Annotated in this window: 201 protein-coding genes, 1 tRNA gene and 1 pseudogene (2 of these 203 only partly in view); 97 read left to right on the top strand and 106 right to left on the bottom strand. The window is 72.1% G+C overall.

Going from position 1 to position 230686, the window contains the following annotated elements; all coding sequences use genetic code 11:
- The 5 genes from N8K70_RS16250 to N8K70_RS16230 form a co-directional block, all read left to right on the top strand.
- Positions 1-1492 carry the 3' portion of a cytochrome c oxidase assembly protein gene (locus tag N8K70_RS16250; RefSeq protein WP_317139396.1) on the top strand. 479 nt of this gene lie to the left of the window's left edge, so the window shows 1492 of its 1971 coding nt (coding positions 480-1971); its start codon lies beyond the left edge, outside the window; the stop codon is at positions 1490-1492.
- 249 nt (positions 1493-1741) lie between these two features.
- Positions 1742-2761 carry an intradiol ring-cleavage dioxygenase gene (locus N8K70_RS16245; protein WP_317139395.1) on the top strand — a complete coding sequence of 340 codons (1020 nt, stop codon included), beginning with the start codon at positions 1742-1744 and terminating at the stop codon, positions 2759-2761.
- Between the two features lie 36 nt (positions 2762-2797).
- Positions 2798-3076 carry a twin-arginine translocase TatA/TatE family subunit gene (locus N8K70_RS16240; RefSeq protein ID WP_317139394.1) on the top strand — a complete coding sequence of 93 codons (279 nt, stop codon included), beginning with the start codon at positions 2798-2800 and terminating at the stop codon, positions 3074-3076.
- Positions 3073-3852 (top strand): twin-arginine translocase subunit TatC, encoded by a 780-nt coding sequence (tatC, locus tag N8K70_RS16235; protein ID WP_317139393.1) that lies wholly within the window; start codon positions 3073-3075, stop codon positions 3850-3852. The genes N8K70_RS16240 and tatC overlap by 4 nt, the downstream gene beginning before the upstream one ends.
- A gap of 12 nt (positions 3853-3864) precedes the next feature.
- Positions 3865-4527, top strand: a complete 663-nt coding sequence (locus N8K70_RS16230) for a twin-arginine translocase TatA/TatE family subunit (RefSeq protein ID WP_317139392.1) — start codon at positions 3865-3867, stop codon at positions 4525-4527.
- A 22-nt stretch (positions 4528-4549) separates the two neighbouring features.
- Here N8K70_RS16230 and N8K70_RS16225 read toward each other — a convergent pair whose 3' ends face one another.
- The gene (locus N8K70_RS16225) at positions 4550-5671 is read right to left on the bottom strand and encodes a hypothetical protein (protein ID WP_317139391.1); all 1122 of its coding nucleotides are present in this window, start codon (positions 5669-5671) and stop codon (positions 4550-4552) included.
- 103 nt (positions 5672-5774) lie between these two features.
- Here N8K70_RS16225 and N8K70_RS16220 point away from each other — a divergent pair, with 103 nt between their 5' ends.
- From N8K70_RS16220 to N8K70_RS16210, 3 genes are all read left to right on the top strand, one after another.
- On the top strand, positions 5775-7151 hold the full coding sequence (locus N8K70_RS16220; RefSeq protein WP_317139390.1) for an ATP-dependent DNA helicase: 1377 nt from the start codon (positions 5775-5777) through the stop codon (positions 7149-7151).
- A 179-nt stretch (positions 7152-7330) separates the two neighbouring features.
- The gene (locus tag N8K70_RS16215; protein WP_317139389.1) at positions 7331-8587 is read left to right on the top strand and encodes a serine hydrolase domain-containing protein; all 1257 of its coding nucleotides are present in this window, start codon (positions 7331-7333) and stop codon (positions 8585-8587) included.
- Positions 8588-8716: 129 nt separating this feature from the next.
- Positions 8717-9388 carry a GntR family transcriptional regulator gene (locus N8K70_RS16210; RefSeq protein ID WP_317139388.1) on the top strand — a complete coding sequence of 224 codons (672 nt, stop codon included), beginning with the start codon at positions 8717-8719 and terminating at the stop codon, positions 9386-9388.
- Between the two features lie 39 nt (positions 9389-9427).
- Here the strand turns inward: N8K70_RS16210 and N8K70_RS16205 are convergent, their stop codons facing one another.
- The 9 genes from N8K70_RS16205 to ilvD form a co-directional block, all read right to left on the bottom strand.
- Complete coding sequence (locus N8K70_RS16205) at positions 9428-11731, bottom strand: zinc-dependent metalloprotease (protein ID WP_317139387.1); 2304 nt, start codon at positions 11729-11731, stop codon at positions 9428-9430.
- Positions 11728-13365 (bottom strand): ABC transporter ATP-binding protein, encoded by a 1638-nt coding sequence (locus tag N8K70_RS16200; RefSeq protein WP_317139386.1) that lies wholly within the window; start codon positions 13363-13365, stop codon positions 11728-11730. The genes N8K70_RS16205 and N8K70_RS16200 overlap by 4 nt, the downstream gene beginning before the upstream one ends.
- Positions 13362-14258 carry an ABC transporter permease gene (locus N8K70_RS16195; RefSeq protein WP_317139385.1) on the bottom strand — a complete coding sequence of 299 codons (897 nt, stop codon included), beginning with the start codon at positions 14256-14258 and terminating at the stop codon, positions 13362-13364. The genes N8K70_RS16200 and N8K70_RS16195 overlap by 4 nt, the downstream gene beginning before the upstream one ends.
- Positions 14255-15199 (bottom strand): ABC transporter permease, encoded by a 945-nt coding sequence (locus tag N8K70_RS16190; RefSeq protein ID WP_317139384.1) that lies wholly within the window; start codon positions 15197-15199, stop codon positions 14255-14257. Before N8K70_RS16190 ends, N8K70_RS16195 begins: the two co-directional genes overlap by 4 nt.
- A gap of 51 nt (positions 15200-15250) precedes the next feature.
- Positions 15251-16882: an ABC transporter substrate-binding protein gene (locus N8K70_RS16185; RefSeq protein ID WP_317139383.1), complete on the bottom strand. Its 1632-nt coding sequence runs from the start codon at positions 16880-16882 to the stop codon at positions 15251-15253.
- A 50-nt stretch (positions 16883-16932) separates the two neighbouring features.
- A complete protein-coding gene (locus N8K70_RS16180) occupies positions 16933-17976 on the bottom strand; it encodes a ketopantoate reductase family protein (protein WP_317139382.1) in 1044 nt (347 codons plus the stop codon).
- Positions 17973-18788, bottom strand: coding sequence for an SDR family NAD(P)-dependent oxidoreductase (locus N8K70_RS16175; RefSeq protein WP_317139381.1), 816 nt, complete (start codon positions 18786-18788; stop codon positions 17973-17975). Before N8K70_RS16175 ends, N8K70_RS16180 begins: the two co-directional genes overlap by 4 nt.
- Positions 18785-19717 (bottom strand): polysaccharide deacetylase family protein, encoded by a 933-nt coding sequence (locus tag N8K70_RS16170; protein ID WP_317139380.1) that lies wholly within the window; start codon positions 19715-19717, stop codon positions 18785-18787. The genes N8K70_RS16175 and N8K70_RS16170 overlap by 4 nt, the downstream gene beginning before the upstream one ends.
- Positions 19718-20270: 553 nt before the next feature.
- Positions 20271-22130 (bottom strand): dihydroxy-acid dehydratase, encoded by a 1860-nt coding sequence (gene ilvD / locus N8K70_RS16165; protein ID WP_317139379.1) that lies wholly within the window; start codon positions 22128-22130, stop codon positions 20271-20273.
- A gap of 74 nt (positions 22131-22204) precedes the next feature.
- On the opposite strand from ilvD, the gene N8K70_RS16160 reads away from it, so the two are divergent.
- Positions 22205-23041 carry a helix-turn-helix transcriptional regulator gene (locus tag N8K70_RS16160; RefSeq protein ID WP_317139378.1) on the top strand — a complete coding sequence of 279 codons (837 nt, stop codon included), beginning with the start codon at positions 22205-22207 and terminating at the stop codon, positions 23039-23041.
- On the opposite strand, the gene N8K70_RS16155 is transcribed toward N8K70_RS16160, so the two are convergent.
- The gene (locus N8K70_RS16155) at positions 23013-24188 is read right to left on the bottom strand and encodes a helix-turn-helix domain-containing protein (protein WP_317139377.1); all 1176 of its coding nucleotides are present in this window, start codon (positions 24186-24188) and stop codon (positions 23013-23015) included. The genes N8K70_RS16160 and N8K70_RS16155 overlap by 29 nt on opposite strands.
- A 282-nt stretch (positions 24189-24470) precedes the next feature.
- Here N8K70_RS16155 and N8K70_RS16150 point away from each other — a divergent pair, with 282 nt between their 5' ends.
- The 6 genes from N8K70_RS16150 to N8K70_RS16125 are packed head-to-tail and all read left to right on the top strand — an operon-like array spanning position 24471 to position 31213.
- The gene (locus tag N8K70_RS16150; RefSeq protein ID WP_317139376.1) at positions 24471-25814 is read left to right on the top strand and encodes an MFS transporter; all 1344 of its coding nucleotides are present in this window, start codon (positions 24471-24473) and stop codon (positions 25812-25814) included.
- Positions 25814-26203, top strand: coding sequence for a RidA family protein (locus N8K70_RS16145; protein WP_317139375.1), 390 nt, complete (start codon positions 25814-25816; stop codon positions 26201-26203). The genes N8K70_RS16150 and N8K70_RS16145 overlap by 1 nt, the downstream gene beginning before the upstream one ends.
- Entirely contained in the window at positions 26196-26849 is a 654-nt protein-coding gene (locus N8K70_RS16140; RefSeq protein ID WP_317139374.1) for an RraA family protein, read from the top strand. The genes N8K70_RS16145 and N8K70_RS16140 overlap by 8 nt, the downstream gene beginning before the upstream one ends.
- Entirely contained in the window at positions 26846-28540 is a 1695-nt protein-coding gene (locus N8K70_RS16135) for a thiamine pyrophosphate-dependent enzyme (RefSeq protein WP_317139373.1), read from the top strand. The genes N8K70_RS16140 and N8K70_RS16135 overlap by 4 nt, the downstream gene beginning before the upstream one ends.
- A gap of 22 nt (positions 28541-28562) precedes the next feature.
- Positions 28563-29846: a M20 family metallo-hydrolase gene (locus N8K70_RS16130; RefSeq protein WP_317139372.1), complete on the top strand. Its 1284-nt coding sequence runs from the start codon at positions 28563-28565 to the stop codon at positions 29844-29846.
- Positions 29843-31213: an aldehyde dehydrogenase family protein gene (locus N8K70_RS16125; RefSeq protein ID WP_317139371.1), complete on the top strand. Its 1371-nt coding sequence runs from the start codon at positions 29843-29845 to the stop codon at positions 31211-31213. Before N8K70_RS16130 ends, N8K70_RS16125 begins: the two co-directional genes overlap by 4 nt.
- Before the next feature lie 60 nt (positions 31214-31273).
- Here N8K70_RS16125 and N8K70_RS16120 read toward each other — a convergent pair whose 3' ends face one another.
- From N8K70_RS16120 to N8K70_RS16100, 5 genes are all read right to left on the bottom strand, one after another.
- Positions 31274-31930, bottom strand: a complete 657-nt coding sequence (locus tag N8K70_RS16120; protein ID WP_317139370.1) for an HAD-IA family hydrolase — start codon at positions 31928-31930, stop codon at positions 31274-31276.
- Positions 31931-31992: 62 nt separating this feature from the next.
- The gene (locus N8K70_RS16115; RefSeq protein ID WP_317139369.1) at positions 31993-33402 is read right to left on the bottom strand and encodes a PTS ascorbate transporter subunit IIC; all 1410 of its coding nucleotides are present in this window, start codon (positions 33400-33402) and stop codon (positions 31993-31995) included.
- A gap of 45 nt (positions 33403-33447) precedes the next feature.
- Positions 33448-33735 (bottom strand): PTS sugar transporter subunit IIB, encoded by a 288-nt coding sequence (locus tag N8K70_RS16110; RefSeq protein ID WP_317139368.1) that lies wholly within the window; start codon positions 33733-33735, stop codon positions 33448-33450.
- Positions 33732-34184 carry a PTS sugar transporter subunit IIA gene (locus tag N8K70_RS16105; protein ID WP_317139367.1) on the bottom strand — a complete coding sequence of 151 codons (453 nt, stop codon included), beginning with the start codon at positions 34182-34184 and terminating at the stop codon, positions 33732-33734. Before N8K70_RS16105 ends, N8K70_RS16110 begins: the two co-directional genes overlap by 4 nt.
- Positions 34185-34188: 4 nt before the next feature.
- Entirely contained in the window at positions 34189-34944 is a 756-nt protein-coding gene (locus N8K70_RS16100; protein WP_317139366.1) for a GntR family transcriptional regulator, read from the bottom strand.
- A 166-nt stretch (positions 34945-35110) separates the two neighbouring features.
- On the opposite strand from N8K70_RS16100, the gene tkt reads away from it, so the two are divergent.
- The gene (tkt, locus tag N8K70_RS16095; protein ID WP_317139365.1) at positions 35111-37186 is read left to right on the top strand and encodes a transketolase; all 2076 of its coding nucleotides are present in this window, start codon (positions 35111-35113) and stop codon (positions 37184-37186) included.
- A 57-nt stretch (positions 37187-37243) separates the two neighbouring features.
- On the opposite strand, the gene N8K70_RS16090 is transcribed toward tkt, so the two are convergent.
- The gene (locus tag N8K70_RS16090) at positions 37244-38251 is read right to left on the bottom strand and encodes a LacI family DNA-binding transcriptional regulator (RefSeq protein ID WP_317139364.1); all 1008 of its coding nucleotides are present in this window, start codon (positions 38249-38251) and stop codon (positions 37244-37246) included.
- Between the two features lie 189 nt (positions 38252-38440).
- Between N8K70_RS16090 and N8K70_RS16085 the strand changes: the two genes are divergently transcribed.
- From N8K70_RS16085 to N8K70_RS16060, 6 genes are all read left to right on the top strand, one after another.
- Entirely contained in the window at positions 38441-39517 is a 1077-nt protein-coding gene (locus tag N8K70_RS16085; RefSeq protein WP_317139363.1) for a nucleoside hydrolase, read from the top strand.
- 30 nt (positions 39518-39547) lie between these two features.
- Positions 39548-40807: an ABC transporter substrate-binding protein gene (locus N8K70_RS16080; RefSeq protein ID WP_317139362.1), complete on the top strand. Its 1260-nt coding sequence runs from the start codon at positions 39548-39550 to the stop codon at positions 40805-40807.
- The gene (locus N8K70_RS16075; RefSeq protein WP_317139361.1) at positions 40807-41736 is read left to right on the top strand and encodes a carbohydrate ABC transporter permease; all 930 of its coding nucleotides are present in this window, start codon (positions 40807-40809) and stop codon (positions 41734-41736) included. The genes N8K70_RS16080 and N8K70_RS16075 overlap by 1 nt, the downstream gene beginning before the upstream one ends.
- Entirely contained in the window at positions 41733-42623 is an 891-nt protein-coding gene (locus tag N8K70_RS16070) for a carbohydrate ABC transporter permease (protein ID WP_317139360.1), read from the top strand. The genes N8K70_RS16075 and N8K70_RS16070 overlap by 4 nt, the downstream gene beginning before the upstream one ends.
- Positions 42624-42756: 133 nt before the next feature.
- A complete protein-coding gene (locus N8K70_RS16065) occupies positions 42757-43809 on the top strand; it encodes an iron-containing redox enzyme family protein (protein ID WP_394357788.1) in 1053 nt (350 codons plus the stop codon).
- Entirely contained in the window at positions 43809-44006 is a 198-nt protein-coding gene (locus N8K70_RS16060; protein WP_317139359.1) for a CDGSH iron-sulfur domain-containing protein, read from the top strand. Before N8K70_RS16065 ends, N8K70_RS16060 begins: the two co-directional genes overlap by 1 nt.
- 38 nt (positions 44007-44044) lie before the next feature.
- On the opposite strand, the gene N8K70_RS16055 is transcribed toward N8K70_RS16060, so the two are convergent.
- From N8K70_RS16055 to N8K70_RS16020, 8 genes are all read right to left on the bottom strand, one after another.
- Positions 44045-45202, bottom strand: coding sequence for an AI-2E family transporter (locus N8K70_RS16055; protein WP_317139358.1), 1158 nt, complete (start codon positions 45200-45202; stop codon positions 44045-44047).
- A gap of 93 nt (positions 45203-45295) precedes the next feature.
- Positions 45296-45967 (bottom strand): response regulator transcription factor, encoded by a 672-nt coding sequence (locus N8K70_RS16050; protein WP_317139357.1) that lies wholly within the window; start codon positions 45965-45967, stop codon positions 45296-45298.
- A complete protein-coding gene (locus N8K70_RS16045; RefSeq protein ID WP_317139356.1) occupies positions 45964-47226 on the bottom strand; it encodes a sensor histidine kinase in 1263 nt (420 codons plus the stop codon). Before N8K70_RS16045 ends, N8K70_RS16050 begins: the two co-directional genes overlap by 4 nt.
- Complete coding sequence (locus tag N8K70_RS16040; protein ID WP_317139355.1) at positions 47223-47831, bottom strand: DedA family protein; 609 nt, start codon at positions 47829-47831, stop codon at positions 47223-47225. Before N8K70_RS16040 ends, N8K70_RS16045 begins: the two co-directional genes overlap by 4 nt.
- A gap of 11 nt (positions 47832-47842) precedes the next feature.
- Positions 47843-48058, bottom strand: coding sequence for a hypothetical protein (locus N8K70_RS16035; protein ID WP_317139354.1), 216 nt, complete (start codon positions 48056-48058; stop codon positions 47843-47845).
- Complete coding sequence (locus tag N8K70_RS16030; RefSeq protein ID WP_317139353.1) at positions 48055-48831, bottom strand: glycosyltransferase family 2 protein; 777 nt, start codon at positions 48829-48831, stop codon at positions 48055-48057. Before N8K70_RS16030 ends, N8K70_RS16035 begins: the two co-directional genes overlap by 4 nt.
- Complete coding sequence (locus N8K70_RS16025; protein WP_317139352.1) at positions 48828-49694, bottom strand: glycosyltransferase; 867 nt, start codon at positions 49692-49694, stop codon at positions 48828-48830. The genes N8K70_RS16030 and N8K70_RS16025 overlap by 4 nt, the downstream gene beginning before the upstream one ends.
- A gap of 106 nt (positions 49695-49800) precedes the next feature.
- Positions 49801-50043: a hypothetical protein gene (locus N8K70_RS16020; RefSeq protein ID WP_317139351.1), complete on the bottom strand. Its 243-nt coding sequence runs from the start codon at positions 50041-50043 to the stop codon at positions 49801-49803.
- A 136-nt stretch (positions 50044-50179) separates the two neighbouring features.
- Between N8K70_RS16020 and N8K70_RS16015 the strand changes: the two genes are divergently transcribed.
- Both N8K70_RS16015 and N8K70_RS16010 read left to right on the top strand, forming a co-directional pair.
- Positions 50180-50578 carry an ArsR/SmtB family transcription factor gene (locus N8K70_RS16015; RefSeq protein WP_317139350.1) on the top strand — a complete coding sequence of 133 codons (399 nt, stop codon included), beginning with the start codon at positions 50180-50182 and terminating at the stop codon, positions 50576-50578.
- Entirely contained in the window at positions 50575-52467 is a 1893-nt protein-coding gene (locus N8K70_RS16010; protein ID WP_317139349.1) for a heavy metal translocating P-type ATPase, read from the top strand. Before N8K70_RS16015 ends, N8K70_RS16010 begins: the two co-directional genes overlap by 4 nt.
- Positions 52468-52517: 50 nt before the next feature.
- Here N8K70_RS16010 and N8K70_RS16005 read toward each other — a convergent pair whose 3' ends face one another.
- The 10 genes from N8K70_RS16005 to N8K70_RS15960 form a co-directional block, all read right to left on the bottom strand.
- On the bottom strand, positions 52518-53993 hold the full coding sequence (locus N8K70_RS16005; protein ID WP_317139348.1) for an MFS transporter: 1476 nt from the start codon (positions 53991-53993) through the stop codon (positions 52518-52520).
- Positions 53994-54004: 11 nt separating this feature from the next.
- Positions 54005-55705: an FAD-dependent oxidoreductase gene (locus N8K70_RS16000; protein ID WP_317139347.1), complete on the bottom strand. Its 1701-nt coding sequence runs from the start codon at positions 55703-55705 to the stop codon at positions 54005-54007.
- Positions 55706-55745: 40 nt separating this feature from the next.
- Positions 55746-56720: a flavin reductase gene (locus N8K70_RS15995; protein WP_317139346.1), complete on the bottom strand. Its 975-nt coding sequence runs from the start codon at positions 56718-56720 to the stop codon at positions 55746-55748.
- 66 nt (positions 56721-56786) lie between these two features.
- Positions 56787-58244, bottom strand: coding sequence for an aldehyde dehydrogenase family protein (locus tag N8K70_RS15990; protein ID WP_317139345.1), 1458 nt, complete (start codon positions 58242-58244; stop codon positions 56787-56789).
- Positions 58245-58385: 141 nt separating this feature from the next.
- Positions 58386-59036: an RraA family protein gene (locus tag N8K70_RS15985; RefSeq protein ID WP_317139344.1), complete on the bottom strand. Its 651-nt coding sequence runs from the start codon at positions 59034-59036 to the stop codon at positions 58386-58388.
- Positions 59036-59695: an RraA family protein gene (locus N8K70_RS15980; RefSeq protein WP_317139343.1), complete on the bottom strand. Its 660-nt coding sequence runs from the start codon at positions 59693-59695 to the stop codon at positions 59036-59038. Before N8K70_RS15980 ends, N8K70_RS15985 begins: the two co-directional genes overlap by 1 nt.
- A 24-nt stretch (positions 59696-59719) precedes the next feature.
- Positions 59720-60370, bottom strand: coding sequence for an RraA family protein (locus tag N8K70_RS15975; protein WP_317139342.1), 651 nt, complete (start codon positions 60368-60370; stop codon positions 59720-59722).
- Complete coding sequence (locus tag N8K70_RS15970; RefSeq protein WP_317139341.1) at positions 60370-61386, bottom strand: DODA-type extradiol aromatic ring-opening family dioxygenase; 1017 nt, start codon at positions 61384-61386, stop codon at positions 60370-60372. Before N8K70_RS15970 ends, N8K70_RS15975 begins: the two co-directional genes overlap by 1 nt.
- Before the next feature lie 29 nt (positions 61387-61415).
- Entirely contained in the window at positions 61416-62420 is a 1005-nt protein-coding gene (locus N8K70_RS15965; protein ID WP_317139340.1) for an amidohydrolase family protein, read from the bottom strand.
- A gap of 41 nt (positions 62421-62461) precedes the next feature.
- Positions 62462-63919, bottom strand: coding sequence for a 4-hydroxyphenylacetate 3-hydroxylase family protein (locus N8K70_RS15960; protein ID WP_317139339.1), 1458 nt, complete (start codon positions 63917-63919; stop codon positions 62462-62464).
- Positions 63920-64118: 199 nt separating this feature from the next.
- Between N8K70_RS15960 and N8K70_RS15955 the strand changes: the two genes are divergently transcribed.
- Positions 64119-65285: a PucR family transcriptional regulator gene (locus tag N8K70_RS15955; RefSeq protein WP_317139338.1), complete on the top strand. Its 1167-nt coding sequence runs from the start codon at positions 64119-64121 to the stop codon at positions 65283-65285.
- A gap of 55 nt (positions 65286-65340) precedes the next feature.
- Here the strand turns inward: N8K70_RS15955 and N8K70_RS15950 are convergent, their stop codons facing one another.
- From N8K70_RS15950 to N8K70_RS15935, 4 genes are all read right to left on the bottom strand, one after another.
- Positions 65341-66381 (bottom strand): alcohol dehydrogenase catalytic domain-containing protein, encoded by a 1041-nt coding sequence (locus N8K70_RS15950; RefSeq protein ID WP_317139337.1) that lies wholly within the window; start codon positions 66379-66381, stop codon positions 65341-65343.
- 22 nt (positions 66382-66403) lie between these two features.
- Positions 66404-67828, bottom strand: coding sequence for an aldehyde dehydrogenase family protein (locus N8K70_RS15945; protein ID WP_317139336.1), 1425 nt, complete (start codon positions 67826-67828; stop codon positions 66404-66406).
- A 39-nt stretch (positions 67829-67867) separates the two neighbouring features.
- Positions 67868-69709, bottom strand: coding sequence for a flavin-containing monooxygenase (locus N8K70_RS15940; RefSeq protein ID WP_317139335.1), 1842 nt, complete (start codon positions 69707-69709; stop codon positions 67868-67870).
- A gap of 95 nt (positions 69710-69804) precedes the next feature.
- Positions 69805-71100, bottom strand: coding sequence for a serine hydrolase domain-containing protein (locus N8K70_RS15935; RefSeq protein ID WP_317139334.1), 1296 nt, complete (start codon positions 71098-71100; stop codon positions 69805-69807).
- 338 nt (positions 71101-71438) lie between these two features.
- On the opposite strand from N8K70_RS15935, the gene N8K70_RS15930 reads away from it, so the two are divergent.
- Positions 71439-72551: an alcohol dehydrogenase catalytic domain-containing protein gene (locus N8K70_RS15930; RefSeq protein WP_317139333.1), complete on the top strand. Its 1113-nt coding sequence runs from the start codon at positions 71439-71441 to the stop codon at positions 72549-72551.
- A gap of 84 nt (positions 72552-72635) precedes the next feature.
- Here the strand turns inward: N8K70_RS15930 and N8K70_RS15925 are convergent, their stop codons facing one another.
- The 9 genes from N8K70_RS15925 to N8K70_RS15885 all read right to left on the bottom strand — a co-directional run bounded on the left by N8K70_RS15925 (position 72636) and on the right by N8K70_RS15885 (position 84286).
- Positions 72636-73799 carry an ABC transporter ATP-binding protein gene (locus tag N8K70_RS15925; RefSeq protein ID WP_317139332.1) on the bottom strand — a complete coding sequence of 388 codons (1164 nt, stop codon included), beginning with the start codon at positions 73797-73799 and terminating at the stop codon, positions 72636-72638.
- Between the two features lie 26 nt (positions 73800-73825).
- A complete protein-coding gene (locus N8K70_RS15920) occupies positions 73826-74941 on the bottom strand; it encodes an ABC transporter substrate-binding protein (RefSeq protein WP_317139331.1) in 1116 nt (371 codons plus the stop codon).
- A gap of 35 nt (positions 74942-74976) precedes the next feature.
- Positions 74977-76080 carry an ABC transporter substrate-binding protein gene (locus N8K70_RS15915; RefSeq protein ID WP_317139330.1) on the bottom strand — a complete coding sequence of 368 codons (1104 nt, stop codon included), beginning with the start codon at positions 76078-76080 and terminating at the stop codon, positions 74977-74979.
- Between the two features lie 38 nt (positions 76081-76118).
- Positions 76119-77897 carry an ABC transporter permease gene (locus N8K70_RS15910; protein ID WP_317139329.1) on the bottom strand — a complete coding sequence of 593 codons (1779 nt, stop codon included), beginning with the start codon at positions 77895-77897 and terminating at the stop codon, positions 76119-76121.
- Between the two features lie 209 nt (positions 77898-78106).
- The gene (locus tag N8K70_RS15905; RefSeq protein WP_317139328.1) at positions 78107-79165 is read right to left on the bottom strand and encodes a zinc-dependent alcohol dehydrogenase; all 1059 of its coding nucleotides are present in this window, start codon (positions 79163-79165) and stop codon (positions 78107-78109) included.
- A gap of 81 nt (positions 79166-79246) precedes the next feature.
- Positions 79247-80101, bottom strand: coding sequence for a cytochrome b/b6 domain-containing protein (locus N8K70_RS15900; protein WP_317139327.1), 855 nt, complete (start codon positions 80099-80101; stop codon positions 79247-79249).
- A 236-nt stretch (positions 80102-80337) separates the two neighbouring features.
- A complete protein-coding gene (locus tag N8K70_RS15895) occupies positions 80338-81324 on the bottom strand; it encodes an electron transfer flavoprotein subunit alpha/FixB family protein (protein WP_317139326.1) in 987 nt (328 codons plus the stop codon).
- A gap of 11 nt (positions 81325-81335) precedes the next feature.
- Positions 81336-82109 (bottom strand): electron transfer flavoprotein subunit beta/FixA family protein, encoded by a 774-nt coding sequence (locus tag N8K70_RS15890; protein WP_317139325.1) that lies wholly within the window; start codon positions 82107-82109, stop codon positions 81336-81338.
- Entirely contained in the window at positions 82106-84286 is a 2181-nt protein-coding gene (locus tag N8K70_RS15885) for an acyl-CoA dehydrogenase family protein (RefSeq protein ID WP_317139324.1), read from the bottom strand. The genes N8K70_RS15890 and N8K70_RS15885 overlap by 4 nt, the downstream gene beginning before the upstream one ends.
- A 92-nt stretch (positions 84287-84378) precedes the next feature.
- Here N8K70_RS15885 and N8K70_RS15880 point away from each other — a divergent pair, with 92 nt between their 5' ends.
- The 7 genes from N8K70_RS15880 to N8K70_RS15850 all read left to right on the top strand — a co-directional run bounded on the left by N8K70_RS15880 (position 84379) and on the right by N8K70_RS15850 (position 90976).
- Positions 84379-85221, top strand: a complete 843-nt coding sequence (locus N8K70_RS15880) for a PaaX family transcriptional regulator (RefSeq protein ID WP_317139323.1) — start codon at positions 84379-84381, stop codon at positions 85219-85221.
- 66 nt (positions 85222-85287) lie between these two features.
- Positions 85288-86118: a p-hydroxycinnamoyl CoA hydratase/lyase gene (locus N8K70_RS15875; RefSeq protein ID WP_317139322.1), complete on the top strand. Its 831-nt coding sequence runs from the start codon at positions 85288-85290 to the stop codon at positions 86116-86118.
- A gap of 28 nt (positions 86119-86146) precedes the next feature.
- Positions 86147-87364: an acetyl-CoA C-acetyltransferase gene (locus N8K70_RS15870; RefSeq protein ID WP_317139321.1), complete on the top strand. Its 1218-nt coding sequence runs from the start codon at positions 86147-86149 to the stop codon at positions 87362-87364.
- Positions 87365-87411: 47 nt separating this feature from the next.
- Positions 87412-88173 (top strand): SDR family oxidoreductase, encoded by a 762-nt coding sequence (locus tag N8K70_RS15865; protein ID WP_317139320.1) that lies wholly within the window; start codon positions 87412-87414, stop codon positions 88171-88173.
- Positions 88174-88195: 22 nt separating this feature from the next.
- Complete coding sequence (locus N8K70_RS15860; RefSeq protein ID WP_317139319.1) at positions 88196-88687, top strand: MaoC family dehydratase; 492 nt, start codon at positions 88196-88198, stop codon at positions 88685-88687.
- On the top strand, positions 88680-89873 hold the full coding sequence (locus tag N8K70_RS15855; RefSeq protein ID WP_317139318.1) for an acyl-CoA dehydrogenase family protein: 1194 nt from the start codon (positions 88680-88682) through the stop codon (positions 89871-89873). The genes N8K70_RS15860 and N8K70_RS15855 overlap by 8 nt, the downstream gene beginning before the upstream one ends.
- Entirely contained in the window at positions 89870-90976 is a 1107-nt protein-coding gene (locus tag N8K70_RS15850) for an acyl-CoA dehydrogenase family protein (protein WP_317139317.1), read from the top strand. Before N8K70_RS15855 ends, N8K70_RS15850 begins: the two co-directional genes overlap by 4 nt.
- 42 nt (positions 90977-91018) lie before the next feature.
- Here N8K70_RS15850 and N8K70_RS15845 read toward each other — a convergent pair whose 3' ends face one another.
- From N8K70_RS15845 to N8K70_RS15825, 5 genes are all read right to left on the bottom strand, one after another.
- On the bottom strand, positions 91019-92638 hold the full coding sequence (locus N8K70_RS15845) for a long-chain-fatty-acid--CoA ligase (RefSeq protein WP_317139316.1): 1620 nt from the start codon (positions 92636-92638) through the stop codon (positions 91019-91021).
- A gap of 190 nt (positions 92639-92828) precedes the next feature.
- A complete protein-coding gene (locus N8K70_RS15840; RefSeq protein WP_317139315.1) occupies positions 92829-93581 on the bottom strand; it encodes an SDR family NAD(P)-dependent oxidoreductase in 753 nt (250 codons plus the stop codon).
- A gap of 54 nt (positions 93582-93635) precedes the next feature.
- Complete coding sequence (locus N8K70_RS15835; RefSeq protein WP_317139314.1) at positions 93636-94394, bottom strand: IclR family transcriptional regulator; 759 nt, start codon at positions 94392-94394, stop codon at positions 93636-93638.
- 12 nt (positions 94395-94406) lie between these two features.
- Positions 94407-95192 carry an SDR family NAD(P)-dependent oxidoreductase gene (locus tag N8K70_RS15830; RefSeq protein WP_317139313.1) on the bottom strand — a complete coding sequence of 262 codons (786 nt, stop codon included), beginning with the start codon at positions 95190-95192 and terminating at the stop codon, positions 94407-94409.
- 262 nt (positions 95193-95454) lie between these two features.
- Positions 95455-96510 carry a 3-isopropylmalate dehydrogenase gene (locus N8K70_RS15825; RefSeq protein WP_317139312.1) on the bottom strand — a complete coding sequence of 352 codons (1056 nt, stop codon included), beginning with the start codon at positions 96508-96510 and terminating at the stop codon, positions 95455-95457.
- Positions 96511-96779: 269 nt separating this feature from the next.
- On the opposite strand from N8K70_RS15825, the gene N8K70_RS15820 reads away from it, so the two are divergent.
- From N8K70_RS15820 to N8K70_RS15810, 3 genes are read left to right on the top strand one after another with little or no spacing between them, the layout of a single operon-like run.
- Positions 96780-97637: an alpha/beta fold hydrolase gene (locus tag N8K70_RS15820; RefSeq protein ID WP_317139311.1), complete on the top strand. Its 858-nt coding sequence runs from the start codon at positions 96780-96782 to the stop codon at positions 97635-97637.
- 28 nt (positions 97638-97665) lie between these two features.
- Positions 97666-99159 (top strand): flavin-containing monooxygenase, encoded by a 1494-nt coding sequence (locus N8K70_RS15815; RefSeq protein ID WP_317139310.1) that lies wholly within the window; start codon positions 97666-97668, stop codon positions 99157-99159.
- A gap of 11 nt (positions 99160-99170) precedes the next feature.
- On the top strand, positions 99171-99932 hold the full coding sequence (locus tag N8K70_RS15810) for a 3-ketoacyl-ACP reductase (RefSeq protein WP_317139309.1): 762 nt from the start codon (positions 99171-99173) through the stop codon (positions 99930-99932).
- An 85-nt stretch (positions 99933-100017) separates the two neighbouring features.
- Here the strand turns inward: N8K70_RS15810 and N8K70_RS15805 are convergent, their stop codons facing one another.
- Positions 100018-101292 (bottom strand): multidrug effflux MFS transporter, encoded by a 1275-nt coding sequence (locus tag N8K70_RS15805; protein WP_317139308.1) that lies wholly within the window; start codon positions 101290-101292, stop codon positions 100018-100020.
- A gap of 68 nt (positions 101293-101360) precedes the next feature.
- On the opposite strand from N8K70_RS15805, the gene N8K70_RS15800 reads away from it, so the two are divergent.
- From N8K70_RS15800 to N8K70_RS15780, 5 genes are all read left to right on the top strand, one after another.
- A complete protein-coding gene (locus tag N8K70_RS15800) occupies positions 101361-101831 on the top strand; it encodes a MarR family winged helix-turn-helix transcriptional regulator (RefSeq protein ID WP_317139307.1) in 471 nt (156 codons plus the stop codon).
- Positions 101832-101940: 109 nt separating this feature from the next.
- On the top strand, positions 101941-102891 hold the full coding sequence (locus N8K70_RS15795) for a zinc-binding dehydrogenase (protein WP_317139306.1): 951 nt from the start codon (positions 101941-101943) through the stop codon (positions 102889-102891).
- Positions 102892-103021: 130 nt separating this feature from the next.
- Positions 103022-103987: a quinone oxidoreductase family protein gene (locus tag N8K70_RS15790; RefSeq protein ID WP_317139305.1), complete on the top strand. Its 966-nt coding sequence runs from the start codon at positions 103022-103024 to the stop codon at positions 103985-103987.
- Between the two features lie 215 nt (positions 103988-104202).
- Complete coding sequence (locus N8K70_RS15785) at positions 104203-104469, top strand: hypothetical protein (protein ID WP_317139304.1); 267 nt, start codon at positions 104203-104205, stop codon at positions 104467-104469.
- A complete protein-coding gene (locus N8K70_RS15780; RefSeq protein ID WP_317139303.1) occupies positions 104462-105136 on the top strand; it encodes a DsbA family oxidoreductase in 675 nt (224 codons plus the stop codon). Before N8K70_RS15785 ends, N8K70_RS15780 begins: the two co-directional genes overlap by 8 nt.
- A gap of 107 nt (positions 105137-105243) precedes the next feature.
- Here the strand turns inward: N8K70_RS15780 and N8K70_RS15775 are convergent, their stop codons facing one another.
- Positions 105244-106101 carry an LLM class flavin-dependent oxidoreductase gene (locus tag N8K70_RS15775; RefSeq protein ID WP_317139302.1) on the bottom strand — a complete coding sequence of 286 codons (858 nt, stop codon included), beginning with the start codon at positions 106099-106101 and terminating at the stop codon, positions 105244-105246.
- Between the two features lie 55 nt (positions 106102-106156).
- Positions 106157-106230 (bottom strand) — tRNA-Gly (locus tag N8K70_RS15770).
- Positions 106231-106331: 101 nt separating this feature from the next.
- Here N8K70_RS15770 and dcd point away from each other — a divergent pair.
- On the top strand, positions 106332-106937 hold the full coding sequence (gene dcd, locus N8K70_RS15765) for a dCTP deaminase (RefSeq protein ID WP_317141234.1): 606 nt from the start codon (positions 106332-106334) through the stop codon (positions 106935-106937).
- Between the two features lie 177 nt (positions 106938-107114).
- Here dcd and N8K70_RS15760 read toward each other — a convergent pair whose 3' ends face one another.
- Positions 107115-107654 (bottom strand): NUDIX hydrolase, encoded by a 540-nt coding sequence (locus tag N8K70_RS15760; protein WP_317139301.1) that lies wholly within the window; start codon positions 107652-107654, stop codon positions 107115-107117.
- 196 nt (positions 107655-107850) lie between these two features.
- On the opposite strand from N8K70_RS15760, the gene N8K70_RS15755 reads away from it, so the two are divergent.
- Entirely contained in the window at positions 107851-109086 is a 1236-nt protein-coding gene (locus N8K70_RS15755) for an MFS transporter (protein ID WP_317139300.1), read from the top strand.
- A 192-nt stretch (positions 109087-109278) separates the two neighbouring features.
- Here the strand turns inward: N8K70_RS15755 and N8K70_RS15750 are convergent, their stop codons facing one another.
- Entirely contained in the window at positions 109279-109932 is a 654-nt protein-coding gene (locus tag N8K70_RS15750) for a biliverdin-producing heme oxygenase (protein ID WP_317139299.1), read from the bottom strand.
- 66 nt (positions 109933-109998) lie between these two features.
- Positions 109999-110304 carry a DUF2470 domain-containing protein gene (locus N8K70_RS15745; protein ID WP_317139298.1) on the bottom strand — a complete coding sequence of 102 codons (306 nt, stop codon included), beginning with the start codon at positions 110302-110304 and terminating at the stop codon, positions 109999-110001.
- 303 nt (positions 110305-110607) lie between these two features.
- On the opposite strand from N8K70_RS15745, the gene N8K70_RS15740 reads away from it, so the two are divergent.
- The 7 genes from N8K70_RS15740 to N8K70_RS15710 all read left to right on the top strand — a co-directional run bounded on the left by N8K70_RS15740 (position 110608) and on the right by N8K70_RS15710 (position 122411).
- Positions 110608-111132 carry a hypothetical protein gene (locus N8K70_RS15740; protein WP_317139297.1) on the top strand — a complete coding sequence of 175 codons (525 nt, stop codon included), beginning with the start codon at positions 110608-110610 and terminating at the stop codon, positions 111130-111132.
- A gap of 87 nt (positions 111133-111219) precedes the next feature.
- Positions 111220-117699: an HtaA domain-containing protein gene (locus N8K70_RS15735; RefSeq protein ID WP_317139296.1), complete on the top strand. Its 6480-nt coding sequence runs from the start codon at positions 111220-111222 to the stop codon at positions 117697-117699.
- Complete coding sequence (locus tag N8K70_RS15730) at positions 117696-118814, top strand: heme/hemin ABC transporter substrate-binding protein (RefSeq protein ID WP_317139295.1); 1119 nt, start codon at positions 117696-117698, stop codon at positions 118812-118814. Before N8K70_RS15735 ends, N8K70_RS15730 begins: the two co-directional genes overlap by 4 nt.
- Complete coding sequence (locus tag N8K70_RS15725; protein WP_317139294.1) at positions 118811-119893, top strand: FecCD family ABC transporter permease; 1083 nt, start codon at positions 118811-118813, stop codon at positions 119891-119893. Before N8K70_RS15730 ends, N8K70_RS15725 begins: the two co-directional genes overlap by 4 nt.
- Complete coding sequence (locus N8K70_RS15720; protein ID WP_317139293.1) at positions 119890-120669, top strand: heme ABC transporter ATP-binding protein; 780 nt, start codon at positions 119890-119892, stop codon at positions 120667-120669. Before N8K70_RS15725 ends, N8K70_RS15720 begins: the two co-directional genes overlap by 4 nt.
- Positions 120666-121526 carry a lytic murein transglycosylase gene (locus N8K70_RS15715; RefSeq protein ID WP_317139292.1) on the top strand — a complete coding sequence of 287 codons (861 nt, stop codon included), beginning with the start codon at positions 120666-120668 and terminating at the stop codon, positions 121524-121526. The genes N8K70_RS15720 and N8K70_RS15715 overlap by 4 nt, the downstream gene beginning before the upstream one ends.
- A 162-nt stretch (positions 121527-121688) precedes the next feature.
- The gene (locus N8K70_RS15710) at positions 121689-122411 is read left to right on the top strand and encodes a lytic transglycosylase domain-containing protein (RefSeq protein WP_317139291.1); all 723 of its coding nucleotides are present in this window, start codon (positions 121689-121691) and stop codon (positions 122409-122411) included.
- Positions 122412-122475: 64 nt separating this feature from the next.
- On the opposite strand, the gene N8K70_RS15705 is transcribed toward N8K70_RS15710, so the two are convergent.
- Both N8K70_RS15705 and N8K70_RS15700 read right to left on the bottom strand, forming a co-directional pair.
- Entirely contained in the window at positions 122476-122841 is a 366-nt protein-coding gene (locus N8K70_RS15705) for a YchJ family protein (protein ID WP_317139290.1), read from the bottom strand.
- A 131-nt stretch (positions 122842-122972) separates the two neighbouring features.
- Positions 122973-123665 (bottom strand): MarR family winged helix-turn-helix transcriptional regulator, encoded by a 693-nt coding sequence (locus N8K70_RS15700; protein WP_317139289.1) that lies wholly within the window; start codon positions 123663-123665, stop codon positions 122973-122975.
- Between the two features lie 132 nt (positions 123666-123797).
- Here N8K70_RS15700 and N8K70_RS15695 point away from each other — a divergent pair, with 132 nt between their 5' ends.
- Positions 123798-124406, top strand: coding sequence for a MarR family winged helix-turn-helix transcriptional regulator (locus N8K70_RS15695; RefSeq protein WP_317139288.1), 609 nt, complete (start codon positions 123798-123800; stop codon positions 124404-124406).
- 121 nt (positions 124407-124527) lie between these two features.
- On the opposite strand, the gene N8K70_RS15690 is transcribed toward N8K70_RS15695, so the two are convergent.
- From N8K70_RS15690 to N8K70_RS15665, 6 genes are all read right to left on the bottom strand, one after another.
- Positions 124528-127134, bottom strand: a complete 2607-nt coding sequence (locus tag N8K70_RS15690) for an immune inhibitor A domain-containing protein (RefSeq protein ID WP_317139287.1) — start codon at positions 127132-127134, stop codon at positions 124528-124530.
- 199 nt (positions 127135-127333) lie between these two features.
- On the bottom strand, positions 127334-128164 hold the full coding sequence (locus tag N8K70_RS15685) for an HAD family hydrolase (protein WP_317139286.1): 831 nt from the start codon (positions 128162-128164) through the stop codon (positions 127334-127336).
- A 218-nt stretch (positions 128165-128382) separates the two neighbouring features.
- On the bottom strand, positions 128383-129813 hold the full coding sequence (locus N8K70_RS15680; RefSeq protein ID WP_317139285.1) for a glycoside hydrolase family 1 protein: 1431 nt from the start codon (positions 129811-129813) through the stop codon (positions 128383-128385).
- A 77-nt stretch (positions 129814-129890) separates the two neighbouring features.
- The gene (locus N8K70_RS15675) at positions 129891-131771 is read right to left on the bottom strand and encodes a beta-glucoside-specific PTS transporter subunit IIABC (RefSeq protein ID WP_317139284.1); all 1881 of its coding nucleotides are present in this window, start codon (positions 131769-131771) and stop codon (positions 129891-129893) included.
- 202 nt (positions 131772-131973) lie between these two features.
- Positions 131974-132876: a PRD domain-containing protein gene (locus tag N8K70_RS15670; RefSeq protein ID WP_317139283.1), complete on the bottom strand. Its 903-nt coding sequence runs from the start codon at positions 132874-132876 to the stop codon at positions 131974-131976.
- A 48-nt stretch (positions 132877-132924) separates the two neighbouring features.
- On the bottom strand, positions 132925-134331 hold the full coding sequence (locus tag N8K70_RS15665; RefSeq protein ID WP_317139282.1) for an MFS transporter: 1407 nt from the start codon (positions 134329-134331) through the stop codon (positions 132925-132927).
- 185 nt (positions 134332-134516) lie between these two features.
- Between N8K70_RS15665 and dnaK the strand changes: the two genes are divergently transcribed.
- The 10 genes from dnaK to N8K70_RS15615 all read left to right on the top strand — a co-directional run bounded on the left by dnaK (position 134517) and on the right by N8K70_RS15615 (position 145477).
- Positions 134517-136376: a molecular chaperone DnaK gene (dnaK, locus tag N8K70_RS15660; RefSeq protein WP_317139281.1), complete on the top strand. Its 1860-nt coding sequence runs from the start codon at positions 134517-134519 to the stop codon at positions 136374-136376.
- Positions 136376-136996, top strand: coding sequence for a nucleotide exchange factor GrpE (locus tag N8K70_RS15655; RefSeq protein WP_317139280.1), 621 nt, complete (start codon positions 136376-136378; stop codon positions 136994-136996). Before dnaK ends, N8K70_RS15655 begins: the two co-directional genes overlap by 1 nt.
- A 74-nt stretch (positions 136997-137070) precedes the next feature.
- Positions 137071-138054: a DnaJ C-terminal domain-containing protein gene (locus tag N8K70_RS15650; protein WP_317139279.1), complete on the top strand. Its 984-nt coding sequence runs from the start codon at positions 137071-137073 to the stop codon at positions 138052-138054.
- A 20-nt stretch (positions 138055-138074) separates the two neighbouring features.
- The gene (locus N8K70_RS15645; RefSeq protein WP_317139278.1) at positions 138075-138518 is read left to right on the top strand and encodes a heat shock protein transcriptional repressor HspR; all 444 of its coding nucleotides are present in this window, start codon (positions 138075-138077) and stop codon (positions 138516-138518) included.
- A 249-nt stretch (positions 138519-138767) separates the two neighbouring features.
- Positions 138768-139664, top strand: coding sequence for a ribokinase (locus N8K70_RS15640; protein WP_317139277.1), 897 nt, complete (start codon positions 138768-138770; stop codon positions 139662-139664).
- An 86-nt stretch (positions 139665-139750) separates the two neighbouring features.
- The gene (gene glgX / locus N8K70_RS15635) at positions 139751-141895 is read left to right on the top strand and encodes a glycogen debranching protein GlgX (RefSeq protein WP_317139276.1); all 2145 of its coding nucleotides are present in this window, start codon (positions 139751-139753) and stop codon (positions 141893-141895) included.
- Between the two features lie 175 nt (positions 141896-142070).
- Positions 142071-143192 carry a Gfo/Idh/MocA family protein gene (locus N8K70_RS15630; protein WP_394357845.1) on the top strand — a complete coding sequence of 374 codons (1122 nt, stop codon included), beginning with the start codon at positions 142071-142073 and terminating at the stop codon, positions 143190-143192.
- Entirely contained in the window at positions 143189-143920 is a 732-nt protein-coding gene (locus tag N8K70_RS15625; protein ID WP_317139274.1) for a ThuA domain-containing protein, read from the top strand. Before N8K70_RS15630 ends, N8K70_RS15625 begins: the two co-directional genes overlap by 4 nt.
- A gap of 268 nt (positions 143921-144188) precedes the next feature.
- Complete coding sequence (locus N8K70_RS15620; RefSeq protein WP_317139273.1) at positions 144189-145124, top strand: hypothetical protein; 936 nt, start codon at positions 144189-144191, stop codon at positions 145122-145124.
- The gene (locus tag N8K70_RS15615; RefSeq protein ID WP_317139272.1) at positions 145121-145477 is read left to right on the top strand and encodes a GntR family transcriptional regulator; all 357 of its coding nucleotides are present in this window, start codon (positions 145121-145123) and stop codon (positions 145475-145477) included. The genes N8K70_RS15620 and N8K70_RS15615 overlap by 4 nt, the downstream gene beginning before the upstream one ends.
- 16 nt (positions 145478-145493) lie before the next feature.
- Here the strand turns inward: N8K70_RS15615 and glgP are convergent, their stop codons facing one another.
- The 4 genes from glgP to N8K70_RS15595 form a co-directional block, all read right to left on the bottom strand.
- Complete coding sequence (glgP, locus tag N8K70_RS15610) at positions 145494-148052, bottom strand: alpha-glucan family phosphorylase (RefSeq protein WP_317139271.1); 2559 nt, start codon at positions 148050-148052, stop codon at positions 145494-145496.
- 90 nt (positions 148053-148142) lie between these two features.
- Positions 148143-148997, bottom strand: a complete 855-nt coding sequence (locus N8K70_RS15605) for a carbohydrate ABC transporter permease (RefSeq protein WP_317139270.1) — start codon at positions 148995-148997, stop codon at positions 148143-148145.
- A complete protein-coding gene (locus tag N8K70_RS15600) occupies positions 148987-149913 on the bottom strand; it encodes a carbohydrate ABC transporter permease (protein ID WP_317139269.1) in 927 nt (308 codons plus the stop codon). Before N8K70_RS15600 ends, N8K70_RS15605 begins: the two co-directional genes overlap by 11 nt.
- The gene (locus N8K70_RS15595) at positions 149906-151225 is read right to left on the bottom strand and encodes an ABC transporter substrate-binding protein (protein WP_317139268.1); all 1320 of its coding nucleotides are present in this window, start codon (positions 151223-151225) and stop codon (positions 149906-149908) included. The genes N8K70_RS15600 and N8K70_RS15595 overlap by 8 nt, the downstream gene beginning before the upstream one ends.
- A gap of 229 nt (positions 151226-151454) precedes the next feature.
- On the opposite strand from N8K70_RS15595, the gene N8K70_RS15590 reads away from it, so the two are divergent.
- Genes N8K70_RS15590 through N8K70_RS15580 form a run of 3 tightly spaced genes read left to right on the top strand, consistent with a single transcriptional unit; the run spans position 151455 to position 155409 of the window.
- Positions 151455-152861, top strand: coding sequence for an LLM class flavin-dependent oxidoreductase (locus tag N8K70_RS15590; protein WP_317139267.1), 1407 nt, complete (start codon positions 151455-151457; stop codon positions 152859-152861).
- Positions 152862-152902: 41 nt separating this feature from the next.
- Positions 152903-154129: an acyl-CoA dehydrogenase family protein gene (locus N8K70_RS15585; RefSeq protein WP_317139266.1), complete on the top strand. Its 1227-nt coding sequence runs from the start codon at positions 152903-152905 to the stop codon at positions 154127-154129.
- Positions 154130-154143: 14 nt separating this feature from the next.
- A complete protein-coding gene (locus N8K70_RS15580; RefSeq protein WP_317139265.1) occupies positions 154144-155409 on the top strand; it encodes an acyl-CoA dehydrogenase family protein in 1266 nt (421 codons plus the stop codon).
- 96 nt (positions 155410-155505) lie between these two features.
- Here the strand turns inward: N8K70_RS15580 and mgrA are convergent, their stop codons facing one another.
- From mgrA to N8K70_RS15565, 3 genes are read right to left on the bottom strand one after another with little or no spacing between them, the layout of a single operon-like run.
- Positions 155506-156582: an L-glyceraldehyde 3-phosphate reductase gene (mgrA, locus tag N8K70_RS15575; RefSeq protein ID WP_317139264.1), complete on the bottom strand. Its 1077-nt coding sequence runs from the start codon at positions 156580-156582 to the stop codon at positions 155506-155508.
- Positions 156579-157607 (bottom strand): LacI family DNA-binding transcriptional regulator, encoded by a 1029-nt coding sequence (locus N8K70_RS15570; RefSeq protein ID WP_317139263.1) that lies wholly within the window; start codon positions 157605-157607, stop codon positions 156579-156581. The genes mgrA and N8K70_RS15570 overlap by 4 nt, the downstream gene beginning before the upstream one ends.
- Positions 157604-158245 carry an acyl-CoA dehydrogenase family protein gene (locus N8K70_RS15565; RefSeq protein WP_317139262.1) on the bottom strand — a complete coding sequence of 214 codons (642 nt, stop codon included), beginning with the start codon at positions 158243-158245 and terminating at the stop codon, positions 157604-157606. Before N8K70_RS15565 ends, N8K70_RS15570 begins: the two co-directional genes overlap by 4 nt.
- 143 nt (positions 158246-158388) lie before the next feature.
- Here N8K70_RS15565 and N8K70_RS15560 point away from each other — a divergent pair, with 143 nt between their 5' ends.
- On the top strand, positions 158389-160428 hold the full coding sequence (locus tag N8K70_RS15560) for an acyl-CoA dehydrogenase family protein (RefSeq protein WP_317139261.1): 2040 nt from the start codon (positions 158389-158391) through the stop codon (positions 160426-160428).
- Positions 160425-161678, top strand: coding sequence for an LLM class flavin-dependent oxidoreductase (locus N8K70_RS15555; protein WP_317139260.1), 1254 nt, complete (start codon positions 160425-160427; stop codon positions 161676-161678). The genes N8K70_RS15560 and N8K70_RS15555 overlap by 4 nt, the downstream gene beginning before the upstream one ends.
- A gap of 159 nt (positions 161679-161837) precedes the next feature.
- Here N8K70_RS15555 and N8K70_RS15550 read toward each other — a convergent pair whose 3' ends face one another.
- Positions 161838-162845, bottom strand: a complete 1008-nt coding sequence (locus tag N8K70_RS15550) for a nucleoside hydrolase (RefSeq protein ID WP_317139259.1) — start codon at positions 162843-162845, stop codon at positions 161838-161840.
- 408 nt (positions 162846-163253) lie between these two features.
- Between N8K70_RS15550 and N8K70_RS15545 the strand changes: the two genes are divergently transcribed.
- From N8K70_RS15545 to N8K70_RS15535, 3 genes are read left to right on the top strand one after another with little or no spacing between them, the layout of a single operon-like run.
- Positions 163254-164519, top strand: coding sequence for a sugar ABC transporter substrate-binding protein (locus N8K70_RS15545; protein WP_317139258.1), 1266 nt, complete (start codon positions 163254-163256; stop codon positions 164517-164519).
- A gap of 19 nt (positions 164520-164538) precedes the next feature.
- Positions 164539-165522 carry a carbohydrate ABC transporter permease gene (locus tag N8K70_RS15540; RefSeq protein ID WP_317139257.1) on the top strand — a complete coding sequence of 328 codons (984 nt, stop codon included), beginning with the start codon at positions 164539-164541 and terminating at the stop codon, positions 165520-165522.
- The gene (locus tag N8K70_RS15535; RefSeq protein WP_317139256.1) at positions 165519-166367 is read left to right on the top strand and encodes a carbohydrate ABC transporter permease; all 849 of its coding nucleotides are present in this window, start codon (positions 165519-165521) and stop codon (positions 166365-166367) included. The genes N8K70_RS15540 and N8K70_RS15535 overlap by 4 nt, the downstream gene beginning before the upstream one ends.
- Positions 166368-166389: 22 nt before the next feature.
- Here N8K70_RS15535 and N8K70_RS15530 read toward each other — a convergent pair whose 3' ends face one another.
- Genes N8K70_RS15530 through N8K70_RS15515 form a run of 4 tightly spaced genes read right to left on the bottom strand, consistent with a single transcriptional unit; the run spans position 166390 to position 171541 of the window.
- Positions 166390-167988, bottom strand: coding sequence for an ABC transporter substrate-binding protein (locus tag N8K70_RS15530; RefSeq protein ID WP_317139255.1), 1599 nt, complete (start codon positions 167986-167988; stop codon positions 166390-166392).
- A 59-nt stretch (positions 167989-168047) separates the two neighbouring features.
- On the bottom strand, positions 168048-169691 hold the full coding sequence (locus tag N8K70_RS15525; RefSeq protein WP_317139254.1) for an ABC transporter ATP-binding protein: 1644 nt from the start codon (positions 169689-169691) through the stop codon (positions 168048-168050).
- Positions 169688-170569, bottom strand: a complete 882-nt coding sequence (locus tag N8K70_RS15520) for an ABC transporter permease (protein ID WP_317139253.1) — start codon at positions 170567-170569, stop codon at positions 169688-169690. The genes N8K70_RS15525 and N8K70_RS15520 overlap by 4 nt, the downstream gene beginning before the upstream one ends.
- A 21-nt stretch (positions 170570-170590) precedes the next feature.
- Positions 170591-171541 (bottom strand): ABC transporter permease, encoded by a 951-nt coding sequence (locus N8K70_RS15515; RefSeq protein ID WP_317139252.1) that lies wholly within the window; start codon positions 171539-171541, stop codon positions 170591-170593.
- 499 nt (positions 171542-172040) lie between these two features.
- On the opposite strand from N8K70_RS15515, the gene N8K70_RS15510 reads away from it, so the two are divergent.
- Positions 172041-174059 (top strand): alpha-1,4-glucan--maltose-1-phosphate maltosyltransferase, encoded by a 2019-nt coding sequence (locus N8K70_RS15510; RefSeq protein WP_317139251.1) that lies wholly within the window; start codon positions 172041-172043, stop codon positions 174057-174059.
- Complete coding sequence (glgB, locus tag N8K70_RS15505) at positions 174056-176263, top strand: 1,4-alpha-glucan branching protein GlgB (protein ID WP_394357787.1); 2208 nt, start codon at positions 174056-174058, stop codon at positions 176261-176263. The genes N8K70_RS15510 and glgB overlap by 4 nt, the downstream gene beginning before the upstream one ends.
- Positions 176264-176281: 18 nt before the next feature.
- On the opposite strand, the gene N8K70_RS15500 is transcribed toward glgB, so the two are convergent.
- The 5 genes from N8K70_RS15500 to N8K70_RS15480 all read right to left on the bottom strand — a co-directional run bounded on the left by N8K70_RS15500 (position 176282) and on the right by N8K70_RS15480 (position 181902).
- Positions 176282-176920, bottom strand: coding sequence for a TIGR00645 family protein (locus N8K70_RS15500; protein ID WP_317139250.1), 639 nt, complete (start codon positions 176918-176920; stop codon positions 176282-176284).
- Between the two features lie 119 nt (positions 176921-177039).
- Positions 177040-178716, bottom strand: a complete 1677-nt coding sequence (locus tag N8K70_RS15495) for a glycoside hydrolase family 13 protein (protein WP_317139249.1) — start codon at positions 178714-178716, stop codon at positions 177040-177042.
- A 77-nt stretch (positions 178717-178793) separates the two neighbouring features.
- Positions 178794-179693: a carbohydrate ABC transporter permease gene (locus N8K70_RS15490; protein WP_394357786.1), complete on the bottom strand. Its 900-nt coding sequence runs from the start codon at positions 179691-179693 to the stop codon at positions 178794-178796.
- Positions 179693-180604, bottom strand: a complete 912-nt coding sequence (locus N8K70_RS15485) for a carbohydrate ABC transporter permease (RefSeq protein WP_317139248.1) — start codon at positions 180602-180604, stop codon at positions 179693-179695. The genes N8K70_RS15490 and N8K70_RS15485 overlap by 1 nt, the downstream gene beginning before the upstream one ends.
- Entirely contained in the window at positions 180601-181902 is a 1302-nt protein-coding gene (locus N8K70_RS15480; protein ID WP_317139247.1) for an ABC transporter substrate-binding protein, read from the bottom strand. The genes N8K70_RS15485 and N8K70_RS15480 overlap by 4 nt, the downstream gene beginning before the upstream one ends.
- Positions 181903-182025: 123 nt before the next feature.
- Between N8K70_RS15480 and N8K70_RS15475 the strand changes: the two genes are divergently transcribed.
- On the top strand, positions 182026-183222 hold the full coding sequence (locus N8K70_RS15475; RefSeq protein WP_317139246.1) for an ROK family protein: 1197 nt from the start codon (positions 182026-182028) through the stop codon (positions 183220-183222).
- An 81-nt stretch (positions 183223-183303) separates the two neighbouring features.
- On the opposite strand, the gene N8K70_RS15470 is transcribed toward N8K70_RS15475, so the two are convergent.
- The 4 genes from N8K70_RS15470 to N8K70_RS15455 form a co-directional block, all read right to left on the bottom strand.
- Positions 183304-183570, bottom strand: coding sequence for a GlsB/YeaQ/YmgE family stress response membrane protein (locus tag N8K70_RS15470; RefSeq protein WP_317139245.1), 267 nt, complete (start codon positions 183568-183570; stop codon positions 183304-183306).
- Positions 183571-183684: 114 nt separating this feature from the next.
- Complete coding sequence (locus tag N8K70_RS15465) at positions 183685-184608, bottom strand: endo alpha-1,4 polygalactosaminidase (RefSeq protein WP_317139244.1); 924 nt, start codon at positions 184606-184608, stop codon at positions 183685-183687.
- Entirely contained in the window at positions 184608-185186 is a 579-nt protein-coding gene (locus N8K70_RS15460) for a hypothetical protein (RefSeq protein ID WP_317139243.1), read from the bottom strand. The genes N8K70_RS15465 and N8K70_RS15460 overlap by 1 nt, the downstream gene beginning before the upstream one ends.
- 45 nt (positions 185187-185231) lie before the next feature.
- Positions 185232-185363: an LPXTG cell wall anchor domain-containing protein gene (locus tag N8K70_RS15455; protein ID WP_317139242.1), complete on the bottom strand. Its 132-nt coding sequence runs from the start codon at positions 185361-185363 to the stop codon at positions 185232-185234.
- Positions 185364-185446: 83 nt separating this feature from the next.
- Here N8K70_RS15455 and N8K70_RS15450 point away from each other — a divergent pair, with 83 nt between their 5' ends.
- From N8K70_RS15450 to N8K70_RS15440, 3 genes are all read left to right on the top strand, one after another.
- Positions 185447-185977, top strand: a complete 531-nt coding sequence (locus N8K70_RS15450; protein WP_317139241.1) for an adenine phosphoribosyltransferase — start codon at positions 185447-185449, stop codon at positions 185975-185977.
- 252 nt (positions 185978-186229) lie between these two features.
- Positions 186230-187744: a nucleobase:cation symporter-2 family protein gene (locus tag N8K70_RS15445; protein ID WP_317139240.1), complete on the top strand. Its 1515-nt coding sequence runs from the start codon at positions 186230-186232 to the stop codon at positions 187742-187744.
- A gap of 131 nt (positions 187745-187875) precedes the next feature.
- Complete coding sequence (locus N8K70_RS15440; protein WP_317139239.1) at positions 187876-188619, top strand: SDR family oxidoreductase; 744 nt, start codon at positions 187876-187878, stop codon at positions 188617-188619.
- 61 nt (positions 188620-188680) lie between these two features.
- On the opposite strand, the gene hpxO is transcribed toward N8K70_RS15440, so the two are convergent.
- The 4 genes from hpxO to N8K70_RS15420 are packed head-to-tail and all read right to left on the bottom strand — an operon-like array spanning position 188681 to position 191389.
- Positions 188681-189859, bottom strand: coding sequence for an FAD-dependent urate hydroxylase HpxO (hpxO, locus tag N8K70_RS15435; protein ID WP_317139238.1), 1179 nt, complete (start codon positions 189857-189859; stop codon positions 188681-188683).
- A 3-nt stretch (positions 189860-189862) separates the two neighbouring features.
- The gene (gene uraH, locus N8K70_RS15430; protein WP_317139237.1) at positions 189863-190183 is read right to left on the bottom strand and encodes a hydroxyisourate hydrolase; all 321 of its coding nucleotides are present in this window, start codon (positions 190181-190183) and stop codon (positions 189863-189865) included.
- Entirely contained in the window at positions 190183-190746 is a 564-nt protein-coding gene (gene uraD / locus N8K70_RS15425; RefSeq protein WP_317139236.1) for a 2-oxo-4-hydroxy-4-carboxy-5-ureidoimidazoline decarboxylase, read from the bottom strand. The genes uraH and uraD overlap by 1 nt, the downstream gene beginning before the upstream one ends.
- 34 nt (positions 190747-190780) lie before the next feature.
- Positions 190781-191389 carry a helix-turn-helix domain-containing protein gene (locus tag N8K70_RS15420; RefSeq protein ID WP_317139235.1) on the bottom strand — a complete coding sequence of 203 codons (609 nt, stop codon included), beginning with the start codon at positions 191387-191389 and terminating at the stop codon, positions 190781-190783.
- A gap of 170 nt (positions 191390-191559) precedes the next feature.
- Here N8K70_RS15420 and N8K70_RS15415 point away from each other — a divergent pair, with 170 nt between their 5' ends.
- The 13 genes from N8K70_RS15415 to N8K70_RS15355 all read left to right on the top strand — a co-directional run bounded on the left by N8K70_RS15415 (position 191560) and on the right by N8K70_RS15355 (position 206895).
- Positions 191560-193230, top strand: coding sequence for an NCS1 family nucleobase:cation symporter-1 (locus N8K70_RS15415; RefSeq protein WP_317139234.1), 1671 nt, complete (start codon positions 191560-191562; stop codon positions 193228-193230).
- On the top strand, positions 193230-194108 hold the full coding sequence (locus tag N8K70_RS15410) for an aspartate/glutamate racemase family protein (protein WP_317139233.1): 879 nt from the start codon (positions 193230-193232) through the stop codon (positions 194106-194108). Before N8K70_RS15415 ends, N8K70_RS15410 begins: the two co-directional genes overlap by 1 nt.
- A complete protein-coding gene (gene allB / locus N8K70_RS15405; RefSeq protein ID WP_317139232.1) occupies positions 194105-195448 on the top strand; it encodes an allantoinase AllB in 1344 nt (447 codons plus the stop codon). Before N8K70_RS15410 ends, allB begins: the two co-directional genes overlap by 4 nt.
- Positions 195449-195503: 55 nt before the next feature.
- On the top strand, positions 195504-196700 hold the full coding sequence (locus tag N8K70_RS15400) for an acetamidase/formamidase family protein (protein WP_317139231.1): 1197 nt from the start codon (positions 195504-195506) through the stop codon (positions 196698-196700).
- Positions 196687-198294, top strand: a complete 1608-nt coding sequence (locus tag N8K70_RS15395) for an AtzH-like domain-containing protein (protein WP_317139230.1) — start codon at positions 196687-196689, stop codon at positions 198292-198294. Before N8K70_RS15400 ends, N8K70_RS15395 begins: the two co-directional genes overlap by 14 nt.
- Positions 198295-198484: 190 nt before the next feature.
- Positions 198485-199741, top strand: coding sequence for a pyridoxal-phosphate-dependent aminotransferase family protein (locus tag N8K70_RS15390; RefSeq protein ID WP_317139229.1), 1257 nt, complete (start codon positions 198485-198487; stop codon positions 199739-199741).
- A complete protein-coding gene (locus N8K70_RS15385) occupies positions 199738-201030 on the top strand; it encodes an allantoate amidohydrolase (RefSeq protein WP_317139228.1) in 1293 nt (430 codons plus the stop codon). Before N8K70_RS15390 ends, N8K70_RS15385 begins: the two co-directional genes overlap by 4 nt.
- Positions 201031-201198: 168 nt before the next feature.
- The gene (locus N8K70_RS15380; RefSeq protein ID WP_317139227.1) at positions 201199-202269 is read left to right on the top strand and encodes an ABC transporter substrate-binding protein; all 1071 of its coding nucleotides are present in this window, start codon (positions 201199-201201) and stop codon (positions 202267-202269) included.
- A 164-nt stretch (positions 202270-202433) separates the two neighbouring features.
- Positions 202434-203258 carry an ABC transporter ATP-binding protein gene (locus N8K70_RS15375; RefSeq protein WP_317139226.1) on the top strand — a complete coding sequence of 275 codons (825 nt, stop codon included), beginning with the start codon at positions 202434-202436 and terminating at the stop codon, positions 203256-203258.
- Positions 203248-204177 carry an ABC transporter permease gene (locus N8K70_RS15370; RefSeq protein ID WP_317139225.1) on the top strand — a complete coding sequence of 310 codons (930 nt, stop codon included), beginning with the start codon at positions 203248-203250 and terminating at the stop codon, positions 204175-204177. Before N8K70_RS15375 ends, N8K70_RS15370 begins: the two co-directional genes overlap by 11 nt.
- The gene (locus N8K70_RS15365; protein ID WP_317139224.1) at positions 204174-205040 is read left to right on the top strand and encodes an ABC transporter permease; all 867 of its coding nucleotides are present in this window, start codon (positions 204174-204176) and stop codon (positions 205038-205040) included. The genes N8K70_RS15370 and N8K70_RS15365 overlap by 4 nt, the downstream gene beginning before the upstream one ends.
- Positions 205041-205093: 53 nt before the next feature.
- On the top strand, positions 205094-206128 hold the full coding sequence (gene add, locus N8K70_RS15360) for an adenosine deaminase (protein ID WP_317139223.1): 1035 nt from the start codon (positions 205094-205096) through the stop codon (positions 206126-206128).
- 29 nt (positions 206129-206157) lie between these two features.
- Positions 206158-206895: a helix-turn-helix domain-containing protein gene (locus N8K70_RS15355; RefSeq protein WP_317139222.1), complete on the top strand. Its 738-nt coding sequence runs from the start codon at positions 206158-206160 to the stop codon at positions 206893-206895.
- 16 nt (positions 206896-206911) lie between these two features.
- Here the strand turns inward: N8K70_RS15355 and N8K70_RS15350 are convergent, their stop codons facing one another.
- Positions 206912-208348: an NCS2 family permease gene (locus N8K70_RS15350; RefSeq protein WP_317139221.1), complete on the bottom strand. Its 1437-nt coding sequence runs from the start codon at positions 208346-208348 to the stop codon at positions 206912-206914.
- Between the two features lie 148 nt (positions 208349-208496).
- Here N8K70_RS15350 and N8K70_RS15345 point away from each other — a divergent pair, with 148 nt between their 5' ends.
- Positions 208497-209252: an SDR family NAD(P)-dependent oxidoreductase gene (locus N8K70_RS15345; RefSeq protein ID WP_317139220.1), complete on the top strand. Its 756-nt coding sequence runs from the start codon at positions 208497-208499 to the stop codon at positions 209250-209252.
- 62 nt (positions 209253-209314) lie between these two features.
- Here N8K70_RS15345 and N8K70_RS15340 read toward each other — a convergent pair whose 3' ends face one another.
- The 4 genes from N8K70_RS15340 to N8K70_RS15325 all read right to left on the bottom strand — a co-directional run bounded on the left by N8K70_RS15340 (position 209315) and on the right by N8K70_RS15325 (position 215829).
- Positions 209315-212233: a molybdopterin-dependent oxidoreductase gene (locus N8K70_RS15340; protein WP_317139219.1), complete on the bottom strand. Its 2919-nt coding sequence runs from the start codon at positions 212231-212233 to the stop codon at positions 209315-209317.
- Positions 212230-213066, bottom strand: a complete 837-nt coding sequence (locus tag N8K70_RS15335; RefSeq protein WP_317139218.1) for an FAD binding domain-containing protein — start codon at positions 213064-213066, stop codon at positions 212230-212232. The genes N8K70_RS15340 and N8K70_RS15335 overlap by 4 nt, the downstream gene beginning before the upstream one ends.
- Before the next feature lie 16 nt (positions 213067-213082).
- Positions 213083-214444, bottom strand: a complete 1362-nt coding sequence (locus N8K70_RS15330) for an 8-oxoguanine deaminase (protein WP_317139217.1) — start codon at positions 214442-214444, stop codon at positions 213083-213085.
- A gap of 116 nt (positions 214445-214560) precedes the next feature.
- Positions 214561-215829: an XdhC family protein gene (locus tag N8K70_RS15325; protein WP_317139216.1), complete on the bottom strand. Its 1269-nt coding sequence runs from the start codon at positions 215827-215829 to the stop codon at positions 214561-214563.
- A gap of 66 nt (positions 215830-215895) precedes the next feature.
- Between N8K70_RS15325 and N8K70_RS15320 the strand changes: the two genes are divergently transcribed.
- The gene (locus N8K70_RS15320; protein WP_317139215.1) at positions 215896-216453 is read left to right on the top strand and encodes a nucleotidyltransferase family protein; all 558 of its coding nucleotides are present in this window, start codon (positions 215896-215898) and stop codon (positions 216451-216453) included.
- Between the two features lie 9 nt (positions 216454-216462).
- Here the strand turns inward: N8K70_RS15320 and N8K70_RS15315 are convergent, their stop codons facing one another.
- Positions 216463-217239 carry a DeoR/GlpR family DNA-binding transcription regulator gene (locus N8K70_RS15315; RefSeq protein WP_317139214.1) on the bottom strand — a complete coding sequence of 259 codons (777 nt, stop codon included), beginning with the start codon at positions 217237-217239 and terminating at the stop codon, positions 216463-216465.
- A 139-nt stretch (positions 217240-217378) separates the two neighbouring features.
- Between N8K70_RS15315 and N8K70_RS15310 the strand changes: the two genes are divergently transcribed.
- From N8K70_RS15310 to N8K70_RS15295, 4 genes are read left to right on the top strand one after another with little or no spacing between them, the layout of a single operon-like run.
- Positions 217379-218749, top strand: a complete 1371-nt coding sequence (locus N8K70_RS15310) for an ABC transporter substrate-binding protein (protein ID WP_317139213.1) — start codon at positions 217379-217381, stop codon at positions 218747-218749.
- 57 nt (positions 218750-218806) lie between these two features.
- Positions 218807-219751: a carbohydrate ABC transporter permease gene (locus tag N8K70_RS15305; protein ID WP_317139212.1), complete on the top strand. Its 945-nt coding sequence runs from the start codon at positions 218807-218809 to the stop codon at positions 219749-219751.
- Complete coding sequence (locus N8K70_RS15300; protein WP_317139211.1) at positions 219748-220593, top strand: carbohydrate ABC transporter permease; 846 nt, start codon at positions 219748-219750, stop codon at positions 220591-220593. The genes N8K70_RS15305 and N8K70_RS15300 overlap by 4 nt, the downstream gene beginning before the upstream one ends.
- Positions 220590-222101, top strand: coding sequence for a mannitol dehydrogenase family protein (locus N8K70_RS15295; RefSeq protein ID WP_317139210.1), 1512 nt, complete (start codon positions 220590-220592; stop codon positions 222099-222101). Before N8K70_RS15300 ends, N8K70_RS15295 begins: the two co-directional genes overlap by 4 nt.
- A gap of 151 nt (positions 222102-222252) precedes the next feature.
- Here the strand turns inward: N8K70_RS15295 and N8K70_RS17155 are convergent.
- The 3 genes and pseudogenes from N8K70_RS17155 to N8K70_RS15285 all read right to left on the bottom strand — a co-directional run.
- Positions 222253-222396, bottom strand: a pseudogene (locus N8K70_RS17155) (xylulose kinase); the annotation flags it as partial.
- A gap of 14 nt (positions 222397-222410) precedes the next feature.
- Positions 222411-222827 carry a PIN domain-containing protein gene (locus tag N8K70_RS15290; protein WP_317139209.1) on the bottom strand — a complete coding sequence of 139 codons (417 nt, stop codon included), beginning with the start codon at positions 222825-222827 and terminating at the stop codon, positions 222411-222413.
- On the bottom strand, positions 222811-223044 hold the full coding sequence (locus tag N8K70_RS15285) for a division/cell wall cluster transcriptional repressor MraZ (protein WP_317139208.1): 234 nt from the start codon (positions 223042-223044) through the stop codon (positions 222811-222813). Before N8K70_RS15285 ends, N8K70_RS15290 begins: the two co-directional genes overlap by 17 nt.
- Positions 223045-223161: 117 nt before the next feature.
- Between N8K70_RS15285 and N8K70_RS15280 the strand changes: the two genes are divergently transcribed.
- Both N8K70_RS15280 and N8K70_RS15275 read left to right on the top strand, forming a co-directional pair.
- Positions 223162-224115 carry an LLM class flavin-dependent oxidoreductase gene (locus tag N8K70_RS15280; protein ID WP_317139207.1) on the top strand — a complete coding sequence of 318 codons (954 nt, stop codon included), beginning with the start codon at positions 223162-223164 and terminating at the stop codon, positions 224113-224115.
- Entirely contained in the window at positions 224112-225335 is a 1224-nt protein-coding gene (locus N8K70_RS15275) for an LLM class flavin-dependent oxidoreductase (RefSeq protein WP_317139206.1), read from the top strand. The genes N8K70_RS15280 and N8K70_RS15275 overlap by 4 nt, the downstream gene beginning before the upstream one ends.
- 110 nt (positions 225336-225445) lie before the next feature.
- Here N8K70_RS15275 and N8K70_RS15270 read toward each other — a convergent pair whose 3' ends face one another.
- Together N8K70_RS15270 and N8K70_RS15265 are read right to left on the bottom strand one after the other, a co-directional pair.
- Positions 225446-226375 (bottom strand): NAD(P)-dependent oxidoreductase, encoded by a 930-nt coding sequence (locus N8K70_RS15270; protein ID WP_317139205.1) that lies wholly within the window; start codon positions 226373-226375, stop codon positions 225446-225448.
- Positions 226376-226416: 41 nt separating this feature from the next.
- The gene (locus tag N8K70_RS15265; RefSeq protein WP_317139204.1) at positions 226417-227565 is read right to left on the bottom strand and encodes a citrate/2-methylcitrate synthase; all 1149 of its coding nucleotides are present in this window, start codon (positions 227563-227565) and stop codon (positions 226417-226419) included.
- Positions 227566-227656: 91 nt separating this feature from the next.
- Here N8K70_RS15265 and N8K70_RS15260 point away from each other — a divergent pair, with 91 nt between their 5' ends.
- Positions 227657-228916 (top strand): citrate/2-methylcitrate synthase, encoded by a 1260-nt coding sequence (locus N8K70_RS15260; protein ID WP_317139203.1) that lies wholly within the window; start codon positions 227657-227659, stop codon positions 228914-228916.
- Positions 228917-228918: 2 nt separating this feature from the next.
- Here N8K70_RS15260 and purQ read toward each other — a convergent pair whose 3' ends face one another.
- The 3 genes from purQ to N8K70_RS15245 form a co-directional block, all read right to left on the bottom strand.
- Positions 228919-229626 carry a phosphoribosylformylglycinamidine synthase subunit PurQ gene (gene purQ / locus N8K70_RS15255; protein ID WP_317139202.1) on the bottom strand — a complete coding sequence of 236 codons (708 nt, stop codon included), beginning with the start codon at positions 229624-229626 and terminating at the stop codon, positions 228919-228921.
- The gene (purS, locus tag N8K70_RS15250; protein WP_317139201.1) at positions 229623-229871 is read right to left on the bottom strand and encodes a phosphoribosylformylglycinamidine synthase subunit PurS; all 249 of its coding nucleotides are present in this window, start codon (positions 229869-229871) and stop codon (positions 229623-229625) included. The genes purQ and purS overlap by 4 nt, the downstream gene beginning before the upstream one ends.
- A gap of 112 nt (positions 229872-229983) precedes the next feature.
- Positions 229984-230686: the 3' portion of a GntR family transcriptional regulator gene (locus N8K70_RS15245; protein WP_317139200.1), read on the bottom strand. Its footprint extends 56 nt past the window's final position; only the last 703 of its 759 coding nucleotides appear in the window; the start codon falls outside the window, past its right edge; the stop codon is at positions 229984-229986.

The following is a 230686-nucleotide window of genomic DNA, read 5'->3' as shown; positions in this document are numbered from 1 at the left end:
GCTGCTCACGGCCGTCCTGGCGATCGCGAGCCTCGTCCCGATGGCCGCCCAGGGTCATTCGGGCGATCTCGCGAACCACAACGCCGCGGTCACGGCGCTCGCGCTGCACATCATCGGAGCCGCCGTGTGGCTCGGCGGCCTCCTGCTGCTCGTCATCGTGCGCCCGGCGATGGGAGAGGAGCGCCTGGGCCCGCTCCTCTCCCGCTACTCGACGCTCGCCCTCGTCGCGTTCGTGGTCGTGGCGGTGTCCGGATACGCCCGCGCGCTCACGTCGGTCGGACGGTGGGACGAGCTCTTCACGCCGTACGGCGTCATCCTCGTGGCGAAGATCGTCGCCCTGCTCGCCATGGGCGGGCTCGGAGCCCTGTACCGTCGCAGCCTCATCGCGAAGGCGGCGGACGGCAAGGGCGTCTTCTGGCGGCTCGTCGCGCTCGAGCTCGCGTTCATGGGAGTCGCGGCCGGCGCCGCCGCCGCGCTCGCGCGCACGTCCCCGCCCGGAGGCGAGGCGACGGCGCCGCAGACGACCCCCGCCGAGATCCTCACGGAGGCGCCGCTGCCGCCGGAGCTCACCCTCGAGCGCTGGCTCACGGCATGGGACGTCGACCTGCTGTGGGTCTTCGTCGTCGCGTTCGGGATCTTCTTCTACCTCGCGGGCGTCCGGCGCCTGCGCCGACGCGGCGACAGCTGGCCCGTCTACCGCACGGTGCTCTGGATCCTCGGTCTCCTCCTGCTGCTGTGGGTGACGTGCGGACCGCTCACCGCGTACGGCGACTACCTCTTCAGCGTGCACATGCTCGGGCACATGCTGCTGAGCATGGCCATCCCGCTGCTCCTCGTGCCGGGGGCCCCCGTGACGCTCGCGCTGCGCGCGATCCGCAAGCGCGACGACGGCACGCGCGGCGGGCGCGAGTGGATCCTCTGGGCCGTGCACAGCCCGTTCGCGCGCGTCGTCACGCATCCGTTCGTGGCGGCGGGGATCTTCATCGGCTCCCTCTGGACGTTCTACTACACCGATCTGTTCCGGTGGTCGCTGTACGACCACCTCGGGCACGAGTGGATGGTCGTCCACTTCCTGCTCTCGGGGTACCTCTTCGTCATGTCGCTCATCGGCATCGACCCGGTGCCGTACCGGCTGCCGTACGCGGGACGTCTCGTGACGCTCATCGTCACGATGGCGATGCACGCGTTCTTCGGCATCGCGATCATGAGCCAGTCGGGGCTCATGATCGCCGAGTGGTTCGGCGCGATGGGGCGGACGTGGGGGCCCACGCCGCTCGAGGACCAGTACGCGGGCGGCGGCATCGCGTGGTCGATCGGCGAGATCCCCACCCTCATCACGGCCATCGTCGTCGCGATCCAGTGGAGCCGCAGCGACGAGCGGATCCAGAGGCGCGAGGACCGCCACGCCGACCGCACGGGCGATGCCGAGCTCGAGGAGTACAACGCGCGGCTCGCGCGCCTCGCCGAGCGCGACGCGAAGCGCGGGCTCTGACGCCGGGCGATCGCTGCTCTTCGCTCCCGAACGTCGGAGAGATCGCGAACGCCGGACCGAATCGTCCCGAATCGTCCGGCGTTCGCGGTATCCCCGGCCCTGCGGTGCCCGGGCGAGCCCGGACACGCCCGCCGACCAGGAGTTCAGCCAGGGAACGTAGTCCATAGGAAGCGCATAGGCGCAACAGGGCGCGCGGAGGGGAACCGCGGTCAGGCTTGCGGTATCAATCGTTCCTCGAGAGGAGAGATCATGAGCCGTATCCCCGAGCCCAGCCAGACGCCGGAGGGTCCCGCGTACGAGGGCCGCCTCCTCGACCGTCCCGAGGAGGAGGTCGTCGACCAGGGCGCCGGATTCGACATCCGCACGCTCATCAGCCGGCGCGGCGTCATCAGCCTGGTGGGCGTCGGCGTGGGTGCGGCGACCCTCGCCGCCTGCGCCCCCGCGTCGTCGGGCTCGACCACGAGCACGTCGACGCCGTCCGGGTCGTCCGACACGTCGACGGGCACGACGACCCCGACCCCGTCGGAGACGGCCGAGGCGACGGAGGACATCGTCCTGCCCGACGCCGAGATCCCCGACGAGACCGCCGGCCCCTACCCCGGAGACGGATCCAACGGACCCGACGTCCTCGAGGAGAGCGGCATCGTCCGCAGCGACATCCGCACGAGCCTCGACGGAGGCGCGACGGCCGATGGCGTCCCCCTCTCCTTCAGCCTGACGATCACCGACATGGCGAACGGCGACGTGCCCTTCGAGGGCGTCGCCGTCTACGCGTGGCACTGCGACGCGCAGGGCCGCTACTCGATGTACTCCGAGGGCGTCGAGGACGTCACGTACCTCCGGGGCGTGCAGGTGGCGGACGCCGACGGCGCGGTCGCCTTCACCTCGATCTTCCCGGCGTGCTATTCGGGCCGGTGGCCGCACATCCACTTCGAGGTGTATCCGAGCGTCGACGACATCACCGATTCGGCCAATGCCATCGCGACCTCGCAGATGGCCATGCCGGAGGCGGCGCTCGCCGACGTCTACGCGCTCTCCGCATACGACGGATCGTCGTCGAACCTCGCGCAGGTGAGCCTCGCGAGCGACAACGTGTTCGGCGACGACTCCGGCGCCAGTCAGCTGCCTGTCCTGTCGGGGGACGTCGACAGCGGCTACATCGCCTCGCTCGTCGTCCGCGTCGACACGACCACGACCCCGACCGCGGGCGCCGCCCCCGACGGAGGCGGCGAGGGCGGTCCCGGCGGCGAGCCGCCCGCCGGGCCCTGACCCCGTCACGAGAACCGATACCCAGGAGGGAATCCCATGCTGCAGAACCTGACCGGATGGCACGCCATCGTCATCCTCGCCGTCGTCGTGCTCGTCTTCGGCGCCGCCAAGCTGCCCGCGCTCGCCAAGAGCGTCGGCCAGTCCGTCCGCATCCTCAAGAAGGAGGTCGCAGAGCCCGGAGCCCATGAGCCCGCCGCCGACGAGCGCCGCGCCGACGGCCGCGCGGCCGGCGAGGAGGCTCCGGCTCCCGTCGCGCTCGCCGCCGACGCCCCGTCGCCTCCGCACCCGCCGCTCCCGGAGCGCGCGGCGTCATGACCACCGCCACCGTCGCGCAGGGCAGCATGCCGCTGTCCGAGCACCTGCGGGAGGCCCGCAAGCGCGCCGTCCGCGCGGCGGTGGCGCTGGCCGTCGGAGCCGTGATCGGCTACCTGCTCTCCGACCAGATCCTCGACATCCTCCGCACGCCCGTGGCGGCGATCGCCGAGTCGCGCCAGGCGAGCCTCAACTACGACAGCGTGACGGGCGCCTTCGACCTGCGGCTGAAGATCGCGCTCTTCGCGGGCGTCGTGCTCTCCAGCCCCGTCTGGCTGTACCAGCTCTTCGCCTTCCTCACCCCGGGGCTGACCCGGCGCGAGAAGAGGTACACCTTCGGCTTCCTCTTCGCCGCGCTCCCGCTGTTCGCCGCGGGATGCGTCGCCGGCTTCGCGATGTTCCCGCACATGGTCGAGCTGCTCACGGGCTTCGCCTCGGAGGAGGACAGCACGATCCTCCAGGCGTCGTACTACTTCGACTTCGTCATGAAGATCGTCGTCGCGACCGGCGCCGCCTTCGTCCTCCCCGTCTTCGTCGTCATGCTGAACTTCCTCGGGGTGATCTCGGCGACGACCATCGCGAGGACCTGGCGCGTGAGCGTCGTCGCCATCGTGGCCTTCAGCGCGATGGTCACGCCCGCTGCCGACGTGCTGTCGATGTTCCTCATCGCGGTGCCCATGACGATGCTCTTCGCCGTCGCCTGCCTCATCGCCCATCTGCACGACCGCGCCGCCGGGCGCCGTCTCGACCGGACGGCCGCCGAGCCCGTCGCCGCCTAGGAGGGACACGCCGTGTTCGGACTGACCTTCGAGAAGCTCCTCGTCATCGCCGCGATCGCGGCCGTCGTCATCGGGCCGCAGCGCCTCCCCCGCTATGCGGAGAGGCTCGGCGAGCTCATCCGGGCGTTCCGGGCGTTCCTGGACGCCGCCCGCGAACGCACCGCGGCGGAGACGGGCCTCTCCGCCGAGGACTGGAAGGCTCTCGACCCCCGCCGGTACGATCCCCGCCGGATCGTGCGCGAGGCGCTCGAGCCCGTTCCGGCGGCGAGCGAGGCGCCCGGCGACGTGCCGAGGATCGCGGTGTCCGCCGCGGGGCCGGACGTCGCGCACGAGCGCCCCGATCCCGAGGGCGTCGTCCTCGGCGGCGAGATGCGGCCCGGCCCCGCGCCGGTCCCGGTCGCGACTCCGTCCCCCGTCGCGGCCGGCGGCGAGGGCTCCGTGCTGGAGGGCCCCGTGCGCGAGGGCGTGGACGGAGCCGTCGCCGGCGACGAGCCCGCCCCCGCGCGGCGGATGAAGTGGGTCGTGGTCGGCGGGTCGTCCGGGCATCCCCGCCGCATGCTCGTGGAGGTCGACGAGGACGACCGGGCCGGCGCCGCGGCGCCGGACGATGCCGCTGAGCGGGACGGCGCCGTCTCCCCGTCCCGCGCCGCGAACCGGCCCGGCATCGCCGCCTGACGGCCTGCGCGGGGCCGTGCGCTCAGAGGTCCGGCGACCCGATGCTGATGGCGGCGGAGCCGTCGGCGAGGATGTCGATGGTGCCGTCGATCGTGAAGGTCACGTCCTGGCTGATGTGGAAGAACGATCCGTCGTAGATCGACTGCACGTCCATCTCGATGTGGGCGATGCCGCCGGCGGGGGCGATCGCCCAGTAGGCGCCGTTCGGGACGACGGCGACCTTCGGCTGGACGACGATCGACCAGGTGGGGACCTGGGCGCGCTCGTACGTCTCATAGCCGAACGGGCAGCCGGTCGGGTTCAGCACCTGCTGGGTCGCGCAGTCCTCGAGGAAGTCGTGCACCTGATCGGAGACGATGTCGGTGAACTCGTCCGTCGGCTGGGCCTGCACGTCCACCTCGACCTCGGCCAGCGGCTGCACCGCGAGCGACTGCACGGGCCGGGCCTCGGCGGCCGCGGTGTCGACGGACACGGCGTAGGCGCCCGGCGTGAAGACGAGCAGCGGCACGGGGTCGAGCGGCTGGGCGTCGACGCCGTCCGGCGACACCTGGCGCTTGTCGAGCTCGAAGTCGTTCACGGTGAAGCGCATCGAGCCGCGCACGGTGACGTCGATGACCGCCAGCGGGGTCGTCTCGAAGCGCCACGAGGGGACGAGCCCCGACCATCCGTCCTGTTCCACGCGGAACGTCGAGCGTCCGGTGTCGCCGCCTGCGCGATACGCGATCGTGACCTCGGCGACGCCGTCGACCATCCGCGAGCCGGTCACCTCCACGTCGGCGAGCTCGTCGGTCAGCGCCGACTGGCGCAGCAGCGCGTCGCTGACGGTCGCGGGGATGCCGGCGGCCTCGAGGACGGACGAGTCGACGGCGACGCCCGGGACGGTCAGGGCGTCCGCCGCGCGGCCGTCCGCGAGCAGGGCGACGTAGCGCTCGACGAACGCCTCCGGTCCCCAGAACTCGCGGTACAGGGATGCGAAGCCGGCGGCGACCGCGCCGAGGAGCAGGGACCCGATGACGACGAACGCCGTCGCCTCGAGCGGCCGGCTCCGCGGGCGGGGACGTCGTGCGGGGGCGGCGCGGGGCGGAGAGGGCGTGCCGAAGGGGACCTCGCCCGTGGGGGCGGTGTCCGTCGAGGCCGACTCCATGCGGCCAGTCTAGGAACGCCATACCGGGCGGAGCCTGCGAAAGGCCGTGCGACGTCCTGCGCGGCGCGGCCTCGGCGGTGGAAGTCGTCCCTACGATGGACGGGTGACCGCCCCCGCTCTCTCGGCGGAGCAGGAGGCCCTGTTCCGCCTCATCGAGGACACGCGCGAGCATGTCTTCATCACGGGCCGCGCCGGCACGGGCAAGTCGACGCTGCTGCGGCACCTCACGTGGAACACGAGCAAGCAGGTGGCGATCTGCGCCCCCACGGGCGTGGCCGCGCTCAACGTCGAGGGCCAGACCATCCACTCGCTCTTCAAGCTGCCCATCGGCCTCATCGCCGACCAGGACCTCGATCAGAGCGACGCGACGCGCAAGCTCCTGAACGCGATCGACACGCTCGTCATCGACGAGATCTCGATGGTCAACGCCGACCTCATGGACGGCATCGACCGCTCGCTGCGCCAGGCGCGCGGACGGCGCCGTGAGCCATTCGGCGGCGTGCAGATCGTCATGTTCGGCGACCCCTATCAGCTCGCGCCCGTCCCGCCGCGGGGCGACGAGGCGCGGTACGTCTCCGACCACTACCGCTCGTTCTGGTTCTTCGACGCGCACGTGTGGGCGGGCTCGGAGGCGGGCGGCGACGGGCTCATCGACCTGGGCCGGCACGGCGCCGAGCTGAACATCCGCGAGCTCACCCACATCCACCGCCAGTCCGACGACGGGTTCAAGGCCATGCTCAACGCCGTGCGCTACGGCCGCGTCACGGCCGACATCGCCGAGCGGCTCAACACGGCGGGCGCGCGCACGCCGCCGTCCGACGCGCAGGACCCCCTCATCACCCTCGCCACGCGCAACGACCGCGTCAACGCCATCAACGCGAAGCACCTCGCCGCGCTCGGCGGCCGCGAGCAGACCGCCGTCGCCGAGATCAGCGGCGACTTCGGCCGCGGCGACGTCTACCCCGCCGACGAGAACCTCAGGCTCAAGGCCGGGGCGCAGGTGATGTTCCTGCGCAACGACGTCGCAGGGCCGGACGGCCCGCGCTGGGTGAACGGGACGATCGGCACGGTGACGCGGATCCTGGGCGACTCCGTGCGCGTCGACGTCGACGGGGAGGAGTTCGACGTCGAGCCGGCCGTGTGGGAGAAGCACCGGTACTCCTACGACGCGTCGTCGAAGAAGCTGAGCCGCGACGTCGTGGCGGAGTTCACGCAGTTCCCGCTGCGGCTCGCGTGGGCCGTCACGATCCACAAGTCGCAGGGGAAGACGTACGACCGCGCCGTCGTCGACCTCGGCTCCGGCGCCTTCGCGCCGGGGCAGACGTATGTCGCGCTCAGCCGGCTCACCTCCCTCGACGGGCTGTACCTCTCGCGGCCGCTGCGCCCGAGCGACATCCGCGTCGACGAGGACGTCCGCCGCTTCATGCGCGCCGCGTGGGAGCGCGAGGGCTCCGCGATGCGCTCCGCGTCCGCCGTCTGAGCCTCGCCGCCGCGCGCCCGTCCGGCTCAGCCGTCCGGTGGGATGGCCGGGAGCGGCGGGAGTATACGTGGCGGCGAATCCGAATATCACGGTTCGGCATCCACGCCGGGTCGGGCACGCAGGGTCGCCTAAACTCGGAGGCGGAGCAACTGGGGGGTTGTGGAATGCGGAGATCGACTGTGCGCGCGAGCGTCAGGCGCGCGACAGCGGTCGTGGCGGGCCTGCTCGCCGTCGCGATGACGGCGTCGGGATGCACGCCGACGACGTCGCGGGCGGCCGCGGACTCCCTCGTCGCCATCCCGGGAGCGGACCTCTCGGAGGACACGGTCGGGCAGCTCGAGTCCGCCGTGAACCATGCGATCGCGGCATCCGGCGCGACCGGCGCGCTCGTGGCCGTCTGGATCCCGTGGGCGGGCGCCTGGGTCGAGGGCCTCGGCACGACGGGCCCCGACTCCGACGAGCCCGTGACGACCGACATGCACTTCCGCATCGGCGACATCACGCGTGCCATGACGTGCGACGTGCTCTACGAGCTCGCCGACGAGGGCGTCGTCGCGCTCGACGATCCGGTGACCGAGTGGGTCACGAGCGTTCCGAACCTCTCCGACATCACGCTGCAGCAGCTGTGCGACGGCACGAGCGGCCTGGGCGACGGCCGGGCGCGTCTCGACTACCAGTTCAACGCGACGCCGGAGCGCGTCTGGAACCCGCGCGAGATCGCCGCGGCCGGCATCGCGGACCGCGGGCGCGTGGGCGTCGAGGTGCGCGACTCGGACGCCGCGTACGTCCTCCTCGGCATGGCGCTCGAGGGGGCGACGCGCGAGAGCGCGCAGGAGCTCTTCGCCGAGCACGTCACCGAGCCCCTGGACCTCGACGGCACCGAGCTGCCGTCGTCGGCTCCCGCGGCGCCCGGAGACCCCGCGCTGCCGGGCTACATCTCGTTCCGCGCCGACCGTGCGGAGGGCTGCGTCGCGCCGTCCGAGTACACGACGATCTCCTCGAGCATGGGCTTCACCGACTCCGGCGCGACGAGCACGATCACCGATCTCGCCCGCTACGGCCAGTCGCTGGCGATGGGCGCCGTCGACGGGGACGGCGAGCTCGGCGAGCGCTGGTCGAAGGCGATGCCGTTCGAGGACGCGGAGTACGTCGGCGGGGCCTACCTCGCCGGCTCGATGATCGGCCAGAAGGGCTCGGCCTCCGGCTACCTCACGAGCGTCTACGCCGACACGGAGACGGGCATGACCGTGGCCGTGGCCCTCAACAACTCCGCGGCGAGCGCCGACCTCGCGGGCGCCCTCGCGAAGGAGCTGGCCGCGATCGCGTCGAAGGCTCCCGCCGCCGACGGGCAGGAGCAGCCCGAGTTCGGCCTGCCGTGGACGGCGGAGGACTTCCACCAGGTGGTCGCGGAGAAGGCCGTCTGCCCGATCGACTGAGGCCGGCGCGCGACCCGCGTCGCCGTACCGGCGCCGCACGTGCCCATGCGTGTGCCAGCGCGTACGCGTGCATGCGGCAACTAGGATGGGTGGGCGCCACCATCCGCTCCGTCTGCCGATCAGGACCCCATGACCTCCTCCTCCGATCCCGAAGATGAGACGACCGGCGACGCGGGAAGCCCATACGCCCGTCTCCGCGCCGAGGTGATCACGCACGCGATCGCGTCCGGCAGCGTGCTCACCGAGACCTCCGTCGGTGCACGCTACGGCGTTTCGCGCACGCCCGCGCGCGAGGCGCTCACACGCTTGGAGCAGGACCGGCTCGTGGAGCGCGTTCCGCGCGGCTACCGGGTTCGCGTCTCGACCGCCGAGGACGTCATGGAGCTGTACGAGGCGCGGATATCGCTGGAGTCGACCGCCGCGGCGTCGGCCGCCATGCGCCGGACGGAGCTCGACCTCGCGCGGCTTCAGCACCTGTCCGACCGTCTGACGGCCGCGACGGACGTCGCCGACGTCACGGCCGTCAACGCCCAGTGGCACGAGACTCTCTGGATCGCGGCGCACAACAGCGCCCTCGAGGACCTGCTGCAGCGCGTCATCGCCCAGATGCGGTTGTTCGACGACGGCCCGGTGGGCGCTCCGCCGAGCGTGGAGGAGACGATCCAGGAGCACGCCCGCATCCTCGCCGCCGTCCGGGCGAACGACGCGGAGGAGGCGCGCGTCGCGCTCGCGGATCATCTGGGCCGCACCCGTGACATCCGCCTCGCCGCGCTCGCCCGCACCCCGGTGCCGACCCGCTGACCTTCCTCGCATCCGGGGCCGTCGTACGTTCCGGATGCGTCACAGGGGAGCGCCCGCGGGAACCGGCGGAAGCCCCAGCCGTGCCAGCGGCCTCTGGTCTCCCGCCGACACGGCGGCCACGGCGAGCGACGCGGGGCTCGCGTCCGAGTGCGCGCGGTCGAGCGCATCGAGGACCGAACGCCGCGCCCGGAGCGTGAGGCGGCCGCTTCCCAGGGCGTGGAGGAGATGCCGTCGCAGCGCCTCGGCTCCGATGCCGTCGGCCTCCGCGAACAGCGCCGCAGCGATCTCCTCGATGCCGGGGATGTCCTCGTCGGCCTGTCGCTGGGTGGAGAGGCGATTGAGGCGAGCGACCTCGAACACCTCTGCCGCGACGAGGGAGACGGCGGCCTGTGCGTGGGCCTCTTCGTCGGCGAGGGGACCGAGCCGCCCGCCGGCGGCGGGTACGGCGTCTCCTCGGACATGACGGATGGAGGGCGATGCGAGCAGACGGCCGGCGGAGGGGTGCACGGCAGCCACCCGCGTCGAGACGAGCGGTGCCAGCACACGGAGTGCACGACGCTGCAGCCCGGCCGGGACGGGCGACGGCAGCAGGCGCGGGTCGTCGACGACCTCCGCGGCGAGCGCATACGCGTGGTCCACGCCGCCCAGGAGACGTGCGACGCGCGCGACCTCGAAGCGGTGCAGCAGGTGCAGCAGCCCGAACCGGTTCTCGATCTCGCTCGCATCGGCGTCCGGCGGCGCGACGGCGGGACCGAAGCGGAGGAGCGCCGCCGTGCGGACCTCGAGGACTCGTTCGAGGGCGGCGAAGACGTCGCCCACGTCGTCGCCGAGGGGGAGCGTCCAGGGAACCGCGTGCGGCGACGCGGCCGCGGGAGCGTGACCGTCGGCGTCCGTCAGGAATCGCAGCGTCGTGCGGTCGCGAAGACCTGCTGCGGCCTCTGCCGGGCCGTAGTTGTGGGCGACGAGGTACCGGTCCCATTCGCCGAGACCGTCACGATAGGCTCCCCGGAGACTCGGGCGCCCCAGGCTGTCGAGGGACACGACCGGATGCGGGTAGTCCATCACCGAAGGGGAGGGATGCTCGGTGGAGGCGTAGTTGTGGACGAAGCCGAGGGCGTGCCCGATCTCATGGGCCGCGAGCTGACGGACGCGTGCGACGAGAGCGTCGCCGATCTCGTCGAGGCGCTCGGCCTCGTCATCTGCGCCGAACGGAGCGACCAGCGCCTCGAAGAGCGTGCGCAGCTGGGCGATGCGCTGCGCGCCGAGCCGGACGCTTCCCCGCAGGATCTCGCCGGTCGACGGGTCGCTCACCGCGTGGCCCATCGACCATCCGCGCTGAGCGCGGTGCACCCACCAGACGGGGTTCACGCCCGTCTCCCACGGATCCGCCTCGTCCCGTCGCACCTCTACCGAGTAGACGCCGGGAAGGCCTGCGGCCTCGAACGCGTCGCCCCACCAGCCGCCGCCGTCGACCACCGCGCTCCGGAAAGGCTCGGGGATCGCCGGATCGACGCTGAACACGATCGGTCTGTCCGTGCGGAATGCGGGACGGAGCAGCGAGAGGGCGCGGTTCTCGGTGATCCGGGCGGGAGCGAGACGACGCTTTCCGTACGTTCCGGAGCGGGGATGGAACGCGCGAGGCGCGAATCCCCGCGGGAACGGCCGGATGACCACGCGCTGCTCCACGACGAAGGACCGCGCGTCGGGGACGACCGCGCGCAGCGCGTCGGGCGGGCGACGAGCCGTGGTGAACACGAGGACGCCGGCCAGGACGACCCCCTCCGCGCCGCCGCGTGTCGCAGCCGGATCCGCCGTGGAGAGCGACGGATCGACGGTGTACGGCACGGCATCGGGGAGCGGGCCCCGCAACGTGTCTGCGCCGTGGCTCACGACGCCCGCGATGTCGAACACGTCGGCGGCGGCGAGGGGCGTGAGATCGACGAACGTCGCGTCGCGCAGACGCGCGGGCAGGATGGACGACCACTCCGAGCGTTCGTCGTCGACGACGGGGAGCACGGCGAGCACCGACCGTGCGAAGGCGTCTTCGACCGCGCGCCGTTGCGCGCGGTCGCCCGCGCTCCCGGGAAGCGGCGGTCCTCCGACGCCGAGATCCCGCGCCAGCGACTCGAGGTGCACGGCCCGTCCGCGGCGGACGGCCCGGACGATGTGGAGCGGCCCGGGGTTGCCGCGGTCGAGGGGCAGGACGCTCGTCCCCACGCCGGTGGACAGCCCGCCGTACAGGAGGAAGTGCTCGTCCGGGGGCGGCAGGACGGAGACGATCCTCCCCGTGACGGCGTCGACGATCAGCGGGACACGCCCGTCGACGAGGGTCGGCGCCCTCATCGTGAGGCCGCCAGACGCCCGGGGATCGCCTCGATGAGACCGCGTGTGTACTCGTGCCGAGGCTCGGCGAAGACCGTGCCCGCGTCACCCGACTCGACCACCTGTCCGTGGCGCATCACGGCGACCTCGTCGGCGAGCTCGCGGACGACGGCCAGGTCGTGGGAGATGAAGAGATAGGCGAGGCCCAGGTCCTGCTGCAGCTCCCGCAGCAGCGACAGGATCTGCGCCTGAACGGACACGTCGAGCGCTGACACGGGTTCGTCGCACACGACGAGATCGGGCGAGAGCGCCAGTGCGCGGGCGATCGCGACGCGCTGGCGCTGACCGCCGGACAGCTGGTGCGGACGGCGGCTCGCGAACCCCTCTGGCAAGCCCACGCGGTCGAGCAGCTCCACGACGCGGGCGCGACGGCTGCTGCGGTCGCCGACGCGGAAGCTCCGCAGCGGCTCCGCGACGATGCGCTCGACGTCCCACTGCGGGCTCAGGGAGCTGTAAGGGTTCTGCTGGATCAGCTGGAAGCGGCGCCGGGCGGCGCGAAGCCGGCTGTTCGAGAGGCCGCCGAGATCGAGGCCGTCGAAGGACACGTCCCCCGCCGTGGCGCGTTCGAGGCCCATCACGAGGCGCGCCATCGTCGACTTGCCGGAGCCGGACTCGCCGACGATCGCGAGCGTGCGTCCGCGGGGGATCTCGAGCGAGACGTCGTCGACCGCGCGGAAGCGGAATCGTGATCCGTCTGGTCGCGTCGCGGCGAACTCCTTCACGAGGTTCCGTGCGATGACGAGCGGTTCCGCGCCCTCCGACGCGCGGAGCCGTCGGGCGCCATCCGGATCGCGCCGGCCGGGTATGGACGCCACGAGGCGCCGAGTGTATGTCGCTCGGGGGCATCCGAGCACCTGCCCCGCGGTGCCCGACTCGACGATCCGGCCCTGTTCCATCACGACGATCCGATCCGCTCGGTCTGCCGCGACGCCGAGGTCGTGCGTCACGAACAGCAGGGCCGTCCCCTGCTCCCGCCGGAGGAGGTCGAGTCGGTCGAGCACCTGTCGCTGCACTGTGACGTCCAGGGCGCTCGTCGGCTCGTCGGCGATGATGAGCTCGGGCCGGCACGCCCACGCGATGGCGATGAGCACACGTTGCCTCATGCCGCCCGAGAGCTGGTGCGGATACTGCCGCGCCCTCCGTGCGGGCTCGTCGATGCCGGCCTCCGCGAGCAGCCCGACCGCTTGCTCCCGCGCGGCGGGACCCCGCGCGATCCCGTGCACCTCGAGGCTCTCCGCGACCTGCGCGCCGACTCTCTGCGTCGGGTCGAGCGATACGGTCGGGTCCTGGGGGATGAACCCGATCCGTCGTCCGCGCAGCTCTCGCAGGCTTCGGGGAGCGAGCCCGAGGAGATCGGTCTCCGACCGCCAGAGCACCGTGCCCGACGTGATCGTCGCCGTCGCGGGGAGCAGGCCGATGAGCGAGAGCGCGGTGGTCGACTTCCCGGAGCCCGACTCGCCGACGATGGCGACGGACTCCCCGGGCGCGACGGAGAATCCCACGCCGTCGACGGCCGCATCGGCGTCTCCGTATCGGATGGTCAGGCCGGACACCTCGAGCAGGAGGCCGGCGCTCGAGCCGGCTTCGGTCGTCATCGTCCGCTCCTCTGGGCGTAGCGGGCCTGGATCACGCGCGACACCTGGTCGGTCGACAGGACGACCGCGACGATCACGAGTCCGGGCAGGGTCACGAGCCACCACGAGGTGGCGAGGTAGTCGCGCCCGCCGGAGACGAGGGCGCCCCATTCGGGGGCGGGCGGCGGCTCGCCGTAGCCGAGGAAGCTCAGCCCGGCGATCGCGAGCAGCGCCTGCCCGAACTCGATGGCGATGAGGACGACGATCGGTCCGCGTGCGTTCGGCAGAACGTGGTGCGCGGCGATCTCCCACCATCGTGCGCCGCCGGCCCGGGACGCCTCGACGTAGTCGGCGACCTTGACCTTGAGCACCTCGCTCCGCATGGTGCGGGCGATGCCGCCGATCCCCGCGAGGCCCACGGCGAGCGCGACGGCCGTGGCGCCACGGCCCATGATCGTGATGATCGCCATCGACATGAGGATGTTGGGGACGGCGAGGAAGACGTCGGTGAGGCGCATGATCGCGTCGTCGACCCAGCCGCCCAGATAGCCGGCGAGGAGGCCGAGGGCGGAGCCCACGACGATGGCGGTCGCGACGGCGGTCACGGCGCCCGCGAGCGAGAGCGATGCGCCGTGCACGACGCGGGAGAACAGGTCTCGCCCGAGCTGGTCGGTTCCGAAGAGATGGCCCGCGCCGGGCGGCAGGAGCTTGTCCGCACCGACGCCGAGCAGCGGGTCGGCGGGGGCGAACAGTGACGGGAGGAACGCCCAGGCGACGACGGTCGCGAGGACGGCGACGGCGAGCACGAGACCCGTGTGACGCAGGGCCGCTCCGACACGGCCGCGCCGTCGATCGGGGGACGACGGGATGAGACCGTCCGCATCCTGCGCGGCGGGGAGGGTCGTGAGCGTCATGCGGCAGCCTTCTCGAGACGGATGCGCGGATCCAGGACGGTGTAGAGGAGGTCGACGATGAGACTCACGACCACGAAGACCGCCGCGGCGAGCAGGACGACGCCCTGCACGACGGGGACGTCCTTCTGCGAGACGGCGGTCGCGGCGAGCTGCCCGAGGCCGTTGCGGGAGAACACGGTCTCGGTGAGCACCGCTCCGCCGAGGAGCCCCGCCACGACGAGGCCCACCGTCGTGAGCGTGGGCAGCGACGCGTTGCGCAGAGCATGACGGAAGAACAGGCGGAGGTGCCCGACGCCCTTGGCCCGCAGCACGTCGGCATACGGTTCCGCGACGGTCGTCGTCAGGCTCTTGTGGAGCACCTGGGCGATCGCCGCCGAGATCGGGATGCCGAGGCTGATGGCGGGGAGCACGATCCCAGACGGACCGCGCGCCCCGAACGCCGGGAGCCATCCGAGCTGGAACGAGAACACCTGAAGGAGGACGAGACCGACCCAGAAGGTGGGAAGCGACGCGCTCAGCGGCGGAAGCGCGAGCAACAGGCCCCTGAGCCATGCGCGGTGCGTGAGGGCTGCCGAGAGGGCGATGCCGAAGCCGAGGACGAGCCCGACGACGAGCGCTGAGAAGGCCAGCGCCAGCGTCGACGGCGCGGCCTGGACGAGCAGCGTCGTCACGTCGACGCCGTTCTGGTAGGAACTGCCGAGATCTCCCCTGAGCAGTCCTCCGAGCTGGTCGAGGTACTGGACGACGAAGGGCCGGTCGGTCCCGAACTCCGCCTTGATGGCGGCGAGCTGCTCGGCGCTGAGCTGACGGAGCTGCTCGTCGCCGAGCATGAGCTCGACGGGGTCGCCGGGGACGACGAACAGGACGGCGAACGAGAGGGTGAACGCCAGCCACAGGACGATCAGCGCGTGGAGCACGCGCCGGACGAGGAATCTCGACATGGGGCTCCATCTCCGGTGGGGCGGCGGGTCGGGCCGTCCCACCGGAGCGGGTCAGGACGTCAGGGAGACGTCGTACAACGTGATGAGCGAGAAGGAGTCGAACCGGAGGCCCTCCACCTTTTCGGAGGTTCCGACCACCTGCACGAGCTGGGCGAGCGGGAACGCCCAGTTCTGCTCGACGATCAGCTCCTGCGCGTCCGAGACGACCGCCCAGCGGTCGGCGGTGTCGGCGATCGTGCGCTGCTCGTCGAGAAGCGCGTCGAGCGTCGCCACCGCCTCGTCGGCGGGGTCGAGGAACGCCGAGTTCGACAGCGACGTCGAGAAGACGGTGCGCAGGATGTCGGGGTCGGGCCGGGAGAAGGACGCCTGCCGGAGGTCGTAGTCGCCCGCCGTGGCGGCCGATGTGAACTCCGCGGCCGTCACCTGGAGCAGCTCGAGCTCGATGCCGACGGCCCGCAGCTGCTGCTGCAGGTACTCGTAGACGTTGGGCTGGTAGAAGTACAGGACGCTCACCGACAGGCGCTCGCCGTCCTTCTCCCGGATGCCGTCGTCGCCGACGACCCAGCCGGCCTCGTCGAGGATCCGTGCGGCGGCATCCGCGTCGGTCTGGAGCTCTTCCGACAGATCCGTGTATCCGGGCGTGGTCTCGCCGAGGACGCTCGTGGCGACGCCGTAGGAGGGGGTGAGCACGACGTCGGCGATCTCCTGCCGGTCGATCGCGAGCTGGATCGCCTCGCGTACGTCGTCGTCCTGAAGCACGGTCGATCCCTCGATGTTCGGGGCGATCGCCGTGACCACGCCCGGATTGACCCGGGACAGCACGGGGAATCCCGTTCCGTCGAGTGTCGCCTCGTCCTGGGACTGGATGGTCGTGGCGATGTCGACCTGGTCGGACTGCAGGGCGCCCGTCCGCACGCTCGGCTCGGCGCTCACGGAGTATTCCACCGCGTCGACGTAGGCACGCCCGTCGTGCCCGGCCAGGCCTGTGGCCCAGTCGTAGTCCTCACGTGCGACGAGGCGTGCGCTCTCACCGGCGACGTACTCGTCGAAGACGAAGGGCCCGCTGCCGATGAGCCCTTCGCCGAGGCAGCGATCGTCGTACGGCGTCGCGATCGCCTCCGCGCTGAGTATGCCCAGGGAGCGGCTCGCGGCTCCCGCGAGGAATGCGGCGTTGGGCTTCTCGAACCGCACGGTGAGGTGGGTGTCGTCCTCGACCGCGGTCTCGGCGTAGCCCGAGAGGAACGCCGCGCCGGTGGCCGTCTTGCCCGGGTCCTCCAACACGTGCTCGTAGCTCGCCTTGACCGATTGCGCCGTGAGAGGGGTGCCGTCGGAGAAGGTGATGCCGGATCGGAGCACGAAGCTGTACTCGGTCGCGTCCTCGGAGATCTCCCATGACTCCGCGAGCCAGGGCACGAAGTCCCCCGTCTCCGGGTCCTGGTCGACGAGGGAGTCGACGATCTGGCGGCCGATGACGCCGCTCGCGATGAGGTTGCTCTGCGTGGGGTCGAGGCAGATCGGGTCGGCATCGATCGCGATACGCAGCGTGCCGCCCTCGACGGGCGCGTCCGCGGAGGCGTCCGCCTGGGGCTCGCCCGAACAGGCGGAGAGCAGGAGGGCGCTTGCGGCGAGGATCCCGAGGGCCGCGGCGCGGGGCCGACGGCCGGCGGGGCGGGGGATGGTCATATGGGGGTTCCTTCTGTGGTGAGTTCTTGTGCGGGCGGGGATGAGGCTGGTCAGGCGAGGAGGGGTCGTTCCCGCAGCTCGTCGAGGTGTCGCCATCCGAAGGCGGCATCGCCGCTCGAGATCGCCGCGATGCGACGCTGCACCTCGCGTCCGAACGCGATGGACACCCCGTGACGGGCGGCGAGGTCCTCGTATCCGTCGGAGACGAGTCCGCGTTCCGTCGCACGCCGGCGGACGGCGATGTCGCGGTACACGCCGCTGCGATCCTTGGGCTGCGTGCGCAGCCAGGAAGCCAGGCGGGCGATCGCGGCCGTGCGGACGTCCTCGGGCGTCGCGCTCTGGAAGGCGTACGGCTCGTAGGCGTCGAACGACTCCAGCACGATGCCCTCGTGGATGGCGACGTCGGTCGGCTCGGAGGCGACGAGGAATGCGAGATCCGGGTAACGGTCGACGACATCGGCCAGCGGCGCGTCCACGAGCGTCGCGAGGCCGAGGATCGCTCCGAACGCCCGTTTCCCCCAGCGGTATCCGCGCAGGTTCGCCGTGGACGTCACCGGTCCGTACGCGCGGAGGTCCCGTGCGACGCGGAGCACGCGTCCATCGGGAACGCCCTGATCGGGGAGCCCCACGGCGAGCGCTCCGGGGCCGCCGTACCGGATCACGCCCGGTTCCTCCCAGTCGGCGAAGATGTTGACGAAGGCGCCGAGGACGCGTTCCCTCCCGAGGCCGTCGGCGAGCACCGGCTCGTTGACGCCGTTCTGCACAGACACGGCATACCCGGACGCCGACAGCCTCGTCGAGAGCCACTGCGCGGCATCCCGCGTGTGCTGCGACTTCACCGCGACGAGGGCGGTCTCGATCGGCTCGTGATCCGGATACTCGTCGGGTGTGAAGGCGCGAAGCCCGGTCACCGTGTCGTCGGCGGCGCGCTCGTGCTCCACGCGGCGGATGACGAGGCCTTTGTCGCGGATGGCTTGGACGTGGGCCTCGTGGGCGTCGACGAGCGTGACGTCGTGCCCCCTCCGAGCGAGCGCGTGCGCGATCGTCCCGCCGATCGCGCCGGCGCCCACGATGACGTACGGTCTGGTTGTCATGAGCGCTCCTCCTCCGCGGCCGACGCGCGCTGCCATGCCGTCGTCCCGGTCCAGTGCAGGGGCAGCCTGTTCGTCCCGGCGCCCGAGCCGCCGTCGACGGGGATCACCGCCCCGGTGATCCATCGCGCCGCATCGCTCAGCAGGAAGCGCACGGTCGCGGCGAGCGAGCCGGCGTCCGCGGGTCCGGGCAGCACCGTCTCGGAGAGCAGCGCCTCGTACTCGGCCGTGACGGGGTTCGCCGCGCTGTCGACGGCGAAGAATCCCGGCGAGATCGCGTTCACCCGGATGCCGTGGGCGCCGAGCTCTATCGCGCTGGCCTGCGTCGCCATGACGAGCGCGGCCTTCGACGTCGAATAGTGCGATGCGCCGGGCCGCGCGCGTCGGGCGGCACCGGAGGCGACGTTCACGACCGCGGGGGTGCGCCCCGCAGCGAGCGCGAGACGTGCCAGGGCCTGCGTCGCGAAGAACGGCGACGTCACATTGACCGTCTGCACGTGCGTCCACGCCTTCGCGTCCAGCTCGAGATAGGGGATGGCGGGGTAGATCGCGGCGGCGTTGACGAGCCCATCGATCGGTGCCGTCGCCCACGCCTCGGCGATGGCGCCCGCGGCGGCCCCGACGTCACCGAGATCGACGACGAGGGCGCGGATCGCGCGGCCCGTGGCCCGCGCGATCTCTGCCGCCGCCTGTGTCAGCCGGTCGGCCTGGATGTCGACGCCCGTGACATCCCATCCCTGGGCGGCGAGGTCCTCCGCGATCGTGCGGCCGAGCCCCGAAGCGGCCCCCGTCACGACGGCATGCGGGCGGCTCACGATCGCGCCGCCGAGTCCGCTGCCACACCGGCGTCCTTCGTCGTTCCGTGCTCGAGGACATGGCGTGCGACATCCTCATGCGTGGCGAACCACGCGTCGCCCGAGGCGACGATGTGCTCGACGAGCCGGTGGAGGACGTCGATGCGGGAACGGTGACCGATGATCGACGGGTGGGCGGTCAGCTGGAACAGCCCGCCCTCCTCGCGGGCGCGGTCGAACTCCGCGCGCCAGATCTCCAGCACGCTCGACGGTGACGTGTGGGGCCGTACGGCCGTGTACCGGGCCATGCCGAAATAGGGGGCGTCGTCTCGGATCCACTCGACCGGGATCTCCACGATGCCGGTCGGCGTGAGATCCTCGACCAGCTCGTACGGGTCGTCGTCGGCCATGAGTGACGAGTCGTAGAGGAAGCCCAGCTCTCTGACGACCGAGAGGGTGTCCGGTGAGAAGTCCCACGACGGCGTGCGGATCCCGACGGGTCGTCTGCCCGACAGCTGTTCGAGGGTCTCCAGGCTGCGGAGGGTGAGGTCCAGCTCATCCTCGCGCGCCAGCAGGGTGTTGCGCTCGTGGATCCAGCCGTGGACGGCGACCTCGTGACCGTCGGCGAGGTAGTCGTCGATCTGCCGCGGGTGCAGCAGGGCGGAGACCGCGGGGACGAAGAACGACGCCGGGACGTCGAACTCGCGCAACAGCGCGAGGATGCGCGGCAGGCCGACACGCGCACCGTACTGTCCGCCGGAGAGGACCCCGGGGGTGATCGCGGCGTCCCGCAGCGCGGGGGTCTCATGGTCGGAGTCGAAGGAGAGCGCCACCGCGACACGGGCGTCGCCCGGCCAGTGCGGGCGCAACGCGCGTCCCGCCCGCACGTGCTCGACCGTGGTGCGCCACGTCGATTCCGGCCACTGCCAGGGTTCGAGCCCGTCGGACATTCCGCTCCCGTCGTCGTGCCGGCCCGAGCGGCCGACAAGCCCACACACTAGAAGCCGAACGGCCTGTTCGCGGACGATCGGACTCATATGTGTCCGTGCGTTACGAGTTGTGTACGCGTGTATCCGCATGATTGCGACGGGGTCGCGAGCGTGTCAAGTCGATCGGCCGCACGCGCGGCCGCTCTCTGTCAACCCCGTTCCCCCGGGCGTGTCGGCGTAGTTCACTGGAAGGACGTCTCAGAAGGGTCCGCACGCGGACGCGGAGCCGGATCGACGACGACAGCGCGAGAGAGGAGGTCGAGCACCATGGCCGAACCCGCTCGACAGAACGCGGACCCCCACAGTCCCGGAGCGGGGCGCACGGGCGTCCGGACCGCGGAGGTCCGGCATCCCTCCCAGCGTCCGATCCCGATCCCGAGCTTCCCGCCGCTCACCGACGGCTCTCACCGGCGCACGGGCGCGTGATCCCGGGGGGCGTCCGCCCCCGTCCGTTTGTGGGGGGAAAGTGCCGCTTTCCCGGAACGGAAAACGGCACTTTCCCCCCACAAACGTCTCAGACGGTCTCCGGCACGACGCGTACGGCGCCCTTGTCGGCGGACTGCGCGAAGGCGGCGTAGGCGCGCAGCGCCGGCGACACCGCCCGGACGCGGTCCCTCGGGCGGTAGCCGCCGCCCGCCTCGAGCGCGGCGCGGCGCCGGTCGAGCTCCTCGGGGGCGACGTCGAGCGAGAGGGCGCGCGTCGGGATGTCGATCGAGACGATGTCGCCGTCCTCGACGAGGGCGATGAGCCCGCCCGCCGCGGCCTCGGGCGAGACGTGCCCGATGGAGAGCCCGGACGTCCCGCCGGAGAAGCGGCCGTCCGTGATGAGCGCGCACGTCTTGCCGAGGCCGCGTCCCTTGAGGAACGACGTCGGGTAGAGCATCTCCTGCATGCCCGGCCCGCCCTTCGGCCCCTCGTAGCGGATGACGACGACGTCGCCCTCTCCGACCCTCTTGTTCAGGATCTTCTCGACGGCCTCGTCCTGCGACTCGCACACGACCGCCGGACCCGAGAAGGTCCAGATCGACGGGTCGACGCCCGCCGTCTTCACGACGGCGCCGTCGACGGCGATGTTGCCGCGCAGCACGGCGAGGCCGCCGTCCGTCGAGTACGCGTGCGCCGCGTCGCGGATGCAGCCGCCCTCGGCGTCGAGGTCGAGCTCCTCCCAGCGCGCCGACTGCGAGAAGGCGGTCGACGAGCGCACGCCGCCGGGCCCGGCGTGCCAGAGCTCGACGGCCTCCGCGCTCGCCGAGCCGCCGCGGACGTCCCACTCGTCGAGCCAGGCCCCGAGCGTCTGCGCGTGCACGGTGTGCACGGCGTCGTCGAGGAGCCCCGCACGGCGCAGCTCGCCGAGAAGGGCCGGGATCCCGCCGGCGCGATGGACGTCCTCCATGTAGTACATCCGCCCGTATGCGGGGTTCGGCGCGACCTTCGCGAGGCACGGCACGCGGCGTGACACGGCGTCGATCTCGTCGAGCCCGAAGGCGACGCCGGCCTCGTGCGCCGCGGCGAGGAGGTGCAGGATCGTGTTGGTCGATCCGCCCATGGCGATGTCGAGCGCCATGGCGTTCCCGAACGCCGCGGGTGTGGCGATGCTCCGGGGCAGCACCGAGGCGTCGTCCTCGTCGTAGTACCGGCGCGTGATGTCGACGACGAGCGAGCCCGCCTTCTCGTAGAGCGCGCGGCGAGCGGTGTGCGTGGCGAGCACGGAGCCGTTGCCCGGGAGCGAGAGCCCGATGGCCTCCGTGAGGCAGTTCATCGAGTTCGCCGTGAACATGCCAGAGCACGACCCGCACGTGGGGCAGGCCGACTCCTCGATCCGCTGGATGTCGGCATCCGAGACGTTCTCGTTGACGGCCTCCGAGATGGCGTCCACGAGATCGAGCGTGCGGACGGAGCCGTCGACGAGCGTCGCGCGCCCCGACTCCATCGGCCCGCCCGACACGAACACCGTCGGGATGTTCAGCCGGAGGGCGGCGAGCAGCATGCCGGGCGTGATCTTGTCGCAGTTGGAGATGCACACGAGCGCGTCGGCGCAGTGCGCGTTCACCATGTACTCCACCGAGTCGGCGATGAGGTCGCGCGAGGGCAGCGAGTACAGCATCCCGCCGTGGCCCATCGCGATGCCGTCGTCGACGGCGATCGTGTTGAACTCGCGCGGGACGCCGCCCGCCGCCGTGATCGCGTCGGACACGATGCGCCCGACGGGCGCGAGGTGCGTGTGCCCGGGGACGAACTCGGTGAAGGAGTTGGCGACGGCGATGATCGGCTTCCGCCCGATGTCCGCGCCGGGGACTCCGGCGGCGCGGAGCAGAGCGCGGGCTCCCGCCATGTTGCGGCCGTGGGTGATCGTGCGTGAGCGGAGCGGGGGCATGATCCCATTCCGCCACGATCCGATCCGGCCAGGGGAGCTACGGGAAGTAGGGGTGCTCCCAGTATCATCGCAGGATGATCCGGCCGCGCAGCCCCCGGCGCGAGCAGCTCGGCGAGTTCCTCGCCAGCAGGCGGCGCGCGATGAGCCGCACGGCGCTCGGCCTCCCCCTCACGAGCCGCCGCAGCGACGTCGGGCTCAGCCGCGAAGAGGTCGCCACGCTGTCGGGAGTGAGCGGCACCTGGTACACGTGGCTCGAGCAGGGGCGCGACATCAACGTCTCCCGGCAGGTCCTCACCGCGGTGTCACGGGTCCTCGACCTCACGTCGGCGGAGAGGGAGTACGTCTTCGCCCTCGCCGAGCGGGACGACGCCCCCGCCGCGCCGGAGCACGAGAGCGTGCCGGACCATCTGCAGCGGCTGGTGGACGCCCTGCCGTTCCCCGCGTTCGTCGTCGCGACCGACTGGGCGATCGCCGGGTGGAACGCGCCGTACGCGTGGCTCTACCCGCGGATCGCCGCGCTCGCCGCGGAGGACCGCAACCTGCTCTGGCTCATCTACACCGACCCGCAGCTGCGGGAGATGCTCCCGGACTGGGAGCGGGACAGCCGCCTCTTCCTCGCCGAGTTCCGGGCGGAGTCCGGCGTGCGCCTGGGCTCCCCGCGGCACAGGGCCGTCGTCGACCGCCTGCGGGAGGCGAGCGCCGACTTCCGCGAGCAGTGGTCGGAGCTCGCCGTCGAGCGCTTCGCCTCGCGTCGGCGCGTCTTCGTGCACCGCGAGGCCGGTCCGCTCGCCTTCGAGCACCATCGGGTCGTGCCCTCGGACGCCGCGGACCTCCACGTCGTGATGTACGTGCCGGCGGTCGCCGAGGGCGCGCACGACCCCGTCATGCGAACCTCGGGCGGGGGCGGCTGAGAAGCACGTGCGCCGCCTCGTCCCCGAGCGCGACGAGCGCCTTCGTCGCGTCGAGGGGGACGGCGACGTCGAGGCCGGTGAGCTCTTCGAAGCGATGGATCCTGTTGACGACCGTGTTCCTGTGGCAGTAGAGATCGGCGGCGGTCTGCTTGATGGATCCGGTCTCGCAGTAGCGCACGACGGTGTCGACGAGAAGACGGCGGTCGGCGGCGTCGAGCGCCGAGAGCCCGCCGAGGGCGAGCCGGACCGTCGGCAGGTGTGCGACGGCGTCGTGCGCGATCCCGAGCCAGACGTCCTGTTCCGTCGCGAGGCGATCGGACGCATGGTGCGCGATCAGCCGGGCCAGGCGGATCGACGCGGGGAGCTCGCGCAGTCCCCCGGTCGCGGCGACGACGCCTCCCCGCACGGGCGCGAGGGGGATGGCGAGGGGCGTCGCGGCGTCGTGGTCCCTCACGAACAGCGTCCCCTCGTCGAGGTCCACCGCCAGATACTCGTGGTCCCGGAACGTCGCCGAGACGATGCGCCGCGCCCGGTCGGCCGCATCCGCCGGGTTGTAGACGACCTCGAACCGGCCGCCCACGGGCATGCCGATGACGGCGCCGACCTCTCCGGCGACGACGTCGAGGTCCGCCGGCTCCGCGGACATGAGGCGCGCGAGCGCGCGACGGACGCCGACCCTCGTGTCGCGCGCGAGCTCGGCCTGTTCGTCGAGGAACGCGCTCTGCACGTCGCCGACGTAGCGCTCCACCGTCGTCAGGACCTCCTCGGCGTGGCGGACGAGCAGGTCGGCGGACTCGTCGCCGCACGCGCGGACGAGACCGGACCAGAGCACGCGGAAGTCGAGGCGGACGGCGTCCATGAGCATGTCCCTCGCCACACCCTGGCGGGCGCGCGCGACCCCGAGCTCCTGCGGGGCGGACCGCAGCGCGGGCGTCAGCGGAAGGCCGCTGAGCTGCCGGATGAGCAGCTCGAGCGATCGCGAGGCCGCGGCCCGCAGGTCCTCCTCCGGCAGGGCCACGTCCCCGTAGAGGCCGCGCTGCGAGAACCGCTGCAGGAAGTCGTCGACGAGCGCGGGGTGGTCGCTCATGAGGCGTCCGAGGAGGGCGTGCCAGGCGGTCTCGTCCGCTCCTGGTCTGGATTCGTTCACGGGTCTCCTGTTCTTTACGCCAGCGTAATGTGACGGATACACGAGATTCCCCCGCGTGCCGGCCGCGCGTCGATGTCTTCTCGAGCCCGGGATCACGCGGATCTCCGAGGGTGTCGACGGCCATCGTGCCACAGGCGGCCGTCCGCGCGGAAGCCGATGATTGTGCGGATCCATAACGCACGGCACGAACGCTGTGCGATTGGCGATGGCCATCCCTCGCGGTCTTGGGCAGGGTTGCTCCCAGCGTCCATCCCACCCGCCCCCCATCCTCGAAGGAACGACATGACTGTCGATGCCGCCACCCCCGCGATCCCCGGCTCAGGCCGTCTCGACTCGCAGAAGATGAAGAAGATCGCCTTCGCGAGCGTGATCGGCACCACCGTCGAGTGGTACGACCTGTTCCTGTTCGGAACGGCGTCGGCCCTCGTGTTCAACCGGGTCTTCTTCCCCGACCTCGACGCGGCGCTGGGGACGATCCTCGCGTTCCTGACCTTCGCGTCGGCGTACCTCGCCCGCATCGTCGGCGCCGTGCTCTTCGGGCACTTCGGCGACCGCATCGGCCGCAAGTCGATGCTGCTCGTCTCGCTCATCGCGATGGGCGCGGCGACGTTCGCGATCGGGCTCGTGCCCGACTTCGCCACGATCGGCGTCGCCGCACCGCTCATCCTCCTCTCGCTGCGCCTCATCCAGGGGCTCGCGCTCGGCGGCGAGTGGGGAGGCGCCGTGCTCATGACGGTCGAGCACTCCCCGCACGAGCGCCGCGGCTTCTACGGGTCGCTCGTGCAGATCGGCGTCCCCGCCGGCACGCTCCTCGCCAACCTCGCGTTCCTGATCGTGACGGCCTTCGTCTCCGACGAGGCCCTGATCAGCTGGGGCTGGCGCGTCCCGTTCCTCGTCTCCGCCGTGCTCGTCGGGGTGGGGATCTACATCCGGCTCAACATCGAGGAGACGCCGAGCTTCCAGGCGGTGCGGGAGGCGGGGGCGAAGGCGAAGCTGCCCTTCGCGCACCTCCTCCGCCGGTACGGGAAGCAGGTCATCGTGGGCGGCATCGCGACGCTGTCGACGGGCTCCACCTTCACCCTGCTCGTCACCTCCGGCGTGAACTACGGCACGACCGCTCTGGGTCACTCGAACAACACCATGCTGTGGGCCGTGCTCGTCGCCTGCCTCGTCGCCTTCGTCGGGATCCCGGCGTTCGGCCGCCTCTCCGACAGGGTGGGGCGCAAGCCCGTCATCGCCGCGGGGATCCTCGCGGAGGCGCTGCTCGCCTTCCCGTTCTTCTGGCTCATGAACACGGGGCAGCTCTGGGGGGTCTTCCTGGCCTACGCCCTCATGATGCTCGCGTTCTCCGCGAACTACGGACCGATCGCGACGTTCCTGGCCGAGCTCTTCGGCTCCAAGGTCCGGTACTCCGGACTCTCGGTGGCGTACATGCTGTCGGGGCTGCTCGGATCGGCGATCACGCCGGCGATCACGGTCTGGCTGCTGGATCTGACGGGGGAGAGCTCGTCCATCGCCTGGTACATCGGCGGGGCGGCCGTGCTGTCGTTCGTCGCGCTGCTCCTGCTGGCCGAGGGGCTGGGCAAGAGCATCGACCACGCCGAGGCGACGGACGCCGGCGCCTGATGCCGCTCACGAGGATCGCCGCCGCACCCGGCGTCGCCGGGCCCGTCGGGGCGTTCTCCCCGGCGGTCGTCGCGAACGGCTTCGTGTACACGTCCGGACAGCTCCCGACGGCGGAGGACGGATCCGTGCCGGAGGGGTTCGCCGCCCAGCTCGACCGTGCGCTGACGAATCTCGGCGCCGTCCTCCGGGCGGCGGGGAGCGATCTCGACCACGTCGTCAAGGTCAACGGCTACCTCGCGGATCCCTCCGTCCTCGACACGTACAATCGCGTCTACCGCGAGCATTTCGGCGCCGCGCTGCCGGCGCGCACGACCGTGTGCGTCGATCTGTGGGGCGTCTCGCTCGAGATCGACTGCGTCGCGGTCGTGAAGGAGAGCGGGGATGAGTGATCCGGCGGCGAGGCGGAGGCGGCTTCTGTCCGGGCTCGACGACGTCGAGCTCGCGACGATCGGGCACCTCTGCGAGGAGGGCTTCTGCGCTCCGCGCATCCGGCGCGTCGCGCCGGCAGGACGCATGGCCGGCGTCGCCGTGACCGTCGACCTCGTGGAGCCGGACGCGATCGCCGTCAACCGCGCGCTCGTCGGGCTCGCGCACGGCGAGGTGCTGGTCGTCCGCGTGCGCGGCGGCCGGCACGCGCCGGTCGGCGCGGTCACCGTCGCGGCCGCGGTCGCGCGCGGCGCGGCGGGCATCGTCGTCGACGGGCCCGTGACCGATCTGTCCGCGCTCGCCGCATCCGGCCTGCCCGTCTACGCCACCGGGACGACGGCGCTCACGACGAAGGCGATCGGCTCGTCCGCCGCGACGTCCGGCGGCACGGTGGAGATCGGCGGCGTCCTGGTCCGTCCGGGCGACGTCGTGGCCGGCGACGAGAACGGCGTCGTCGTCCTCGACCCGGAGCGATTCGATCCCGGCGTCCTCGACGCCGCGCGCCGCGCCGACGAGCGCGAGCCCGACCTCCTCCGCCGGATCGCCGGCGGAGATCCGCTCGCCGAGCTCCTCGCGCTCGGCCCCCGCAGGGAAGGAATCGGACGATGACCGCGATCGACCCCCGGCCTCCGCTCGAAGCCGAAGCGCCCGCGCCCGGCCGGTCCGCAGGCCACCTCATCGTCGCCCAGCTCGAGCGCGAGGGCGTGAGGCGCGTGTACGGCGTGCCGGGGGAGTCGTACCTCGACGTGCTCGACGGGCTGCACGACTCCGTCATCGAGACCGTCGTGACGCGTCAGGAGGGGGGAGCGGGCTTCATGGCGCTCGCGGAGGGACGTCTCACCGGCGTGCCGGGCGTCGCCCTCGTCACGCGCGGCCCGGGCGCGGCGAACGCGTTCATCGCCGTCCACACGGCCTGGCAGGACGCGACGCCGCTGGTGCTGTTCATCGGTCTCATCCCCGTCGCCGACCGGGGGCGCGAGGCGTTCCAGGAGTTCGACCTCACGGGATGGTTCGGCAGCACGGCGAAGCACGTCGTGAGCGTGGACGACCCGGCTTCGGCGGCCCGCGTCGTGTCGGAGGCCTTCCGGATCGCGCGATCGGGGCGTCCGGGCCCCGTCGTGGTGGGGCTTCCCGAGGACGTCCTGCGGCTCTCCGCGGGGGGCGAGGGCACGGTCGGGCCCGCGGCGACGGCGCAGGGCGGGCCGTCGCGGGCGGACCTGGCCGAGCTGGCCGCTCGCCTGCACGCCGCCGACCGCCCCGTGCTCGTCGTCGGCGGAGAGGGCTGGACGGACGACGCGGGCGCCGCTCTGCACGGGTGGGCGCTGACGCACCGGATCCCCGTCCTGGCCGACTTCCGCGCGTACGACGCGATCCCGCATGCGCTCGCGGACGGGCGGAGCGCCTACGCCGGAGCCCTGGGCTACGGACGGGCGGACGCCGCGGCGGCGCTCCTGGACGACGCGGATCTCGCGGTCTTCGTCGGCACGGCGCGCACCGATGTGCTCAGCGACGGCTACACGCTCGGCCAGCAGGCGGAGACCGTGCTCGTGCTGCCGTCCGAGCCGAAGGGCCACGGCGGTCGCGTCGACCAGGTCATCGTGTCGGATCCGGTCGCCTTCGTCCGCGGCCTGGAGACGCTCGACCCCGCGGGAGGGCGCGACGTCCACGGCGCCGACCGCCTCGCCTCGGCCGTCGACGCCCACCGGGCGTTCTCCCGCCCCGTCCTCCGAGAGGACGCCGAGGACGGGTACGCCGACCTGACGGGGATCATGGCGGTGCTGCGGGAGGAGCTGACCCGGGACGCCGTGATCACGTACGGCGCCGGCAACCACGCGCTGTGGGCGGCGCGATACCTCCCGCACCACCGCACCGCGACGCTGGTCGCTCCGCGCAACGGCGCCATGGGGATGGGCATCCCGGCGGCGGTCGCCGCAGCGCTCGCGTTCCCCCGCCGGGAGGTCGTCTCGGTGGCCGGAGACGGCTGCTTCCTCATGAACGGGCAGGAGATCGCCACCGCCGTCGGATACGGGGCCGCGTTCGTGGCGGTCGTCGTCGACAACGGCGTGTACGCGACGATCCGCGAGCACCAGGAGGCCCACTACCCCGGCCGGCCGTCCGGGACGCACCTGACGAACCCGGACTTCGCCGCCTACGGCCGATCGTTCGGAGCCTTCGGCGAGACCATCACCCGCACATCGCAGTTCCGCGATGCGTATCGGCGGGCACGGGCGAGCGGCCTGCCGGCCGTGCTGCACGTGCGGCAGGACCCCGGCGTCCGTTCCCCGTCGTCCGCAGCGTGAGCCACACGAGGAGTATCAGCGCATGAACACATCCGTCTTCGCCCACGGACCGGAGGCGCAGACCGCCGACGTCGCCTTCCTGCAGGACTTCGAGACGATGAGCGGCTTCGGAGCCACCGCGCGCGGCGGCGTCGACCGTCAGGCGGCGACCGCCGCGGACATCGCGCAGCGTCGCTGGCTCGCCGGCCTCCTCGAGGCGGAGGGACTGCGCGTCGAGTACGACCGGATCGGCAACCAGTTCGGCCTCCTCGAGCCGACCCCGGGCGCGCCGTACGTCCTGGTCGGGTCGCACATGGACTCGCAGCCGACGGCGGGGCGCTTCGACGGCGCGTACGGCGTGCTGGCCGCGGCGCATGCCGCCTTCCGGCTCGCCCGCCGCTGGCGCGCCTCGGGTGAGACGCCGAGGTTCAACCTCGCCGTCGTCAACTGGTTCAACGAGGAGGGGTCCCGGTTCGTCCCGTCGATGATGGGCTCGAGCGTCTACACGGGAGTCCTCCCGCTGGAGGACGCGCTGGAGACGCGCGACCGGGACGGCGTCAGCGTGCGGGACGCGCTCGCGGGCACGGGGATGACCGGTGACGGCGACGGGCCATCGGCGGCGTGCTCGGCCGAGATCCACATCGAGCAGGGGCGTCTCCTGGAGAACGGGGGCATCACCATCGGGCTCGTCACGGCGAGCTGGGCGGCGAGCAAGTACGAGATCGTCGTCGAGGGCGAGCAGGCCCATTCGGGCGCCACGGTCATGGCGGACCGGCGGGACGCGCTCTTCGGGGCGTCGCTCCTCGTCGCCTTCGCCCGACGGCTCGCCGACGAGTTCCCCGGCGTCCTGCACACCGCGGTGGGAAAGCTCGACGTGTACCCCAACTCGCCCGTCGTCGTCGCCTCGCGCGTCTCGCTCCTGCTGGACCTGCGGACACCGGACGAGGGCGTGCTCGCCGAGGCCGACGCCCGCCTCGCCGCGGAGCTCGATCGCATCCGCGCAGAGGCCGGGGTGGACGTGGAGGCGAGGCTGTCGCACTCCTGGGGAGTCAACCCCTATCAGCCCGAGGGCGTGGAGCTCGCGCGGCGCAGCGCCCGCGATCGCGGGCACGCCTCGACGGAGATCCTCACGGTCGCCGGGCACGATTCGATCAACATGAAGGAGCGCGTCCCCACGGTCATGCTCTTCGTGCCCTCGGTCGAGGGCGTCTCGCACAACGAGGGCGAGCACACGCGCGACGACGACATGCTCGCGGGGCTCGATGTGCTCACCGACGTCGTCGCCCGTCTCGCGGCGGGGCAGCTGAACCCTGAGGAGGCGGCATGACGGCCCGCTACGCCGTGACCGACCCCGCGTCGGGGCGGACGCTCCGCGCCTACCCCACGGCGACCGACGACGAGCTCGGCACGGCCGTGACCGCGGCCGACGCCGCGTACCGGGCGTGGCGGAGGCGCACCGTGGCGGAGCGCGCCGGACACCTGAGGGAGGCCGCGCGCGTCTTCCGCCGCGAGCGGGAGCGCCTCGCGGCGATCGCGACGCGGGAGATGGGCAAGCCCACCGCGCAGGCGCTCGCGGAGGTCGATCTGGTGGCGGCGATCTTCGCGCACTACGCCGACCGCGGCCCGGCCGTCCTCGCCGATCACCGCATCGACACGAGCCCGGGGGAGGCCGTCGTGCGGACGGCGCCCGTCGGCGTCGTCCTCGGCATCATGCCCTGGAACTACCCGTACTACCAGGTCGCGCGCCTCTCCGCGCCCAATCTGCTCCTCGGGAACACCGTCCTCCTGAAGCCCGCGCCCGCGTGCCCCGAGTCGGCCGAGGCGTTCGACGCGGTCCTCGCCGAGGCCGGCTTCCCCGCCGGCGCGCACACGCGGATCCACGCGACGGAGGCGCAGATCGCCGACCTCATCGCGCGGCCCGAGGTGCAGGGCGTCTCCCTCACGGGCTCGGAGCGCGCCGGACGCGCCGTGGCGGCGGCCGCGGGCGCCGCCGGGAAGAAGGTCGTGCTCGAGCTCGGGGGGTCCGATCCGTTCATCGTCCTGGCCGACGCCGACCTGGACGCCGCCGTGGAGGCCGCGGTCTTCGGGCGCATGCAGAACGCCGGCCAGGCCTGCACCGCCTCCAAGCGCTTCATCGTGCTCGACGAGGTCTACGACCGGTTCACGACGGCCTTCGCGGCGGGCGTCAACCGCCTGACCGTGGGGGATCCCTCCGACGACGTCGACATGGGCCCCCTGTCCTCGGAGGCGGCGGCGCGCCGCGTCGTCGAGCAGGTGGACGACGCCCTCGCGCACGGCGCGCGCGCCCTCGTGGGCGGACGCCGCCTGGAGCGGCCCGGCGCGTTCGTCGAGCCGACCGTGCTCGTGGACGTCCCCGCCTCGGCCCGCGCGTACCGCGAGGAGATCTTCGGGCCCGTCGCGGTCGTCCATCGCGTGCACTCGGTCGACGAGGCGATCGATCTCGCGAACGACACGCCGTACGGTCTGGGCAGCGTCGTCTTCGGCGCCGACAGGGGCGCGCTGGAGCGGGTGATCGCGGAGCTCGACGTCGGCATGGTCGCCGTGAACGGGCCGTCGGTCACCCAGCCGGACACGCCCTTCGGCGGGGTCAAGGCCTCCGGCATCGGCCGCGAGCTCGGCGACCACGGTCTCCGGGAGTTCGCCAACCACAAGCTCGTCCGCACGCTGGGGTAGGGCGGCCGGCGCGGGCTCGTCCGTCTCGCCTCGGGCCGCGAGCGATGCCCGCGGACGTCGTCAGGCGGCCTCGGCCGGTGCGGTGCGGATGAGGATCGCGCCGTCCTCGTAGGCGGCCGCCGACAGGTCGTCGACGTGGGCGTCGACCGGCTCGCCCTCGAGATGGTCGCCCACGCCGACGACGAGGCCGGCGCCCGCCGCCCGCGCGGCGCGAACGCCCGCGGGCGCGTCCTCGAAGACGGCGCACGCGTGCACGGGGACGCGCAGCGCCTCGGCGCCCCGCAGGTACGGGTCGGGATGGGGCTTGCCGTGCTCGACGTCGTCCGCCGTGACGAGCGCCGACGGCGCGGGATGCCCCGCTGCGGCGAGCCGTGCGACGGCGAGACGTCGTGCGGCGGAGGTGACGACCGCCCAGCGGCCGAGAGGGATCGACGTCGTCAGCGCGACCGCCCCGGGGATGGGCCGGGTGGCGGCCGCGCCGAGGACCTCCTCCTCTTCGAGCGCCGCGACGGCCTCGTCGAAGACCTGTGGCTCGACCAGCCCGGCGACCGTGTCGGCGGCGCGCACGCCGTGCGCGATCTGCGAGCGGAAGTCGTAGCCGGGGGAGTAGCGCGCGGCCCAGGCGTCCCACGCGATCGCCGCGGGCTCCAGCGAGTCGACGAGGACGCCGTCGCAGTCGAAGAGGATGCCGTCGACGGGGAAGCGTCGTGTGGTCAACTCGGGTGCTCCGTTCCGATGCGTGCGAGGCGATGCCCGCCCCGCACGCATCGTATCGATCCTCAGCGCCGTGCCGGCCTCTCGGCGTCGGCGGCGGACCCGTCGTCGGCCGAGGCGGCGGCATCGCGCCGGCGCAGCGCGAACGTGAGCACGTACAGCACGACGAGGGACGCGACGATGCCGACGACGATGGCGATCTGCCCGCCCGCCGCGGAGAGCCCGCCGAGGAGGAGGCCGAACACCCCGTAGTCGGCGTCGGAGAACGTCGAGTTGGCGAACCCGATGTCCCCGAGGACGGGGAGCAGGAGGAGCGGCAGGAAGGTGATCGCGAGGCCGTTCACGAACGCGCTGAGGACGGCTCCGCGGCGTCCGCCCGCGGCGTTGCCGATGACGCCGGCGGCGGCCCCCGTCATGAAGTGGGCGACGACGCCGGGGATGACGATCGTCGTGCCGAGGGCGACCATCCCGAGCATCCCGACGATGCCGCCGACGAAGCTCGCGAGGAAGCCGATGAGCACGGCGTTCGGCGCGAAGGTGAACACGATCGGGACGTCGAGGGCGGGCTTGGCGTTCTTCACGAGGCGCTCCGAGACGCCCTTGAAGGCGGGGACGATCTCGGCCAGCACGACGCGCACGCCGGCGAGGATGATGAAGACCCCTCCGGAGAACGTCGCGGCGAGGATGACCAGGTAGACGATGAAGTTCTCTCCGTCCGACAGCTCGCCCTCGATGTAGGGCGCTCCGGCGAAGAGCCCCACGACGATGTAGATCAACGCCATCGAGAGGGCGACGATGACCGTCGTGTCGCGGAGGAAGCCGAGCCCCTTGGGGAGGTCGAGGTCCTCCGTGGACTTGGACGTCCCCTTCCCGCGCGTGAGCAGGGCGACGAGGCCGCCCAGGGCGATGCCGGTGCCGCCCGTGTGGCCGAGGGCGACGTCGTCGCCGCCCGTGACGCGGCGCATGAACGGCTGGACGAGCGCGGGCGAGACGACCATGTAGACGCCCTGGGCGAGCGAGCCCCAGAGCACGACGGCCCAGGGCTCGAACCCGGCCACGCCGAGGATGACGGCGAACATCGCGGCGATGTAGAAGGCCACGTGCCCCGACAGGTAGACGTACTTGAACCGCGTCGTCGCGGCCAGGACGATGTTGACGATCATCCCGAAGAAGAAGATCAGCGCCGCCGCCGACCCGTAGTCGAGCAGCACCTGCGCCACGATCGCCTCGTTGTTCGGCACGACGCCCTGCACGTCGAACGCGTGCTGGAACATCTCGCCGAACGGGTCGAGGGCGCCCACGACCACCCCGGCGCCCGCCGCGAGGACGAGGAAGCCGACGAGGGTCCTGACCGTCCCCTTGAGGACGTCGCTGAAGGGCTTGCCCTGGACGGCGAGCCCGATGAGGGCGATGAGCGCGACGATCACCGCCGGCTTCGTGAAGATGTCCAGGAGGACATCGAGTACCGCATCCATGGCAGATGCATTCCTTCCGTGTGTCCCGGCCGCGGCCGGGAGGGGTCAGTCGGTGAGTCCGTGGCGGCGGGCGGCCTCGGCCACCTTGCCGCGCAGCTCGCCGAGATCGATGATGCTGTCGAGCACGACGACGTCGCCGAGACCCTGGGCGGCCTCCGCGATGTCGCGGCCGACGAAGACCGCGTCGGCGTCGCCGCGCGAGACGGAGCCGAGGTCGGCGTGGTCGACGTCGACGCCGCCGATGCCGAGCTCCCCCAGGACCTTCTCGATGTTCATGTGCACCATGAAGCTGCTGCCGAGTCCGGTGCTGCAGACCGCGAGGAACTTCGTCATCGTGTCTCTCCTGCCGTGAGGACCGCCAGGGCTCCGGCGGTGTCGTGGGCCGCAAGGAGGGATTCCCTTGCGGAGTCGTCCGAGAGCAGCTCCCCGAGGGACGCCAGGGCGGCGAGGTGGCTCGACGAGTCGGCCGCCGCGAGGCAGAAGAACAGGGAGATGGGATGCTCCGGCTCGTCGCCCAGCAGCACGGCGGGGCGCACCCACAGCGCCGAGAGGGCCGTGCGCACGACCCCGTGCTCCGGCCGCGCGTGGGCGAGCGCGATCCCGTAGCCGAGGTCGATGTACGTCCCGCCCGCCGCGATCGACTCGATCATGGCGTCGACGTAGGCGCGCTCGATGTCGCCGCGCGCGAGGAGCGGGTGCGACACGAGCTCGATCGCATCGCGCCAGCCGGCGAGGTCTTCGGCGAAGAGCAGGTCCTCGTCGCGCAGATGGGTGGTCAGCATCGGGTCATGCCTCCTGGGGAGCGGGGCCTGCCATCCGCAGGCTGAGGTCGATCTCGCTGTTGAGCGGCGTGTGCCGGGCCGTGCCGAACGCGACGGGCCTCTCGTCGGCGTCGAGGACCGTCGACGCGACGCTGAGCAGACGGAGGCCGACCTCCACGTCGAGGTTGAGGGCCACGTCGGGGGTCGCCTCCTCCACGCGCACGGTGAGGTCGTTGCGCGTCAGGGTGACGCCGTACCGCTCGTGGAGGTGGTCGTAGAGCGATCCGCTCGTGAAGTCGGTCGTCACCGTCTCGGGGAACCGCTCGTAGGGCAGATAGGTGACGACGTGCTGGTGGAGCTGCCCGTTCACGTAGCGCAGGCGGACGAGCTCCACGACGCTGCCGCCCACCGGCAGGTCGAGGAGGCGCGCGACCTTCTCGCCCGCGGGCACGAGCTCCTGCCGCAGCACGCGCGTGGTGACGGTGTGGCCGGCGGAGGTCTGCTGCCGGTGGAAGCCCGTCACGACGTCGGCGAAGCGCTCGGGGTAGTGCACGCCGGGCCTGGGGGCGCTGACGAACGTGCCGCGGCCGTGCTCGCGGATGAGCCTTCCGTCCTGCACGAGCCCGTCGACGGCGTGCCGCAGCGTGATCCGGCTCACCTCGAACTCGTCGCAGAGCACGGTCTCCGACGGGAGCCTGTCGCCGACGCGCATCGACGAGATGCGCTCCAGCAGGCTGTCGCGGACGGCGCGGTACTTGCTCGTGCCTGTCGTGCTCGCCATGGCTGCCTCCTCGCCGCCCGCCGCGGCATCGCGGGATCCAGTGGTTATGTCGTCATGATGACATGGCGGGCACGTTGTTCGCAAGTGGGGGATGAACCCGCTGGGTCAGCGGATTTTGCGCAGGAAGTCATCATGACGTCATAATCACTTCAACGGAAGGTGACCCATGACCACGACGCCCGAGAAGACCGCCATCGCCCTGCAGACGTGGGGCGGGCTCGTCGATCCGCAGACCGTCACGACGGCGAGGCTGCTCGCGGCCGACGCCGTGGACAACGCCGCGTCCGGCCATCCGGGGACGGCGATCGCGCTCGCTCCCGTGGCGACGCTGCTGTTCCGCTCGCACATCCGCCACGACCCCGCCGACCCGGAATGGGAGGGGCGCGACCGCTTCGTGCTGTCGTGCGGGCACGCGAGCATCCTCCTCTACACGCAGCTCTTCCTGAGCGGGTACGACGTCTCTCTCGACGACCTCCGCGCCTTCCGCACGCTCGGCTCCCGCACGCCGGGTCATCCCGAGCACGGTCACACCCCCGGCGTCGAGACGACCACGGGCCCGCTGGGCCAGGGACTCGCCACGGCCGTCGGGATGGCGATGGCGTTCGCCCACGAGCGCGCCGGGTTCGACGTCGACGCGGCACCCGGGGCGTCGGTCTTCGACCGCCGCGTCTGGGTCCTCGCCTCCGACGGCGACCTGCAGGAGGGGCTCTCGTACGAGGCCGGCGCGCTCGCCGGCCGTCTCGGCCTCGACAACCTCACGGTCGTGTACGACGACAACGACATCCAGATCGAGGGCGACACGCGGCTGACGAGCTCCGAGGACACGGCGGCGCGATTCGCCGCGCAGGGCTGGGACGTCTCCCGCGTCCCGCTCGGCGCCGACGGCGACGTCGACCTCCCGGCGCTCGACCGCGCCCTCCGCTCGCCCGTGAGGGAGGGGATGCCCCGTCTCGTCGTCCTCTCCTCGCAGATCGCCTTCCCGGCGCCCGGCGCCGTCGGGACCGCGGCGTCGCACGGAGCCCCGCTCGGGGCCTCCGAGACGCGCGCGCTGCGCGAGGTCCTCGGCGTCGACGCGCCGCCGTTCGCCGTGCCGGCCGATGTCCTCGCGGGCGTGGAGCCGGTGCGTGCCCGCGGGGCGGCCCTGCACGTCGAGTGGGACGCGCGCCGCGCCGCGTGGGCGGCCCTCGACCCGGAGCGCGCCGCGGCGCACGCCGCGTTCCGCGCGGGCGAGACGCCCGCGGCGCTGTCCGCCGCGCTGCCCCGGTACGCCGCCGGCGCCTCGGTCTCGACGCGCGACGCGTCGGGGGCCGCGATCCAGGCGATCGCCGCCCACGTGCCCGGCCTGTGGGGCGGATCGGCGGACCTCGCCGAGCCCAACCGCACGGCCATCCACGGCGGCGGGTCCTTCCTCCCGCCCGCGACGGGGCTCGGCGACCTCCGGGGGCGCAACATCCACTGGGGCGTGCGCGAGCACGCGATGGCGAGCGCCATGAACGGCATCGCGCTCGCGGGAGGGTGGCGGGTCTTCGGCGGCACGTTCCTCGTCTTCAGCGACTACCAGCGCCCCGCCATCCGCCTCGCCGCGCTCATGGGGCTCCCCGTGACCTACGTGTGGTCGCACGACTCCGTCGCCCTCGGGCAGGACGGGCCGACCCATCAGCCGATCGAGCATCTCGCCTCGCTGCGCGCCATCCCCGGCCTCGCCGTCGTCCGTCCCGCGGACGCGAACGAGACCGTCGCCGCGTGGAGCGCGCTGCTCGACCGGCGCGAGCCGGCGGGGCTGGTCCTCGGGCGGCAGGGCGTGCCGGTCCTCGACGTCCCGTACGAGACGGTCGAGGCCGGCGTGCGCCGCGGCGCGTACGCCGTCGTCGACGTCGCGGAGCCCGATGCGGTCGTCGTCGCCACGGGGAGCGAGCTGGCCCTCGCCCTGGAGGCCGCGGAGCGTCTCGCCGCGGAGGGCGTGCGGGTGCGCGTGGTCTCCATGCCCAGCCGGGAGTGGTTCGCGGCGCAGGACGCGGGCTACCGCGAGGACGTCCTCCCCGCCGCCGTCACGGCCCGCGTCGTCGTGGAGGCGGCGGCGAGCTTCGGATGGCACGACGTCGCGGGGCCGGACGGCGTGATCGTGGGGATCGACGAGTTCGGTCTGTCCGCTCCGGCCGACGAGGCGCTGAGAGCGCGCGGGATGACCGTGGAGCGGGTCGTGGACGCGCTGCGCGCGACCGTCGCCCGCGCGACCGCCTGACGGCCCGTTCGGATGACGGGATCGACCCGGTTCGCACGCGGAACCGGGCCGATCCCGTCATCCGCGTGCCCGGGCGGCGCCGGGGCGTCGCGCCGTGGAGCCGCGGACCACGAGCTCGGGCTCCACGACGACGCGCTCGGGCGACGCGTCGTCCCGGATGAGCCGGTGGAGCAGCCGGAACGCCTCGCGGCCGAGCCGGCGGAAGTCGAGGCGCACGGATGTCAGGGGCGGCGAGAAGAAGGCCGATGACGGCATGTCGTCGACGCCGACGATGGAGAAGTCCGCGGGCGCCGTCAGGCCGCGGGCGGACATCGCGCTCATGACGCCGAGCGCGAGCTCGTCGTTCGCGGCGAAGACCGCGGTGAACGACGAGGGGTCCAGTGACCGGGCCGCGAGGAAGCCGGACTCCGCCGTCCAGTCCCGCGCGCCCTCGGCGACGAGGGGCTCGAGCCCCGCCGCCGCCATCGCCTCGCGGTAGCCGCGCTCGCGCTCGAACGCCTCGTTGCGCGTCCGCGGCCCCGCGACGTGGAGGACGCGCGTGTGGCCGAGCGAGAGGAGGTGCTCGGTCGCCTGCACGCCAGCGCCGTGGGAGTGCATGCTCGCCGACGCCAGGCCGCCGTGGGGACGTTCGGAGATCGTCAGCAGCGGGGTCGGGTCGCCGGGGTCCGGGAAGACCTCCTCGACGCCGAGGACGGGGGTCGCCACGATGATGCCGTCCACCTGGATCGAGAGGAAGCGCTCCAGCGACCGGCGCGCCTCCTCCTGCCATCCCTCCGCGGCGAAGTCGAGGTCCAGATGCGTCGTGGAGAGGTCGAACCCGACGGCCCGGGCCGTCTCGCTGAGGCCCGTCAGCAGGGTCGCCGTGCCGTGGTTCAACCCGCCCATCGAGAGCACGCCGACGGAGTCCGATCGGCGCGACCGCAGATTGCGCGCGGCGTGGTTCGGCCGGTACCCGAGCTCGTCGACCGCCGCCGAGATGCGCTCGCGCGTGTCGGCATGGACGTATCCGACGCCGGTGAAGAAGCGGGAGACGGTCTGCGCGGAGACCCCGGCCAGGCGTGCCACGTCCGACATGCTCGCGCGGCGGGCCGCCTTCGACGCTCCGCCCATCCGCTCGCCCCCTCGCGCCGCCGGCCACGATGAGACGTCACCGAGTTCCAGGCTATGGGTTTACGATCACCCATCTTGTAGGTTATCGTAACCCCAATTGGTCAACCGGTTCCCGCAGGCGTGAACCCCGGAAGAGAGTCATCGATGACGCTGATCCCAGAATCCGCACCTCGCGAGCACGTCCCCGCCGAAAGGCGCTGGCGACTCGGCGCGCAGCCGTGGCGGGCCGTCCCGTTCCCCGGCGCTCCCCGTGCGCGCGTGATCGTCGACAACGACTTCTCGGGCGACCCCGACGACCTCTTCCAGCTCGTCCACCACCTGCTGTCGCCCGGCGTGGAGATCCGGGCGGTCATCGGCTCGCACCTCCGGGAGGGCGATCCCTTCGACGCCGGTCCGCGCACGGCCGGCAACGCGGTGCGCGTCCTGCACGACGTGTTCTCCCGGCTCGGCCTCGCCTCGACGGAGGTCATCCACGAGGGGGCGAACGCCCCGCTCGCCGACCGCCGCACGCCGCAGCGGTCCCCGGCCGCGGACGCGATCGTCGCCGAGGCGCTGCGCGACGACGATCGCCCTCTCTACTACGTGGCCGGAGGCGGCCTCACCGACCTCGCCTCCGCCTGGCTCCTCGAACCGCGCATCGCGGAGCGGATGACCGTGATCTGGATCGGCGGCCGGGAGCACGACGGCCTCGCCGTGCCGCCGCCGGACGCGATGCCGGTGGAGTACAACCTCCTCATCGACGTCGTCGCGGGCCAGGTCGTCTTCACCGACTCGGATCTCGTCCTCTGGCAGGTGCCGCGCGACGTGTACCGTCAGTGCATCGTCTCGGACGCGGAGCTCCGGCTGCGGGTCGCCTCGACGGGGCCCGTGGGCGCGTACCTGTACGACGAGGTCGCCGCGGTCAACGCGCGCACGGCCGGCGAGGGCCGGGGGCCGGGGGAGACCTACGTGCTGGGCGACTCCCCGCTCGTGCTCCTCACGGCCCTCCAGTCGCTCTTCGAGGCCGACCCCGCGTCGAGCCGCCACGTCTCGATGCCGACGCCCGCGCTGGACGGGCACGGCCGCTACGAGGAGCGTCCGCAGGCGCGTCCGATGCGCGTCTACACGTTCGTCGACACGCGCCTCCTGTTCGAGGACCTCTTCCTCAAGCTCGCCGAGTTCGGCCGCTGGCAGCAGGGCGCCGGCCCGCGGGCCGGCGCGTCCGACCCCGCATCCCTCTAGAACACCACCCCATCGAGAACGGACAACACCATGGACAAGACGCGGACCCTGGGCATCGTCGCCCTCGGCGCAGCCGCCGCGACCGCGCTGGCCGGCTGCGCCGGCGGAGCGGACGACGCGGACGGCACGGAGCTGACCGTCTGGCTCACCACGCAGGAGCCGAACCAGCGCGAGGCCGTCGACGCGCTCGTCGCGGCGTACGAGGAGAAGGCAGACGTCACGATCACGGTCGAGGAGCGCTCGGTCGATCAGCACAAGGACGCCATGCGGCAGATCGCGGGGACCGACTCGGGCCCCGACGTCTACTGGTACTGGGAGGGCTCCGGGCTCGGCGGCGAGCTCGTCGACGTCGGGATGAGCCTCGACCTCACCGACTACTACGCGCAGTACGGATGGGAGGACCGCTTCACGCCGGCATCGCTCGCCGGGATCACGCAGTACGGCGGATTCCACGGCGTCCCGTGGACCCTGCAGGGTGAGGGGATCTACTACAACAAGGAGCTGTTCGCGCAGGCGGGCGTCGAGGACGTCCCGGCCACCTACGACGAGCTCGTCGACGCGGCCGATGCGCTCGTGGACGCGGGCATCACGCCCATCGAGTTCGGCGGCACCGTCAACTGGGACGTCATGCGCCTGCTCGACTCCCTCGTCGAGACGGAGTGCGGCGCTCAGACCGCGGACGAGCTCAACACGGGCGACGGCGACTGGGGCGCGGAGCCGTGCGTCACCGACGCCTTCACGGAGCTCGCCGCCTGGGGCGACGCGTACCTCAACGACGGCTTCATGGGCATCAGCAACGACGACGCGGCCCAGCTGTTCTTCTCGGGCCAGGCCGCCATGTCGCTCGAGGGCACGTGGTACAACGCGCAGGTCGTCGACAACGGGCTCGACCCGGAGGACGTCGGGATCTTCCCGTTCCCGACGGGGACCGACCGGCTCTACGGGTTCGGCGAGGCCTACTACGTGAACGCCGCGACCGACCATCCGGACGAGGCCGCCGCGTTCCTCGACTTCCTCACCTCCGAGGAGGGGCAGGAGATCGCCGGATCGAACTGGGGGGCGCTGTCGGTCAACAAGGACGTGCCGGTCGACGAGAGCAACCCCCTCAACGCGGTGTGGGCCGACGTCTTCGCCGCGTCGGACGCCGGCATGTACACGAACAACGACCAGAACTTCTCCACGGCCGAGACCACGGAGTACTGGCGCATCCAGAACTCCGTGCTGACGGGCGACCTCGACCCGGCCGACGCCGGCGCCGAGTTCCAGGCGTATCGGGACGCCAACGGCTGATGGCGACCGTCACGCTCGTCACGCAGGGGCGCACGCGACGGCGGACGCCGCCGAACCACCGGCTCAGCCGGGCGCTGCCGTACCTCGTCCCGACGCTCGTCCTCTACGGGTGGTTCCTCGTCTACCCGATGCTCGACGCCGTCCGGCTGTCGTTCTTCGAGTGGTCGGGATTCCGCACGGACGACCCGCGGTGGGTCGGCATCGACAACTACGTGCGCCTGTTCACCCAGGACGCCGTGTTCTGGACGGCGCTGCGCAACTCCGTCGTCTGGGTCGTGCTGTCGCTCGTCATCCCCACGGGGATCGCGCTGCTGCTCGCGCTCGGCCTCAACCGCAGGATGGTGGGCCGCAACCTCATGCGCGCGGTGTTCTACATCCCCGCCGTCTTCGCCTCGATCACGGTCGCGGCGATGTGGCGGTGGATCTACAACCCCACCCTCGGCTTCGTCAACCAGGCGCTGGCGGGCGTGGGCCTGGGCGACTGGGCGCAGTCGTGGCTCGGAGACCCGCGGTTCGCGCTCGCCTCGATCTTCGTGGCGAGCATCTGGCAGGGGGTCGGCTTCAGCATGGTGCTCTTCCTCGCGGGGCTGCAGACCGTGCCCGCCGAGCTCATGGACGCCGCGAAGGTCGACGGGGCCTCGACGTGGCAGCGGTTCCGCGCCGTCACGGTCCCGGCGCTCCGGCCGACGACGGTCGTCGTGGTCATCCTCACGATCATCAACGCGCTGAAGGTGTTCGACCTCGTCGTCGGCATGACCGGCGGCGGCCCGGCGCAGTCGACGCAGGTGCTCGCGCTGTGGTCGTACACGCAGTCGTTCGCGAACCACCAGTTCGGCATGGGCGGTGCGGTCGCGACCGTGCTGCTGATCGTCACGCTCGCCCTCGTCATCCCCTACATGGCGTGGTCGATGAGGGAGGAGGAGCGATGAGCACGACGGCCATCGCCCCGGCGCACGCCGCGTCCCGGCCCGCGGGCACGAGACGCTCGCCGAGGCGCGACTACGTCGGCATCGGCCTCTGGGCGGCGCTCGCCGTGACCGCCCTGCTGTGGTTCCTGCCGCTGTTCCTCATGTTCATGACCTCGGTCAAGGGTCCCGCCGACCTCAACACGCTGCCGATGTGGTCGCCGCCCTCGACGTGGGAGTGGTCGAACTACGCCTCCGCGGTCGACATCGGCGACTTCTGGGTCACGGCGGGCAACAGCCTCCTCGTCGCCCTCGTCAAGGTTCCGCTCGGGCTGCTCATCGCGGCCGCGACGGCGTTCGCGCTCGCGCGCATCCGCTTCCGCGGGGCCCGCGCGCTGCTGGGGATCATCGCGATCGGCTCCATGGTGCCCGTCCAGATCGGCCTCGGACCCCTGTTCAGCACGATGCTCGAGCTCGGGATGCTCGACTCCCTGTTCGGGCTCGTCCTGCCGTACCTGGCGTTCGGCATCCCCTACCAGATCTTCGTGCTCTACGGGTTCTTCCGCGGCATCCCCGACGAGCTCGAGGAGTCGGCACGGCTCGACGGGGCCTCGACGTTCCGCATCTTCCGGCAGATCGTCCTCCCGCTGGCGAAGCCCGCGCTCGCGGCGCTCTTCGTCCTCGACTTCGTCGCCACCTGGAACGAGTACGCGATGGCGACGACGCTGCTGCGCACGCAGTCGAACTGGACGATCCCGTTGGCCGTGCAGAGCTTCTCCGCGCAGCACGGGACGGACTACGGGCCGATGAACGCGTTCATCTTCCTGTCGGCCGTCCCCGTCCTCATCGTCTATCTGCTCTTCCAGCGCTACTTCGTCCAGGGCGCGCTGGCGGGGGCGGTCAAGGGCTGAGACGCGGTGCGGGAGCGCCGGTAACGGGAGGGACGGCCCCGGTCAAGCCCGTACCGCTCCGTCCGGCGCCGTGTGATCGTGGGTACCGGTGCGGTCGTGAGGATCGCACCGGCGCCGAGGCATGGAGGAAGTCGTGAGCATCGCAACGACGGAGGAGACGGCCGCGGTCGCTCCGTTCCACCCCCGCGGACCTCTCAGCGCCCGCGTCCTGTCGTATCTGACGGACGACGACCGGCCCGGCGAGGAGGCGCTCGTCCGCGCCGCGCGGGACGCCGTGGCGGCGTCGGACGACGTCGTGCGCGACGGCGACCTCCAGGTCGCGCTGTTCGCGCTGTACTGCAGCATGTACGGCACGGTGGAGGCGTTCGGCGCCGACGACGAGTGGGACCCCGCCCTCCTCCGCACGCGCCGGGTCGTGGAGGTCGCCTTCGAGCGGCAGCTGCGCCGCATCGTCCCGCAGCCTGCGCTCCCCGCGCCCACGCGCGAGGCGGTCGCCTCGGAGCTGTTCGCGCTGACGGGCGAGGACGCGGGCCCGAGCCTCGCCCGCTTCCTCGCGAAGAAGGCCACGGCGGCGCAGGCACGCGAGTTCCTCGTGCAGCGGTCGGTCTACACGCTGCGGGAGGCCGATCCGCACTCCTGGGCGATCCCGCGTCTCACCGGCCGTCCGAAGGCGGCGATCGTGGAGATCCAGTCGGACGAGTACGGCGGCGGCCGGCCGGAGCGCGTGCACGCCGCGATCTTCGCGAAGGCCATGCGGGGCGCCGGCCTCAGCGACTCCTATGCGGAGTACGTCGACCTCGTCCCGCCCGTCACGCTCGCCTCGCTCAACATGATGTCGATGTTCGGGCTCAACCGGAGGCTGCTCGGGGCGATCGTCGGTCACCTCGCCGCGTTCGAGATGACCTCGTCCATCCCGAACCGCTTCTCCGCCGACGGGCTCCGCAGGCTCGGGTTCGGGGAGGACGTGACCGACTACTTCGACGAGCACGTCGAGGCGGACGCCGTGCACGAGCAGATCGCGGGGCGCGACCTCGCCGGGTCGCTGGCGGAGGACGACCCCCGTCTCCTCGCCGACATCATGTTCGGCGCGGCGGCCTGCCTCGCCGTCGACGGGATGGTCGGGGCGCACATCCTGGACGCGTGGCGCGCCGGTCGGTCGTCGCTGACCGAGCCGTTGGACGCGTGATGCCGGGCGATCCCGTGCGCATCACGGCCTGCCCCGACGGGCCCCTGCTCGTCCGCGGCGACGTCGACCTCGTCGCCGACGACGGGACGCCCATCCCCCGCAGGCGCCGGACGATCGCGCTCTGCCGCTGCGGCGTCTCGGCGATCAAGCCGTTCTGCGACGGCACGCACAAGGCCGTCGGCTTCCGCGCGGACTGAGGCGCGCCGTCGGGACGCGGACGGCTTCCGCGCCGTCGTCATGCTCCGGAGGCGAGGGGCGTCATCCGATCGGCCGTCCCGGCCCGCGGTCTCCGTCCATCGCGCGACGGCCGGCGCTCGCGCCGGGCAGCGCGGAGCTCGAGCGTCGACGCGCTCGCCGCGACGACGAGGGGGAGGGCGAGGAGAGCGCCGAGGATGCCGGAGAGCGTGCCGCCGACGAGGGTCACCAGGAGCACGACGACCGCCGGCATCGCCACCGTCCTGCCGATCACGCGGGGAGCGATCACGTATGCCTCGACGGCCATGTAGACGAGGTACCAGACGGCGAGCGTCACCCAGGGGACCGGGTCGGCCGGCGCGATCAGCGCCTGCGCGCCGATCACGATCGCCGCGCCGAGCGGGATGCCGATGAGCGGGATGAGGGCGCACACGAGCGCCACCGCGGCGAACAGGAGCGGGAGCGCCGACCCGGTGGCGAGCAGCAGGAGGAGGCTCAGCGCGCCGTTGAGGAGCGCGAGGAAGAGCTGTCCGAGGAAGTACTGGCCCACGGCGTCGGTGACGCGCCGGGCGATGCGGATGCCCGTGCGCCGATGAGCACGGGGCAGGGTCGCGACGAGCTGACCGCGGAACCACCGGCCCGAGGCCAGGAAGTACATCGTGAGGACGAGGACCATCGTCGTCAGGAAGACGCCGTTCCCGATGGCGGCGCCCGCGCCCACGACCCCCTGGGAGACGGTCTGCATGGTCGCTCCCGACGCCAGCCCGGCGATCATGCCGTCCAGCACGGCCCGCACGTCCACGAGCGCGGCCGGCACGAACCGCTGCGCGTCGGCGGCGATGGCGTCCACCGCGCCGGATGCGGCGAACTCGTCGGCCCGCGCGAGGAGCTGCGTCGTCTGCTCCACCACCGCGGGGACGATGAGGAGCAGGATGCCGGCCAGCGCGATCAGGACCGTGCACGCGACGGCGGCGACGGCGAGGGGGCGCGGCAGCCGCATCCTCTGGAACACGCCGACGAGGGGCGCCAGTCCGATCGCGAAGAACGCGGCGAGCCCGATGCACCACATCACGGGAGCCAGGGGGCCGAGCAGCGTCCACGCGGTGTGGACGGTGAGCGCGCCCAGGGCGATCAGCAGACCCGTGCGGTACGGGCGGACGAGGAGGAGACGGCGGGATCGGGGAGCGGCAGCAGGCATAGTCCGGCACGCTAGTCACAGGTCGGCCTGCGACGCGTCACCCCATCGGCTCAAGCGTCCGCCCCCGGCGTAGCATCCGAGCGGGACCGCGACCTACTGCTCGCCGGCCCGGACGATGCCGGTCTCGTAGGCGAGCACGACCGCGTGGACGCGGTCGCGCAGCCCGAGCTTGTTCATGACCCGGCTCACGTGCGTCTTGGCGGTCTGCTCGGCGATGAAGAGGGTCTTGCCGATCTCGGCGTTGGACCTGCCGCGCGCCAGCTGCTCGAACACGTCCCGCTCGCGCTCGGTGAGCTCGTTGAACACGGTCTGGGACTTCAGCCGCGCGGGGGCGCTCTCGGCGAACTGCTCGATGAGCCGCCGGGTCACCCGGGGTGCGAGGAGGGCGTCTCCGGCGTGCACGGTCTCCACGGCGGCGATGAGGGTCTCCGCCTCGGAGTCCTTGAGGAGGAAGCCGCTGGCTCCCGCTCGGAGGGCGTCGTAGACGTAGTCGTCGAAGTCGAAGGTGGTGAGCATGATGACCGCGGGCACGTTCCCTGCCCCCTCGGGGTGGACGATGCGGCGGGTGGCGTCGATGCCGTTGACGTTCGGCATGCGGATGTCCATCAGGATCACGTCCGGGTGGAGCACCCTGTTGCGCTCGATCGCCTCCTGTCCGTCTCCGGCCTCGCCCACCACGGCGATGCCGGGGTGGGCGTTCAGGATGGCCGACACGCCCAGACGGTACATGGGCTGATCGTCGACGACGAGGACCTTGATGCTCACTCCGACTCCTCTCCCGCCGTCGTCGGCAATCGCGCCGCGACGAGGTATCCACCATTCTCCAGCGGACGCTGCTCGACCTCGCCCTTCAGCAGCGCGACGCGCTCGCGCATGCCGCGGAGCCCGTGTCCCCCCGTCTCCGCGATCCGGCGGGCGGGTGCGTCGGACGGCGGCGGCGGGTCGTTCCGGATCCTCACGTCCAGCGCGAGGGGGCCTCGCCGCAGCGTCACCTGCACCGCGGCGTGCGGGGCGTGGCGGATGACGTTGCTGAGCGCCTCCTGGACGATCCGGTACGCCGTCAGCTCGACCAGGGGGCTCACGGCCCCCGGCTCGACGTCGCTGGAGAACGCGACGGGGCTGCCGACCTTCTCCGTGCTGCGGATGAGATCGGGGATGTCCGCGACGGTCGGCTGAGGCGCGTAGAAGGCCTTCTCGTCCTCGGGGTGGAGCGCGGCGAGCAGCTGCCGCATCTCGCCGAGCGCGGCTCGCGCGGATCGGGCGATGTCGGTGAACTCCCCCTGTGCTGCGGGGAGGTCGGCGACGCGATAGCGGGCGGACTCGGCCTGGATGTGCACGATCGACATGCTGTGCGCGACGACGTCGTGAAGCTCGCGCGCGATCCGCGCCCGTTCCTCGACCGCCGCGCGGCGGGCCTGCTCGAGCTCGACGTCGCGCTTCGCGTCGGCGATGATCCGGCGGACGCGGCCGCGCTGACCGACCGTGATGGAGACGGCGAGCGCGATGAGCGTGACCGTGACGCTGACCATCACGTCGACGCCCCATTCGGACAGCGAGGTCAGGTCCCCGTCGCTGAGAACGACCACGACGGTCATCGCGAGGAAGCTCAGCCACCACGCGGAGACGGACACGATCCACTCCTCGCGCAGCCCCAGCACGATGAGGATCGCGGTCAGCGCGAGCAGGTTCGGGACGGGCACGGGCCAGAAGTCGTCCTCCAGGCTTCCGCGTGTGAGCCAGCCGATGAGCATGATGCCGACGACGTGCACGATCATCGCGCAGCGGGGCAGCCGCACCGCCAGGGGCAGCGTGACGCACTGGACGCTCGCGAGCAGGAACGCGACCGGGAGCGCGAGGTCGTAGTCGACCACCAGGCTCGGCACGGACACCCAGAACAGGACGACCGCGCCGGCGACCAGGGCGATCCATCCTCGGATCATGAGGGTGCGAGGACGGGGTCCTCGTCGGCCCTCGACGAGCCGGACCAGCTGCCGCAGGGGACGCGAGCGGGGCGATTCGGTCACGCGTTCTCCCTCCGCGGCGCGGATGCTCGTCTCCAGGCTAGGGCCCGGTCCACCGCGATGCCGCCGACGACGGCGATCGCGGACGCGAGGATCGTCGCCGTGAGCGGCTCGGCCGAGAGGAAGGCGACGACGAGGATCGCGATCGTCACCGAGACGAACGCCCATGCCGTCGCGCTCGCGAGGCTGAGGAGCAGGTACCTCGGGTAGGCGAGGCGGGTGGCGCCGGCCGTCATGTTGACGAGGACGCGCGCGACGGGGATGAATCGCCCGGTGAGGAGGATGCTCTCGGGGCGACGGTGGAACCCGTGCCGGACTCGGGCGGCGCCCTCGGCGACGCGTTCCCCCCTCATCCCGGGCAGGGGCGCCATGCCCAGTCTGCGACCGATCGCATAGGCGATGTTGTCGCCGACCCACGCGCCCGCGGTCGCCGTGACGACGACGAGCACGGTCGTCTGGGGGCTCGTGGCCCAGGTGATCGATGCCGCGGCGATCAGCACCAGCTCGCTCGGCATCGGAGGGAAGAAGCCGTCGACGACGCACACGAGGAGGAGCACGGCGTACATCCACGGCGAGGCGACGGCGTCCACCAGGGACGTCTCGAGCATCGAGAGCAGCCCTAGGAGGTCCATTCGCCGCCCCGCGGGGACTCCTGGTGCACCAGGACGTCGTTCCCGCCGCCGGCGTTCCGTCGCCTCGCGCCCCACCGGCGCACGATCCGGACGGCGATCGTCGCCACCGCGTACGCCGTCGCGAGCAGCGCGATGAGCGCGTTGAGGGCGAACACCCCGATGGCCGACAGGATCCGGACGGGGAGAGCGGATGCGGAGATCATGCGCGAGCCTCGCCTCCGATCGGGATCCACGTGGAGCGGCGTGCCCTGCTGCGCCACCGCGCGGTCCATCGACGGTGCGGCAGCTGCTGCGGCAGGTGGAGCGAGAAGGTGTGGACGGCGCGTGAGAGACGCCGTCCGAACGCGGTGAGGCTGTCGAAGGGACGCGCGGAGATCCCGACGACGAGGGAGCGGTCCAGGATGACGCGCGAGGCCGGGGGCAGCCGGTAGCTGAGGTCCATGTCGTCGTGGATCTCGCTGTCGTCGCGGGGGACGGAGGCGCTCAGCGCGCGCCAGGCGTGCGCCCGGACGGCGCAGTTCGACCCGAACAGCACGTTGTGGCCGAGCAGCGGCCGCATCGAGAGGAAGTAGCCGCCGACGTAGATCCTCCGGGCGAGTGCGCCGCGCACGCCGTGGAGGTCGTAGAACGTCGCAGGCCCCGTGACGGCCACCGCGTCGGGGGCGGAGGCGAGGGATCGCTCGATGCGGGCGACCCACGTGGGCGGGAGCAGCGAGTCGGCGTCGCATCGTGCGATCACCGTCCCGCGCGCGACGTCGAAGCCGTGGGAGGAGGCGGCGGTGATGCCGCGTCGCCGTTCGTGCACGACGGTCGCGCCGAAGGCCCGGGCCACGGCGACGCTGTCGTCGGTGCTGCCGTTGTCGACGACGATCACCTCGTCGGGCCGGCGGGTCTGCGCGGCGAGCGACGCGAGACACCGCTCGAGGAGTCGTGCGTCGTCCAGAACCGGGATGACCACCGAGATCGTCTCGTTCATGCGATCGCCGCCCGAGGCGCGGGAGCGATCGAGCGCAGCACGCGCGCCCACCAGTAGACGCTCTGGAGCAGCGCCTGCGGGACGCGGAGGTGCCAGTCGTCGATGCGATGCGCGGCGTAGGTGCGCTCGAACCGCTCCGTGTAGGCGCGGAACGACTCCCGCGAGGTCGAGAGACGTCGTGCCGACACGTCCGCGCGCATGGCGCCGTCGTAGGCGACGGCGACGTTCGCGTCGTAGAGATGCACCGAGAGGTCGATGTCCTCGTGGAGCACGTCCTGACGGTCGCGGCACGCCTCGTGCTCGATCGCGCGCCAGGCCGTGGCGCGGATGGCCATGTTGCACCCGTACAGGAACGGGTAGCGCTTCCCGAGCCGGCGCAGCGCCCGGCGGGCGAGGTCGTCCGACAGGCCGCGAGGGGCGCGGAACGGGAGGTCGTAGTACGTGACCGGTCCGGAGACGGCCCCGACCGCGGGGTCGGTCATCGTCTCGGCGACGCGGGCGACCCAGTCCCGCAAGACCACGGTGTCGGCATCGATCCGGCCCAGGACATCGCCCGAGGCCGCCTCGAAGCCGAGGTTGCGGGTGGGGACGAGGCCGAGCTCCTCCGACTGGTCCAGCACGCGGATCCCGGCCTCGGGGTGCCGACGTGCGATGCGCCGCGCGAGCTCGGCCGTGGCATCGGTCGACCGGTTGTCGATCACGAGGATCTCCCGCGCGGGGACGACCTGATCGATCGCGGCCTTCAGGCAGCGCTCGATCACCGCTTCCTCGTTGTGCGCCGGGATGACGATCGAGACGCTGGGAGCCCTGCCCGGCGTCGTCGCGGGAGTCGGGACGGAGGGGGGAGGGAGAAGAGAGAGCATGTGCGTTTCCTTTCGCGGTGTGTGCCGGGAAGACGGGGAGGGGAGTGTGGCCGGGGGCCTCCGCCCGCCGTATCGTCTTGCCCGTACGGACGGGTGACGGCGGCCGTCAGCGTCGGCGTCGGATGTGCGACCTCATGCCGCGGGCCAGACGGACGAGGGCCGATGCGACGAATCCGACGAGCAGCACGACGAGGCCGACGGCGAACAGCACGATGTGCAGCAGGCCGATGGCGAGGCGTCGCCAGCCGTGTGCGTGCGACGCCTCCTCCGCCTCGGAGGGCGCCGGAGCCGGCCATGCGTCCTGCGTACGAGGCCGTGGCGGGTCCGGGAGTGCGAGCGAGGTCTTCATGCGGGCACCGTACGAAGACGGCGCCCCCTCCCGAATCCCCCGTCGGGCTCGACCGGGTGCTACCGGCGTACCGTTCGGGCCGTCCGGCGTCCGCAGGGTCTTGTGACACCGGCATCCGCGTGCCTACTATCTGCGTATGCCTGAAGATTCGAAGATGTGCACATTCGGCCCGGCGAGCCCGTACGTCGATCTGGCGGCCGAGGTGTTCTCACTGCTGTCGGATGCGACGCGGATCAGGATCATCCTGGCGCTGCGCTCGGGCGAGCTTCCCGTGGGCGAGCTGGCGGAGCGGGTGGGGAAGCCCCCGACGGCGGTGTCGCAGCATCTGGCGAAGCTGCGCTGGGGCAGGATCGTCAGCGCGCGTCAGGACGGCACGCGCGTGTTCTACAGCCTCGTCGACGAGCACGCCCGGCAGCTCGTGACGCACGCGGTGTTCCAGGCCGAGCACGTCGTCGGCGACGATCTGCCCGGACACCACCTCGGCGAGCGGGGACTGCCGACGAGAGCCGGGGACACGGACGGCTCCGCCCCGTGAGCGTGTCGGCCGAACCGCGGGCGGCGGCGGACGGCGGGCGGGAGCGGAGCCTGTGGAGCCGCATCGACCGCGGCGATCTGATCCGCACGCTGTTCGTCGCCGTCTGCGCGATCGCGGTGGCCTCCGGGCTGACCGGGCCGTGGCCGGCCGTGCCGGCCCTCGCGGTGGTCGGGCTCGTCGTCGGATGCCGGGCGATCCTCGTCGAGGCGTGGGAGGACCTCAGGGGACGGCGGATGAGCATGGAGCTGTCCATGCTCATCGCGATCGCGGCCGCCGCCGCGATCGGCGAATGGGTCACCTCGCTCGTGATCACGACGTTCGTGCTCGCCGCCGAGATCCTCGAGGACCTGTCGATGGGGCGCGGACGCGACGCTCTCACCGACCTGATGGCGTTCCTCCCCGATGCGGTGCAGGTCCGCGACGGCGGCGACGTCGTCACGATGCCGCTCGCGCGCGTGCAGCGGGGGCAGATCGTCGTGGTCGGTCCCGGCGGGCGCATCCCCGTCGACGGGACGGTCGTGGCCGGCCGGTCCACGGCCGACCAGTCCCGCATCACCGGCGAGTCGCTGCCGGTCGACATCGCCGTCGGCAGCGAGGTGTTCGCCGGGTCGATCAACCAGGTCGGCGCCGTCGAGGTGCGCGCCGAGCGCGTGGGCGCGGACTCCTCCTACGGACGCATCGTGGAGTCGGTGCGGCAGGCGCAATCCTCCGAGCCGCCCGTGCAGCGCCTCGCGGACCGGCTCGCCGCATGGCTCGTCTCCCTCGCGCTCGCGGGCGCGGCGGTCACGTTCCTCGTCACCCGGGACGTGACCGCGACGATCTCCGTGGTCGTCGTGGCCGGTGCCTGCGGCATCGCCGCAGGCACCCCGCTCGCGGTCCTGTCCGCGATCGCGCGCATCGCCCGGTCGGGCGCCTTCGTCAAGGACGGCGCGCACCTCGAAGCGCTCTCCGCCGTCGACACCGTGGTGTTCGACAAGACCGGCACCCTCACCACCGGCACCCCGACGGTCGTCGGCGTCCGCACCGTGGACGGGACGACCGCAGAGGGACTGCTCGTGCTCGCCGCCGCTGCCGAGTCCTCCTCCGAGCATCCCCTCGGCCGGGCCGTCGTCGCCCACGCCCGTGCGCAGGGGCTGCCGGTCGGGCCGTCGGCGGGCTTCGCCTACGAGCCCGGCCGCGGCGTGACCGCGACCGTCGCCGGACGCGCCGTCACGGCGGGCAATCGCGCTCTCGTCCCCGACGCCCCCGAGACCCTCGAGGGCCAGGGCACCGCCACGGCCGTCCACGTCGCGCTCGACGGGCGATACGCGGGGAGCGTCCTGCTGGCCGACGTCATCCGCGACACCGCCAGGCAGGCGGTCGCCGAGCTGCGCGGGCATGGCCTGAGGACGCTGATGATCACGGGCGACCAGGAGGCCACAGCCCTCGCCGTGGCGGCGGAGCTGGGCATCGACGACGTCCGCGCCGGGCTCCTGCCCGACGAGAAGCTGAGCGCGATCGACGCCGAACGCGCCGCCGGGCGCACGCTCGCGATGGTCGGCGACGGCGTCAACGACGCCCCCGCGCTCGCCCGCGCCGACGTCGGCATCGCGATGGGCAGCGGCACGGACATCGCCCGGGAGAGCGCGGACATCGTGCTGATCAGCTCCGATCTGGACGACCTCGTGCGCACCGTGCGCGTCGCGCGTCGCGCCCGCCGCATCGTCATGGTCAACTTCGCCGGCACCATCGTCGTCGACCTGATCGGCATGGTCCTGGCCGCGTTCGGGCTGCTCGGCCCGGTGCTCGCGGCGTTCGTGCACGTCGGCAGCGAGACCGCGTTCATCCTCAACTCCGCTCGCCTCATCCCCGCCCGTCGCACCCGCCAGGGGCGGGATCGGGTGACGTGAGCACGCCGGGGACGGTGTCGACGCCCTCTCCGACCGGGGGGGATGCGAGGTCACCCCGGCGCACGACGTCCGCGGCGGCGCGCACCGAGGTCCATGACGCCCACCGCGAGGGCGAGCGCCACGAAGAGCGCGACGGCGAGCATGCCGAACGCGTAGGCGTGCTGGTACACCGCGAGGTCGGTGCTCTCGCCGGAGCCCGTCTCCTCGTAGATGGAGGAGTAGAAGAACGACAGCCCGACGGCCGTTCCGACGGCGCCGCCGATGCGCTGGCCCAGCTGCCCGACCGAGCCGGCGGAGCCGGCCTGCCGCACGGGGATCTCGGCGAGCGTGAGCGTCTGGTTCGGCGTCATGACGAGCCCCCCGCCGACGCCGGCGACGGCCATCGCGGCCGCCATCGCCCAGGGGGTGGCCGCCGCGGGCGTCACGAGGGTGGCGAGCACGAGCAGCCCCACGCCCGCGAGCACGGTCACGAGCCCCCACACGACGAGCGGCCGGCCGATGCGATCGATGAGGCGGCCCCCTATCCACGCCGTCGCCGCGCTCAGCAGCGCGAAGCTGATGCTCACCATCCCGGCGAAGACGGGGGCGAGGCCGATGCCGTGCTGCAGGTAGAGGGTGGTCAGCAGGAGCATCGCGGGATTCGCGGCGAAGTACGCGCTCGCGAGGATCATCCCGTTGCGGTAGGAGAGGATGCGGAAGAGCCGCGGCGGGATGAGCGGCTGGCGCCCCGATGCCGCATAGCGGCGCTCCCAGGCCGCGAACACGGTGGCCGCCACGACGAAGACGACGAGCAGCCACCATCGGGCGGGATCGTCGTCAGGCGATCCCGTCGTGAAGAGGAAGGGCCACAGGAGCGTGAGCACGGCCGCCCCGAACAGCAGCAGCCCGACGGGGTCGAGCTCCAGCCTGCGGGTCGAGGCCGTCCGCGTCCGCGGAAGCAGCCAGATCGCGAGGGCGAGGGTGGCCAGCGCGAGCGGCACGTTCATCCAGAAGATGCCGCGCCAGCCGTCCTCGGGGCCGCCGATCGCGATCGCGAGACCGCCGAGCGTGGGGCCGATCGCCATGGTGATGCCGACCATGACGCCGAAGACGCCGAACGCCCTGGCCCGCTCCGCTCCCTGGAAGAGCGCCTGGATGAGGCCGAGCGCCTGGGGCATCTGGATGCCCGCGCCCACCCCCTGCGCGAGCCGTGCGGCGAGCAGCGCCTCCGAGGTGGGCGCCAGCGCGCACGCGAGGCTCATGAGCGTGAAGACCGTCAGCCCGACGATGAACAGCGTGCGGCGCGATCGCTGGTCCCCGATGCGCCCCGCAGGCACGAGCGCGAGGCCGAACGTGAGCACGTAGCCGGCGACGACGAGCTGCAGCTCGGTCGAGCTCGCGCCGAGCGCGTCCTCGATCGACGGCAGCGCGACGTTGACCTTCGTGAGGTCGAGCACCGTGAGGGCCGTCACGGCGATGCAGACGCCGAAGGCGCGCCAGCGCTGCGGCGGGGTGAGCGGGATCTCCCGCGTGTCCGGGGAGGGCAAGGCCGCCGGCCCTACGCCGGGTCGGCGGCGACGGCGCTGAGCCCGGCCACGTCCTCCGCGGCCCCGCCCGGAGACGGGAGTCGTCCCCGCAGGCGGTCGAGGAGCGCCCGGGGATCGGCCGGCGCCGCGTCGGCGCGCCAGACGACGTGCTGGTCGTCGCGGACGATGACGTACCCGTGCCGGTACGCCGCGGGCGCGAGACGGCGGTCGACGTCGATCACCTTCAGGGGCACGCCTGCCGCGGCCGCCTCGTCCACGAGGTCGGCGAGCCCGGAGGGATCGCCGAGGCTCAGCGCCGTGTAGCCGAGCCCGAGCTCGTCGTACAGCGACACCCCGTCCGCCAGCCAGAAGTGAGGGGCACGGCATCCGGGCACGGTCGACTCCGTGTAGGAGCCCATCGTGTAGGCGGGAGCGGGCTCCCCGTCGTACACGATCACGGGCGAGTGCGCGTAGGAGTACCCGTAGTTAAGCCCCGCCGCGGCGAACTGCTCGACGTTCAGCGCGTACGCCTGCTCCCCGAGACGGCGTCGCGCGGCGCGGCCGGCGTCGGTGGCGTCCTCGATCTCGGGCGGGACCTCGCCCTGCGCGATCTTGCGCTGGTGGCCCATCGCGAACCGCGAGACCTGATCGGTGATGGGGAGCCGCTCCGCCTCGTACGCGTCGAGGATGCCGTCGGCGGCCCAGCCGGCGATGCGGGCGCCCAGCGCCCACGTGAGGTTCAGCACGTCCGCGATGCCGGCGTTCATGCCGAACCCGGCGTACGGCACCCACAGGTGCGCGGCGTCGCCCGCGATGAAGACACGGCGGTCCCTCAGCCGATCGGCGACCAGGCGGCGTGCGATCCAGTCCTCCTCCGAGACCACCTCGTAGTCGAACGACGCGTCGACGCCGAGGATCGTGCGGATCGCGGCATCGCGGTCCACGCCCGACCCGTCGCCCTCCCCGGCGCTCAGGTAGTTGTGGACGAGGAAGACCTCGTCGCCGTCGATGGCGTACACGTGCCCGTTGCGCCGCGGGTTGAACGTGTAATAGGCCCATGCGCGCTCGCCGGGCAGGAGGTCGTACAGGCGCGGCGCGCGGATGCACGTCGACTGGACCCGCTGGAGGACGGGGTCGCCGTGGAACGCCGCGCCGATCCTCTTGCGCACGGCCGAACGCCCGCCGTCGGCGCCGATGAGGAAGCGGCCGCGGAGAACCCGCTCCGCCCCGTCGCGATCCGCGATCCGCACCGAGACGCCGTGCTCGTCCTGCTCGAGACCGAGATACCGGGTCTCGTTGAGCAGCGTCACCCGCGGCAGGCCGGCGGCGTGCTCCATCAGGATCGGCTCCAGGTACTTCTGGTTCACGCGGTGGGGCGGCTCGGGCGTGGCCCAGTCGGCGTCGGGCCCGGCGGGGCGGGAGGCGCGCTGCACGGTCGACGGGATCGGGATGCGACCGAGCTCCCGGCCCGTCATGGTCGTGCGGAAGGCGATGTCCTGCGGGTAGTCGGCGGGGAGGCCGGCGGCGCGCACCCGGTCCGCGATCCCGAGCCGGCGGAACCGCTCCATCGTCCGCGACGCCACGTGGTTGCACTTCACGTTCGGCGCCTCGAGGTAGCGTCGCGACTCGATCACGACGGAGCGGATGCCCCGCGCGTCGAGGTCCATGGCCGCCGTCAGGCCCACGGGACCTCCGCCGATGATGACGACGTCGGCGTCGAAGGTCTCGGTCATGGTGTGTCCTCTCGTCCTCTCCCGACGGGGCGGCCGGCGCTCAGGCGATCCCCCGGGCGATCGTGCCCAGGTGCTCGAGCATGAGCGCCCGCGCGCGGTCCTCGTCGTGGTCCCTGATCGCGTCCGCGATCTCCTGGTGCTTCCGGGTGCTGCGGCTGGCGCGCTCGGCGTTCGTCTGCGAGGAGTACACCTCGTACCGCGGCCGGGAGAGCGCCCTCACGCTGGCGGCGATCGCCGCATTGCCGCTCATCGAGCCGATGCGGGAGTGGAACTCGAGCGCCACGGGGTTGTACCTCTCCGCGTCGTCGTGGTGCTCGGCGGCCTCGTCGATGAGCGACTGCAGCTCGGCGACCAGCTCGTCGGTGCACGCGCGCGCGGCGAGCGCCGCGGCGGCGGGCTCCACCGCGTACTGCGCGTCCAGCAGGTCCGCCGGGGTCATGCCGTGCATGTGCAGCTGCACCGAGAGCGCATCGGCGAACTGCTCGATGCCGTCGTCGCCGCCGGACGGGTCGTCGTTCCGGCCCAGCTCGCGGTATCCGCCCGACCAGTACAGCAGCGGCTCGCCGCTGCTGCCGCCCGCGGCGACCACCTCGCCCACCAGGATGACGTGGTCGCCGCCCTCCAGGGTCGTGTGCACACGGCAGTCGAACCAGCTCAGGGCGCCGTCGATGATGGGCGCCCCCGTCGACTCGACATGGGCGGCGATGCCCTCGAACCGCTCGCGCGAGCGGCCGCGTCCCCTCGTGGAGAAGTAGCGCGAGACCTCCTCCTGCTCGCGTGCGAGGACGTTGACGGCGAGGATGCCGCTCTCGTCGATGTCCGGGAGGATGGCGCTCGCGGTGTTGATCGACACCGTCACCAGCAGCGGATTGAGCGACAGGGACACGAACGACGTCGCGGTGACGCCGTACACGTGCTCGCCGTTGCGGGTGGTGACGACCGTCACCCCCGACGCGAACCTTCCCGCCGCCTGCCGGAATTCGTCGATCATCTCGGGCACGGAGTCGATTGACATGTCCTCATCACCTCGTCGTGTTCGGCGCCGGGTCCGGCGCGCCATGGGTTCGGTCGTGCACGGGTCTCACCGGCGCCCCGGCGGCGTGCGGGAGGTGACCCACTGCCAGTAGGTGAACTCGTCGAGGTTCCAGTGGCCGCCGTAGCGCCCCCCGTTGCCGGACTGGCCCATCCCGCCCATGGGGATGTGCGCCGCGTCGTTGATCGTCTGCCCGTTGATGTGCACCATCCCGGTGCGAAGCCGGCCGGAGATCGCGAGCGCCCTGCCCAGATCCCTCGTGTGGATCGCTGCGGACAGGCCGTAGGGGGTGGCGCCCGCGAGCCTGATCGCCTCGTCGTCGGTCGAGAAGCGCGTCACCGGCGCGACGGGGCCGAAGATCTCCGCCTGGAACGCGGCGTTGTCCCGATCGACCCCGTCGAGCACGGTCGGCGCGTAGAACGGCCCCTCGTGATGTCCGCCCGTCCTGACGACCGCTCCTGCCGCGACGGCGTCGTCGACCACGCCCTGGACGCGATCGGCCTGGCGGACGTCGATGAGGGGCCCCAGGGTGACGCCGCTCCGCCTCGGATCGCCGACGCGCAGCGACTCCGCGAACTCGACCAGGCGTCGCACGTACTCGTCGGCGACCGACTCGTGCACGAGATGCCGCCCGGTGGCCATGCAGATCTGCCCCTGGTGCGAGAACGTGCCGCGCTGGGCGTGGGCGAGCGCGTCGTCGAGGTCCGCGTCGTCGAGCACGATGAACGCGTTGTTGCCGCCGAGCTCGAGCACGACGCGCTTGAGCAGCCCTCCGGCGACCTCACCGACCCGGCGGCCGGCCGCCGAGGAGCCCGTGAAGGAGATCATGTCCGTGTGGGGGGAGCGCACGAGCGCCTCGCCCGCCTCGGCGCCGCCCGCGACGACCTGGAGCACCCCGTTGGGCAGCCCCGCCGCACGGAAGACGTGATCGATCACCGCGCCGCCGGTCAGCGCCGTCTTCACGTCGGGCTTGACGATCACGGCGTTGCCGAGCGCCAGCGCCGGCGCGATCGAGCGCATCGAGAGCATGAGGGGCGCGTTCCAGGGAGCGATGACCCCCACGACGCCGACGGGGACGCGGCGGGCCAGGCTCAGCGTCGAGGGGTCGTCGTGCGGGAGCAGCTCGCCGTAGGGCTGATCGGGAAGGCCGGCGGCGGCGCGGAGCTCGTCGATGGTCTTGTCGATCTCGTGGGACGCCTTGCTGCGCAGCGCCCCGGTCTCCCTCATCATGAGGGGCACGAGGTCGTCCCGGAGGTCCTCGAGGGCGCGCTCCGCGCGGCGGAGGACGTCGATGCGGCTGCGGAACGACGTGTCGGCCCACGCGGGCTGCACGGCCGCGGCGACGGCGCCCGCCCGCTCCACGTCCGCCTCGCTCGCGAGGGCGACGCTGCCGATGCGCTCGCCGGTGGCGGCGTCGACGATCGTCCCGGTGCCGCCCGATCCCGTGCCCCACGCGTCGACGGGGATGGGACCGAACCGGATGGCGGTGTCACTGACCGATGTCATCGGGACCTCCTCGTCGCGAATGCGGCTCTCGCCGTCTGAACACTAACCGGGCGGGGAATCGATACCCATACGCGCGGAGACCGAAATCCCCCGCGGCCACTCCGACATGGTGTCGGGCGCATCCCCCTGCGCCGTCCTCCGTCATCGATCCTGCGCGCGTGAGCGCGCGGACCGGTCGTCGATGCCGCGCAGCCGGTACTCGTCGAGGGTCGTCGACCCCGCACGCAGCGCGGTCATGATCGCCTCCTCCTTCGCGACGCGGGCGGCGGCGTTCTCGACGGTCTCGGGGTAGGAGGACCGCGGCACGCACACGACGCCGTCGGCGTCGGCGACGATGACGTCTCCGCGCGACACCGAGACGCCGCCGAACGCCACGGGCTCGCCCAGGACCCCCGACCAGCGTTTGGCGGTGCCGCGCACGGCGATCGAGGTGCTGAACACGGGGAAGCCGAGCTCGGCCTGCTGCGCCGTGTCGCGCACGCCGCCCGCGATGACGAGCCCGGCGATGCCGCGCGAGAGCGCGCCGACCGCCATCACCTCGCCCCAGTGCCCGTGCACGGCGTCGTGCGCGTCGGCGACGATGACGTCCCCGGGCTCCGCCTCGACGATCGCCCAGTGCAGGGCGAGGTTGTCGCCGGGGGCGACGACGACTGGATACGCGCGGCCGACGATCGTCGCCCCCGCCCAGGCGGGGCGAAGCGACGCGGGCAGCGCGCTGGGCTCCGGGCAGGCCTCGTGGAGCGTCGCCGAGCCCCACCGGATCAGCCGGTCCGCGTCGGCGAGCGCGCCCATCACGCGTCTCCCCGGCGCTGCAGGGTGTGGTACCCCTGCCGGGCACGGGCCTCGGCGAGCGTCGCGCCCCCCAGGACCGCCTCGAGGATCCTGTCCTCCCGGGCGTCGATCTCGGCGGCGATGCGCAGCACCTCCTCCTCGGCGTCGCGCGGGATCACCACGACGCCGTCGTCGTCGCCGACGACGAGGTCCCCCGGATGGATCTTGACGCCCGCGACGTCGACCGGCTCCTGCACCGCGGCGACCTCGACCCGGTCCTTGCCCGTGCGCATGTACCGTCCCCGGCTGTAGACGGGGTAGCCGAGATCGAGAGCGCGGGACACGTCGCGGCAGACGCCGTCGATCACGGTGCCGGCGACGCCCTTGGCGTTCGCGATCGCGGTGAGGATGTCGCCCCACACGGTCGCGTCCGTGCGGCCCTTGTTGTCGAGCACGACGACCTGGCCGGGCTCGACGTCGTCGAGGTAGTCGCCCACGGTGCCGGGCGGGGATCCCGCCGCCACATAGCGGACGGTGAAGGCGCGTCCGATCACGCGCTGCCCGGCTGCCAGCGGGGCGATCCCCAGCAGGCATCCGTCGCGTCCGACCTTGTCGAGCGCATCCGCGAGAGTGGCGGTGGAGGTGGTCAGGATGTCGTCCGACGTCTTCGTCGTGGTCACGGTGTGCTCCTCATGCGATGGTCGCTATTCGGCGGTGGGGAACTCGGAGTCGTGCATGGCCTCGGCCACGGGCCGCCCGTCGTGCACCGCCGAGAGCATGCTCTCCTCGCGCGCGACGATGCGCTCCGCGAGGGCGACGACGCGCTCCGCCTCGGCGGCCGGGACGAAGGCGAGCCCGCTGCGGTCGGCGACGACCCAGTCGCCGGGGGCGACCTCGACGCCGCCGACGCGCACGGGCTCGTCCATGGACTTCTGCACGATGCGCCCGCGCGCGCTCACCGCCACGGCCGCGCGGGCGAAGACGGGCAGCCCCAGGTCGGCGTTCTCCTGGATGTCGCGGAACGCCCCGTCGACGACGACGCCCGCGGCGCCGTGGCTCGTCGCCGCGGCCCCCAGCAGGCCTCCCCAGCACGACACGTCGGCGCGGCCGTCGTTGGCGATCACGACGACGTCGCCGGGCTGCAGACGGTCCACGAGCCCCGCCGCGATGTGTGCCTGCGGGCCGCCCGCCTCCCGGGGGCCCGCGAGCACCGTCCGGGCGACGCCGAGGATCGCGGCGTCGGGGAGCGTGATGCCGTGGATCCCCGTCACCGCGCCCGGCAGCCCGAGCGTGTCGAGGGCATCCGAGACCGCACAGCTGTCGAGCGCCGCGAGACGGTCTCGAATGCCCGCCATCACGCGTTCGTCCAGGTGACGAAGCCGAAGGCGTTGCCGCTGCCCGCCTCGGTGCGGTAGCCGGGCTCGTAGACCACGGTGTCGACCTTCAGGCCGGCCGCGTTCGCGGCGCCGGCGACGGCGATCCAGTTCCGCAGCTCCGACGTGCCCGCCGTCATGAGGCTCGCGGGGATCGAGCGCAGATAGTCGACGTCGTGCTCCTCGAGCGCCTTGATGAAGGCCCGGTCGAGCTCCTCGTCGACGACGAAGTGGCTCAGGCCGCCGGAGGCGACGAGGCCGACGCGGACGTCCTTCGGGTAGCTCTGGATCGCCTTGCCGAGCGCCACGCCGAAGTCGTAGCTGCGGGCGGCGGAAGGAGGCGTCGGCTCCCAGAAGGTGTTGATGAAGATGGGGACGAAGGGGATCGTCGACTCCTGGCCGAGGATGCGCTGGTAGATGAAGCCCCAGCCGTGGGGGATCCCCGAGTTCTTGTAGCGCCCGGGGGGGAGCTCCTTCGACGCGGCGGTGTCGAACCCCTGCTCGAGCGTCGAGTCGATGAGGTGGGAGGCGAGGTCCGCGTCGACCGGGCGCGTGATGAGGCGGTCCGGGACGTCCCCGAGCGCCGCCTTGGCGAGCCCGGGGCTCATCGAGGCGAGGTGGTCCTCGTCGAAGGGGATGTGATCGACCGAGTCGCCCCAGTAGACGGCGAAGGGCGGCAGCAGCTCGTCGCCGAAGATCTCCTTGTGGTCGCTCGAGACGATGACCAGGACGTCGTACTCCTGCGCGGCGGCGTAGCGGCCGAGGTCGTCCAGCGCCTTCTGCGTGACGTCCCACCGCCGCTGCATCGCCTCGTCGGTGATCTCGTGCGAGAAGTCCTCCCGCGCCGCCTTGAGCGCCTCGTAGTCGTAGGTCTTCCCCTGGTACCAGAGCGCCTTGTTCTGGTGATCCGCCTTGCCGCGCTCGTGCCACTCCTCGGGGGGCGGGACCTTCAGCTGAGGACCGTGCGAGCTCCCGAAGCCGCCGACGATGTGTGCCATTGTTGTTTCCTTTCCTCGGATGCCGTCGGTCAGAGCGCGAAGATCGACTCCGCGTTGCCGTGCAGCAGGGACTCGCGCTGATCGTCGGTGAGCCATTCGATCTCGTCCACCAGCAGGTGGATGTCGTCGAACCAGCGGCCCGTCGCCGGGTCGATCTGGGACCCGGTGCCGGGCTTCTCGGTGCCGAAGAGGCACCGGTCGACGCCGACGGTCTTGAGCAGCAGCTCGATCGCGTCGCGCGTGTACAGGCAGGTGTCGAAGCGGAGCGTCCGCAGCCGGTCGAGGTACGGGGTCGCCCCGCTCCGCACGCCGCTGGGGAGGAAGCGCCCGGCCTGGTAGGGGATGGCGCCCCCGCCGTGCGTGATGATGAGCTTCAGATCGGGGAAGTCCTTCAGGACGTCTGACGAGAGCAGGCTCCAGATGGCGACCGTCTCCTCCTGGATGAAGTGCAGCGAGTACGGCTCGCGGGCCGGCGCCCGGCATCCTGCGGCGTGCACGATCGCCGGCACGTCGAGCTCGACGAGAGCCTCGTACAGCGGATACCAGAAGCGGTCGCCGAGCGCGGGAGGGACCCTGGTGCCCTCGTACGGATCGGGATTGAGCAGCGCGCCCACGAAGCCGAGCTCGGTCACCGTGCGGCGCAGCTCGGGGACCCACTGCTCGACCGTCAGATCCATCGTCTGCGGCAGCCCGGCGACGCCGCGGAACCGCCCGGGGAACAGCTCCGTGTCGCGGTGGATGACGTTGTTCACCTCCTCGGTGAACGCCTCCACGATCCGCGCGGGGCCCTCGCTGTGCATCATCTGGTACGGGCGCGGCGAGATCAGCTGGACGTCGACGCCCGCGGTGTCGAGGTGATGGAAGTGCGACACGTCGCCGAAGCTCGCGTTGGGGGCGGTGTACGCCTCGCGCAGCTGGTCGTCCGAGATCCTCGGAGGCCGGACGCCGTGGGAGCCCCGATGCGCGAGCAGGCCCGCCTTCCAGGCGTACAGCTCGCTGGGGGCCGAGACATGGCCGTGAACGTCGACGATCATGGTGCGGATGCGCTCCTTCGGAGGGTGGGGTCGTTCGGGTCTCAGTGCGACGACGGGCGGGAGATGAGGTCCCGCACCACGGCGTCGACGTCGCTGCGGTCGTAGGCGCGCAGCAGCCGGGTGCGTCCTGCTCCCGGGTCGCCGCGGTGCAGGTACTCGTACATCTCCTGACGCAGCCCGAACCCGTCGTTGACCAGCTCGGTGGCCAGGCGGAACAGCCGGGACTTCTCGGCGACGCCGATGTCGTGACCGCGCATGTACCTGTCGAGCGCCGGGCGCAGCTCGGGCGACGCGAGATCGCCCTCGGACGGCTGCATGATGAACCCGCTCGCGCCGATGCGCCGGACGATCTCGGCGACGCGGCCGGAGATCTCGGCCGACCAGAAGCCCAGGCCCTGGCTCGCCGTGGGCGCGAGGAGCCCGGTGGGCGTGGTCGTGGCGAGGGCCTCGGCGCCGGCGATCCCGAGGCGCAGGGTCTCGGCGTACGAGATGATCTCGCCCAGGTCCTCCTGGATGCCGCGGAAGCTGTCGACGCCGATCGCGTGCGCGACCTGGGCCGCGACGGACACGAACAGCCGCAGCCGCTCGTGGAAGCGGATGTGCGTCGACTGGATGCTCCACGCGTTGATGCGCGTGAGCCCCTTCGCCGCGAGGAGACCGTCGCCGAGCAGGAAGACGCGGTCCCACGGCACGAGCACGTCGTCGAAGAAGAGCATGGCGTCCTGCTCGTCGTATGACGCCGCGAGGATGTTCGCGCGATCGGGGCGTGCCAGCGGCTCGCGGCACAGGATGGTCAGCCCGGGCGCGTTCAGGGGCAGGGCGAACCACAGCACGAACTGCTCCGCCCCGCGCTGGGCGGTGACCCCGTTGAGGTACACGAGCACCTCGTTCGAGAAGGGCGCGAGCGTCGCGAGCTGCTTGGCGCCCCGGATGACGATCCCGTCGTCGTTCTCCTCGACGACGCGCAGCGCGAGGTCGGGGTCGTCGAGCGGGCTGGCGCTCCGGTCGATCTGCGGGTCGCCGAGCGCGTGCGTCAGCACCAGGTCCTGCTCCATGGCGAACGCGTGGTAGTTCTTCGCGTTCTCCCCGAAGCCCGCCCGGTTGCCCTCGAGCTCCTGGTGGTAGTCCCACAGGCCGACGACGACGTTCGCCATGAAGTCGGGCGAGCGTCCGAGCTGGCCGAGGCTCTGCCGCATCCACCACTCCGATGCGCGGAACTTCGCGCGGAGGTCCTCGGCGGTCCGGGGCAGCGCGTACGAGCGGCTGACCGGATTGCCCGTCACCGGCGAGCGGAAGGAGCTCGCGGCGAGCGCCTCCGGGTCCGCGAGGCGCTGGTCGAACAGGTCGGCGAAGAGGTCCACCGCGGGCTTGAAGGCGGCGTGCTCCGCGACGTTCGCGATCCGCTTCCCGTCGACCCAGACCTCGCGCCCGTCGTCGAGGCTCTCCCGGAAGCGGTCTCCGGTCTGAAGTCCTTGTGCCGTGGTGGTCTGCAGCGCCATGGTGCTCCTTGCGTGACATCGTCGTCGCGCGGCCGCGAGTGCGGCGGCGCTTCTCGTGTTCGAGGCTAGATTCGGGCGTCGGGCGGATCATCGGCCAGCTGAGCGAAGCTCGCCGGAGGCAGTCAGACACGGTGTCGGAGTGCGTTATCCTGATCGACGAGCGGGCAAGGGCGCCGGCTCGAAGGAGGCAGACACCCGAATGAACTTCGACGGCCGTGTGCAGGAGTTGGCGGAACGGATCGGACGACCGGTCATCGTCTTCGATCACGACTTCAACGTCGTGGCGTTCAGCGTGCACGAGGGGGAGATCGACCGCGCCCGGCTGTCGATGATCCTCTCGCACAGGGGATCGACGAGGGCGACGGAGATGATCAGGGAGCACGGCGTCGAGCGCGCGGACGGCGCCGTCCTGATCCCGGTGATCGGCGACTCGCCCCCGCGGGTGGTGGCCGCGCTGCGCTATCAGGGCCGTCTCACGGGGTACGTCTCCTATGTCCCCCGCGACGACGAGCCGGCGGAGGGACGCGACGCCCCCGACATCCAGGCGCTCCGCGCGGAGCTCGGCGCGAACCTCGCCGCGCGCGCGGCCGCCGAGCGCGAGGGGTCCGACCGCGTCCTCCGGCTCGCGACGGGGCTCCTCCACGGAGACGCCCGCGAACGTCAGTCGGCCGCGGAGGAGCTGCTGCAGGCGGGGCTGATCTCGTCGTCGACCGTCTACGCGGCGATGGTGTTCCTCGTCGGCGACGAGGACGACCGCAGCGCCGCCATGTCGCGCCTCGTCGTCGACCGTGCGCTCGCCCGGATCTCGTCGATCACCTCTCGCACGTCCATCGGCACGGTGATCGACGGCGAGGGAGTGCTCGTCATCCCGCACGAGGTCAACCCGCAACGGCTGGAGAGCCTCATCGCCGGCCTGTCCTTCCCCGGCGCGAGGGGGGCCGGCGGCTCGCCGCGCGCGAGCCTCGTCGACGTCCACGAGTCCCGTCGGGAGGCGCAGATCGCGATCCGCGCGACGGCCTACGCCCCGCAGCGCTACGGCGCGACCGCGATCTGGGACGGGCTGGGGGTCGATCGTCTCCTGCTGCAGCTGCCCCTGGACCGCCTGACGATGCAGGACATGCCCGACGGGGTCCGGAGGCTGCTGGCCGTGTCGAGCGGGGCCGATCTGGCGTCGACGCTGGAGTCGTACCTCGACAACGGCGCCGACGCGCAGCGCACCGCGCGCATGCTGCACATCCACCGGAGCACCCTCTACTACCGGCTGGACCGGATCCGGACGATCGTCGACGCCGATCTGTCGGACGGGGTCGTCCGTCACGAGCTCCACACGGCGCTCCGCGTGGCGACGCTCGCCGGGATCCGGTAGGCCGTCGGACGCGCACCGGGTCCGGCCTCCCCCCCCCCGGAGCCGGGCCCGGCGGTCAGGACACCGTCAGCATGACCTTGAGCGCCTCGCCGCTGCTCATCGCCTCGTATCCCGCTGCGACGTCCGAGAGCGGCAGCGTCCGGTCCACGAGGGGCGACACGTCGAGGCCGCCGGCGAACGTGTCGTTGACGAGCTGCCAGAGGTAGCGACGCACGGGCGCGACGCCCCCGGCGAGCGTCGTCTGGTTGTCGAAGACGCGCATCGGCGGCAGCCGGTCCACGCCGTGCGGCACGCCGACGAAGCCCATCGACCCGCCGGGGCGGACGAGGCCGAGCGCGCTGTCGAACGCGGCCTCGAGGCCGACGCACTCGACGACGCGGTCCGCGAGGGCGCCGCCGTTGAGCGAGCGCAGCCGCTCCGCGGCGCTCTCGTCGCGGTCGACGCGCACCGTCTCGACGCCGTACCGGGCGGCGACCGACAGGCGGGCCTCCTGCTCGCCGAAGAGGATCACGCGCGCGGCGTCCCGTCTGACGGACGCGATGGCGGCCGAGATGCCCACGGCGCCGTCGCCGACGACGGCGACCACGTCGCCGCTGCCGACGCCCGCGAGCGAGGCGCCGTGCGTGCCCGTGGCGAAGACGTCCGTGAGCGGGATCAGCTTGCGGGCCAGCTCCCGGTCGATGGCGTCGGCCTCCCAGGGCAGCTTCACGAGGGTGGCCTCGGCGTAGGGCACGCGGATGCGCTCCGCCTGAGCGCCGGGGACCTCCTTGCCCCACCGGCCCGCGTTCGCGCAGTGGGGCTGGAGCCCCCGTCTGCACTCGACGCACGTGCCGTCCGCGTACATGAACGGGGCGATGACGCCGTCCCCCGGGGCGAGGGAGCGGACGGCGCCCCCGACCTCCCGCACCCGTCCGATGAACTCGTGGCCGGTGCTCCCGGCCGGCCGGTCGAGAAGGCCGCGATATCCCCAGAGGTCGGATCCGCAGATGCCGGCGTAGGAGATGTCCACGACGACGTCTCGCGGGTCCACGATGACGGGGTCGTCCACCTCGCGCACGTCGATCTCGCCGGTCCCGCGGAACCACGCGCTCAGCACGGCAGGGCCCTCGCGCGCCGGCTCATCCCGCGCCCTGGAGGGACTTGATCTCGAAGTACTCCTCGAGCCCGTACCGGCCGTACTCGCGGCCCAGGCCCGACTGGCCGTAGCCGCCGAACGGCGCGCGGAGGTTCAGCGGCTGTCCGTTGAGGACGACCTGTCCGGTGCGGAGCCGCCGGGCGAGGGCGACCGCGCGGTCGCGGTCCGTCGACCACACGCCGCCGGAGAGGCCGTAGGGGACGGAGTTCGCGATCCGGACGGCCTCGTCCTCGGTGTCGTACGGCAGGATCGACAGCACGGGGCCGAAGATCTCCTCCTGCGCGATCGTCATGTCGCCGGTGACGTCGGAGAAGATCGTCGGAGAGACGAACGCTCCCGTGGCGATGGGCGGCGTCGGGCCTCCGAGGACGAGTCGGGCGCCCTCGGCGATGCCCGAGTCGATGAAGCCCAGGACGCTGCGCTGCTGGTCGGGGGACGCGACGGGCCCGAGCTTCGCCGACGGGTCGGACGGCTGACCCACGGTCCACGCCGTCGCGGCCTCCGCGGCGCGCCGCTCCACCTCGTCCAGCAGGGAGCGGGGGACCAGCAGGCGGCTCAGCGCCGCGCACGCCTGGCCGGTGTTCGCGTAGCACTGCTTGACCGCGGCGGGGACGGCGACCGCGAGATCCGCGTCGTCGAGCAGGATGTTCGCGCTCTTGCCGCCGAGCTCCAGGGTCACCTTCTTCAGCCCCGTGGCCGCGAGCTCCGCGATCCGCCTGCCCGCCTGCGTCGAGCCCGTGAAGCTGACCATGTCGACGTCGGGGTGCGCGACGATGCGCTCGCCGACCACCCGCCCCGCGCCGCCGACGAGGTTGAACACGCCGGCGGGCAGCCCCGCCTCGGCGAAGATCTCGGCGAGCGCATAGGCGCTCAGCGGTGCGACCTCGCTGGGCTTGAGGACGACGGTGCAGCCGGCGGCCAGCGCCGGCGCCACCTTCGCGGAGATCTGATGCAGGGGGAAGTTCCACGGCGTGATCGCGCCGACGACCCCGACCGGCTCGCGCACGACGAGCGTGGACCCGATCGTCTCCTCGCCCTCGGCGAGGATCTCCTCCATCGCCCGCGCCGCGGCGTCGAAGTTGTTCACCGCCATCGTCACGTGGGCGCCGCGCGAGAACGTCCGCGGCGCCCCCATCTCGGCGCTGATGAGATCCGCGAGCTCGTCGTTGCGCGCACGCAGGGCGTCCCTGACCCGGTCGAGGACGGCGATCCGCTCCGTGGGCGGCGTCGCCGCCCACGGCTCGAAAGCCGCTCTCGCCGCGGCGACCGCGGCGTCCACGTCCTCCGCGGTCCCCCGGGGCGTCCGCCCGACGAGCTCGCCCGTCGCCGGGTCGCGGACCTCCGTGACGCCGCCCGCCGCCGGGGCGGTCCACTCGCCGCCGATGTAGAACGCTTTCCGTTCGATCATTCTCGTCTCCTCGATCTCCTTGTGGCCGCCGCGCTCGGCTCAGCGCGCCTCGACGGTGACGGGGGCGGGCGTGAGGGACAGCCCCGGCAGCGTCCCGGCCTTCCTCCAGCTGTCGAGCACCCCGAAGTAGGCCGTCGCCCCCAGGCCGTAGGGGCCGTTCTGGACGGCGACGAGGGACGGCTTGCCCTCGTTGTTGTAGTACCCGGGCGTGCACTCCTCCTGGAAGGCCAGGTTCTGCGCCCCCACGGTGTTGTTGGTGACGACGTCGATGATCTCCTGGACCCAGGCCTCCTCGGCCTCCGCGGTGACCTCGATCGTCTTCGCCGAGTCCCGGTTCGCCGCGCCGATGATGTAGCCGATGTGCGCCGACTCCTCGGCCAGCGTATGGGCGAAGTTGGCGGTCATCGCCGCCTGCGACAGGCTGTTGATGAAGAAGTAGTTGGGGAAGTTGTGGACGGCGAGCCCGTGGAGCGAGCGGAAGCCGTCCTTCCAGTGGTCGTCCAGCGTCATCCCGCCGCGACCGCGAATGTCGAACCCGGTGCGGGAGCGGAAGCTCGTCCCGACCTCGAACCCGGTCGCGAAGACGATGCAGTCGACCTCGTAGTGCTCGCCGTCCACCCACAGCCCGGTCTCGTCGATGCGGTCGACACCGCGCCCGTCCGTGTCGACGAGGGTCACGTTGTCCCGGTTGAACACCTCGAGGTACCCGTCGTGGAAGCAGGGGCGCTTGCAGAAGAAGTCGTACCACGGCTTGAGCGCCTCCGCGACCCGCGGATCCTTGACGACCTGGTCGACGCGCGACCGCGTCTCCTCCATCTTCAGGTAGTTGGCCAGCTGGTGCGGTGCGACGTCGCGATGCGCCGCGGCGTCGGCCGCGTCGAAGAACGACTGCGTCCAGCTGTCGTTCACCAGGTCGACCTCGACGGGGATGCCCTCGAACGCCTTGGTGAAGTTCTCCACGCGCTCCTTCTGCCAGCCCTTCGGCAGGCCCTCGAACCACTCCGGGTCCGTCGGACGGTCGGCCCTGACGTGGATCGACGACGGCGTCCGCTGGAAGACGAACAGGTGCTCGGCGCCTTCGGCGAGGTGCGGGATCAGCTGGACGGCCGTCGCCCCCGTGCCGATCACGGCCACGCGCTTGTCGGCCAGCCCGCTCAGCCCGCCCGTCTGGTCGCCGCCCGTGTACTCGTAGTCCCAGCGGCTGCTGTGTATCATGTGCCCCCGATACGAGGCGATGCCCGGGATCCCGGGCAGCTTCGGCTTGGACAGCGACCCCGTGGCGGTGATCAGGTAGCGGGCCCGGATCACGTCGTCCCGGTCGGTCCGCACGGTGTAGGTCTCGCTCTTCTCGTCCCACACCGCCTCGGTCACCGCCGTCTGGAACAGAGCGTCGCGGTAGAGGTCGAACCTCCGGGCGATCTTCTTCGTGTGCTCCCAGATCTCCGGCGCGGTGGCGTACTTGTGCGACGGCGCCCCTCCCACCTCCTCGATCAGCGGCAGATAGATGTAGCTCTCGACGTCGCATGCGGCGCCGGGGTAGCGGTTCCAGTACCACGTCCCGCCGATGTCGCCGCCGCGCTCGATGATCCTGATCCTCTCCAGGCCGGCCCGGCGGAGCTCCGCCCCCACGAGGAGACCGCCGTATCCGCCGCCCACGATCACGGCGTCGACGGCGTCGGCGACGGGCTCGCGCGAGAACCCGGGCTCGACGTACGGATCGAAGTCCAGGTCGGAGAACTCCCCCTCGAGCTTCTGGTACTGCCGGTTCCCGTCCGCGCGGATGCGCTTGGCGCGCTCCGCCCGGTACCTCGCCCGCAGCCGGGCCGGGTCGAACCTCGGCTGCGTGCCGTCGTCGGGCTGATCGGTGTTCTTCTCGGCCATGTCTACCTCCATTGGTTCATGTGCTCTGTCTGTGCGGGACGCCGCCTCGGCGCGGCTGCGGCGAGCGGTCTTCCGGACGTCGATCCCATCGGGTGTCACCCGTCGTGCGGTGCGCTCGTTCCGTCCAGCGACTCGTAGAACGCGGCGCGGATGTCCTCGCCCAACGGAAACCTCTGGCCCAGGTACTGGGACAGGACGACACCCGTGATGTCGTTCTTCGGATCCAACCAGAAATACGTGGTCCCGGCGCCCTCCCAACCCGCCTCGCCCTGCACGGAGGAGAACGGGGAGTCGCTCGGGCGCACGAGGACCCGGCCGCCGAGACCGAACCCGTAGCCGTGGTACTTGGGGAGCCCGGCGATGGAGATGGGGGTCTGGGCCGGGGCGAGCCGATCGGTCCACAGCGCCTCGACGCCCGCCTTCGAGAGAAGGCGCTCTCCCCGCGGATCGCGGCCGCCGATGAGGAAGCGGGCGAGCTTGACGTAGTCGGGCAGGGTGGAGAACAGCCCGAGACCGCCGCGGGCGTAATCCGGATCGTCCGCCGGGTAGAGCATCGGCGGCGGGGCGTAGCCGAGACTGCCGGCGCCGGGGTCGCCGGGCTCCGTGAACATCGGGAGGATGCGGCCGCGCTCGGACTCGGGGACGAAGTAGCCGGTGTCCGTCGTCCCCAGCGGCGCGAACAGGCGCTCCTCCAGCACGGCCGCCAGCGGCTTGCCCTCGACGACGGCGACGATGTGCCCGAGCACGTCCAGCGAGTGCGAGTAGTGCCAGACCGTGCCGGGGTCGGCGAAGAGGGGCACGCCGGCGAGGCTCTTCACGAGGTCCTCGAGGCTGTGCTCGTCCTGGAACCGGACCCTCTCGGCGTAGAGGCCCGAGACCGGGGTCTGCTGCCAGTTGTAGCTGAGACCCGACCGGTGCGTGAAGAGATGCTCGACGAGCAGGGGCGTCCTGGCCGGTCGCGTCGTGCCGTCCGCCTCCCGCACCTGCGGGTCGCCGAACTCCGGCACGTGTCGTGCGACGGGATCCGACAGGCGCAGTCTGCCCTCGTCGACCAGCATCACCGCGACGGCTGCGACGAGGGGCTTCGTCATCGAGTAGATCCGGTAGATCGGGACGTCGGGCAGCGCCACGCCCTCGAGCGGATCCGCGAGCCCGGCCCGGCCCGCGGACAGCACCTCGCCGCCCCGCTCGATGTGCCATTCGATGCCGGCGTAGTCGCCGCGTGCGACGTACGCCTCCGCGCGCTCGCCGACTCGTTCGGGATGGTGGCTGATGCCGACGCTGCTCACGTGCGTGCCCCTTCCTGCCGGGTTCGGCGACGAACCCGTGTAGACGACGGACGCGTACGCTGGCTGCGACGCCGTCGAGCGCACCTCGTGCGGGACGGCCATCGTCCGTTCGGACTTCCACGATAAGTACCGATCCTGTCGCGGCTCCTCCGGCTGAAGTACGAAGATCGACGAGCCGGATCCGACATGGCGTCGGACGGCGCGGTCGGGCCGGCCCCGATCCGCGCGGCGGGGGACCGTCGGCGTCCTCGACACCGTGTCCGATGCCCGCGGACGACTTTCGATCAGCGCGCACGCTCCGGCGGGGGCTCGGCGGGGCTATCGTTCCCTGAGCAGGCGCCGGAACGCTCGCGACGGAGAGGTCGTCGGGCACGTCCGCGCCCCGCCCGGCGGCGCGCAGGCGCCGACGCCCTGAACACACGTTGGAGTGCCGATCAGCCATGAAGACCATCGCAGCCGTGCTCGAAGCCGCAGGACAGGACTGGGAGGTCGCCGAGCTCGATCTCGACGGCCCCGGGGAGAACGAGCTTCTCATCGAGTTCGTCGCCTCCGGCATCTGCCACTCCGACGAGAGCGTGCGGAACGGGTCGATCAGCTCCCGGATGCGGTTCCCGATCGTCGGCGGGCACGAGGGCGCGGGCATCGTCCGCGACGTCGGCCGCGGCGTCCGGGGGATCCGGGAGGGCGACCACGTGGTCTGCGCGTTCCGCCCCAGCTGCGGCCGGTGCGAGTACTGCGCCGCGGGCAAGAGCTACCTGTGCGACGAGAGCGCGAACTCGCTGACCGGGACGCTCCCGGGGGGCGGGTTCCGCTTCCACCGCGGCGGCGTCGACTACGGCGCGAACAGCATGCTCGGGACGTTCTCGCGGTTCTCGGTCGTGTCGGACGCCTCGTGCATCGTCGTCGACGACGACATCCCCCTGGAGACCCTCGCCGTCCTCGGATGCGCCGTCCCGACGGGCTGGGGCGCGGCCGTGAACGCGGCCAGGGTCGCCCCCGGCGACGTCGTCGTCGTGATCGGCGCCGGCGGCGTGGGGCTGAACGCCTGTCAGGGAGCCCTGCACGCCGGCGCGGCCGAGATCGTCGTCGTCGACCCCGTCGAGGCGAAGGTCGCGGCCGCACCGCTCTTCGGCGCGACATCGGGGTTCACGACGACCGAGGAGGCGCTCGCGCACGTGTCGTCCCTGCGCCAGGGCGGCGCGGACCACGTCATCCTGTCCGCCGGCGTCCCGGGTCTCGCCGAGGCGGGGCAGGCGATGCTGCGCAAGGGCGGCGTGCTGACGATCGCGGCGCTCGGCTCGCCGTCGCGCTTCCGGCTGGATCTCCCCCTCGCGCCGTTCGTTATGCAGAACCAGACGATCCGCGGCAGCACGATCGGCACGTCCAACGTGCGCTCCGACATCCACCGGCTCATCGAGCTGTACCGGAGTGGGCGTCTCAAGCTGGACGAGCTGGTGACGCGCACGTACCGGATCGACGAGATCGACGCGGGGTTCGACGACATGCTCGCGGGGCGCAACCTCCGCGGGCTGATCCTCCACGGCGACGGCTGAGAGGGCGGAGGGCCCCGCCGGACCGTCGTCGCCGAGCGCGGTCCGCCGGAGCCCCGCGACACGACGGCGGGCCGCGCCTCCCTCTCAGCGGGTGGGAACGGGCACGCGGACCGCCTCCGTCGCGTACGGCCTGCGCTGGCCCGACTCGTCGTCGACGACGAGCGCCCGATGGGGGTTCACGTCGAAGGAGATGCCCTCCCCCTGCGCGGGAGCGGGCCGGTTCCTGCCGTCGAGCTCGCTGCGCCCGATGCGCACCCGGATCGGAGTCCCCTGCGCGTCGACGAGGAGGTTGTAGCCGTTGCCGACGAAGGTGCTCCTCGTGATCGTGCCGTCGACCCGGCCGAGGCCGGTCGACCCCGGCTGCGACAGGCGCACATGGTCCGAGCGGAAGGCCACGGACACCTCGGCTCCGAGCGGAGGCGGGGTCTCGGTGTAGGCCCCGACCACGATCTCGCTGTCGTGGAGCCGCACGTCCGCGCGGTCGTCTCCGATGCCCACGACCGATCCGCGCACGATGTTCTGGAACCCCATGAAGTCCGCGACATAGGCCGAGCGGGGGCGGTCGTAGACCTCCTGCGGCGTCCCCTGCTGCTCGATCACGCCGTGGTTCATCACGATGATCCGGTCGGAGAGGGTGATCGCCTCCTCCTGATCGTGCGTGACGTACACGGACGTCGTCTCGAACTGGTTGTGCAGCGCGCGCACCTGCTGGCCCATCTGGTAGCGGAGCTTCGTGTCCAGGTTCGACAGCGGCTCGTCGTAGAACACGATCCCGGGACGCGCGGCGAGCGCCCGGGCGAGCGACACGCGCTGCTGCTGGCCGCCCGACAGCGCCGTGACGGGACGCTGCTCGTAGGGCGCGAGGTCGACCGCCTCGAGCATCTCGCGGATGCGCGATCGGCGATCCGCGCGCCCGACCCCCGCCACCTTGAGGGGGTAGGCGACGTTCTCCGCGACGTTCATGTGCGGCCACAGCGCATAGCTCTGGAACACCATGCCGACGTGGCGCTTGTCCGGCGGGACGAAGACCCCGCCCTCGGTGTCGACGACCACGCGCCCGCCCAGGGAGATCGTGCCGCCGCTGGGCCGCTCCAGGCCGGCGAGGCACCTCAGCGTCGTCGTCTTCCCGCAGCCGCTGGGCCCGAGGAGGGTCACGAACTCGCCCGACGCGACGGAGAGGTCGAGGCTGCGCAGCGCAGGCTTGTCGCCGTAGTGCTTCGTGAGTCCGGAGACGAGTACATCTGTCATTGTGCGAATCCTTCGTGTGTCGGGCGCTACTGGAACAAACGGTCGATGACGGCGAAGTACGGCGCGTTGAACTCCGGGTCGGTGTTCGTCGCGGGCAGGCGGTCGAGCTCGTCGAGCGGCGGCGCGCCGAACGGGCCGGGCGAACCCGGGACCAGGCCGTAGCCGTTGTCCACCTCGGCGAGCACCTGCTGGCCCTCCGGGGAGAAGAGCCAGTTCACGTAGAGCAGAGCCGCGTCGGCGTGGGGGGCGTCCTTCACCACGCACAGACCCGAGCTGCTCAGGAAGTTGCCGCCGTCGTCGAGCGGGAACACCATCTCGATCGGGGCGCCCTTGGCCTTCTGCGCCTGGTAGTAGCCGCTGAACACGCCGACCCCGACGGGGAACCGCCCGGACGCCACGTCCGCGGGCACGGTCGGCTCGTTCTGCGAGATGTTCACGTCCTGCGCCGCGAGCTGTGCGAGGTACTCCTCGCCCCAGGCGTCCGCCGACTCCGGCACGAGCAGCGCGGTGAGCACGTAGCGCAGGCCGCCGATGACCGTCGGATCGCCCATGACCAGCTGCCCCTTCCACTTCGGGTCGAGGAGGTCCTCCCAGGAACGCGGCGCATCCTCCTCGGCCACGAGCTCGGTGTTGTAGACGAAGCTGAAGAAGCGCATGTTGTACGAGAGGACGAGGTCGTCGCTGGAGTACGGGAGCTCGACGCCGTCCGGCGCCGTCCGGACGTCGGCCTTCGTGCAGACGTCCGGGATCTCGGCGATCCGCGTGGCCGACGCGATGCCGCCGCCGTACAGATCGGCCAGCCGGTTGCCGCTCTCCGCCTCGACCTGAAGCTTCGTGAGGGTCTGCGAGTCCGCCGCGTCCTGCGGAACGATGGTGATGCCGGGGAAGCGCTCGGAGAACTTCTCGAACATGCCCGTCGAGGTGCTCTGCGATGCGCCGTAGAGCACGACCTCGGTCGCTCCCGACTCCACCGCGTCCCGATACAGCTCGTTCATGAACTCGTTGCCCTCGGCCGTCGCCCCCGGGACCTCGACGGGCGAGCCCGAGCCGACGGTCGCCGACCCGCCCGCGCAGCCGGCGAGGACGAGCGCCGCGGCGACGGCGATCGGAACGCAGGCTCGTCGCCCGTGTGCGGTTCGCATGTTCCCGCCTTCCCGACGGCTCCGCAGCGGGGACATCATCCGAAGATCCGGTCGAGGACCGGCGCGTACTCGGCGTTGACCGCGGGGTCCTCGCCGTCCGGGATGTGCTCGAAGCTGCTGGGCAGCGGCAGGTCGCCCGTGTACTCGAGCAGGTGCGCGTAGGAGTTGGGGTCGTCCTGCAGCGCGGCCTGACCGTCTTCGCTGAAGAGCCAGTTCAGGAAGACCAGGGCGGCGTCGGCGTTCGGGGAGTCCGTGACGGTGCACAGGCCGGAGCTCCCGAAGTACGTCCCGCCGTTGTCGAAGGGGAACACGGCCGCGATCGGCGCGTCCTTCGCCTTCTGGGCCGCGTAGAAGCCGCTGTACACCCCGACCCCGACGGGGAACCGCCCGGACGCGATGTCGGCGGGGACGGTCGGCTCGCTCTCGGCGATGTTGAGGTCCTGCGCCGCGAGCTGCTCCAGGTACTCCTCGCCCCACGTGTCCGCGGTCTCCGGCACGAGCAGCTGGGTGAGGACGTGACGGACCCCGCCCGTGACCGTGGGGTCGCCGATCAGCAGCTGGCCCTTCCACTTCGGGTCCAGGAGGTCCTCCCACGACTTCGGCGCCTCCTCCTCCGACACCAGATCGGTGTTGTAGACGAAGGTGAACGCCGTGTACCGGTAGTAGAGCAGGGCCGTCTCGTCGTAGGAGATGAGCTCGTCCCCGGCCGTGCGGATGTCGGGGACGGTGCAGATGTCCGGCTCGTCGCGGACGAGCTGCACGACGCTCGAGCTGCCTCCCGTGTACAGGTCCGCGATCCGCGATCCGCTCTCGGCCTCCACCTGGAGCTTCGTGAAGGTCTGCGAGTCCGGCGCGTCCTGGGGGACGATCGAGAGCTCGGGGAAGGTCTCGGTGAACGCCGTGAACAGCGCGGCGTCGGTGCTCGGAGCCGGTCCGTAGACCACGATGTCGGTCTTCCCGGAGTCGATCGCGCTCCGGTAGAGCTCGTTCACGTAGTCGTTCGTCTCGGCGGAGGCGCCGGTCAGCTCGACCGGCGTCGCCTCGGACGCCGGCGCGCCGGAGCCGCAGCCCGCCAGCGCGACGATCGTGCTCGCGGTGATGACGGCCGCGGCCCCCACTCGGTCTCGTGCTGTGAACATCGTTGTTCCTCTCTGGGTGAAGCGCTGGTGCGTGATTGTCAGACGGGTTCTCGGGTGATCTCCGTCGAGGGGACGACCTGCGTCGCGATCGCGTCCTTGCGTCGCCTCCGCAGCCGGGCGAGGGCCATGGCGGTCCCGGCGAGGGCGAGGACGACGACCGCCCCCACGAGGATGATCATGAACAGCGCGGCGCCGGACGCGAGGTCGCCCAGCAGGAAGAGCTGGAACGCGGTCTGCGCCACCGGCTGGACCCCGGGCGGGGCGAGCAGCGTGGGGATCGCGAGGTTGCCCGAGATGAACAGCGCGGCGAGGAACCATCCGGCCGCGAAGCTGGGGATGACCAGGCGCAGCACGATCGTCCCGAGCACGCGGAGCGGTCCCGCTCCCGAGATCTTGCCCGCCTCCTCGAGCTCCGGCGAGAGCTGGGCCAGCGCTCCCTCGACGATGCGGCTGCAGAGCGGGATCGTCCCGATGACGAGGACCGCCGTCATGAGGATGGAGGTGCCGTAGAGCCCCGACAGGCCGGGGATCGTCAACACCGTGAAGAGGTAGGCGAGCGCGAGCACGATGCCGGGCAACGCCCACGGCACCCACATCGCGAACGACGTGTAGCTCTTGAGGAAGCCGCGGCGTCGCAGGACGACGTAGGCCGTGAGCAGCGCGACGGCCGTCGCGATGAAGCCGCCGCCGATCGAGACGTACGCCGTGAGCGCGAGGCTCGAGCTGAGCATGGGGTCGCTGAGCACGTGCGCATAGTTGTCGAGGCTGAGGCTGCCCCAGACGCCGAAGATCGACTGCAGCGACCCGAGGACCATCGCGCTCAGGGGGAGGACGAGGTTCAGGACGATGAACAGGACGATGACGGCCGTGAAGACCCAGCGGATCGGGCCGAACTGCTGCGGCTCGCGCCGCGACGTCTTGCCGGTGAGCGTCGTGAAGGTGCGGCCGCGCAGAAGCCAACGCTGCACGAGGAACAGCACGATCACGAGCGCGATCACGATGAGCGCGAGCGCGAACGCGGCGGAGTACATGCTCGGGACCTCGTCGCGGATGTAGCGGTAGATCTGCGTCGAGAAGACGTAGATGCCCGCGGGCCGCCCGAGCAGCTGCGGCCCCTCGAAGGCCTGGAACACGAGGACCATGATGAGCGTCGCGGCGCCGGTGATGGCCGGCGCGACGGAGGGCACGGTCACCGTGAAGAAGGTGCGCAGCGTGCTCGCGCCGCCGATGCTCGCGGCCTCGTCGAGGGACTGGTCCCGGTTGAGGAAGGCGCCGCGCATGAGCAGATAGGCGAACGGCACGAAGCCCAGCGACATGGTGAGGAACAGCCCGCCCCAGGACTGGATGTCGATGAGCGAGCCCGGGAACCCGAGGAGTCGCGCGAACTGGTTGATGAGGCCGTTCTGGGCGTTGCCCAGCATGATCCACCCGAACGTGTAGAACAGCGGCGGCACGAACAGGTTGACGACCATGAGCGGCGTCAGCCAGCGACGCAGCGGGACGTTCGTGCTCGTCGCGATCCATGCGAAGAGGCCGCCCGCGATCGTCGAGATCGAACCGCAGACGACGACGAGGATGAGCGAGTTCAGCAGGGTGCGCCAGGTCGCCCCGGCGGTGAACGCCTGGACGAGTCCGTCGACCGTGAAGGGCAGGCCCTGCGAGGGCAGCCCGTCCCGGAAGGCCCCGATGACGATCATCGAGACCGGGACGACGAACACGAAGCCGAGGGCGAGGACGAACACCGTCCACAGGGTCTTGCCGGTCACGGTGCGCGCGATCGACCTTGCACGGTCCGCGACGAATTCGGAACTGCTCAACCGCCCCATCCTTTCAGCCGGCAGGGCCGTCTGCCCGCACGGAGGAGCGGGAAGGACTGCCTTGTCCATTACTGCTTCATGCTACGAACGGCGAGAATCGCGCATCTCCACCAGCAGTTCAGCTTTCCCCCGACATGATCCGACACGGCGTCGCAACCGGTGCGGGCCCGTCCCGGCGATCGCGCCGCCCGGCGGCTCACGGCCGGGGGTCACGGCCGGAGGACGACCTTGAGGCAGCCGTCCTCGTGCCCGGCGAACATCGAGAACGCCCGGTCGAACTCCTTCAGCTCCATGACGTGGGTGACGAAGGGCGCGACGTCGATCCGTCCTCGTTCCATGAGGCCGAGGATCCGCGCCATGTTGCGCTGCGGGGTCATGCCCACCTTGATGGTCTGGCTCGCCAGCTGCGCGGCCTGGAGGTCGATGCCGAACGAGCCCGGGTGGGGCACCCCGACGATCGAGAGGATCCCGCCCTTGGTGATGCTCTTGCTGGCGCGGTCCACGGTCACCTCGATGCCGACGCAGTCGGCGGCCGCGTCGACGCCGCTGAGGAAGGGATGGCCTCCGTCGGTCGCCCTCCTGATCTCCTCGACCGGATCGACGTGGCCCGAGTTGATCACGTCGGTCGCCCCCATCGCCAGGCCCAGCTCCAGCCGGCTGTCGAGGATGTCGACGAGGAAGATCCGGGCCGGGCTGCGCAGGGCCGCGGACTGGACGGCGCTCAGGCCGATCGGACCGGCGCCGAAGACGGCGATGGTCTGCCCGGGCTGCAGCTCGCACTGCTCGACCGCGAAGAACCCGGTGCCGAAGACGTCGCCGGCGAGGACCGCGTGCTCGTCGGGGATGCCGTCGGGGATCGGGATGCACGACGTGTCGGCGTTGATGACGCGGGTGTACTCCGAGAGTCCGCCCGCGAGGTCGCCCCAGCCCTTCCCGCTGCCGAACAGCGCGCCGTGGGGGCACCAGCTCTCCTGCCCCCTCCGGCACATCGAGCACGCGCCGCACCAGGCGTAGGGGGCGACGGCGACGCGATCGCCCCTCTTCAGCGTGCGCACCCCGCCGCCGACCTCGTCGACGACGCCGACGAACTCGTGGCCCAGCCGGATGGGCTCCTCGATGGGCAGGAACCCGTCCGCGTAGTGCACGTCGCTCGTGCAGATGGCCGTGGCGGTGACCCTGACGATGACGTCCGTGTCCTTCTCGATCACGGGCCGGGGGACGTCCTCCAGCCCGATGTCGTGCGGACCCCTCAGCACGGCTGCCTGCATCTTCCTGCTCCTGTTCGTGGGCGTACGTACGTATTCTCTCCGCTGCCGGCGATGCCCGGATCGACCGGGAGCCGACGACGGCTATCGGCCGACCTCGCCGGACAGCCGCGCGATCTGCGCGAGCACGACGGGGCGGGCGGCGAGCCAGGCGGCGGCGATCACGACGAGCGACGCGGAGAAGATCCAGAACCCTGTCCAGTTCACCGCATCCTGGCCGCCGTACATGTGGTTGAGGTTGCGCAGCGCGCCGGTGGCGAGCACCAGGGAGACGTGGACGACGATGAAGACGACGAAGTAGAGCATCACGGGGAAGTGGATCGCGCGTGCGAGCTCCACGGGATAGAGCCGGGTGAGCCGTCGCGCCGTCGAAGGCCACAGACCGGACATCCGGATGCCGGTGACGGCGGCCAGCGGAGCGGCGACGAAGATCGTCGTGAAGTAGGCCAGGACCTGGAGCGCGTTGTAGTTGACCCAGCCGTTCTCGGTCGGCCAGTCCAGGGAGAGGTACTGCAGGAGCGCGGATGCCGCGTTCGGGAGGATCTCCCAGCTGGTGGGCACGACGCGCATCCACTGCCCGGTGGCGAACAGCAGCACGACGAAGACCACGCCGTTGACGACCCACAGCAGGTCGAGCGACTGATGGAACCACAGCGTGAGGCTGATCCTCCGCGTGCCGTCCTTCGGCCGGCGGGGGCTCCAGTACGCGGCGGGGCGTCTCTCGGTGCGCACCTGCCAGCCGCTGCGGACGATCAGCACCATCAGGAAGGCGTTCATGAAGTGCTGCCATCCCAGCCATCCCGGGATGCCGACGGGCGCTCCCTCGGGCAGGGGCGCGTGGCCGGGATAGGCCGCCACGAAGTCCCGCAGCGGCTCCAGCGTCAGCAGCCACCGTGCGACGAGCACGGCGGCTGACGCCGCGACCAGCAGCCCGATCACGCCGGCGGTCGCACGCGCGGCGCGCCGCGGCGGAAGGCGACGGGACGGCGGGCCGGCGGCCGGCGCGGGCGTCCCCCCGGCGCTCGCGGCCGGGGCGTCGGTGCGATCCGCGACGGGCTCATCGGCGCCGGGCGCCGGCCGCCCCGCTCCGGGGCCCGGACCGACCGCGCCTCCCGGGTCGCGGGGGAGGCCCCGCCTGATCGGTCGCGGAGGCCGCTCCTGCTCGGACAACGGCCTCAGCCCCTCCGCGACTCGAGCGCTCGGATCAGCTGCGGCACGACCGCGAACACGTCGCCCACGACGCCCAGGTCGGCGATGTCGAAGATCGGCGCGTCGGCGTCCTTGTCGATCGCCACGATCGTCTTCGAGGTCTGCATGCCGGCGCGGTGCTGGATCGCACCGGAGATGCCGAGCGCGACGTACAGCTGCGGCGAGACCGACACGCCCGTCTGGCCGACCTGGTGGCTCTGCGGGACGAAGCCCGCGTCGACGGCCGCTCGCGAGGCGCCCACCGCGGCCCCGAGCGCGTCGGCGAGCTCTTCGACCAGCGCGAAGCCCTCGGACGATCCGAGCCCTCTGCCTCCCGAGACCACGGCGGCGGCCCCGCGCAGCTCGGGCCGGGACGACGGCGCCTCCGCCGCCGTGAAGCCGGTGACCGTCGCCGCGGGGGCATCGGTCGACGCCACGTCCAGCGCCGTGACGACGGGGGTGGTGGCCGTGGCGCGCGCGTCGACCGCGCCCTCGCGCACCGTGATGATCGGCGTGCCGAAGGTGACGGCCGAGTCGACGTCGTAGTCGCCGCCGTACACGGAATGCCGCACGACGATCCCCTCCTCGTCGCGGTCGACGCCGATCGCGTCGACGGCGAGCGCGCTGCGCGTGCGCACGGCGAGTCGTCCGGCGGCGTCCCGCCCCTCGACGGAGTTCGAGATCAGCACCGCGGCCGGCCGCACGGCGTCCATCGCCGCGGCCAGCGCGTCCACGAGCGGACGGGTGAGCACGGCGTCGGCGTGCGGCGTCTCCACGGCGAGCACGTGGGGCGCGCCCAGGCGGCCGGCGGCCTCCGCAGCGGCCTGCGCGGAGCCGGGCGCGGTCACCACGAGCGCGACGGGGGTGCCCACGAGGCCGGCCGCGCCCAGCAGGGCGGGCACGCTCCTGGCGAGCCCGCCCGCGGGGTCCGCCTCGGCGAGCACGAGGATCGCATCCGTCGGGAGATCGGTCATGGTCCTGCTCCTCACGCCAGCCTGTTCTGCACCAGGAACTCGGCGATCCGGGTCCCCGCGTCGCCGTCGTCGACGATCTTCACCCCGGCCGCACGGGCCGGCCGCTCGTTCACGGCGAGCACGACGGACCGCGGCGTGTCCGCTCCGGCGTCGACCCCGAGATCGGCGAGGCCGAGGGTCTCGAAGGGCTTCCGCTTGGCCGCCATGATCCCCGTGAAGTGGGGGAAGCGCGGGTCGGGGAGCCGCTCGGTGATCGACAGCACGGCGGGAAGCGGAGCGGAGAGCCGGAGGACGCCGCCGTCGCTCGCCCGCTCGCCGGAGACCGTGCCGTCCTCGATGCCCGCCGCGTCGAGGTTCGTGGCGTGCGGCACCCCCAGCCACTGCGCCACCATCGCCGGGACGACCCCGCCCGAGCCGTCGGTCGAGAGGTTCCCCGCGACCACCAGGTCGAAGCCGATCCGCTCGATCGCCCTGGCCAGCGCCTCGGCCGTGAGCGTCAGGTCGGCGCCGCGCATCCCGTCGTCTCGCACGTGGACCGCGCGGGACGCCCCCATCGCGAGCCCCTTCCGCAGCGTCGCCGGCACGGAGTCCGGCCCGGCCGACAGCAGCACGACCTCGGTTCCGGGGTGCTGCTCCGCGGAGGAGACGGCGAACTCGATCGCGCGCTCGCCGATCTCGTCGAGCACCCTCTCGCTCGCGTCGCGGTCCGCGAGACCGGTCTGCAGGTCGAGCGTGCGGCTCCCGTAGGTGTCGGGGACCTCCTTGACCAGGACGATGATCCTCATCGACGACTCCTCTCCTGCAACCCGAGGGCACGTGCCACGAGATTGCGCTGGATGTCGCCGGTGCCGCCGGCGATCACCCCCATGATCGAGGCGCGCAGGCCGTCCTCGAAGGAGCCGTCGCCGGCTGCGCCGTCGACGCCCCACTCGTACAGCGCGTCGGGACCGAGCAGGCCGATCGCGGCGGCGTTCAGATCCTCGGCGAGCTCGGTGGCCGCGATCTTCGCCATCGGCGCCTCGACGCGCGCGCCCTCCCCGCTCGTCAGGGCGCGGACGCCCCGGTTCACGAGCGCCCTCGCCGCCTGCAGCCTCACCGCGATCCGTCCGATCTCGCGACGCAGCTCCGGCCGGCGCGCGGGCAGCACCGACGCCGGGTCCGAGGAGACCAGGTCGACCAGCCGTTCGAACGCGCGGTGCGCGCGCATCACGCTCGCGCCGATCAGCACGCGCTCGGCGGCCAGCGCCTCGGTGAGCGCCGCCCACCCTGCGCCGACCTCGCCGACGACGCGGTCGTCGGGCACGAAGACGTCGTCCCAGAAGGTGGTGGCCGAGACGTCTCCGGCGAGCGAGGTGTGCGGGCTGGCCGTGATGCCCGGGGCGTCGGCGTCGACGAGGAAGAGCGTGATTCCCGCCTGCGGGGGCGTCGCGTCGGGGTCGGTGCGCGCGGCCAGGAGGACCCATCGCGAGTCCGGGAAGCACGTGCCCCACATCTTCTGGCCGTTGACGAGCCAGCCGCCGTCGACGCGATCGGCGCGTGTGCGCAGCGACGCGAGGTCCGACCCGGCTCCCGGCTCGGAGTACCCCAGGGCGATCGACAGGTCGCCCTTGCGCACCTCGTTCAGCACGAGCTCGCGCAGGGCGGGGCTTCCGACCCTGATGGCGACGGGCGCGATCGAGTTGATGCCCATCAGGATGTTGCCCAGGGGCGGATTCGCGTACGCGAGCGCCTCCGAGAAGGCGAGGACGTCGCCCACCGGCCAGCCGCCGCCTCCGGCCTCGCGGGGCCAGCCGACGCCGATCCATCCGCGGTCGCGGAGCACCGCGCGCGCCGCGTCGTCCCAGGTGTGCAGATGCGAGGGCGGGCCCGACGTCCACGGTGCGAACGCCTCGAGCACCTCGTCGCGCACCCGTCGGGCGGAGGGGCCGCGATCGTGCTGCGGCAGCGGGAGCCTCCGATCGATCAGGTGCTCCCCGACGCCCGCGTCGCGGCCGACCGCCGAGAGGGCGGCGAGGTCGGCGTGCACGCGGCGGAACAGCCACGGGCCCTCGCTCTCCTCGAAGTAGCCGGTGGCCGCGAGCGTGTGGTGCGCGCCGAACTGCAGACCCGGCAGGCGCTCGGCCGCGAACTCGATGTAGACCTCGGCCGCCAGCTGCCAGGCGGTGTCGCCCGCCGCCCGCAGCTCGAGCGCGTGCGCGAGGAGCTCCCGGGCCGCGGTGAGCCCGATCTCCGTGTCGACCAGGCGGTGCGACACGGCCTGGAACGCTCCGATGGGCCTCCCGAACTGCTCGCGCCGCTTCGCATGCTCGAGTGCCAGCTCGTGCGTGCGTCCGACCGCGGCGGCGGCTCGTGCGGCGAGACCGAGCCGGCGGAGGCGAAGCAGAGACGGATGCTCGGCGAGGGGGACGGTCCACGCGGGTCCTCCGGCCGGTCTGATCGCGGACCACGCCGGGACGGGCAGGCCGGGGAGCTCGGACACCTCGGCGCCCTCCAGGGCGAACCAGCCGAGCCGCCCGCCCGCCTCGTCGACCACGAGCAGATGCGTGGCGGCGGATGCCGCCTCGACATGCCGCGCGACGACGCCGCCCGGAGCCTCCAGCGTCGCGTGGGCGATCACCGGGCGCACGGTCGCGGCGGCGATCCCGGCGGACAGGCCGACCTCGCCGAGCGTCTCGACGACGTCGGCGACGAGCGCGACATCCGTCGCGGGGAACGGCGCGGCGAGGCGCCCGAGCTCCTCCTGCACGGCGAGCGCGGCGGGGAAGAGCTCGGGGGCGCCGAGCCCGGTCCAGCCCTGCCGGCCCGCGGCGAGCCAGAGCGCGGCGAGGTCGCCGTGCGCGGCGTGGGTCGCATCCGGCCACAGGTCCGCGCAGACCCGTCTCACGGACTCGCGCAGCGCGGCGGTCTCCTCGGCCTCCAGGCCGGGGCCGGCCGCCGTCGCGGATGCTGTCGTGTCGACCACGGTCACGCTCCTTCGGGTGCTGCGAGCACTGTATCAGTATCAAGCAGTAGAACGAAAGAACGTTATATATCAACCTTGGCTACTATTCGATCGTGACCTTCGAAGAGATCAGGGCGCGCCCCGGCGCTCTCGTCGTCAACCTGCTCGGCGACTTCAGCCGCTCCGGGGGGCGCGAGCTGCGGCTCAAGTCCCTGGTCGCCCTCGGCGAGGATCTCGGCGTTTCCGGCCCGACGATGCGCGTGACCCTCGCCCGCCTCCGCGAGCGCGGGTGGTTCGAGGTGCGCCGCGAGGGGCGCGAGTCGGTGTACCGCCTGAGCGCCGTGGGCGTGCTGGCCATCCACGAGGGGGCGCAGCGGATCCACAGCCCGGCGCCCGACGCGTGGGCGGGCGAGTGGTCGATGGTCGTCTCCTCGGTGCCGGAGGGCGACCGGCACACCAGGGACGAGCTGCGCAGGCAGCTCGTGTGGCACGGCTTCGGGCTCCTCGCGCCCGCGACGTGGATCCGCCCCCGTCCCGGGTTCGACGACATCCTCACCGCCACCGCGGAGCTGGCGGCGGCGACGCTGACCACCCTGACGACGCGGACCTCCGGGCTGGCGGCGGATCGGGCGCTGGCCGCGGCGTGCTGGGACCTGGGGCCGCTCGGACTCGACTACGAGGCGTATGTGCGGGAGCTGCGGGCGCGGATGCCGGCGTACCGGCAGGCGGCGCTGGACGGCCGGACGGCGCTCGTGGCGCGCATCGGCCTGGTCCACTCGTACCGCCGGCTCGCGTGGCGCGATCCCCGGTTCCCGGCGGACCTCCAGCCCGCGGGGTGGCAGGGCGACGAGGCGCGTCGGCTGTTCGGGCAGGCGCACGCGCTCCTGGCCGAGGGGTCGGCGGACTACTATCGGCTGGTCGCGGAGGTCGACGGGAAACCTGTATCAATAGATTGACGTCGAACGCATAAAGGTTATATGTTCTCCTCGGGGCTGCGACGAACGCCCGACGGAGGAGCAAGGATGCCCGCGTACGAATGCATCACGGTCGAGAACGAGAGCCGGGTCACGACCGTCACGCTGAACCGGCCCCGCAAGCGCAACGCGATGAGCCCGCAGCTCAACGACGAGATGCTCGACGCCCTGACCCGGCTGAGCTCGGATCCCGAGACCGACGTGCTGGTGCTCACCGGCGCGGGGGAGTCGTTCAGCGCGGGGATGGACCTCAAGGAGTACTTCCGCGAGACGGAGGACGACCCGGTGCTGTCGGAGCGCACCAAGTGGACGATGCGCGAGTGGTCGTACAGCCGCCTGCGCTTCTTCCCCCGCGTCACGATCGCCGCGGTGAACGGATGGTGTTTCGGTGGGGCGTTCATGCCGCTGATCTCGTGCGACCTGGCGATCGCCGCGGACGAGGCGCGGTTCGGCCTCTCCGAGGTCAACTGGGGCATCCTCCCCGGTGGCCTGGTCACTCGGGACATCGCCCTGAGCCTCGGCTACCGCGACGCGCTGTACTACGCGCTCACCGGCAAGACCTTCGGCGGCCAGCGTGCCAGGGAGATCGGCCTGGTGAACGAGTCGGTGCCGCGTGCCGAGCTCGACGATGCGGTGAGGGAGCTCACGACGACGCTCCTCGCGCTCAACCCGTACGCCCTCCGCGCGACGAAGGAGGCGCTCCGCCACTCCGCCACGATGGACTATGAGCAGGCGACGGACTACCTGGGAGCGAAGGCGGCGCAGCTCGCGCGGAGCGATCCCGAGCGCGGTCGCGCCCAGGGGCTGTCGCAGTTCCTGGACACCAAGGAGTTCAAGCCCGGCCTGGGCGCCTATCGCCGCGACGGCTCCGGCGCGTGATCCTCGCCCCCCTCGAAACGGAGTCGCCGTGCCCGAAGCCGTCATCGTCGCCGCTGCCCGCTCGCCCATCGGACGCGCGGGGAAGGGGTCCTTGCGCGATGTGCGGCCCGACGACCTCGCCGTCCAGATCCTCGAGGCGGCGCTTGCGCAGGTCCCCCAGCTCGACCCGCGCGACATCGAGGACCTCTTCCTCGGATGCGGCTCTCCCGCCGGCAGCTCCGGCTACAACCTCGCCCGGGTCGTGGCCGTGCTCGCGGGGCTCGACCGCCTCCCGGGAACCACCGTCAACCGGTACTGCGCGTCGAGTGTGCAGACGACCCGCATGGCGCTGCACGCCATCAGGGCGGGGGAGGGCGACGTGTTCGTCTCGGCCGGCGTCGAGACGGTGAGCCAGTACGCCGCGGGCAGGTCCGACGGCGGCCCCGGCACGAAGAACCCCCGGTTCGAGCGCGCCGAGACGCGCAGCGGCGAGGTCGCCGCCGGCCGCCGGCCCTGGACGGACCCGCGGCACGACGGCGAGCTCCCCGACGTCTACCTGCAGATGGGCCAGACCGCCGAGAACGTCGCCCGGCTCACCGGCGTCAGTCGGGAGGAGCAGGACGCCTTCGCCGTGCGCAGCCAGAACCGCGCGGAGGCGGCCGTCGCCGACGGCTTCTGGTCGCGGGAGATCACTCCGGTCACGCTCCCCGACGGCACCGTCGTCTCCCGCGACGACGGGCCTCGCGCCGGCGTGACCCTGGAGCGCGTCGCCGCCCTGGAGCCCGTGTTCCGGCCCGACGGCACGGTCACGGCAGCGAACTGCTGCGGCGTCAACGACGGCGCCGCGGCCTTGGTCGTCATGTCGGACGTCAAGGCCCGTCGGCTCGGCATCACCCCGCTCGCCCGCGTCGTCAGCACCGGGGTGAGCGCGCTGTCCCCGGAGACGATGGGGCTCGGCCCGGTCGAGGCGTCCCGTCGGGCGCTGGCGCTCGCCGGTCTCACGATCGACGACATCGACCTCGTGGAGATCAACGAGGCGTTCGCCGCCCAGGTGATCCCGTCGGCGCGCGAGCTCGGGATCGACGAGGACAGGCTCAACGTCCACGGCGGGGCGATCGCGGTCGGTCACCCGTTCGGCATGACCGGCGCCCGCATCACGACCACCCTTCTCAACTCGCTGCGCCACGACGACGGCCAGTTCGGCCTGGAGACCATGTGCGTGGCGGGCGGTCAGGGCATGGCGCTCGTCCTCGAACGCCTGAGCTGAGACCGCCCCCGGACACACGCAGCCCCACGATCGACAGGAGATCCGACATGAGCACTCCAGACGCGCGCATCGCCGTCGTCACCGGGGCGGCGCGCGGCATCGGCGCCGCCGTCGCACGGCGTCTCGCGGCAGACGGCTTCGGCGTCGCGGTCCTCGACCTCGACGAGCGAGGCGCCGGAGCGGTGGCGTCGGAGATCGGGCGCGCCGGCGGCCGAGCCGGCGCGTTCGGCGTCGACGTCACCGACGAGCACGCCGTCGAGGAGGTCGTCGAGCGGGTGGCCGATCGACTGGGGCCGCCGTCCGTGCTCGTGAACAACGCGGGGATCACCCGGGACAACCTGCTGTTCAAGCTCACCGTCGACGAGTGGGACTCGGTCCTCGACGTCCACCTGCGCGGCGCGTTCCTGCTGAGCCGCGCCGCCCAGCGGCACATGACCGCGGCCGGCTGGGGGCGGATCGTGAACATCTCCAGCACGGCGGCGCTGGGAAACCGCGGCCAGGCCAACTACTCGACCGCGAAGGCCGGGCTGCAGGGGCTCACCAAGACGCTCGCGATCGAGCTCGGCCGGTTCGGCATCACGGTCAACGCCATCGCCCCGGGGTTCATCCAGACCGACATGACCAGAGCCACGGCGGAGCGTCTGGGCATCTCCTTCGAGGAGTTCGCGAACGCCGTGGTGAAGAAGATCCCGGTCGGGCGCGCGGGCGATCCGGAGGACATCGCGCATCTGGCCTCCTTCCTCGTGAGCGAGGGAGCGGGGTACATCTCCGGTCAGGTCGTCTACGCCGCCGGCGGACCGGTCGACTGAGCCGATGGGCGAGGAGGGGCGCATGGTGAGGGTCATCGACGGACTCGACGAGCTGGACGGCGCGATCGGGACGCACCTCGGGTGGTCGGGGTGGTTCGAGGTGACGCAGGAGCGGATCGACGCGTTCGCCGAGCTGACGGGCGATCGGCAGTGGATCCACGTCGATCCCGAACGGGCGGCGCGCGGCCCGTTCGGGACGACCATCGCGCACGGCTACCTGGTCCTGGCGCTCGTCCCCTCCCTCTCGGCGCAGATCTACACCATCGCGGGGCTGCGGATGGTCGTGAACTACGGGGCCGGGAGGGTGCGCTTCCCGGCCCCGACGCCGGCGGGCTCGCGCGTCCGCGTGGGCGTCGAGCTCGTGTCGCTCACCGCGACCCCCCGCGGCCATCAGCTGGTCGAGCGGGTGACCGTCGAACGGGAGGGCGGCGGGAAGCCGGTGTGCGTGGCGGAGACCGTGGCGCTTCTCGTGCCGCGGCCGGAGACGAGCGATGAGGAGACGGCGCATGACTGACACCGCCGATGTCGTGGAGGATCTGCGAGAACGCGTCGCCGCGCTTCTCGAGCGCCACGACCCGTCCACGAGCGACAGGCGGGAGTTCCTGCGGGCGAGGTTCGACGCGGGCCTGGCATGGGTGTCCTATCCGCCGGGTCTCGGCGGGCTCGGGCTGCCGCGGGCGCTCCAGCCCGAGGTCGACCGACTGCTGTCGGCGGCCGGGGCGCCCGACAACGATCCGCGGGCCATCGGCATCGGGCTCGGCATGGCCGCGCCCACCGTCCTCGCCTTCGGGACGGAGGAGCAGAAGCGCCGGTTCCTCCGTCCGCTCTGGACCGGAGAGGAGGTGTGGTGCCAGCTCTTCAGCGAGCCGGGTGCGGGATCGGACCTCGCAGCGCTGGGGACGCGCGCCGTGCGGGACGGCGGCGACTGGATCGTCAGCGGCCAGAAGGTGTGGACCTCGATGGCGCACCGGGCGGACTGGGCGATCCTGCTCGCGCGCACCGACGCCACGGTGCCCAAGCACGCGGGGATCACGTACTTCCTCTGCGACATGCGTGCGCCGGGCGTCGAGGTGCGGCCGCTGCGTCAGATCACGGGCGAGGCGGAGTTCAACGAGGTCTTCCTGACGGACGTCCGGATCGCCGACGCGTTCCGTCTCGGCGGCGAGGGCGAGGGATGGCGGATCGCGGGCACGACCCTGAACAACGAGCGCGTGTCGCTCGGCGGAGCCGCCGTCGTCCGGGAGTCCGGCGTCGTCGGAGTGGTCAGCAGGAACTGGCGGGAGCATCCCGAGCGCCGCACCCCCGAGCTGCACGACCGGCTGCTCTCGCTCTGGGTGGGCGCCGAGGTCGCCCGTCTCACGGGCGAACGCCTCCGTCAGAAGCTCGAGGCCGGACAGCCGGGCCCCGAGGGAGCGGCGCTGAAGCTCGCGACGGGGCGGCTCAACCAGCAGCTCAGCGGTCTCGAGCTCGAGCTGTGCGGCGAGGAGGGACTGCGCTATCCGGACTGGAGCATGACGCGCCCCGACCGCGTCGAGACGACGGGCGGAAGCCCCGGCTACCGCTATCTGCGCATCAAGGGCAGGACCATCGAGGGAGGGACCTCGGAGGTGCTGCGGAACATCGTCGCCGAGCGCATCCTCGGCCTGCCCCCCGAGCCGCGCGCCGACAAGGACGTCCCCTGGAAGGATCTCCCGCGATGACCGAGCTGAACCTCCTGTACTCCGAGCTCGAGGACGATCTGCGCGCGAGCGTCAGGGACGTGCTGACCGACCGGTGCGATCCGCGGGACGTGATCCCGGTCTACGACGGCGACCGCTCTCTCGCCGTCCCGCTGTGGTCGTCGCTCTCGCAGGAGATGGGGCTCGGCGGTCTGCTCGTCCCGGAGGACCGGGGAGGGGCGGGCGCGTCGGCTCGCGAGGCGGCCGTGGTGCTCGAGGAGCTCGGCAGGGCCGCGGCGCCGGTGCCGTTCCTGACGAGCGGCGTCATCGCGACCGCCGCGCTGCTGCAGGGCGACGGGCCGGCGGCGGACGACCTGCTCGCCTCGCTCGCGGCGGGCGCCTCGACCGCGGCGCTGCTCGTGCCGTTCTCGACGGCGCCCGGCATCGCGACGACGATCGGCCGGGTGGACCCCGACGGCGGCGTCGGCATCGACGTCACGAGCGTGGCGGGTGCGATCGAGGCCGACGTGCTCCTCGTCCCGGTGGCTCTCGCCGACGGGGTCGCCCTCTACGCGGTCCCGGCGCACGAGGCGTCCGTCGAGGCCGTGACCTCTCTCGACATGACCCGTCCGCTCGCCGATGTGCGCGTCGTCGGCGCGCGGGGGCGCCCGGTGGTCTCGCCGGGGGCCGGCGAGACGGCCATCCGTCGCGCGCTGCTCACGGGCGCGGCCCTGCTCGCTTCCGAGCAGCTGGGCGTGGCGCAATGGTCGTTGGCGACGACGATCGAGCATCTGAAGGCGCGCCGGCAGTTCGGCAGGGTCCTCGGCGGCTATCAGGCCCTCAAGCACCGGCTCGCCGACCTCTACGTGTCGATCGAGTCGGCGGCGGCCGCGGCCAGGTACGCCGCCGCCGCGTTCGCCGACGACGATCCGGACCGGGAGGTGGCCGCCGCCGTCGCCCAGGCATGGTGCTCCGACGTCGCGGTGCAGGCCGCGGAGGAGGCGATCCAGCTGCTGGGCGGCATCGGGATGACGTGGGAGCATCCGGCCCATCTGTTCCTGAAGCGCGCGAAGGCCGACCAGATCGCGCTCGGCACGCCCGGCTTCCACCGTTCCGCGCTGGCCGACCTCGTCGACCTGCGCTGAACGGGCCGTCCCCGCCGCGGGCGCGTCGCGGCGGGGCCCGCGCTAGCGCGCCGCCTGCACGGAGAGCCGGCCGGCCTCGCGGTCTCGGCGTATCCGGTCCTTGAGCACCTTGCCGAGCGAGTTCCGCGGCAGGCTCCCGACGATCGCGACCTGATGAGGCCGCTTGTAGCGGGCCAGTCGCGGGGCGAGCCAGCCGGTGAGCTCGTCCGTCGTCGGCGGCTCCCCGGGGTCCTGCGGGACGATCACCGCGAGCGGGGTCTCGCCCCACTTCTCGTGCGGCACGCCGACGACCGCGACCTCCCGCACCTTCGGATGGCCCGCGAGCACGTTCTCCACCTCGGCGCAGTAGATGTTCTCGCCGCCTGAGATGATCATGTCCTTCTTGCGGTCCACGATGTAGAGATAGCCCTCCTCGTCGCGGCGGACGAGGTCTCCCGAGTGGAACCAGCCGCCCCGGAACGCCTCCGCGGTCGCCTCGGGCTTGTTCCAGTACTCCTTCATGACCATGGGCGTGCGGTACACGATCTCGCCGACCTCGCCGGCGGCGACGTCGTTCAGGTCGTCGTCGACGACGCGCACCTCGACGTTGAGGGTCGGCAGCCCGATGGAGCCGATCTTGCGCACCTGATCGGCTCCCTGCAGCATCGCGGTGATCGGGCCGCACTCGGTCTGGCCGAAGACGCTCACGACCGGGGCCTGCGGGAACGTGGCATTCAGGAGCTCGAGCAGCGCGATGGTCGCCGGCGCCCCGCCCCACGCGATGCGGCGCAGCGACGAGAGGTCGCGCCGCTCGATGCCGGGCACCTCGCACACGGCCTGCCACTGCGTCGGCACCAGGAACAGCGACGAGATGCGCTCGCGCTCCACCAGGTCGAGCAGCGCCGCCGGATCGAACGCGCCGAAGGGCTGCACGATCGTGCGACCGCCGAGCATGAGCGGCTTGAGCAGGCCCGCCATGGCGGCGACGTGGAACAGCGGCGCCGCCACGAGGTTCACGCGGTCGAGCATGGGCGCGTCGGAGTGCGCGATGGTGTTGACGCTGTGCAGCAGCAGATGGTTGTGGGTGAGCACGGCGCCCTTCGGACGCCCGGTGGTGCCCGACGTGTACATGATGAAGGCCGGCTCGGCGAGCTCCACGCGGTGCTCGCGGAACGACGGCTCGGCCTGGGCGAGCACCCCCTCGTACTCCTCGGCGTCCCCCCGCGGCTCGCCGCCGAAGACGAGCAGGGAGCCCGTCTCGCCCGCGAGGCTGCGCGCCTCCGTCACGACGTCGAGGAACCGCGCCTGGACGACGGCCGCGGCGGCCCCGCTGTCCTCGAGGATGTAGGCGATCTCGTGGGCGACGAGCCGGAAGTTGACCGGCACGCAGATCGCGCCGAGCCGGACGACCGCGAAGTAGGCCTCGATGACCTCGAGGGTGTTGAATCCCAGCACGACGACGCGGTCGCCGTGGCCGACGCCGCGCTCGCGCAGCGCGTTCGCCAGGCGGCTGACCCGTTCGTCGACCTCGCGATAGCTTCGGCGCGTGGCGTCGTAGACGAACGCGATGCGCCCGCCGTCGACGCGCGCCTGACGTGCGAGCTGGTCCGACATCGTCATCCCCCGGCCGACGATGTCCGCATCCGCGGAACGGACCTCGGCGGTGTGGACGGCACTGCTCATCGCGTCTCCTCATCGAGTACGGGGGATCGGGCGCGCGCACGGCGCCGCGGAACCTGCGTGCCACGCTAATCGGGCGGACGGCGGCGCGGCACGATCCCGTGCCGGAAAAACGCGGTCCTCGCTCAGACAGCGTGTGCGAACACGACCGTGGACGGGGCACCGTGCGACCCGGGGCGGTCCGGGCGGCACGCTAGTACGTGGCCCGCCCGCCCGACAGGTCGAACACGGCTCCCGTGGAGAAGCTGACCGCGTCGCTCGCGAGGAAGGCGATCATCTCGGCGACCTCGGAGGGCTCGCCCACGCGTCCCATGGGGATGCGCGCGAGCAGCGACTCGAGCATCTCGCGTCGGAAGGTCGGCCGGCTGAGCATCTCCGACCGGATGAGCGCCGGTGCGACGGCGTTGACGATGACGCCGGTCTGGGCGAGCTCCTTGCCCAGCGTCTTGGTGAGCGCGATGACCCCGGCCTTCGCCGCCGCATACCCCCCGGCCAGGGCGAGGCCCTCCATCCCCGAGGCCGACGCGACGTTCACGATCCGGCCCCAGCCCCGGGCGATGAGCGCGGGGATCGCGGCCCGGCAGAAGAGGAACTGCCCGGTCAGGTTGACCTCGATGTCACGCCGCCAGTTCTCCAGCTCGGTGTCGGCGATCGCCGCCTGGACGGTGCCCTTGCCGGCGTTGTTGACGAGGATGTCGAGGCCGCCCGTGAGACCGACCGCGGCGTCGACCGCGGCGACGGAGAGGGCGGGGTCCGAGACGTCGCCCGCGAGCGACGTGGCGGGCAGCCCGCTGTCCCTCACGCGACTCGCGACGGCCGCGGCGCCGTCGGCGTCCAGGTCGACCGCCACGACGGCGATCCCGAGCGAGGCGAGCTTGTCGACGACGGCCGAGCCGATGCCGTTCGCGGCGCCGGTCACGATCGCGGTGCGGATGCTGTCGGTCATGGAGTCCTCCGTCGGATCTCGGGTTCTCAGGGGGCGTTCGTCTTGTGCGCGAGGTCAGGCGAAGCACGCCCGCATCTGCTTCTCGGTCGCGAGCAGCAGTCGCGCCAGGGGCTCGATCCGCTCCGCGGGCAGGCGCGGGGAGACCCCCGAGATCGCGATGGCGGCGTAGGGGGCGCCCCGGCCGGCGCGAATGGGGGTGGAGAGGCCCGCGACGCCCGGCAGCACGAGGTCGGGGGCGCTGCAGTAGCCGCGGGTGGCGATCTGGCTCATGAGGTCCGCGATCGTGGCGCGGACGGCGTCGGCGGCGTCGGCGTCGAGGCCGTCGAGGCGGGCGGCGATCGCCCGGGCGCGCTGCTCCGCCTCCACGAACGGAAGGAGCGCGACGCCCGTGTAGCTGTTGGCGAGCCCGCGGTTGGTCCCGACGGGGATGCGGGTCTGGAGCGGGTAGTCGCCCTCGGCGCGGACGACGTAGTTCACGCCGTCGAACTGGCGCACGGCGACGTAGACGGTGTCGCCGCAGCGGTCCGCGAGCGAGCGGGCGAGCGCGCGCAGCGTGGTGATGTCGACGATGGGCGCGGGTGCGCTCAGGGCGAGCTCGAACACGGCGTGTCCGAGCGCATACGTCCCCGACTCGGCCTTCGTCACGAACCCGGAGTCCGCGAGCTCCTTCAGGATGCGGAAGACCGTCGGGCGCGGGATCTGGGTGGCGCGGGCGGCGTCGACCAGCCGGATGCCGCTCTCGCCGCGCTGCGCGAGCGCGGCGAGGATCCTGAGGACCTTCCGGGTCAGCTCCGACGACGCTTCAGCGGGCATGTCCGGGCCTCGTCATCGGGCGAGCTCCGCGCGTCGCGCGTCGGCGATGAACTTCGCTCCCCCGTGCGAGGTGATCCCTCCGTCGACCGGGATCTCGGCGCCGGTGATGAACGACGAGTCGTCGCTGAGCAGGAAGATCACGATCGGCACGACGTCGTCCGGCGTGCCCACCCGCCCCAGGGGGGATGCCGTCACGTTCGCGGCGCGGAACGCCGGGCCGGCGTGCTCGGTCAGCGGGGTGTCGATGAAGCCCGGATGGATCGCGTTGACGCGGATCCCGCTGGGGCCGAGCTCCAGCGCCGTCCCCCGGGTCAGCCCGCGCAGCGCCCACTTGGTGGTCCCGTAGGAGACGGACGAGTGCGCGGTGAGCCCCGCCGTGGAGCCGACGTTGACGATGGATCCGCCCGGCGGCATGAGGGGGACCAGCGCGCGCATCGCGAGCATGGGACCCCTCAGGTTCGTGCGCTCGACGTCGTCGAAGTCGCTCCATGCGGTGTCCATCACGCCGCCCCTGCGGACGATGCCGGCGTTGTTGACCAGGCCGTCCACACGGCCATGACTCGTCTGCGCGAAGGCCGCGAGCGTCTCCCAGCCCGCCTCGTCGGCGACGTCCAGCTGCCACGGCACCACGGTGCCGGCGCCGAGGTCGTCTCGCGTCGCGAGCGCGCGCAGACGCTCGTCGTCCCTTGCGACGGCGATGACCGTGGCTCCGGCTCGCGAGAGCCCGATGGCCTCGGCGGCGCCCTGGCCGCCGCTCGCGCCGGTCACCACGACCACCTTGTCTTCCACCTCGAACACGGGCGGTCCTCTCGAACGGGAGGGCGCGGCCGGCTCCCCGGCGCTTCCGGCGCGCGTCCCTCGGGGGATCCCCACCGCTGTGTGAAGGATCTCCGTGAATGGTTCGGTGAGTGGACGATCCGAGTCGATCGGCGTCCTCAGCGTTCGCCGGAGGTGCCCTCCAGCAAATCCCTCGCGACCCCGCTTGTCAAGGACGGCGGGCGAGCGACGAGACGGGAGGGAGCTCCCGCGGTCGCCGCGTTCCCACCGCCCGAGCGACCGCTCAGCGGCCGAGAGCCGCCACGATGGAGTCGCCGATCTCGGAGGTCGTGCGCGCCGGGAGGCCGCCGCGGGAGGCGATGTCGGCCTCGACGGCGCGAGCGACGCGCGAGGCCTCGTCGTCCAGGCCGAGGTGCTGCAGGAGGAGCGCCACCGACAGGATGGCGGCCGTCGGGTCGGCGAGCCGCCTCCCCGCGATGTCGGGCGCGGAGCCGTGGACCGGCTCGAACATCGAGGGGAAGGCGCCGTCGGGATGGATGTTCCCGGACGCGGCGAGCCCGATGCCCCCGGTGATCGCGCCGGCCAGGTCCGTGAGGATGTCGCCGAACAGGTTGTCGGTGACGATCACGTCGAAGCGCGCGGGGTCGGCCACGAGGTGGATGGTCGCCGCGTCGACGTGCAGGTAGTCCACGACGACGTCCGGGTACTCCTTCGCCACGTCGCCCACGACGCGCTGCCACAGCGCGCCGGCGAAGACGATGACGTTGGTCTTGCCGACCCACGTCAGCCGCTTGCGCCGCTTCGCGGCGAGCGCGAACGCGTACCGCACGACGCGCTCCACGCCGAAGGCGGTGTTCACCGAGACCTCGGTCGCGATCTCGTGCGCCGTCCCGGTGCGCAGAGACCCGCCGCTGCCGGAGTACGCGCCCTCCGTGCCCTCGCGCACCACGACGAAGTCGACGTCCCCGGCATCGGCCAGCGGCCCGGGAACGCCCGGGTAGATCCTCGCGGGGCGGAGGTTGACGTACTGGTCCAGGTCGAACCGCAGCTGCAGCAGCAGTTCGCGCTCGATGCTGACATCGCTCAGCCGGGGGTCGCCGGGGACCCCGCCGACCGCTCCGAGCAGGATCGCGTCGTGGCCGCGGATGGCCGCGAGGTCCTCGTCGGTGAGGATGTCGCCGGTCTCGAGATACCGCGCGGCGCCGAGCGAGAAGACCGTCTTGTCGAAGACCACCCCCTCCGCGCCGCTCGCGGCGTCCAGCACCTTGACCGCTTCGGCGATCACCTCGGGGCCGATCCCGTCGCCGGGGATCACGGCCAGTCTCACGACACGCGACATGCTGCTCCTTTGCTCGATCATGTGCCCGGCACGTGGGCGGGATGCCGACAGCGATGCTAGCCCCGCACCCGTTCATCGACCGAGCGGAGAGAGAAACAGTCCACTCAATGGACACAAGGTTTGACAGCGGCCCGGCGCGGGTAAAGCATGAGAGCCGCAGAGAACAGCGACCTGGCGACCGGCTCGAGAGGCGCCCAGGCGGCTCTGCTCGCAGATCCGAAAGTCATTAGTCCACTCGATGGACGCCTCGCATGCAAGGGAGCACGCGGATGCCCGTACACCTGACGACCGAGGTCGAGGAGGGCGCGGTCAGCGTCGACGGCGCCGAGGTCCGGTACTACGTGTCGGGTCGGCCGCACCCCACGCGTCCGCCGCTCGTTCTCGTGCACGGCACCGGCGGCTCGACCGCGACCCACTTCGCCATGCTGTTCCCCATGGTCGCGACGCGACAGCAGGTCGTGTCGCTCGACCTGGCCGAGCCGGCGGGCGTGAGCGCGCTGACCCTCGAGCACCTCGAACGGCAGGTGGGCGCGGTCGTCGACGAGGCGCTCCCCGAGGGCCCGATCTCGCTGCTGGGCTACTCCCTGGGCTCCGTCGTCGCGGCCTCCTACGCCGCCCACCACGCGGACCGCGTCGAGAACCTCGTGCTCGTCGCCGGATGGATCAAGACCGACCACCAGCAGCGCCTGCGCAACGACCTCTACCAGTTCCTCCGGAAGGCCGGCGACCCCGATGCGTTCCGGGCCTACTCGAGGCTGTTCGCCTTCGGGGTGCCGTTCCTCGCGAAGCGTTCGCCGGAGGACATGGACGTCGTCGCCCCGCCGGGGCGCCCCAGCACGTTCGGCGCCCTGCAGATGGACCTCAACCGGACCATCGACATCTCCGACCGCGTGGCGGACATCGCGGCCACGACGCTCGTCGTCGGGGGCACGCACGACCTGATGGTGCCGCGCCATCACAGCCTCGCCCTCTTCGGGGCCATCGACGACGCCCGGTACGCCGAGATCGGCTCCGGGCACTCCGTGTTCGTCGAGCGCCCGGCCGAGCTGCTGAGCATCGCGGAGAACTTCCTGTCCCATCCACGACGGCACCCTGCCGGCACCGTCATCCCGCCGGCTCAGCCGTAGCGGGAGAACCCGATCCGGAGGAGGAGAGATGTCCATCACCGCGAACACGCTCGTCACGACCGAGGTGCTCATCGTCGGCGCCGGCTTCGCCGGGCTCGGCCTGGGGATCAGGCTCAAGCGCGAGGGCACGGACGACTTCGTCATCGTCGAGCGGGCCGACGACGTCGGCGGCGCCTGGCGGGACAACACCTATCCCGGGGTCGCGTGCGACGTCCCGTCGCAGGTGTACTCGTTCTCCTTCCGCCTGAACCCGCACTGGTCGCGGGTGAGGGCGCCGGGGAGGGAGATCCAGGAGTACCTCCGCGCGTCGGCGCGGGAGGAGGGGCTCCTCGACCACATCCGCTTCGGCGAGCCGATGGAGCGCGCCACGTGGGACGGCGAGGCGGGCCGCTGGACCGTCGAGACGCCGCACGCCACCTACTCCGCGCAGTTCCTGGTGACCGCATGCGGGCACCTCGCGGACGAGCGTCTGCCCGACATCCCCGGCAGGGACACCTTCGCCGGCGAGTTCTTCCACTCGGCGCGGTGGAACCACGACGTCCCGCTGGAGGGCAAGCGCATCGCCCTCGTCGGCTCGGGGGCGTCGGGGGTCCAGCTGCTTCCCGAGCTCGCCGCCGTCGCGTCCGAGGTCGTGGTCTTCCAGCGCAGCCCCGCCTACATCATCCCGGCGCCGAACCCCGAGTACAGCCCGGCCCAGCAGCGCCTGTTCGAGCGCAGCCCCGACACGCTGCGAGCCCTGCGCGCCGAGACCTTCTGGACCGCCGAGGCGAACTTCGCCGCCCGCCGCGGCGTCCCGAAGTACCTCGAGGCGGCGCGGAGGATCCCCCTCGACCACCTGGAGCGCAGCGTCGGCGACCCCGTCCTGCGCGCGAAGCTGACGCCCGACTACGAGCTCGGCTGCAAGCGCCTGCTCGGCTCGGACCTCTACTACCCGACCCTGCAGCAGGACCACGTGACGCTGGAGGCGTCCGCGCTCGCGCGCATCGACGGCAGCCGGGCGATCAGCGCCGCGGGCAACGCGTTCGACGTCGACGTCATCGTCTTCGCCACCGGGTTCGAGGCGACGGAGCCGCTGTTCGCCGACATCGTCCACGGACGCGAGGGAGTCACGCTCGCCGACGCCTGGAGCGACGGCATGACGGCCTACGCCTCGAACACGACCCACGGCTTCCCGAACCTGTTCATCATGAACGGCCCCAACACCAGCAGCGGGCACAACTCCGCGATCTACATCCTCGAGGCGCAGATGGACTACATCCTCGGCGCGCTCCGGTTCTCGCACGAGGCCGACGCCCCGGTGCTCGAGGTGACCGAGGAGGCGGAGGAGGAGTACGTCGCCCGGGTGCGGGAGCTCAGCGAGGGCACGGTCTGGCTCGACGGCGGATGCCGCAACTGGTACGTCGATCCGCGCAGCGGTGCGCTGACCCTGATCTGGCCGGACTTCATGCACGCCTTCCGGGAGACGAACGCCACCTTCGAGCCGGACGTGTACACGGTCCGCCAACCGGTCGCGGTCGGCTGAGGGGGCGGATCATGTCAGACGAGCATCGTCCCGTCGCGGTCGTGACCGGGGGGCTCCGCGGGATCGGACGCGCCATCCTCGACGAGCTGCAGGCCCGCGGCTTCTGCGGCGCGTGCGTCGACCTGGTCGAGCCGGACCTCGCAGAGGCCGAGACGCCGCTGCCGGAGGGCTTCCGCTACTACCGGCTCGACATCTCCCTCGTCGAGGAGCACCAGGAGGTCGTCGACAGGATCGTGGCCGACTTCGGCGGCATCGACACGCTCGTGAACAACGCGGGCATCGCGGTGCGGCCGCCGACCGACATCCTCGACGTGCAGCCCGCGGACTTCGACCGTTCGCTGAACGTCAACCTGCGCGGCACGTTCTTCCTGTCGCAGGCGGTCGCCCGCAGCATGGTCGCGTCCGCGTCGACGCACTATCGCAGCATCGTCAACATCGCGTCGATGGCGGCCCACATCGCCGCCTACGACCGCGCCCAGTACGCGATCGGCAAGGCCGCCGTCAGCAAGATGACCCAGCTCTACGCCGCACGGCTCGCCGTCGACGGCATCCACGTGCACGAGGTCAGGCCGGGCTTCATCCGCACGCCCATGACCGCCGCGGCGGCGCCCCGCATCGAGGAGATCGTCCGCGATGCCGTGCCGATGCGTCGCTGGGGCACGCCGCAGGATGTTGCCCGCACGGTCGCGACCCTCGCGACGGGCGGCCTGCCGTACACGACGGGTGAGTCGATCTGGGTCGCGGGAGGCGTGACCATCCCCCAGGTGCGCTGAGGACGGGCGGAGCCTCGTGCAGCCGACACGGACCCGGCCGCACCGGAGGGCGCCGGACGCGCCGCGCCCGGCGCCCTCCGTGCTCCTACGCGGTCTCCACGCGCTCGGTGGCGGGCTCCGTCGCGGGAGCGGCGGAGTGCCGCGGATCGGCGCCTCGGGCGACGGCGAACGCGATGTTCGCGAGGGCCGAGGTGACGAGCATCGTGATGGCGAGCGGCACGGCCGTGGTCTCGCCGGCGATGCTGACGATCGGCGCCGCGATGCCGGCGAAGACGTGCTGAAGCAGGCCGAGGATCGCCGAGCCGAGACCCGCGGCGGCGGGCACGGCCGCGAGCGCGAGCGCGGTGGCGTTGCCGAAGCTGAGCCCGAGCACGCCGACGGAGACGAGGATCGGCACCGTGAGCCAGATCGCCGGTGCGCCCGTGAAGACGAGGACCGCGAAGACGGCCACGGAGGCGAGGTTCAGCAGGAGCCCGGTGCGGGCGAGCGCTGCGACGTGGAAGCGCCGCGTCAGCCGGGCGGAGAGGGCTCCGACGAGCATGAGCGCGAGCGCGTTGAGGCCGAAGGCCAGCCCGTACTGGACCTGGTCCATGCCCATCATCCCCTGGTAGAGGAACGGCGAGGCGGAGATGTAGGCCATCATCGTCGTGAAGGCGAAGACGTAGGCGAGCATGTTGCCCAGATACGCGCGGGAGGTGAGCGCCCGCACGGGCGACGTCTTCGGTCCCTGGCGTGCGGCGTCGCGCACGGTGCGCGGCCGGGTCTCGCGGACGGAGAGGAAGACGGCGATGAGACCGATGGCCACCAGGCCCGTGACGACCCACATCAGGCCGCGCCAGCCGATGGGCTCGGTGAGCAGGCTGCCCGCGACGGGGGCGAGCACGGGGGCGATCCCGCTGACCGTCATGACCACGCTGAGTCCGCGTGCAGCTTCGACGCCCTTGGCGAGGTCGCTGATGATGGCGCGAGAGATGACCATCCCGGCCGCTCCCGCGAGACCCTGGACGAGACGCGCGCCGATGAGGAACTCGACCGTCGGGGCGAGCGCCGTCGCCACGCTGGCGGCGAGATAGATGAGCATTCCCGCGACGAGCGGCCCGAGCCGGCCGAACCGGTCGGAGAGCGGCCCGAAGATCACCTGGCCGACGCCGGCGCCGACGAGGAAGGCCGTCAACGACAGCTGGACGCCCGAGGCCGTGGTGTCGAGCTCGGCGACCATCTCCGGGAACGCCGGCAGGTACATGTCGATCGCGAACGGCGCGATCCCGGACAGCAGGGCGAGCGTGAGCATCAGGCCGATGCCGATCCGGGCGGTCGCCGTGGTCGTCGAATGCTGGTCAGACTGTGTACGCGGGGTCACCCACACCTCCAATTATCTACATGAACATAGCTATGCTACTATAGCAATAGTTTCGAAGGAGGCCGCAGATGGCAGCCAGCAGGCAGGACAGGTCGGCGCAGCTCGCCGACCTCGCGCACTTCATCCTCAGCGTGGCGCGAGACGTCCGTCTGTACGGGCACTTCGATCCCGAGATCCTCGAGGTGACCGAGCTCGAGAGCCTCGTCATGGACCACGTCCAGCGGCATCCGGGCGTCAGCCCGTCGGGGATCTGCGCGGAGGTCGGCCTCCGGTCCAGCAACGCGAGCGCGGTCCTGCGCTCGCTGGAGGAGCGGGGCATGATCGAACGCGTCCCGAACCCGGCGGATCGTCGGTCCGTGAGCGTGCACCCCACGCCCGTCGCCGCCCGCAACCTGGAGAGGGTGCGCCAGGAGTGGGCGCGATTCCTCGCTCCGCACGTCGACGACGACCTCGACCTCGCCCCGGTGATCGCGCTGCTCGGCTCGCTCGACGAGTCGGTCACCCGCGCCGCGAGCCCGTCCATGAGGCAGACAGCCTGAGGAGGCCGCAGTCGGTGCCGACTGCCCGCCCCTTCCCGTCGCCGCAGCCGCGGTCCCCTGCGACGACGCCCACCCGAGAGAATGCGACCGCCTGTTAGGAGCAGATGCAATGAAGGCATGGCAGTTCACCAAGACCCATGAACCCCTCGTCCTCGCCGAGGTCGACGAGCCCACCGCCGCCCCGGGCGAGGTGGTCGTGGACATCAAGGCCGCGGGCCTGTGCCACTCGGACGTCGGCCTGCTGGAGGACGAGTCGTTCCCGCTGGCTCCCGGCGCGCAGGTGCCGCTGACGCTCGGGCATGAGGTCGCCGGGGTCATCAGCGAGGTCGGCGCCGACGTCGCGGAGTGGCGCGTCGGCGACCGCGTGGGGATCGCCCTCGTCGGCGACCGCGTTCCCGGTCTGGGCCGGGACGGCGGCTACTCGTTCAGGCTGACCGCTCCCCCGGAAGCGCTCGTGCGCATCCCCGACGGGGTCCCGTTCGAGCAGGCCGCGGCGGGGACGGATGCGGGCGTCACCGCCTACCACGCCGTCGTCGCCGCCGGGCAGGTCGTGGCCGGCACCAAGGTCGGCATCATCGGCCTGGGCGGGCTCGGGCAGATCGGCGCGCGGATCGCCGTGCTCCAGGGGGCGGAGGTCTATGCCGCCGAGGTCAAGGAGGACGTCTGGGGGCTGGGCGATCAGATCGGCGTGAAGCGCGTCGCGGCCGACATCAGCGCATTCGCGGACGAGCAGCTGGACGTGATCGTGGACTTCGCCGGCTTCGGCACCACCACGGCCGCCGCGATCGAGACCGTCCGGCCGGACGGGCGCGTCGTGCAGGTCGGCATGGGCCGCCTGCAGGCCACGATCAGCACCCAGGCGCTCATCATGCGTCAGATCACCCTCGTCGGCGTCCTCGGCGGCACCAAGGACGACCTGCGCGGGGTCTACGAGGTCCTCGCCACCGGGCGACTGGACCCCGCGATCACGACGATCGCCTTCGACGAGATCCCGGACGGCCTGCGTCGGCTCTCCGAGGGCACGGTCGTCGGCCGGCTGGTCGCCAAGATCGCGGACTGATGCGGGTCGCACTCGGCCGCTCGGAGCCCGGACGGTCCGGGCCGCACGGCTCCACAGGGCATCCGGATCGGGATCGCCCATGCCCGACCACCACGGCGCACCAGCGCCACGAGAAGAAAGGGGCATCGCCATGCATGCCATCGTGATCGACCGCTTCGGCGGTCCCGAGGTCGCCGTCTGGACGGAGACCGATCGACCGACGCCCGCTCCGACACAGGTGCTGGTCCAGGTGAACGTCTCGGGCCTGAACTTCATGGACGCGCACCAGCTCGGGGGAGGAACGCCCATCCAGGCGCCCTTCGTCGCCGGGGTGGAGGGCGTCGGCGTGATCGTCGAGGTCGGTGCCGACGTCTCCGACCTGAAGGTCGGCCAGCGCGTCGGCTGGCATTCGGGAGGCCAGGGCAGCTTCGCGGAGTTCACCGCCGTCGAGGCGGGACGGGCCATCCCGATCCCCGACGAGGTCGACGACGAGACCGCGACGGCGCTGCTGCTGCAGGGCACGACCGCGCACTACCTGGCGACCGACGCCTACGCGGTCCAGGACGGGGACCCGGTGATCGTGCACGCCGCCGCGGGCGGGGTGGGCGTGCTGCTGACCCAGGTGGCGAAGCTGCGCGGCGGCACCGTGATCGGCACGGTGTCGACCGAGGAGAAGGCCGAGGTCGCGCGAGCGGCCGGCGCGGACCACGTGCTCTTCTACGACGGGTTCTCGGACCGTGCGCGTGAGCTCACCGGCGGCGAGGGCGTCGCGGCCGTCTACGACAGCGTGGGCGCGGACACGTTCGACGGCGGACTCGCGGCCCTGCGCGAGCGCGGCCGGCTCGTCGTCTACGGAGGCGCGAGCGGCCCCGTCCCGCCGCTGGACCTGTCCCGGCTCACCTTCGGGGGCTCGCTGTCGGTGACGAGCACGATGGTGGTCCACTTCACCCGCACGACGGAGGAGCTGCGCCGCCGTGCCGCCGATCTGTTCGCGTGGGTCGCGAGCGGCGAGCTGACCGTGAACATCGGCGCTCGCTACCCGGTCTCCGAGGCCGGCGCCGCGATCGCCGCGATCAAGTCGCGCAACTCGACCGGCAAGGTGCTCCTCACGCACTGAGGCCTGTCACCGGACGGGGCCGTGCGGGCTCGTACGATGCCCGCACGGCCCCGTCCGGACGTCCCGCGCCCTCGACGTCGCCCCCTCCTGTGCGGAGCGGCGCGCTCGGGGTGGCATCATCTCAGAGAACGTCAGCGAGCGATCCGCAGGAGAGTGCGTCCAGATGCGCGCATGGCAGTTCATCGACGTGGGAAGACCGCTCGAGCGGGTCGGTCGTGCAGGTCGGGTTCGGCGTGGCGGAGGCGACGCTCCCGACGCAGCTGATCACGATGAAGCAGGTCACGCTCGTCGGATCGCTCGGGGGCACTCCCGCCGATGCGGCCGAGGTCGTGGGCCTCGTCGCCGCCGGACGGTTCCGCACCGCGACGGAGCCGATCGGCTTCGACGACATCGACGAGGGGCTGCAGCGCCTCGCCCGCGGGGAGACGCGGGGCATCCGCCTGGTGGCGGTCTTCGGAGAGAAAGGGTCTGATCATGAGTGAGCCCATCCGCATCGAGGTCTGGTCGGACGTCGCGTGCCCGTGGTGCTTCATCGGCAAGCGACGTCTCGAGGAGGGAGCCGAGCGGTTCGCGAACGAGCATCCCGGCTCCGAGATCGAGGTCGTCTACCGCAGCTTCGAGCTCTCGCCCGACACCCCGGAGGACTTCGCCGGGACGAGGGAGGAGTACCTCGGCGGGAAGCACAAGGGCGGCAGCCCCGAGCGCGCGGCGGAGATGCGCGCTCAGATGACGGCCGTCGCCGCGAGCCTGGGCCTCGACTACCGCATGGACGACGTCAAGCACCGCAACACCGTGCGCGCCCACCGGCTCCTGCAGTTCGCTCGTGCCGAGGGCCGGCAGCTCGAGCTCGTCGAGCTGCTCTTCAGCGCGCAGTTCGAGCGCGGTCTGGACCTCTCCGACCGGGACGTGCTCGCCGACCTCGCCGAGCAGGCGGGTCTCGACCGCGGGAAGGCCGCGGACGTGCTCGCCGGCGAGCAGTTCCTCGCCGAGGTCCGCGAGGACGAGGCCCTCGCCGGCCGCCTGGGGATCGGCGGGGTGCCGTTCTACGTCATCGACGGCCGTTACGGGCTGTCCGGCGCTCAGGCGCCCGACGTCTTCGCCGGCGCGCTCGAACGCGTCGCGGCGGAACGCGCACAGGAGACGGTGTGACCGAGTCCCGCTCGCGGCGCCCCGCGGCGAGCGTCGTCGTCGTCCGGCCGTAGGGCGCGCCGTCCGGCGCGCGACGGAGCAGGGACTGCCCGTCGGCGCGCCGGGCGTCAGCGGCGCGCGCGCTCCACGGCGACGCGCTCGCGAACGGCGGGCGCGACCTCTTCCCCGTACGCGCGCAGCACGGCGGGATCGTCGCTGAAGAGGATGAACGTCGCGAAGCCGTGCTCGAGCGCGAGATCGGCGAGACGCTCGGGCTGCGCCGCGTCCGGGGGGACGTTCAGGAGGCGCCGGATGTCGCGAGGATCGCGCCCGGCCGCGGTCGCGGCCTCGTCGATCGCGGCGTGCGACGCGACGACCGCGTCCGGGCCGCCGATGCGCTCGAGCGAGGGGAGCCATCCGTCGGCGAGCGTCCCGACGATGCGCAGCATGCGCGGCCGGTGCGCGCCGAGCCAGATCGGGATCGGACGGACGGGGGCGGGCCCGCGCTTCGCGCCGGGGATCGGATAGAAGGGACCCGGCAGCGAGACGTCCGTGTCGGCGTCGACGTCCCAGAGCGCGCGGATCACCCCCAGCGCCTCCTCGAGGGCGCTGACCCGCTGCCCGGCCGTGGAGGGCGGTGCGCCCATCCCGACGGCCGCGTCCGGGATCGCCCCGGCGCCGAGCGCGAGGGAGAAGCGCCCGCCGGAGAGCCTGTCGAGGCTCGCCGCGGAGCGTGCGAGCACCGCGGGCGGCCTCAGCTGCAGGTTGTGCACGTTGGCCGCCAGCCCGATGCGGTTCGTGCGACCGGCGACGAAGGACAGCAGGGTCACCGTGTCGAGATACGCCGGCTCATAGGGGTGGTCCTGGAAGGTGACGAGGTCGAGGCCCGCGGCCTCGCTCGCCACCGCGAGGCGCACGGTCGCCTCGGGGTCGGCCGCGAGCGGCGTGATGAACGATCCGAAGCGGAGGGGAGCGCCGTAGTCCATAGGACCACGCTATCCGGATCCCGGCCCAACGGGCCGGCCGGCGGCGTTCTCGATCTGGAGGGGCTGACGGGAATCGAACCCGCGCTGTCTGCTTGGGAAGCAGAAGTTCTGCCATTGAACTACAGCCCCGTACGCGCGGTGTGCGCGTACCGGCCAGCATAACAGGCCGGCGTCCGCGTCCGTCCTCGGCGCACGCGATGGCACGATCCCGCGCCGACTACGCTGGTGCCGTGCTGCTCTCGGATCGCGACATCAAGGCCCGGCTCGACGCGGGGCGCATCGGCCTCGACCCGCTCGACGTCGAGATGGTGCAGCCGTCGAGCGTCGACGTGCGCATCGACCGGTACTTCCGACTCTTCGACAACCACAAGTACCCGTTCATCGACCCGTCCGAGGACCAGCCCGACCTCACCCACCTCGTGGAGGTCGATCCCGGCGAGCCCTTCATCCTGCATCCGGGCGAGTTCGTGCTCGGCTCGACGTTCGAGCGCGTGACGCTGCCCGACGACGTCGCCGCGCGCCTCGAGGGCAAGTCGTCGCTCGGCCGGCTCGGCCTGCTGACCCACTCGACGGCGGGCTTCATCGACCCGGGGTTCTCCGGACACGTCACGCTCGAGCTCTCGAACGTCGCGACCCTGCCCATCAAGCTGTGGCCGGGCATGAAGATCGGCCAGCTCTGCTTCTTCCAGCTCAGCTCCGCCGCCGAGAACGCGTACGGCTCGGGCCCCTACGGCAACCGCTACCAGGGCCAGCGCGGGCCGACGGCGTCGCGCTCGTTCCAGAACTTCCACCGCACGGACGTCTCGGTGACCGAGGCCGGGGCGAACGGGGCCTGAGCTCAGGCGATCCGGCCGGTGCGGTCCGCTCGACGTCCGCCCTGGAGGCCGAGCGCTCCTCGCGGCAGTCGCCGAGGAGACGCCCCATCCGAGCGCGCACGCCGCGCTGGTCGCCGACATCACGCGGTTCGGCGCCACCCTGATCCGTGGCCGCGCCGTGGGAGAACGGGCCCGGCCTCAGAGCGCCCGTAGGTGCACCGCGGCCATCGCGAGGGCGGCGATCGTCTCGCCGTCCGTGATCTCGCCCGTGACGGTCATCCGCAGGGCGTCGGGGAGCGGTACCCAGCGCGAGGCCGTGATGCCCTCCTCCGCCTGATGCGCAGCGGCGTCGGCAGCGAGACGGAGGTCGCGCGCGACGAAGACGACCTCCGGGGCGATGCATATGCCGTTGAGGGCATTCATCTGGCCGACTTCGTGCCACTCGCCGGCCTCGAGCCCCGACTCCTCGAGCAGCTCGCGCCGCGCCGCCTGCTCGGCGGCCTCGCCGTCGCTGCCGCCGGCGACGACCTCCCACGATCGGCCGACGGTGTAGCGGTCGACCTCGACGAGCAGCACGCGGTCGTCCGCGTCGAGAGCGACGACGAACACGGCGGGATGGCGCACCTCGACGACGCCGTAGACGCCGTCCTCGCCGGCGGGGCGCGACACCTCGTCCTCGCGCACGCGGATCCAGGCGTTCTCGTACGCGACGCGGCTGCTCTTCGTGACCCAGGTCATCCCGCCATCGTACGGACGCGCCGCGGGTGCGCGGTGCAGCCCGCGAGCATCCATGCTCGCCGCGAGAATGCGTGCGCCGCCGGCATTCTGCGCGGCGCAGCGGGATTCTCGCGGGGGACGCGGGGACGCTCTGCGACGGGGTGGCCCGGCCCCGCCGGACGTCGGATGTCGCCGGTCGGTGCCAGGATCGACTCTCGTGGCTTCCCTGGGAGAGATCGTCGCGCCTCGGCGCATGGGCCGCGGGTTCCGCTGGCTGCTCGCGTCGTCGTGGACGAGCAACGTCGGCGACGGCATCGCACTCGCGGCCGGCCCGCTTCTCGTCGCGTCGCAGACCGATGCGCCGTTCCTCGTCGCCTCTGCCGCGATGCTGCAGTATCTGCCGTGGCTGCTCTTCGGCCTCCACGCGGGCGCGATCGCCGACCGCCTCGACCGGCGCACGCTCGTGATGGTCGCGAACGGGCTGCGCGCACTCGTCGTGGGCGCTCTCTGCGTCTTCATCTCGACGGGCGCCGTGAGCATCGGCGTCGTGCTCGCCACGATGTTCGTCTACGGGGTCGCCGAGGTGTTCGCCGACTCCGCGAGCAGCACGCTTCTGCCGATGCTCGTGAAGCACGAGGACCTGGGCATCGGCAACGCCCGCATGCAGGGCGGCTACCTGGTCGCGAACCAGTTCGCGGGCCCCCCGCTCGGCGCCTTCCTCTTCGCCGCGGGCATGGCGTGGCCGTTCGCCGCGCAGGTGGTGTGCGTCTCGCTCGCCGTCGTGCTCGTCTCCCGCATCACCTTGCCTCCCCTCGCGCCGCGCGAGGGCGGCCATCCACCGGTCCGCCGCGACATCCGCGAGGGGCTGCGCTGGATCTGGGGGAACCCTCCGGTGAGGACGCTCGCCCTCGTGATCCTGGTCTTCAACGTCACATGGGCGGCTCCGTGGGGTGTCCTCGTCCTCTACGCGACGGAGCACCTCCGGATGGGCGCCGTCGGATACGGCATGCTCACCGCGGCATCCGCGGTCGGCGGGCTGGGAGCGACGCTGGCGTTCGGATGGCTGGAGCAGCATGTCTCCTTCGCCACGCTCATGCGCGCGTGCCTTTCGCTCGAGGTGGTCATGCACCTGGCCTTGGCTCTCACGACGAGCGGATGGATCGCGCTCGCGATCATGGTCGTCTTCGGCGCTTATGCCTTCGTGTGGGCGACGATCTCGACGACCGTGCGACAGCGGCTCGTCCCGACCGAGCTGCAGGGACGCGTCGGGTCGGTGAACATGGTGTGCGTGTTCGGCGGGATGGTCGTCGGACAGGCGCTCGGCGGAGTGATCGCGCAGGTGTGGGGGCTGACCGCTCCGTGGTGGTTCGCGTTCGGGGGCGCGGGTCTGACGCTCGTGCTCGTCTGGCGTCAGCTCGGCTTCATCGCCCAGACGAAGCGCGCGACGTCCTGACTGACCTCGCTCTCCGGTCGCGGCGCCGACACCACGCAGGAAGAACGCGCGCAGGCGGCACCGCATCCGGCGGGATCTCGCGGGAGACGCCCGTGCATGCCCGGGAGGTTCCTGCGTTGTGTGCGCGCGACGCGTTGACCGAGAGGGCCGCGCGGGTCCACCGGTCGCGGCGCCGACCCGCGCGGGCGCCCGTCAGGCGATGGCGGAGTCGCGTTCCCCCGCGAGATCCTCGAAGACCTCGGTGTTGAAGCGGTAGGCGAGCAGCACCTCGTCGATCACGCGCTCCTTCTCGGAGTCGTCCCACGGCGCCGCGTCGAGCTGCTCGCGGTAGACATCCTTGAAGGCGGCGGGGTCGGCGATGTCGCCGAAGATGTAGAACCCGATGCCGTTGGTCTCGAAGCCGAACTGCCGCTGGATGACGCGTCCGATGTGCAGGCCTCCCGAGAGGTCGCCGAGGTAGCGCGTGTAGTGGTGGGCGACGAAGCCTCCCGGCCACGTCGCGCCGACCTGCTCGATGCGTGCGACGTATCGCGCCGTGGCGGGGAGCGGTGCGATGCGCTCGCGCCAGTCGTCGCCGACGAGGAACGCGAGGTCGGCCTCGAGAGCCGGCATCCGGGTGAGCTTGTCGCTGATGAACCGCGCGGCCACCGGGTCCCGGCGCATGCGCTCGGTCGCTCCCTCCAGCGCGGCGTAGATGAAGTGGTGCTGCGCGACGAGCGAGATGTAGTCGTCGCGCGAGCGCTCTCCCCTGAGCAGGGAAGACATGAAGCCCGCGCTCTCGCTGGAGGAGTGCGCCGCCTTCGATCGCGTGCGGATGGCGGTGGAGAGGGGGACCACGTTCGTCATGCGATCAGTGTAAGGGTCGCCTAACTCCCTGCCAAGACGGCGTTCGCCCCGGGGATGCGGGCGGTCTCAGTGCGGACGCGGCTCGACGCCGAGCCGCGCGCACGCGGCGTCGTACAGCGCGACCACCTCGCGGCGCACCGCTGCGCGCTCGTCGATCGCGCCGCCCGGCCAGGGGATGCGCACCCGCGAGGCCGTGCCGTCCGTCGAGACGGCGGCCCACTCGCCGGCCTCCCCGTCGAAGCGGGTCATCGTCGCCGAGACCGCCGCCGGTTCGGCGAAGGCGCGCACGATCAGGGCGTTGTCGTCGGCGTGGTCGCCGTTCATGTGGCGCAGGACGGCGGTCACGACGTCGTCGGGGAACGAGAAGGGCATGCGGGTCAGCATAGGCGCTGAGACGGCGAGGGATCGCGGTCGCAACAAAGGTTTGCCTTACCTCGACTGCCCGGGTAGAGTCAGCGTTCAGTCAGGCAAACCTAACCTTAGTCACAGGCCGAGGTCAGGACTGACGCCTGCTTGGTCGTCCGGATCCTCTCAGAGGGGAAGCCGGGGTGAGCTCGTCTCGCAAACAGGACTCACCCCGGCACGCCGGGCGCCCGAGGCGGCCTCGCATGCGCGAGGACGTGTCCTGTGCGGGCGCCGCACGGCGTGCGCCCACCCTACCGAAAGGCAGATCCCATGCAGCTCAGCAAGAAGGCGATGACCGCAGCGTCGGCGTTCGGCGCCGTCGCCCTCCTCGCCGTCGGCGTGACCTCGGCGTCGGCGGTCGTCACGACGGCTGTCGACGTCGACAACGCGACGAAGACCTGGTCCGTCGATCCCGTCATCGCCGACGTCAGCGGCACGACGACGATTCCGGTGTCCGGAAGCGGGTTCGACGGGTTCACGCTCGTTGTGAACGGCATCTACATCGCCTATGGCGGTGCGGACTTCACCTCTCAGGACAGCTCGTACTACGCCGACGCGGTCTGGGCCTCGCCGACGGCGACCTCGGCCACGGAGACACGCGTCGTCCTCTCGGGCGGTGCGTTCTCGGGTGCCAGCATCGATGTCGTCCAGTCCTACAACGAGGTGGACTGCTACACCGACGTGTCGGACACGACCGGTGAGCAGTGCTACATCTACACCTTCTCGGGCTGGGGCGCCTACCCCGATCAGGAGGATGACCCGAACTTCACGCAGGTTCCCGTCTACTTCGAGTGACATCCGGCGGGAGAGGGGCGTCGCGCGGCGCCCCTCTCCCCGTTCTTCCCTCCTCCGCGTGCTCCCTACCCGAGAGTCCCCATGCCCGTGTCTGCTCCTTCCCGTCGTCCGTTCACCCGGCTCCTCGTCGCTGTCATGGCGTTCCTCGTCGGCGTCCCCCTCGCGCTCGTCGCGGAACCGCAACCGGCTGCGGCGGATGAAGGCTCCTACGAGGTGACGGAGGGCACGTTCGACTGGGGGTTGAGCGGGACGTACCGCAACTACGTGCCGGGCACGCCGGAGGGACGCGTCGCCCTCAGCGACGGCCTGACGGAGAACGCGGACGGAACGTACCGCTGGGCGGTCGAGTCGGGTTCGTTCGATCCGGAGTCCGGCGCTCTCGACCTGCGCCTGCGCGGGACGGTCAACTTCTACGGTCATTCGGGACAGATGGACCTGACGCTGAGCGATCTCCACCTCGTGGCGGACGGATACGGCTCGTCCACTCTCTACGCGGACTACTCGAGCGTCGTCGGCGGCGAGACCCTCGTCGGCGATGACGTCAGCCTCGCCGACATCTCGGCGTCGACCGGAGGATCGGTCTCCGTCCCGGAGGACGCGCTCGAGTGGTCGAGCATCTACACGACCCTCGCGTCCGGTGCTGTTCCGGCGTTCGCCGGCTACTACAGCACGGGCCAGCTGCTGGACCCCGTGAGCCTCAGCCTGGTGGGCGAGTGGCCCGCCGCCGCGGCGGAGACGTGGGACGAAGAGGGCACGGCCGCCGTGAGCGTCGCCCAGATCCTCCCCCCGTCGGGTGCCACCTGGAACTCCCTGGTCGTGGATCGCGAGCGAGGCCTGGCCTTCGGGGCCACCAGCCGGCAGGAGATCCACGTCATCGACGTGACGACCCGCGAGACCGTCCAGGTCGTCAGCGTGGGCGCGACGACTGCCGTGCGGGCCGTGAACGGGCAGACCGGTGAGGTCGTGGTGCGTTCCGCCTCGAGCCTGCGACTGCTCTCGCCGCAGGGCGACGGCTCCTATGCGCTCGCCGACGCTCTCGCCGGAGGGGCGACGCAGTCGGTCGCCGTCCATGAGTCCACGGGCGATATCGTCGTCGCGACCGGGAGCAGTCTCGTGGTCAACTCCCGAGGCGTCGACGGCGTGTACGCGTCGCGGACGCTCTCGGGGATGCCCGGCACGCCCATCGCCTTCAACCAGGTGACCGGCAGCCTCTATGCGGTGAGCGGAACGACCACGTATGTCTACGACGGGAACAGCTTCGAGACCGCGCCCTTGCGCACGGACGTGGCCGACGTGCAGCAGACGGCCCTCGGCGCCGATCCCGACAGCGGCGACGTCTTCGTGCTCTCGATGGCATACGGCGCGACCTGGGGTGCCGCGGTTCCCCGCGCGACGATCTATCGCGACGACGCGCCCCTCGCCGAGCCCCTGAGTCTCGACGCGGCAGCGGCCGACGCCGTCTACGACTCGGGCCGCGACCTGCTCGCGCTGGTGACGACGACCCCGGCTTCCGTGACCTTCTACGACGCGGCGGACCGCTCGGCCGTCCCGACGCCTCTCGCGACCGGCACGCTCGACGCCACCGGACTCGGGAACAAGACGTCCACGCTCCGGTCCGGGATCGACGAGTCCGGCAACGTCTGGGCTCCCTACCCGGGAGCGATACTCGTCAGCACGCTCAGCACCACTCCCGTGTTCGCGGCGGGGCCGTCCGACACCGTGGTCACCGTCGAGCCCGGACAGCAGACGGCGACGTTCGAAGCGAGCGTCGAGGTCGAAGGCGAGGGCGTCTCGCTGCAGTGGCAGCGCAAGGCCCCCGGCGATGTCCTGTATCGCGATGTCGCAGACGCGACGGCTGACACGCTCGTCGCCGACGCGACGGCCGCCGACAGCGGCACCCAGTATCGGGTCGTGGCGAGCAACTCCGCCGGCCGCGTCGTCTCCGCGGCAGCCACCCTCACGGTGCAGGTCGCGCCGTCGGTGGCCACCCATCCTCAGAGCGTGAGCGTCGTGGACGGGGGCGTGGTCGAGTTCACGGCGACGGGCGACGGCAACCCCGCACCCGCGCAGGACTGGGAGATCGACACGGGCTCGGGCTGGCAGCGCGTCGAGTACTCCGACGTCGTCTCGGTGTTCGGCGACACCCTCACGATCGAGGGTGTGGACGCGTCCCTCGACGGCGTGCAGTACCGGGCCGTCTTCACGAGTGCGGCGGGCACGGCGTACAGCGACCCCGCAACGCTCACCGTCACGGCGAGGCCCGGCGGCCCGGCAGACACCACCACCTACACCGGCGTCGCGTTCGAGTGGACGGGCAGCGCGGAATGGCAGGCGCAGCCGCCGAACGGCAGCGCGGCCCACTACTTCTCCGCGGGGGCGTCCGACGGCACGCAGAGGACGTATTCGGCGACGAAGGGCGGCGTCGAGATCGTCCAGCGCACCTCCTCCGGCGAGAAGCCCGCGACGTACGCGACCCGCGGCGCGCACGTGAACGTCGACGGCGCGTCCCAGGTCGTCCGTCTCACGGAGGGCACGGCGACGATCGAGCCCGACGGCTCTGCCCTCATCGAGTGGCCTGCGACGTTCAGCGTGAACTTCTACGACGGCCTCGTGCCGTCGACCCTGTCGAACCTCGTCCTGACGGTCGATGCGGACGGGGCGGGCACCCTCTCCGCCGACCTCAGCGGTTACCAGGGCGACATCGCGAACCCGAACGCTCCCAAGGAAGCGGTGGCGCCCGCATCGGACGTGACCGTCGCGACCTTCCAGAACGTCACGGTCGACACCGAGAACGGCTTCACCGTCCGCCCCGACTACCGGAACGTGAGGATCACGGCCCCCGCCGGCGAGACCGCGCAGAACACGACCGTGTCCGGGTGGGGCGCCTGGCCGCAGGAGTTCGTGACCTTCCACGGCGCGACCGGCCTCGCGGGCTACTTCTACTCCACGGGCGGGTCGCTCGACGCCAAGAAGGCCCCGAACGCCTTCGCGATCGGCTTCGACGGCGCGACGCCGGAGGTCCCCGCGGAGCCGCAGAACCCGGGCGAGGAGAACGGCGGGACCGAGACCCCCGGGAAGAGGCCCGAGTCTCCGACGAAGCCGACCCCCGAGAAGGAGTCGGGCGTGGTCGAGGGCTCGCTCGTCTGGGGCGTGAAGGAGTCGTTCCGCACCTACGTCGAGGGCTCCATCGCGCAGGGCGAGATCACCGTGAGCGGCGGCGCCGAGCGCGTGAGCGGCGTGTTCTGGTTCGGCCAGGACGACACGAGCTGGACGAGCGGATCGACGAAGAGCTCCACGACGTACGCGGGAGACGTGCGCTTCTCCGGTCACGGGGGCGTGCTCGACCTGACGTTCTCGGATCCCGTCGTGCGCATCGACTCGGCCTCGAAGGGCTCGCTCCTCGTGACCGTGAACGGCAGCCGGGTCGCGATGGGCACCCTCGACCTCTCGGCGGCCTCGAAGGCCGAGGCGGATGGCGGCATCGCGTACTCGAACGTGCCGGTCAGCCTTACCGCGGCGGGTGCCCAGGTCTTCTCCTACAACGGCGCGCAGTTCTACACGGCCGGAACCGCCCTCGACAACGCCTCCTTCGTCATCGGGGCGAAGGCGACCACGCCGCCGGACGACGGCGACGTGGAGGTGCCGGCGACGCCGCAGGATCCCGACGAGGACACCGAGACGCCGGGCGAGACCCCGGGGACTCCGCAGAGGCCCGGGCCGGACGACGACGGCGTCGTCGAGGGCTCGCTCGTCTGGGGCGTGAAGGACAGCTTCCGCGACTACGTCGAGAACGGCGTCGCGCAGGGCGAGATCGCGGTGTCCGACGGGGCCGAGCGCGTGAGCGGGGTGTTCTGGTTCGGCCAGTCGGCGACGGACTGGACGAGCGGATCGGCTTCGAGCGCGACGTCCTACGCCGGAGCCGTGCGGTTCTCCGGCCACGAAGGGGTGCTCGACCTCACGTTCTCCGATCCGATCGTGCGCATCGACTCGGCCTCGGAGGGCGCGCTGCTCGTGCGCGTCGACGGGGGAGACCCCGTCGAGATCGGCACGCTCGACCTCGCGGCGGCCGGCGTCGCGGAGGCGGAGGGCGGCATCGCCTACTCCGACGTGCCGGTCACGCTCACGGAGGCCGGCGCCGACGTGTTCTCGTACGACGGCGCACGCTTCTACGAGCCGGGCACCGGGCTCGACGCGGCCTCCTTCGTCATCGGCGAGACGGCGACCGAGCCTCCGTCGGACGACGGCGTCGAGGTGCCGCAGTCGCCCGGCGGCGAGGACGGCGACGACGAGCCGAACGAGAACGCCGTCCCTGAGACCCCGGATTCGGATGCCGAGCAGGGCTCGCTCGTGTGGGGCGTGAAGGAGTCGTTCCGGACCTACATCGAGACCGGTGTCGCCCAGGGCCGCATCACCGTGAGCGGCGGTGCGGAGCGGCTGTCGAGCGGCGTGTTCTGGTGGGGACAGGAGTCCACGGACTGGACGGCCGAGACCGGCACCGGATCGACCTCGTACACGGGCGACGTCTCGTTCTGGGGACACGAGGGCGTCCTCGACCTCACGTTCTCCGACCCGATCGTGCGCGTCGACTCCGCCGAGAGGGCGACGCTGCTGCTGCAGGTGAGCGGCGGCACACCCGTCGAGGTCGCCACGCTCGATCTCGCCGCGGCGACGAGGAGCGACGTCGACGGCGGCGTCTCGTACGCGAACGCGCCGGTCACGCTGACCGAGAGCGGCGCATCCGTCTTCGCCTGGGGCACCGCACGCTTCTACGAGGCGGGAACGGCCATGGACCCGGCGTCGTTCGTCGTCGGCTCCACGGCGACCGAGAGGCCCGACGACGACACCGCCGCGCCGCAGGATGACACCCGGGACGGTGACGGCGAGGGGGGACAGGACGCCCCCGCGCTCGTGCCGGAGAACGAGGACGGCGTCGTCGAGGGATCGCTCGTCTGGGGCGTGAAGGAGTCGTTCCGCTCGTACATCACCGGCTCGATCGCGAAGGGGTCGATCTCGGTCTCGAACGGCGCCTCGGTGCTGGGCGGGCTGTACTGGTTCGGCCAGTCCTCCACGGACTGGACGGCCGAGGCGGGCACCGGCACGACCGGATACCAGGGCGCCGTGCGCTTCACGGGCCACTCCGGCATCCTCGATCTGACGTTCGCGAACCCGCAGGTCCGCATCGACTCGGCGGGCTCGGGCGCCCTGACCGTGACGGTCAACGGCAGCCCGGTCGAGGTCGGATCCCTCGACCTCGCGGCCGCGGCCCGCACCGACGTGGAGGGCGGCGTCTCGTACTCCCACGTGCCCGTCACGCTGACCTCGGCGGGAGCGCGGGTGTTCTCGTACGGCTCCTCGCAGTTCTACGCGGCGGGCACGGCGATGGACCCCCTGTCGTTCGTCGTCGGCTCCACCGCGACCTCCGGATCGGGCGGCGGGAGCGACCAGACCGTCGCCGCGCACGAGGAGACGAGCTGGACGCCGCCCGCGGAGCCGCCGGCGAACACGGGTCTCTACATCGACCCGGAGACGTTGAAGGACATCCGCCCCGGTACGGAGATCACCGTGATCGGCGAGGGGTACGAGCCGAACGAGACCGACATCAAGGTCGTGCTCTACTCCGATCCCGTCGTGCTCGAGGAGGACCTCACGGCCGACGCGCGCGGACGGGCCGAGTGGACGGGGATCGTCCCGCTCGACACCGAGATCGGCGAGCACACCCTCACGTTCCAGGCCGAGAGCCAGGACCTCGGCATCGAGTTCGAGGTCCTGGAGCCGGAGGAGCTCGTCGGCTGCGCGGTCACCGACGCGGTCCTCGACTGGGGGTTCAAGGAGTCGTTCCGCTCCTACATCTCCGGCAGCATCGCCCACGGCGAGTGGACGGTGTCGGACGGCGCGACCTACGAGACCCCCGAGTTCGGATGGTCGGACGGCGAGGGCGCGTTCGACGCGGAGACGTTCACGGGCCAGGTCGGCTTCGACGGGACCGTCCGCTTCACCGGTCACGACGGCCTGCTCGACACCACCGTGTCGAACCCGACCGTCCTGTTCACGGGACGCGACACCGCGTACCTGCTGCTGGACGTCACGGGGGTGACGATGGAGGACGCCCTCGCGGGCGAGACGGACAACGCGCTCGCGTTCGACCAGGTGTCGTTCGTGAAGCTCGACCTCGCGGCGGGCGACGTCGAGATCAGCGAGGACGGATCGGAGATCACGGCGAGCGAGGTTCCCGCCGCGATCACCAGCCAGGGCTACGAGGCGTTCCCGAACTACGAGGCCGGCACCGCGTTCGACCCCGTGTCGTTCTCGATCACGACCGAGACCGACTGCGCCGTGGCCGTCCCCGAGGACGAGGCCGCCGACGTGGCCGCGGCCGTCGAGGCGCCGGATGCGGATGACACCGACCTGACGTGGCTCGCGTGGACCGGCGGCGGCGTCGCGCTCGCCGCCCTCGTCGCGGCGCTCGCGATCTGGCTGGCTCGCCGGCGGCGCGCGGAGGCCGAGAACGGCGAGCCCGTCGCGGCGGGGACGGATCCGTTCGACGAGGTCCTGGGAGGCGGGCGATGAGGCGCAGGGCGCGTGCGCGCGCGGTCGGCGCGCTGCTCACCGGGCTGCTCGCCCTGGCCGCGTGCGCGAGCCCGTCGGCGGGCGGCGGGGAGGACGCCGCGGCGATCGCCGAGACGCGTCCCGCACTGTCGGAGCTCGACGTGCTCGACGACCCCCGGTCGTACGTCGGCGAGTCGACGGCCACGCTGTCCGACGCGGCCATCACGCCCGTCGAGGAGGAGCCGGATCAGAGCCTCCCGGCGACCGTGACGTCCTACGACCAGGCGGGCGAGACCGAGGTCGAGGTCGTCGACACCTCGCGCGTCGTCGCGGTGGACCTCGCGGGGTCCGTCGCCGCGACGGTGTGGGGCCTCGGCTTCGGCGACACCCTCGTCGGCCGGGACCAGTCCACGACGTTCCCGGGCACCGAGGAGCTCGAGACCGTCACGTCGGGCGGGCACACGATCAACGCCGAGGCCGTCATCGCGCTCGCGCCGACCCTCGTCATCACCGACGGGACGGTCGGCCCCGCCGACGTCGTCGCGCAGCTGCGCGACGTGGGCATCGCGGTCGTGTTCGTGGAGAACGAGGCCTCGTTCGAGGGCGCCGCCGAGCTCGCCCGACAGGTGGCCGCCGTGTACGGGGCACCCGAGGCGGGGGAGCTGCTGGCCGAGCGCATCGCGCAGGAGGTCGACGACACGATCGCCGAGATCGCCGGGATCGCGCCGTCCGCGCAGGAGGACAGGCTGCGGATCGTCTTCCTCTACCTGCGCGGATCGGCGGGCGTCTACTACCTGTTCGGCTCGGAGTCGGGCGCCGACCAGCTCATCGAGGGGCTCGGCGGCGTCGACGTGGTCAGCGAGCTCGGCTGGGAGGGGATGCAGCCCATGACCGACGAGGCGCTCGTCGCGGCGGATCCCGATCTCATCCTCGTCATGACGAAGGGCATCGAGTCGCTGGACGGCATCGACGGCCTCCTCGCCGAGAAGCCCGCCGTCGCCCTCACGACGGCGGGCGAGAACCGGCGCTTCGTGGACATGGACGACGGCACCGTCCTCTCCTTCGGCCCCCGGTCCGCCCTCATCCTGGATGCGCTCGCGCGCGCCGTCTACGCGCCCGAGGCGGGGAGCGAATGAGCCCGCAGCAGGCCACGGGAACGACGACGCCGGTCTCCGCCCATGACGGGGGCCGGCGCGTCGCCGTGTACGGCGGCGCGGCCGTGCTGCTCGTCGTCGGCGTGCTCCTCTCGGCGGGCCTCGGCCAGCTGCCCATCGGCCCCGCCGAGGTCGCGGGATCGGTGCTGCGGCGCCTGGGCGTCGACAACGGCTGGGCGCCGGCGGACGAGCTCATGGAGCGGACGCTGTGGCAGATCCGGTTCCCGCGCGTGGCGATCTCCCTCCTCGTGGGGGCGCTGCTGGCGCTCGCGGGAGCGGTGATGCAGGCGATCTTCAGCAACCCGCTCGCCGAGCCCGGCGTGGTGGGCGTCTCCTCCGGGGCGGCGCTGGGAGCCGCGGCCTCCATCACGCTGGGGCTCACGGTGTTCGGCGTGTGGACGACCGCCGTCTTCGCCTTCGCGGGCGGTCTCGCCGCGACGCTCATCGTGTACTCGACCGCCCGCGCGCAGGGGCGCACCGAGGTCGTCACGCTGCTGCTGACCGGCATCGCCGTGAACGCGTTCGCGGGAGCGGGCCTCGCCCTGTTCATGTTCGCCGGGAACACGGCGAGCCGCGAGCAGATCGTCTTCTGGCAGCTCGGCTCGATGAACGGCTCGCGGTGGAACGAGGCGCTCGTCGTCGCCGTCGTCGCCGTGCCCTCGGTGATCGCCGTGCTGGCGCTCGCGAGGCGCTACGACCTCCTCTCCCTCGGAGATCGGACGGCCTCGCATCTCGGCGTGCGGGTCGAGCGGCTGCGGATCGTGTCCGTCGTCCTCGTCGCGCTCCTCACGGGGGTCGCCGTGGCGTTCGTCGGCGTCATCGCGTTCGTCGGCCTCGTCGTCCCGCATCTCGTCCGGATGATGCTCGGGCCCGCCCACCGTCCGCTGTTCGTCGCCTCGCTGCTGGGCGGGGCGGCGCTCATGGTCTTCGCCGACCTGCTCGCGCGCACGATCATCCCCTCTGCGGATCTGCCGATCGGACTGCTCACGTCGCTCGTCGGCGGGCCGTTCTTCTACTGGCTCATCCGCCGCAACCGGCGTCGCGCGGGGGGATGGGCATGACGGCCCCCGCCTACCGGCTCGAGGGCGTCGGCTACCGCGTCGGCGCCGCGACGATCCTCGAGCACGTGACCCTCGACGTCGGGTACGGGCGCGTCCTCGCGCTCGTGGGACCGAACGGCGCCGGGAAGTCGACCCTCCTGGGCATCCTCAGCGGCGACACGACTCCGGCATCGGGCACGGCCGCCCTCGACGGGAGGCCGCTGCACGCAGGGGATCCGCGCGCCCTCTCCCGCACGCGCGCCGTGCTGCTGCAGGCGAACCAGGTGGCCTTCTCGTTCACCGTCCGGCAGGTCGTCGAGATGGGGCGCGCCCCCTGGATCGGCGTCGCCGACGCGGAGGCCGACGAACGCGCCGTGGCGGAAGCGATCGCGCAGACCGACGTGACGGCGCTGGTGAACCGCGCCTATCCCTCGCTCTCCGGCGGGGAGAGAGCGCGTTCCTCCCTCGCGCGCGTCCTCGCGCAGGAGACGCGCATCGTCCTCCTCGACGAGCCGACCGCCGCCCTCGACCTGAGACATCAGGAGGACGTCCTGCGCATCGCGCGTGCGCTGGCGGCGGAGGGCAGGGCGGTCGTGGTCGTCCTGCACGATCTGTCCCTGGCCGCCGCGTACGCCGACGAGATCGCCGTGCTGCACCGCGGCCGGCTGGTCGCGCACGGGGCTCCCGCCGACGTGCTCACGGCCGAGCGGATCGAGGCCGTCTACGAGACCCCCGTCCACGTGATCCCCGACCCCGGCACGGGCAGGCCCGTCGTGCTGCCGCGTCGCGAGTCGTGAACGGCGGGCCCGAGTCCGCGTCGGCGGGGACGCGTGCGGCGGCCCGGGCCGACCGGCGGGCGGCGGGACGGCGCGACCGCGCGGGCCGGTTCGCGCTCGTCGCCTGTGTCGCCCTGGCCGCCGCCGGCGTCGTGGTCGCGTCCGTCGCGGTGCTGGCGGACGGGCTCGCCGACGCGTCCACGGCCGACGGCCCGGACGACGCCGCCGCCGGGCCGGTCCCGGTCGCTCCGGACGGCGAACCCGCATCCGCGCCGTCGCCCGCGCCGTCGATCGATGACACTCCCCGGGGGATCGTGCTCCTCACCGATCCGTCGTGGGTGGCGCGGGTGTCGGAGGAGGCGGGCATCCCGGCGCGCGCCCTGTCCGCGTACGCGGGCGCCGATCTGTACGCGCGCGAGCACGACGGATGCTCCGTCGGCTGGAACACGCTCGCCGCGGTCGGCCTCGTCGAGAGCGAGCACGGGACGCTGCAGGGCGGGCGGGTCGAAGCGGACGGCGTCGCCAGGCCGGGCATCGTCGGCATCCCCCTCGACGGGACGAGCACCGCCTCGATCCCCGACACCGACGCGGGCTCCCTCGACGGAGACGCCGTGTGGGATCGGGCCGTGGGGCCCATGCAGTTCATCCCCGAGACCTGGGCGCAGTGGGGGGCCGACGGCGACGAGGACGGCGTCGCCGACATCCACGACATCGACGACGCCGCGCTCACCGCGGCGCGCTACCTCTGCCAGGCGCACGGAACGCTCGAGGGCTCCAGCGCGTGGATCGGGGCCATCCGCTCGTACAACGACGATCCGGCGTACCAGCGCCGGGTCGCGGAGGCGGCCGCGCACTACGCCGGGTTCACCGCGGGCTGACGCCGCGTTCCGCTTCGGGCGGCATCGTGCCGTGGCGCTCGGTGCCGGATGCGGGTGACGTGGACTCCGTGATGCGGAGGGGATGCCGGGCATGCGGTCAGGCGGGTCCGGCAGGGTGGAGGGGTGCAGATGCGGAAGCGGGCGCCCGTGAGAAGGGGCCGGATGCGCGGGCCGCGCGTCGTCGCGGTGGCGGCGAGCGGGCTGGTCGTGCTCGGGGTCGTCGTCGCGCTCGTCGCGCTCGCGTCGCAGCCGGCGCAGGATCCCGCACCCGCGCCCACGGCCGCGGCGCCGGCCGAGGCGCCCCTGCCCGCGGACGCCGGCCTCCGGCCATCCGCCGATCCCGGATGGGTGGAACGCGTCGCCGCGGAGACGGACATCCCGCAGCGCGCGCTCGCCGCCTACGCCCGGGCCGACATCGTCGCCCGCGCCGAGTACGGGTGCGCGGTCGGATGGAACACGCTCGCCGGCATCGGATGGGTGGAGAGCCACCACGGCGCCCTCCAGGGCGGCGCCGTCGAGCAGGACGGGGTGGCTCGACCGTCGATCGTCGGCATCCCGCTCGACGGCACGGACGACACGATGGAGATCGTCGACACCGACGGCGGCGCGCTCGACGGCGACGCCGAATGGGACAGGGCCGTCGGGCCCATGCAGTTCATCCCCGAGACCTGGTCGATCTGGGGCGTCGACGGCGACGGGGACGGGGCCGTCGACCCGCACGACATCGACGACGCGGCACTCACCGCGGCGCGCTATCTCTGCCACGCGCAGGGAACGCTCGAGGGGTCCGACGCCTGGATCGGGGCCGTCCGCACCTACAACGACACCGACGACTACCAGCTGCGGGTCGCCGAGGCCGCGACGCGATACGCCGCGGCGGGCTGAGCGGGGAGACGAGGCGGGCCGTCGCCCTCGCGTCCGGCCGCGGCGCCGTGTGCCCCCCGAACGTCTAGCCCACGTCGCCGTCGACGTAGACCCAGCGGCCGCCCCGCCGTGCGAACCGCGAGCGCTCGGCCAGCCGCCCCGGGCCGTCCGCCGCGATGTAGCGCGCGACGAACGCGACCTCGTCGTCCGCCGCCTCGACGATCTCCAGGCCCGTCCACGTCGGGTCGTCGTCCAGCGTCAGGTCGGCGGGGCGCGTGCGCGGGTGCCACGTGCGCACGAGATACCCGGCGTCGCCCTTCGCGAAGGCGCTGTAGCGCGAGCGCATGAGCTCCTCGGGCGTCTCGGCGAGGCGGGCGCCGGCGTGGAGCGCGCCGCAGCAGGCCGGGTAGGCGCGTCCGGTGCCGCAGGGACAGGTCTCGGCGATGCTCACGGCACGAGCATAGGGGGAGGCGTGCCCGGCTGGCGTGGGACGCTGCGCTCCTCCGCGGGCGGGTCGACCGGCACGGAGAGGGGCCCGGACCCACGACCGGACGGTCGGAGCCGGGCCCGTGCGCGGAGCGATCAGGCGACGTCATGGCGGCCGCGGGCCCACGGCCCGAAACCGTCGTGACGACCGTGACGATGCCCGTCGTGGTCGTCGGGGAAGCGGCCGCACGGTCCGTCGGCGCGCCCGGCGTCGCCCGGGTCGAAGCCTCTGCGGCCGTGGCCGCCGAAGCCCGGAGCGCCGAGGCCGTGCCGGTGTGCGTGACCGTCACGCGGGCCGAAGCCGCCGTGTCCGAGGCCGTCGCGACGCCGACGGCCGTGGCGGGGCAGCGGCCGACCCTCCTCCCAGCCGAGCTCGCGGGCGATGGCCTCGAGCGAGGCGATCGTCGTGGTGAGCTCTTCGGGGGGGACGGCGCCGGAGACGCGCTCCCGGACGCCCGCCACCTTCGCGGTGAGGCGTTCGACGGCGGCACGGCCGTCGTCGGTGAGCGTCCACTCGCCGTCGGTGCGGGTCGCCCAGCCTCGATCGGTCAGAGCCTCGATGCGGCGCGGCTTCCGCGCCATCCGCTCGTGCAGCCAGGGGGTGTCTGCCGCGCCGTCGAGCGCCTTCAGCAGGCGCCAGTCGCGTCGGTCGACCGCCTCGCCGCGGAGCGCGGCATCCATCTCGCGGTCGACGAGGGCGCCGACGGCCTTCAGCCAGAAGCCGAGCGGCCGGGTCTCGGCCGGGCCCTCGTCGGGGATGTCCTGGGGGATGTTCGATTCGGTGTTCATGCGAAGTCCTCTCGTCGGGATCGGGGGCGTCGGGATGACGCCTCGGTACCGATCCGATGCATGTAAATAAACATGCATATGTAGGATGACATGAATCAGGAGTGCATGTCAAGTGTCATGTATTTTGGAGGGATGGCAGACCCCACCGAGTCCGCGACCCTCATCGCCTCAGCGCTCGCGCGGCTGCGACTCGGCCGGCGGATGGGGGAGGGTCCGTTCGGAGGGCACGGCCCGTTCCCTCACGGGGCGCCTCATGGCGGCCCTCACGGCATGCACGAGGGCGGCCCGCGTCGCAGGGACCCCCGTGGCGGCTTCCCGCCCGACGCCGGCGGACGCGCAGACCCGCCGACGCACGACGACGATCCGCTGGCCGGCCGTCCGCGCGGCCCGTTCGGCCGGTCCGTCGCGCGTCTGCGGCTGCTCGAGGTCCTGGCATCGGCCTCGTCGCCGCTGTCCGTCGGGGAGCTGGCCGAGCGCCTGGGCGTCGATCAGCCGCGGGCGAGCCGGCTCGTCCAGGCCGTGGTGGAGACCGGCCATGCGAGACGGGAGGCGGATCCCGACGACGCGCGCCGCACGCTCATCGCGCTCACGGATGAGGGGCGCGCCCTCTCCGCGCGAACGCACGGCGCGCGGGCGGAGGCCGTCGAACAGGCGCTCGCGGGATTCACCCCCGACGAGGCCGAGCAGCTCGCCGTCCTTCTCGGGCGCCTCGCCGACGCCTGGCCTCTCGCTCCGCGGTAGCGCTGCGCGCATCGCGGGGGATGCGCGCAGCGCAGGCATACGGATCGGGAGGCGTCGTCCCCCGCGCGCGGGGGAGGACGCGCCGTGACGACGCGTCGTCCCCCGCACGCGGGCCGGTGCCTCAGCTCTCCGGCTTCCAGGGCCCCCAGGCGTCGCCGGGCTGCTGGTTGCGCGTCCACCACTGGGCCTCGTAGACCTGTCCGTCGAACGACGCGCGCTCGCCGCGTTCGTAGATGCGCGACGGGGTCCAGGCCGCGACCCCGTTCTCGTCCTCCGGGGCGATCTCCTGCCAGGGCCCCCACGGGTCGCCGGGCTCCTGGCCCTGCGTGTACCAGGCGGCGAGCCACGTCGCGCCGTCGTACGAGACGGTGTCGCCGGCGCGGTACACCTTGTCGGCCTCCCACGGGAGCGGGTCGTCCGTCGCGCTGCGCACCTCGACGGTCGCGGTGCCCTCGCGGGCATCGGAGGCGACGACCTCGATCGTCGTGCCCGTCCCGCCGACCACGACGGATCCCTGCGGGTTCGCGTCGTCGTAGTACGCATACGGATCCGTGTCGTCGAAGAGCGGAACGGCCGCCTGCGACGGCAGCGTGAGCGTCGTCTCGCCCGCCTCGGTCTCCCGGTGCAGCGAGATCGGGTCGGTCCTGTCGAGCCCGAACGTCGCGTCGAACGTCTGGATGCGGTTTCGGGCGATCTCCCCGTCCGACCAGGTCAGCGCCGCCGCGCGCGCGTCGACGGGCAGCGCCTGCCCGCCGCCCGGGTGGGCCGAGGTGTTGTTGTCGCCGTACAGCCCGTTGGCGTACCAGACGAGGAGGCCGTCCTGGTAGGGGAAGTGCTCCACGCGGTTCTCGTTCGAGAGCGCCCAGCCGAAGTTGTACGGCCCCTCCGCGAGCGTGGTGTCGTACCCGCCGTAGGCGCGGTTCTCGGCGATGTAGTAGTGGTCGAACGGGACCGTGTAGCCGCCGTCCTCGATGAGCACGAAGCCCGACCGCTCCCATCCCTCGCCGCCGTCCTCGACGTCCGTCGACAGCGCGTCGCCCACGGCGATGTCGTCGACCTGGAAGCCGGGGTTCGACACGGCCGCGTCCGTCACGTACCGGAAGCGGATCTGCGCCGTCTGCCCCGCGTAGGCCGACAGGTCGGCCGCGAGCGGCGTCCATCCGTCGGTCGCGCCCGTGATGCCCTCTCCGAGGTTGTTGCCGTTCGGGTCGTCGGACGTCGAGTGGTCGGTCGCGAGCGGCGTCCAGGTCGCGCCCTCGTCCGTGGTGATCTCGGCGTAGGCGTAGTCCCAGTCGGTCTCGATGTCGTACGAGACCTGCGCCGTGAGGGATGCCGCATCCGGCACCGCGAAGGCAGGGCTCGTCACGGTGTTGTCGAGCGAGTCGCCGCTGCCGGAGAAGAAGTATCTCGTGCCGGACGCGGCGGGCCCGGTCTCGACGAACTCCTCGCCGGGCGGCAGGTCGACGACGACCGCCTGCGGTCTCGTCGTGGCGTGGAAAGCGGGCCCGAGCTCGACCGTCCCGGTCTCTCCCGCGTCGATCGTCTCGTAGTCGAGCCATCCGAGGAACAGCTTCTCGGTCGCGCCCATGTGGTTCGGCGTCGTGCCGATCGAGCCGTCGCCGTGGCCGAGCCACGAGCCGGAGCTCATGAGCGTCCAGAAGCCCGTCCCGTTCTCGCCGCCCGCGGTGTCGTAGTAGTCGGGCAGGCCGAGGTCGTGGCCGAACTCGTGCGCGAAGACGCCGAGGCCGCCGTTCTCGGGCTCCGTCGTGTAGTCGCGGATCCAGATGTCGGTGTCTCCGATCCGCACGCCGCCGGCCTTCGCGTAGTCGGCGGGCCCGTCGACGCCGAGGCCGGCCTGGTTCACCGCCCAGCGGTGCGACCAGATGGCCCACTCCGGCGCTCCGGCCTCCTCGCCCTCGCCGGCGTGGATGGCCTGGAAGTGGTCGATGTACCCGTCGGGCTCGTTCGTGACGCCGTCGCCGTCGAGGTCGTACCGGTCCCACACGTCGAAGCTCTGCAGGTACGCGACGATCTCGTCCGGGGACGTGCCCTGCGCGAGCTGGTCGGCGTACCAGGCGTCCGCGGAGTCCTGGATGAAGCGGGTCATGTCGGCCTGCGACTCGGTCTGGCCGTAGGAGGCCTCCGCGTAGGGCACGGTCACCCAGTCGGAGACGTCGCCCTGCAGATCGAACCGGCCCGACGAGAGCTCCTCGTAGACGCCGCGGAACGACTCCCCGCCCTGATCCTCGAGACCCGTGAAGAACATCTCCTCGTAGTGCTCGCGGGAGAAGTCCTCCTCCCAGTAGGTGGAGTTGTCGTCCTCTGCCGGCTCGGGGATCTCGTTGCGCAGGGGGCCGGCCGTCGGGGCGTCCGGGAACCGCTCGTCCGGGGTGTCGCCGAACTCGACGAGGATCGAGAACAGCTGAGCCGTCTCCTCGACGCCGTACTCGACCCAGTCGTCGGGCGCGATCTCGACGGAGCGCGTGGTGTTCTCCCCCGAGCCGCGCTCCTGGATCTCCGCCGCTCCGGTGGCGACGAGCTCGGCCGCGCGCTGCTTCTCGGCCGAGCGCTTCTCGGCGAGCGGGTCGGGGCGGTCGTCCGCCTGGGCGGGGAGAGCCGTGTCGGGCGGCGGAGCCTCATCCGCCGGTGCCGCCGTGGCCGCTGCGGGGGAGAGGACCCCGGCGAGCAGGAAGGCTGCGCCCAGGGCGCATGCGGTGCGTGATCTCACTTCTCCTCCGAACGTCGTGTCGGCCGGCCTGTCCGGCCTTCGCATCGGCGGCGGCTGACGTCGTCGCGAGCGGATGATCCGAACCTAGACACTCAGGCGTTACGCAGGAATGACGACGACGTGTTTCGTCATGGAGAGGATGGGCAGTTCTGCCCATTGCGCGCCCCGCCGTGCACGGCCCCGGTGCGGGAGCCCGGCGTCAGATCAGGCCGTGCCGGGCGAAGGCCTTCGCGAGGCCGTCGTCGCCGACGGCCTCGGTCTCCTCGTCGGCGGCCTCCTTCGCCTCCGGCGTGCCGTTGCCCATCGCGATGCCCAGGCCGACGGCGCGGAGCATCTCGAGGTCGTTGTTGTTGTCGCCGATGCCGATCGAGTCGGCCGCGTCCACGCCGAGTCGGTCGAGCAGGAGGAGGATGGCCGTGCCCTTGTTCACGCCGGCGGGAGACACCTCGCCGCCTGCCGTTCCGAGGTGCGGGATCGTGCCCGTGATGACCGAGAAGCCCTCGTCGCCGAGCTCGCGCCCGACGGCCTCGAAGGCGTCGAGGCGGTCGCTCGCGAAGACCGCCTTGGCGATGCGATCCAGGGGCGCGGCTCCCGCGTCCTGCAGGTGACGGCCGATCCCGCGGCGCATGTGCGCGAGGTCGGCGCGGCCGTCGAGCTCGAGGAGCCTGCGCAGGCGCTCGCGCTGCCCGGGCGTGGGATAGACGGCGTCGCGCCCCTGCAGGGTGTAGTCGAGGCCGAGCTCCTCGAAGACCGCGATCATCCGCCGCGCCTTCGGCTCGGGCATGAGCCGCTCGACGACCCACTCCTCGCCCATCCGCACGAAGGCGCCGGCGCTCGTGACCTCGCCGTCCAGTCCGATGGCGTGCAGCCGGTCGTCGACCTCCAGCGGAGAGCGGCCCGTCGACAGCAGCACGATGTGCCCGTTCGACCGCGCGGTGCGGATGGCGTTCTCGGCGGAGGCGGGGATGCGCCCGTCGTGATCGATGATCGTCCCGTCGATGTCGAGGAAGACGATGCGGCGACGGGTCATGGATGCCTCTCGGTGGTGCGTGATGGGCGGCGCCGGGCGGGAAGGGCGGGCCCCCTCGACCCTATCGGCGCCCGGGATGCCGGAGATCCCGCGGAATCCGGACGGATGGGGGGATGTCCGGGTGCCCGCGGGACCTCCGTGTTCCGGGTCGGGGCGGGTTCCGCCTCTTCCCGGGGAGGACCGGCCGCCCGGGACGGGGGACTCGGGCGGCCGGTGGCTCAGCGCGCGGCGGTGAGGCTCGCGCCGTTCGTGCGGATGACCTCGGCGTACCAGTCGAAGGACTTCTTGCGGTACCGCTCGAGGGTCCCCGATCCATCGTCGTTCCGGTCGACGTAGACGAACCCGTACCGCTTGCTCAGCTGCGCCGTGCTGGCGCTGACGATGTCGATGCAGCCCCACGTCGTGTAGCCGAGCACCTCCACGCCGTCCGCGATCGCCTCGCCCACCTGCACGAGGTGGTCGTTGAGGTACGCGATGCGGTAGTCGTCGACGACGGTCTTGCGCCCGTCGACCTCGACGAGCTCGTCCTTCGCGCCCAGCCCGTTCTCGACGACGAACAGCGGCTTCTGCCACCGGTCCCAGAACTGGTTCAGCACGATCCGGAGACCGACGGGGTCGATCTGCCAGCCCCACTCGCTCGACTCGAGCGTCGGGTTCGGCACCCCGCCCATGATGTTGCCGTCGCCCGCGGCGCGCTTGGCCGGATCGGCCGTCTCGGCGGCGCTCATGTAGTAGCTGAACGAGACGAAGTCGACCGTGTTCCCGAGGTCCTGGAGGTCCTCGTCCGTGATGTCCAGCTCGATGCCCTTCTCGCGCAGCGTGCGCAGGAAGTAGCCGGGGTAGCGCCCGCGGGTGTGCACGTCGCCGTAGACGAGGTTCGCGTGATCGGACTCCATGACCGCGAGCGCGTCGTCGGGGGACGGCGTGAGCGGGTAGATCGGCATCGAGAGGACCATGCAGCCGATCCGGGCGTCCGGGGCGATCTCGTGGGCGATCCGGGTCGCCCGGGCGCTCGCGACCAGCTCGTGGTGCATGGCCTGGTAGAGGCTCTTCTCGCTCAGCTCCTCCTGGGGCGTGTCGATGCCCCCGCTCATGAACGGCGCGTGCACGAGCGAGTTGATCTCGTTGAACGTCAGCCAATACCTCACGCGCGAGCCGTAGCGCTCGAACAGCGTGCGCGCGTAGCGCTCGTAGAAGCCGATGAGGTCGCGGCTGACCCACCCGTCGTACGTCTCCGCGAGGTGCAGGGGCGTCTCGTAGTGGGAGATCGTCACGAGCGGCTCGATGCCGTGGCGCTCCAGCTCGTCGAGCACGCGGTCGTAGAACGCCAGGCCCTCCTCGTTGGGCTCGGCGTCGTCGCCGTTCGGGAAGATGCGGCTCCAGGCGATGGAGAACCGGTACGTCTTGAAGCCCATCTCGGCGAACAGGGCGATGTCGTCCGCGTAGCGGTGGTAGAAGTCGATGGCCTCGAGCTTGAGGTTGTCGGGGGTGGGCCTCTCGGTGCGGGGGCCCGCGATGCCGCGAGGCATCACGTCCTGGACCGAGAGTCCCTTGCCGCCCTCGGCGTAGGCGCCTTCGACCTGGTTCGCCGCCGTCGCGCCGCCCCAGAGGAAGCCGTCGGGGAAGGGCGTGTGAGTCGTGTGGGGCATGGTCTGTCTTTCTGCGGGTCGTGTCGGATTCGTGTCGGGCGGCCGGGCCACGCGGGAGCGGGGCCCGGCCGGGTCCGTCAGGAGACGGCCGGAGCGCTGTCGGCCGGGGTCGCGTCAGCGGCGAGGGCGAGGAAGAGGGGCTGTCCCTCCTCGATCGGACCGGTCGTCTGGGGCGCCGCCGTCGGGAAGGCGTCGGTGCTCGTGACGATGACGGGGCTCGCGAGCGAGTATCCCGCCGCCTCGATGGCCGCGGCGTCGAACTCGACGAGCACGTCGCCCGCGGCGACCCGCTGGCCCTGCGCGACCTTCGTTGTGAAGTGCTCTCCGCCCAGCGCGACCGTGTTGATGCCGATGTGGATGAGGAGCTCCGCGCCGTTCGCGTGGCGCAGGCCGATCGCGTGACCGGTCGGGAAGACGGCCACGACCTCGGCGTCGAAGGGCGCCACGGCGCGGCCCGCCGTCGGGTTCACGGCGGCGCCCGCCCCGAGGAGGCCGCCGGCGAAGCCTTCGTCCGGCACCTCCGAGAGGGCGACGGCCGTGCCCGTGAACGGGCTGCCGACCACGAGGTCGGCTGTGTCCGTCGCGGCGTCGGGCGCTCCCTTCTCGTCCGCCGGCTCCTTGAAGAAGACGACGGTGAGGAGGAACGCCAGGACGACGGCGACGAGGATGCCGACCGCGGCGAAGGCGAAGTTGCCGTGCCCGACGAGCGCGGGGATCGAGAGCGCGCTCGCGAGCGCGCCGGGGTTGTTGGACGCGACACCGCCCAGGGCGATGATCGCGCCGCCGACCGCGCCGCCGACGACGCCGAAGATGAACGGGCGCTTGAGCGGGAGGTTCACGCCGTAGATGGCCGGCTCGGTGATGCCCGCCAGGAAGCCCGAGAGGGTCGCGGGCGTGGCGAGCGACCGGCGTGCCTGGCTCTTCGTGCGGACGGCGACCGCGGCCACCGCGGCGGACTGCGCGAGCACGGCCGCCCACAGCGGCGCCGACAGCAGGATCGACCCGGTCTCCTGGTACTCCAGGGTCATGAGCGGGATGAAGCCCCAGTGCAGGCCGAAGATGACGAAGACCTGCCACAGCCCGCCCATGATCGCGCCGCCGAGCCAGGGGGCGATGTCGAAGAGCCCGCCGATTCCGCCCGCGAGCCAGCCGCTGACGAGGGACGAGAGGGGGCCGATGACGAGGAAGATGAACGGCACGAAGACCAGGACGACGAGCATCGGCGTGAGGAAGCGCCGGATCGTCGCGTGCAGCTTGGCGTAGAGGAACTTCTCCACGTGGGATTGCAGCCAGACCGCCACGATCATCGGGATGACGCTCGACGTGTAGCCGACCATCGTCACGGGGATGCCGAAGAAGGTGATCCCCTCGACGCCGTTGAGGGCGGTGATCGACGGATAGACGAGCGCGCCGGCGATCGCCATCGCGGTGAACTGCTGCGCGCCGAAGTACTTCGACGCGGTGATCGCGATGGCCAGGGGCAGGAACGTGATGAACGCGTTCGAGAGCGCGTAGAGGATCGTGTACGTCGTGGATTCGGCGTCGAGCCATCCGAACGTGACCGACGCGACCACGAACGCCTGCAGCAGGCCCGTGCCCGCCAGCGCCCAGAGCAGCGGCTGGAAGATGCCGGAGATCATGCTCACGAACCGGTTGAAGAGGTTCGGCTTGTCGCCGCTCTCCAGCGGCTGCTTCGCGGCCTCGCCCGCGGCGGCCTTCGAGATCTTGCCGAGAGCCGCGTAGACCTCGGGGACCTCGTTGCCGATGACGACCTGATACTGCCCGCCCGCCTCGGCGACGGTGATCACGCCGGGTGTCGCCGTGACGGCCGCCTTGTCGGCCTTGGCGTTGTCCTTCAGCGTGAACCGGAGCCGAGTGGCGCAGTGGTAGACGCTCGCGACGTTGTCGTCGCCTCCGACGCCCTGGAGGACGCCCTCGGCGACCTTGCCGTAGTCCATGGTGTTTCTCTTCCTGGCCGCTTCCCTGCAGCCGTCATCATGAAAAGAGCCCACCCGTTTCGCCTGCCGCCCCCGTCGGCGGGCAACAAAAAAACCTGAACTCCATGAGCGGCGCACATGCGCCGCGGAGTTCAGGTTTCGCCTGCCGAGCAGTCACGATCCTGGGGATCCTGCAGGACGCCTTCGCCCTGCGCAACCCACTCTACACCCGTGTCGGCGCGTCGGAGTCGTCGTTCGCGGCGGTGGCGCGGGTCAGCCGCTCGACGTGCACGATGAGGTACAGCATCTCCTCGTCGGTGAGCAGCGAGCCCGTGGCGGCGAGCACCCACTCGCGCACGCGTGTGGCGACACCGTAGGAGCGCGGGTAGTTGTTGCGCGCGAACTGGAAGAACGACGTGTCGGCGGTCTGGAGCATCCGCTCGCTGACGAGCCGCTGCAGCAGGAACCGCACGTGGAGCACGAAGCGCGAGTAGTCGAGCGTGGTCTTGTCGAGCTCGCGTCCGATGGACGACTCCACCGTCGAGACGACGTGCTGCACGCGCCGGATGAGCAGCGCCGCGTTCCCGTTCTGCTCGTCGGCCGTCGCGGCGAGCACGTGCATCGTCAGGAACACCGCCTCCTCGTCGGGCAGCTCGCGTCCGAGACGCTCCCCGATGGCCGCGGACATGCGCTGAGCGGTCGCGTACTCGTCGGGGTAGAGGGCGGTCAGCTCGGGGCCGGCTGCGGTGGGGATGCGGAGGCCCTCGTCGAGCCGCTCGAGCACGAACTGGATGTGGTCGATGATGGCGATGGGAAGGTGGCGTCCCAGGTCCCGTCCCAGGTCCTTCTCGGCCTGCGCGACCGCGGCGAGCACGGCGTCGACGATCGTCAGCGGGACGGACGCCAGCAGCTCCTGGATGTGGACGCGGTCCGCGCCCTGGTCGAGCACGAAGACCTTGTCGACGAGGGCGGGGTCGACCTCGTCGCCGGCGCGTCGCTGGAATCCCAGGCCGCGGCCCATGAGGACGCGCTCGGTGCCGTCCGGTCCTGCCACGACGACGACGTTGTTGTTGAGGACCTTCCGGATCGCCGGGCCGGGGGCGCCCGCAGGCGTCGCGTCGCTCATGGCACGGATTCTATGCGGCCGAGCAGGGCGCATGCCCGTTCTTTGTGCTCAGCGCACGGCTTTCACGGGCAGGAGGAGCAGGAGTCCGGCGAAGAGCACGGTCACGAGGCCGAGGATGCCGAAGACCGTCGCGCCGCCGATGACGATGAGCAGCGACCACATGGCCGAGGCCATCCAGCTCGCCGCGCGGCCCGTCGTGGCGTAGAGGCCGAAGATCTCGCCCTCGCGCCCCGCCGGGGTGACGCGCGCGAGGAACGAGCGCGACGCGGCCTGCGCGGGGCCGACGAAGACGCACAGGATGAGCCCCCCGACCCAGAACACGGGGCTGCCGCCGCCGGCGAACAGGAAGATGACGAGGCCGGAGATCGTCATGGCGCCCAGCGAGAAGAGGATGATCGCCTTCGCCCCGAAGCGGTCGTCGAGGCGGCCGGCGAGGACGGTCGACACGCCCGCGACGAGGTTCGACGCGATGCCGAAGGCGACGAGCTCGAGGAACCCGAACCCGAACACGCTCTCGGCGATGATGGCGCCGAAGACGAACACGCCGGCCAGCCCGTCGCGGAACACGGCGCTGGAGAGCAGGAACCAGAACGTGGGGCGCGTGGCCGGTTCGCGGTGGAGGCCCGCGATGTCCCTCGCGAGCAGCGCATAGGAGCGGAGGAAGCCGACCTTCCGCTCCGGGCGGCCGAGCGAGGGCTCCGGCACCTTGAGGAAGACGGGGATGGAGAACACGAGGGTCCACAGCGCGCAGCCGACCGCGATGATACGGAACGGCAGGCCGTCGTCGTCGGGCAGCCCGAACCATCCGCCCGCGTAGAAGACGACGACGAGCACGAGCGCCACGATGCCGCCGAGATAGCCGAAGCCCCATCCGAGCCCCGACACCCGGCCGATGGTCTTCGGCGTCGCGATGCCGATGAGCATCGCGTTGGAGTTGACCGCGGCGATCTCGCCGAAGACGGTGCCGGCGGCGATGAGCGCGACGCCCAGCCAGAAGAGCGCGGGCTCCGGCTCGACGAACCACAGCCCCAGCATGCAGACGATGAGCGCGCCCGTGCCGATGCCGAGCCACAGCTTCTGGCGGCCGGCGGCATCCGCCTGCTGCCCGAGCACGGGCGCGAGGAACAGGATGAGGAGCCCCGCGGCCGTCGTGCCCCATCCGAGCCCCGACGCGAGGTCCGCGAGGGCGGCGACCCGGGTGGGGTCGCTCTCGGGCAGCGACCGGATCTCCGGCGGGAGGAACGCGTCGGTCGTGAGGTACAGCGCCGTGAAGATGAAGGTGAGGACGACGGTGTTGAACGGCTGCGTCGCCCAGTCCCAGAGCGCCCACGCGAAGATCGTCGCGCGCGACGTGCGCCTGCGCTCCGCGAGCTCCAGGCCCATGACGGGCACCGCCGCGCTGTCCGCGGTCGGGGGAGGCGCAGGTGGGCGCGCGCGCTCGGGCATGTCGGTCATGGTAGGGCTCCTCGGTGAACGGCGGATGGCGCGGCGCCGCGCCGTCCGCCTCAGTATGACGCGCCTCAGAACTTGAGTCCGGCCGTATCAAGTTTGTTGACAGAGCCGTGCCGGGGCCCTATCCTTGAGTCAGCGCGGCTCAAGATCGCGCGCAGACTTCAGGCAGCAACAGAAGGAGAAGCAACATGGCACGTGCTGTGGGTATCGACCTCGGGACCACCAACTCGGTCGTCTCGGTCCTCGAAGGCGGCGAGCCCAAGGTCATCGCCAACGCCGAGGGCTTCCGCACGACCCCCTCGGTCGTCGCGTTCACGAAGGACGGGGAGGTGCTCGTCGGCGAGACCGCCAAGCGTCAGGCCGTCACCAACGTCGACCGGACCCTCGCGTCGGTCAAGCGTCACATCGGGACGAACTGGACCTTCGACGTCGACGGCAAGAAGTACACGCCGCAGGAGATCTCGGCGCGCATCCTCCAGAAGCTGAAGCGCGACGCCGAGCAGTACCTCGGCGACACCGTCACCGACGCCGTCATCACGGTCCCGGCGTACTTCAACGACGCCGAGCGCCAGGCCACCAAGGAGGCCGGCGAGATCGCGGGCCTCAACGTCCTGCGCATCATCAACGAGCCCACGGCGGCCGCGCTGGCCTACGGCCTCGACAAGGGCAAGGAGGACGAGCTCATCCTCGTCTTCGATCTCGGCGGCGGCACGTTCGACGTCTCGCTCCTCGAGGTGGGCAAGGACGACGACTTCTCCACGATCCAGGTGCGCGCCACCTCCGGCGACAACCGCCTCGGCGGCGACGACTGGGACCAGCGCGTCGTGGACTACCTCATCAAGCAGTTCAAGGAGACGACGGGCGTCGACGTCTCGGGTGACAAGATCGCCCTCCAGCGGCTCAAGGAGGCCGCGGAGCAGGCGAAGAAGGAGCTCTCCTCGTCGACGAGCACCAGTGTCAACCTCCCGTACCTGTCGCTCACCGAGAACGGCCCCGTCTCGCTCTCCGAGACGATCACGCGCGCGAAGTTCGAGGACCTCACCAAAGACCTGCTCGAGCGCACGAAGAAGCCGTTCCAGGACGTCATCCGCGAGGCCGGCATCAAGGTGTCCGACATCGCGCACGTCGTGCTCGTGGGCGGCTCGACCCGGATGCCCGCCGTGGGCGAGCTCGTCAAGAGCGAGACCGGGCAGGAGCCCAACAAGGGCGTCAACCCGGACGAGGTCGTCGCCGTCGGCGCCGCCATCCAGGCCGGTGTCCTCAAGGGCGAGCGCAAGGATGTCCTCCTCATCGACGTCACGCCCCTCAGCCTCGGCATCGAGACCAAGGGCGGCATCTTCACGAAGCTCATCGAGCGCAACACGGCCATCCCGACCAAGCGCAGCGAGACCTTCACGACCGCCGACGACAACCAGCCGTCGGTCGCGATCCAGGTCTTCCAGGGCGAGCGCGAGTTCACCCGCGACAACAAGCCGCTCGGCACCTTCGAGCTCACCGGCATCGCCCCAGCCCCGCGCGGCGTGCCCCAGGTCGAGGTGACCTTCGACATCGACGCCAACGGCATCGTCCAGGTGTCGGCGACGGACAAGGGCACGGGCAAGGAGCAGAAGATCACGATCTCCGGCGGCAGCGCGCTGTCGAAGGACGACATCGACCGCTTCGTCCGCGAGGCCGAGGAGCACGCGGCCGAGGACAAGAAGCGCCGCGAGGCCGCCGAGGTCCGCAACCAGGCGGAGACCCTCGCGTACTCGATCGAGAAGCTCATCTCGGAGAACGACGAGAAGCTCCCCGCCGAGGTCAAGGACTCCGTGAAGGCCGACGTCGACGCCCTCAAGACCGCTCTCGCGGGTGACGACGACGACGCGGTGAAGACCGCGTTCGACACGCTCAACGAGAGCCAGACGAAGCTGGGAGAGGCCATCTACCAGCAGGCCCAGGCCGAGCAGGCCCAGGCGCCGCAGGACGCTCCCGACGGCGCGCAGGAGTCGCCGGAGGAGGACGTCATCGACGCCGAGGTCGTCGACGACGAGGACGAGAAGAAGAGCTGATGACCGACAAGGACTTCGAAGAGCCCCAGGGAGAGCAGCCCGACGGCGACGAGGTCCAGCCGGCCGCGGACGGGTCGGAGGCGAGCGCTTCCGACCCCGACGCGCAGCAGGCTGAGGCCGAGGACGGCGTCGACGGCTTCACCGTGGACGACATCCTCAGCGCCGAGCAGACGGACGAGGCGGCCGAGGCGGAGAAGAGCGACTACGAGACGCAGCTGCTGCACGACCTCAAGCGCCTGCAGGCGGAGTACGCCAACTACCGCCGCCGCACCGAGGAGCAGCGTGAGGTCGAGATCGCCCGGGCGAAGGGCGAGGCCGTGAAGGGCCTGCTGCCCGTGCTCGACGACCTCGACCGTGCCGACAAGCACGGCGACCTCGCCGAGGGCACGCCGTTCTCGGCGGTGGCGGCCAAGCTGCGCGGAGTCGCCGAGCGCCTGGGCCTGACGGCCTTCGGCGAGGCCGGCGAGGCGTTCGACCCGCAGCGCCACGAGGCGATCTTCCAGCAGCCCACCCCCGGTGCGACCGAGAGCACGATCCTCGAGGTCGTCGAGGTGGGGTACCGGCTGGGCGACGTGGAGCTGCGCCCCGCGAAGGTCGTCGTCGCCGTCCCGGCGGAGTGACCGTGCAGGCCGGCCCCGCCGTGGCGGGGCCGGCCGCCCTCCCCCGTGAGACGTAACGTGAGAAGAAGGTGCAGATGGCCAGTCAGGACTGGTTCGACAAGGACTTCTACAAGGTCCTGGGCGTCTCGAAGGACGTCGGTGACGCGGAGCTGAAGAAGACCTACCGGAAGCTCGCCCGCAAGTACCACCCCGACTCGAACCCGGGGGACGCCGCCGCCGAGGCGAAGTTCAAGGAGATCAGCGAGGCGTACGCCGTGCTCTCCGACGCGGAGCAGCGCCGCGAGTACGACGAGCTGCGCGCCATGGGCTCCGGAGCGCGCTTCACCGCGGGCGGCACGGGCGGCGGCTTCGACGACGTGTTCAGCCGCTTCACGCAGCAGCGCGGCGGCAGCCCCGCAGACTTCGACGACATCTTCTCGATGTTCGGCGCAGGCGGCGGCACGACGAACTTCGGCTCCGGCCGGTTCGGGCAGCCCTCGGGCGGATTCCGCGGATTCGGCGGCCCGCAGAAGGGCGCCGACGTGCGCGCCCGGACCACGATCGACTTCACCACGGCCGCCAAGGGCGAGACCATCACGCTGCAGGGCGAGGACGGCAAGCCGTTCAAGGTCAAGATCCCCGCAGGCGTCGCGGACGGGCAGAAGATCCGCCTGCGCGGCCGCGGCCGTCCCTCCTCGGACGGCGGCGAGAGCGGCGACATCGTGGTGGAGATCGCCGTGCGCCCGCATCCGGTCTTCACACGCGACGGCCTCAACGTGCGCGTGACGGTGCCGGTCACCTTCACCGAGGCGGTGTTCGGCGCGACCATCGAGGTCCCGACCCTCGGCGGCACCCCCGTCAAGCTGCGCGTCGCACCCGGGACGCCCTCGGGCCGTGTGCTGCGCGTCAAGGGGCGCGGCATCGCGTCGCAGAAGGGCACAGGCGACCTGCTCGCCGAGGTGCACGTCGCCGTCCCCTCCCACCTCGACGACAGGGCGCGCGCGGCGCTCGACGCGTACCGCGAGGCGGAGCCGAAGGAGAACCCGCGCGCTGACATGATGGCGAAAGCCCGGCAGTAGCGAACCAGGAGGTGAGCACGATGCCGATCCCGCGCGATCCGGCCGAAGTCGATCCCCGCGCCCCGATCTTCCCGATCGCGGCGGCGGCCGAGCTCGCCGCCATGCATCCGCAGACCCTTCGCCAGTACGACCGGATGGGCCTCGTCGTCCCCGGCCGCACGCGCGGCGGATCCCGCCGGTACTCCCTGCGCGACATCGAGCAGCTGCGGGAGGTCGCGCGCCTGTCGACCGAGGGCGTCCGCCTGGCCGTCATCGAGCGCATCCTGCACATGGAGAACGAGGTGCAGGAGCTGCGCGGGCGAGTCAGGGCGCTCGAGCAGGAGCTGCGCGCGGAACGCGAGCAGCGCCCCGGCGCCCGCGTCTTCGCGACGAGCGCGAACGGCGCCGTCATCACCCTGCGCTCCGGCACGCGCGTGCGGCGGCAGACCGACGTCGTGCTCTGGCGCCCCCGCTCGGAGGAGTAGAAGCCCCGCCGTCCGCCGTCCCGCGTCGTGACCGGTCGGGATGGCGTCAGCCTGCGCAGAGCACGAGTGCCCGGCCGCAGAGGGGGGGGGTCAAGCGGCCGGGCACTCGCACGCTCGTGCGTTTCGGGCTCTTCGAATGTAGCACACAAACTGCGGCATATATGCGACAGGTGCGTTTCACCCGTGACGGGGCGTTAGCGTGAAGGTGCGGACGGCCGGAGCCCCGGCCGACGAGGGAAGAGGCAGCGGATGAGTCAGGCAGGACCGATCGTCGTGATCGGCAGCGCGAACATGGACCTCATCACCCGGCAGCCGCGCCTTCCGGAGCCCGGCGAGACGATGGCGGGCACGGGCTTCGCGACCGGGGCCGGCGGCAAAGGCCTCAATCAGGCCGTCGCGGCTCGACGCGCCGGCGCCGTCGTGGAGTTCGGCGGCGCCGTGGGCGACGACGGGTTCGGGCGCGAGCTGCGGGGCTTCCTCGAGGCCGAGGGAATCGGGACGGCGGCCCTGCGCACATCCGCGGAGCCGACGGGCATCGCGCAGGTGAGCGTCCTCGACGACGGCGAGAACAGCATCGTCGTCGTCGCGGGCGCCAACGGCGAGGCGGCGCTCGCGGAGGCCGACCGCGCGCAGATCGCCCGGGCATCCGCCGTCGTCCTCCAGCTCGAGCGACCGCTCGGGCTGGTCGAGCGGGCGCTCGCCGCAGGGCGGGACGCCGGCGCGCTGACCGTCCTCACCCCCGCGCCCGTCGTCGCGGGGGCCGCTCGCCTGCTGCCGCTCGTCGACATCCTCGTGCCGAACGCGTCGGAGGCGCTGGCGCTCTCCGGCGAGCAGGACGGCGAGGCTGCGGCCCGGCGTCTCAGCGAGCGGGCCGGCACGGTCATCGTCACGCGCGGCTCGCGGGGCGCCCTGATCGCCCGCGGCGGCGAGATCGTCGACGTCGTGCCGGCGCGGACGGTCGACGCGGTCGACACGACGGGCGCCGGCGACACCTTCGTCGGCGTGCTCATCGCCTGGCTCGCCTGCGGCGCCGGGCTCCCGGAGGCCGTCGAGGCGGCGACGGCCGGAGCATCCCTCTCCGTCACGCGGCCGGGAGCGGCTCCGGCCATGCCGACGCGTGCGGAGATCGAGGCCGTGCTCGGCTAGGACGCCGCGCGCCGGATGCGCTTCTCGTCCCGGAGCGCCGACGCGCAATGGCTGCTCCCCGTCGTCACCTCGTGGACAATGACCGTGTGAGCCCGCAGCTATGGACCCGGATGGGTGAGACGACGGCGATCTGGCCCGGACGCGACCGGCCGCTGGGTGCGACGTGGAGCGCCGAGTCGACGAACTTCGCCGTCCACGCCCCGCGTGCGACGCGCATGTGGCTGTGCCTCTTCGACGAGGCGGGCCGCGAGACGCGGCACGAGCTCACCGAGAGCTCGCTGGGCGTCTGGCACGGCGCCATCCCCGGCATCGCGCCCGGGCAGCGCTACGCCTACCGGGTCGACGGGCCGTGGGATCCGGCGAACGGCGACCGCTTCAACCCGCGGAAGGTGCTGCTCGATCCCTACGCCCTCGCGACGAGCGGCACGATCATCGCGGAGCAGCCGATCCACGGGGCGCGCGAGGACGACGAGACCGTCCGCGACGACACCGACTCGGCCGCGTACACCGCGCGCAGCGTCGTCGTCGATCCGTCGTTCGACTGGGAGGGCGACGAGCCCATGAGGACGCGGTGGCGCGACACCGTGATCTACGAGCTCCACGTGAAGGGCTTCACGAAGCTGCACGACCGCGTCCCGGAGCCGCTGCGCGGAACCTACGCGGGCCTCGCGGAGCCGGCCGTCGTGGAGTACCTGCGCGATCTCGGCGTCACGGCCGTCGAGCTGCTCCCCGTGCAGCAGTTCTTCTCCGAGCCCGCCCTGCTCGAGCGGGGCGTCGTCAACTACTGGGGCTACAACACGCTCTGCTACTTCGCGCCGGACGCGGCCTATTCGGCCTCGGGCGATCGCGGCGGGCAGGTCGACGAGTTCAAGCGGATGGTCGGCGCGATGCACCGGGCGGGCATCGAGGTCATCCTCGACGTCGTCTACAACCACACGGCCGAGGCCGGTCCCGGCGGCCCCACGCTGTCCTTCCGCGGCTTCGACGACCGCGGGTTCTACAAGCGCGTGATCGGCGAGGGCAGCGGCTTCGACGACGCGTACTGGGACGTCACGGGATGCGGCAACACCGTCGACACGTCCGACCCGTTCGCGCTGCGGCTGATCCTCGACTCGCTGCGGTACTGGGTGACGGAGATGCACGTCGACGGGTTCCGCTTCGACCTCACCTCTGCCCTCACGCGCACCGGACACGACATCGACTTCCGGAGCGCCTTCCTCGTCGCCGTCGACCAGGATCCCGTGCTGCGGCACGTGAAGCTCATCGCCGAGCCGTGGGACGTCTCGACGGACGGCTACCTTGTCGGGAGGATGCCGCCGCCCTGGGTGGAGTGGAACGACCAGTACCGCGACACCATCCGCGACTTCTGGCGAGCGCAGGGCGCGATCCACGACGTCGCCACCCGCCTGGCCGGATCGAGCGACCTCTACGCCGACGACGGGCGCTCGGCCTACAACTCCGTGAACTTCGTCACCGCGCACGACGGCTTCACGGTGCGCGACCTCGTGAGCTACGACCGCAAGCACAACGAGGCGAACGGCGAGGAGAACCGCGACGGCACGGACAACAACCGCTCGTGGAATCACGGCGTCGAGGGAGAGGCCGACGATCCGGCGATCGTCGCGCTGCGGCGCCGCCAGGCCGCCAACGTCATGGTGACGCTGTGCCTCTCGAACGGCGTGCCGATGATCACGGCGGGCGACGAGCGCGGCCGCACGCAGGGCGGCAACAACAACGCCTACTGCCAGGACAACGAGATCTCCTGGGTCGACTGGCGCCCCGACGACGCGTGGCTCGACGTGTACGAGATCACGAAGGCGGCGCTGAGGCTGCGCCGGGAGCATCTGGCGCTCCGTCAGCGCCACTGGTTCGAGGGGTCGCCGACGATCAAGGGCGGCCCGGCCGACCTCGTCTGGCTCCACCCCGCCGGGCGCCGGATGCGGACGGACGACTGGGCCGACGCGGGTCTCAAGACGATCGGGATGTTCGTCTCGGGCGGCCCGCTGCGCGAGCCCGGCCCGCGGGGGGAGCAGCTCGTCGACAGCTCCTTCCTGCTCTGGCTCAACGCGGGCGAGGCGGAGGTGACGATCACGTTCCCCGAGAACGAGTGGATCCGGATGGGAGACGTCGTGCTGTCCACGGACGCCGCGGTGGCGGAGGGCACGCGCGTCACCGTCGACGCCCCGCTCGTCATGGGCCCGCGCACCGTGGTCGTGATGCAGTCGCTGTGACCGCCGCCGGCCGCCGCGAGAGGGCGGTCGTTTGGCGTCTCGCGGTCCAGGGTATAAATTTGGAGTCTAAATAATAGTGTCGAGGAGGACACGTTCCCCGTCCGCCTCGACCGCACGCAGAGACGATGCCGCCGAGGCGGCGGGAGGTCGAGAACCCGTGACCGAGCGTCCATCCATCCCCCACGAGCAGAACGAGCCGGGCAGGATCCGCGCCGGCGTCGTCGGCATCGGCTGGGCCGGACAGCAGCACATGGCCGCCTACGACGCGGCCCCCGGGGTCGACCTCGTCGCGATCGCGGGCAAGGAGGACGACGTCCGCGCAGAGCTCGCCGCGCAGTACGGCGTGACCGGCGCATACGCCGACGGGGAGGAGCTCGTCGCGCGGGGCGACCTCGACGTGATCAGCGTGGCGGTGCCGACGTTCCTGCATGCGCCGATCGCCATCGCGGCCCTGCGGGTCGGCGCGCATGTGCTCAGCGAGAAGCCCCTCGCGCGCACGGGCGAGGAGGGCCAGGCGATGGTCGATGCCGCTCGCGAGGCCGGGCGGATCCTCGAGGTGACGTTCAACCATCGTCGTCGCGGCGACATCGAGGCCGTGCGCGCCGCGGTCGAGGACGGCACGATCGGCCGGCCGTACCACGCGCGCGCGATGTGGCTGCGCCGGGCCGGCATCCCCGCGCTCGGCAGCTGGTTCACGAGCGCGGAGATGGCGGGAGGCGGACCCCTCGTCGACCTCGGCGTGCACGTGCTCGACTGGACGCTGCACCTCATGGGCGAGCCGCGCGTGACCGCGGTCTCCGCCGTCACGCACGCCGAGCTCGGTCCGCGGGGCCTCGGAGGGTCCGGCGGCGTCAAGCATGGCACCGGATCCGCGTACGAGGTCGAGGACCTCGCCGCGGTCCTGCTGCGGCTGGAGGGCGGCGGGTCGATCGTGCTGGAGACGAGCTGGGCCTCGCACCGGTCGACGCCCGACGAGTTCGGCATCACGCTTTACGGCACCGAGGGCGGCGCCGACCTGTCCGTGGTCGACTACGCCCCGTCCGGCGAGCTGACCGTCTTCACGGGAGACGGCGAGGAGAGGCTCGACACCCGGGTCGAGGCGCCGGCCGGTCGCGGGCACGCGGCGGTCGTCGAGACGTTCCTCGCGCACGTCGCCGACCCGTCGACGTGGCGAGAGCACGATGGGAGCGTCGGGCTGAGCCGCGCCCGGCTCGTCGACGCCTGCTACGCTTCCGCGACGGCCGGCCGGGAGGTCGCCCTCGACGAGGACCTGCGCATCATCGGAGGAGACGCATGACCATCCGCGCACTCGTGTGGAACGAGAACGTCCACGAGACCACGCAGCCGGCCATCCGGGAGATCTACCCGGACGGCATCCACGGCGCCATCGCCCAGGGGCTCGGCGAGCTGCTCGGAGACGAGGTCTCCGTGCGGACCGCGACGCTGGCCGACCCCGAGCACGGGCTCGCGGAGGAGGCGCTGGCGGCGACGGACGTGCTCCTGTGGTGGGGTCATGTCGCCCACGAGGACGTGTCGGACGAGGCGGTGGCGCGCGTGCAGCGGCACGTGCTCGGGGGCATGGGCCTGATCGTGCTGCACTCCGGCCACTTCGCGAAGGTCTTCACCCGTCTGCTCGGGGCGACCTGCTCGCTCGCGTGGCGCAACGACGGCGAACGCGAGCTCGTGTGGACGACGGCGCCGGGGCATCCGATCGCCGAGGGGGTGGAGCATCCGATCGTCATCGACCGGCAGGAGATGTACGGCGAGCACTTCGACATCCCGAACCCCGACGACCAGGTCTTCATCAGCTCGTTCGAGGGTGGGGAGGTGTTCCGCTCGGGCGTGACGTTCACGCGGGGACGCGGCCGCATCTTCTACTTCAGCCCCGGCGACCAGGAGTACCCCGTCTACTTCCACCCGCAGGTGCGGCGCGTGCTCGCGAACGCCGTGCGCTGGGCGGCACCGGTCTCCGCTGAGCGCCGCGCGCCCGAGGTGAGCAATCCCGCGCGTCGGGAGTGGGTCTAGCCGTCCTTCATCGGTGCGAAAGCGCTGTTCTCGCGCCGGATGACGGCACTTCCGCACCAACGACGCGTGACGTGTGCAGAGGATTGGTGCCGTTGTGCGGTTCTGGCCGCTGAGAACGGCACAACGGCACCAACGGACGTCCAAGTGATCCTGCGTGGCGGGCCGGCGGATGGTCTCGGGCATCCGGGAGGGACGTCAGAAATGTATCAATCCACTGATACATAGTGTATCATCGTGCTGATACAAGTCGACGACGGTGAGGTGGCTCATGGTCTGGTTCGCTCTCCTGCACGTGTTCGCCCCGGCGGTGGTCGGGCTTCTCATCGCGCTCGTCCTGCGGGGCATAGCGTCGTGGCGGGGCCGAGCGGTCGCGACGCCGCGTCGTGCCGCGACGGCGAGTCTCGTCGGCGCCGGGGCTGTGATCGTCCTCGTGCTCGGCGTCGCCGTGGTCCTGCAACTGCCGTTCGCATTCGAATGGCTCAGCGGCGGCGACGCCCATGACCTGCGCCAGATCGTGATCTTCGTCACGCCGCTCGCGGCGGGCATCGTCGGCACCCTTCTTCTCATCGTGCTGCGCCCGCGGACGCGCGGTGCGGGAGGCGTGGCCGAGTTGTCGCCGCGCACGATCGCGTCGTTCACTCGGCCGGCATGGTGGGTCGCGCTCGGTGCGATCACCGCAGCGATCGTCGTCGTCACTGTGCTGACAGGCCTCGCGTCGAGTCCCTCGGCCGAAGGACGTTACACCGATTACACCGTCGACCTCGGCACCGCCAGCATCGGTACCACCATCTACGGCTGGTACTACTCCGCGCCCTCGCTCGTTGCGCTGGTGGCGCTCGGTGCGGTTCTGATCGCCGGCCTCTCGCTCATCGCACGGCCCCCACTCGCCGTCCACCGCGATGAGGACATCGCCGTCCGGCGTTCGTTGAGTCGCGAGACGGTCCTCGCTGCGGTGGGCGCTCTCCTCCTCCACCTCGGTGAGATCTTCGGCTCGCTCGCCGGGGCGGCGTCCATCCGGGGGTCGTTCCCGGCGGCGGGCGGATCGCTGGAGGCCGGATCGCCCATCGCCGGGTTCGGCCCGTTCTTCTCGGTGAGTGCCTTCGTGCTCGCATCCGCCGGGTTCGCACTGTTGTTCGGCCTGCTGCTCCTCGCCCTCCGGATCCCCGCCCGCCGTGTCGAGGCTCTTGCTCAGGGTGCGCGATGACGCTTCGCATCGTCCTGTCGTCCGGCGCTCCGCCCGCCGAGCAGATCCGCGACCAGCTGCGAGGGCTGATCGTTTCGGGACGCCTGCTCGGGGATGCGCGCCTGCCCTCGGTCCGTCAGCTCGCCAAGGACCTCGCGATCGCCCCGGGGACGGTCGCCAAGGCGTACAAGGCGCTCGAGGAGGAGGGGCTGCTCTCCACCCGCACGGGCGCCGGCACTCGTGTCAGTCGCACCGCGAGCGCGACGCCTCCCGCCGTTGTGGAGGGTGCGCGGCGGTTCGCCCAGGAGGGCGTCAAGGCCGGGGTCGGGGTGGACGAGCTCGTCCAGGTGCTCCGCGCGGTCTGGCCGGGCTGAGCCCGGGGATCGGCGCCTACGCCACGGTCGCCAGGCCGAGCTCGGCGACCGACGCCAGCCGGGGATGGCGCGGCACGATGCGCACGGTGTACCCGAAGGCGCCCGACCGGTCGAGCGGGATGGCGCCGGAGAAGCAGAGGCGCCCGCCCTCGTACGTCTCGGCGAGGGTCAGCGGCGTGAGCTGCGGGTCGGCGATCTCGTCGTCGCCCACGGCGCGTCCCCACGCGAGCTGCACGGAGACGTCGTCGGGCGAGAGCCCGCCGAGGGCGACGAATGCGCGCACGGGGAGCGACGTCCCGACCTCGGCGGCATCGCCCGCGCCGCCCGACTCCACGTGCTCGACGCGCACGGCGGGCCATCCGTCCGCCACGCGGGCCTTCCACTCCGCCAGCTCGACGGCGCCGGCGTACCCGCCGTCGAGGGCGCGGGAGCTCGACGACGCGGGTCCGTACAGCTCGCGCACGTAGTCGCGCACCATGCGCGTGGCGAGGACCTTCGGGGCGAGCGAGACGAGGGTGTGCCGCAGCATCTCGAGCCATCGCGCGGGCAGGCCGTCCGGGTCCCGGTCGTAGAAGCGCGGCGCGATCTCGTGCTCGAGGAGGTCGTAGAGCGCGGATGCCTCGAGGTCGTCGCGCTTGTCGGGGTCGTCGACGCCGTCGGCGGAGGGGATGGCCCAGCCGTTGCCGCCGTCGTGCCACTCGTCCCACCATCCGTCGAGGATGGAGAGGTTGAGCCCGCCGTTGAGCGCCGCCTTCATACCGCTCGTGCCGCACGCCTCATAGGGGCGGAGCGGGTTGTTGAGCCACACGTCGCAGCCGGGGTAGAGGGGCAGCGCCATGGCGATGTCGTAGTCGGGCAGGAAGACGATGCGGTGGCGCACCTCCGCGTCGTCGGCGAAGCGCACGAGCTCCTGGATGAGCCTCTTGCCCCCGTCGTCGGCGGGATGGGCCTTGCCCGCGATCACGAGCTGCACGGGGCGGTCGGGGTCGAGCAGGATGCGCCTGAGCCGCTCGGGGTCGCGCAGCATGAGGGTGAGGCGCTTGTAGGAGGGGACCCGGCGGGCGAAGCCGATCGTCAGGACGTCCGGCGACAGGGCCTCGTCGATCCATCCGAGCTCGGCGTCGGAGGCGCCGCGCCCGTGCCATGAGGCGCGCAGCCGCGAGCGCGCGTCGTCGACGAGCCGTCGGCGCATCCCGTGCTTGAGCCCCCACATCCGGTCGAAGGGCACGGCTGCGATCGCGCGCTCGAACTCGGCGGGGTCGCCGTCGGCGTCGGCGCCGAGCTCGGCGATGAGCCCCTGCAGCTCGCGTGCGACCCACGTCGGGGCGTGCACCCCGTTCGTGATGGATGTGATCGGGACCTCGGCCTCGTCGAAGGCGGGCCACAGGCCGTGGAACATCCCGCGGCTCACCTGGCCGTGCAGCTCCGAGACGCCGTTCGCGCGCTGCGCGAGCCGGAATCCCATGACGGCCATGTTGAAGACGCCGGGGTCCTCCTCCGCGCCGAGTGCGAGCACGCGGTCGAGGGGGACGCCCGGCGTGGCGCCGTCCGAGGAGAAGTACTGCTCGATGAGCGTGCGCGGGAACCGGTCGATGCCGGCGGGAACGGGCGTGTGCGTCGTGAAGACGGTGGAGGCGCGGCACACCTCTCGCGCGGCGTCGAAGGGGAGCCCGGGGCCGCTCTCTCCGGACGTGAGCTCGCGGATGCGCTCGAGGCCCTGGAACCCCGCGTGCCCCTCGTTGGTGTGATAGACCTCGGGCTCCGGCGCGCCCGTGATGCGGCTGTGCACGCGCACGGCGCGCACACCGCCGACGCCCAGCAGCAGCTCCTGGCGGAGGCGGTGCTCGACGTCGCCGCCGTAGAGCCGGTCGGTCACGGCGACGTGGTGCTCCGGTGCGCCCTCGACATCGGTGTCGAGCAGCAGAAGGGGCACGCGGCCGACCTTCGCGACCCAGATGCGGGCGACGAGGTCGGGGCCGCCCGGCTGCGCGATGGAGACCGTCGCGGGGCTCCCGTCGGCCTCGCGCAGCGCCGTGAGGGGCAGCTCGTCGGGGTCGAGCAGCGGGTAGCTCTCCTGCTGCCATCCCTCGCGCGACAGCGACTGGGTGAAGTAGCCGTGCCGATAGAGCAGGCCGACGCCGACGATCGGGACGCCGAGGTCGCTCGCGGCCTTCAGGTGATCGCCCGCCAGGATCCCGAGCCCGCCGGAGTACTGCGGCAGCACGGCCGTGACGCCGAACTCGGGGGAGAAGTACGCGATCGACCGCGGCCCGTGCGGCATGGCGCGCTGGTACCAGCGGTCATCCGAGAGGTAGGCGTCGAGGCTCGCCTGCGCCTGGCCCAGCCGTTCGAGGAACGCGTCGTCGGAGGCGAGCTCGTCGAGGCGCCCGCGCGTGAGCGCGCCCAGCACTCGCACCGGGTCCTGCGTGGACGCCCACACCTCCGGCTCCGCCGCGGCGAAGACGTCCTGTGTGGGTGCATGCCACGACCAGCGGAGGTTCGTCGCGAGCGTGCCGAGCGCGGCGATCGGCTCGGGCAGGACGGGGCGGACGGTGAAGCGACGGATGGCGCGCATGACGCTCACGGTAGTGCACGGACGTGCGCCCGGCCCGGGCTTTCGCCATCCCGTAACCCGCGGGAAATCCGGGACGGCGCGGACCCGGTCCTACCGCACCGCCCCGACCGCGAGGCCTCCGACCAGGTGCCGCTGGAGCACCACGGCCGTGGCGAACAGGGGCAGCACGCCGATGACGGACGCCGCGGCGATCTTCCCGTAGTGGGGTGTGCGCTCGCCGTAGAACAGGGAGAGGACGACGGGCAGCGTCTGGGAGTCGGGGCTCTGGGTGAGGAAGGTCGCCAGCAGGAACTCGTTGTAGTTCAGCACCGCGACGATGATGCCGATGGCGACGAGCGCGGGCAGGAGCAGCGGCGTCACGATGCTCGCGAGCAGCCGGAACGATCCCGCGCCGTCGAGCCGTGCCGCCTCCTCGATCTCGACCGGGAGCCGGCGGACGAAGCCCTCGAGCAGCCAGACGGCCACGGGCACGTTGATGAGCGCGTAGACGAGCGTGAGCCCGATGAGGGTGTTGTTGAGCGACAGCACCCGCAGCAACGTGAACAGCGGGACGACGGCCACGATCGGCGGCAGCAGCCACGGGCTCGTCACGGTCGCCGCGAGCGTGGCGCCCCCGGTGCGGAAGCGCACGATCGCCCAGGCGCCCGGCACGGCGAGGACGAGGGTGAGGGCCGCGCCGACGAGGGCGGCGAAGAGCGAGTTCCCGATCGCGCGCAGCAGGTCGGACTGCGTGACGACGTCCGACCAGTTCGACCACTGCGGGTTCGTCGAGACGAGCAGGCCCTGGCCCGTCTCGTCCCGCCCCATGAGGGACACCGAAACGAGGTACGCGAGCGGCAAGGTGAAGAAGACCAGCAGCACGGCGAGCAGGACGGTCGCCCCGATGCCTCTTCCCGCGGTCGGGTTCCTGCGTGCGCGAGGCGCCGTGACGAGGTCAGTGCTCATGGTTCCTCTGCAATCTGCGGGCGGCGATCGCGACGGGCACCGTCGCGACGGTCACCACCACGGCGAGGAGGAGGGTGATGACGGACGCCTTGCCGACGTCGAACTCGCGCAGCGCCGCCTGGTAGATGAGGTACGAGGCGGTCGTCGTGGCCTGCCCCGGCCCTCCCGAGGTCATCGTGAAGATCAGGTCGAACACCTTGAAGGCGAGGACGAGCCGGATGAAGAAGGCGGATGCGACGACCCCGGCGATCGAGGGGAGGGTGATGTGCCGGAACAGACGGACACCGTGGGCGCCGTCGAGCCGGGCGGCCTCGATCGGCTCCGGATCCTGCGAGACGAGCGCGGCGAACACGAGGATGGCCACGAGCGGCGTCCACTCCCACACGTCGGCGACGGCGATGGCGGGGAGCGCCCAGGTCGTGGAGGACAGCGGGGCCACGGACGCCGCGGGCACGCCGAAGAGCCCCAACACGACCGCGAGGAGGCCGCCGCCGGGGTTGTAGACGAGCTTCCACAGCGTGCCGACGATGACCGGCGGGGTGATGAGCGGCAGGAGCAGGAGCGTGCGGACGATGGCGCCGCTCCGCACGGCGCCCGCGAGCGCGACGGCGGTGACGACGCCGAGCACGAGGCTCGCCGCCGAGACGGCGACGGCGTAGGCCACCGTGCGCCACAGTGCGGCGATCGCATCGCCGTCCGCGAGGACGGTCTCGAACGTCGCCGTCCCCACCCATTCGCGGAACGGATTGCCGAGGGAGGAGTCGGTGAACGCCGCGGCGACGATGAAGAGCAGCGGATAGACGCCGAGCACGAGGAGCGTGAGCACGCTCGGCGCGACGAAGAGGCGGTGCGCCCACGCCTGCCGCCCCGGACGGGGGCGTCGGGGCGGGCGCACCGCGATGGCGGCGTCAGCCAAGGAGCTGCTCCCACTCGGCCTGCACGGCGTCGAGCGCCTCCTGCGCCGTGACGTCGCCGGCGATGAGCTTGGCGAGCTCGTCGGTGAGCGCCTCGGCGGCCTGCGTGGCGTTCTCGCCCGTCGGCCAGGCGAGGGCGCCCGTGAGCGTCGCGCGGTTGACCTCCTGCAGCTCCGGGTAGGCCTCTCCGTAGCTGTCGCTCTCGAGCGACGACAGCCGGTTGGGGTCGATGCCCGTCTGCGGGTCGGCGACGAGCAGCTCCTCGTTGACCTCGCTCGAGGCGGCCCACTGGATGAAGTCCTGCGCGAGCTCGGTCTTGTCCGTGTTCGCCGCGATGACCCACGTGAAGCCGGCGACGAGCGAGGCGCGCTGCTCGGTGTTGTCGCCGCCGACGGGCAGGAGCGTCACGCCCCATTTGTCGGCGACCGTGGAGTCGGGGTTCGTCTGCGAGCCGACGCCGAGGTCGGTCCAGTTCTCGATGAAGGCCGCGTTGCCGGCGTACCAGGCGGAGTTGCCCTCGCCGAAGGCGGTCTCGGCGGGCGTGGGGTAAGCGGACGCGATCGAGTCGGCGAGCGACTGCGCCGCGGCGACCGCCTCGGGGGAGTCGATGACGGGCTCGCCGTCCTCGTCGAGGAACTCCCCGCCGAACCCGGCGAGGCGGTTGGCGAAGCTCGCGCCGAGGATGAGCGGCGACTTCTGGCCGAAGATCACGTTGCCGTAGACGCCGTCCGCGCTCTCGTTCTCGGTGATGACGCGGGACTGCTCCACGTACTCGTCCCAGGTGGCCGGGGGCTCGGCGAAGCCGTTCCGCTCGAGGATCTCCTCGTTGTAGAAGAGCACCTGCGTGTCGCCGTCGAAGGGCAGGCCGTAGCGGCGGTCGTCGACGAGCGTGTAGGGGTCGTAGATCGAGGGGATGAAGTCGTCCTCGTCGATCTCAGGCGTGCCCTCGATCCAGTCGGTGAGGTCCTGGATGGCGCCGTCGGCGGCGAGATCGCCGATTGATACGTACCAGGGCGCTGCGACGTCGATCTCGTTGGCGCCGGACTGCTGGTCGAGGGCGAGGGTGTTGCCGATCTCGTCGTAGGGGACGATGACCGGGTTGATGGTCACTCCCGTCTCCTCCTCGTAGCGCTCCGCGAGCCGCTCGGACGCGCCCTCGTGCGACGTGATGAGGAGCACGGTGAGCTCCTCGCCGCCCGCGTCGCCTCCGGAGCCCGTGTCGCCCGAGCAGGACGCGAGCGTGACCGAGAGCGCTGCGACGGCGGACACCGCCGCGGCCCGCACGAGGCGGCGGTTTCTGATGGATGCGGACATGACGGCCTCCTGTTCGGGCGCGGCAGGGCGTCGGGAGAGGGCGCCGCGCACCTGGGCGATTCTGTCCGCAGGCCGTGCGATGCGTCCAACGGGGGCGTAAGAGACCGCAATCTCGCGGCCTTCCGTGCCCCTGTGTCGTCCGGTGTCGAGTCGTCTGGGAGCCCGGGGAGCGGCCGTGCTAACGTTCCGGCCCGTCCCCGAGTGCCCGTCCCCGCAGAGAGAAGGTGCGATGACGTCCCGGATCGTCCTCAACGCATTCGACATGACGTGCGTCACCCATCAGGCGCCCGGCCTATGGCGTCATCCCGAGAACCGGGCCGACGAGTACAACCGGCTCGAGTACTGGATCGAGCTGGCGAAGCTGCTGGAGCGCGGCGGGTTCGACGCCCTGTTCCTCGCCGACGTGGTGGGCGTGTACGACGTGTACCAGGACTCCGCCGCCGCCTCGCTGCGGGACGCGGCGCAGGTGCCCGTCGGCGACCCGCTGCTGCAGGTCTCGGCGATGGCCGCGGCGACGAGCCGTCTCGGCTTCGGCGTCACGGTGGCGTCGACGTATGCGCAGCCGTATGCGCTCGCGCGCACGTTCTCGACGCTCGACCACTTCACGCGGGGCCGCATCGGATGGAACGTCGTCACCTCGTACCTCGACAGCGCCGCGCGCAATCTCGGGCTGGAGCATCAGATCGCCCACGACGACCGCTACGAGGCGGCCGAGGAGTTCCTCGACGTCGTCTACAAGCTCTGGGAGGGCTCGTGGGAGGACGCCGCGGTGCGGCGCGACCGCGAGGAGGGCGTCTTCACCGACCCCGCCCTCGTCCATCCGATCGGCCACAGCGGCGCGCGCTTCCGCGTGCCGGGCATCCATCTCGCCGAGCCGTCGCCGCAGCGCACGCCCGTCATCTTCCAGGCCGGCGCCTCCGCGCGCGGCCGGCAGTTCGCCGCGAAGCACGGCGAGGCGGTCTTCATCAACGGCATCGTCCCCGAGCTCACGCGCAAGACCACCGACGACATCCGCGATCGCGCGGAGGCGCTCGGCCGGCCCCGCGACTCCGTGAAGATCCTCACGCTCACGACGGTCGTCGTCGCGGAGACGGACGAGGCGGCCCGGCGCAAGCTCGACGAGTACCGTCGATACGTTTCCGTCGACGGGGCGCTCGCCCTGTACGGCGGATGGTCGGGGCTCGACCTGTCGCAGCTCGACCCGGATCGGCCGCTCAAGTACGTCGACACGGACGCCGCCCGCTCGGCGCTCGCGATCTTCACGGTCGCGGACCCCACGCGCGAATGGACGCCGCGCGACATCGCGGAGTACGTCGGGATCGGCGGAATCGGGCCCGTGATCGTCGGCAGCCCCGAGACGGTGGCCGACGAGCTGGAGCGCTGGGTCGACGTCGGCGGCGTCGACGGGTTCAACCTCGCCTACGTCGTCACGCCCGGGACGTTCGAGGACTTCGTCGACCTCGTCGTGCCGGAGCTGCGTCGTCGCGGCCGCGTCGAGGACGCGCCGGACGGCGTGACGCTCCGCGAGCGGCTGAGCGGAAGCGCGACCGTGCCCGAATGGCATCCCGCGCACGCCTATCGCGGCGCGTACGCGGGGCGGCGGAGCGCGGCCGACGGACACGCGTCCGAGGCCTGATCCCGCACACGACCACCGACCACATCACGAAGGAGAACGCCATGTCCGAGGCCGTGGAGCAGACCAGGCGCACCCACTGGAGCGGCGTCGCGGACGACGCGGAGCGCGACCGCTGGACGCGGGTGGCCGAGGAGGTGGCCGTGACGCTCGCCGCGGACGCGCTCGAGCGCGACCGTCGGGGCGAGCAGCCGTTCGCCGAGTCGCGGCTGCTGCAGGAGTCGGGCCTCGTCAACCTGCTCGACCCCGCGGAGCTGGGCGGCGGGGGCGGGCACTGGGAGTCGGCGTTCCTCGTCGTGCGCGTCCTCGCGCGAGCCGATGCGTCGATCGCGCAGCTGCTGGGCTACCACTACATCAACTCGGCGAACGTCGCCTTCGTCGCGCCGGCCGCCGAGCGGGAGGGATGGCTGCGCCGCACGATCGAGGGCCGGTGGATCTGGGGCGACTCGGTCAACCCGGTCGACCCGAACCTCGTGCTGCGGCCCGACGGCGCCGGCTTCCGACTCGACGGCTTCAAGCGCTTCTCGACGGGGTCGGGGGTCGGCGAGGCGCTGCTCGTGAACGCCGTCGTCGAGGGCGGCGAGCACGACGGCCGTCTCGCCTACCTCGTGCTCCCGTACGGGCATCCGGGCGTCGAGCTCGTGGACGACTGGGACAACCTCGGCCAGCGTCTCTCTGCGAGCAACACCGTGCGGTACCACGACGTGCGGGTCGGCCCGGAGCACGTGCTGGGCCTCGGCACGGACGAGCCGTTCCAGAGCCTCGTGACGCCCGGCATCCAGCTCGTGTTCGGCAACCTCTACCTCGGCATCGCGCAGGGCGCGCTCGCCCAGGGGCGGGAGCTGACCCTCGCGCGGCCGAACTCGTGGTTCCTCAGCGCCGCCGACACCTACCGCGAGGACCCGTTCGTGCAGCGCCTCTACGGCGAGCTCGTCTCGCGGGTCGCCGCCGTGGAGGCGCTCGCCGACCGCGTGAACCGCTCGTTCGACCGCACGATCGACCGGGGATCGGCCGTCACCGCCGACGACCGTGCGGCGCTCGCGATCGAGGTGGCGCAGCTGAAGGCGGTCTCGAGCGACACCGCCGTCGACGTCGCGAACCGCGTCTTCGAGGCGACGGGGTCGAGCTCGACGGCGTCTCACGTCGGGCTCGACCTGCACTGGCGCAACGCCCGCACGCACTCGCTGCACGATCCCGTGGACTTCAAGAAGCTCGAGGTCGGCGCGCACTTCCTCACGGGCGCCGTCCAGCCGATCTCCCTCTACACGTGACCAGGAGGAACGACATGTCCCAGTTCGTCGAGCAGCGCTGGGAGGGCGTCCCCGAGGACGTCGTCCGGCGCATCCGGCCGGTCGTCGAGCAGATCGCGGAGGGCGCCGCGGAGCGCGAGCGCGAGCGGCGTCTGCCGGTCGCGGAGGTGGACCTCCTGCGCGACGCGGGGCTCACGCTGGCGCGCGTGCCGGCGTCGGAGGGCGGATGGGGGCTCGGGTGGCGGCCGCTCGCCCGCGTCCTCATCGCGGTGGCCGCGGCGGACGCCAACCTGCCGCAGATCCTGCGCGGGCACCTCGCGCTCGTGGAGCAGACGATCACCACCGCCGACGCGGCGTTCCGGGATCGCTGGCTCCAGCGCCTGCGGGCGGGCGCCGTCGTCGGGAACGCCTGGAGCGAGCCGGCCGGCAAGAGCCTCGCCCGCAGCGGCACCGAGATCGTGGCGGGCGCGGACGGCGGCCTGCGCGTCACGGGCCGGAAGTTCTACACGACCGGCAGCATCTTCGGCACGTGGACCGACGCGCTCGCCTCCCGCGCGGAGGACGATGCGGAGGTCGCGGCTCTCATCCCGCTCGACCAGGAGGGGGTCACGGTCCTCGACGACTGGGACGGCTTCGGCCAGCGCCTCACCGGCACCGGGACCATCCTCTTCGAGGAGGCGACGGTCGACGCCGAGGACGTGCTTCCCGTCGCCGAGCGCTTCGGGTACCAGACCGCGCAGTTCCAGCTCGTTCTCCTCACGGTGCTTGCCGGCATCGCGCAGGACGCCGTGGCGGATGCCGCCGCGCGGGTGCGGACGCGCACGCGCGTCTACAGCCATGGCCTGGCCGGGCGCGCGCAGGACGACGCGCAGATCCAGGCGCTCATCGGCGAGCTCGCCGCCGAGGCGTTCGCCGTGGAGGCGACCGTGCTGGCCGTGGCCGACGCCGTCGAGTCCGCCTACGCGGCGCTCGTCGCCGCCCGCGACGGCGCGGCGTCCGCGGAGGATGCGCGGACGGCCGCGGGGCTCGCGGAGATCCGCGCCGCGCAGGCGCAGTCGGTCGTGACGGCGCAGGTGCAGCGCATCGCGTCGCGCCTGTTCGACGCGCTCGGCGCCTCGGCGACCGCGCGCGACGGCGGTCTCGACCGGCACTGGCGCAACGCCCGCACGGTGTCGAGCCACAACCCCGTGCTCTACAAGAACCGCTGGGTGGGCGAGTGGGTCCTGTCGGACGTCCTGCCGGACCCCCTGTGGAGCGTCGGCACGCCCGAGGCGGCTTCGGGGAGCCCGGACGCCGGCTGAGCGCCGTGTTCGTATGACGGAATCGACCCGGTCCATCGCGGAAACCGGGTCGATTCCGTCATACGAGCCCCGGGCGAGGTGCGGATGGCGTCTCCGTCAGAGGTCGGACGACAGCGACCAGACGTTCACGGCGTCGCCCTCGTCGCGGCTGATGCGGTCGATCTCGGCGAGCTCCTCCTCCGTGAAGGACGTGTTCCGCGTCGCGGCGATGTTCTCGTCGAGCTGCGTCGTCGACGATGCGCCGATGAGCACGGAGGTGACGTGACGGTCCCGCAGCAGCCACGCGATCGCCAGCTGCGCGAGCGTCTGGCCGCGGCGCCCCGCGACCTCGGCGAGTGCGCGCACGCGGGAGAGGTTCTTCTCGGAGAGGTGGCTCTCGTCGAACGAGTAGCGGTTCGACGCGTGCGACGCGTGCGGGTCGTTCAGGAACTTGCTCGTGAGGAGTCCCTGCGCGAGCGGCGTGAACGCGATGAGGCCGAGGCCGGTGTCGTCGAGCGTGCCGAGCAGCTCGTCCTCCACCCAGCGGTTGAGCAGGTTGTAGGCGGGCTGGTGGATGACGAGGGGCGTCCCGAGGTCGGTGGCGATCTCGACGGCCCGGCGCGTGCGCTCCGGCGAGTACGACGAGATGCCGGCGTACAGGGCCTTGCCCGCGCGCACGGCGTGGTCGAGTGCCCCGATCGTCTCCTCGAGCGGGGTGCTCGGGTCGACGCGGTGCGAGTAGAAGATGTCGACGTAGTCGGTGCTCAGCCGATCCAGCGACTCGTCGAGGCTGTTGAGGAGGTACTTGCGCGATCCGAAGTCGCCGTGGGGGCCCGGCCAGTGCGGCCATCCGGCCTTCGTCGACACGACGAGCTCGCTCCGGTACGGCTTGAAGTCGGTGCGGAGGATGCGGCCGAAGTTCTCCTCGGCGGCGCCGTTGGGCGGGCCGTAGTTGTTCGCGAGGTCGAAGTGCGTGATGCCGTGGTCGAAGGCATGGCGCAGCACCTCGCGCTGCACCCGGAACGGCCGGTCGTCGCCGAAGTTCCACCACAGGCCCAGGGAGAGGGGCGGGAGGAGCAGGCCGGACGTCCCCACTCGTCGGTAGGCGAAGCCGGTGTAGCGGTCCTCCGAGGCCGCGTAGGGCCGGTGGATGTCGGCCGTGGACGTGTCGAATCGGACCTCGAAGTCGGTCATGGGTTCCTCCTGGGTGATAGGCGGCGCACGGAGCCCCGCGCCACGAGCTCGGGACGTTGGAGCGCTCGGGTGGTCTCGCGGCCCTGGTCGTCCGCGAGGAGGAGACGTGCCGCGCGGCGGCCGATCTCCTGCCCGTCCTGACGGACGGTCGTGAGGGCGGGGGAGATCATGCTCGCGAAGATGCTGTCGTCGTAGCCGACGAGCGAGACGTCGTCGGGAACGCGAACGCCCGCCGCGATGAGCCCCTTGAGCACGCCCAGCGCGAGCATGTCGTTGGCGCACAGCACCGCCGTCACGCGCGGCGCGAGACCGCGGACGCGCGGGACGGCCCGCATCCCCTCCTCCGCGCTCATCCCGCGCATCTCGATCTCGTGCACCCGCACGTCGTCGGCGCCCGCGGCCGCGTCGCGGACCCCGGCCGACCTGCTCGCGCACCAGGCGACGCGGTGCGATCCGTTGACGAACGCGATCTCGCGATGCCCCGCCTCGATGACGTGCCGGGCGGCGGAGGCGGCGCCGTGCGCGTGGTCGACGCTGACGGAGGGGAGCACGCCCTCCGGATCCTCCCGGTCGAGCAGCACGACGCGCGTGCCGCGCGCGTGCATCTGGCGGAGCGGACGGAGGCCCGGATCGGTCGGCGCCGCGAGCACGCCCCGCACGGTCTGCGAGTCGAAGGACGACAGCGCGGCGGACTCCGTGTCGGGGTCCTCGTTGGAGCTCCCGATGAGGAGCGGGAACGCGGCCTCGGAGGCGACGGACTCCACGCCCTTGATGACGTCGCCCCAGAACGGGTTCGCGACGTCGAGCACGAGCACGCCGATCGTGCTGCTCACCCCCGAGCGGAGCGTGCGGGCGGAGCCGTTGACGACGTAGCCGAGCCGGTCCATGGCGGTGAGGACCCTCTCCCGGGTCGCCTCCGCGACGAGCTCGGGGCGGTTGATCGTGTTCGACACCGTCGCCTGCGAGACGCCGATGGCGCGGGCGATGTCGACGGAGGTGACGCGGCGCTCGCGGGAGCGGCTCACGCACCGCTCCCCGCGCGCAGGTGCAGGGCCGGAAGGTCGACGCGCGCATCCCACTCGTGCACGGAGCGCCACAGGGCGTCGAACCCGTGCTCGTGCAGCGTCGACGAGGCTCCCAGGGTCTCGAACGCCGCGGTCGCGAGCGTGCGTGCGAGTCCGGCGACGCCGACGACCGTCTCGACCGCGTCCCGTTCCTCGGCGGCGCCCGCCCGGACGGCCGCGAACAGGTCGGACACCGCCGCGACGGCGACGCGTGCGGCGCCCGCGTTCTCGCCGATCCGGCGACGGAACTGCGGGTCGTCGGCGGCGAGCGGCGTGTTGCCCTGCCAGAGAACGCGCTGTCGTCCGTCGGTGAGCGCGCGACCCCGGCGGGCGGCTGCGTCGGCGATCGCCGCGTACGCGGCGGCGGCCCGCAGCAGGAGATCGCCGTCGGCCCACGAGACGGGCGCATCGGGCGGGTCTCCGGTCGTCCCGCTCTCGTCGCGGGGTCGCGGCGCCTCGACGGTGTCGGCCTCATCCCCGGATGCGGATCCGGACCTGCCGGCGTGGAGCGCGTCGGCTGCGACACCGCTCTCGGCGGCGACGTCGTTCCCGGCGCCGGCGGCGTGCGGATGGGCCGTCCGGCTCGGGTGTGTGGACATCGTGCTCCTCGTGCGTCACGGCGGATCGCGCGACGGCGCCCGTCTCTGCGCGAGCCTACCGGCGTGCCCTGGCGTGCGGGCGTCCTCCGTCATCTTGCTTCATACGTATCAGAACTCCGGCTCGCCTCCGTACGGTGGAGAGCGTGTCTCCCTCCGACCCCCGCGCCATCCTGCCCGGGCTCGACGCCCTGCTCGACGAGGTGCGCGCGGCGGCCCGGGCGAGCGATGCGTCGGCACGGCTGCCGCAGCGCTTCTCCGCCCGGCTGCGCCGTCTCGGCTTCGGGCGGATGCGCCTTCCCGTCGAGGAGGGCGGCCTCGGGGCGTCGGTGACGGAGCTCATCGAGACGGTCGCGACCGTCGCCGCGGCGGACGCGAGCCTCGCGCAGAGCTGGCGAACCCATGTCATCGCCACCGAGCGTCATCTCGTGAGCCCTGCGGGCCCCGCACGGGAGCGATGGCTGCGCCGCATCGCGGACGGCGCGATGATCGCGGGGGGATGGACGGAGGCCGACGGCAGCGCCGGCCGGTTCACGACGAGGCTCACGCGCACGGACGGCGGCCTCGTGCTCACGGGGCACAAGGGCTACTCGACGGGAAGCGCCTACGCGGACTGGCTCGAGTACAGCGCCGTCGACGACGGCGGCGAGCTCGTCATCGCCGCCGTGCGCTCGGACGCCCCCGGCCTGTCGATCGTCGACGACTGGGACGGCTTCGGGCAGCGCGCGACGGCCAGCGGCACGACGGTGCTGGCGGACGTGCCGGTCGACCCGCTCGACGTCGGGCCCTTCTCCGCGCAGCAGCCCGGCACGGCGGGATGGCAGCAGCTCGTCCTCCTCGCGGTGCTCGCCGGCATCGCGGAGGGCGCCCGCGAGAAGGCGCGCGAGCTCATCGTCCACGTCGAGCGTGCCCACGGCGCCGCGCCGTTCGCGGCGCTCGAGGAGTACGGGCGGATCAGCGCCTCCGCGGAGGCCGCGCACGCGTCGCTCGCCTGCGCGACGGGGCTCGTCGGGACGGCACAGGACGCCCTGCTCGCCCGTCCCGGGCGGTCAGGCGCCCACGCCGAGAACGCGGAGGCGCTCGCGTACGACGCCGAGACGGCGGTGTTCCGCGCGCAGCTCGCGATCGTGGCCCAGGCCGTCGACGCGGGAGACCGGCTCATGGCGCTGCCCGTCGCGCTCGGTCGTGCGGCCGATGCGGATCGCCTGCGTCGTCTCTTCGGGCTCGACCGCTTCTGGCGGGACGCCCGCACGGTCTCCACGCACAACGCGGTGGCGCTCAAGGCGCGGATGATCGCCGACCGCGAGCTCCACGGCATCGGGACGGTGGCCACCGCCGAGGAGCGCGCCGCGTTGCGCGAGGAGCGGCTCGCGACGGACGCGGCCGAGCGGGCGCTCGTCGCCGTGCGCCTGGGCGGGAGCCTTCCCGCGGAGCTCGCCGCCGATCGGGCTCTTCTCGCCGAGGCGGGAGCGCGTCTCGCGGACCGGGACGTGGCGCTCGTGGTCGGCGACGGCACGGCGTTCGACGCCGCGACGGCGGCCGCCCTGCTCATCGACGCGCTGCCCGCGGCGTGGCTGGTCGTCGAGACCGGCGGGGCTCCGGGCCATCCCTACGACTTCGCGCGGCGTCTCGCCTCGCTCGAGCAGCTGAGCGGCGGCCGCTTCGCCTGGGCGCTGCGCGGCGGGGCGGATGCGCGCACGCGCGAGCACGTCCGCGTGGCGCAGCAGCTGTGGCGGAGCTGGCCGCGCGAGAGCATCGCCGCCGACGGCACGGCGGCGCACTTCGCCGAGACCGCGCTCATCCGGCGCGTCGGGGCGGACGGGGAGTACCGGGTCGCGGGCCCCCTCAACGTGCCGAGCAGCCCGCAGCAGCTCCCCGTCTTCGCGGTCGACGAGGGCGAGGCCGCGCTCGACGACCCTCACTCGTACGTCGACCTCGTCGTCCGCGGAACCCCCGACGGCGACGAGTGGCGTCTTCCCGGTGCGGCGCCCGGCAGCCCCGCCGTCGTGCGCGTGCAGGAGACCGGCACGGCCGCCGGGCTCCTCCGGATCGCCGACGGCCTGCGGAGAGCGGCGGCGGGCCCTCCTCGCACTCTCCGCCAGCGTCTCGGACTGCCCGTCCCCGCGTTCGACGAGCTCCCCGGCGCGGGCCCGCGCTTCGTGGGCGACGTCCCGGAGGCCTCATGAGCCCGGATGCGCGGCGCCTCACGATCAACGTCAACGTCCTCGGCGTGGGCCAGCGCCCCGCGGCGTGGCGCTCGCCCGACATCGTGCCCGAGGCGATCGTCGACCTCGGTCACTGGCAGCGGGTCGCGCGCCTCGCCGAGCGGGGGCTGGTCGACGCGATCTTCCTCGCCGACCGTCCGGCGATCACCGATCCGCGCAGCCGGCCCGTGCAATACCTCGATCCGCTCGTGCTCGTCCCGGCGATGGCCGCGGCGACCGAGCGCGTCGGCTTCGTCGCGACGGCCTCCACGACCCTCAACGAGCCCGTCGAGCTCGCGCGCCGGCTGTTCTCGCTGCATGTCGCCACGGGCGGGCGCTTCGCGTGGAACGCCGTGACGACCTGGGACGTCGAGGCGATGCGCAACTTCGGGATCGAGGAACTCCCCGAGCGGGCGGAGCGCTACGACAGGGCCGAGGAGTTCGTGCAGGCGGTGCGTGCGCTCTGGGACGCCGCCGGCACGCGCGAGGAGGTGCGTCACCGCGGCGCCCGGCTGTCGTTCGACGCGTCACTCGGGATCGATCCCGTCGTGCCCGGCCGCCCCGCCGTCGTGCAGGCGGGAGGATCCGCGGCGGGCGAGCGGCTCGCCGGCCGCGTCGCGGACGCCGTCTACTCGATCGCGCACGACCCCGCGGCGTCCGCCGCCCATCGCCGTGCCGTCCAGGCGCACGCCGCAGCGGCGGGGCGCGGGGCGGACGAGCCCCGCGTCTATCCCGGGCTGGCGCTCGTCATCGGCAGCACGGAGCGCGAGGCCGGGGAAAGGTTCGAGCACTGGGAGCACCAGGCGCCTCCGACGTACAGCCTGCGCGAGCTCGAGAAGGCGCTCGGCCTCGATCTGTCGGACGTCGACCTGGAGCGCCCGCTGCCGGACGAGCTCGTCCGCGAGGCGGAGGCGGGCGGCGGATGGTCCGAGGGGTATCGTCGCGTGCTCCTCGCCCGCATCCGCGACGAGCGTCCGACCGTGCGCGCCCTGCTGCGCGACTTCGGCGGCTACGGTCAGCGCTTCCTCGCGGGGACGCCCGAGCGCATCGCGGACGCGATGCAGGAGTGGTTCGACGCGGGCGCCGCCGACGGCTTCAACGTCATGATCGACCTCTTCCCCTCGGGGCTCGAGGACCTCGTCGACCATGTGGTCCCCGTGCTGCAACGCAGAGGTCTCTTCCGCCGCGGGTACGACGACGCCGATCTGCTCGGCCGGTTCCGGCGGCCGTAGCGCGCGGCGGTTGCGCCCGCGCTCATATCGCGAAAGTGCGCTTCGCGGCACCCGGGAAGCGCACCTTTCGCGATATGAATCTCGACGCGGCGGTCTCGGTGCGTCGGTCGACGCGGCGCCGGGGCCTCGAGCGTGGCGTCGAGCGCGGCGTCGGGCCGGCTACGCGTCGAGAGCGCCCCGCGTCGTGCCGTATGCCAGCGCGTGCACGAAGCGGCGCCGGAACTCCCGGAGGTCGAACGACGTCACCGCGCGCACGGTCGGCCCCTCCGGCGTGCCGAAGACGAGAGGGTAGCCCTCGTGGGTGAGGGCGATGCGCGTCGCGAGCGAGCCGCCGTGCGGGGTGAAGTCGACGGGCCCCTCGATCCAGCCGGTGACGATCTCGGGGCGGTGCAGCACGACGGAGGCGAGCCCGTCGTGCGCGGCCGAGATCCGCCTGCCCCACTTGTACTGGTAGAAGTCGTTGTACGCGTCGAGCGTCGTCCCCGCGAAGCGGGCCCAGGGCAGGTCGGATGCGAGAAGCTGCGTCGTGACGTGCTCTTCGAGCAGGGCGTGCGAGGTCACGTTGACGCCCACCATCACGACGTTGCCGTCGTTGGGCGCGCGGAACACGCGCTCGGCCGCGAGCCGGTCGTTCGCGGTGTTCGCGTCGGTGACCGTCGCCTCTCCCGGCGCGGGGTAGGGGCCTGCGCCGCCCATGATCACGACCGACCGGAACTTCCGGAGGAGGTCGGGGTCCTTCTCCAGGGCGAGGGCGATGTTCGTCAGCGGGCCGAGCGGATGCAGGTCGACCCGGCCGGGGTGCTCGTTCGCGATGCGCACGAGGAAGTCGGCGGCCGACTCGTCCTGCAGCACGGGCTGCGGCCCGGTGAGGCCCCTGTCGCCGAGTCCGTCGCGGCCGTGGACGAACCACGCGATCGACGGCTCGCCCTCCAGTGGCCGGTCGGCGCCGCCGTAGATCGGGATGTCCCCGCGCTCGGCGACGTCCAGGACGTACGCGACGTTCCGCGCCGAGTCCTCCACCTCGCAGTTGCCGTAGATCGTCGTGATCCCGAGGACGTCGACATCCGGCTGGGCGAGCAGATAGAGCAGCGAGTGCGCGTCGTCCAGCCCCGTGTCGGTGTCGACGACGACCCACTGCCTGTCGTCCGATCCCGCCGATCCGCTCATCCGTCTCTCCTCGTCGTCGTGCCCTCGGCATCCGCCTGAGTCTCCTGCCGATCCTGCCGATCCGGCCCCTGAGCCCGGAGCTGCCCCGAACGCCGGAGCTGCCACGAACGCCGGAGTTGCCACGAACGCCGGAGTTGCCACGAACGCCGGAGTTGCCACGAACGCCGGAGCGTTCCGGCGGAATCCGTCCGGTCTTGGCGGGATCTCCGGCGGTCGGGCGTGTTCCGGGAGGCGGTCCCGTCTGGAAGCGTGTCGCAGCACGCCCCCCGGACACGCGATTGTTACGTATGATTTCCGCTCCGGGCTCTGCCGATGGCGCTCGCCGGACGGAGGATGCGAGGCTCGGAACCCCGCCTGTCCCGGCCATCGCGCCGCGGGCGGTCTCCCCGCAGCCGAAAGGACCATCCCATGGGTCACCCGAGCCCTTCCCCCCTGCGCCGCCGTGCCCTGCGTGCGCTCCCCGCGGCCGGGGCCTCCCTCGCGCTGCTCCTCGCCGGGTGCGCGTCGACGCCGTCCGGGTCCGATGACGCCGCGGACGGCGCCGCGGAGTCCTTCGAGGGCGTCGAGCTGACCGTGTGGAGCGGCCTCTACTACGAGCCCTTCGCCTCTGTGAACGCCGAGCAGATCCAGGCCTGCGCCGACGACCTCGGCCTCACGGTGAACCTCGAGACGCTGTCCGAGGACTACGCGACGAAGATCCTGCAGGCGGCCTCGTCGAACACCCTGCCCGACGTGCTGCTGCTCGACTCGACCGACGTCCCCCGCTTCGGCGCCGAGGGCATCCTGACCGACATCGGCGACGTCGGACTCACCACCGAGGGCATCAGCGACTCCGTCGCCTCCCTCGGCCAGTACGAGGGAGTGCAGTACGGGCTGCCCACGCAGGTCGAGACCTACGCCCTCTTCTACGACAGGGCGGCGTTCGCCGACGCGGGCGTCGAGGAGTTCCCGACGACGTTCGACGAGCTCGTCTCCGTGGCCTCCCGGCTGAGCGAGGACGGCCGCTACGGCATCGCCCTGCCCGGCGCCACGAGCGACGGCGCGGCGCCCCTGTTCTGGCTCCCGTTCCTGCTGAGCGCCGGGGGCGACCCCGCCGACCCGACGAGCGAGGGCGCCGTCGCGGCCGTCGACCTCTACCAGCAGCTCGTCGAGACCGGCGGCCTCTCGAGCGAGTTCGTCAGCTGGGGCTGGGACGCGCCCGACCAGTACCGCAGCGGCAAGGCCGTCATCACGGCGAGCGGCCCGTGGGACGTCGTGGCGGAAGCCCCCGAGATCGCCGACTACGGCGTCGCCCCGTACCCGACCCTCGACGGGTCGCAGGAGTCGAGCGTCGGCATCCTCGGCTACAACTGGTCGCTGCCCGTGAGCGCCGACGCCGAGCAGCAGCAGGCGGCGGCCGCCCTCATCGAGTGCCGCGTGTCGGAGGAGAACCAGCTCGAGCTCGCCGACGGCGGGTACATCCCCGCGCTCACGAGCGCGCAGGAGGCGTTCGTCGAGGCGACCCCCGCCGCGGCGGCCTTCGTCGACCCGATCGAGAACGCGTACAACTACGCCGGAGAGCTCGGGGCGGAGTGGGATCGCCTCTCGCTCGTCTACGGGTCGGCCCTGCAGTACGCCGTGGTCGACGGCGAGAGCGCCGAGGACGCCCTCGCCCGCGCGGACGCGGCGCACTGATGCCGACGCGGACGTCCGCGTGAGCGTCGCCGTGCGACAGGGGGCCGGGCGCCATGCGCGCCCGGCCCCGTCTTCGCGGACGGACGGGCCGGACGGCGGACGTGGCCGGCGGCTGCGCCTCGCGGCGCGAGGACGGCGGGAGCTGTGGCTCCTCGTCCTGCCCGCCGCGGCGTTCTTCGCGGTGTTCCTCGTGTACCCGCTCGTGTTCGGCGCGCACATGAGCACGACGGACTACGGCACGCGCACCTTCATCACGGGAGAGGCGCCGTTCGTCGGCACCGCCAACTTCGCCGAGGTGCTCGCGGGAGGCCGCGTCGGCACCGCCATCCGCAACACCCTCGTCATCACGGTGGGGTCGGTGAGCCTGCAGCTCGTGCTCGGACTCGCCATCGCGCTCCTGTTCGACCGCCGTTTCCCCGGCAGCCGCTGGATGCCGACGCTCCTCCTCATCCCCTGGCTCATCCCGACGGTCGTGGTCGCCCTGACCTGGCGGTGGCTGCTGCAGGGGGACGGGGCGGTCAACCAGGTCCTCGCCCTCGTCGGCGTGAACGGCTCGGCATGGCTCGCGAGCTCCGGCACGGCCCTCGGCGCGGTCGTGGTCGTCTCGGTGTGGGGCGGGCTGCCGTTCTGGGCGACGATCCTCGGCGCGGCGCTCAAGCAGGTGCCGCGCGAGCAGATCGAGGCGGCCCAGCTCGACGGCGCCGGTGCGTTCAAGCGGCTCGTCCACATCGTCGTCCCGGGCATCTGGCCGGTCGTCTCGGTCCTCGTGATCCTCGGGATCGTCCACACGCTGAAGATCGTCGACCTCGTCCTCGTGCTCACGGGCGGCGGCCCCGCCGACGGGACCGTCACGCTCGGCCTGCTCGCGTACCAGTCGGCCTTCCAGCTGTTCCGCTTCGGGGAGGGCGCGGCGTACGGGATGCTGCTCCTCGGCGTCACGGTCGTCATCGCGCTGCTGTACGCGTGGCTCACGGGGCGCCGGGAGAAGGAGCAGTTCGGATGAGCGCCACCCGCTCCCCCGCACGCGCGGCCGTGCGCCGGCTGCCGTGGACGCTCATCGCGGCCGCGCTGCTCGTGGTCTACCTGTTCCCCGTGTACTGGATGCTCAGCGCGTCGTTCCAGCCGTCGGCGAACTCCGCGAGCGTCCGCTGGGTCCCGGAGTCGCTCGACCCCGCCGGGTACGCGCGGGCGCTCGAAGGGGCGGGGACCTCGCTGCGCACGAGCCTCATCGTGGCGGTGGGCACCGCGCTCGTGACCCTCGTGATCGCCGTACCGGCCGCCTACGCGCTCAGCCGCCTCCGCTCCCGCGCCGTCGGCGTCGCGCTCGTGCTCGTCCTCGTCGCCCAGATGATCCCGGGCATCGTGCTCGCCAACGCGTTCTACGCGATGTTCAACCGGTGGGGACTGCTCAACAGCCTCCTCGGGCTCATCCTCGCCAACGCGACCAACGCCGTCCCGTTCGCCGTGATCCTCATCCGCTCGTTCATGCTGCACCTCGACCACGACGTCGTCGAGGCGGCGACGCTCGACGGCCTCGGCGCCGTCGGGACGCTCGTGCGCATCGTCGTGCCGCTGTCGCGGAACGCCGTCATCACGGCGGCGATCTTCGCGTTCCTGTTCAGCTGGAGCGATCTGCTGTTCGGGCTGACGCTCACGACGCAGGCGGCGTCGGAGCCCGTCATCATGTACATCTACCGGACGATCGAGGCCGCGACGACGTCGGGGCAGGACGCGCGATGGTCGACGGTGATGGCGACGTCGATCATCACGAGCCTTCCGGCCTTCGTGCTCCTCATCGTCGCCCAGCGGTACGTGAAGGCGGGCATCGCCGTCGGCTCGGGGAAGTGAGGCGCCGGCTCCCGCGGGACGCCTACTGCTCGACCCAGGCGGCGCCGAAGATCGCCCACCACGGCGCCGTGAAGCCGACGCCGTGCACCGTGGGCTTCGTCGCGACGACCGACGTGGCCTCGTGGATGGGGAAGCCGATCCCCTCCTCCACGATCGTGCGCTGGATGAGCCCGTTCAGCTCCTGGCGCCTGTCGGCGTCGAGCTCCGTGGACTGCGCGAAGATCGCGTCGTGCAGCTCCGGGTCGGGGTCGACGGTCACGCGCGTGGCGTACTCCGAGGTGAACGACGACAGGAACACGTCGGGATCGGGGCGCGTGAGGTTCCCGAAGGAGAGGCCCCAGTCCCCGGACTCGCGGTTCGCCGTCTCCTCGGCCTCGGTGAGCTGCCGCAGCTCGAGCTCGATGCCGTTGGCGGCCAGCTGCTGCTGGATGAGCTCGAACAGCGCCTGGTTCTCCGACGTGGTGTACTGCAGGTCGACGCTCAGCCGCTCGCCGTCCTTCGCGTACACGCCGTCGTCGCCCAGCTCCCATCCGTCGCCGGTCAGGATGCCGGCCACGGCGTCCTCGTCGTAGGCGAGCTCGTCGCTCAGGTCGACGTAGCCGGGGAAGACCGACGAGACGATGCTCGTCGCGGCGTCCTTCGTGTCGTCGAGGATGACGTCGTCGATCTCCTCCCGGTCGATGGCCTTCTGGATGGCCTGGCGCACGGCCGGCTGGCTCAGCAGCGGATGCGCGTCGTTCGGGTAGAGCGTGTAGACGACGCCCGACGAGGCGGCCGAGTAGACGGTGGCGGAGCCCTCGACCTCGGCGATGTCGTTCGTCGTCGGGTAGGTGATGGCATCGACCTGCCCGCTCGTGAGGGAGCCGATGCGGGTCGCGGCCTCCGGGATCACGAGGAACGTGATCTCGTCGAGGTACGCCGCGCCCTCGTTCCCGCGCACGGTCGATCCCCACGCGTAGTCCTCGCGCTTGGTGAGCACGACCTTCTCGTCCTGCACGATCTCGTCGAGCACGAAGGGGCCGGACCCGATCACGCCCTCGAAGCGCTCCTCGGCGGTGAGCTTCGTGGTCTCCGGGGCGACGATGCCGAGCGGCGCCTCGGAGAGCGCCTGCAGGAAGCCCGCCTTCGGGGCGTCGAACGTCACCGCGACGGTGTGCTCGTCGACGACCTCCGCGCCGGTGTACCCCTCGAGGTAGGCGGAGGACTGGAAGGCGTTCCCCTGCTTCCCGAGCTCGATGATCGCGTCGAGGTTGAGCTTGACCGTCTCCGCGTCGAAAGCCTCTCCGTTCGAGAAGGTGACGTCGTCGCGGAGGGCGAACTCGTAGCGCAGGCCGTCGTCGCTGATCGTCCAGTCCGTCGCGAGCCACGGGACGATCTCGCCCGTCGCGGGGTCCTGGTCGACGAGGTTGTCGGTGATCTGGATGTTCGAGTAGGTGCATCCGGACGTCTGCTGCTTGTCGTAGGCGCCGCACCAGTCGGTGATGCCGACGGTGAGCTCGCCGCCCGACTGCGGTTCCGCGGACGTCGCCTGGTCGGTGCCTGCGTCGCCGCCGGAACAGGCGGAGAGCAGCAGGGCGAGCGCGGCGACGGCGCCGAGCGCCAGCCGTGATCTGGTCTTCATGGAGTGCCTCTCTGTCGGGTGGGGTGTCCGGGGACGGCCGGGGTCGTGCCGCGGAGGGATCAGCGGGTCTCGAGACGGCGACCGGGGATCGCGTCGAGCAGCTCGCGGGTGTACGCGGTGCGGGGCGAGGCGAACAGCTCCTCGACCGTGCCGCGCTCCTGCACCTCGCCGGCGCGCAGCACGATCGCCTCGTGGGCGATCTGCCGGACGACGGCGAGGTCGTGCGAGATGAAGAGGTACGACAGCCCCTGCTCTCGCTGCAGCTCGGCGAGGAGGTCGAGGATGATCCGCTGCACCGACACGTCGAGCGCCGAGACGGGCTCGTCGAGGATGAGAAGACGCGGCTCCAGCGCGAGGGCGCGGGCGATCGCGACGCGCTGACGCTGACCGCCCGACAGCTCGCCGGGCCGCCGGTCGGCGAAGTCGGCGGGCAGCTGGACCTCGTCGACGAGCTCGCGCACGCGGCGGCCGCGGGAGGCGCGGTCGCCCACGCGGAAGGACCGCAGGGGCTCCTCGACGATCTGCGCGACGGTGAAGCGCGGGTCGAGCGAGGCGTAGGGGCTCTGGAACACGAACTGGACGCGTCGGCGCAGCTCCCGCCGCTCGCGCGGGCCCCCGTCGTGCAGGTCGACGCCGTCCACGTGCACCTCGCCGCTCGTCGCCGTCTCGAACCCGCCGAGGATCCGCGCGGTGGTCGTCTTGCCCGAGCCCGACTCCCCGACGATCGCGAGCGTGCTCCCGGCGACGATGTCGAAGGACACCCCGGCGACGGAGCGGAGGATCTCGCGGCTCCCGTCCTCGGAGCGGAGGACGAAGTCCTTGCGGAGGTCGCGCACCGACGCGATGGGCGGCGCGCTGAGCGCCTCCTCCGACGGGGCCGGCGCCTTGACGGTCTCGCCGACGCGGGCGGCGATCGACGGGGCCGCCTCGAACAGCGCCCGGGTGTAGGCGTGCCGGGGAGCGGTCACCACCTCGTCGACGGGGCCGTGCTCGACGAGGCGTCCGCGCTCGAGGACGAGGACGGTGTCGGCGCGGTCGGCGGCGACGCCGAGGTCGTGGGTGATGAGGACGGTCGCCGTGCCCCGCTCCCGCGCGAGGTCGGCGAGCTGATCGAGCACGCGGGCCTGCACCGTGACATCCAGCCCCGAGGTGGCCTCGTCGGCGACGATGAGCGGCGGCCGGGCGGCGATCGCGATGGCGATGAGGACGCGCTGGCGCTGACCGCCCGACAGTTGATGCGGGAACTGCCGGAACCGCAGCTCCGGCCGGTCGATCCCGACGCGTTCGAGCAGCTCGACCGCCTGGGCGCGGGCCTCGGCGCGGCGGGCGAGGCGATGGACGATGAGGGCCTCGGCGACCTGGTAGCCGACCGTGAGGACGGGGTCGAGGCTCAGGGTCGGGTCCTGCGGGACGAGGCCGACGACCCGACCGCGCAGCCGGGCGAGCTCCCGCTCGCGCAGCGCGGTGATCTCGTTGCCGTCCACGACGATCCGCCCGGATGCGATCTCGGCGTTGCGGGCGAGCAGGCCGACGATCGCGTGCGCCGTGGTCGACTTCCCCGACCCCGATCCGCCCACGATCGCGACGGTCTCGCCCGCGGAGAGCGAGAACGAGACGTCCTCCACGGCGGGGACGAGGTCGCGGCCGCGCCGGTAGGAGACGCTGAGGCCCTCGACGCGGAGGACGGGTGTTTCGCCGCTCATGCTCTGCGGCCTCCGATCGCGCGGCTGAGGGTGTTGGTCGTCAGCACGAGGACGACGATGACGAGCCCGGGCAGCGTCGTCAGCCACCACGCCGTCGCGAGGTACTGGCGCCCGTCGGAGATGAGGCTGCCCCACTCCGGCGTCGGGGGCTGCGCCCCGTAGCCGAGGAAGCTCAGCGACGCGATGGCGAGGATGGCGCCGCCGAACTCGAGCGCGACGAGCGAGAGGACGGGGCCGGCCGCGTGCGGGAACACGTGGCGTAGGAGGATGTCCCACCACCGCGCGCCCGAGCCCTGCGCGGCCTCGACGAAGCCGGACGTGCGCACCTTAAGCACCTCGGAGCGCATGACGCGGCTGAACTGCGCGACGGATCCGATCCCGACGGCGATGGCGACGTTGAGCGTGCCGAAGCCGAGGGCCGTGACGAGGAGGAGCGAGACGAGGAGGCTCGGGATCGAGAGCAGGACGTCGACGACGCGCATCAGCACCTCGTCGAGCCATCCGCCCAGGAACCCCGCGAGGAGTCCGACGACGCTGCTGATGACGAAGGCGACCGCGACGGCCACGAGGCTCGCCTGCAGCGACAGCGACGACCCGTACACGACGCGGGCGAACAGGTCGCGGCCGATCGCATCCGTGCCGAAGGGATGCGCGAGCGACGGCGGCTGCCGTGCGATCGATCCGTCGCCGACGAGCGGGTCGTAGGGCGTCCAGAGCTGTGGGAAGAACGCCCACGACACGACGGCGACGAGGACGACGACCGCCACGACGACGCTCGGCCGGATCGCCCGGGGTCGGCGCCCGGCGGCTCGTCGCGAGGGTGCGGGAGGGAGGGGGACGACGGTCTCCGTCGTGTCGTCGATGGTGACGGCTGTCATGGTCGCCTGTCCTTCCGCGGGCTAGGAGGCCCGCCGCGCGATGCGGGGATCGATGACGGGATAGAGCAGGTCGACGACGAGGTTGACGACCGCGAACGCCACGGCGGTGAGCACGACGAGCGCCTGCACCATCGGGATGTCCTGCGCGTCGACGGCGGTCTGCAGGAGGCGGCCGAGCCCGTTGCGCGAGAACACGGTCTCGGTCACGACGACGCCCGCGAAGATGCCGCCGACGGTGAGCCCGATGAGCGTGAACGTCGGGATGACGGCGTTGCGCAGGGTGTGCACGAAGTGGATGCGCGCCGTCCGGGCGCCCTTCGCGCGGACGATCTCGACGAACGGGGCCTCCAGCGTCCGTTCGAGGCTCTCGCCGAGCACCTGGGCGTACGCCGCCGCCGCGGGGATCGCGAGGGCGATCGCCGGGAGCACGAGCGACGCGAACCCCTCCGTGCCGACCGCGGGGAACCATCCGAGCTGGAACGAGAAGACCTGCAGCAGCGTGAGGCCCACCCAGAAGGACGGGAAGGACGCCGCGAGGGGCGGCAGCAGGAACAGCGCGGTCCGGACGGCGTTGCGTCGCGACAGGTTGGCGACGATCGCGATCGCGAAGCCGAGGACGATCGAGACCGTCAGCGCGAGCGACGCGAGCGCGAGCGTCGGGAGGACGAACTCGCCGATGACCTCGGCGACGGGGGAGCCGTACTGGATCGACTGCCCGAAGTCGCCCTGGACGGCCCGGAGGAGCAGCGTCGCGTACTGCACGACGAGCGGCCGGTCGAAGCCGTACCTCTCCTCCAGCGCCGCACGCACCTCGCCGTCGACGGCGTAGTCGCCCTCGCCGCCGGAGGAGCCGGCGATCATGAGGGCGACGGGATCGCTCGGCAGCGAGTAGAGGAGGAGGAACGTGATCGTGTAGGCGCCCCAGATCACGAGCAGCGCATAGCCGATGCGCCGGAGCACATAGCGTGTCACACCGATCCGCCTCCACTGGTCGCCGTCGGCCCCGTGCCGGGCACCCGGCATACCGTCGCACTCCGTGGAGGGCCCGACAATTCAGGGCGAAACAGTCGGCCCTGTTCCGAAACACGCGGACACATCGGCGTCGGCTCGCGGTGTGCCGCTCGTCGGTGCGGAAGTGCGGTTGTGGGCGCGGATGACCGCACTTTGGCACTGACGAAGACCGGCGTGGCCGTCGGGCGGGCGCGAACCGCGGTACGCGTGCGATGGCGTCGGATGGGCCCGGCAGGACGCGCACAACGCAGGAATTCTTCGCGCAGGCGAGGGGCGCCGCCGCAGGAACATGCGGGCGGTGTCGACGTCGGTCTGCGATTCTCCTGCGTCGTGCATCGGCCGCAGCCGTAGCGCCGTGCGCCCGACGGCCGGCCCGACGCGCGCCCCGGCGCCGGGGCACTTCCGACACGCACGGACGAGGGGATGGTCGGGCCCCGCCCCGGGATGGCAAGGTGGTGCCATGGTCGGACGCATTCCCGTGATCGACGTCCATCCGCTCATCCACGGCGGGGAGCTGCCGGCGAAGGCGACTCGGGGCGAGCCGCTTCCCGTGCGCGCCACGGTCTTCCGGGAGGGACACGGCGGGCTGGGCGCCGAGGTCGTGCTCACGGGGCCCGACGGCGAACGACGCGCCCCCGTGCGGATGCGCGAGATCGCGCCGGGGACCGACCGGTACGAGGCCTGGGCGACGCCGGACGCCGAGGGCGCCTGGACGTTCGAGGTGCAGGCCTGGGCGGACCCCCTCGCGACGTGGCGGCATGCGGCGAGCGCGAAGATCGCCGCGGGCGTCGATGTCGACCTCATGTTCCTCGAAGGGCGGCTGCTGCTCGAACGGGTCGAGCGGGCGAGCGCGACGCGGCTCGCCGACCACGAGCGCGAGACCCTTCGTGCCGCCCTCGACGCGGCGACCGACGAGAGCAGGCCCGCGGCGGCCCGGATGGCGGTGCTCGCGAGCGACGAGGTCGGCGCGCTGTTCCGCGCCCATCCGCTGCGCGACCTGCTGACCGTCGAGGGCCCCCATCCGCTCTTCGCCGACCGCGAGCGGGCGCTCTTCGGCAGCTGGTACGAGTTCTTCCCGCGCTCGGAGGGGGCCGAGGTCGACAAGCGCACGGGAAAGGTCCGCAGCGGGACGTTCACGACCGCGGCGAAGCGCCTCCCCGCCGTCGCCGACATGGGCTTCGACGTGCTCTATCTGCCGCCGATCCATCCCATCGGGGACATCGGCCGCAAGGGGGCGAACAACACCCTGACGCCCGGCCCCGACGACCCCGGCTCGCCGTGGGCGATCGGCTCCCGGCACGGCGGGCACGACGCCATCCACCCGGACCTCGGCACGTTCGCCGACTTCGACGCGTTCGTGCGCACGGCGAGGCGGCTCGGCATCGAGATCGCCCTCGACCTCGCGCTGCAGGCGTCTCCCGACCATCCGTGGGTCGCCGAGCATCCGGAGCTCTTCGCCACGCGCGCGGACGGCACGATCGCCCACGCCGAGAACCCGCCGAAGAAGTATCAGGACATCTATCCCGTCGACTTCGACCACGATCCCGAGGGCGTCTTCGCCGAGGTGCTGCGCATCGTCCGGCTGTGGATGGGCCACGGCGTGCGGATCTTCCGCGTCGACAACCCGCACACGAAGCCCGTCGCGTTCTGGGAGCGGCTGCTCGGCGAGGTCCGGCGCTCCGACCCCGACGTGCTCTTCCTCTCCGAGGCGTTCACGCGGCCCGCGATGATGCGCACGCTCGGCGCGGTCGGCTTCCATCAGTCGTACACGTACTTCACGTGGCGCACGGGCAAGCGCGAGATCGAGGAGTATCTGCGCGAGGTGTCGAGCGAGACCGACCACCTGCTGCGCCCGAACTTCTTCGTCAATACCCCCGACATCCTGCACGCCTTCCTGCAGTACGGCGGACCGGCCGCCTTCCGCATCCGTGCGACGCTCGCGGCGCTGGGCTCGCCGTCGTGGGGCGTGTACGCGGGGTTCGAGCTGTATGAGCACGTCGCCGTGAAGCCGGGGAGCGAGGAGTACCTCGACAGCGAGAAGTACCAGCTCCGCGTCCGCGACTGGGATGCCGCGGAGCGCGACGGACGCACGCTCGCCCCCTATATCGCCCGCCTCAACGCGCTGCGTCGCGCGCATCGGGCGCTCCAGCTCCTCCGGAACCTCGTCGTGCACGCGACCGACGACGACCACGTCCTCTGCTTCTCGAAGAGCTCGGGTGACGACACCGTCATCGTCGTGCTCAACCTCGACCCCCACGGAGCCCGCGAGACGATGGTCCGCCTGGACCTGGAGGCGGCGGGCCTGCCCGAGTCCTTCGTCGTCCACGACGAGCTCACGGGCGCCGACTGGACCTGGGGGCGCGACGACTACGTGCGCCTCGACCCCGCGCACGAGGTCGCGCACATCCTGAGCGTCCGCACCCCGCGCGGGGAGCCCGCCGCGCGGGCGGGGCGTCCCTCGCCGATCGGAGCGTCATGACGGCCGCTGCCCTCCCCGTCGACCACGCCATCCTCGCGCAGCTCGCCCGCGGCGAGCACGGCGACCCGCACGCGGTGCTCGGCCCCCATCCGCACGACGGCGCCGTGACGGTGCGCGTGCTCAAGCCGCTCGCGGGGTCTGTCACGGTGCGCTATCGGCTCCCGGCGCCGACCCGGCGCGCACCCGACGGCTGGGCGAGGGCCGCGCTCGCACACGAGCACGAGGGCGTCTGGGTCGGCGTGCTGCCGGTCGCCGACGTCCCCGCCTACCGGCTCGAGATCGCGTACGAGGGATCCGAGACGCTCCATCGCGACGACCCGTACCGGTTCCTGCCGACCCTCGGCGAGAGGGATCTGCACCTCATCGGCGAGGGGCGCCACGAACGGCTGTGGACGGTGCTCGGCGCGCACGTGCACCGCTACGACGGGCTGGGCGTGGCGCCCGACGTGACGGGCACGGCCTTCGCCGTGTGGGCGCCGCGCGCTCGTGCCGTGAGGCTGAAGGCGGACGTCAACGACTGGGACGGCCGCGAGCACCCGATGCGGCAGCTCGGCTCGTCGGGCGTGTGGGAGCTGTTCGTCCCCGACGTGGGAGGCGGTGCGACGTACAAGTACGTGATCCTCGGCGCCGACGGCGTCTGGCGGGAGAAGGCCGACCCGCTCGCGTCCTGGGCGGAGCGGCCGCCGCAGACGGCCTCGCGCGTGTTCGAGTCCGCGTACGAGTGGGGCGACGGGGAGTGGATGGCCGATCGGGCCGCCCGCGCCCCGATCTCCGAGCCGATGTCGGTCTACGAGCTGCACCTGGCCTCCTGGCGGCGCGACCGCTCCTATGCGCAGCTCGCCGACGAGCTCGTGCCGTACCTCGTCGACCTCGGGTTCACGCACGTGGAGCTCATGCCCGTCATGCAGCATCCGTTCGGCGGCTCGTGGGGCTATCACGTCACGGGCTACTACGCGCCCGACAGCCGGTTCGGCGACCCGGACGGCCTCCGCCTGCTGATCGACCGCCTGCACCGGGCGGGCGTCGGTGTCATCCTCGACTGGGTCCCCGGCCACTTCGCGACCGACGAGTGGGCGCTCGCCCGCTTCGACGGCGCGCCCCTCTACGAGGACCCGAACCCCCAGCGCGGGTGGCACACCGAGTGGGGCTCGCACATCTTCGACTTCGGCCGCCCCGAGGTGCGGAACTTCCTCTACGCCAACGCCCTGTACTGGCTCGAGGAGTTCCACGCCGACGGCCTGCGCGTGGACGGCGTGGCCTCCATGCTGTACCTCGACTACGCGCGTGAGGAGGGGGAGTGGACACCGAACGTCCACGGCGGGCGCGAGAACCTCGAGGCCGTGCAGTTCCTGCAGGAGCTCAACGCCACGGCGTACCGTCGCGTCCCGGGCATCGCCATGATCGCGGAGGAGTCGACGACCTGGCCGGGTGTCACGCAGCCGACGAGCGCGGGCGGGCTCGGGTTCGGGTTCAAGTGGAACATGGGATGGATGCACGACAGCCTGCAGTATCTGCGCCGCGAGCCCGTGCACCGTTCGTTCCACCATCACGAGCTGACGTTCTCCTTCACCTATGCGTGGAGCGAGAACTACGTCCTGCCCCTCTCGCACGACGAGGTCGTGCACGGCAAGGGGTCGCTCCTGCGCAAGATGCCGGGAGACCGGTGGCAGCAGCTCGCGAACCTGCGCGCGTACTACGCGTTCATGTGGGCGCATCCGGGCAAGCAGATGGTCTTCATGGGCGACGAGCTCGGGCAGGAGGCCGAGTGGGCCGAGTCGCGGGAGCTCGACTGGTGGCTTCTCGAGCATCCGGAGCACCGCGGCCTGCGCGACGCCGTGCGCGACGTCAACGCCCGCTATCGGGAGTCCCGCGCGCTGTGGGCCTCCGACGACGACCCCGCGTCGTTCGCGTGGATCGCGGCCGACGCCCCGCGCAACGTGGCGGCGTTCCTGCGCCGCAGCGGGGAGGACGAGCTCGTGTCGGCGACGAACTTCTCGGCCGTTCCCCACCACGGGTATCGGCTGGGGCTCCCGGGCGACGGCGCCTGGGAGGAGTGCCTCAACACCGACGCCGAGGCGTACGGGGGCTCGGGCGCCGGCAACCTCGGCGCGGTCACGGCCGTCACGGGCGGGCACGACGGATGGCCCGCGCACGCCGACGTCGTGCTGCCGCCTCTCGCGACGGTGTGGTTCCGGCGAGGCTGAGGGGCGGGCGCCGGGACCTCAGCGCACGGTCGCGGGCAGCTCCGACGGCTCGACCGACGGGTAGCGGGTCGAGAGCTTGTCGATCCACGCCAGAGCGAGGGCCGAGAGGATGAAGGCGAGGTGGATGACCACCTGCCAGAAGACGCCCTCGGTCGTGTACGTCTCTCCCGTCACGGACTCGTCCGCGCTGGAGCCGATGTCGCCCACCTCGATGAACGTGCGCAGCAGGTGGATGGACGAGATGCTGATGATCGAGATCGCGAGCTTGACCTTGAGGACGTTCGCGTTGACGTGGTTGAGCCAGTCGGGCTGGTCGGGATGGTCGTTGACCCGCAGCCGGGAGACGAAGATCTCGTAGCCGCCCATGATGACCATGATGAGCAGGTTCGCGATCATGACGACGTCGATGAGGCCGAGGACGGCGAGCATGATCGTCGCCTCGTTGAGCTGCGTGATGTCGTGGAACACCGTCTCGATGAGGTGCCACAGGTCGATCATGAAGACGATCACGTAGACGAGCTGCGCGACGATGAGGCCGACGTAGAGCGGGGCCTGCAGCCAGCGGCTGGCGAAGATGAAGTAGCCGAGCGCTCCGGATGCGCCGGGACGTCGTCGTGGCGATGCGGGGATGTCGGACGGGTCGGTCTGCGCGGTCACGGTGGCCTTTCTCGGGGAGGGGACCGATCATAGGGGCGCGTTCCTCTGAGCCAGCTCGGCGCCGAGAGCCGCGACGACCCGCCGGGGGTGCACGCCGGCCGGGCGTGCACCCCGCGGGCTCAGCGACGCAGCCAGACGGTCGTCGCGCCGGGCAGCAGGCCGCCATCGAGCGCGGCGCTCGCGAGCAGCACCTCTCCGGCGGGGAGCTCCACGGGCTCCTCGCCGAAGTTCGTGACGTTCACCCATCCGCCCGGTCGGGCGAACGCCAGCACGTCGCCGGCCGACAGCTCGTCGATCCACTCGAGGCTCTCAGCCGTCTGCAGCTCCCGCCGCAGGCGCAGCGCCTCTCGGTAGAGCGAGAGCGTCGAGGACGGGTCGTCCTCCTGCGCCTCGACGGATGCCGGGCCGAACCACTCCGGCTGCGGCAGATGGGCCGGGCCGTCGCCGAAGCCGAACGACGGGCCGTCCGTCTTCCAGGGCAGCGGGACGCGGCATCCGTCCCGGCCCTTGTCGACGCCGGGGTTGCGGAAGAACGTCGGGTCCTGGCGCGCCTCGTCGGGGATGTCGCCGACCTCGTGCAGACCCAGCTCCTCCCCCTGGTAGAGGTACGCCGAGCCCGGCAGCGCCAGCTCGAACAGCGTCGCCGCGCGGGCGCGTCTCTCGCCCCGGGCGCGATCGAGCTCCGACTCCGGAGCGCCGGCGAGGAGCCACGCCTTGCTGGGCGTCTGCATCATCCCGGCGGCGCCGGACGGCTGTGCCGGGAGCCCGTAGCGCGTGGCGTGCCGCACGACGTCGTGATTCGAGAACACCCACGTCGTCGACGATCCCGACGCCGCCGACAGCTCGAGGTTCTCGGCGACGATCGCGCGGAACCTCTCCGCGTCGAAGTCCGCCTGCAGCAGGTCGAAGTTGAACGCCTGGCCGAGGCCCTCCGCGCTGGCGTAGCGGGGGCGGCGGGGCGTGTCGACCCACGCCTCGGCGATCGCGATGCGCGGCGGGTCGTACTCGTCGAACACCCGGCGCCAGTCGGCGTAGATGTCGTGCACCTCGTCGCGGTCCCAGAGGGGATGGGCGCCGGGCTCGGTGATGGCGTCCATCTCGGCCTTCGTCGGCAGCTCGTCGGCGAGGCTCTTCGCGAGGCCGTGGGCGACGTCCACGCGGAACCCGTCGACGCCGCGGTCCGACCAGAAGCGCAGGGTCGTGCGGAAGTCCTCGCGCACCTCCTCGTCGTTCCAGTCGAGGTCGGGCTGCTCCTTCGCGAAGAGGTGCAGGTACCACTGCCCGTCGGGAACGCGGGTCCACGACGGGCCGCCGAAGATGCTCTCCCAGTCGGCGGGCGGCAGCTCGCCGTCCTCCCCCTTGCCGTCGCGGAAGATGTAGCGTGCGCGCTCCCGGCTGCCGGGCCCCGCCGCGAGCGCCTGCCGGAACCACTCGTGGCGGTCGGAGGTGTGGTTCGGCACGAGGTCGACGATGAGGCGGATCCCCGCGGCATGCAGCTCGCGCACCATCTCGTCGAACTCCTCCAGCGTGCCGATGCGGGGGTCGACGTCGCGGTAGTCGTCGACGTCGTACCCGCCGTCCGCGAGCGCGGAGGGGTAGAACGGGCTCAGCCACACGGCGTCGACGCCGAGCTCGCGGAGGTACGGCACGCGCGAGATGATGCCGCGCAGGTCGCCGATGCCGTCTCCGTTCGCGTCGGCGAACGAGCGCGGGTAGATCTGGTAGACGGCCGCCTGGCGCCACCAGTCGGCGTCGCCGGCGATGAGGGCGTCTGCGGCGTGGGGGAGAGTCGTCACGACTGTTCTTCCTTACTGTTGTCGGTTCTCGCGGGATGTCGGGCGCTGGGCACAAGAGTGCCACGACCGGCGGCGTCTCACCCCTTGACGGCGCCCTGTGTGACGCCCTCCATGACCCAGCGCTGCGTGAAGAGGTACGCCACGATCGCCGGCGCCATCGCCATGAGGTAGGAGGCGAACGCGACGTTGTAGTCGCTGCTGAACTGGTCCTGGAACAGCTTCTGCCGCACGGGCAGGGTCTGCAGCGCCGGATCGGAGATGATGAGCGAGGGCATCATGAAGTCGTTCCACGCGTAGAGGAAGGCGAAGATGCCGACCGTGGCGCTCATCGGGGCGAGCAGCGGGAAGATGAGCTGCCAGAAGGTCTGCCACGTCGAGGCGCCGTCGATGCGCGCGCTCTCCTCGAGCTCCAGCGGGATGGAGCGCAGGAACGCCGTGAACAGCAGCACGCTGAAGCTCAGCTGGAACATCGTCGCGAGCAGGATGACGCCGAGCGGGTTGTCGAGGCCCAGCCGTCCCGTGAGCTGGATCTGCGGCAGTGCGACGACGGGGAAGGGGATGAACATCGCGCCGAGCAGGTAGAAGAACGACCAGCGGAACAGGCGCCGGTCCCAGTTGCGGACGATTGCGTAGGAGGCGAAGGCCGCCAGGACGATCGTCGCGATGACGGTTCCCGCGGTCACCAACAGCGACATCGCGAACCCCACGGGGAACCGTGTCAGCGTCCAGGCGTCGACGAACCCCTGGACGCTGAAGGGCATCGGCAGCGAGAAGGCGTTGCCGTCGACCGCCTGCTCGCCCGTCTTGAAGGCCATCGAGATCGTCGCGTACAGCGGCAGCAGGACCGTGACCGAGCAGAGGAGGAGGATGACCGTGCCCGACCGGTTCACCCGCTCCATCTTGTGCCGCGGGCGCTTCGGGGCTGTGCCGAGGACGATCGCCCGGGTGCTGCCCGTGGGGGCGGTTCGCGTGGACATCAGAGTGCGCTCCTTCCGCGCGTCACCGAGAGCTGCAGGACGGCGATGACGATGGTGACGATGAAGAACAGCGTCGCCGTGGCCATCTGATAGGCGTAGTCGCCCGTCTGGAACCCGCGGATGATGGTCATCGAGATGCTGCGGGTCGCGGTGCCGGGGCCGCCGTTGGTGAGGCCGACGATGATGTCGTAGGCGTTCAGGAAGTTCTTGAAGCCCAGGATGACGTTGATGACGACGTAGCCGGCCACGAGCGGCAGCGTGATCCGCAGGAGCTGCTGGCGTTTCGACGCCCCGTCGATGTCGGCGGCCTCGTACACCTCGCCGGGGATGGACAGGAGCCCGGCGATGTAGATGAGCAGCGTCCCGGGGATCGCCTGCCATGCGGTCACGACGACGATGCCGATCCACGCGAGGTCGGGGTTGGCGAGGATGCTCGACTCCAGGAACGGGATGCCGAGCGCCGATCCGAAGGCGGGGACCGAGTTCTGGAAGAGGAACTGGAAGACGTACGCGATGATGATGCCCGACACGACCATCGGGATGACGAACACGGCGCGCAGCGCGACGGTGAAGCGGATGCGCGAGGTCAGGCCGACCGCGAGCAGGAGGGCGATCGCGTTCACCACCACGACCGTCACGAGCGCGAAGCCGAAGGTGAACAGGAAGCTCGTCAGGATGGCCGGGTCGCTGAAGGCGGCGACGTAGTTCGTGAAGCCGATGAACTCCCAGTCGCCGATGCCGATCGAGTCAGTGAGGCTGAAGAGGATGCCGATGATGCCGGGGACCGTGATCGCCAGGGTGAACAGGATCAGCGCGGGCAGCAGGAAGACGTAGGAGATCGGCTCGATCCGGCGCGTTCTGCGCGTCGAGCGCTGGTCGCCGCCGGTCACGATCGTCGTGGTGGTGGTCATTCCGTCGTCTCCTCGGTCGACACCGCCGGCTGGCGGAACGCGAGCCTCGCCCAGTCGGCGTCCATGGTGCGCAGGACGGCGCCCGGGTCGGAGCCGAGAGCCAGCGACTGCGCGTAGTTCTCCGTGGGGATGGCCCGGGGGTTGAGGGTGCCGGGCCCCTGGTAGACCGCCCCGGCGTTGTAGTAGTCGGTCATCCCCGCGATCCGGGGATCGCTCGGGTCCTCGCCGGTCGTCGTCGGGACGTAGCCCAGCTGCGAGTCGTTGTACGCCTGGATGATCTCGGGCTGGAAGAGGTGCTCGAGGAACGCGAAGGCCCCGTCCTTGTTCGTCGCCTCCTCGGGGATCATGGTGACGAGGTCCAGGTTGACGCGGACTCTGAGATCGTCGGGATCCTCGGTCATCGGCAGCGGGAAGCTGCCGAGCTCGAGGTCGGGTGCGGTCTTCGCGATCTCGCCGAAGGCCCACGGCCCCTGCAGGTACATCGCGCCCCCGCCGCGCGCGAAGGAGACATTGCCGAAGTCGTAGGTGCGGCTGTCGGCATCGGACTGGGTGTAGGCGCGCGCGAGCAGCTGCATCTTCTCGACGGGCTCGAGGAAGTCCTTCTGGAACGACACGGCCGAGTCGGGACCGACGCCGGTCCCCTCCGCGGCGAGCGCGTCGTAGAAGGCGAGCACGTCGAGCGAGCCGCCGACGGCGTAGTCGAACCAGCCCTGGTTGGCCGTCCACGCGTCGGCGAACGTGGCGTAGAACGGCGCGACGCCCGCCTCCTGGAGCGTGTCGGCGACCTCGATCAGCTCGCTCCACGTCTCGGGCACCTCGAGGTCGTGCTCGGCGAAGATCTCCTTGTTGTAGATCACCGAGGCCGCCATGACCGAGTAGGGCAGGGCGGTGGTGCGCCCCGCGCACACGCCGAACTGGTCGAGCAGCGGCTGCATGTCGGGACGGATGGTCGCCGCCGCGGCGGTGCCGGAGAGATCGGCGAGCGCGCAGCGCTGCACGAAGCGCGAGACCTCGTGGTTGTAGTTCGCGAGCATGAGGTCGGGCGGGTTGCCGCGCACGAAGCTCGCGGCGATGGCATCGATACCCGATGTGTCCATCTCGACCTCGACCTCATCCTGGGACGCGTTGAAGTCGTCGACCACCTGGGTCATGAAGCCGATCGCCTCGCGCTTGCTGAAGGTGAAGTGGACGGTCTCGGGACCCGAATCCGCGCTGCAGCCGGCGAGCAGGCCGGCTGTCAACGCCAGGCCCATCGCTCCGGCCATCGCGCGCACAGCGCGTCTGGGGTGCTCAGACATCGTCGTCCTTCCTGCCGATACGGTCCGTCGTTAGATCCGAAAAGTAAATCTAAGGGCTCGATTTAGTTCGACGAGAGTACTCTCTCATCGAGCGCGGGCGGGGTCAAGCGCTATCGTCAAGGTGTGCACGAGACGACGGCGAGCTCACCGCAGATGCTGCGCAGGATGAACTCCGGCGCCGTCCTCCGCTTCGCGCTCCGGGTCGCGGAGTTCACCGCGGCCGAGGCGATGGCCGAGACCGCCCTCACCCGATCGACCGTGCTGGGGGTCTGCGACGACCTCGTCGCGGCGGGCTGGCTCGAGGAGCTCGAGGACAGCCGTGCGGCGGGGCTGACGAGCAAGGGCCGCCCCGCGCGCCGGTACCGCCTTCGCGACGGGGCGGGCATCGTCGTGGGGCTCGACGCCGGCGAGCATCGCTACACCGCCGTCGTCGCCGATCTGCGCGGGCACTCCCTGGCGGAGCGGAGCACGGAGCTCGACGCGCCGTCCGCGGGGGGCGCCGACCGGCTCGCTGCGGCCTCGGCTCTCGTCGAGAGCGCCGTGGCCGCCGCCGGAAGGGGGCGCGACGACATCCTGCTCACGGTCGTCGGCGTGCCCGCCCCGGTCGACGCGGACGGGCGCTCGCCGCGGGGCACGAACGACTTCTGGGCGACGATGAACCCGGGGTTCCCCGGCGTCCTCGGCGGCGCGGTCGTCGTCGAGAACGACGCGAACCTCGCGGCTGTCGCCGAGAAGGCGCACGCGCACGATCCGGGCGACAGCGACGTCGCGACGGTGCTGTCCGGCGAGAGGCTCGGAGCCGGGGTCATCCTCGACGGCCGCCTGCTGCGCGGCGCTCGCGGGGGCGCGGGGGAGATGCGCTTCCTCGACATCGTCGAGGGGGCGGGATCGCCCGCCGGCATCGGCGCGCTCGCCCGCCTCTGGGCGCGCGCCGCCGTCGAAGAGGGCAGCCCGTCGGCTCTCGCGGCGCTCGCTCCGGACGAGATCGACGCCGAGCGGGTGTTCGCCGCGGCGGCCGACGGCGATGCGCTCGCCCTCGACATCATCGCGCGACTCGGCGCGCGGATCTCACGGGTCGCCGCCGTGCTCTCGAGTCTTCTCGACGTGGACAAGGTCGTGATCGCCGGCGCCATCGCGGACGCCGTCGATCCCGTGCTCGCTCATGCGCGGGCGGCGCTCCGTGACGACTTCTCCCCGCCGGTCCCCGACGTGGTGGCCAGCACGCTGGGCCGCGACGTCGTCGTCCTGGGGGCCGTGGAGCTCGCCCTGAGCCGTGTGCGCGAGGAGCCGCTGGCGTTCACGCCGCGCCACGCCTCGTGACGGCGCCTCAGACGACGATGGCCGGCGCATCCCCCGATGCGCCGGCCATCTTTTTTGCCCTTCCCCGATAAGGGCGCCTGCTCACTGCGTCTTGCGACGTCCCGTGATGAGCCCCCAGATGAGCAGGACGATGATTGCCCCGCCGATGGCGAGGAGCCAGCTGCCGAGGTCCCAGAACTGATCCACACCGACGCCGAACAGCGCCGTGCCGATCCATCCGCCGAGCAGAGCTCCGACGACGCCGAGGATGAGGGTCGCGATCCAGCCGCCGCCCTGGTTCCCGGGGAGGATGGCCTTCGCGATGGCTCCGGCGATGAGGCCGAGGACGAGGAATGCGATGAAGCCCATGGATGCTCCTTTCTCAAGCGGCGCGCGGATGTGCGCCGCTGACCTCCACGCTAGAGCCTCCGGTGGGTTCACCGAGAGGGGTTGACAGCAGACCGGATGCGGCGATACGGCCGGTCAGCAGTGCTCGAACACGTAGGCCGGGTCGTCGGGGGTCACGACGTCCCGGTCGCGGAGGGTGATCGGATGCTCCCCCGCCCGGCGCTCGCACGCCCACGCGAACGCGCTCTGCGTCCGGCCGTCGCGGGTGACGTCGCCGGTGTCGCTGTACTCCACCTCGAGGACGACCCCGGGGTAGGGATAGGCATCGCACTCGTCGTAGAGCTCGCACTCCTCCGCGACGGCGAAGTCGAAGCCCTCCGCGGGATCGGAGGAGACGAGCGTCGGGCCGTCGTCGCCCAGGCCGGCCGTGTTCTTCTGCGCGACGGCGAGGCCGAGGTCGTGCGCGATCGGGATCACGAGACGCATGTACGCGGTGGTGTCGTCGAGCGTCTGCAGTCCGTCCGAGCGCTCGTGCTGATCGAGGTTGTCCGGCTCGACGGCGTCGAAGCCGGCCTCGGCGCACCCCTCGATCCATTCCCCCTGGATCGCAAGCAGCGCCTCGCGGTTCTCGGCCGTGCGGATGTCGAAGAGCGCCTCGTCCCAGTCCGCGTCCACGACGAGCGCTCCGGACGCGTCGCGCAGGAGCAGCCCGGGGTGCTCGGCCTCCCACCACGCCGTCGTCCCGGACGCTGCCGGGTCGGGGCCGTCGTCGGCGTCGGGCTGGGTCTGGAAGAGGTTGACGTAGCAGATGCCGTAGACGCCGGGAGCGGGGTCGTCCGTTCTGTCGCGTGCCACGATCGTCACGTCGCCGGCCGGCTCGTACGCCCCGCCCAGCTGATAGTCGAAGACGCCGCCGGTGGGCGGGAGGGCGATGGCGGCCGCCGTGGTGCCGGGGCCGCCGGCATCCGCGCTCCCACCGTCCTGGGCGGTTCCCGCTGCGCACGCGGACAGGACCGCCGCGCTCGCGAGGAGCGCGGCCGTGGCCGGGAGACGGCGCATCAGGCCGGAGGGAGGCGCAGGACGTTCGACTCGCCGACCTCGAGGTCGTCGGAGAGCCGGAGGCTGCGGGCGAGGTCGTCGACCGCCGGGAGGAGCGTGCCGAAGCGCTCGCGGTCGGGCGACGCCGCCTGCAGGGACACGAGCTGCGAGCCCGTGTCCCACGTGTAGGACGCGGTGAGGAGGGAGCGCTCGCCCTGCGGCAGGTCGACGACGAGCTTCTCGCCGACCCCGAGGAACGGCGAGGGGAAGCTCTCGGTGTCGTCGTACTCCATCGGCATCGACGCGCGCGCGGCGCGCAGCTCGGAGGTGAGCGCCTGCGCCTGCGCGATCACGACGACGAGCTCGGGGTCGTCCTTCCAGACCCAGGCGAGGATGCGGCCGTCCGAGTGGCGCATCATGGCGCGCGCGGCGCGATTCGCGATCCAGGCGAGGAGTCCCGATCCGGGAGCGCCCTGCACCAGGCCGGCGCTGCCGAGCAGCATGTGGATGGCGGCCTTGCGATGGCGGCCTCCCCGGAGGCCCCGCCCGGTCACGGGGACCCAGCGGGCGGCGTCGGCATCGGCGAGCAGGCGCGTCATGGGTCCAGCGTAGGCCTTCGATCGGCGTGGGGCCTGTGAGCGGGGCTACTGCCTCCGGCGCAGGAGGAGCAGGGCGGCGCCGGCGATCACGAGCAGGACCGCGCCGCCGACGATCCAGGGGACGAGGTCCGTGCCGGTGTTCGCGAGCGCGGCCGAGCCGGAGAGGAGCATGGTCATGAGGCCCCAGTCTGCCGTGTGCGGCGTCCGGGCGCGACCACCCGCGGTGCGATCCGCTCAGACGACGCCGGTAGCCTGGGCGGGTGACCGACGCCCTCGCCCGTGCCGAATCGCTCATCGACCTCACCCCCGACTACCCCGAGCCCGGAGTGCTGTTCCGCGACGTCTCGCCGCTGCTCGCGGACGGCGACGCGGTGCGCGCCGTGAGCGAGGCGCTCATCGAGCCGTTCCGCGGCGGCTTCGACATCGTCGGCGGGATCGAGGCGCGCGGCTTCCTCCTCGCGGGGTACGTCGCCGCCATCGCGGGCGTCGGGATCCTCCCCATCCGCAAGGCGGGAAAGCTCCCGAAGCCCGCCGCCGCGGTCTCGTACGCGCTCGAATACGGCTCCGCGACGATCGAGGCGCCCGGCGTGCTGCGCCCCGGGGAGCGCGTCCTCCTGCTCGACGACGTGCTCGCGACGGGCGGCACGCTCGCCGCCGCGCAGCGGCTCGTCCGCGATCTCGGCGCCGAGGTCGCCGGGTCGGCCGTCGTGCTCGAGCTCGTCGACCTCGGCGGACGTGCGCACGCGGGCGACGACGTCCACGCGCTCTTCGCCGCCCGCGAGAACGGCTGACGCCCTGCGGGCCCGCGGCTGTGCGGGCATCCGGCCCCGGATCGTCCCCGAGGCCCGGACATCCCGCGAACGCCGGATGGTCTCCGCTTCCTCGATCCGGCGTTCGCGGGATCTCCGGCGTTCGGGCGTCACGGTACCCGCCGCGGGCGCACGCCATGCCGACGCGCACGCGAAACGCGGGGGCAACACGCCATCGGTAGCGTGCTCCCATCCGACCCCCGGTCCGGCTCAGAGCACCATCGAGGAGCACCCATGTCCACGGCGACCCGCACGCGCGACGCGAACACCGTCGATTCCATCCCCCCGCTCGCACGGCTCTTCCCGCTGGGGCTGCAGCACGTGCTCGCGATGTACGCGGGGGCGGTCGCCGTCCCGCTCATCGTCGGCGGCGCGCTCGGGCTGAGCTCGGCGGAGCTGGCCTATCTCATCAGCGCCGACCTCTTCGTCGCGGGGCTCGCGACCCTCGTGCAGTCGATCGGGTTCTGGCGCTTCGGGGTGCGGCTGCCGCTCATGCAGGGCGTGACCTTCGCCGCCGTCGGGCCGATGATCGCGATCGGCACGCAGCACGGCATCACGGCCATCTACGGCGCCACGATCGCGTGCGGCCTGTTCATGATCCTCGTGGCGCCGTTCTTCTCGCAGCTGCTGCGCTTCTTCCCGCCGCTCGTCACGGGCACGGTCATCCTCGTCATCGGCCTGTCGCTCATGGACGTCGCGGCGGGGTGGGTCGTGAACAACGCCGAAGACGGCGCCGCCGATCCCGTGAACGTCGCCTTCGCCGCGGGCACGCTGGTGTTCATCGTGCTCGTCGAGAGGTTCGCGCCGCCCGCGCTCGCGCGCGTCTCCGTGCTGCTGGGGCTCGTCATCGGCACGGTCGCCGCCCTCTTCGTGCCGGGGATGGTGGACTGGTCGGGCGTCGCCGACGCGGCGTGGCTCGGCGTCGTCACGCCGTTCCACTTCGGCCTGCCGACGTTCGAGCTCGCATCGGTGCTGTCGATGCTCATCGTCGGCATCGTCATCATGACCGAGACGACGGGCGACATGATCGCCGTCGGGGAGATCGTCGGGAAGCCCGTCACGCGGAGGCAGCTCGCCGACGGCCTGCGCGCCGACGGCCTCGGCACCGTCGTCGGGGGCGTCTTCAACACGTTCCCGTACACCGCCTTCGCGCAGAACGTCGGCCTCGTGTCCCTCACGGGCGTGCGCTCGCGCTACGTCGCGACCATGGCGGGCGCCATCCTCGTCGTCCTCGGCCTGCTGCCGAAGGTCTCCGCGATCGTCGAGGGCGTGCCGCGCGCGGTCCTGGGAGGCGCGGGCATCGCGCTGTTCGGGATGGTCGCGGCCAGCGGCATCCGCACGCTCTCGAAGGTGAGGTTCGACAACCGCAACATCCTCGTCGTCGCGCTGTCGGTGGGCGTCGCACTGCTGCCCACGGTGAGCCCCGAGATCTACGCGCGCTTCCCCGACTGGTTCACGCTCATCTTCGACTCCGGCATCTCGGCCGGCGCCATCACGGCCATCCTGCTCAACCTGCTGCTGAACTCTCGGGGCGCGAAGCGGAAGTACGGCGAGGACCCCGTCGTGGGCAGCTACGACGGCATGCGCTCGACGGCCGCGGTGGCGCTCATCCATCCGGACTCCGTCGGCACGGGTCTCATCCCCGTGCAGTTCCTCGACGACGACGGCACCGAGCTGGCGGCCGTCGACAAGGACGGAAACCCCGTCGAGGCCCACGTCGTCGTGCCCGAGCGCGACGAGGAGCACTGACGTGACGCGGCATCATCGCCTCGCCGCGTGCCCGATCCCTCCGGCCCGGACGGCATCGGGCCGGAGTAACATCATCTACATATGTAGGTGACGTCGGGTCCGACGCCGCCGAGATCCGAGAAGGAGTCCACATGGGACGTGTCAGCGGCAAGGTCGCACTCATCAGCGGAGCGGCGCGGGGGATGGGCGCGTCGCACGCACGCCTGCTCGTGCAGGAGGGCGCGAAGGTCGTCATCGGCGACCTGCTCGACGCGGAGGGCGAGGCGCTCGCGGCCGAGCTGGGCGCGGAGAACGCGCGCTACGTGCACCTCGACGTCACGAAGTACGACGAGTGGGAGGCCGCCGTGGCCACCGCCGTCGCGGAGCTCGGCCGCCTCGACGTCCTCGTCAACAACGCCGGCATCGCGAACTTCGCGCCGATCGAGGAGTACACGCTCGAGGCCTGGCATCGCGTCATCGACATCAACCTCACGGGCACCTTCTACGGCATCAAGGCCGCGATCCCCGCGCTCAAGGAGTCGGGCAGGGGCTCGATCGTCAACATCTCGTCGACCGCGGGCATCCACGGCGTCGCGGCGATCCCCGGCTACACCGCGGCGAAGTTCGGCGTGCGCGGCCTCTCGAAGAACGCCGCCCTGGACCTCGGGCGGTACAACATCCGCGTCAACTCGGTGCACCCCGGCAACATCCGCACGCCCATGACCGACGGCCTCGACGTGGACCAGAGCCATGTCGCGCTGCGCCGAATGGGCGAGGCGGGTGAGCTGTCGAACCTCGTGCTGTTCCTCGCGAGCGACGAGTCGTCGTTCTCGACCGGCGCCGAGTTCATCGCCGACGGCGGCGAGACGGCCGGCGTCGCGAGCGCCGACGACTGAACGTCGCATCGGGGTGTCCGGAACCGCCTGAACGGCTCCGGACACCGCGGGCGCGGAGACGTCAGAGCACGTCGGCGCCGAGGTTTATGGGGCTGCCGGCGATGTTGCCGACGATGCCGCGGATGATGTTCTCGCCGGTCTCGGTGCGCAGGCCCTCGTACCAGGACTCGGTCACGGCGGGGTCGAACGCGTGCGTCTCGTGCCCGCGCTTGCGGGCGCGGAGCACCAGCTCGCCCGCGCGTTCGACGCGGGCCAGCTCGTAGCGCTTCAGCGTGTCCTCGATGCCCACGGTGTTCGAGGCGAACATGATGCCGAGCACGAAGGCGTCCTCCAGCGCGGAGCAGGCGCCCTGCCCGATGTCGGGGGCGGTGTTGTGCGCGGCGTCGCCGAGGATGGCGACCCGGCCGCGCGTCCACGTGTCGAGCGGGTCCACGTCCCAGATCTCGACCCGGTTCAGCGACACCGCGGGGTCGATCGCGTCGAGCAGGTGCCGGACGCCCGGCGCCCATCCGGCGAACGCCTCCTCCAGCGGGGCCTTGCCCTCCGACCGGTCGTACGGAAGGCCCGCCGGCTGCGGGATGTCGACGAAGAAGTAGAACCGGTCCCCGGCGACGGGCATGACCGCGGCGCGCTTGCCGTCGGCGACGTAGGTCGTCCACTGGTCGGCGGGCCCGACGCGCTCGTCCACGGGGACGAGTCCGTTGAAGTTCGTGTAGCCGGAGTACGTGCGCTCGACCGGATGCCCCGCGACGTGGTCGCGTGTGATCGAGCGTGCGCCGTCCGCGCCGATCAGGACGTCCGCCGTGTCCGTGTCGCCGTTCTCGAACGTGACGGTGACCTTCGCGCCGTCGTCGGAGATGCCCGTCATGCGCATGCCGAGGCGGATGTCGTCGCGTCCGAAGCGATCCATCAGGAGGCTCTGGAGGTCGGCGCGCGGCACCGGATAGGGCCGCTGGCCCGTCTGGCTCGTGACGGGCTCCAGGCTGAACCGCGTCATCGTCTCGCCCGTGCGGCCCTCGTAGTAGGCCATCCGGTCCATCCGCCCGCCCATGGCGGCGACCTCGTCGCCGACGCCGAGCCAGTTGAGGACCTTCACGCCGTTCGACCACAGCGACAGCGCGGCGCCGACGGGCTTGTTCTCGCGGATCTGGTCGTAGACGACGACCTCGTGGCCGAGGCGCTTGAGGGCGATGCCCGCGCTCGTGCCGCCGATCCCGGCGCCGATGATGATGAACCGCACGGGTCAGCTCCCTCGATAGGTGGAATAGGCGAAAGGGCTCAGCAGGATCGGCACGTGGTGGTGCCGCTCGCCGGTCACGCGGAACGTCACGGTGACGAACGGATAGAACGCCTCCACGCCCCGCGCGGCGAAATAGTCGCCCGTCTCGAACCGCAGCGTGTAGTCGCCCGGCTCGAGCAGATCGGGGCCGAGGCCGGCACGGCCGTCGGCGTCGGTGACCGCCGAGGCGAGGGGGGCGCCGGAGGCCGTGGAGAGGGAGATCGCGACACCGGATGCGGGCGTCCCGGTCGCGGCGTCGAGCACGTGGGAGGTGAGGTGCGGCATCAGGCTCGCTTCGGGGTCGGGGCGGGCGCGCGATGCGCCGGGGCGGATGGCGCGGTCGCGGCGTCGTCGCCGGCGAACGTCGCGCGGATGCGCAGGAGCGCGATCTCGGCGAGCTGAGCGCACGCCTCGCGCGCCTCGGCGGCGTCGTCGTTGCCGAGACGCCGGTCGAGCTCGGCGAGCATCTCCTCGGGGGAGCGCCCGGCCGCGCGGATGAGGAAGACGCGGCCGAAGCGCGCCTCGTACGCCGCGTTGCCCTCGGCGATCCGCGTCGTCACGTCGGCGTCCGCGTGCGCCATCGACGCCTGCTCGCGCCGGGAGGCCGACGCCTCGGCGGTCTCGCCGGACGGCGTGTCCCCGATGCGGGGATGCTGCGCGAGCGCGGTGTCGAGCTCCGGCCCGCCCCAGGACGAGGCCTCCGCCGCCGCGCGGTCGACGAGCGCGTCGACGGACGCGTACGGGCGGGCCGCGACGAGGGCGTCCGCCCAGGCCGGGACGTCGGCCCAGACCGTCACGACGGCGGCGGCCTCGTCGCCCGGCGCGCCGTTGAAGTCTTCGAGGAGCATGCCTCCACGCTAGTCGCGCGGCGTTTCGGCGCAGTTACGCAGGCGCCGTCGGGGGCGACGGATGGACGATGAGCCAGCGGGCGACGGCCGGTTCGCCGCCCGTGTTGTGAAGGCGGTGCGGCCTGCTGCAGGGATAGCTGATCGTGTCGCCGGGACGCAGGACGACGATCTCGTCGGAGAAGTCGATCGTGAGCTCCCCCGAGATCATCTGGCCGACCTCGTAGCCCTCGTGGCGGAAGAGCTGGTCCTTCGCCGCGGCCGTGCTGCCCGGCGGATAGATCGACTCGAAGTAGTCGATGCCGGGGCTCTCGCCCGGCGTGAGACGGCGGAAGACCACGCCGCCGCCGAGCTGCAGGAACGCGGCGTCCTCCGCGCGCTCGATCGCGTAAGCCTCCCCGTCGCCGGATGCCGGCACGCCCGTCGCGGACAGGACCGTCGCGAGCGGCACGCCGAGCGCATCCGTCATCGCGATGAGCCGCGACACGCTCGGCTGCATGACGCCGCGCTCGATCTGCGAGACGGCGCTGGTCGAGATGCCGAGCCGCCGCGCGAGCGCCGAGACCGAGAGCCCCGTCCGCGTGCGGGCCTCCCGCAGCCGCCGGCCGACGAGCGAGCGTGCGTCCGGCCCGGTGTCTGAGGTCACGCCGAAATGCTAACCGGAGCCCTCCCACGATTTACACCGCCGAAACACGAGGGACACGGCACGGGAAATGTGAAGCGATAACTTCACAGTCACGCTCCTCCATCCGGCGAGCCTCCACCGTCCGGAGCACCACCCCCATGCAGCACCCCCTCCTCTCGAAAGGCACCATCGTGTCGCAGAGCAGCTCCCCGTCCGTCACCCGGCCGCAGGACGTCGTCGAGGCCGCGGGCCTTCCCGCCGGCTCCGGCAACATGCGCCCCGGCTACGATCCGCGTCTCGGCAACGAGGACCTCGCGCCGCTGCGCAGGCAGAAGTGGTCGAGCTACAACATCTTCGCGTTCTGGATGAGCGACGTGCACTCCGTCGGCGGGTACGTCACCGCCGGGTCGCTCTTCGCGCTCGGCATCGCCAGCTGGCAGGTGCTCGTCGCGCTCATCGTCGGCATCGTCATCGTGCAGGTCTTCACGAACCTCGTCGCGAAGCCGAGCCAGCGCACGGGCGTCCCGTACCCCGTCGTCAACCGCTTCCTCTTCGGCATCAAGGGCGCGAACGTCCCCGCGATCATCCGGGGCGTCATCGCCATCGCCTGGTACGGCGTGCAGACGTACCTCGCATCCGAGGCGCTGAACATCGTCTTCCTCAAGTTCATCCCGGGCTCGGCCGCCCTGCTCGAGCCGAGCTTCCTCGGGCTGAGCGCGCTCGGCTGGATCTCCTACGCCATCCTCTGGGCGGCGCAGGTGGCCGTCTTCTGGAACGGGATGGAGGCCATCCGCCGATTCATCGACTGGGCGGGGCCCGCCGTCTACGTCGTGATGATCGTCCTGGCCGTCTACCTCGTGAGCCAGGCGGGATGGGAGAACATCAGCCTCGACCTCTCCAGCGGGGAGCCCCTGGGCTTCTGGGCGTCGCTGCCGGTCATGGCGACCGCCGTCGCGATCGTCGTGTCGTACTTCTCCGGCCCCATGCTCAACTTCGGCGACTTCGCCCGCTACGGCAAGAGCTTCCGGGCCGTCAAGCGCGGCAACTTCTGGGGCCTCCCGGTCAACTTCCTCTTCTTCTCGATCCTCACCGTCCTCACCGCGTCGGCCACCGTCCCGGTCTTCGGCGAGCTCATCACCGACCCCATCCACACCGTCGAGCGCATCGACCACTGGTTCGCCATCCTGCTCGGCGGCCTCACCTTCGTCACGGCGACGGTGGGCATCAACATCGTCGCGAACTTCATCTCGCCCGCCTTCGACTTCTCGAACGTCGCCCCGCACCGGATCTCGTGGCGGATGGGCGGGATGATCGCCGCCGTCGGCTCCGTCATCCTCACGCCGTGGAACTGGTACTCGAACGACCAGGCCATCCACTACACGCTGGGGATCCTGTCGGCGCTCATCGGCCCGCTGTTCGGCATCCTCATCGCCGGCTACTACGTCGTCTCGCGTCAGCGCATCAAGGTCGACGACATGTACACGATGTCGGAGAAGGGCGCCTACTGGTACCGGAAGGGCTACAACCCCAACGCCATGTGGGCGGTCGTCGGGGCCGGCGTGCCGACCGTCGCGATCGCGATCGTCCCCAAGTCGCTCGTCTTCGCCGGTCTCCTCGACGCGGGCTGGGGATCGATCAGCGACTTCAGCTGGTTCATCGGCTGCGGACTCGGCTTCGCGCTCTTCGCGCTGCTCGAGCGGGTCGACCCGAAGGTCCCGAGGCTCGCGTCGGAGACCGGCGTCTCCGACGGCACGGCCGACGACGTGCTCGAGGGCCACCCCGACACGGCGACGGCGTCCCTGGCCGTCGCCGGGGCCGCGGACGCGGCCTCCGGAGAGAAGGCCGGCGTGCAGGTCCGCTGATGCGCATCACCCTCATCAACCCCAACACCTCCCGGGCCATGACCGCGAAGATCGCGGACGCGGCCCGGGAGGTCGCGGGCCCCGACGTCGAGATCGTCGCGGTCTGCCCCGCCGACGGCGAGGGCCCGGCGGCCGTCGAGAGCCACTACGACGAGGTGCGGGCCGCCGCGGCGATCGCCGACATCGTCCTCCGCGACCAGGAGGCCGGCGGCAGCGACGGCTACGTCATCGCGTGCTTCGGAGACCCCGGTCTCGACGCGGCGCGCGAGCTCGTCGACGTGCCGGTCGTCGGCATCGCGGAGGCCGCCATGCACGTCGCGGCCCTCACGGGTCGCTCCTTCGGCATCGTCACGACGCTGTCGCGCACGCTCGGCCGCGCCGAGGACCTCGTGCTGCGGTACGGCTTCGAGCGCGCGTGCGTCGCGGCGTACGGGACGGGCATCCCCGTCCTCGAGCTGGAGGACACCGGATCGGCCGCCTTCGACCAGATCGCGGGATGGTGCGAGCGCGTCGTGCGCGAGGACGGCGCCGACGCGATCGTGCTGGGATGCGCCGGGATGGCCGACCTGTGCGCGCGGCTGTCGGCGATCGTCGGCGTGCCCGTCGTGGACGGCGTCGCGGCATCCGTCGGGCTCGTCAGCGCGATGGCGCGGATGGGCGCCGGGACGAGCAAGCGCGACGAGTACGCGACGCCGCCGCGGGTGCCGAGCCCGGGCCGCGCACAACGCAGGAGGACGGGGACCCCCGTCTCCGAGAAGACGCGGGATTCCGCGGCGTCCGGCGAGGCGGGCGGGGACGGCGGCTCCGGATCTCCTGCGTCGTGCACGGCCGCCGCCGAAACATCCGGGACACGCTCCGCGGATAGCGTGGTGGCGTGAGCACCGCCCCGATCCCCCCGCACCTGCCGGCGTCCGTCTCCGCACGCCGGGTCTTCCTCGACGGGGCGTTCGTCCCGGCGACCGTGCGCATCGCCGAGGGACGCATCTCCTCCGTGGAGCCCTTCGACCCCGCCGCCGAGGTCGTGCTCGACGACTCCCAGGTGCTGCTGCCGGGCCTCGTCGACACGCACGTGCACCTCAACGAGCCGGGGCGCACCGACTGGGAGGGCTTCGCGACGGGCACCGCGGCCGCCGCCGCGGGGGGCGTCACGACGCTCGTGGAGATGCCGCTCAACTCGATCCCCGTGACGACGACCCCCGAGGCGCTCGCCGTCAAGCGGGAGGCCGCGCGGACCCAGCTCGCCGTCGACGTGGCCTACTGGGGCGGCGCCGTCCCGGAGAACCTCGGGTCGCTCGGCGCGCTGCTGGAGGCGGGCGTCGTGGGCGTCAAGTGCTTCATGGCGCCGAGCGGCATCGACGAGTTCGGACACCTCGAAGGGCCGCAGATCGAGCAGGCGCTCGCCGAGCTCGCCGAGCTCGCCGAGCACGACGGCCTGCTCATCGCCCACGCGGAACTGGAGGAGCACCTCGCCGACGCGTCGGGCCCCGTGTTCACCGACTTCGTCGCGTCCCGTCCTCCGAAGGCGGAGGTCGAGGCGATCCGCGTCGTCATCGAGGCCGCCCGGCGGACGGGCGCCCGAGCGCACATCGTCCACGTCGCGGCGGCGGAGGCGCTCGACCTCGTCCGCGAGGCGAAGGCCGAGGGCGTGCGGCTCACGATCGAGACGTGTCCGCACTATCTCACGCTCCGCGCCGAGGAGGTGCCCGACGGCCTGGGCCGGTTCAAGTGCTGCCCGCCCATCCGTGACGGCGCCAACCAGGACGCCCTGTGGGAGGGACTGCTCGACGGCACGATCGACGCTGTCGTGAGCGACCATTCCCCGGCGACGTTCGCCCTCAAGGACGACCCCGACCTCGGAACGGCGTGGGGCGGCATCGCCGGCGTGCAGACCGGGCTCTCGGCCGTCTGGACCGAGGCGCACCGGCGGGGCGTCCCGCTCGAGGCCGTCCTGCCGCGCTTCACGACCGGGCCGGCGTCCATCGTCCGCCTTCACGACCGGGGACGCATCGCGGAGGGCGCCCCCGCCCACCTCGTCGTCTTCGACCCCGACGCCGAGCACACGCTCCAGGCCTCCGACCTGCACTACAAGAACCGGATGTCGCCGTGGCAGGGGCGGCGCCTGCGCGGAGCCGTGCTCGCGACCTACCTCCACGGCGAGCGCGTCTACGCGCGGGGCGCCGGCGTCCTCGTCAGGCAGGGCAGGGAGGTGCTCGCGTGAGCGGTACCGTGGCAGTCCCCCGCGCACGGCGTGGGACGAGGGAGGACGAGGAACGATGACCCCCGACACCGGCCCCGCCGACGAGCGCGCGGCGGCCCTGGCACGCAACCGCTTCGGCGTCGGGGCGGAGCCGCCCGCCTTCGCCGACCTCCCCGTCCTGCAGCCGGGATCCGGCGTCCCCGACGGCGCGACCTACCTGCCCGCCGGGCCCGGGACCGTCCTCTGGGGGCGCCTCCCGAGCCGGGCGGATGCGCCCGTGCTCGCGATCGCCCCGGGCGGCACGGTCGTCGTGGACACCGTGAGCCATGAGGGACTCCTGCCCGACCAGGGGCAGGACCCCGTCGCCTTCTTCGCAGGGCACGGCGTGCCGCCGGAGGCCGTGCTCGAGGACGCCGTCGCGATCGCCGCGACCTCTCCCCGCGATCCCGTCGCCGACGGGCCGCACGTCGTGACGGGCCCCATCCGCGTCGAGGGCGCCCGCCCGGGCGACCTGCTCCGCATCACGGTCGTGCGGCTCGACCCGCGCGTGCCGTACGGCGTCGTCTCGAACCGCCACGGCAAGGGCGCGCTCCCGGCGGTGCTGCCGCGCAGCGGTCGCACGGTGAGCGTGTTCGCCCCCGTGGAGGAGCGCGACGGCCGGCTCGTCGGGACGCTCCCCGCGACGGAGGGCGCCGCGCGCGACATCGCGTTCCCGCTGGCGCCGTTCCTCGGCACGATGGGCGTCGCGCCCGCGAGCGACGAGCGGCCGCACTCCGTGCCGCCGGCGGAGTACGGCGGCAACATCGACATCAACCTGCTCACGGAGGGCTCCGTGCTGTACCTGCCGGTGCAGGTCGACGGCGCCCTCGCCTACGTCGGCGACCCGCACTTCGCGCAGGGCGACGGCGAGGTCGCGCTCACGGCGCTCGAGGCGTCGCTGCGCGCGACGCTGACGTTCGACGTCGTGCCGGCCGCCGAGGCCGAGCGGGAGTTCGGCGCCGTGACGGGGCCGCTCGTCCGCACGGCCGAGCACCTCGTGCCCACGGGCCTCGACCCCGACCTCGACGAGGCGATGCGCAAGTGCGTCGCCGCGGCGCTGTCGCTGCTGCGGGCGCGCTGGGGGATGGACGAGCACCTCGCGTACGCGTACCTCTCGGCGGCGACGGACTTCGACATCTCGCAGGTCGTCGACGTCACGTGCGGCGTGCACGCCCGCATCCGCGAGGCCGACTTCGCGGATGTGCGGCGGGGGAGCGCGCATGACGGAGACTGAGACGGTGACCGACCACACGATCATCCCCGGCAGCGAGGACGTCCCCGCCGATCTGCTCGAGGCGTTCCTCGCCTACGAGCGCGCCATCCTCGCGAACGACCTCGACGCGCTCGACGCCTGGTTCGCGCCCGGCGAGGGCACGATGCGCGGCGACGACGCGGGGCTCCTCGTGGGGCACGACGCGATCAGCGCGTTCCGGTCGCTGCGCGGCGGCGTGTCCCCCCGCGTCATCGAGAAGCTCGAGCACCGCCCCCTCGCCGACGACACCGCGCTCATCGTGTCGGTCTCGCGCTTCGTCATCGGAGGCCGCGGCCTGCAGACGCAGGTGTGGCAGCGGCTGGCGGAGGGCTGGCGCATCACGGCCGCGCACGTCTCGCCGCGTCCGCAGGCCTTCAACCGGTCGATCTGGCGCACGGTGGGCGATCCGCTCTTCCAGGGCGCGTGGGAGGGGCCGCTCGAGGGGCTCACGGTCGCGGTCAAGGACCTCTTCGCGATCAGGGGATATCGCATCGGCGCGGGCAATCCGGCCTATCTCGAGTCGGTGCGGCCGGAGACGACGACCGCGTCCGCCGTCTCCGACCTGCTGCGCGCCGGCGCGTCGCTGCGCGGCATCGCCCGCACGGACGAGTTCGCCTACTCCGTCGCGGGCGACAACGCGCACTACGGCACCCCGCCCAACGGCGCCGTCCCGGGTGCGCTCCCCGGGGGCTCCTCGAGCGGCCCGGCATCCGCCGTCGCCACGGGGCAGGCCGACATCGGGCTCGCGACCGACACGGCGGGCTCCGTGCGCGTGCCCGCGTCCTACCAGGGGCTGTGGGGTCTGCGGACGACGCACGGGCTCGTGCCCCGGCAGGGGCTGCTGCCGCTGGCACAGTCCTTCGACACGATCGGATGGCTCGCGCGCGACGGCGAGACGCTGCAGCGCGTGGCGGACTGGTGCCTCTCGTACGACGGATCGGAGTCGACGGAGAGCGTCCTCGGCGAGTCGGGCGACGATCTGCCGTGGCGCCTCCGGGTGCCGACGGAGGCGCTCGAGCTCGTCGAGCCCGCCACGCGCGACGCCTTCGAGGCGCTGCTCGCGCAGCTGGGCGCCCCCGTCGAGCGCGTCTCGATCGGCGACCTCGCGGGCTACCAGGAGCCCTTCCGCATCGTGCAGGGAGCCGAGGCCTGGCGGAACAACGGCGAATGGCTCCGCGAGCATCCCGGCGCGACGGGCGCCGCGGTCGCCGAGCGCTTCCGGGCGGCCGCCGAGGTGAGCGCCGAGGCCGAGAACGCGGCCCGCGCCGCGCTCGCGCCGCTGAAGGAGCGCATCGACGCGGTCCTGAGCGACGCGGTCCTCATCCTGCCGACGGTCCCCGGGCCCGCGCCCATGCGCACGGCCGACAGCGCCCGCGTCGACGCCGTCCGTGCCGCGACGCTCCGCCTGACGACGCCCGCCGCCGTCGCCGGCGTCCCCGCGCTCTCGGCGCCGCTGCTCACCGTGCCGTCGCAGCTCGGCCCCGCCCCCGTCGGCGTGTGCCTCGTCTCGCGCGCCGGCACCGACATCGCCCTCGTGCGCCTCGCGCGCCGTGTCGCCGAGGCGGTGAGGCCGTGAGCGCGCCGCCGATCCGCCGCGTGAGCGAGTCACCGCGCACAATGCAGGATGCTTCGTCTCGCGGTCCTCGGCCATCCGCGAAGTCATGCGGTTCCGAACGGGGCCCCCGTGCGGATCTCCTGCGCCGTGTCGGCCCTCTCCTCCGCACCCCCTCGTCCGTCGTCTGAAGTCCCCACCCGGAAGCACCCCCATGACCCGCATCGCCCCCCTGGACCCGCCCGCCCGTCTGCTCATGGGCCCCGGCCCCATCTCCGCGTATCCGAGCGTGCTGCGCGCGATGTCGGCGCCGCTCGTGGGGCAGTACGACCCGTTCATGACCTCGGCCATGGGCGAGGTGCAGGCGCTCTACCGCGAGGTGTGGGCGACCGGCAACGACGCGACGCTGCTCGTCGACGGCACGTCGCGCGCGGGGATCGAGGCGGCGCTCGTCTCGCTCATCCGGCCCGGCGACAGGGTCCTCGTGCCGGTGTTCGGCCGCTTCGGGCACCTCCTCGCGGAGATCGCCGAGCGCGCGCTCGCCGAGGTGCACACGATCGAGGTCGAGTGGGGGCAGGTCGTGCCCGTCTCGCTCATCGAGGAGGCCATCGTCCGCGTCGAGCCGACGCTGCTCGCGCTCGTGCAGGGCGACACCTCGACGACCATGAACCAGCCGCTCGACGAGGTCGGGGCGATCTGCGCGAAGCACGGCGTGCTGTTCTATTCGGACGCGACGGCCTCGCTCGGCGGCAACGAGTTCCTCGCGGACGAGTGGGGGCTGGACGCCGCGACGGCGGGGCTGCAGAAGTGCCTGGGCGGCCCGAGCGGCTCGTCGCCGATCACCCTCTCCGACCGCGCCGTGGAGGTGATCCGCACGCGCACGCGCGTCGAGGCGGGCATCCGCGAAGAGGGCGACGCGTCGGCGAGCGACTTCATCCGGACGAACTACTTCGACCTGGGGATGATCCTCGACTACTGGGGCCCGCGGCGCCTCAACCACCACACCGAGGCGACGTCGATGCTGTACGCCGCGCGCGAGTGCGCCGCCGTGCTGCTGAACGAGGGCCGCTCGCAGGTGATCGAGCGCCACCGCGTCGCCGGCGCCGCCATGCTCGCGGGCGTCGAGGGACTGGGGCTCGGCGTCTTCGGCGACGTCGCGCACAAGATGAACAACGTCGTGGCCGTGGTCATCCCCGACGGCGTGCCCGCGGACGCCGCGCGGCAGGCGGTCCTCGACGACTTCGGCATCGAGATCGGCACGTCGTTCGGTCCGCTGCACGGCAGGGTGTGGCGCATCGGCACGATGGGGTACAACGCCCGCAAGGACGCCGTGCTCACGACGCTCGCCGCCCTCGAAGCGGTCCTCCGCCGCTTCGGCGCGTCCGTGCCCGCGGGCGGCGGCGTCGAGGCGGCGGCCGACGTGTTCCGCGCCGCGGAGTCCGGAGCCGGAGCATCCGGAGCCGTGGCGTGACGGCGACCCGGCTCTCCGGGCTCGCGCCCGAGGCTCTCGCGGCCGCAGCACGCCGCGTCATGGCGCGCTGCGACGAGCTCGCCCGCGTCTCGGCGGACGCCGGCGCCATCACGCGCGTCTACCTCTCGCCCGAGCACGCGCGCGTCAACCGGCTCGCCGCGGAGTGGATGCGCGAGGTGGGCCTCGCGACCCGGCAGGACGCCGCGGGCAACCAGCTCGGACTGCTGCCGGCGTCCGATCCCGACGCGCCCGTGCTCATGCTCGGCTCCCACCTCGACACCGTCATCGACGCGGGCCGCTTCGACGGGATCGTCGGCGTGCTCATGGCGATCGAGGTCGTGCGCCTGCTGCGCGTCCCGGACGGCGACGGCTGGAGATCGCCGTATCCGTTCGGGATCGAGGTGGCCGCGTTCTCGGATGAGGAGGGCACCCGCTTCGGCAAGGCGCTGCTGGGGTCGTCCGCCGTCGCGGGCGAGTGGGACGACGCGTGGTGGGACCTCGAGGACGCCGACGGCACCCCGCTGCGCGAGGCGTACCGCGAGTTCGGCCTCGACCCCGGCCGCATCGGCGACGCGGCGCGACGGCCCGACCAGCTCGTCGGATATCTCGAGGCGCACATCGAGCAGGGCCCCGAGCTCGACCGGCGCGGCGAGTCGCTCGCCGTGGTGTCGTCGATCGCCTCGGCGCGGCGCTTCCAGCTCGTCGTCGAGGGGGAGGCCCGTCATGCGGGGGGCACCCCCTACGACATGCGCCGCGACGCGCTGCTCGGCGCGAGCGAGGCGGCCCTCGCGGTCGAGCGGATCTGCTCCGGCGAGCACCACGTCATCGGCACGGTCGGCCAGCTCGAGGCCTTCCCCGGATCCGTCAACGTCATCCCCGGCGAGACGCGCTTCAGCCTCGACCTGCGCGGGGAGCTCGACGGGGAGCGCGACCGGGTGTGGGACGCGATCTCGCGCGAGCTCGACGCCATCATGGGTCGGCGGCACCTCCGCTGGCGGGCGCGCGAGGTGCACAACGCCGCCGCCGTGTTCTGCGCGCCGCTTCTGCAGGACGTCGTGCGCGAGGGCATCCACGCGACCGTCTCCGGCGTCGAGCCCGCGACGCTCTTCAGTCCCGCGGGCCACGACGGGATGTCGATCGGCGCGATCGCGGACGTCGGGATGCTGTTCCTCCGCAACCCCGACGGCATCAGCCACCATCCCTCCGAGTCGGTCTCGTCCGGCGATGTCGCCCTCGGTCTCCGCGCGCTCGCGGAGGCCGTCGCGCACCTGGGCGCCGAGCGGGGCTGACGCGGGCCCGGTGCGCGCGGGGCGCGCGCACCGGGCCATCCCCTGCGGGCGCGTTCATCCGAACCCGTAACACCCCCGCAATGCGGGCGAATGTTGGGGAAACCTACGGCTTCTAGTCTCGTGCGGGTACCCACCCGAGAGCATCACCCCCTGCAGATGGAGAACAGCATGTCCCTGCCTTCCTCCCGCCGTTCGCGGCTCGGCGCATCCGCCGTCGTCGTCGCGGCGTCCGCCCTCGTCCTCGCCGGCTGCAGCACCGGTGACGACGCTCCCGCCGCATCCGATTCCGGCGAGTCCGCGAGCCACGGCGACGTCACCCTCCAGCTCAGCTGGATCCTCAACGAGGAGTTCGCGGGCGAGTACGTCGCCGACTCGGAGGGGTACTACGAGGAGGCCGGCTTCGACTCCGTCAACCTCGTCCCCGGTCCCTCGACGGGCGTCGCGGAGCTGCTCGGCGGCAACGCCGACATCGCGCTGAGCGACTCGGTCGCGGTCGGCACGGCCATCGCGAACGAGTCCGCTCCGCTCAAGATCATCGGCGCGACGTTCCAGGCCAACCCCTTCACGGTGCTGTCGCTCGCCGACGGCGGGAACATCGCCACCCCGGAGGACCTCGTCGGCAAGAAGATCGGCGTGCAGGACTCGAACACCTCGCTCTTCAACGCGCTGCTCGCCGCCAACGACATCGACCCCGCCGACGTCGAGGTCGTGCCCGTGCAGTACGACCCCGCGCCGCTCGTCAACGGCGAGGTCGACGGCTTCATCGCGTACCTCACCAACGAGGCCATCGCGGTCGACCTCATGGGCATCGAGACGACGAACCTCGCGTTCGCCGACAACAACCTCCCCTTCGTCGCGGAGACCGTGACGGTGACGCAGGAGAAGATCGACTCCGATCGCGAGCTGCTCAAGGACTTCCTCGTCGCCGAGATCAAGGGATGGACGGATGCCGTCGCCGACCCGCAGCTCGGCGCCGACCTCGCGATCGAGACCTACGGCGCCGACCTCGGGCTCGACCCCGAGAAGACGCTCGCCGGCTCGGAGGCGCAGAACGCGCTCGTCGTCTCGGACGACACCGAGGAGAACGGTCTGTTCACCATCAGCGAGGCGCTGCAGGAGGAGACGATCGCGAGCCTCGCGGGCGCCGGCATCGAGGTGACGGCCGACGACCTGTTCGACCTGAGCCTGCTCGACGAGGTGTACGAGGAGAACCCCGACCTCGTGGACTACGCGGGCTGACCTCTGACCAGGCCCTGAACGCCGGAGATCTCGCGAACGCCGGAGAGGATGCCGAATTCGGATCCGGTGTTCGCGACATCTCCGGCCCTCGGGCCGGCGGCCGGCCCGTTCCCGGCCCGCCGGCCCTCACCCCTTCCGAACCGATTCCGACACAGGGAGCACGCGTGACAGACACGGCCACCCACACCGGTGCAGCTCCGACGCCTCCGGGCACCGGCCTGCAGATCTCCGGGCTCAACAAGGTCTTCCGCGTGGGACGCAAGAGCGTCGTCGCGCTGCAGGACGCGAACCTCCACACCGACCAGGGCACGTTCCTCTCGCTGCTGGGCCCCTCGGGATGCGGCAAGTCGACCATCCTGCGGATCCTCGCGGGCCTCGAGGAGCCGTCGAGCGGCACGACCCGCGTCGACGGCAAGAGCCCGAAGGAGCTGCGCCGCGACAACGATCTGGGCATCGCCTTCCAGGACTCCGCGCTCCTGCCCTGGCGCAGCGTGCAGGCCAACATCCAGCTGCCGTTCGAGGTCGCGGGCAAGCCCGTCGACAGGGCGTACGTGAGCGAGATGATCGAGCTCGTGGGCCTCAGGGGCTTCGAGAAGGCCAAGCCGGCGCAGCTGTCCGGCGGCATGCGTCAGCGCGTCTCGATCGCCAGGTCGCTCATCCTCAAGCCCGAGGTCCTGCTCTTCGACGAGCCGTTCGGCGCACTCGACGACATGACCCGCCAGCGGCTGAACCTCGAGCTCCTGCGCATCTGGACCGAGAAGCCCGCGACGACGCTGCTCGTGACGCACGGCATCTCGGAGGCGATCTTCCTCAGCGACAAGGTCGCCGTGATGAGCCCGCGTCCCGGCCGCATCAAGAAGGTCATGGACATCGATTTGCCGCGACCGCGGACTCCCGAGCTCATGCGCACGCCGGAGTTCCACGCGTACGTCGACGAGGCCTCGGAGCTCCTGTTCGGCGCGGACGGCCAGGGCGACGATGAGCACTGAGCGGCCGGATGGCGCGGTCGGGCCGGGCACCCCGGACGCCGCGACCGTGACCGATTCCGACACGGCGGTGGCCGCGCTGTCGGCGCAGGCTCCGGACGGGCGGGGCGCGCGGATCGTCTGGGAGGACGTCCGGCTGCCGTCCTGGCTCATCGGCGCCATCGGCATCGTCGCCGTGATCATCGCCTGGTGGGTGCTCGCGGACACCGTCTTCTCGAACGTCGGGGCCGGAGGCGTGCAGTCCATCCCGTCGCCGCCGCAGGTGATCGAGGGACTCTTCTCGTCCGGCTGGGACTTCTACGCGCGGAACTTCGGCGTCACGCTCGCCGAGGCGGGGATCGGATACGCGTGGGGCAACGCCCTCGCGCTGCTCCTCTCGGCCGTCGTCCTCGTCCTGCCGCGGCTCGAGGGCGTCGTGATGCAGCTCGCGATCATCACCTACTGCGTGCCGATCGTCGCCATCGGCATCCTCCTCGTCGTCATCATCCCCGTGCCGGATGCCGGGGAGCCGGCCGGGAACGCGATCTTCCTCGCTGCGCTGTCGGTGTTCTTCACGACCGTCGTGAGCACGCTGCTCGGCCTCAAGGCCGCCGACAGGTCGGCTCTCGACGTCGTCGCCGTCTATGGCGGCTCGCGCCTCACCCAGCTGCGCAAGGTGCGCCTCATCGCGGCGCTGCCGTCGATCCTCAACGCCCTGCAGATCGCGGTGCCGGCAGCGTTCCTCGGCGCGGTGCTCGGAGAGTTCTTCGGCAAGGTGCAGTACGGGATCGGGCCAGCCATGATCGCCGCGCAGCAGGGACTCGACGCCCCGCGTGTGTGGGGTCTCGCGCTCGTGTCGGGCCTCGTGGCGCTCGTCGGATTCGCCCTGCTGGGCGTCGTGGCGCGCGCCATCGCGCCCTGGTCGAAGGGGACGGCGGCATGACCGAGACCCTGTCCCCGCCGGCGACCGCTTCCTCCACCGCCCCGACGGACGACGTCCGCCGCGAGGCGCGTCGCGCCACGCTCCGTGCCCTCGGATCGAGCGTCACGACCTTCGTGCTCACGATCGTCGCCGTGCTCGTGCTGTGGCAGGGGCTGCTGTGGGCGTTCGGCGTGACCGCGTACGTCGGCAAGGGCCCGCTGGACGTCTGGAACTTCCTCGTCACGATGCCGAACGCCGCCGAGAACCGCGCGCAGTTGTTCGGCCAGCTCGCCGTGACGCTCGGCGACGCCGCCATCGGCTTCGTCGCGGGTCTCGTCGTGGCGCTCGTCGTCGCGATGGCGTTCCAGCTGAGCAAGGGCATCGAGCACGCGCTCATGCCGCTCGCGATGCTGCTGCGCTCCGTCCCGCTCGTCGCCATGGCGCCCGTCATCATCCTCATCTTCGGCCGGAGCTCCGTGACGGTCGCCGTCATCGGGGGCATCGTCGTGCTGTTCCCCGCGCTCGTGAACATCGTCTTCGGCCTGCGCCAGGTCTCCCCGCAGATGAGCGACGTCATCGAGGTCTACGGCGGCAACGCCTGGACGGCGCTGCGCAAGGTGGCCCTGCCGAGCTCGCTGCCCTCGCTCCTCGCGGCCGTGCGCATCTCGGTGCCGGGCGCCATCACGGGGGCGCTCCTCGCCGAGTGGCTCGCCGTGGGCGGCGGCATCGGCGGCGCGGTCGGCGCCTACAGCTCCCAGGCGCAGTTCTCCGCGCTGTGGACGGCCGTGGTGCTCGTCACCGCTGCGGCGCTCGTCCTCTACAACCTCGTGGCCATCGTCGAGTCCGTCGTGCTCGCCCGCATGGGCATGGCCGACCGCGCCTGACGAGCGGGCGTCCGAGCCCACATCCCGCCGCGTCCCCGAAAGGAACCACATCCATGACCGTCGACCTCACGACGTTCGCCTACGGGCTGCCCAAGGCCGAGCTGCACCTCCACCTCGAGGGCACGCTGGAGCCCGAGCTGAGGTTCGCCCTCGCCGCGCGCAACGGCATCGAGCTCGCCGAGAAGACCGTCGAGGAGATCACGGCGACGTACGACTTCACCGATCTCACGAGCTTCCTCGCCGTGTACTACCCGGCGATGAACGTCCTGCAGACCGCGGAGGACTTCCACGACCTCGCCTGGGCGTACCTCGAGCGCGCGAGGGAGAACGGCGTCGTCCACGTCGAGATGTTCTTCGACCCGCAGGCGCACACGAGTCGCGGGGTGCCGTTCGCGAACGTCGTCACGGGGTATCGCCGCGCGGCCGTGCGCGCACAGGACGAGCTGGGCGTCTCGGCGGAGCTCATCCTGTGCTTCCTGCGCGACTTCTCCGCCGAGCACGCCATGTCGACGCTCATGGAGGCGCTTCCCTACAGGGCGTGGATCACGGGCATCGGCCTCGACTCCGACGAGCGCGACAACCCGCCCGCGAAGTTCGCGGCGGTGTTCGCGCGGGCGAAGGCCGAGGGCTTCTTCACCACCATGCACTGCGACATCGACCAGAAGGGGTCGATCGAGCACATCCGCCAGGTGCTGGAGGAGATCGGGGTCGACCGGGTCGACCACGGCACGAACATCGTCGAGGACCCCGCGCTCGTCGCGGCGGCGAAGGAGCGCGGCCTCGGCTTCACGACGTGCCCCCTGTCGAACTCGTTCGTGAGCGAGGAGATGAAGTCGGACGAGATCGTCCGGCTCCTGCGCGCCGGCGTGCGCGTGACGATCAACTCCGACGACCCGGCGTACTTCGGCGGCTACGTCGCCGACAACTACGTTGCCCTCGCCGAGCGCGCGGGCCTCGACGCGGGCGACCTCGCGCGGCTCGCGGTCAACTCCTTCGAGGCGTCATGGCTGACGCCCGCCCGCCGGGCGGCGTACATCGCCGACGTCGAGGCGTACGCCTCGGCGCACGGCGTCGTCCTCGCGAGCTGACAGTGGCGGGCCGCCGGGCGGGGCGCGCCGTGCCGACGGACGCGGAGGACGTCGGCCGGGCGGATGGGGGCCGTGCCGGCTCGCGGGGCGACCCGGGTCCGGCCCCCGGCGCCGGAGATCCCGCGAACGCCGGATCGTCCGGGCCGGAATCGTCCGGCCTCCGCGACATCCCCGGCGCTCGGGACGCCGAGCACCGTGCGACCCCCGACCCCGACACGGCCGCACGGCTCGGGGCGCAGATCCGCGCGCTCCGCAAGGCGCGCGGCCTGACCCTCGCGCGCGTCGCGTCGGCGACCGGCCTGTCGCATCCGTTCCTCAGCCAGGTCGAGCGCGGCATCCACCAGCCGAGCCTCGGATCGCTCCGGCGCATCGCGGTGGCCCTCGAGACGAGTCCGATCGAGCTCATCGCAGCGGCCGATCCGCCTGCCGCGCGCGGCGTCCGCGTCGAGGTGCTGCGCGCGGGGGAGGGCGCGGTCCCGGAGGGCTTCTCCTCCGGGACGGCGCGGATGCTCGCCCACGGCGCGCGGGGGTTCCATCCCCTGGAGGTCGACGTCTCCCGCGCCGATCCCGGGGAGCTCTTCGTGCACGCCGAGGGCGAGTTCCTCTACGCGCTGAGCGGCGCCGTGCGCGTCGAGCTCGACGGGGTCGTGCACGCCCTCGCGCCCGGCGACTCGACCTTCTACGCGGGCGGGGTCGCGCATCGCTGGTGGACGCTCGACGACGCTCCCGCGCGCCTGCTCGTCGTGAAGGAGACCGTCCGCCGCTGACGGCGTCCTCGCCCGTCTATGCGCCGAGGAGCGCCCGGAGGGGCTCGATCGCGAAGTACACGACGAACAGGGCGCCGACGAGCCACATGAGCCAGTGGACGTCGCGCGCCTTCCCCCGGGCGAGCTTCACGACGATGAAGGCGATGAACCCCGCGCCGATGCCGTCGGCGATCGAGTACGTGAACGGCATGACGACGATCGTGAGGAAGGCGGGGAGGGCGACCTCGACGTCCTTCCAGTCGATGCCCGTGACCTGCGTCAGCATGAGGAAGCCGACGAGCACGAGCGCGGGGGCCGCCGCCTCATAGGGCACGAGCGCGACGAGCGGCGCGAACAGCGTCGACAGGAGGAACGCGATGCCCGTGACGACGGAGGCGAGCCCCGTCCGGGCACCGTCTCCGACGCCCGCGGTCGACTCGACGAAGGCCGTGTTCGACGACACCGAGCCCATCCCGCCCGCGACGGCGCCGAGGGAGTCGACGACGAGGATCTGCTTCGTCCGAGGCGGGTTGCCGTCCTTGTCGAGCAGCTTCGCCTCCGCGCCGATGGCGACCATGGTGCCCATCGTGTCGAAGAAGTCGGCCAGCAGCAGCGTGAAGACGAGGAGGACGAGGGTGACGATGCCGATGCTCTGGAACGATCCCAGCAGATCGAACTGCCCGAGGAGCGAGAAGTCCGGCACCGCCACCACACCCGTGAACGTCGGCGGCGAGTTGAAGCCGCCGGGGTTCTCGTCGCTGCGTGCACCGAGATGCAGCGTGTTCTCCAGCACGATCGCGAGAGCCGTCGCGACGAGGACCGAGATGAGGATGGCGCCCTTGACTCCTCGCGCGTGCAGGACGATCGCGAGGACAAGGCCCACGACGAACACGAGGATGGGCCAGGTCCCGAGGTCGCCGAGGGCGAGGATGGTCGAGCCGTCGCCCGTGACGAAGCCGGCGTTCGAGAGGCCGATGAGCGTGATGAAGAGGCCGATGCCGGCGCCGATGGCGGTCTTGAGCGGCGTCGGCACGGCGCGGAAGACGGCCTCGCGGAAGCCCGTGAGCACGAGGATCAGGATGAGGACGCCCTCGATCACGATGACGCCCATGGCGTCCGCCCAGGTGACGCCGGGGAGGGCGGCGATCGAATAGGTGACGACCGCGTTGAGCCCCAGGCCCGCCGCCATCGCGAGCGGGAAGTTCGCCACGACGCCCATGAGGATCGACATGACGCCCGCGACGAGCGCGGTGGCGGAGGCGATCATGCCGAGGTTCGGGGCATCCCCTCCGCCCAGGAACTCGCCCGTGCCGTCCGCGGAGGTGCCGATGATGAGCGGGTTGAGCACGACGATGTACGACATCGCGAAGAAGGTGACGAGGCCGCCGCGGATCTCCGTCCCGACGGTCGAGCCGCGTTCGGCGATGCGGAAGAAGCGGTCGATGGCGGCGCGCGGCGCGGTGGTGGTGCTCATGGGGTTCGACGTTCCAGGGGATGAGGGCGGGGTCGGATGGGGACTGCGTCGGCGTGGCGGGCCGACGCCTCTTCGATAAGCGTAGGCTTGCCGACGTTCATCCATGCAAGAGCATGGATCGTGCCGACAGGAGATCGAAGGGATCATTATGGCATTCGACGGAAAGGTCGCCCTCGTCACGGGCGGCGGCTCGGGCATCGGCGAGGCGATCGCGAAGGAGCTGGCCGGGCTCGGAGCGAAGGTCGTCGTCACGGACATCGCTCTCGCCGCCGCCCAGCGCGTCGTCGACGAGATCGGGGCATCGGGCGGCACGGCGGCCGCGTTCCGGGGCGACACGGCGGTCGCGGCGGACAGCGAGAAGGCGGTGTCCTTCGCGAAGGACACCTACGGCAGGCTCAACTACGCCGTGAACAACGCCGGCATCGGGGGCAGGAACGCCCCGACCGGCGAGGTCGACGTCGACGACTGGAGACGCGTCATCGACATCGACCTCAGCGGCGTGCTCTACGGCCTGCGCGCCCAGATCCCGGCCCTGCTGGAGGCGGGCGCGGAGGGGAGCGCGATCGTCAACATGGCGTCCATCCACGGCACGGTCGCCGCGCTCGGCAACGCCGCCTACACGGCCGCGAAGCACGGCGTCGTCGGGCTCACGAAGAACGCCGCCGCGGAGTACGGCGCGCAGGGGCTGCGCATCAACGCGGTCGGCCCCGGCTACATCGACACCCCGCTCGTCAACGCCTCGCTCTCACCCGAGGCGCTCGAGGGGCTGAAGGCCAGGCATCCGCTCGGCCGCCTCGGTCGTCCCGAGGAGATCGCGAAGGTCGTCCGCTTCCTCCTGTCGGACGACGCCTCGTTCGTGACGGGCGCGTACTACCTCATCGACGGCGGCTACACGACCGTCTGACCCGCGGGGTGCAGGCGGTCGGCCGGGCGACGCCCGGTCGGCGGCGCGGATGCGCGAGGGGCTCAGCCCTGCACGAGCCGCCAGACCCGGTCGCGCGTGAAGGGCTGATGGAACGGCCGACGGCCGAGCGCCCGCGCGATGGCGTTGCCGATGGCGGGGGCGACCGGGTTGTACGGCGACTCGCTCATCGACTTCGCGCCGAACGGGCCGAGGTCGTCGTTCGTGTCGGCGAAGAGGACCTCCGTGTCGGGGATGTCGACCGACTGCGGCACGCGGTAGGTGCGGAACGCCGGGTTCAGCACGCGGCCGTCCTCGACGAGCACCTGCTCGTAGAGCGCTCCTCCGATGCCCTGCGCCACGCCGCCCTCGATCTGGCCGCGGCACTGCGCGGGGTTGATGACGAAGCCCGCATCGGCGGCGTGCACGGAGCGCAGGATGCGGACGGCGCCCGTCCCGGGCTCCACCGCGACGCGCACCGCGTGCACGTTGAACGCGAGCGAGCGGTGCTCGCCGAGCTCCTCGCCCGTGGCGGTGAGGCCGTCCGTGCGTGTCGCGCTCCGGACATCCGCCCCGTCCCCCGCGTCGATTCCGACCCCGGGGACCGGAGATCCCGCGAACGCCGGATGAGACGAGCCGATTCGACCCGGCGTTCGCGGGATCTCCGGCGTTCGGGCCGTCGCCGATCCGCCTGCCAACCCCCCTGCCAACCCCCCTGCCTCATCCTCCGCGAGCGCCGCCGCGACGATCCGGTCGAAGCCCACCACGCCCTCCGGCGTCCGCACACCGTCCGGCGTGTAGGCGCAGTCCGCCGTCGTCGCTCCGGCGACACCCGCCGCCACCTCGACCATCCGCTCCCGCAGCGCGAGGCAGGCGGCGTACAGCGCCTTGCCGGCGACGGTCGTGCCGGCCGAGGCGAAGGCGCCCGTGTCGTGGTCGACGAGCGAGGTGTCGGCGTGGTCGAGCCTCAGCCGCGAGAAGCCCACGCCGAGCACGCTCGCGGCGATCTGCCGCTGCACGGTCGTCGTGCCGTTGCCGAACTCGGCCGTGCCGGTCCGCAGCACGAACGTCCCGTCGGGACGCAGCGTCGCGGAGGTGTGGGCGATGTGCCCGCGCGGCGCCATCGTCGCGATCATCGCCGCGGCCATCCCCTCGCCCACGAGCCATCCGTCGGGCGCGTCCTCCCCGGCGCCGCGGGCCAGGGCGTCCTGCGCGAGGTCGAGGCACTGGTCGAGGCCGTAGCTCCCCCAGACGAGATCGTGCTCGATCGATCCGTCGGCCGTGCGCAGCGGGTCGCCGTCGCGGATGCCGTTGAGGCGCCGCAGGTCGAACGGGTCGACGCCGAGCCGCTCGGCGAGGAGGTCCATCGCCGACTCGATGCCGAACATGACCTGGCCCAGGCCGTACCCGCGGAACGCCCCCGAGGGCACGTTGTTCGTGTAGACGACCTCCGCGTCGATGCGCAGGGCCGGGGTGTTGTAGATCGTCACCGACTCGGCGACGCCGTGGAACAGGACGCCGAGCGCGTGGTTGCCGTATGCGCCCGTGTCGCTGAGCACGTCGAGCTTCACGGCGGTGAGACGGCCGTCCTCGTCGGCGCCGAGCGTCACCGACACCCGCATCGGATGGCGGACGGAGGAGCGGAGGAACTCGTCGGTCCGCGAGAACTCGTAGGCGACGGGGCGTCCCGTCCTCAGCACCGCGAGGGAGACGAGGTCCTCGGCGAAGATCTCCTGCTTGCCGCCGAAGCCGCCGCCGACGCGCGGGGCGGAGACGCGGACCCCCTCCCGGGGCAGATCGAAGATGCGGCACAGCTCGTCGCGGGTGAGGAACGGCACCTGGGTCGACGAGCGGATGGTCAGCACGCCGTCGTCGAGCCAGCCGACCGCGCCGTGCGTCTCGAGCTGGGCGTGCGATGTGCGCGACGTCTGCCACGTTCCCGAGACCGTCACGGCGCTCGCCGCGAGCGCCGTGTCGACGTCGCCGCCGTGGCCGGCGTGGAGCGCGCCGACGACGTTCCGCGCGGCGTCGGCGACGCGGTCGGCGATCGTGCGGTCGGGATGGATGAGCGGGGCGCCGGGCGTGCGCGCCTCCTCGGGGTCGAAGACGGCGGGAAGCTCTTCGTACGCGACGGCGATGAGGCGGCAGGCCTCCTCCGCGGCCGCGGCGGTCTCGGCGACGACGGCCGCGACGCGCTGGCCGATGTGGCGGACGACGTCGTCGAGCATCCGCGTGTCGTCGGGGTCGTCCGTCCGGTGCTCGTGACGGGCCGTGGAGTACCGGACGTCGGGGACGTCCCGATGGGTGAACACGGCGACGACGCCCGGCACGGCCTCCGCGGCCGCGGTGTCGATCGATCGTATGCGCGCATGGGCATACGGCGATCCGAGGACCCGGAGGATCAGGGCGTCGGCGGGAACCTCGTCGAACGTGTAGGGCTCGAGCCCCTGGACGATCCGGCGCGCCGGCTCGGGGACGGCCGAGCGCCCGACGCCGTGCGCGGCGGGGTCAGGGCGGGTCGCGGGGGCCGGGGCGGGCCCCGTCTCGCGCACCGGTCCGAGCGTGGAGGCGATCGCCTCGCGGATCGGCCGGTACCCCGTGCAGCGGCAGAGGTTGCCCTTGAGACGGCGGTCGAGGTCGTGCTCGTCGCCGGGACGGAGGGACGACGCCGTGACGCTCATGCCCGCGGTGCAGAACCCGCACTGGAAGCCGAAGTGCTCGACGAGCGCCTCCTGCGCCGGATGCAGGGCGTCTCCGGGGGCGAGCCCGGCCGCGGTCGTGACGGACGCTCCCTCCGCGCGCATCGCCGGGATGAGGCAGGAGTGCACCGGGGAGCCGTCGAGGACCACGCCGCAGGCGCCGCAGTCGCCCGCGTCGCATCCCTTCTTCACCTCGGTGTGGCCGTGCTCGCGCAGCAGCGTGCGGAGGCACTGGCCGGGGCGCGGGTCGGCGTCGAGGGGCGAGCCGTTGACCTCGAGTCTCATGGTCGTGCTCCTTCCGCGAGATCGGCGCGACAGCGTTCGGCGAGCACGACGCTCACGCCGCGCCGCCAGTCGGCGGCGCCCAGCGGATCGGTGTAGTACCCGACGGCCGCGGCGACGGCCTCGGCGAGCTCCCGGGCCCCGGGCAGGGACGGCCATCGCAGCACGACGGGACGCTCGACGGACGCCGTCATCCCGAACGTCGACGAGCCGTCGGCGTCCACCCGCCCCGTGACGACGGCCCCGGAGCGGCCGAGCTCGGCGAGCGCCGTCTTGTGCAGCACGGCGCGAGAGCGGAGGGCGCGTTCGGGGACGTCGACGGCGCGGATGATCTCGCCGCGCGCGAGCGTGTTGACGCCGTTGCCCGCCGGGATCTCGGACACGGGCATCCGCCGCTCTCCGTCGCCGGGGGTCCAGACGACGGCCTCGGCGTCCAGCGCGGCGCCGAGCGCGATCATGGAGCCCGCCGCGTACGACTGGGCGATGTTGCCCCCGACGGTCGCGGTGTTCCAGATCTTGAAGGACGCCAGAAGGGCGTTGGCGGCGTCGACGAACAGGGGGACGGCGGTCCATCCCTTCGCTGGCAGGAACCCGGACCGGCCCTCGGCGAAGGCGACGAGCTGCGCGATCGTGCAGGTCGCGCCGATCCGCAGCCGGTCCTCCAGGACCTCCAGCGCGGGCCATCCCAGCCCCGTGAGGTCGACGAGCCCCGTGATGTGCGGGTGCGGGTCGCTGAAGAGCAGCGTCCCTCCCGCGAGCGGCGTCTCGCCGGGGGCGAGTGCGAGATCGTCCCGCGTCCGGGCGACGCGGAACGAGGCGACGGTGTTCAGGTCCACCGGATCCTCCCCGCTCTCATGCGCGGTCCGCCAGGGTGCGGGACGCCGACGCGACGCGCTCGGCGAGCAGGCGTTCGTCGGCCGTGACGAGCATGTCGTCCTCCACGACCGTGCGGCCCCCGACGAGCAGCCGCCGCAGCGGGGGCAGCGCCCCGAGCCCGAGAGCGGCGACGGGGTCGACGATGCCGGCGTGCTCGACGCCGCCCACCCACCACACGGCGATGTCGGCGAGCTTGCCCCGTTCGAGCGAGCCGATCTCGTCCTGGCGCCCGAGGACGCGCGCTCCGCCGGCCGTGGCCATCCGGAGCCCGTCGCGCACGCTCATCGCGCCGGAGCCGGATCGCAGTCTCCCCATGAGCACCGCCTCGCGGATCTCGACGCCGAGCTGCCCCGACTCGTTCGAGGCCGCACCGTCCACGCCGAGGCCGACGGGGACTCCCGCGTCGAGCATCGCCCGCACCGGCGCGATCCCCGACGCCAGACGGCCGTTCGAGGAGGGGCAGTGGGCGACGCCCGTGCCGGTCGCGGCGTACTGCGCGATCGCCGGGTCGTCGAGATGCACGGCGTGCGCCATCCACACGTCGTCGCCGAGCCATCCGAGGCCCGAGAGGTACTCCGTGGGCGACATGCCGAAGCGCTCGGCGCAGTAGGCGTCCTCCTCCGCCGTCTCCGAGGCGTGCGTGTGCAGCCGCACGCCGAGCGAGCGCGCCATCACGGCCGCCTCGCGCAGCAGGTCCGAGGTCACCGAGAAGGGCGAGCACGGGGCGATCGCGATGCGCACGCGGGCGTCGTCGGCCGGGTCGTGCCAGCGCTCGACGGCGTCCTGCGAGGCGTGCAGCGCGGCATCCGTCGTCTCCACCGCGAAGTCGGGCGGAAGGCCTCCCTGCGAGGCCCCGAGGTCCATCGAGCCGCGCGTGGCGTGCAGGCGCACGCCGATGCCGGTGGCCGCCTCGACGAGCGCGCCGACGATGTCGCCGGACCCGCGGGGGAACACGTAGTGGTGATCGCCGACCGTCGTGCAGCCCGAGCGCGCGAGCACCGCCATCGCGCCCGCGGCGCCGTCGCGCGTGAGGTCGGCGTCGATCCGTGCCCACAGCGGGTACAGCGTGGTGAGCCAGTCGAAGAGGATCGCGTCCTGCGCGTAGCCGCGCGTGAGCCACTGGTACAGGTGGTTGTGCGTGTTCACGAGGCCCGGGGTGACGAGGCAGCCCGCCGCGTCCACGACGGTCGCCTCCTCGCGCAGCGCGGCCGGCGCCGGGCCGGGGCCGACGGCTGTGATGCGGCCGTCCTCGACGACGACGTGGCCCGTGCGGTGCTCGGTGCCCGCGGCGTCGACGGTCGCGACGTGGCCGCCCTCGATGATCGTGCGTCGGATCATCGACGCTCCTGCGGGATGGTGCTCACGGATGCTCCTCGGGGCCTGTGACGGATGTCGCAGTCCCCGCCCTGAGCCCGCCGCGCGAGGTCATGGTGATGGGACACGCACCGCCGATCCTAGGAGCCCCGTGTTTCGCGGATGCTTCGTCGTCCGGGCGGCGGGGGAGCGATCGCGCAGGAGACGGCGTCGGGGCGCGCGCCCGCGCGAGGCAGCGCGGCCTCGGCGAGAGGGCGGTCGCGGTGCAGCGGGCCGGCGAGGTCGCGGAGAGGCCTTCCGGTCCCGCCGTGGCGGGCGGCGAGGATCTCGGCGACGACCGACACGGCCGTCTCGGCGGGGGACGACCCTCCGAGGTCGAGGCCCAGCGGCGAGTGCAGGCGCGCGAGATCGTCGTCGGACGCGCCCGCCTCGCGCAGCAGCTCGACGCGACGGGCGGCCGTGGTGCGCGCGCCGAGCGCCCCGACGAACCCGATGGGCATCGCGAGCGCCTGCCGGAGCGCCGGCACGTCGAGGCGCGTGTCGTGCGTGAGCACGCACACGGCCGTCCGCGCGTCGATGTCGTCGGGCCCGAGCCCGGCGAGGTGCTCATGCGGCAGCGCGACGACGAGCTCCGCCGCGTCGGGGAAGCGGTCGGACGTGACGAGCAGCTCCCAGGCGTCGACGATCGTGACGGCGAAGCCCGCCGCGGCGGCGACCCGGCACAGCGCCGCCGCGTGATCGCTCGCGCCCGCGACGATGAGCCGAGGCCGGGGAGCCCGCGACACGGCGAGGACGCGCCCGGCTGCGCCCGGGCCGTCCGTCGTGCCGGCAGGAGGAGAAGACGCCGAGGGGAGGACGATCTCGGGGGATTCGTCCTCCGGCGGGCGCGACGTCCTCCGCTCGGCCAGGCCCCCCGCGACGACGCGCGTCTCGGCGAGCAGCGCCGCGGCGTCGAGGTCGGCGGCGGCGCGGTCGTCGAGCGCGGGGTCGTCCCTCCGCACCACCCGGCCCGCGCGGGGGCCGTCGAGCACGAGCCCGATCGTCGTGGGGCGGTCGTCCGCCGCCGTGCGGAGGGCGTCCACGGCGGTCGCGTCGTCTGCGCGCACCTCGAACGCGATGACGTCGACCTGGCCGCCGCACGCGAGCCCCGCGGCGTGCGCGGTGTCGTCGTCGAAGCCGAACCGGGCCGTCCGCGCCTCCCCGTCTCCGAGCACGGCATGGGCGAGCATGACGGAGTCGCCCTCGACGCAGCCGCCCGAGATCGAGCCGATCACCTCGCCGTCGCCCACGACCGCCATCGAGGCGCCGAGACCGCGCGGAGCGCTGCGCGCCACCCGCGTCACGGTGACGACGACGACGCGGCTCCCCGCGGCGAGCCGGTCGAGGAGGGGCGAGGCGAGGTCGAGCATCCCGCCACGGTAGTCGCGCCGTGTTTCAGACGTGAGACGGCCGAGGGCGGGGGATACGGTCGAGGGATGACGGGACTCTGCGGCATCGTGCTCGCCGGCGGGGCGGGCACGCGGTTCGGCGGCCCGAAGGCGCTCGCCCGCGCGGCGGACGGCGCGCCCTGGGTGCGGACGGCGGTCGAGACCCTGCGCGAGGGCGGGTGCGCGAGGGTCGTCGTCGTGCTCGGCGCCGGGGCGGGCGAGGCGTCCGCGCTCGTGCCGGACGACGCGCAGGTCGCGGTCGCGGAGGACTGGGCCGAGGGCGTGGCGGCGTCGCTGCGGGCCGGGATCCGGGCCGCAGGCCCCGCCGATGCGGTCGTCGTCCTGCCCGTCGACACCCCGGACACCCCGCCGTCCGCCGTCCGCCGCGTCGTCGCCGCCGCCGCGGGCGAGCCGCGCTCGGCGCTCGCCCAGGCCGTCTACGGGACGCGCCCCGGGCATCCCGTGCTCGTCGGCGCCCGTCATCTCGCGCCGCTCGCCGCCTCCGTCTCGGGCGATCGAGGCGCACGCCCCTACCTCGTCGCCCACGGCGCCGTCGAGGTCGACTGCTCCGACCTGTGGTCGGGCGACGACATCGACCGGCGGTGAGGCCGGCGCTCACACCTGCAGGAACTGCGCGCCCCGCTGGGTCATCCGCCGCGTCAGCGTGGGGGAGAGGCGCCCGCCCGTGACGAAGAGGTCGATGTCGGCGATCCGGGCGAAGCGCGCGAAGCTGTTGACGCCGAACTTCGTGTGCTCGCACGCGACGATGCGCCGCTTCGACACGCGCACCGCCATCGACTTGATCGCGGCGACGGCGGGGTCGGGCGTCGTGAGGCCTTCGTCGAGGGCGACGCCGTTGGCTCCGAGGAGCGCGACGTCGATGACGAACTCGGAGAGCATGTCGCGGGCCCAGTAGTCGACCGTGCCGAGCGTGCGGCCCCGGACCCGGCCGCCGAGGAGGAGGACCTCGTGCGGCGTGCCCGACGCCAGCTCCGCCGCCACGGGGAGGGACGGCGTCACGACCGTGAGCGGGCGCTCCTTCGGCAGCTGCGCGGCGGCGAGGAGCGTCGTCCGTCCCTCGTCGACGTAGACCGTCGTCGCCTCGCCGATCGCCTCGGCCGCCGCGCGGGCGATGGCGCTCCGCTCCTCCGAGTCGCTCGCCGCCCGCAGCGCGAGACTCGTCTCGTAGCGGGTCGTCTCCACCGCGTATACCATGCCGTAGGAGCGGCGGACGAGCCCGTCCGCCTCGAGCGCGCGCAGGTCGCGGCGCAGCGTGGCGGGGGCGAGGGCGAGCTGCGCGCTGAGATCGGCGACGTCGATCGCGCCCCGTTCGCGGGCGATCGCGACGATCCGCCTCCGCCGGCTCGCGGCCGTGTCGCGCGTCGTCGTCATCGGCGGCCTCCTTCCCGGATGGGCGAGAGCGTACGGGAAACGTACACCGGCACCGGATGAATGTACAGGAATGTACGCGAACCTCCGGCATAGCGTGACGGCAGCGTTCACATCGTCGTGACGCGCAGGGAGGCGAACAATGAAGCTCACATCGCGATCGGCACGCACCGCCCGCCGCGCGGCATCCGCCGCCGGCGGCCTCGCCGCGGGCGCCCTCGTCCTCGCGGCATGCGCGGGAGCGGGCGGCGGGGGAGGCAGCGCGGGAGGACCCGTCGAGCTCACCCTCGCCACGGTCAACAACCCGCAGATGAAGGACATGGAGGAGCTCGTCGGCTTCTTCGAGGAGGACCATCCCGACATCTCGATCAACTTCATCCAGATGGAGGAGAACGACCTCCGCGACGCCGTCACGAAGGACGTCGCCTCGAACGGCGGGCAGTACGACATCGTCACGGTCGGCTCCTACGAGGTGCCGATCTGGGCGGAGAACGGATGGATCCGCGACCTCGGCCCCGACCTCGAGGCCGACGAGGAGTACGACGTCGACGACCTGTTCGGCCCCGTGCGCGACGTCGTCACGGTCGACGGCTCGCTCTACGCCGTCCCCTTCTACGGGGAGTCGTCCATGCTCATGTACAACAAGGACATCCTCGACGCAGCGGGCATCACCGTCCCGGAACGCCCGACGTGGCAGGAGGTCGCGGAGATCGCGCGGACGGTCGACTCGGACGAGACCGCCGGCATCTGCCTGCGCGGCAAGCCCGGATGGGGCGAGCTGTTCGCGCCGCTCACGACCGTCGTGCAGACGTTCGGCGGCAACTGGTACGACGAGGACTGGAACGCCCAGGTCGACTCGCCGGAGTTCGCCGAGGCCGTGCAGTTCTACATCGACCTCGTGCGCGACGCCGGCGAGTCGGACCCGGTGTCGACGGGGTTCACCGAGTGCCTCAACGCGGTGAGCCAGGGTGAGGCCGCCATGTGGGTCGATGCGACCGTCGCGGCGGGGATCCTCGAGGACCCGGAGGCGTCGTCGGTCGCCGGCTCCCTGGGCTATGCGCACGCCCCCGTCGTCGAGACGGAGGAGTCGGGCTGGCTGTGGTCGTGGAACCTCGCGATCCCCGAGACCACCCAGAACGCCGACGCGGCGCTCGAGTTCGTCACGTGGGCGACGAGCAAGGAGTACCACCAGCTCGTCGGCGAGGAGCTGGGATGGACGCGCGTGCCGCCCGGCGCCCGCGAGTCGACGTACGAGAACCCCGACTACGCCGAGGCCTCGGCCGCGTTCGCGCCGATCACCTACGACATCCTCACGTCGATCGACCCCGAGCAGCCGGGCGTCGACCCGCAGCCCTGGGTCGGCATCCAGTACGTGACGATCCCGGAGTTCCAGGACGTCGGGAACCAGCTCTCGCAGCAGCTCGCCGAGGTGTTCGCGGGGCGCTCGGAGCTCGCACCGGTCCTCGAGCGCGGGCAGGAGCTCGCACAGCAGGCCGGGGACGCCCAGCAGTAGCGGACCGGGGCGCGCGCCGCGCGCCCCGCCGTCCTCGATCATGAAGGAGAGGCGCCGATGACGGTCACCATGACCGAGACCGTGGTGCAGCCCGGGCCCTCGGCGATCCGAGACGGCAGGGCGAGCGGCACACGCCCGCTGCGCGTGGCCAGGGCGCTCGTGTGGCCGGCGCTCACCGTGTCGATCGTGCTCACGCAGATCCCGTTCCTGCTGACGATCTCCTACTCCTTGCAGCGCTGGAACCTGCTGCGGCCGGGGCAGCGGGAGTTCGTCGGGTTCGAGAACTACGTGACGGTGTTCGCGAACGGCTCGTTCCTGTCGTCCCTCTGGGCGACGGTGCTCATCACCGGCAGCTCGGTCGTGCTCTCGTTCGTGCTCGGCCTGCTGTTCGCGGTCCTGCTCGACAGGAGGTTCGTGGGGCAGGGAGTCGCCCGCACCCTCATGATCACGCCCTTCCTCGTGATGCCGGCCGCGGCCGCGCTCATCTGGAAGTGGTCGATCCTCGACGCCTCGAGCGGCATCGCGAACTGGCTCCTCGGGCTCGTCGGCATCCCTCCCGTGGCGTGGAACACGGATGTGCCGATCTGGACGGTCATCATCGTGCTGACGTGGCAGTACACGCCTTTCATGATGCTGATCCTGCTCGCCGGGCTGCAGTCGCAGAGCCGGGACGTGCTCGAGGCGGCATCGGTCGACGGCGCGGGCCCGGTGCGGACGTTCGGTCTCATCACGCTGCCGCACCTGCGCCAGTACACCGAGATCGCGGTGCTGCTCGCCTCGATCATGCTGCTGCAGACGTTCGACCCCATCGCGATCATGACGCGAGGCACGGGCGGGACGAAGACGCTGTCGTACCTGCTCTACGAACGCGCCTTCGTCGGCCTCGAGGTCGGCGAGGCCGCCGCCTACGGCGTGATCACGGTGATCGTCACGATCGCCGTCGCCCTCGTGGCGCTGCGCACGCTGTTCAAGGTCTTCTCGACCGAAGGGATCTCCCGATGAGCCCGACCGTCGTCCGTCGCCGGCCGTGGGCCGTCCGAGGCCGCGCGGCGCTCATCACCGCCGTCACCTGGGTGCTGGTCCTCGCGTTCTTCTTCCCCGTCGCGTGGATGGTGCTCACGGCGTTCAAGGACGAGCGGGACGCCGCGACCTCTCCTCCGACGTTCTTCGCGGAGTTCACGACGCGGCAGTTCGAGGCGGTGTTCGACCGCGACATGCTGCCGTACCTCGTCAACTCCTTCTCCGCGAGCGTCGTGTCGACGCTCATCGTGCTCGCCCTCGCCATCCCGGCGGCGTACGCGCTGAGCATCCGGCCGATCAAGAACGTGCGCGATGCGCTGTTCTTCTTCCTGTCGACCCGGTTCATGCCCGTGGCCGCCTCGATCATCCCCGTCTACCTCCTCCTGCAGACGCTCGGTCTCCTCGACAACCTCAGCGCGCTCACCCTCCTGTACGTCGGGATCAACCTGCCGATCGCGGTGTGGATGATGCGGTCGTTCTTCGTCGAGGTCCCCGGCGAGATCGTGGAGGCGGCGCAGCTGGACGGCGCGAGGCTCGGCACCGAGATGTTCCGCATCGTGCTGCCCATGGTGCTGCCCGGCGTGGCCGCGGCCGGGCTGATCTGCTTCATCTTCGCGTGGAACGAGTTCTTCCTCGCGAACCTCCTCACGGCGAACGTGGCGCGCACGACGCCGCCCTTCCTGACCAGCTTCGTCGACGGCCGCGGGCAGTTCCTCGCGGTGCTGTCGGCGGCGTCGACCATCGCGATCCTGCCCGTCGTCGCGGCGGGGTGGATCGCCCAGAAGCAACTCGTCCGCGGACTGGCGATGGGAGCCATCAAATGACGAACCGAACGGACCCGATCGCCCTGAGCTCGCAGGCCCTGCGCGGCATCGCCGCGGCTCGGGACGACGTCGAGCTGCCCGCATACGACCGCCACGCCGTGCGCGCGGGCATCGCCCACTTCGGCGTGGGCGGGTTCCACCGTGCGCACCAGGCCGTCGTCGTCGACGACCTGCTGAAGCGGGGCAGGGGCGACGGCTGGGGCATCGTCGGCATCGGGGTGCTGCCGGCCGACGTCGCGATGCGCGACGCGCTCGCCGCGCAGGACGGCCTGTACACGCTCGTGCGGAAGCACCCCGACGGCCACCTCGACGCGCGCGTCGTCGGAAGCATCGTCGACTACCTGTACGCGCCGGACGACCCGGAGGCGGTGATCGAGCGGCTCGCCGATCCGGCCCTGCGCATCGTGTCGCTGACGATCACGGAGGGCGGGTACAACGTCGACCAGGTCACGGGCGAGTTCGACTCGTCGGCGCCCGCGATCCAGGCCGATCTCGCGCGCGGGGCGACGCCCGCGACCGTCTTCGGCCTCGTCGTCGAGGCGCTGGCCCGTCGCCGGGAGCGCGGCACGGAGCCGTTCACGGTCATGTCGTGCGACAACGTCCAGGGCAACGGCGACAAGGCACGGACCGTCTTCTCGACGTTCGCGTCGCTGCGGGACCCCGAGCTCGGGCGCTGGGTCGTCGACCACGTCGCCTTCCCGAACTCGATGGTCGACCGCATCACGCCCGTCACGACGGAGGAGGACAGGAGGCTGGTCGCCGACCGGTTCGGCATCGACGACGCCTGGCCCGTCGTCGCGGAGCCGTTCTTCCAATGGGTCATCGAGGACCGCTTCCCGGCCGGCCGCCCGGCGTACGAGGAGGCGGGCGCGCAGGTCGTGGACGACGTCGAGCCGTACGAGCTCATGAAGCTGCGTCTCCTCAACGCCAGCCACCAGGGCATGGCCTACTTCGGCGCCCTCGGCGGCTACCGGTACGTGCACGAGGCCACGGCCGATCCGGCGATCGCGGCGTTCCTCCGCGACTACATGGACCTCGAGGCGACGCCGACGCTGCGTCCGGTCCCCGGCGTCGACCTCGACGCGTACAAGGCCACGCTCATCGAGCGCTTCGCGAACCCGGCCATCCGGGACACCCTCGCGCGGCTGTGCGCGGAGTCGAGCGACCGCATCCCCACCTGGCTGCTGCCCGTCGTGCGCGAGCGCCTCGCCGCGGGCGGCGACGTCCGCCGCTCCGCCGCGATCGTCGCGAGCTGGGCGCGGTACGCCGAGGGGGCGGACGAGCAGGGCGAGCCGATCGAGGTCGTCGACCGCTCCGCGGACGAGCTCGTCGCGATCGCCCGCACGCAGCGCGACGACCCCACCGCCTTCATCGCGAACCGGCGCTTCTTCGGCGACCTCGCCGACGACGAGCGCTTCCGCGACGCCTATCTCGAGGCGCTGAGGTCGTTGTCCGACCACGGCGCGCTCGCGACGGTGCGGGGGCTCGTCGATCGCGGGAAGGGGTGACGCGCCGTCTCGGCCCGTCGTCGGATGCCGCGGGTCGCGTCTCCCGATGGCGGGAAGGCCGATCCACGGCGTCCGAACGTCCCGTCGAGCTCAGTTCCATCGAGCTCAGTTCTGTCGAGCTCAGTTCCGTCGAGCTCCGTTCTGTCGAGCTCCGTGCGGTGTTGTCGGGTTCGGTGTCGGCGAGCCAGCGGAGTCTCGTGGCGGTGAAGGAGGCCACGGGGACGAGGCCGGTGCGTTGTGCGTGCGCGGCCGCGCCGATCTCGGTGGTGAGGGCGATCGCGGCCTTCGGCGGCCGGTGAAGCTCCGCGGTCAGACGAGAAGGGCGTCGACCCCGAGGCGGGCATACGTCGGCATCGCCCGGCGGTCGCATGTGATCAGGCGCACGTCGGCCTCGCGGGCGGCGAGAGCGACGAGCCCGTCGTAGACGGCGCCGCCCGAGACATCCGCCGCCTGCAGCTCCGGCACGGCGGACAGCGCGCCCTCCGTGCTCAGCGCATGGCTCCCGGGGAAGTTCGTGCGGACGATGCGAGCCGCTGTCGCGGGAGCGACGCGCGGGGCGCCGGGAAGGCGCGTCAGCACCGAGTACGTCTCGATCAGCGCGTGCCCTGCAAGGCCCAGCGCCTTGCCCTTGACGGTGATCATGACCGCTTCGTGCCTGTCGTGCGACGGCTGGACGAGCGCGAGCGCCGCACTCGTGTCGAGCAGGAGCTCAGCGCTGGTCGGCAAGGCGCAGCTCCCGGATGCCGTCCGCCGTGACCGGGGGGCCGTCGGCTGCGATCACGAGGAAGCCGTCGCGTGTCTCGACCGCATCCGTGGCGGGGATCTCGATCCGCAACCCGCTCCCGTCCACGACGACGTCGATCGGGCCCGGCACGAGCCCGATCCGAGCGCGGAGCGACGCGGGGATCACCACGCGACCCGCCTTGTCCATGGTCGTCAGCATGGTATGCATCCTACCATTCTCATGGCATCCCCAGCGGCGGTGGCGCGGCGCCGGCACGTCGGTAGGATGCGGGCACCGTCATCGCGCGGTGCCGGTCACGACGAACGGAGCTCCTCCATGACGCAGCCCGCCCGCCCCGTCGACATCGGGGTGCTCGTCCCGGTCGGGCATGCGCCCGGCGAGGAATTCGAGGACTGGGCCGGCAGCGTCCGCCGGTGGGAGGACCTCGGCGTCACCGCGCTCGTCGTCGAGGACGACGGCGCGGGAGACGTGACCGCCCTGGAGCCGTTGACGCTGCTCTCCGCACTGGCGACCGCGACCGAGCGCATCGGTCTCGTCGCCTCCGTCCCGGCCGACGGCGAGGCGGCCTACGCGTTCGCCCGCAAGATCGCGTCGCTCGACCACCTCTCGGCGGGACGGGCGGGCTGGCGCCTCGTCGCGTCGCGGACGGTCGCCGGCGGATGGGTGACGCCCTCCGACGGCGACCGGGCCGCCTACGCCGACGAGGTCGTCGAGGCCGTCCGCGGGCTGTGGGACACGGTCGCCGACGACGCGTTCCCGCGCGATCAGGAGTCGGGCGTCTTCCTCGACCGCCGCGGACGCCGAACACTCGACCACCGCGGGACGCACGTCGTGACGTCCGGGCCGATCAACGTCTCGCGCCCGCCCCAGGGACACCCGGTGCTCGTCCAGACCGCGGCGTCGGCGGACGAGCTGTCCGCGGCCGCCCGCCGGGCCGACGTCGTCGTGGTCGACGACGCGGCCGTCGCGACGGGACTCGACGCCGCGCTCGCCGCGCACGGCCGCGCGCGCGAGACGGTGAGGGCGTGGCGGCGCGTGCCGGGAGCCGCCCCGCCCGACACGCTCGTCGAGCGCGTCGCAGCGGAGACCCTCGACGGCGTCCTCCTCGCGTTCGACGACGTGCGCACGGCCGACGGGGCCCTCTCCCGTCTGCTTCCGCTCCTGCGGGAGCGCGGTCTCGCCGGGAGCCGCGGGAGCGGAACCCTGCGCGCGGCTCTGAGCCTGCCGCGTCCCGCCCTCGCGATCGCCGACATGGAGGCCGACGCATGACCCGTGAGCTGCACCTCGCCGGCATCTACGCCTCGCCCGGGGGCAACCTCGGCGGCTGGCGGTTCCCCGGCTCGCCGCAGGCGGCCGACACCGATCCCCGCTTCCTCATCGCGCAGGCGCGCAGGCTCGAGGCGGCCGGATTCGACGCGGTCTTCTTCGCCGACCAGCTGGCGGTGCCCGACGTCCATCCCGACGTCGTCGAGCGCGTGTCGACCGTCAACGACAGCCTCGAGCCGATCACGATGCTCTCGGCCATCGCGGCCGCGACCGAGCGGATCGGCCTCATCGCGACGACGTCGATCTCGTACAACACGCCGTCGGCCATCGCCCGGCAGTTCGCGTCGCTGGACCGGATCTCCCGAGGCCGCGCCGGATGGAACGTCGTGACGAGCCTCACCGACGCCGAGGCGCGCAACTTCGGCCGGTCGGCGCACACCGACCACGAGGCACGGTACCGGCAGGCCGAGGAGGCCGTCCGGGAGGTCTACCGGCTCTGGGACGAGGGCGGGATCGCGCGCGTGAGCCCGCAGGGGCGCCCGCTCATCACCCAGGCCGGCGCATCGCCGTCCGGCCGTGCTCTCGCCGCCCGTCACGGCGAGCTGGTGTTCTCCGGATCGACGCGGCTGGAGGACGCGCTGGAGTACGCCGGCGACATCCGCCGTCGCGCGGAGGAGGAGGGGAGGGACCCGGCCTCCGTGCTCGTCCTGCCGATCCTCGCCACGGTCGTCGCCCCGACCCGCGCGGAGGCGGAGGACAAGCACGATGCGCTCACGTCGCTCCTGCACCCGCGCGTCGCCCTGGGCGACCTGGAGTTCTGGCTCGGCAGCGTCGACCTGCGGAGCCACGATCTCGACGGCCCGCTGCCGGAGCTGCCCGTCACCAATCAGAGTCACAGTCATCAGCGCGCGGTCTACGACACGGCGCGTCGTGAGGACCTCACCATCCGCCAGTTCGTGCAGCGTGCCATCAGCGCGGTGGACCACATCGTCGTCGGCACGCCCGACGAGATCGCCGACCGCGTCGAGGAGTGGTTCGAGCTCGGCGCCGCCGACGGGTTCAACCTGATGTTCCCGTACGCGCCGGGGAGCATCGACGACTTCGTCGACCTCGTCGTGCCCGAGCTGCGCCGCCGCGGTCTCTTCCGCACGGAGTACCGTGGTCGCACCCTCCGCGACCACCTCGGCCTCGTGCGGCCCGACGGCGGGTCGTCGGCCCGCTGAACGCTGCGCGACACCGTGCAGGAAGAACCGGATGCCGGCGACGACCGCCTCGCGCGGTTCCGCGGGACGTGGTCGGCGGGCGTCGCGATTCTCCTGCGTCGTGCTGCGGCTCAGGTGCGGATGACGACGTTGACCGGCTCCTCGCCGCGCGCGAGGCGCTCGGCCTGCTCCGCGACGAGCCGCGCGATCCGCGGCCGCATGGCGTCGGAGCGGCCGCCCATGTGCGGCGAGACGATCGCCCCGTCGAGCGACCACAGCGGGTGGTCCGCGGGCAGGGGCTCGGGGTCGAAGACGTCGCTCGCGACGCGGATGCGCCCGCGGCGCACGTGATCGACGAGGGCGTCGGTGTCGACCGTCGGGCCGCGTCCGATGTTGACGAGCAGGGCGCCGTCGGGAAGCGCCGACAGCGCGGCGTCGTCGATGAGGCGGCGGGTGCCCGCCCCTCCGGGCAGGGCGTTGACGAGGACGTCGGCGGTGGGCAGCAGGGCGGGGAGGTCCGCGATCCCGCGGACGCGGAGTCCGTCCTCGTCGCGGGCACGCGAGGCGACGGGCACGAGCTCGGCCTCGAAGCCCTCGAGCCGGCGGGCGATGGCCCTCCCGACGCCGCCGTATCCGAGCAGGACGACGCGGCGGTCGGCGAGGCCCGGCGTCCCGATGCTGTCCCAGGTGGCGCGTTCCTGGTTCCGGATCACGACGTCGAGCCGGCGCTGCGCGGCGAGGATGAGCGTCAGGGTCAGCTCGGCGGTGGCCGTCTCGTGCACGCTCGACGCGTTCGCGTAGACGATGCCGGCGGGCAGCCGATCCTCGACGCCCTCGAACCCGATCGCCTGCCCCTGCACGAGCCGGGGCGCGATCTCGCCCAGCCTCGCCAGCATCCGTCCCTGCCGCATGTACGGCGGGACGACGAGGTCGATGCGCTCGCGCGGCGGCGCGTCCGCCCCGTCCCAGAGGACGACGTCGATGTCGAGCGAGGGATCGAGCCGCGCCCTCACATCCTCGGCGAGCTGCTCGTGCGGGACGGCGACGGTGAGGGAGGTCATGGAATCGAGGCTAGCGCGGCCGGCGGGCCGGGCCGTCCGCGTCACGCGCGCCGGAGCGCGGGTCCCGTGTACCGTGCCGACGGTCGGATGATCTTGGGGTCCGCCGCCTGCTCGACGATGTGGGCGGACCATCCGATCGCGCGGGCGAGCGCGAACGTGGGGGTGAACATCTCGCGAGGCACCCCGACCCGTTCCATCACGATCGCGGCGTAGAACTCGACGTTCGCGTGGAGCGCCCGACCGGGCTTCGACGCGGCGAGGGCATGATCCGCCTCCTCCTCGAAGCGCAGGGCGAGCTCGACCCGATCGCCGCCGAGGTCGAGCGCGATGGCCTTGAGCAGCTCGGAGCGGGGATCGGCCGTCCGGTAGACGGCGTGCCCGAACCCCATGAGCCGCCGGCCCGCGGCGAGTTCTCCGCGAATCCACGGCCCGATGTCGTGCGGGCTCTCGATCCGGTCGAGGGCGTCCAGGACGCGCGAGGGCGCTCCGCCGTGGAGGGGGCCCGTGAGCGAGCCCAGCGCTCCTGCGAGAGCCGAGGCGACATCCGCGCCCGTGGAGGCGATGACCCGCGCCGTGAACGTGGACGCGTTCAGGCCGTGGTCGACGACGGCGATGAGGTACGCGGAGAGCGCCCGTTCCTCCTGCGCCGTGGGCACGCGTCCCGTGAGCTGGTGGAGGTAGTTCGCGACGACGCCCCGGTCCGGCAGCGCCGGCCCCGCCGCGTCGCCGTTCGCGCGCCGCCAGAGCGCGGTGAGGAGAGGGGGGAGCGCTGCGGTGAGCAGCAGCGCGTCGTCGCGGCGCTCCTCCTCGGTCAGGTCGTAGACGGGCCGCATCCCCCGCCGTGCGGAGAGGAGCGGCCAGGCCGCCTTCACGCCGTGGAGCACGTCCGGCCCGAGCGGCGCCAGCGCGGCGACGAGCTCGTGCACGTCGGCGTCGTCGTCGGCGGACCGGAGGACGTCCGCGAAGCGGGCGGCCCGGGCCGGGCCGGGCAGCGCTCCGAAGAGGAACAGATGCCAGACCTCCTCCAGGGTCGCGTGCCGGGCGAGGTCGATCGCCGAGTGCTCGCGGTACTGGTAGTAGCCCTCGAGGCCGTGGACGTCGCTGATCTCCGTGTCGGTCACGGCCACGTTCGTCAGGCCGCGGGGCACGGCGATCAGGGACGGATTCATCCGGTCGGGCTGCACCGACATGGTCACTCCTTCGTGGGGACGTCTGCGCGGACGGTGGACAGGATCAGTGTGGGTGCGGGACGATCGGTGCGTCAACATTGATCGGATCAACATGAGCGCTCCTCCCCCGCGGCTGACGGCGGGCCAGGCGGCGGCCCGGCTCGGCGTCAAGCCCGAGACCCTCTACGCGTACGTCTCGCGCGGACTCATCGGGCGCACGAGGACGGCCTCGGGCTCGTTCTTCGACCCGCTGGAGGTCGAGGCGTTCGCGGTGCGGCGCACCCGGCGCGCGACGGCGGCGTCGCCGGACGGCGCGAGGCGTTCGGACGGCGAGCCCCTCATGGTGCTCGACACCGACATCGCCCTCGTCGAGGACGACGAGCTGTTCCTCCGGGGCGAGCCGGCCGCACGGCTCGCGCGCGAGCAGTCGTTCGACGCGGTGGCGGCGTGGCTGTGGGGCGAGAGGTGGGACGTCGGCCGGCGTCTCCGTGCACCCGCGACGTTCGTCGAGACCGCTCGCGGGCTCGTCGCGGCGCTTCCGTCGACCGCGTCGTGGATCGACCGCGTCGTGGTCGCGGTGCGCGCGCTCGCGACCGCCGACCCGCTCAGGGACGACGTCGGCCCGCGATCACTGGCCCGCGTCGGCGAGATCGTCGTCGCGGGCATCCCGCGATCGCTCGCGCCGCACGCCGGCATCGCCGAGGAGGCCTCGGCGCCCGAGGCGCTGTGGCAGGCGCTCACCGGATCCGTGCCGTCCCCGGTCGAGGCGGCGGCCGTCAACGCGGCCATGGTGCTGTCGGTCGATCATGACCTCGCCGTCTCGACGCTCGCCGGACGCGTGGCGGCGTCGGCCCGCGCGTCCGGCTACGCGGTGGTGACCTCGGCGCTCGGCGCGTTCGACTCTCCGCTGCACGGCAACGCCAGCCAGGCGGCCGCGCAGCTGCTCGGCGACGTCGTCGGAGGCATGCCCGCCGACGTCGCCATCGGGATGCAGCTCCGGACGCTCGGACGCGGGGCGCCGGGGTTCGGGCATTCTCACTATCGCGGCGTGGATGCGCGGGCCGGGGCTCTCCTCCGCGCGATCGAGCCGCTCGACCCGGAGAGGACGGTGGGCGTCGCCGTCGATGCGCTCCGCGAGGCGATGCGCCCGACCGGGCTCCATCCGAACCTCGATCTTGCGCTCGCTGCGCTCACGGTCGCCGCGGGCATGCCGGTCGATGCGGGCGCGCTCGTCTTCGCGACCGCCCGCGTCGCGGGATGGATCGCCCACGCGTCGGACGAGTACGGCAGTCCTCCGATGCGTCTCCGGCCGCGCGGCCGGTACACCGGGCCGGCGCCGGACTGGTCGCGCGTGGAGGCCGGAGACGGCTGAGGCTACGCGGCCTGCGCCACCACGGCGGCGATCGCCGAGGTGAAGAAGGCGAGCCCGTCGACCCCCGAGCGCATCGCGGCGGGGGTGCCGGGCCCGAAGCCGGGCTCGACCGCGTGCTCGGGGTGGGGCATGAGGCCGACGACGTTGCCGCGGTCGTTCGAGACGCCCGCGATGTCGTTCAGCGAGCCGTTGGGGTTGACGCCGAGGTAGCGGAACGCGACCTGGCCCTCGCCCTCGATGCGCTTCAGCGTCTCGTCGTCGGCGATGTAGCCGCCGTCGGCGTTCTTGAGAGGGATGACGATCTCGGCGTGCTCGTCGAACGCGTTCGTCCAGGCGGTCGAGGCGTTCTCGACGCGCAGCCGCTGATCGCGGCGGATGAACTGCTGATGGGCGTTGCGGATGAGCCCGCCCGGCAGCAGGTGCGCCTCGACGAGCATCTGGAAGCCGTTGCAGATGCCGAGGACCGGGACGCCCTTCGCGGCGGCGTCCTTGACCTCGGTCATGATCGGCGCGAGCGCGGCGATGGCGCCTGCGCGCAGATAGTCGCCGTAGGAGAACCCGCCGGGGAGGATGACGGCGTCGACGCCCTCGAGGTCGTGCGAGCCGTGCCAGAGGGCGACCGGCTCGCCGCCCGCGATCCGCACGGCGCGCTGCGCGTCGCGGTCGTCGAGCGAGCCGGGGAACGTGATCACCCCGATCCGGGCCGTCACTCGACGACCTCGATGCTCACGACGTCCTCGATGACGCCGTTCGAGAGGATCTCGTCGGCGATCGTCCTGGCCTCGGCGAGCACGGCGTCCGTGACGTCGCCGTCGACGGTCAGCTCGATGCGCTTGCCGATGCGGACGTTCTGGAAGGCGCCATGGCCCAGCCGCGAGAGCGACCCGGTGACGGCCTTGCCCTGCGGGTCCAGCAGCTCGGCCTTGGGCATGACGTCGACGACGATGGTGGGCATGAGGTGGGCTCCGGATGTCGCGGGCGGGGTGTCGGACCCAGTCTAGTCGCCGCGTCCCTCGCCGTCCGGGCCCCGGCGGCCGTCCTCGCCCGACCGGCGTTCGCGCGGCGCGTCAGGCCTCGGAGCCCGCGCCCTGCGGGGGAAGACGCGATGCGTACCGGGCGAAGAACGTGGACCGGGTGCCCCGCACGTGCTCCCGCATCAGCTCGCCGGCGCGATCGGGGTCCCCGGCGTCGATCGCGCTGACGATCGCGCGATGGTCGGGCCAGCGCCCGCTGCCGCGCGCCTGCCGGTCGGAGGCGTAGAGCCACTCGATCTTCCAGGACAGCTGACGCAGCAGGCGCTGGAGGGTGGGGGATGCGGCGAGCTCGCCGATCGCGAGGTGGAGGCGGTCGTTCACGTCGACGAGCGCGTCGAGGTCGTCGCGCGCGGCCACCTCGTCCCCCCTGTCGAGCAGCCGGGCGAGCTCTCGTCGTGTGTCCCACCACTCCTGCGGGCTGTCCTGCCGCGACCACAGCGCGGCGGCCCGGGCGGCCGCGCGGCGCGCGGTGGCGACCTCGAGCGTCTCGCGGACGTCGAAGAGGTCCTCGGCCTCGTCCATGGGGATCGCCGCCACGCGCGATCCCGCGTGCGGACGGGACGCGATGAAGCCCTCGCTCTCGAGCCCGCGCAGCGCCTCGCGCACCGGCACGCGGGAGACCGCGTAGCGCTGGGCGAGGGAGGCCTCCGTCACCCGCTCGCCGGGGAGGAGGGTCCCGGTGATGATGTCGCGGCGGATGGCGTCCTGCACGCCCGACGAGACCCCGCCGGACGGA

The organism is Microbacterium sp. AB (genome assembly GCF_032878875.1).
Taxonomy (GTDB): Bacteria; Actinomycetota; Actinomycetes; order Actinomycetales; family Microbacteriaceae; genus Microbacterium; species Microbacterium betulae.
The sequence above is the reverse complement of the archived record's forward strand: the minus strand, read 5'-3'. Positions and strand labels throughout refer to the sequence as shown.

Bases quoted from the DNA above. Each gene is read 5' to 3' on its own strand.
- N8K70_RS15995 (WP_317139346.1), bottom strand. From the start codon at position 56,720: ATGTCAATCGACTCCGTGCCCGAGATGATCGACGAATTCCGGCAGGCG.
- N8K70_RS16100 (WP_317139366.1), bottom strand. From the start codon at position 34,944: ATGGCGAGCACGACAGGCACGAGCAAGTACCGCGCCGTCCGCGACAGC.
- N8K70_RS15580 (WP_317139265.1), top strand. From the start codon at position 154,144: ATGTCCCAGTTCGTCGAGCAGCGCTGGGAGGGCGTCCCCGAGGACGTC.
- N8K70_RS15835 (WP_317139314.1), bottom strand. From the start codon at position 94,394: ATGCCCGCTGAAGCGTCGTCGGAGCTGACCCGGAAGGTCCTCAGGATC.
- N8K70_RS15920 (WP_317139331.1), bottom strand. From the start codon at position 74,941: ATGCGAACCGCACACGGGCGACGAGCCTGCGTTCCGATCGCCGTCGCC.
- N8K70_RS15775 (WP_317139302.1), bottom strand. From the start codon at position 106,101: ATGGACTACGGCGCTCCCCTCCGCTTCGGATCGTTCATCACGCCGCTC.
- uraD (WP_317139236.1), bottom strand. From the start codon at position 190,746: ATGCTCCTCGAAGACTTCAACGGCGCGCCGGGCGACGAGGCCGCCGCC.
- N8K70_RS16125 (WP_317139371.1), top strand. From the start codon at position 29,843: ATGACGGCCCGCTACGCCGTGACCGACCCCGCGTCGGGGCGGACGCTC.
- N8K70_RS15730 (WP_317139295.1), top strand. From the start codon at position 117,696: ATGAGGCGCAGGGCGCGTGCGCGCGCGGTCGGCGCGCTGCTCACCGGG.
- N8K70_RS15865 (WP_317139320.1), top strand. From the start codon at position 87,412: ATGAGCACTCCAGACGCGCGCATCGCCGTCGTCACCGGGGCGGCGCGC.
- N8K70_RS15895 (WP_317139326.1), bottom strand. From the start codon at position 81,324: ATGACCGATCTCCCGACGGATGCGATCCTCGTGCTCGCCGAGGCGGAC.
- N8K70_RS16130 (WP_317139372.1), top strand. From the start codon at position 28,563: ATGAACACATCCGTCTTCGCCCACGGACCGGAGGCGCAGACCGCCGAC.
- N8K70_RS15380 (WP_317139227.1), top strand. From the start codon at position 201,199: ATGTCCCTGCCTTCCTCCCGCCGTTCGCGGCTCGGCGCATCCGCCGTC.
- N8K70_RS16140 (WP_317139374.1), top strand. From the start codon at position 26,196: ATGAGTGATCCGGCGGCGAGGCGGAGGCGGCTTCTGTCCGGGCTCGAC.
- N8K70_RS15760 (WP_317139301.1), bottom strand. From the start codon at position 107,654: ATGACCTGGGTCACGAAGAGCAGCCGCGTCGCGTACGAGAACGCCTGG.
- N8K70_RS15365 (WP_317139224.1), top strand. From the start codon at position 204,174: ATGACCGAGACCCTGTCCCCGCCGGCGACCGCTTCCTCCACCGCCCCG.
- N8K70_RS15960 (WP_317139339.1), bottom strand. From the start codon at position 63,919: ATGGCGCTGCAGACCACCACGGCACAAGGACTTCAGACCGGAGACCGC.
- N8K70_RS15905 (WP_317139328.1), bottom strand. From the start codon at position 79,165: ATGCAGGCAGCCGTGCTGAGGGGTCCGCACGACATCGGGCTGGAGGAC.
- N8K70_RS16225 (WP_317139391.1), bottom strand. From the start codon at position 5,671: ATGGAGTCGGCCTCGACGGACACCGCCCCCACGGGCGAGGTCCCCTTC.
- N8K70_RS15815 (WP_317139310.1), top strand. From the start codon at position 97,666: ATGTCCATCACCGCGAACACGCTCGTCACGACCGAGGTGCTCATCGTC.
- N8K70_RS15640 (WP_317139277.1), top strand. From the start codon at position 138,768: ATGAGTCAGGCAGGACCGATCGTCGTGATCGGCAGCGCGAACATGGAC.
- mgrA (WP_317139264.1), bottom strand. From the start codon at position 156,582: ATGACCGACTTCGAGGTCCGATTCGACACGTCCACGGCCGACATCCAC.
- N8K70_RS15875 (WP_317139322.1), top strand. From the start codon at position 85,288: ATGCCCGCGTACGAATGCATCACGGTCGAGAACGAGAGCCGGGTCACG.
- N8K70_RS16085 (WP_317139363.1), top strand. From the start codon at position 38,441: ATGACGCTGATCCCAGAATCCGCACCTCGCGAGCACGTCCCCGCCGAA.
- N8K70_RS15945 (WP_317139336.1), bottom strand. From the start codon at position 67,828: ATGATCGAACGGAAAGCGTTCTACATCGGCGGCGAGTGGACCGCCCCG.
- N8K70_RS16110 (WP_317139368.1), bottom strand. From the start codon at position 33,735: ATGACGAAGTTCCTCGCGGTCTGCAGCACCGGACTCGGCAGCAGCTTC.
- N8K70_RS16015 (WP_317139350.1), top strand. From the start codon at position 50,180: ATGCCTGAAGATTCGAAGATGTGCACATTCGGCCCGGCGAGCCCGTAC.
- N8K70_RS15440 (WP_317139239.1), top strand. From the start codon at position 187,876: ATGGGACGTGTCAGCGGCAAGGTCGCACTCATCAGCGGAGCGGCGCGG.
- N8K70_RS16145 (WP_317139375.1), top strand. From the start codon at position 25,814: ATGCCGCTCACGAGGATCGCCGCCGCACCCGGCGTCGCCGGGCCCGTC.
- N8K70_RS16150 (WP_317139376.1), top strand. From the start codon at position 24,471: ATGACTGTCGATGCCGCCACCCCCGCGATCCCCGGCTCAGGCCGTCTC.
- N8K70_RS15520 (WP_317139253.1), bottom strand. From the start codon at position 170,569: ATGACAGCCGTCACCATCGACGACACGACGGAGACCGTCGTCCCCCTC.
- N8K70_RS15740 (WP_317139297.1), top strand. From the start codon at position 110,608: ATGCAGCTCAGCAAGAAGGCGATGACCGCAGCGTCGGCGTTCGGCGCC.
- N8K70_RS15955 (WP_317139338.1), top strand. From the start codon at position 64,119: ATGAACTTCGACGGCCGTGTGCAGGAGTTGGCGGAACGGATCGGACGA.
- N8K70_RS16180 (WP_317139382.1), bottom strand. From the start codon at position 17,976: ATGACAACCAGACCGTACGTCATCGTGGGCGCCGGCGCGATCGGCGGG.
- N8K70_RS16030 (WP_317139353.1), bottom strand. From the start codon at position 48,831: ATGAACGAGACGATCTCGGTGGTCATCCCGGTTCTGGACGACGCACGA.
- N8K70_RS15710 (WP_317139291.1), top strand. From the start codon at position 121,689: ATGCGCGGGCCGCGCGTCGTCGCGGTGGCGGCGAGCGGGCTGGTCGTG.
- N8K70_RS15655 (WP_317139280.1), top strand. From the start codon at position 136,376: ATGACCGACAAGGACTTCGAAGAGCCCCAGGGAGAGCAGCCCGACGGC.
- N8K70_RS16185 (WP_317139383.1), bottom strand. From the start codon at position 16,882: ATGACCATCCCCCGCCCCGCCGGCCGTCGGCCCCGCGCCGCGGCCCTC.
- N8K70_RS15490 (WP_394357786.1), bottom strand. From the start codon at position 179,693: ATGTCCACGCGAACCGCCCCCACGGGCAGCACCCGGGCGATCGTCCTC.
- N8K70_RS15265 (WP_317139204.1), bottom strand. From the start codon at position 227,565: ATGTCGGTGCAGCCCGACCGGATGAATCCGTCCCTGATCGCCGTGCCC.
- N8K70_RS16205 (WP_317139387.1), bottom strand. From the start codon at position 11,731: ATGAGGGCGCCGACCCTCGTCGACGGGCGTGTCCCGCTGATCGTCGAC.
- N8K70_RS16115 (WP_317139369.1), bottom strand. From the start codon at position 33,402: ATGGATGCGGTACTCGATGTCCTCCTGGACATCTTCACGAAGCCGGCG.
- N8K70_RS15445 (WP_317139240.1), top strand. From the start codon at position 186,230: ATGTCCACGGCGACCCGCACGCGCGACGCGAACACCGTCGATTCCATC.
- N8K70_RS15625 (WP_317139274.1), top strand. From the start codon at position 143,189: ATGACCATCCGCGCACTCGTGTGGAACGAGAACGTCCACGAGACCACG.
- N8K70_RS15305 (WP_317139212.1), top strand. From the start codon at position 218,807: ATGACGGTCACCATGACCGAGACCGTGGTGCAGCCCGGGCCCTCGGCG.
- N8K70_RS15285 (WP_317139208.1), bottom strand. From the start codon at position 223,044: ATGCTGACGACCATGGACAAGGCGGGTCGCGTGGTGATCCCCGCGTCG.
- N8K70_RS15310 (WP_317139213.1), top strand. From the start codon at position 217,379: ATGAAGCTCACATCGCGATCGGCACGCACCGCCCGCCGCGCGGCATCC.
- N8K70_RS15795 (WP_317139306.1), top strand. From the start codon at position 101,941: ATGAAGGCATGGCAGTTCACCAAGACCCATGAACCCCTCGTCCTCGCC.
- N8K70_RS16080 (WP_317139362.1), top strand. From the start codon at position 39,548: ATGGACAAGACGCGGACCCTGGGCATCGTCGCCCTCGGCGCAGCCGCC.
- N8K70_RS16195 (WP_317139385.1), bottom strand. From the start codon at position 14,258: ATGACGCTCACGACCCTCCCCGCCGCGCAGGATGCGGACGGTCTCATC.
- N8K70_RS15270 (WP_317139205.1), bottom strand. From the start codon at position 226,375: ATGACCTCCCTCACCGTCGCCGTCCCGCACGAGCAGCTCGCCGAGGAT.
- N8K70_RS15680 (WP_317139285.1), bottom strand. From the start codon at position 129,813: ATGCCCCACACGACTCACACGCCCTTCCCCGACGGCTTCCTCTGGGGC.
- N8K70_RS15970 (WP_317139341.1), bottom strand. From the start codon at position 61,386: ATGGCACACATCGTCGGCGGCTTCGGGAGCTCGCACGGTCCTCAGCTG.
- N8K70_RS15620 (WP_317139273.1), top strand. From the start codon at position 144,189: ATGGTCTGGTTCGCTCTCCTGCACGTGTTCGCCCCGGCGGTGGTCGGG.
- N8K70_RS15930 (WP_317139333.1), top strand. From the start codon at position 71,439: ATGAAGACCATCGCAGCCGTGCTCGAAGCCGCAGGACAGGACTGGGAG.
- N8K70_RS15890 (WP_317139325.1), bottom strand. From the start codon at position 82,109: ATGAGGATCATCGTCCTGGTCAAGGAGGTCCCCGACACCTACGGGAGC.
- N8K70_RS15810 (WP_317139309.1), top strand. From the start codon at position 99,171: ATGTCAGACGAGCATCGTCCCGTCGCGGTCGTGACCGGGGGGCTCCGC.
- N8K70_RS15535 (WP_317139256.1), top strand. From the start codon at position 165,519: ATGAGCGCCACCCGCTCCCCCGCACGCGCGGCCGTGCGCCGGCTGCCG.
- N8K70_RS16055 (WP_317139358.1), bottom strand. From the start codon at position 45,202: ATGCCTGCTGCCGCTCCCCGATCCCGCCGTCTCCTCCTCGTCCGCCCG.
- N8K70_RS15825 (WP_317139312.1), bottom strand. From the start codon at position 96,510: ATGTCGCGTGTCGTGAGACTGGCCGTGATCCCCGGCGACGGGATCGGC.
- N8K70_RS16210 (WP_317139388.1), top strand. From the start codon at position 8,717: ATGACCTCCTCCTCCGATCCCGAAGATGAGACGACCGGCGACGCGGGA.
- N8K70_RS15510 (WP_317139251.1), top strand. From the start codon at position 172,041: ATGGTCGGACGCATTCCCGTGATCGACGTCCATCCGCTCATCCACGGC.
- N8K70_RS15340 (WP_317139219.1), bottom strand. From the start codon at position 212,233: ATGAGACTCGAGGTCAACGGCTCGCCCCTCGACGCCGACCCGCGCCCC.
- N8K70_RS16035 (WP_317139354.1), bottom strand. From the start codon at position 48,058: ATGATCTCCGCATCCGCTCTCCCCGTCCGGATCCTGTCGGCCATCGGG.
- N8K70_RS15550 (WP_317139259.1), bottom strand. From the start codon at position 162,845: ATGAGCGGATCGGCGGGATCGGACGACAGGCAGTGGGTCGTCGTCGAC.
- N8K70_RS15325 (WP_317139216.1), bottom strand. From the start codon at position 215,829: ATGCTCGACCTCGCCTCGCCCCTCCTCGACCGGCTCGCCGCGGGGAGC.
- add (WP_317139223.1), top strand. From the start codon at position 205,094: ATGACCGTCGACCTCACGACGTTCGCCTACGGGCTGCCCAAGGCCGAG.
- N8K70_RS15850 (WP_317139317.1), top strand. From the start codon at position 89,870: ATGACCGAGCTGAACCTCCTGTACTCCGAGCTCGAGGACGATCTGCGC.
- N8K70_RS16240 (WP_317139394.1), top strand. From the start codon at position 2,798: ATGCTGCAGAACCTGACCGGATGGCACGCCATCGTCATCCTCGCCGTC.
- N8K70_RS15555 (WP_317139260.1), top strand. From the start codon at position 160,425: ATGAGCCCGGATGCGCGGCGCCTCACGATCAACGTCAACGTCCTCGGC.
- N8K70_RS15525 (WP_317139254.1), bottom strand. From the start codon at position 169,691: ATGAGCGGCGAAACACCCGTCCTCCGCGTCGAGGGCCTCAGCGTCTCC.
- N8K70_RS15345 (WP_317139220.1), top strand. From the start codon at position 208,497: ATGGCATTCGACGGAAAGGTCGCCCTCGTCACGGGCGGCGGCTCGGGC.
- glgP (WP_317139271.1), bottom strand. From the start codon at position 148,052: ATGCGCGCCATCCGTCGCTTCACCGTCCGCCCCGTCCTGCCCGAGCCG.
- ilvD (WP_317139379.1), bottom strand. From the start codon at position 22,130: ATGCCCCCGCTCCGCTCACGCACGATCACCCACGGCCGCAACATGGCG.
- N8K70_RS15935 (WP_317139334.1), bottom strand. From the start codon at position 71,100: ATGGCCGTCCCGCACGAGGTGCGCTCGACGGCGTCGCAGCCAGCGTAC.
- N8K70_RS15280 (WP_317139207.1), top strand. From the start codon at position 223,162: ATGACGCAGCCCGCCCGCCCCGTCGACATCGGGGTGCTCGTCCCGGTC.
- tkt (WP_317139365.1), top strand. From the start codon at position 35,111: ATGACCACGACGCCCGAGAAGACCGCCATCGCCCTGCAGACGTGGGGC.
- N8K70_RS15860 (WP_317139319.1), top strand. From the start codon at position 88,196: ATGGTGAGGGTCATCGACGGACTCGACGAGCTGGACGGCGCGATCGGG.
- N8K70_RS15590 (WP_317139267.1), top strand. From the start codon at position 151,455: ATGACGTCCCGGATCGTCCTCAACGCATTCGACATGACGTGCGTCACC.
- N8K70_RS16040 (WP_317139355.1), bottom strand. From the start codon at position 47,831: ATGCTCGAGACGTCCCTGGTGGACGCCGTCGCCTCGCCGTGGATGTAC.
- N8K70_RS16170 (WP_317139380.1), bottom strand. From the start codon at position 19,717: ATGTCCGACGGGCTCGAACCCTGGCAGTGGCCGGAATCGACGTGGCGC.
- N8K70_RS15295 (WP_317139210.1), top strand. From the start codon at position 220,590: ATGACGAACCGAACGGACCCGATCGCCCTGAGCTCGCAGGCCCTGCGC.
- N8K70_RS15595 (WP_317139268.1), bottom strand. From the start codon at position 151,225: ATGTCCGCATCCATCAGAAACCGCCGCCTCGTGCGGGCCGCGGCGGTG.
- N8K70_RS15480 (WP_317139247.1), bottom strand. From the start codon at position 181,902: ATGTCTGAGCACCCCAGACGCGCTGTGCGCGCGATGGCCGGAGCGATG.
- N8K70_RS15460 (WP_317139243.1), bottom strand. From the start codon at position 185,186: ATGACGCGCCTGCTCGCCGATGCCGACGCCGCCCGCTGGGTCCCCGTG.
- N8K70_RS15485 (WP_317139248.1), bottom strand. From the start codon at position 180,604: ATGACCACCACCACGACGATCGTGACCGGCGGCGACCAGCGCTCGACG.
- N8K70_RS15990 (WP_317139345.1), bottom strand. From the start codon at position 58,244: ATGACATCGGTCAGTGACACCGCCATCCGGTTCGGTCCCATCCCCGTC.
- N8K70_RS15605 (WP_317139270.1), bottom strand. From the start codon at position 148,997: ATGAGCACTGACCTCGTCACGGCGCCTCGCGCACGCAGGAACCCGACC.
- N8K70_RS15750 (WP_317139299.1), bottom strand. From the start codon at position 109,932: ATGACGAACGTGGTCCCCCTCTCCACCGCCATCCGCACGCGATCGAAG.
- N8K70_RS15780 (WP_317139303.1), top strand. From the start codon at position 104,462: ATGAGTGAGCCCATCCGCATCGAGGTCTGGTCGGACGTCGCGTGCCCG.
- N8K70_RS15700 (WP_317139289.1), bottom strand. From the start codon at position 123,665: ATGAACACCGAATCGAACATCCCCCAGGACATCCCCGACGAGGGCCCG.
- N8K70_RS15400 (WP_317139231.1), top strand. From the start codon at position 195,504: ATGACCCCCGACACCGGCCCCGCCGACGAGCGCGCGGCGGCCCTGGCA.
- N8K70_RS15720 (WP_317139293.1), top strand. From the start codon at position 119,890: ATGACGGCCCCCGCCTACCGGCTCGAGGGCGTCGGCTACCGCGTCGGC.
- dnaK (WP_317139281.1), top strand. From the start codon at position 134,517: ATGGCACGTGCTGTGGGTATCGACCTCGGGACCACCAACTCGGTCGTC.
- N8K70_RS15275 (WP_317139206.1), top strand. From the start codon at position 224,112: ATGACCCGTGAGCTGCACCTCGCCGGCATCTACGCCTCGCCCGGGGGC.
- N8K70_RS15675 (WP_317139284.1), bottom strand. From the start codon at position 131,771: ATGGACTACGGCAAGGTCGCCGAGGGCGTCCTCCAGGGCGTCGGAGGC.
- N8K70_RS15925 (WP_317139332.1), bottom strand. From the start codon at position 73,799: ATGACAGATGTACTCGTCTCCGGACTCACGAAGCACTACGGCGACAAG.
- N8K70_RS16200 (WP_317139386.1), bottom strand. From the start codon at position 13,365: ATGACGACCGAAGCCGGCTCGAGCGCCGGCCTCCTGCTCGAGGTGTCC.
- N8K70_RS15315 (WP_317139214.1), bottom strand. From the start codon at position 217,239: ATGACGACGACGCGCGACACGGCCGCGAGCCGGCGGAGGCGGATCGTC.
- N8K70_RS15585 (WP_317139266.1), top strand. From the start codon at position 152,903: ATGTCCGAGGCCGTGGAGCAGACCAGGCGCACCCACTGGAGCGGCGTC.
- N8K70_RS15545 (WP_317139258.1), top strand. From the start codon at position 163,254: ATGGGTCACCCGAGCCCTTCCCCCCTGCGCCGCCGTGCCCTGCGTGCG.
- N8K70_RS15855 (WP_317139318.1), top strand. From the start codon at position 88,680: ATGACTGACACCGCCGATGTCGTGGAGGATCTGCGAGAACGCGTCGCC.
- N8K70_RS16190 (WP_317139384.1), bottom strand. From the start codon at position 15,199: ATGTCGAGATTCCTCGTCCGGCGCGTGCTCCACGCGCTGATCGTCCTG.
- N8K70_RS15565 (WP_317139262.1), bottom strand. From the start codon at position 158,245: ATGTCCACACACCCGAGCCGGACGGCCCATCCGCACGCCGCCGGCGCC.
- N8K70_RS15465 (WP_317139244.1), bottom strand. From the start codon at position 184,608: ATGCGCCGTCTCCCGGCCACGGCCGCGCTCCTCGCGAGCGCGGCGGTC.
- N8K70_RS15845 (WP_317139316.1), bottom strand. From the start codon at position 92,638: ATGAGCAGTGCCGTCCACACCGCCGAGGTCCGTTCCGCGGATGCGGAC.
- N8K70_RS15725 (WP_317139294.1), top strand. From the start codon at position 118,811: ATGAGCCCGCAGCAGGCCACGGGAACGACGACGCCGGTCTCCGCCCAT.
- N8K70_RS16075 (WP_317139361.1), top strand. From the start codon at position 40,807: ATGGCGACCGTCACGCTCGTCACGCAGGGGCGCACGCGACGGCGGACG.
- N8K70_RS15915 (WP_317139330.1), bottom strand. From the start codon at position 76,080: ATGTTCACAGCACGAGACCGAGTGGGGGCCGCGGCCGTCATCACCGCG.
- N8K70_RS15530 (WP_317139255.1), bottom strand. From the start codon at position 167,988: ATGAAGACCAGATCACGGCTGGCGCTCGGCGCCGTCGCCGCGCTCGCC.
- N8K70_RS15350 (WP_317139221.1), bottom strand. From the start codon at position 208,348: ATGAGCACCACCACCGCGCCGCGCGCCGCCATCGACCGCTTCTTCCGC.
- N8K70_RS15650 (WP_317139279.1), top strand. From the start codon at position 137,071: ATGGCCAGTCAGGACTGGTTCGACAAGGACTTCTACAAGGTCCTGGGC.
- N8K70_RS16160 (WP_317139378.1), top strand. From the start codon at position 22,205: ATGATCCGGCCGCGCAGCCCCCGGCGCGAGCAGCTCGGCGAGTTCCTC.
- N8K70_RS15370 (WP_317139225.1), top strand. From the start codon at position 203,248: ATGAGCACTGAGCGGCCGGATGGCGCGGTCGGGCCGGGCACCCCGGAC.
- N8K70_RS15615 (WP_317139272.1), top strand. From the start codon at position 145,121: ATGACGCTTCGCATCGTCCTGTCGTCCGGCGCTCCGCCCGCCGAGCAG.
- N8K70_RS15410 (WP_317139233.1), top strand. From the start codon at position 193,230: ATGCGCATCACCCTCATCAACCCCAACACCTCCCGGGCCATGACCGCG.
- N8K70_RS16025 (WP_317139352.1), bottom strand. From the start codon at position 49,694: ATGCTCTCTCTTCTCCCTCCCCCCTCCGTCCCGACTCCCGCGACGACG.
- N8K70_RS16070 (WP_317139360.1), top strand. From the start codon at position 41,733: ATGAGCACGACGGCCATCGCCCCGGCGCACGCCGCGTCCCGGCCCGCG.
- N8K70_RS15965 (WP_317139340.1), bottom strand. From the start codon at position 62,420: ATGATCGTCGACGTTCACGGCCATGTCTCGGCCCCCAGCGAGCTGTAC.
- N8K70_RS16060 (WP_317139359.1), top strand. From the start codon at position 43,809: ATGCCGGGCGATCCCGTGCGCATCACGGCCTGCCCCGACGGGCCCCTG.
- N8K70_RS15455 (WP_317139242.1), bottom strand. From the start codon at position 185,363: ATGACCATGCTCCTCTCCGGCTCGGCCGCGCTCGCGAACACCGGCACG.
- tatC (WP_317139393.1), top strand. From the start codon at position 3,073: ATGACCACCGCCACCGTCGCGCAGGGCAGCATGCCGCTGTCCGAGCAC.
- glgB (WP_394357787.1), top strand. From the start codon at position 174,056: ATGACGGCCGCTGCCCTCCCCGTCGACCACGCCATCCTCGCGCAGCTC.
- N8K70_RS16020 (WP_317139351.1), bottom strand. From the start codon at position 50,043: ATGAAGACCTCGCTCGCACTCCCGGACCCGCCACGGCCTCGTACGCAG.
- N8K70_RS15820 (WP_317139311.1), top strand. From the start codon at position 96,780: ATGCCCGTACACCTGACGACCGAGGTCGAGGAGGGCGCGGTCAGCGTC.
- N8K70_RS15645 (WP_317139278.1), top strand. From the start codon at position 138,075: ATGCCGATCCCGCGCGATCCGGCCGAAGTCGATCCCCGCGCCCCGATC.
- N8K70_RS15470 (WP_317139245.1), bottom strand. From the start codon at position 183,570: ATGGGCTTCATCGCATTCCTCGTCCTCGGCCTCATCGCCGGAGCCATC.
- N8K70_RS15390 (WP_317139229.1), top strand. From the start codon at position 198,485: ATGACCCGCATCGCCCCCCTGGACCCGCCCGCCCGTCTGCTCATGGGC.
- N8K70_RS15985 (WP_317139344.1), bottom strand. From the start codon at position 59,036: ATGGGCGCGCTCGCCGACGCGGACCGGCTGATCCGGTGGGGCTCGGCG.
- N8K70_RS15940 (WP_317139335.1), bottom strand. From the start codon at position 69,709: ATGGCCGAGAAGAACACCGATCAGCCCGACGACGGCACGCAGCCGAGG.
- N8K70_RS15745 (WP_317139298.1), bottom strand. From the start codon at position 110,304: ATGCCCTTCTCGTTCCCCGACGACGTCGTGACCGCCGTCCTGCGCCAC.
- N8K70_RS15695 (WP_317139288.1), top strand. From the start codon at position 123,798: ATGGCAGACCCCACCGAGTCCGCGACCCTCATCGCCTCAGCGCTCGCG.
- N8K70_RS15670 (WP_317139283.1), bottom strand. From the start codon at position 132,876: ATGAGCGACGCGACGCCTGCGGGCGCCCCCGGCCCGGCGATCCGGAAG.
- N8K70_RS15260 (WP_317139203.1), top strand. From the start codon at position 227,657: ATGAGCGCTCCTCCCCCGCGGCTGACGGCGGGCCAGGCGGCGGCCCGG.
- purS (WP_317139201.1), bottom strand. From the start codon at position 229,871: ATGCCCACCATCGTCGTCGACGTCATGCCCAAGGCCGAGCTGCTGGAC.
- N8K70_RS15300 (WP_317139211.1), top strand. From the start codon at position 219,748: ATGAGCCCGACCGTCGTCCGTCGCCGGCCGTGGGCCGTCCGAGGCCGC.
- uraH (WP_317139237.1), bottom strand. From the start codon at position 190,183: ATGCCGCACCTCACCTCCCACGTGCTCGACGCCGCGACCGGGACGCCC.
- N8K70_RS15330 (WP_317139217.1), bottom strand. From the start codon at position 214,444: ATGATCCGACGCACGATCATCGAGGGCGGCCACGTCGCGACCGTCGAC.
- N8K70_RS16245 (WP_317139395.1), top strand. From the start codon at position 1,742: ATGAGCCGTATCCCCGAGCCCAGCCAGACGCCGGAGGGTCCCGCGTAC.
- N8K70_RS16105 (WP_317139367.1), bottom strand. From the start codon at position 34,184: ATGCTGACCACCCATCTGCGCGACGAGGACCTGCTCTTCGCCGAAGAC.
- N8K70_RS15395 (WP_317139230.1), top strand. From the start codon at position 196,687: ATGACGGAGACTGAGACGGTGACCGACCACACGATCATCCCCGGCAGC.
- N8K70_RS15685 (WP_317139286.1), bottom strand. From the start codon at position 128,164: ATGACCCGTCGCCGCATCGTCTTCCTCGACATCGACGGGACGATCATC.
- N8K70_RS15975 (WP_317139342.1), bottom strand. From the start codon at position 60,370: ATGGCGGGCATTCGAGACCGTCTCGCGGCGCTCGACAGCTGTGCGGTC.
- N8K70_RS15790 (WP_317139305.1), top strand. From the start codon at position 103,022: ATGCATGCCATCGTGATCGACCGCTTCGGCGGTCCCGAGGTCGCCGTC.
- N8K70_RS16000 (WP_317139347.1), bottom strand. From the start codon at position 55,705: ATGACCGAGACCTTCGACGCCGACGTCGTCATCATCGGCGGAGGTCCC.
- N8K70_RS15665 (WP_317139282.1), bottom strand. From the start codon at position 134,331: ATGACCGACATGCCCGAGCGCGCGCGCCCACCTGCGCCTCCCCCGACC.
- N8K70_RS15800 (WP_317139307.1), top strand. From the start codon at position 101,361: ATGGCAGCCAGCAGGCAGGACAGGTCGGCGCAGCTCGCCGACCTCGCG.
- N8K70_RS16135 (WP_317139373.1), top strand. From the start codon at position 26,846: ATGACCGCGATCGACCCCCGGCCTCCGCTCGAAGCCGAAGCGCCCGCG.
- N8K70_RS15840 (WP_317139315.1), bottom strand. From the start codon at position 93,581: ATGACCGACAGCATCCGCACCGCGATCGTGACCGGCGCCGCGAACGGC.
- N8K70_RS15320 (WP_317139215.1), top strand. From the start codon at position 215,896: ATGACGGGACTCTGCGGCATCGTGCTCGCCGGCGGGGCGGGCACGCGG.